General features: G+C 54.2%; 201 protein-coding genes and 5 tRNA genes. 65 read left to right on the forward strand and 141 right to left on the reverse strand.

Translation table 11 applies throughout. The annotated features are described in order from the left end of the window. Positions 1-290 precede the first annotated feature (290 nt). From DTL42_RS23695 to DTL42_RS23705, 3 genes are all read left to right on the forward strand, one after another. Positions 291-1,079, forward strand: coding sequence for a class I SAM-dependent methyltransferase (locus DTL42_RS23695; RefSeq protein ID WP_158545531.1), 789 nt, complete (start codon positions 291-293; stop codon positions 1,077-1,079). 217 nt (positions 1,080-1,296) lie between these two features. Beyond that, positions 1,297-1,962, forward strand: coding sequence for a hypothetical protein (locus DTL42_RS23700; RefSeq protein WP_114372979.1), 666 nt, complete (start codon positions 1,297-1,299; stop codon positions 1,960-1,962). Between the two features lie 65 nt (positions 1,963-2,027). After that, positions 2,028-2,714, forward strand: a complete 687-nt coding sequence (locus DTL42_RS23705; RefSeq protein WP_114372981.1) for a hypothetical protein — start codon at positions 2,028-2,030, stop codon at positions 2,712-2,714. Positions 2,715-2,859: 145 nt separating this feature from the next. Here the strand turns inward: DTL42_RS23705 and DTL42_RS23710 are convergent, their stop codons facing one another. The 32 genes from DTL42_RS23710 to rpsJ all read right to left on the reverse strand — a co-directional run bounded on the left by DTL42_RS23710 (position 2,860) and on the right by rpsJ (position 27,348). Next, positions 2,860-4,908 (reverse strand): LamG-like jellyroll fold domain-containing protein, encoded by a 2,049-nt coding sequence (locus tag DTL42_RS23710; RefSeq protein WP_114372983.1) that lies wholly within the window; start codon positions 4,906-4,908, stop codon positions 2,860-2,862. 164 nt (positions 4,909-5,072) lie between these two features. Next, positions 5,073-6,122: an HD-GYP domain-containing protein gene (locus tag DTL42_RS23715; RefSeq protein WP_114372986.1), complete on the reverse strand. Its 1,050-nt coding sequence runs from the start codon at positions 6,120-6,122 to the stop codon at positions 5,073-5,075. 2 nt (positions 6,123-6,124) lie between these two features. Beyond that, the gene (gene amt / locus DTL42_RS23720; protein ID WP_114372988.1) at positions 6,125-9,958 is read right to left on the reverse strand and encodes an ammonium transporter; all 3,834 of its coding nucleotides are present in this window, start codon (positions 9,956-9,958) and stop codon (positions 6,125-6,127) included. Between the two features lie 521 nt (positions 9,959-10,479). Then, positions 10,480-11,181 carry a putative metallopeptidase gene (locus DTL42_RS23725; RefSeq protein WP_234824345.1) on the reverse strand — a complete coding sequence of 234 codons (702 nt, stop codon included), beginning with the start codon at positions 11,179-11,181 and terminating at the stop codon, positions 10,480-10,482. Between the two features lie 83 nt (positions 11,182-11,264). Continuing rightward, complete coding sequence (locus DTL42_RS23730; protein ID WP_114372990.1) at positions 11,265-12,014, reverse strand: bL17 family ribosomal protein; 750 nt, start codon at positions 12,012-12,014, stop codon at positions 11,265-11,267. 65 nt (positions 12,015-12,079) lie between these two features. After that, positions 12,080-13,075, reverse strand: coding sequence for a DNA-directed RNA polymerase subunit alpha (locus DTL42_RS23735; protein WP_114372992.1), 996 nt, complete (start codon positions 13,073-13,075; stop codon positions 12,080-12,082). An 84-nt stretch (positions 13,076-13,159) separates the two neighbouring features. Further along, positions 13,160-13,540 carry a 30S ribosomal protein S11 gene (gene rpsK, locus DTL42_RS23740; RefSeq protein ID WP_114372994.1) on the reverse strand — a complete coding sequence of 127 codons (381 nt, stop codon included), beginning with the start codon at positions 13,538-13,540 and terminating at the stop codon, positions 13,160-13,162. 107 nt (positions 13,541-13,647) lie between these two features. Continuing rightward, positions 13,648-14,031, reverse strand: coding sequence for a 30S ribosomal protein S13 (gene rpsM, locus DTL42_RS23745; RefSeq protein WP_114372996.1), 384 nt, complete (start codon positions 14,029-14,031; stop codon positions 13,648-13,650). Positions 14,032-14,191: 160 nt separating this feature from the next. After that, a complete protein-coding gene (gene rpmJ / locus DTL42_RS23750) occupies positions 14,192-14,305 on the reverse strand; it encodes a 50S ribosomal protein L36 (protein WP_105330843.1) in 114 nt (37 codons plus the stop codon). Positions 14,306-14,474: 169 nt separating this feature from the next. Next, positions 14,475-15,251 carry a type I methionyl aminopeptidase gene (gene map / locus DTL42_RS23755; protein WP_114372998.1) on the reverse strand — a complete coding sequence of 259 codons (777 nt, stop codon included), beginning with the start codon at positions 15,249-15,251 and terminating at the stop codon, positions 14,475-14,477. Beyond that, the gene (locus DTL42_RS23760; protein ID WP_114373000.1) at positions 15,248-15,832 is read right to left on the reverse strand and encodes an adenylate kinase; all 585 of its coding nucleotides are present in this window, start codon (positions 15,830-15,832) and stop codon (positions 15,248-15,250) included. The genes map and DTL42_RS23760 overlap by 4 nt, the downstream gene beginning before the upstream one ends. Positions 15,833-15,955: 123 nt before the next feature. After that, positions 15,956-17,341, reverse strand: a complete 1,386-nt coding sequence (secY, locus tag DTL42_RS23765) for a preprotein translocase subunit SecY (RefSeq protein ID WP_114373003.1) — start codon at positions 17,339-17,341, stop codon at positions 15,956-15,958. 168 nt (positions 17,342-17,509) lie between these two features. Beyond that, a complete protein-coding gene (rplO, locus tag DTL42_RS23770) occupies positions 17,510-18,007 on the reverse strand; it encodes a 50S ribosomal protein L15 (RefSeq protein WP_114373005.1) in 498 nt (165 codons plus the stop codon). Next, positions 18,007-18,489, reverse strand: a complete 483-nt coding sequence (gene rpsE / locus DTL42_RS23775; RefSeq protein WP_114373008.1) for a 30S ribosomal protein S5 — start codon at positions 18,487-18,489, stop codon at positions 18,007-18,009. The genes rplO and rpsE overlap by 1 nt, the downstream gene beginning before the upstream one ends. A gap of 79 nt (positions 18,490-18,568) precedes the next feature. Continuing rightward, complete coding sequence (gene rplR / locus DTL42_RS23780) at positions 18,569-18,934, reverse strand: 50S ribosomal protein L18 (RefSeq protein ID WP_114373010.1); 366 nt, start codon at positions 18,932-18,934, stop codon at positions 18,569-18,571. Positions 18,935-19,009: 75 nt separating this feature from the next. Continuing rightward, complete coding sequence (rplF, locus tag DTL42_RS23785) at positions 19,010-19,555, reverse strand: 50S ribosomal protein L6 (RefSeq protein WP_114373012.1); 546 nt, start codon at positions 19,553-19,555, stop codon at positions 19,010-19,012. Positions 19,556-19,657: 102 nt separating this feature from the next. Next, positions 19,658-20,053, reverse strand: coding sequence for a 30S ribosomal protein S8 (gene rpsH, locus DTL42_RS23790; protein WP_114373014.1), 396 nt, complete (start codon positions 20,051-20,053; stop codon positions 19,658-19,660). A 16-nt stretch (positions 20,054-20,069) separates the two neighbouring features. After that, positions 20,070-20,255 carry a type Z 30S ribosomal protein S14 gene (locus DTL42_RS23795; RefSeq protein WP_114373016.1) on the reverse strand — a complete coding sequence of 62 codons (186 nt, stop codon included), beginning with the start codon at positions 20,253-20,255 and terminating at the stop codon, positions 20,070-20,072. 74 nt (positions 20,256-20,329) lie between these two features. Continuing rightward, positions 20,330-20,902 carry a 50S ribosomal protein L5 gene (gene rplE / locus DTL42_RS23800; RefSeq protein WP_114373018.1) on the reverse strand — a complete coding sequence of 191 codons (573 nt, stop codon included), beginning with the start codon at positions 20,900-20,902 and terminating at the stop codon, positions 20,330-20,332. A gap of 62 nt (positions 20,903-20,964) precedes the next feature. Continuing rightward, positions 20,965-21,300 carry a 50S ribosomal protein L24 gene (gene rplX / locus DTL42_RS23805; RefSeq protein ID WP_114373020.1) on the reverse strand — a complete coding sequence of 112 codons (336 nt, stop codon included), beginning with the start codon at positions 21,298-21,300 and terminating at the stop codon, positions 20,965-20,967. Further along, positions 21,300-21,668: a 50S ribosomal protein L14 gene (rplN, locus tag DTL42_RS23810; protein WP_105330855.1), complete on the reverse strand. Its 369-nt coding sequence runs from the start codon at positions 21,666-21,668 to the stop codon at positions 21,300-21,302. Before rplN ends, rplX begins: the two co-directional genes overlap by 1 nt. A 63-nt stretch (positions 21,669-21,731) precedes the next feature. After that, complete coding sequence (gene rpsQ / locus DTL42_RS23815; RefSeq protein WP_114373022.1) at positions 21,732-22,046, reverse strand: 30S ribosomal protein S17; 315 nt, start codon at positions 22,044-22,046, stop codon at positions 21,732-21,734. A gap of 32 nt (positions 22,047-22,078) precedes the next feature. Then, positions 22,079-22,279 carry a 50S ribosomal protein L29 gene (gene rpmC, locus DTL42_RS23820; protein ID WP_114373024.1) on the reverse strand — a complete coding sequence of 67 codons (201 nt, stop codon included), beginning with the start codon at positions 22,277-22,279 and terminating at the stop codon, positions 22,079-22,081. Between the two features lie 67 nt (positions 22,280-22,346). After that, a complete protein-coding gene (rplP, locus tag DTL42_RS23825; protein WP_261341569.1) occupies positions 22,347-22,766 on the reverse strand; it encodes a 50S ribosomal protein L16 in 420 nt (139 codons plus the stop codon). After that, positions 22,726-23,448 (reverse strand): 30S ribosomal protein S3, encoded by a 723-nt coding sequence (gene rpsC, locus DTL42_RS23830; RefSeq protein ID WP_114373026.1) that lies wholly within the window; start codon positions 23,446-23,448, stop codon positions 22,726-22,728. Before rpsC ends, rplP begins: the two co-directional genes overlap by 41 nt. 45 nt (positions 23,449-23,493) lie before the next feature. After that, positions 23,494-23,844: a 50S ribosomal protein L22 gene (gene rplV / locus DTL42_RS23835; RefSeq protein ID WP_105330860.1), complete on the reverse strand. Its 351-nt coding sequence runs from the start codon at positions 23,842-23,844 to the stop codon at positions 23,494-23,496. A gap of 85 nt (positions 23,845-23,929) precedes the next feature. Beyond that, positions 23,930-24,202: a 30S ribosomal protein S19 gene (rpsS, locus tag DTL42_RS23840; RefSeq protein ID WP_105356420.1), complete on the reverse strand. Its 273-nt coding sequence runs from the start codon at positions 24,200-24,202 to the stop codon at positions 23,930-23,932. A gap of 49 nt (positions 24,203-24,251) precedes the next feature. Then, positions 24,252-25,112, reverse strand: a complete 861-nt coding sequence (gene rplB / locus DTL42_RS23845) for a 50S ribosomal protein L2 (RefSeq protein ID WP_114373029.1) — start codon at positions 25,110-25,112, stop codon at positions 24,252-24,254. Between the two features lie 52 nt (positions 25,113-25,164). Then, complete coding sequence (rplW, locus tag DTL42_RS23850) at positions 25,165-25,491, reverse strand: 50S ribosomal protein L23 (RefSeq protein WP_114373032.1); 327 nt, start codon at positions 25,489-25,491, stop codon at positions 25,165-25,167. A gap of 66 nt (positions 25,492-25,557) precedes the next feature. Then, a complete protein-coding gene (rplD, locus tag DTL42_RS23855) occupies positions 25,558-26,190 on the reverse strand; it encodes a 50S ribosomal protein L4 (protein WP_114373034.1) in 633 nt (210 codons plus the stop codon). Positions 26,191-26,225: 35 nt separating this feature from the next. Then, positions 26,226-26,882, reverse strand: a complete 657-nt coding sequence (gene rplC / locus DTL42_RS23860; protein ID WP_234824371.1) for a 50S ribosomal protein L3 — start codon at positions 26,880-26,882, stop codon at positions 26,226-26,228. A 148-nt stretch (positions 26,883-27,030) separates the two neighbouring features. Then, a complete protein-coding gene (rpsJ, locus tag DTL42_RS23865; RefSeq protein WP_147274422.1) occupies positions 27,031-27,348 on the reverse strand; it encodes a 30S ribosomal protein S10 in 318 nt (105 codons plus the stop codon). A 363-nt stretch (positions 27,349-27,711) separates the two neighbouring features. Here rpsJ and DTL42_RS26115 point away from each other — a divergent pair, with 363 nt between their 5' ends. Further along, a complete protein-coding gene (locus DTL42_RS26115) occupies positions 27,712-27,927 on the forward strand; it encodes a hypothetical protein (RefSeq protein ID WP_147274423.1) in 216 nt (71 codons plus the stop codon). A gap of 26 nt (positions 27,928-27,953) precedes the next feature. On the opposite strand, the gene fusA is transcribed toward DTL42_RS26115, so the two are convergent. The 18 genes from fusA to DTL42_RS23955 all read right to left on the reverse strand — a co-directional run bounded on the left by fusA (position 27,954) and on the right by DTL42_RS23955 (position 48,205). Further along, on the reverse strand, positions 27,954-30,032 hold the full coding sequence (gene fusA, locus DTL42_RS23870) for an elongation factor G (RefSeq protein ID WP_114373040.1): 2,079 nt from the start codon (positions 30,030-30,032) through the stop codon (positions 27,954-27,956). Between the two features lie 181 nt (positions 30,033-30,213). Continuing rightward, positions 30,214-30,684, reverse strand: a complete 471-nt coding sequence (gene rpsG, locus DTL42_RS23875; protein ID WP_114373042.1) for a 30S ribosomal protein S7 — start codon at positions 30,682-30,684, stop codon at positions 30,214-30,216. Positions 30,685-30,769: 85 nt separating this feature from the next. Further along, complete coding sequence (gene rpsL / locus DTL42_RS23880; protein WP_105330870.1) at positions 30,770-31,138, reverse strand: 30S ribosomal protein S12; 369 nt, start codon at positions 31,136-31,138, stop codon at positions 30,770-30,772. A 331-nt stretch (positions 31,139-31,469) separates the two neighbouring features. Next, complete coding sequence (gene rpoC, locus DTL42_RS23885) at positions 31,470-35,915, reverse strand: DNA-directed RNA polymerase subunit beta' (protein ID WP_114373044.1); 4,446 nt, start codon at positions 35,913-35,915, stop codon at positions 31,470-31,472. 131 nt (positions 35,916-36,046) lie between these two features. After that, a complete protein-coding gene (rpoB, locus tag DTL42_RS23890; RefSeq protein WP_114373046.1) occupies positions 36,047-39,796 on the reverse strand; it encodes a DNA-directed RNA polymerase subunit beta in 3,750 nt (1,249 codons plus the stop codon). A gap of 354 nt (positions 39,797-40,150) precedes the next feature. Then, entirely contained in the window at positions 40,151-40,564 is a 414-nt protein-coding gene (gene rplL / locus DTL42_RS23895) for a 50S ribosomal protein L7/L12 (protein WP_114373048.1), read from the reverse strand. A gap of 133 nt (positions 40,565-40,697) precedes the next feature. Beyond that, complete coding sequence (gene rplJ, locus DTL42_RS23900) at positions 40,698-41,222, reverse strand: 50S ribosomal protein L10 (RefSeq protein WP_114373050.1); 525 nt, start codon at positions 41,220-41,222, stop codon at positions 40,698-40,700. A 58-nt stretch (positions 41,223-41,280) separates the two neighbouring features. After that, positions 41,281-41,958 (reverse strand): 50S ribosomal protein L1, encoded by a 678-nt coding sequence (gene rplA / locus DTL42_RS23905; protein WP_114373052.1) that lies wholly within the window; start codon positions 41,956-41,958, stop codon positions 41,281-41,283. Between the two features lie 52 nt (positions 41,959-42,010). Then, complete coding sequence (rplK, locus tag DTL42_RS23910) at positions 42,011-42,436, reverse strand: 50S ribosomal protein L11 (protein WP_114373054.1); 426 nt, start codon at positions 42,434-42,436, stop codon at positions 42,011-42,013. 161 nt (positions 42,437-42,597) lie between these two features. Next, complete coding sequence (gene nusG / locus DTL42_RS23915) at positions 42,598-43,458, reverse strand: transcription termination/antitermination protein NusG (RefSeq protein WP_234824346.1); 861 nt, start codon at positions 43,456-43,458, stop codon at positions 42,598-42,600. Positions 43,459-43,540: 82 nt separating this feature from the next. Further along, positions 43,541-44,005, reverse strand: coding sequence for a preprotein translocase subunit SecE (secE, locus tag DTL42_RS23920; RefSeq protein ID WP_114373056.1), 465 nt, complete (start codon positions 44,003-44,005; stop codon positions 43,541-43,543). 109 nt (positions 44,006-44,114) lie between these two features. Further along, positions 44,115-44,187, reverse strand: a tRNA-Trp gene (locus DTL42_RS23925). A gap of 54 nt (positions 44,188-44,241) precedes the next feature. Continuing rightward, positions 44,242-45,438 carry an elongation factor Tu gene (gene tuf / locus DTL42_RS23930; protein WP_114373059.1) on the reverse strand — a complete coding sequence of 399 codons (1,197 nt, stop codon included), beginning with the start codon at positions 45,436-45,438 and terminating at the stop codon, positions 44,242-44,244. Positions 45,439-45,517: 79 nt separating this feature from the next. Further along, a tRNA-Thr gene (locus tag DTL42_RS23935) sits at positions 45,518-45,589 on the reverse strand. Positions 45,590-45,756: 167 nt separating this feature from the next. Then, a tRNA-Gly gene (locus DTL42_RS23940) sits at positions 45,757-45,827 on the reverse strand. A gap of 56 nt (positions 45,828-45,883) precedes the next feature. Continuing rightward, positions 45,884-45,965: transfer RNA gene (locus tag DTL42_RS23945), tRNA-Tyr, on the reverse strand. A 98-nt stretch (positions 45,966-46,063) separates the two neighbouring features. Continuing rightward, a tRNA-Thr gene (locus tag DTL42_RS23950) sits at positions 46,064-46,136 on the reverse strand. A gap of 395 nt (positions 46,137-46,531) precedes the next feature. After that, positions 46,532-48,205, reverse strand: coding sequence for a sigma-70 family RNA polymerase sigma factor (locus DTL42_RS23955; protein ID WP_114373061.1), 1,674 nt, complete (start codon positions 48,203-48,205; stop codon positions 46,532-46,534). Between the two features lie 553 nt (positions 48,206-48,758). Here DTL42_RS23955 and DTL42_RS23960 point away from each other — a divergent pair. Together DTL42_RS23960 and DTL42_RS23965 are read left to right on the forward strand one after the other, a co-directional pair. Then, positions 48,759-50,216, forward strand: coding sequence for a hypothetical protein (locus DTL42_RS23960; RefSeq protein WP_114373063.1), 1,458 nt, complete (start codon positions 48,759-48,761; stop codon positions 50,214-50,216). Positions 50,217-50,289: 73 nt separating this feature from the next. Then, on the forward strand, positions 50,290-51,051 hold the full coding sequence (locus DTL42_RS23965) for a DUF3891 family protein (protein ID WP_158545532.1): 762 nt from the start codon (positions 50,290-50,292) through the stop codon (positions 51,049-51,051). A gap of 31 nt (positions 51,052-51,082) precedes the next feature. On the opposite strand, the gene DTL42_RS23970 is transcribed toward DTL42_RS23965, so the two are convergent. The 11 genes from DTL42_RS23970 to DTL42_RS24020 all read right to left on the reverse strand — a co-directional run bounded on the left by DTL42_RS23970 (position 51,083) and on the right by DTL42_RS24020 (position 60,648). Then, a complete protein-coding gene (locus tag DTL42_RS23970; RefSeq protein WP_114373067.1) occupies positions 51,083-51,787 on the reverse strand; it encodes a VIT1/CCC1 transporter family protein in 705 nt (234 codons plus the stop codon). Between the two features lie 171 nt (positions 51,788-51,958). Beyond that, positions 51,959-52,165: a small basic protein gene (locus DTL42_RS23975; RefSeq protein WP_105356454.1), complete on the reverse strand. Its 207-nt coding sequence runs from the start codon at positions 52,163-52,165 to the stop codon at positions 51,959-51,961. A gap of 156 nt (positions 52,166-52,321) precedes the next feature. Then, entirely contained in the window at positions 52,322-53,200 is an 879-nt protein-coding gene (locus tag DTL42_RS23980; protein WP_114373069.1) for a serine/threonine-protein kinase, read from the reverse strand. A 238-nt stretch (positions 53,201-53,438) separates the two neighbouring features. Then, a complete protein-coding gene (gene accD, locus DTL42_RS23985; RefSeq protein ID WP_114373071.1) occupies positions 53,439-54,398 on the reverse strand; it encodes an acetyl-CoA carboxylase, carboxyltransferase subunit beta in 960 nt (319 codons plus the stop codon). Next, positions 54,367-54,954 carry a histidine phosphatase family protein gene (locus DTL42_RS23990; protein WP_114373073.1) on the reverse strand — a complete coding sequence of 196 codons (588 nt, stop codon included), beginning with the start codon at positions 54,952-54,954 and terminating at the stop codon, positions 54,367-54,369. The genes accD and DTL42_RS23990 overlap by 32 nt, the downstream gene beginning before the upstream one ends. A gap of 17 nt (positions 54,955-54,971) precedes the next feature. Then, positions 54,972-55,667 carry a ribulose-phosphate 3-epimerase gene (gene rpe / locus DTL42_RS23995; protein WP_114373075.1) on the reverse strand — a complete coding sequence of 232 codons (696 nt, stop codon included), beginning with the start codon at positions 55,665-55,667 and terminating at the stop codon, positions 54,972-54,974. Between the two features lie 218 nt (positions 55,668-55,885). Beyond that, positions 55,886-56,644, reverse strand: a complete 759-nt coding sequence (gene scpB / locus DTL42_RS24000) for an SMC-Scp complex subunit ScpB (RefSeq protein ID WP_114373077.1) — start codon at positions 56,642-56,644, stop codon at positions 55,886-55,888. A 120-nt stretch (positions 56,645-56,764) separates the two neighbouring features. Continuing rightward, positions 56,765-57,613, reverse strand: coding sequence for a sugar phosphate isomerase/epimerase family protein (locus DTL42_RS24005; protein ID WP_114373079.1), 849 nt, complete (start codon positions 57,611-57,613; stop codon positions 56,765-56,767). A gap of 43 nt (positions 57,614-57,656) precedes the next feature. Further along, positions 57,657-58,310 carry a hypothetical protein gene (locus DTL42_RS24010; protein WP_114373081.1) on the reverse strand — a complete coding sequence of 218 codons (654 nt, stop codon included), beginning with the start codon at positions 58,308-58,310 and terminating at the stop codon, positions 57,657-57,659. Positions 58,311-58,397: 87 nt separating this feature from the next. Continuing rightward, positions 58,398-59,537, reverse strand: a complete 1,140-nt coding sequence (locus DTL42_RS24015; RefSeq protein ID WP_114373083.1) for a Gfo/Idh/MocA family protein — start codon at positions 59,535-59,537, stop codon at positions 58,398-58,400. Positions 59,538-59,613: 76 nt separating this feature from the next. Continuing rightward, positions 59,614-60,648, reverse strand: a complete 1,035-nt coding sequence (locus tag DTL42_RS24020; protein WP_199590212.1) for a sugar phosphate isomerase/epimerase family protein — start codon at positions 60,646-60,648, stop codon at positions 59,614-59,616. Positions 60,649-61,077: 429 nt separating this feature from the next. On the opposite strand from DTL42_RS24020, the gene DTL42_RS24025 reads away from it, so the two are divergent. Then, on the forward strand, positions 61,078-62,232 hold the full coding sequence (locus DTL42_RS24025; protein ID WP_114373087.1) for an aldose 1-epimerase family protein: 1,155 nt from the start codon (positions 61,078-61,080) through the stop codon (positions 62,230-62,232). A 91-nt stretch (positions 62,233-62,323) separates the two neighbouring features. Here the strand turns inward: DTL42_RS24025 and DTL42_RS24030 are convergent, their stop codons facing one another. Beyond that, positions 62,324-63,040 (reverse strand): class I SAM-dependent methyltransferase, encoded by a 717-nt coding sequence (locus tag DTL42_RS24030; RefSeq protein WP_114373089.1) that lies wholly within the window; start codon positions 63,038-63,040, stop codon positions 62,324-62,326. Positions 63,041-63,295: 255 nt separating this feature from the next. Here DTL42_RS24030 and glgC point away from each other — a divergent pair, with 255 nt between their 5' ends. Then, a complete protein-coding gene (gene glgC, locus DTL42_RS24035) occupies positions 63,296-64,555 on the forward strand; it encodes a glucose-1-phosphate adenylyltransferase (protein ID WP_114373091.1) in 1,260 nt (419 codons plus the stop codon). 120 nt (positions 64,556-64,675) lie between these two features. Further along, entirely contained in the window at positions 64,676-66,094 is a 1,419-nt protein-coding gene (locus DTL42_RS24040) for an N-6 DNA methylase (RefSeq protein WP_114373093.1), read from the forward strand. A gap of 16 nt (positions 66,095-66,110) precedes the next feature. On the opposite strand, the gene DTL42_RS24045 is transcribed toward DTL42_RS24040, so the two are convergent. Both DTL42_RS24045 and DTL42_RS24050 read right to left on the reverse strand, forming a co-directional pair. Next, on the reverse strand, positions 66,111-67,184 hold the full coding sequence (locus DTL42_RS24045) for a site-2 protease family protein (RefSeq protein ID WP_147274424.1): 1,074 nt from the start codon (positions 67,182-67,184) through the stop codon (positions 66,111-66,113). Positions 67,185-67,373: 189 nt separating this feature from the next. Further along, entirely contained in the window at positions 67,374-69,008 is a 1,635-nt protein-coding gene (locus DTL42_RS24050; protein WP_147274425.1) for an HDOD domain-containing protein, read from the reverse strand. 191 nt (positions 69,009-69,199) lie between these two features. Between DTL42_RS24050 and DTL42_RS24055 the strand changes: the two genes are divergently transcribed. After that, positions 69,200-70,201, forward strand: coding sequence for a DUF1559 domain-containing protein (locus DTL42_RS24055; protein WP_234824347.1), 1,002 nt, complete (start codon positions 69,200-69,202; stop codon positions 70,199-70,201). Between the two features lie 174 nt (positions 70,202-70,375). Here the strand turns inward: DTL42_RS24055 and DTL42_RS24060 are convergent, their stop codons facing one another. The 3 genes from DTL42_RS24060 to DTL42_RS24070 all read right to left on the reverse strand — a co-directional run bounded on the left by DTL42_RS24060 (position 70,376) and on the right by DTL42_RS24070 (position 73,622). Beyond that, complete coding sequence (locus DTL42_RS24060) at positions 70,376-71,611, reverse strand: LL-diaminopimelate aminotransferase (RefSeq protein WP_114373101.1); 1,236 nt, start codon at positions 71,609-71,611, stop codon at positions 70,376-70,378. Positions 71,612-71,746: 135 nt separating this feature from the next. Continuing rightward, a complete protein-coding gene (locus DTL42_RS24065) occupies positions 71,747-72,841 on the reverse strand; it encodes a glycosyltransferase (RefSeq protein WP_114373103.1) in 1,095 nt (364 codons plus the stop codon). A gap of 19 nt (positions 72,842-72,860) precedes the next feature. Further along, complete coding sequence (locus tag DTL42_RS24070) at positions 72,861-73,622, reverse strand: alpha/beta hydrolase-fold protein (protein ID WP_234824348.1); 762 nt, start codon at positions 73,620-73,622, stop codon at positions 72,861-72,863. A 259-nt stretch (positions 73,623-73,881) separates the two neighbouring features. Between DTL42_RS24070 and hpt the strand changes: the two genes are divergently transcribed. From hpt to DTL42_RS24085, 3 genes are all read left to right on the forward strand, one after another. Further along, complete coding sequence (hpt, locus tag DTL42_RS24075; RefSeq protein ID WP_114373108.1) at positions 73,882-74,412, forward strand: hypoxanthine phosphoribosyltransferase; 531 nt, start codon at positions 73,882-73,884, stop codon at positions 74,410-74,412. Then, positions 74,409-75,593 carry a glycosyltransferase family 4 protein gene (locus DTL42_RS24080; protein ID WP_114373110.1) on the forward strand — a complete coding sequence of 395 codons (1,185 nt, stop codon included), beginning with the start codon at positions 74,409-74,411 and terminating at the stop codon, positions 75,591-75,593. Before hpt ends, DTL42_RS24080 begins: the two co-directional genes overlap by 4 nt. 95 nt (positions 75,594-75,688) lie before the next feature. Further along, positions 75,689-76,498: a hypothetical protein gene (locus tag DTL42_RS24085; protein ID WP_114373112.1), complete on the forward strand. Its 810-nt coding sequence runs from the start codon at positions 75,689-75,691 to the stop codon at positions 76,496-76,498. 23 nt (positions 76,499-76,521) lie between these two features. On the opposite strand, the gene DTL42_RS26890 is transcribed toward DTL42_RS24085, so the two are convergent. The 4 genes from DTL42_RS26890 to DTL42_RS24100 form a co-directional block, all read right to left on the reverse strand. Continuing rightward, positions 76,522-77,088, reverse strand: a complete 567-nt coding sequence (locus DTL42_RS26890) for an SGNH/GDSL hydrolase family protein (RefSeq protein WP_234824349.1) — start codon at positions 77,086-77,088, stop codon at positions 76,522-76,524. A gap of 6 nt (positions 77,089-77,094) precedes the next feature. After that, positions 77,095-77,475: an SGNH/GDSL hydrolase family protein gene (locus tag DTL42_RS26895; RefSeq protein ID WP_234824350.1), complete on the reverse strand. Its 381-nt coding sequence runs from the start codon at positions 77,473-77,475 to the stop codon at positions 77,095-77,097. Further along, positions 77,475-77,819: a YciI family protein gene (locus DTL42_RS24095; protein ID WP_114373114.1), complete on the reverse strand. Its 345-nt coding sequence runs from the start codon at positions 77,817-77,819 to the stop codon at positions 77,475-77,477. Before DTL42_RS24095 ends, DTL42_RS26895 begins: the two co-directional genes overlap by 1 nt. A gap of 127 nt (positions 77,820-77,946) precedes the next feature. Next, the gene (locus tag DTL42_RS24100) at positions 77,947-78,477 is read right to left on the reverse strand and encodes a rhodanese-like domain-containing protein (RefSeq protein WP_199590213.1); all 531 of its coding nucleotides are present in this window, start codon (positions 78,475-78,477) and stop codon (positions 77,947-77,949) included. 320 nt (positions 78,478-78,797) lie between these two features. Between DTL42_RS24100 and DTL42_RS24105 the strand changes: the two genes are divergently transcribed. Then, the gene (locus tag DTL42_RS24105) at positions 78,798-80,279 is read left to right on the forward strand and encodes a Gfo/Idh/MocA family oxidoreductase (protein ID WP_114373116.1); all 1,482 of its coding nucleotides are present in this window, start codon (positions 78,798-78,800) and stop codon (positions 80,277-80,279) included. 179 nt (positions 80,280-80,458) lie between these two features. Beyond that, on the forward strand, positions 80,459-82,093 hold the full coding sequence (locus DTL42_RS24110) for an isochorismatase family protein (protein WP_114373118.1): 1,635 nt from the start codon (positions 80,459-80,461) through the stop codon (positions 82,091-82,093). Between the two features lie 40 nt (positions 82,094-82,133). Here the strand turns inward: DTL42_RS24110 and DTL42_RS24115 are convergent, their stop codons facing one another. Together DTL42_RS24115 and DTL42_RS24120 are read right to left on the reverse strand one after the other, a co-directional pair. Continuing rightward, complete coding sequence (locus DTL42_RS24115) at positions 82,134-83,390, reverse strand: sialidase family protein (protein ID WP_114373120.1); 1,257 nt, start codon at positions 83,388-83,390, stop codon at positions 82,134-82,136. Between the two features lie 149 nt (positions 83,391-83,539). Next, positions 83,540-84,319 (reverse strand): hypothetical protein, encoded by a 780-nt coding sequence (locus DTL42_RS24120; protein WP_114373122.1) that lies wholly within the window; start codon positions 84,317-84,319, stop codon positions 83,540-83,542. Between the two features lie 265 nt (positions 84,320-84,584). Between DTL42_RS24120 and panB the strand changes: the two genes are divergently transcribed. From panB to DTL42_RS24145, 5 genes are all read left to right on the forward strand, one after another. Further along, positions 84,585-85,394 carry a 3-methyl-2-oxobutanoate hydroxymethyltransferase gene (gene panB, locus DTL42_RS24125; protein ID WP_114373124.1) on the forward strand — a complete coding sequence of 270 codons (810 nt, stop codon included), beginning with the start codon at positions 84,585-84,587 and terminating at the stop codon, positions 85,392-85,394. A 57-nt stretch (positions 85,395-85,451) separates the two neighbouring features. Continuing rightward, complete coding sequence (locus tag DTL42_RS24130; RefSeq protein WP_114373126.1) at positions 85,452-87,494, forward strand: thioredoxin domain-containing protein; 2,043 nt, start codon at positions 85,452-85,454, stop codon at positions 87,492-87,494. A gap of 104 nt (positions 87,495-87,598) precedes the next feature. Continuing rightward, positions 87,599-88,582, forward strand: coding sequence for a YceI family protein (locus DTL42_RS24135; RefSeq protein ID WP_114373128.1), 984 nt, complete (start codon positions 87,599-87,601; stop codon positions 88,580-88,582). Between the two features lie 9 nt (positions 88,583-88,591). Then, positions 88,592-89,497, forward strand: coding sequence for a hypothetical protein (locus DTL42_RS24140; RefSeq protein ID WP_114373130.1), 906 nt, complete (start codon positions 88,592-88,594; stop codon positions 89,495-89,497). Between the two features lie 193 nt (positions 89,498-89,690). Continuing rightward, a complete protein-coding gene (locus tag DTL42_RS24145) occupies positions 89,691-90,152 on the forward strand; it encodes a DUF4112 domain-containing protein (RefSeq protein WP_114373132.1) in 462 nt (153 codons plus the stop codon). A gap of 21 nt (positions 90,153-90,173) precedes the next feature. Here the strand turns inward: DTL42_RS24145 and DTL42_RS24150 are convergent, their stop codons facing one another. The 4 genes from DTL42_RS24150 to DTL42_RS24165 all read right to left on the reverse strand — a co-directional run bounded on the left by DTL42_RS24150 (position 90,174) and on the right by DTL42_RS24165 (position 97,348). After that, positions 90,174-91,301: a DUF6268 family outer membrane beta-barrel protein gene (locus tag DTL42_RS24150; RefSeq protein ID WP_147274426.1), complete on the reverse strand. Its 1,128-nt coding sequence runs from the start codon at positions 91,299-91,301 to the stop codon at positions 90,174-90,176. Between the two features lie 9 nt (positions 91,302-91,310). Then, positions 91,311-92,471 carry a hypothetical protein gene (locus tag DTL42_RS24155; protein WP_147274427.1) on the reverse strand — a complete coding sequence of 387 codons (1,161 nt, stop codon included), beginning with the start codon at positions 92,469-92,471 and terminating at the stop codon, positions 91,311-91,313. Positions 92,472-92,629: 158 nt separating this feature from the next. Further along, complete coding sequence (locus DTL42_RS24160) at positions 92,630-96,100, reverse strand: PVC-type heme-binding CxxCH protein (protein WP_114373139.1); 3,471 nt, start codon at positions 96,098-96,100, stop codon at positions 92,630-92,632. A gap of 63 nt (positions 96,101-96,163) precedes the next feature. Continuing rightward, positions 96,164-97,348 carry an SGNH/GDSL hydrolase family protein gene (locus DTL42_RS24165; protein ID WP_114373141.1) on the reverse strand — a complete coding sequence of 395 codons (1,185 nt, stop codon included), beginning with the start codon at positions 97,346-97,348 and terminating at the stop codon, positions 96,164-96,166. 251 nt (positions 97,349-97,599) lie between these two features. Here DTL42_RS24165 and DTL42_RS24170 point away from each other — a divergent pair, with 251 nt between their 5' ends. Beyond that, a complete protein-coding gene (locus tag DTL42_RS24170) occupies positions 97,600-98,595 on the forward strand; it encodes a hypothetical protein (protein WP_114373144.1) in 996 nt (331 codons plus the stop codon). Here the strand turns inward: DTL42_RS24170 and gmhB are convergent. Further along, positions 98,543-99,250 (reverse strand): D-glycero-beta-D-manno-heptose 1,7-bisphosphate 7-phosphatase, encoded by a 708-nt coding sequence (gene gmhB, locus DTL42_RS24175; protein WP_234824351.1) that lies wholly within the window; start codon positions 99,248-99,250, stop codon positions 98,543-98,545. The genes DTL42_RS24170 and gmhB overlap by 53 nt on opposite strands. Positions 99,251-99,463: 213 nt before the next feature. On the opposite strand from gmhB, the gene ppk1 reads away from it, so the two are divergent. From ppk1 to DTL42_RS24190, 3 genes are all read left to right on the forward strand, one after another. After that, positions 99,464-101,635, forward strand: a complete 2,172-nt coding sequence (gene ppk1, locus DTL42_RS24180; protein ID WP_114373146.1) for a polyphosphate kinase 1 — start codon at positions 99,464-99,466, stop codon at positions 101,633-101,635. 125 nt (positions 101,636-101,760) lie between these two features. After that, complete coding sequence (locus tag DTL42_RS24185; RefSeq protein ID WP_114373148.1) at positions 101,761-102,927, forward strand: S1C family serine protease; 1,167 nt, start codon at positions 101,761-101,763, stop codon at positions 102,925-102,927. 53 nt (positions 102,928-102,980) lie between these two features. Then, positions 102,981-104,174 (forward strand): YcxB family protein, encoded by a 1,194-nt coding sequence (locus DTL42_RS24190; RefSeq protein ID WP_158545533.1) that lies wholly within the window; start codon positions 102,981-102,983, stop codon positions 104,172-104,174. Here DTL42_RS24190 and DTL42_RS24195 read toward each other — a convergent pair. Together DTL42_RS24195 and DTL42_RS24200 are read right to left on the reverse strand one after the other, a co-directional pair. Then, the gene (locus DTL42_RS24195; protein ID WP_114373152.1) at positions 104,171-105,031 is read right to left on the reverse strand and encodes a hypothetical protein; all 861 of its coding nucleotides are present in this window, start codon (positions 105,029-105,031) and stop codon (positions 104,171-104,173) included. The genes DTL42_RS24190 and DTL42_RS24195 overlap by 4 nt on opposite strands. A gap of 256 nt (positions 105,032-105,287) precedes the next feature. Beyond that, on the reverse strand, positions 105,288-105,791 hold the full coding sequence (locus DTL42_RS24200; RefSeq protein WP_114373154.1) for a hypothetical protein: 504 nt from the start codon (positions 105,789-105,791) through the stop codon (positions 105,288-105,290). A gap of 320 nt (positions 105,792-106,111) precedes the next feature. Between DTL42_RS24200 and DTL42_RS24205 the strand changes: the two genes are divergently transcribed. Beyond that, entirely contained in the window at positions 106,112-106,366 is a 255-nt protein-coding gene (locus DTL42_RS24205) for a lipoyl domain-containing protein (RefSeq protein WP_114373156.1), read from the forward strand. A 63-nt stretch (positions 106,367-106,429) separates the two neighbouring features. Here DTL42_RS24205 and DTL42_RS24210 read toward each other — a convergent pair whose 3' ends face one another. The 6 genes from DTL42_RS24210 to DTL42_RS24235 form a co-directional block, all read right to left on the reverse strand. Then, the gene (locus DTL42_RS24210; RefSeq protein ID WP_114373158.1) at positions 106,430-106,882 is read right to left on the reverse strand and encodes an RpiB/LacA/LacB family sugar-phosphate isomerase; all 453 of its coding nucleotides are present in this window, start codon (positions 106,880-106,882) and stop codon (positions 106,430-106,432) included. 126 nt (positions 106,883-107,008) lie between these two features. Continuing rightward, positions 107,009-108,376: a hypothetical protein gene (locus DTL42_RS24215; RefSeq protein WP_114373160.1), complete on the reverse strand. Its 1,368-nt coding sequence runs from the start codon at positions 108,374-108,376 to the stop codon at positions 107,009-107,011. A 58-nt stretch (positions 108,377-108,434) separates the two neighbouring features. After that, the gene (locus DTL42_RS24220; RefSeq protein ID WP_114373162.1) at positions 108,435-110,042 is read right to left on the reverse strand and encodes a hypothetical protein; all 1,608 of its coding nucleotides are present in this window, start codon (positions 110,040-110,042) and stop codon (positions 108,435-108,437) included. Positions 110,043-110,068: 26 nt separating this feature from the next. Further along, on the reverse strand, positions 110,069-110,809 hold the full coding sequence (locus tag DTL42_RS24225) for a glycosyltransferase family 2 protein (RefSeq protein WP_114373165.1): 741 nt from the start codon (positions 110,807-110,809) through the stop codon (positions 110,069-110,071). Positions 110,810-111,092: 283 nt separating this feature from the next. Further along, positions 111,093-111,911 carry a Nif3-like dinuclear metal center hexameric protein gene (locus DTL42_RS24230; protein WP_114373167.1) on the reverse strand — a complete coding sequence of 273 codons (819 nt, stop codon included), beginning with the start codon at positions 111,909-111,911 and terminating at the stop codon, positions 111,093-111,095. Positions 111,912-111,968: 57 nt separating this feature from the next. Beyond that, positions 111,969-114,635: a hypothetical protein gene (locus DTL42_RS24235; RefSeq protein WP_114373170.1), complete on the reverse strand. Its 2,667-nt coding sequence runs from the start codon at positions 114,633-114,635 to the stop codon at positions 111,969-111,971. 206 nt (positions 114,636-114,841) lie between these two features. Between DTL42_RS24235 and DTL42_RS24240 the strand changes: the two genes are divergently transcribed. Beyond that, the gene (locus DTL42_RS24240) at positions 114,842-115,627 is read left to right on the forward strand and encodes a sugar phosphate isomerase/epimerase family protein (RefSeq protein ID WP_114373172.1); all 786 of its coding nucleotides are present in this window, start codon (positions 114,842-114,844) and stop codon (positions 115,625-115,627) included. 101 nt (positions 115,628-115,728) lie between these two features. After that, positions 115,729-116,202: a hypothetical protein gene (locus tag DTL42_RS24245; RefSeq protein WP_114373174.1), complete on the forward strand. Its 474-nt coding sequence runs from the start codon at positions 115,729-115,731 to the stop codon at positions 116,200-116,202. A gap of 34 nt (positions 116,203-116,236) precedes the next feature. On the opposite strand, the gene DTL42_RS24250 is transcribed toward DTL42_RS24245, so the two are convergent. Further along, a complete protein-coding gene (locus DTL42_RS24250) occupies positions 116,237-116,932 on the reverse strand; it encodes a 16S rRNA (uracil(1498)-N(3))-methyltransferase (RefSeq protein ID WP_114373176.1) in 696 nt (231 codons plus the stop codon). 90 nt (positions 116,933-117,022) lie between these two features. Here DTL42_RS24250 and DTL42_RS24255 point away from each other — a divergent pair, with 90 nt between their 5' ends. The 3 genes from DTL42_RS24255 (at position 117,023) to DTL42_RS24265 (ending at position 118,825) form a co-directional block, all read left to right on the forward strand. Beyond that, positions 117,023-117,811 (forward strand): ATP-binding protein, encoded by a 789-nt coding sequence (locus DTL42_RS24255; RefSeq protein ID WP_158545534.1) that lies wholly within the window; start codon positions 117,023-117,025, stop codon positions 117,809-117,811. 156 nt (positions 117,812-117,967) lie between these two features. Continuing rightward, entirely contained in the window at positions 117,968-118,588 is a 621-nt protein-coding gene (locus DTL42_RS24260; RefSeq protein ID WP_114373180.1) for a DUF6677 family protein, read from the forward strand. 24 nt (positions 118,589-118,612) lie between these two features. Continuing rightward, positions 118,613-118,825 (forward strand): hypothetical protein, encoded by a 213-nt coding sequence (locus DTL42_RS24265; protein ID WP_114373182.1) that lies wholly within the window; start codon positions 118,613-118,615, stop codon positions 118,823-118,825. On the opposite strand, the gene DTL42_RS24270 is transcribed toward DTL42_RS24265, so the two are convergent. Beyond that, positions 118,797-121,043, reverse strand: coding sequence for a penicillin acylase family protein (locus DTL42_RS24270; RefSeq protein ID WP_114373184.1), 2,247 nt, complete (start codon positions 121,041-121,043; stop codon positions 118,797-118,799). The genes DTL42_RS24265 and DTL42_RS24270 overlap by 29 nt on opposite strands. Positions 121,044-121,243: 200 nt before the next feature. Here DTL42_RS24270 and DTL42_RS24275 point away from each other — a divergent pair, with 200 nt between their 5' ends. The 3 genes from DTL42_RS24275 to DTL42_RS24285 are packed head-to-tail and all read left to right on the forward strand — an operon-like array spanning position 121,244 to position 124,445. Beyond that, complete coding sequence (locus DTL42_RS24275; RefSeq protein WP_234824352.1) at positions 121,244-122,251, forward strand: carbohydrate ABC transporter permease; 1,008 nt, start codon at positions 121,244-121,246, stop codon at positions 122,249-122,251. After that, entirely contained in the window at positions 122,251-123,627 is a 1,377-nt protein-coding gene (locus DTL42_RS24280) for an extracellular solute-binding protein (RefSeq protein WP_158545535.1), read from the forward strand. The genes DTL42_RS24275 and DTL42_RS24280 overlap by 1 nt, the downstream gene beginning before the upstream one ends. Then, on the forward strand, positions 123,624-124,445 hold the full coding sequence (locus tag DTL42_RS24285; protein WP_114373188.1) for a carbohydrate ABC transporter permease: 822 nt from the start codon (positions 123,624-123,626) through the stop codon (positions 124,443-124,445). The genes DTL42_RS24280 and DTL42_RS24285 overlap by 4 nt, the downstream gene beginning before the upstream one ends. A gap of 623 nt (positions 124,446-125,068) precedes the next feature. Here DTL42_RS24285 and DTL42_RS24295 read toward each other — a convergent pair. Then, positions 125,069-127,324: an efflux RND transporter permease subunit gene (locus DTL42_RS24295; protein WP_158545536.1), complete on the reverse strand. Its 2,256-nt coding sequence runs from the start codon at positions 127,322-127,324 to the stop codon at positions 125,069-125,071. Positions 127,325-127,432: 108 nt separating this feature from the next. Here DTL42_RS24295 and DTL42_RS24300 point away from each other — a divergent pair, with 108 nt between their 5' ends. The 3 genes from DTL42_RS24300 (at position 127,433) to DTL42_RS24310 (ending at position 132,400) form a co-directional block, all read left to right on the forward strand. Further along, a complete protein-coding gene (locus DTL42_RS24300) occupies positions 127,433-128,752 on the forward strand; it encodes a hypothetical protein (RefSeq protein WP_114373195.1) in 1,320 nt (439 codons plus the stop codon). 196 nt (positions 128,753-128,948) lie between these two features. Continuing rightward, a complete protein-coding gene (locus DTL42_RS24305) occupies positions 128,949-131,981 on the forward strand; it encodes an organic solvent tolerance protein OstA (RefSeq protein WP_114373197.1) in 3,033 nt (1,010 codons plus the stop codon). A gap of 26 nt (positions 131,982-132,007) precedes the next feature. Further along, positions 132,008-132,400 (forward strand): diacylglycerol kinase, encoded by a 393-nt coding sequence (locus DTL42_RS24310; protein ID WP_114373199.1) that lies wholly within the window; start codon positions 132,008-132,010, stop codon positions 132,398-132,400. Between the two features lie 432 nt (positions 132,401-132,832). Here DTL42_RS24310 and rplU read toward each other — a convergent pair whose 3' ends face one another. The 7 genes from rplU to DTL42_RS24345 all read right to left on the reverse strand — a co-directional run bounded on the left by rplU (position 132,833) and on the right by DTL42_RS24345 (position 141,095). Next, positions 132,833-133,147 (reverse strand): 50S ribosomal protein L21, encoded by a 315-nt coding sequence (gene rplU / locus DTL42_RS24315; RefSeq protein ID WP_105356589.1) that lies wholly within the window; start codon positions 133,145-133,147, stop codon positions 132,833-132,835. A 239-nt stretch (positions 133,148-133,386) separates the two neighbouring features. Continuing rightward, the gene (locus DTL42_RS24320; RefSeq protein ID WP_114373201.1) at positions 133,387-135,081 is read right to left on the reverse strand and encodes an Rne/Rng family ribonuclease; all 1,695 of its coding nucleotides are present in this window, start codon (positions 135,079-135,081) and stop codon (positions 133,387-133,389) included. A gap of 627 nt (positions 135,082-135,708) precedes the next feature. After that, positions 135,709-137,445: a phosphoenolpyruvate--protein phosphotransferase gene (gene ptsP / locus DTL42_RS24325; RefSeq protein ID WP_114373203.1), complete on the reverse strand. Its 1,737-nt coding sequence runs from the start codon at positions 137,443-137,445 to the stop codon at positions 135,709-135,711. A 43-nt stretch (positions 137,446-137,488) separates the two neighbouring features. Next, positions 137,489-137,785 carry an HPr family phosphocarrier protein gene (locus DTL42_RS24330; RefSeq protein WP_114373205.1) on the reverse strand — a complete coding sequence of 99 codons (297 nt, stop codon included), beginning with the start codon at positions 137,783-137,785 and terminating at the stop codon, positions 137,489-137,491. 99 nt (positions 137,786-137,884) lie between these two features. After that, the gene (locus DTL42_RS24335; protein WP_114373207.1) at positions 137,885-138,361 is read right to left on the reverse strand and encodes a PTS sugar transporter subunit IIA; all 477 of its coding nucleotides are present in this window, start codon (positions 138,359-138,361) and stop codon (positions 137,885-137,887) included. 103 nt (positions 138,362-138,464) lie between these two features. After that, positions 138,465-138,806 carry a ribosome hibernation-promoting factor, HPF/YfiA family gene (gene hpf / locus DTL42_RS24340; RefSeq protein WP_114373209.1) on the reverse strand — a complete coding sequence of 114 codons (342 nt, stop codon included), beginning with the start codon at positions 138,804-138,806 and terminating at the stop codon, positions 138,465-138,467. A gap of 402 nt (positions 138,807-139,208) precedes the next feature. Beyond that, positions 139,209-141,095: a hypothetical protein gene (locus DTL42_RS24345; protein ID WP_158545537.1), complete on the reverse strand. Its 1,887-nt coding sequence runs from the start codon at positions 141,093-141,095 to the stop codon at positions 139,209-139,211. 344 nt (positions 141,096-141,439) lie between these two features. Here DTL42_RS24345 and DTL42_RS24350 point away from each other — a divergent pair, with 344 nt between their 5' ends. Continuing rightward, positions 141,440-142,987: a BBP7 family outer membrane beta-barrel protein gene (locus DTL42_RS24350; protein WP_114373213.1), complete on the forward strand. Its 1,548-nt coding sequence runs from the start codon at positions 141,440-141,442 to the stop codon at positions 142,985-142,987. 111 nt (positions 142,988-143,098) lie between these two features. Here the strand turns inward: DTL42_RS24350 and DTL42_RS24355 are convergent, their stop codons facing one another. Continuing rightward, positions 143,099-144,004: an HDOD domain-containing protein gene (locus DTL42_RS24355; protein ID WP_114373925.1), complete on the reverse strand. Its 906-nt coding sequence runs from the start codon at positions 144,002-144,004 to the stop codon at positions 143,099-143,101. A 376-nt stretch (positions 144,005-144,380) separates the two neighbouring features. On the opposite strand from DTL42_RS24355, the gene DTL42_RS26120 reads away from it, so the two are divergent. Then, entirely contained in the window at positions 144,381-144,695 is a 315-nt protein-coding gene (locus DTL42_RS26120) for a hypothetical protein (protein WP_147274428.1), read from the forward strand. Here DTL42_RS26120 and DTL42_RS24365 read toward each other — a convergent pair. The 11 genes from DTL42_RS24365 to DTL42_RS24415 all read right to left on the reverse strand — a co-directional run bounded on the left by DTL42_RS24365 (position 144,667) and on the right by DTL42_RS24415 (position 154,349). Further along, entirely contained in the window at positions 144,667-145,332 is a 666-nt protein-coding gene (locus DTL42_RS24365; RefSeq protein ID WP_114373221.1) for a response regulator transcription factor, read from the reverse strand. The genes DTL42_RS26120 and DTL42_RS24365 overlap by 29 nt on opposite strands. Further along, entirely contained in the window at positions 145,301-147,226 is a 1,926-nt protein-coding gene (locus DTL42_RS24370; protein ID WP_114373224.1) for a PAS domain S-box protein, read from the reverse strand. Before DTL42_RS24370 ends, DTL42_RS24365 begins: the two co-directional genes overlap by 32 nt. A gap of 178 nt (positions 147,227-147,404) precedes the next feature. Next, entirely contained in the window at positions 147,405-147,845 is a 441-nt protein-coding gene (locus DTL42_RS24375) for a response regulator (RefSeq protein WP_114373226.1), read from the reverse strand. Between the two features lie 47 nt (positions 147,846-147,892). Continuing rightward, entirely contained in the window at positions 147,893-148,345 is a 453-nt protein-coding gene (locus tag DTL42_RS24380; protein ID WP_114373228.1) for a hypothetical protein, read from the reverse strand. Positions 148,346-148,351: 6 nt separating this feature from the next. Then, complete coding sequence (locus tag DTL42_RS24385) at positions 148,352-149,521, reverse strand: DUF1559 domain-containing protein (RefSeq protein WP_114373230.1); 1,170 nt, start codon at positions 149,519-149,521, stop codon at positions 148,352-148,354. Beyond that, positions 149,518-149,946: a hypothetical protein gene (locus DTL42_RS24390; RefSeq protein ID WP_147274429.1), complete on the reverse strand. Its 429-nt coding sequence runs from the start codon at positions 149,944-149,946 to the stop codon at positions 149,518-149,520. The genes DTL42_RS24385 and DTL42_RS24390 overlap by 4 nt, the downstream gene beginning before the upstream one ends. Further along, positions 149,943-150,398 carry a PulJ/GspJ family protein gene (locus tag DTL42_RS24395; RefSeq protein WP_114373234.1) on the reverse strand — a complete coding sequence of 152 codons (456 nt, stop codon included), beginning with the start codon at positions 150,396-150,398 and terminating at the stop codon, positions 149,943-149,945. Before DTL42_RS24395 ends, DTL42_RS24390 begins: the two co-directional genes overlap by 4 nt. Then, entirely contained in the window at positions 150,395-150,823 is a 429-nt protein-coding gene (locus tag DTL42_RS24400; protein WP_114373236.1) for a type IV pilus modification PilV family protein, read from the reverse strand. The genes DTL42_RS24395 and DTL42_RS24400 overlap by 4 nt, the downstream gene beginning before the upstream one ends. Before the next feature lie 5 nt (positions 150,824-150,828). After that, positions 150,829-152,076: a type II secretion system F family protein gene (locus DTL42_RS24405; RefSeq protein ID WP_158545538.1), complete on the reverse strand. Its 1,248-nt coding sequence runs from the start codon at positions 152,074-152,076 to the stop codon at positions 150,829-150,831. A gap of 36 nt (positions 152,077-152,112) precedes the next feature. Further along, positions 152,113-153,267, reverse strand: coding sequence for a type II secretion system F family protein (locus DTL42_RS24410; protein ID WP_114373241.1), 1,155 nt, complete (start codon positions 153,265-153,267; stop codon positions 152,113-152,115). A 26-nt stretch (positions 153,268-153,293) separates the two neighbouring features. Then, positions 153,294-154,349 (reverse strand): type II secretion system F family protein, encoded by a 1,056-nt coding sequence (locus DTL42_RS24415; protein WP_114373243.1) that lies wholly within the window; start codon positions 154,347-154,349, stop codon positions 153,294-153,296. A gap of 720 nt (positions 154,350-155,069) precedes the next feature. On the opposite strand from DTL42_RS24415, the gene DTL42_RS24425 reads away from it, so the two are divergent. Next, positions 155,070-156,839 (forward strand): solute:sodium symporter family transporter, encoded by a 1,770-nt coding sequence (locus DTL42_RS24425; RefSeq protein WP_114373247.1) that lies wholly within the window; start codon positions 155,070-155,072, stop codon positions 156,837-156,839. Between the two features lie 16 nt (positions 156,840-156,855). Here DTL42_RS24425 and DTL42_RS24430 read toward each other — a convergent pair whose 3' ends face one another. The 7 genes from DTL42_RS24430 to DTL42_RS24465 form a co-directional block, all read right to left on the reverse strand. Next, complete coding sequence (locus DTL42_RS24430) at positions 156,856-157,428, reverse strand: RNA polymerase sigma factor (RefSeq protein WP_114373249.1); 573 nt, start codon at positions 157,426-157,428, stop codon at positions 156,856-156,858. 163 nt (positions 157,429-157,591) lie between these two features. Beyond that, positions 157,592-157,957, reverse strand: coding sequence for a cupin domain-containing protein (locus tag DTL42_RS24435; protein ID WP_114373251.1), 366 nt, complete (start codon positions 157,955-157,957; stop codon positions 157,592-157,594). A 48-nt stretch (positions 157,958-158,005) separates the two neighbouring features. Beyond that, positions 158,006-159,343 (reverse strand): prolipoprotein diacylglyceryl transferase family protein, encoded by a 1,338-nt coding sequence (locus DTL42_RS24440; RefSeq protein WP_114373254.1) that lies wholly within the window; start codon positions 159,341-159,343, stop codon positions 158,006-158,008. Positions 159,344-159,371: 28 nt separating this feature from the next. Further along, complete coding sequence (panC, locus tag DTL42_RS24445) at positions 159,372-160,235, reverse strand: pantoate--beta-alanine ligase (RefSeq protein ID WP_114373256.1); 864 nt, start codon at positions 160,233-160,235, stop codon at positions 159,372-159,374. 596 nt (positions 160,236-160,831) lie between these two features. Next, on the reverse strand, positions 160,832-161,848 hold the full coding sequence (fba, locus tag DTL42_RS24455) for a class II fructose-bisphosphate aldolase (protein WP_114373260.1): 1,017 nt from the start codon (positions 161,846-161,848) through the stop codon (positions 160,832-160,834). A gap of 115 nt (positions 161,849-161,963) precedes the next feature. Further along, positions 161,964-162,890 (reverse strand): hypothetical protein, encoded by a 927-nt coding sequence (locus DTL42_RS24460; RefSeq protein ID WP_114373262.1) that lies wholly within the window; start codon positions 162,888-162,890, stop codon positions 161,964-161,966. A gap of 299 nt (positions 162,891-163,189) precedes the next feature. Next, on the reverse strand, positions 163,190-166,291 hold the full coding sequence (locus DTL42_RS24465; protein ID WP_114373264.1) for a PVC-type heme-binding CxxCH protein: 3,102 nt from the start codon (positions 166,289-166,291) through the stop codon (positions 163,190-163,192). A gap of 264 nt (positions 166,292-166,555) precedes the next feature. Here DTL42_RS24465 and DTL42_RS24470 point away from each other — a divergent pair, with 264 nt between their 5' ends. After that, the gene (locus tag DTL42_RS24470) at positions 166,556-168,721 is read left to right on the forward strand and encodes a hypothetical protein (RefSeq protein ID WP_114373266.1); all 2,166 of its coding nucleotides are present in this window, start codon (positions 166,556-166,558) and stop codon (positions 168,719-168,721) included. A 3-nt stretch (positions 168,722-168,724) separates the two neighbouring features. Then, a complete protein-coding gene (ribD, locus tag DTL42_RS24475) occupies positions 168,725-169,852 on the forward strand; it encodes a bifunctional diaminohydroxyphosphoribosylaminopyrimidine deaminase/5-amino-6-(5-phosphoribosylamino)uracil reductase RibD (protein ID WP_114373268.1) in 1,128 nt (375 codons plus the stop codon). Here ribD and DTL42_RS24480 read toward each other — a convergent pair. From DTL42_RS24480 to DTL42_RS24540, 14 genes are all read right to left on the reverse strand, one after another. Further along, entirely contained in the window at positions 169,849-171,165 is a 1,317-nt protein-coding gene (locus tag DTL42_RS24480) for a DUF1501 domain-containing protein (protein ID WP_114373270.1), read from the reverse strand. The two genes, ribD and DTL42_RS24480, sit on opposite strands and share 4 nt — an antisense overlap. A gap of 39 nt (positions 171,166-171,204) precedes the next feature. Further along, on the reverse strand, positions 171,205-173,310 hold the full coding sequence (locus tag DTL42_RS24485; RefSeq protein WP_114373272.1) for a DUF1549 domain-containing protein: 2,106 nt from the start codon (positions 173,308-173,310) through the stop codon (positions 171,205-171,207). Between the two features lie 273 nt (positions 173,311-173,583). Next, positions 173,584-173,781, reverse strand: a complete 198-nt coding sequence (locus DTL42_RS24490; RefSeq protein ID WP_114373274.1) for a CsbD family protein — start codon at positions 173,779-173,781, stop codon at positions 173,584-173,586. A 196-nt stretch (positions 173,782-173,977) separates the two neighbouring features. Continuing rightward, positions 173,978-175,000, reverse strand: a complete 1,023-nt coding sequence (locus DTL42_RS24495) for a PRC-barrel domain-containing protein (RefSeq protein ID WP_158545539.1) — start codon at positions 174,998-175,000, stop codon at positions 173,978-173,980. A gap of 372 nt (positions 175,001-175,372) precedes the next feature. Then, the gene (locus DTL42_RS24500; RefSeq protein WP_114373278.1) at positions 175,373-175,570 is read right to left on the reverse strand and encodes a Rho termination factor N-terminal domain-containing protein; all 198 of its coding nucleotides are present in this window, start codon (positions 175,568-175,570) and stop codon (positions 175,373-175,375) included. A 64-nt stretch (positions 175,571-175,634) separates the two neighbouring features. Further along, positions 175,635-175,886: a hypothetical protein gene (locus tag DTL42_RS24505; protein WP_114373280.1), complete on the reverse strand. Its 252-nt coding sequence runs from the start codon at positions 175,884-175,886 to the stop codon at positions 175,635-175,637. 51 nt (positions 175,887-175,937) lie between these two features. Then, the gene (locus DTL42_RS26125; protein ID WP_147274430.1) at positions 175,938-176,117 is read right to left on the reverse strand and encodes a hypothetical protein; all 180 of its coding nucleotides are present in this window, start codon (positions 176,115-176,117) and stop codon (positions 175,938-175,940) included. A gap of 250 nt (positions 176,118-176,367) precedes the next feature. Beyond that, positions 176,368-176,793 (reverse strand): hypothetical protein, encoded by a 426-nt coding sequence (locus tag DTL42_RS24510; protein WP_114373283.1) that lies wholly within the window; start codon positions 176,791-176,793, stop codon positions 176,368-176,370. 72 nt (positions 176,794-176,865) lie between these two features. Then, complete coding sequence (locus DTL42_RS24515; protein WP_114373285.1) at positions 176,866-177,570, reverse strand: AIM24 family protein; 705 nt, start codon at positions 177,568-177,570, stop codon at positions 176,866-176,868. A 111-nt stretch (positions 177,571-177,681) separates the two neighbouring features. Beyond that, on the reverse strand, positions 177,682-178,338 hold the full coding sequence (locus tag DTL42_RS24520) for an RNA polymerase sigma factor (protein ID WP_114373287.1): 657 nt from the start codon (positions 178,336-178,338) through the stop codon (positions 177,682-177,684). A 102-nt stretch (positions 178,339-178,440) separates the two neighbouring features. Beyond that, a complete protein-coding gene (locus DTL42_RS24525; RefSeq protein ID WP_114373289.1) occupies positions 178,441-179,718 on the reverse strand; it encodes a hypothetical protein in 1,278 nt (425 codons plus the stop codon). A gap of 195 nt (positions 179,719-179,913) precedes the next feature. Then, positions 179,914-181,986, reverse strand: coding sequence for a serine/threonine-protein kinase (locus DTL42_RS24530; RefSeq protein ID WP_114373292.1), 2,073 nt, complete (start codon positions 181,984-181,986; stop codon positions 179,914-179,916). A gap of 112 nt (positions 181,987-182,098) precedes the next feature. Further along, complete coding sequence (locus DTL42_RS24535) at positions 182,099-182,689, reverse strand: FHA domain-containing protein (protein ID WP_114373294.1); 591 nt, start codon at positions 182,687-182,689, stop codon at positions 182,099-182,101. A gap of 271 nt (positions 182,690-182,960) precedes the next feature. Continuing rightward, positions 182,961-183,818, reverse strand: coding sequence for a hypothetical protein (locus tag DTL42_RS24540; protein WP_114373296.1), 858 nt, complete (start codon positions 183,816-183,818; stop codon positions 182,961-182,963). 599 nt (positions 183,819-184,417) lie between these two features. Here DTL42_RS24540 and DTL42_RS24545 point away from each other — a divergent pair. Continuing rightward, positions 184,418-184,621, forward strand: a complete 204-nt coding sequence (locus tag DTL42_RS24545) for a hypothetical protein (protein WP_114373298.1) — start codon at positions 184,418-184,420, stop codon at positions 184,619-184,621. A 79-nt stretch (positions 184,622-184,700) separates the two neighbouring features. Here DTL42_RS24545 and DTL42_RS24550 read toward each other — a convergent pair whose 3' ends face one another. Further along, positions 184,701-185,729 (reverse strand): DMT family transporter, encoded by a 1,029-nt coding sequence (locus DTL42_RS24550; RefSeq protein ID WP_158545540.1) that lies wholly within the window; start codon positions 185,727-185,729, stop codon positions 184,701-184,703. A 101-nt stretch (positions 185,730-185,830) separates the two neighbouring features. Here DTL42_RS24550 and DTL42_RS24555 point away from each other — a divergent pair, with 101 nt between their 5' ends. From DTL42_RS24555 to DTL42_RS24600, 10 genes are all read left to right on the forward strand, one after another. Further along, positions 185,831-186,991 (forward strand): hypothetical protein, encoded by a 1,161-nt coding sequence (locus DTL42_RS24555; protein WP_114373302.1) that lies wholly within the window; start codon positions 185,831-185,833, stop codon positions 186,989-186,991. 145 nt (positions 186,992-187,136) lie between these two features. Next, a complete protein-coding gene (locus DTL42_RS24560; protein WP_114373928.1) occupies positions 187,137-188,183 on the forward strand; it encodes an ROK family protein in 1,047 nt (348 codons plus the stop codon). A 97-nt stretch (positions 188,184-188,280) separates the two neighbouring features. Next, a complete protein-coding gene (gene lepA / locus DTL42_RS24565) occupies positions 188,281-190,095 on the forward strand; it encodes a translation elongation factor 4 (RefSeq protein ID WP_114373304.1) in 1,815 nt (604 codons plus the stop codon). Positions 190,096-190,193: 98 nt separating this feature from the next. After that, the gene (locus DTL42_RS24570; RefSeq protein WP_114373307.1) at positions 190,194-191,450 is read left to right on the forward strand and encodes a S26 family signal peptidase; all 1,257 of its coding nucleotides are present in this window, start codon (positions 190,194-190,196) and stop codon (positions 191,448-191,450) included. A 169-nt stretch (positions 191,451-191,619) separates the two neighbouring features. Further along, positions 191,620-193,350, forward strand: coding sequence for a signal peptidase I (lepB, locus tag DTL42_RS24575; protein ID WP_199590214.1), 1,731 nt, complete (start codon positions 191,620-191,622; stop codon positions 193,348-193,350). 19 nt (positions 193,351-193,369) lie between these two features. Further along, on the forward strand, positions 193,370-194,140 hold the full coding sequence (lptB, locus tag DTL42_RS24580) for an LPS export ABC transporter ATP-binding protein (RefSeq protein WP_114373309.1): 771 nt from the start codon (positions 193,370-193,372) through the stop codon (positions 194,138-194,140). Positions 194,141-194,157: 17 nt separating this feature from the next. Beyond that, positions 194,158-195,180, forward strand: a complete 1,023-nt coding sequence (locus tag DTL42_RS24585; RefSeq protein ID WP_114373311.1) for a class I SAM-dependent methyltransferase — start codon at positions 194,158-194,160, stop codon at positions 195,178-195,180. Between the two features lie 334 nt (positions 195,181-195,514). Beyond that, entirely contained in the window at positions 195,515-195,910 is a 396-nt protein-coding gene (locus tag DTL42_RS24590; protein WP_114373313.1) for a BlaI/MecI/CopY family transcriptional regulator, read from the forward strand. Further along, positions 195,910-197,388: a M56 family metallopeptidase gene (locus DTL42_RS24595; RefSeq protein WP_114373315.1), complete on the forward strand. Its 1,479-nt coding sequence runs from the start codon at positions 195,910-195,912 to the stop codon at positions 197,386-197,388. The genes DTL42_RS24590 and DTL42_RS24595 overlap by 1 nt, the downstream gene beginning before the upstream one ends. A gap of 159 nt (positions 197,389-197,547) precedes the next feature. Beyond that, positions 197,548-198,336: a class I SAM-dependent methyltransferase gene (locus DTL42_RS24600; RefSeq protein WP_114373317.1), complete on the forward strand. Its 789-nt coding sequence runs from the start codon at positions 197,548-197,550 to the stop codon at positions 198,334-198,336. A 5-nt stretch (positions 198,337-198,341) separates the two neighbouring features. Here the strand turns inward: DTL42_RS24600 and DTL42_RS24605 are convergent, their stop codons facing one another. After that, positions 198,342-200,186: a mechanosensitive ion channel family protein gene (locus tag DTL42_RS24605; RefSeq protein WP_114373319.1), complete on the reverse strand. Its 1,845-nt coding sequence runs from the start codon at positions 200,184-200,186 to the stop codon at positions 198,342-198,344. 495 nt (positions 200,187-200,681) lie between these two features. Next, positions 200,682-202,175: a GGDEF domain-containing protein gene (locus DTL42_RS24610; protein WP_158545541.1), complete on the reverse strand. Its 1,494-nt coding sequence runs from the start codon at positions 202,173-202,175 to the stop codon at positions 200,682-200,684. A gap of 354 nt (positions 202,176-202,529) precedes the next feature. On the opposite strand from DTL42_RS24610, the gene DTL42_RS24615 reads away from it, so the two are divergent. From DTL42_RS24615 to DTL42_RS24625, 3 genes are all read left to right on the forward strand, one after another. Next, the gene (locus DTL42_RS24615) at positions 202,530-203,234 is read left to right on the forward strand and encodes a response regulator transcription factor (protein WP_114373323.1); all 705 of its coding nucleotides are present in this window, start codon (positions 202,530-202,532) and stop codon (positions 203,232-203,234) included. 75 nt (positions 203,235-203,309) lie between these two features. Continuing rightward, positions 203,310-204,500, forward strand: a complete 1,191-nt coding sequence (locus DTL42_RS24620; protein WP_114373325.1) for a M20/M25/M40 family metallo-hydrolase — start codon at positions 203,310-203,312, stop codon at positions 204,498-204,500. Further along, positions 204,497-204,790: a (2Fe-2S)-binding protein gene (locus tag DTL42_RS24625; RefSeq protein ID WP_114373328.1), complete on the forward strand. Its 294-nt coding sequence runs from the start codon at positions 204,497-204,499 to the stop codon at positions 204,788-204,790. Before DTL42_RS24620 ends, DTL42_RS24625 begins: the two co-directional genes overlap by 4 nt. On the opposite strand, the gene DTL42_RS24630 is transcribed toward DTL42_RS24625, so the two are convergent. Next, positions 204,787-205,146: an STAS domain-containing protein gene (locus DTL42_RS24630; RefSeq protein WP_114373330.1), complete on the reverse strand. Its 360-nt coding sequence runs from the start codon at positions 205,144-205,146 to the stop codon at positions 204,787-204,789. The genes DTL42_RS24625 and DTL42_RS24630 overlap by 4 nt on opposite strands. 362 nt (positions 205,147-205,508) lie before the next feature. Between DTL42_RS24630 and DTL42_RS24635 the strand changes: the two genes are divergently transcribed. Then, positions 205,509-206,552: a TIGR00730 family Rossman fold protein gene (locus DTL42_RS24635; RefSeq protein WP_425305534.1), complete on the forward strand. Its 1,044-nt coding sequence runs from the start codon at positions 205,509-205,511 to the stop codon at positions 206,550-206,552. Between the two features lie 59 nt (positions 206,553-206,611). Here DTL42_RS24635 and DTL42_RS24640 read toward each other — a convergent pair whose 3' ends face one another. Next, positions 206,612-210,562 (reverse strand): DUF7133 domain-containing protein, encoded by a 3,951-nt coding sequence (locus DTL42_RS24640; protein ID WP_114373332.1) that lies wholly within the window; start codon positions 210,560-210,562, stop codon positions 206,612-206,614. Between the two features lie 396 nt (positions 210,563-210,958). Here DTL42_RS24640 and DTL42_RS24645 point away from each other — a divergent pair, with 396 nt between their 5' ends. The 5 genes from DTL42_RS24645 (at position 210,959) to metG (ending at position 219,239) form a co-directional block, all read left to right on the forward strand. Beyond that, positions 210,959-212,914 carry an ABC transporter substrate-binding protein gene (locus tag DTL42_RS24645; RefSeq protein WP_114373334.1) on the forward strand — a complete coding sequence of 652 codons (1,956 nt, stop codon included), beginning with the start codon at positions 210,959-210,961 and terminating at the stop codon, positions 212,912-212,914. Between the two features lie 53 nt (positions 212,915-212,967). After that, positions 212,968-213,954, forward strand: a complete 987-nt coding sequence (locus DTL42_RS24650) for an ABC transporter permease (protein WP_114373336.1) — start codon at positions 212,968-212,970, stop codon at positions 213,952-213,954. 2 nt (positions 213,955-213,956) lie between these two features. Continuing rightward, positions 213,957-215,060, forward strand: a complete 1,104-nt coding sequence (locus tag DTL42_RS24655) for an ABC transporter permease (RefSeq protein WP_114373338.1) — start codon at positions 213,957-213,959, stop codon at positions 215,058-215,060. A 24-nt stretch (positions 215,061-215,084) separates the two neighbouring features. Continuing rightward, positions 215,085-216,959, forward strand: coding sequence for an ABC transporter ATP-binding protein (locus tag DTL42_RS24660; protein ID WP_114373340.1), 1,875 nt, complete (start codon positions 215,085-215,087; stop codon positions 216,957-216,959). A gap of 219 nt (positions 216,960-217,178) precedes the next feature. Further along, the gene (gene metG, locus DTL42_RS24665; RefSeq protein ID WP_114373343.1) at positions 217,179-219,239 is read left to right on the forward strand and encodes a methionine--tRNA ligase; all 2,061 of its coding nucleotides are present in this window, start codon (positions 217,179-217,181) and stop codon (positions 219,237-219,239) included. A gap of 135 nt (positions 219,240-219,374) precedes the next feature. Here metG and DTL42_RS24670 read toward each other — a convergent pair whose 3' ends face one another. The 3 genes from DTL42_RS24670 to rlmN are packed head-to-tail and all read right to left on the reverse strand — an operon-like array spanning position 219,375 to position 221,713. After that, positions 219,375-219,905 (reverse strand): hypothetical protein, encoded by a 531-nt coding sequence (locus tag DTL42_RS24670; protein WP_114373345.1) that lies wholly within the window; start codon positions 219,903-219,905, stop codon positions 219,375-219,377. A 33-nt stretch (positions 219,906-219,938) separates the two neighbouring features. After that, on the reverse strand, positions 219,939-220,604 hold the full coding sequence (locus DTL42_RS24675) for a hypothetical protein (RefSeq protein ID WP_147274432.1): 666 nt from the start codon (positions 220,602-220,604) through the stop codon (positions 219,939-219,941). Between the two features lie 32 nt (positions 220,605-220,636). Next, entirely contained in the window at positions 220,637-221,713 is a 1,077-nt protein-coding gene (gene rlmN, locus DTL42_RS24680; protein WP_114373349.1) for a 23S rRNA (adenine(2503)-C(2))-methyltransferase RlmN, read from the reverse strand. 184 nt (positions 221,714-221,897) lie between these two features. Between rlmN and DTL42_RS24685 the strand changes: the two genes are divergently transcribed. Continuing rightward, positions 221,898-222,251 (forward strand): DMT family protein, encoded by a 354-nt coding sequence (locus tag DTL42_RS24685; protein ID WP_114373351.1) that lies wholly within the window; start codon positions 221,898-221,900, stop codon positions 222,249-222,251. 493 nt (positions 222,252-222,744) lie between these two features. After that, entirely contained in the window at positions 222,745-223,494 is a 750-nt protein-coding gene (locus DTL42_RS24690; RefSeq protein WP_114373353.1) for a hypothetical protein, read from the forward strand. An 87-nt stretch (positions 223,495-223,581) separates the two neighbouring features. On the opposite strand, the gene DTL42_RS24695 is transcribed toward DTL42_RS24690, so the two are convergent. From DTL42_RS24695 to DTL42_RS24705, 3 genes are all read right to left on the reverse strand, one after another. After that, positions 223,582-224,487, reverse strand: a complete 906-nt coding sequence (locus DTL42_RS24695) for a sugar phosphate isomerase/epimerase family protein (RefSeq protein ID WP_114373355.1) — start codon at positions 224,485-224,487, stop codon at positions 223,582-223,584. Between the two features lie 11 nt (positions 224,488-224,498). Next, on the reverse strand, positions 224,499-225,611 hold the full coding sequence (locus DTL42_RS24700) for an SMP-30/gluconolactonase/LRE family protein (protein ID WP_114373357.1): 1,113 nt from the start codon (positions 225,609-225,611) through the stop codon (positions 224,499-224,501). A gap of 101 nt (positions 225,612-225,712) precedes the next feature. Next, complete coding sequence (locus DTL42_RS24705) at positions 225,713-226,708, reverse strand: NADPH:quinone reductase (protein WP_114373359.1); 996 nt, start codon at positions 226,706-226,708, stop codon at positions 225,713-225,715. Between the two features lie 219 nt (positions 226,709-226,927). Between DTL42_RS24705 and DTL42_RS24710 the strand changes: the two genes are divergently transcribed. Next, positions 226,928-227,701 (forward strand): SDR family NAD(P)-dependent oxidoreductase, encoded by a 774-nt coding sequence (locus tag DTL42_RS24710; protein WP_114373361.1) that lies wholly within the window; start codon positions 226,928-226,930, stop codon positions 227,699-227,701. A gap of 186 nt (positions 227,702-227,887) precedes the next feature. Further along, positions 227,888-229,312 carry a DUF1254 domain-containing protein gene (locus DTL42_RS24715; protein WP_114373363.1) on the forward strand — a complete coding sequence of 475 codons (1,425 nt, stop codon included), beginning with the start codon at positions 227,888-227,890 and terminating at the stop codon, positions 229,310-229,312. Positions 229,313-229,437: 125 nt separating this feature from the next. Here DTL42_RS24715 and DTL42_RS24720 read toward each other — a convergent pair whose 3' ends face one another. Continuing rightward, positions 229,438-230,424 carry a glycosyltransferase family 2 protein gene (locus DTL42_RS24720; RefSeq protein WP_114373937.1) on the reverse strand — a complete coding sequence of 329 codons (987 nt, stop codon included), beginning with the start codon at positions 230,422-230,424 and terminating at the stop codon, positions 229,438-229,440. Between the last annotated feature and the right edge of the window lie 262 nt (positions 230,425-230,686).

Consider the following 230,686-nt stretch of genomic DNA (forward strand, 5'->3'; position numbering starts at 1 on the left):
TCAAGTGGTTTTCACGAACCCAACGAACCCAAAAGTGGGACATCCACCAATCACTCAAGCAAGTCACTACCTTATTTATATGAAAAGCCTCTCAGGTCTTACGATCTGAGAGGCTTTTTTTATGCGCCTCCTTAATTACCGTCTTCTCAGCATGCTCTTCTCGTTCGCCAGCTAGACTCGCATTGTCGCTTGATCGGCTGTTCGCTACACTTCTGCCCCCAGCCCTCATGAGGGGCGATTTGCCTTATTCATTTGAAGTCTGTCCACTCCATTCTCCCCGCGAGCCGCTGATGATACGCGCATCAAAAACCGATCAGGCCTGGAAACAGTGGGGCGAAACAGATCCTTACTATGGGGTCATCACCGACGACAAGTTTCGCTCCGATAACCTGGACGAACAATCACGACACGACTTCTTTCAAACCGGCCAGCAAAGCGTCGCTCATGTTCTGCAGCTATGCCGCCAGCACATTCAGCCTAATTTTGAGCCGAAATCCGTGCTCGATTATGGTTGTGGGGTAGGGCGGATGGCACTCGCTTTTGCCCAGCATACGCAACACGTAATTGGAATTGATGTTTCTGAGGGGATGCTAACAGAGGCCCAACTCAATAAAGAACGACTGGGGGTCACGAATATCGAGTTACTCAAGATTGAAGGCACCCAACTTCCTACCGATAAGAAATTTGATCTCGTCCACTCGTACATTGTGCTTCAACATATCAATCCCCAACAAGGCATCGAGATCTTTCGGCAACTTATCGATAGGATTGCAGAGGGGGGCATCGGGGCGATTCAGCTCGCCTACTCTCACGAAAAATTCGCCTGCGATGACGGGCTCGCTCCTCGTTTACCCTCCCTTCGGACCATTTGGCGGTCAGTCTGGGCAAATTCAATTCTGCGTAGAAAGCTCGGGGCTTTGTTAGGATCTTCCAAGCCCCCGCAGATGCAGATGAACCCATATCAACTCAACAAAATCTTCTTTCTGCTACAAAGCGCCGGCATTCAAGACCTCCATGTCGAGTTCACCAATCATGGTGGCCATCTAGGCACTTTTTTAATCTTCCGGAAACCGGCCTAGTTTGTTTTGCCTTCCGCAAGCTCTTAGCTGCGCAAAGCGTTGATTGCGGGTGGTTGATCTTTTTTGCCATTCTCCCAAGCAGATCGCGACCCTGTGAACGACTCTGCTAGGTAGCTCGCCCCCTAAAAGTTGGCGCACGATTTGCGGCCTTAAGGGGGTATCTCTCGTTCGAACAACGCCTGACTGCCGCTAAGTGCAATCCGCAGAAGGAGCTATCATGCCAGAATCCTTTCCCCCAGATTCGCCCACTTACACCACGCTCAGCAATATTGGTCTCTCTGCGATCATCCTTATCACGCTGGCCGCTTGGTCGTACGCCATGTTTGGCGGTAGTTCTGAGATTCCGATTAATAAGTCGGCGGTTGGCCAGGAAGTTCTCGCCAGAATCGATAAGCAAAGCCCTGCCATCGAAAAAGAAGCAAAAGAACTCACTGCCGAATTAGCTCCGCCACTTGGCGAAGCGATCTATCGACGTGCGCAGCTCGACTCGAACCGCTACCTTCACGAGTTCCAGCAGCAAAGCGGCATCTATTTTGAACATGCGGACCAAATATTCGTGGGCGCAGTGAAAGCCCAGTATCGCGACTACCTCCAAGAACATCGCCAAGTCATTGCGGAAGAGTTCCCAGAGCATGCCGACAAAGAGTCGATTGATCGTTTGATTGCCAAATTCGAGCAAGTCGGCGAAAGCTTGATCGATCGCTATTACCTGAACGATTTCGCCACCGAAGCAGAACGCACAAAGCTGGCCTGGGAGAAAATTCGTCCGCTAACTCCGCCGACCGCAGGCGAACCTTCCTTGGAAGAGCAACTGCTTGAGTACGGCACTGATTGGTCCGTGCTGGCATTTACGGACGAGGCCCAACAACGCGTGATCAACTGACAAGCAACTTCCTTTGTTCTCTCATAAATCGATCTCGCATTCACTCTCCTCCAAGGGGCCAAATCATGCCAGCGAATACCAATAACCACCAAACTCCCAATTCATTCCTCGCTTCCAGCCAATTTACGGCGATCTTGGTTGGCTTGTTCTTGCTGGAACTGGTTGTCATCAGTTCGTTCACGTATTTCAAAGTTCGCGCTGAACTGCAACCAACTCAATTGGTTGATCAAGCAGAAAAAGCACTTCAAGAGAATTATCCTCGAATTCGTCAGCGCGTCACGGAAGAGGTAAAAAAACAAGCACCGCAGATCGCTGAAACGATCAGTAACGAGCTCATCCAATCGACTCCGGAAGCACGACGATGGTTAGAAGAGACCACCCGTCGTCAGCTCGACTATACCTTGGACGAAACCACCCAACTCAGCACGGAAGAGTTTCGCGAACTGCTTCAGGCCCATCACAAGGAAATTGAAACCCTCTTTCAAGAGATCGAGGCGGCCCCCAACGAAACGAAAGAAGTCGTACTCGATTTTGAATCCAGTATCGATAAAAGCTGGGGCATCGACTTGCAGAACCAGGCTCGAAATGCCCTGGAATTACACCGCCGTTTAAATGACAAGCTCGAACGGCTCACCAGTGATGCCCCTCTTGATCCGAAGGAGCTTCTGGAACGTCGCATCGTGCGTATCTTGCGAACCATGGAAGAAGAACGCCTTCCTCAACTGCCAACGCTCTCGCAAACGAATTCGTAGTAATCAAAACAAAACCGCCCCGCTGGAACTCAGCCGGGGCGGTTTTGCTATTGTTGATCACTTGGCGCGCAATCCAAATTTGTTCAGGCGTGCTATCCTCAAGGCCGACCTCAATCTGGAATCAGCAGTGGCTTTAACCACTTCCTTAGTCCAAGGGAGCCGTCAATTGAGGCGTGCCGTGAACCTGGACGCTCGCTTTATGGGGGCCACGATCTAAATGGTATGGCCCGATCGCCTGATCAAAATTCAGCAGCAACACCGTATCATCGGTGGCTTTCAGACGTCGCTCTGGCGTGAACGGCTTTTTGTAAAGCGGCTTGGATGAGATCCGAACTTCATCCACTTGACCGTCAAAGAACGACATCGGCTGGGCACTTCCATCCGGATCCGCCCCGATGAACAGCGGCAAATCATTCGTCTTTCGTTTCCAGCTTGGATCGAGCTCCGTTTGATCGGCCAACTTGCCATCGACGAACAACGATAGCTGTGCGTCATCGCGGACGAAAGCCACGTGCGTCCATTTGCCTGTCGGAACGTCTTCGCTGCTGTGTACCGAGCGGTACTTGCCACCGAGGTGAACACTTGCCGAAGGTTTGCCGTCGTTCAGAAAAATACTGAATTCGCTGCCTTGGGTCTTGGCGATCAGCCCGACACGCTCTGCATAGCTATTGGCGTTGAACCAACCTTCAATCGTGAATGGTCCTTCGGGCAGCTTAAGTTCCGTGGACGCAATCCCCACCGCATCCCCTTCTTCATCCAGAGACAACGCACGATTCGGAGCGTCGTCGTCGATCATTTCTGCATCGATTTGAAACTCCACTGGCGTCGTCGACTCAGGAATAGCGTAGCGGGTTGTTCTTGCCAGGTAGTCTTGAGCTAAGACCAAGTTGATTCCATGGAACGAGTCGTCGATCTTCTCGCCGTTGTAAGCAACACGGAAGGTTACTTTTTGAGACTCGCCTGGCTTGACGTGACCATGCGTATGATTCGGCTCGATACTCCAACGCGAATCGCGGCTGGTTGGTGTCAAAGTGAAATCGATGGGGCGATCGGTCGGATTATTAATCGTCGCGGTCACCTTCCCTTCCATGGGCTCGTTGTCACGAATGACCAACGTGCTCTCGATCTGTGGTTTCTGCTCGGCCAGCTTGATGGCTTGTTGTTGCAGCTCGCCGGTTATTTCTCGCACATTAATCACTTCGCCCACAGGAAAAGCAGCCATGGCGACTTGCTTTGGACGAACGGTTACCAGGTGATATTGATGCAGATATCCGGCTTCCGGGATCTTGCTCGACTGGCCACCGCCAACGGTTGCCAGCGTGACGTACTCGATACCATCCTGGGGATCGTATCGCATATAGTGAATATGGCCAGCGAAAACGGCAGTGACGTTGCCGGTGTCTTTGAGCAGGGGATGCACGCGATCTTTCCAATCGTTTCCGTAACCACCACCTAGCCAGCGGGGATGATGCAGAAAAAGAAATTGATGATCGCAATCTTTGCCTCGCTCTAAGGCTTCCTTAAGAAACGCGAATTGCTCTTCGCTGACTTTCTGAGCCCCAGGCTTACTGAAAGTTTTCTCGCCGGTTTCTGGATCTCCTTCGTCGGAGAAGAGCACGATGAAATTGCAATTCTTGTGCTGAAAAGAATACCACAGCGGACCAAAGTGCATTTCGTAATGCTCTTCGTGTTGCTTCGGCAAAATCTGAGGATCGTTCAGAGGCCGCCAGTAGATGTCATGATTGCCAGCCACCGGAAACCAGGGGCACAGCAGCTCGTTCATGATCGTCTTGAACTCTTTCATCTGCGTCAGCCACTTGTCGGTCTTGTTGTAACCGTTAATCAAGTCGCCAACCGTCATTACCAAGTCAGGCTCAATCAAGTTCACATCGCGCACGGCATCGGCCAAAATGTTGACCCCTTCGTCCGGTCCGCCAGTGCGATCACCGAACACCGCAAAGACAAACGCATCTTCTTCGGTCGGCAGAGGCAGCTTCACATTGCTGGAACGGGTGGTGTAGAAACGCTTGGCGGTTGCCTCTTCAGTACCGTGATGGTGGTTGTGATGATGCAGGTGGCGATCATGCTCGAGAAACGGCGTGGGGTTCGCCTCTTTCTCTTGAGCGATGATCGAGGTAACCGCAAGCAGCCCCATACCGATTGACAAAAACAATAACGTTGCGTGCCGCTTCATATCGTGTGTGCCTTACTTTCTTGGCGAAATTCGCTGTCCAGGTCGTTTGAAACTACCCCGGATGACCTTGATTGTCCAGCGACTTTCGACCGTGCCCACACCTCGCGCCAAGAAACTTCACACTACGCCAACGCAATGTTTGTTGGTCCCCAGTAACAGGTGGTCTAACTACTGGTCATAAGATCGGCCGCTTCTTCGCTGGTGGCGTCTGAGTAGCGATCCACGAGTTGCACGAATTGATCCTTGCAGTTTTCAAAAGCCGTAACCACGTTGGGATCGAAATGCTTCCCGCTATTTTCTCGAATGACCTTCTCGGCGTAATCGGTCGGGTAAGCGTCTTTATAGATGCGCCGCGTAGTCAGCGCGTCGTAAACATCGGCAACTGCCACGATGCGTGCCGAAAGAGGGATATCGGTTCCGCTTAGGCCATAAGGATAGCCGCTTCCATCCCATTTTTCATGGTGCGCTGCCGCAATGTCGCGAGCCATGCGCAGGAAGCGAGCACGCGGAAATTTCTTGAGCGCCGCATCAAGCGTATCGGCCCCTAGAATTGTGTGCTTCTTCATCACCTCGAACTCTTCTGCCGTCAGCTTGCCTGGTTTCAAAAGCACGCCGTCGGGGATGCCTACTTTACCGATATCGTGCAGCGGGCTCGTTTGATAGATCAAGCGAATGAACTCGCCATCGATCACATCGGCGAACTGCGGCATATTTGCCATCGCGCGGGCCAGGCAACGTGAATACTCGCGCACGCGTTCAAGGTGTTCGCCTGTTTCGGTATCACGTGACTCGGCCAGGCGAGCCATCGCGAAGATCACCAGATCGCGCGTTTCTAGTCCGACCAGGCGAATTCCCGCATTAATCCTGGCCAACAGTTCCGGCGGATTAAATGGCTTGACCATGAAATCGTCGGCGCCAGAGGCCATCCCTTCGACGATCTCCTCGTGACGGCCACGACTGGTCAACAAGATGCAGTAGATATAGTGTTCTGTGTAACGTTGACGAATCTCGCGACACAATTCCAAACCATTCATCACCGGCATTTCCCAATCGGTAATCACGATGTGAATCTCGTGTTCGTCTAAGATTTCAAGCGCCTCGCGTCCATCAAACGCGGTGTAGACCAAGAAGTTCTCTAGAGACAAATAATGCTCGATCATCTCCAGAGCAATATCATCGTCGTCGACAACCAGAACACTCGTCTTATTTTCCATGGCTAGGTCGACGCCTCCTCAACGAAACTTCTCTCTAAGAGCTGATTAACCGCTTGCTCACACAACTCAAACTTCTGGTTCAGTTCATGGAGCATGCTTTGGTATCCTTGCGTCTGCTTCTGGCGGCCGGCAAGTTCGATGGTTCCCGCAACTTGGGAAACCGCCTGAGCACCCACATTCGCGGCCATTCCTTTGAGAGAATGCGCCACTTGTACGATCTCTGTCACTGCCCCGGAGTCGACGTTCAGCTGAAGCCGATCAATCTCGGTTCGCGCCTTGACGACGAACTTACCAAGCACACGTTGTATCAACGCATTATCACCACCGCAGCGTTCCTCAAGGTCGGCTAACGCAATCTGATCGGTTACGTCAGCCTCGTCCATGGTGGCCGTTTGCTCAAACGTTTCGGCGGCGGCTGTCGACACAGCCTCGCTGGCCGGTGACTCGTCTGCCGTGTGCGCAGCGATTTGCTGAGAGTGTTGCCGCGTGGGGCGACTCTCGTCGAGTTGCGTGAGGATCACCGAAATGAGTTCCATCCGATTGACGGGCTTCATCACATAGCCATCCATGCCAGCGGCTAGGCAGCGTTCAAGGTCTCCCTTCACCGCTTGCGCCGTCAGGGCCACGATCGGCAAGCCCTGCAGTTGTGGCATCGAAGTTCCGGTTAATCCACGTATCTTTCGTGTCGCTTCGAAACCATCCATTTCAGGCATTTCGCAGTCCATCAACACCAGATCGATTTGATTCTGGGTAACTTGCTCGACTGCCTCACGTCCGTTTTCAGCCAGTACGACCTCGAACCCTTCCGCTGAGAGAATCTCGTTCGCCACAATTCGATTGATCTCGTTGTCGTCTACAACAAGAATCTTTGCCCCAACATGACGCCGGTCGTTGGTGGTGGCTTCGTGTTTTTCATTTTGACGCGGCGTAACGTTCTGGGGACGACGTCCGCCTGAGATGGTTACCAGCAAGTCGAGCAGCCGCGATTGACGGATCGGCTTGGTCAGACATTGCATGTCGAGTTGTTTGAGTTCGTCTTGCGAGATGTTGCGATCGTACGACGTCAGCATCAGCAGCTTTGTCTTTTCCAGTTTGCCATCATGCGATATCCGGCTGGCCAAAGTGAGGCCGTCCATTTCTGGCATGATGTGATCCAAGATCGCTAAATCGAACGGCGTGGCGCGGTCTTGTGCTTCGCCTAGCACTGCCAAAGCACGTTCGCCGCTGCTGGCCGTGGTAACTTCAACGCCCCATAACTGGAGTTGCTCTTTGAGAACTTGCAAGTTCATGTGGTTGTCGTCGACCGCCAACACGCGCAGGCCGGCCACGTTTGGAATAATATCGCACAGGGAACGCTCGACTCCTTGCAGAGGAATGGTAAACCAGAAAGTCGATCCCTTGCCCGCTTCGCTCTCAACGCCAATTTCGCCTCCCATGAGTTCGACCAACTGTTTGCAGATGGCCAATCCCAGACCGGTTCCACCATACTTACGTGTCGTCGACGCATCGACCTGAGAAAACGCTTTGAACAGACGTTCAATCCGACTTTTAGGTATACCAATTCCGGTATCTTCCACCGCAAATCGGATAGTATAGTCCTGCTTGTTATTGCCATCGGCATCGTGCTGGTCGACTGAGATTTGCAGATTCACGCCGCCATGTTCGGTGAACTTAACTGCATTCGAGAACAGGTTTACCAGCACCTGGCGAATGCGTTCTGGGTCGCCCACTACCGTGTTAGGTACGTCTGGGCGAATACAACAGTTGAGCTCTAAGCCGCGTTCTCTTCCTTGCGGCGCGAAAAGCTCAGGCACCGACTCGGCCAGATCGTGCAGGACGAACTCAGACGCTTCAAACTCAATGCCACCAGCCTCGATCTTGGAAAGATCGAGAATATCGTTGATCAGATGCAAGAGCGTTCCCGCCGAGCTTTTTGCCAGATCGACAAAACGCTGCTGGTTATGATCTAAATGGGTATTGGCAAGCAGATCTAAGAACCCAATGATGCCGTTAAGAGGCGTACGAATTTCGTGACTCATGCTCGCCAGAAAGTCACTCTTAGCACGATTTGCCGCGTCGGCCGCATTTTTCTCTTCTTGGTATCGACGCGCTTTACGACGTTCGGTGATATCTTCCACCGTTCCTTCGTAATACAGCAAGTTGCCATCCGAGTCGCGACGGGCTGATGCGTTTTCTGAAACCCACATCGTCTCGCCGTTGGCCCGCCGAATTTCTGACTCGAAACCGACCACCAAGCCATGCTCGTTGATGATTTCGACAAACTCTCTCCGGCGATTCGGCTCGACATAAACCTGGGTAGCAACATCTGCAATTGATTCCGCCAGGCTGGCCAGGCTGTCGAACCCCAACATTCGTGCCAGGGCAGGGTTGGCCGTCATAAATTGGCCTTCTGCAGTCGTTTGATAAATCCCTTCCACAGCATTCTCGAAAATCCCCCGAAAGCGATGTTCGGCTGCGTTACGCTGCTCCATTTCCGATCTAACTCGTGTTAATACACGATTGTATTCTGCGGCAATCTGCCCAACTTCCGTGTGTGGTTCAATGCGAACTGCCTGCGAGAAATCTCCTTGCTCACGATGCTGAGCCATGTTGCTCAACAAATCCATCAAATCCGTACTCGCGCCATGCTCAGAGATATTCAGCCCAGTAAGTTCATGTTCGGCAATGGTCCGAAAGGGAAGTACTTTGTTGACCAGATAGATGAAGGAAAAGCCCCCTCCGAAAGCGACCAGGCAACAAGCCGTGACACCTTTTAACTGCACGAGGAATTGTCCCCAATGGGTCACCCCCTCGCCGAAATGACGCGTGTCTGCCAAAAATGCCAGGGCCAGCGTACCGAAAACTCCGGCACAAGCGTGGGCCGGGAAAGCCCCAATCACGTCGTCAATCTTCAGCCTTGGCAGCAGCTCGGTCACCAAACAACAAATCAAGCCAGCTCCGCAGCCAATCACCACTGCCGCCCAAGGAGCCAAAATATGGCAAGAGGCGGTAATACCAACCAGGCCAGCCACCACACCATTCATGGTTTGCGCTACATCGGGTCGGCGATGAATTCCCCACGAGCAAAACAAACCAGTGAGCCCACCAAACGCTGCGGCCAAGTTGGTGTTAAGCAAGATCAACGGTACTTGGTTATTCATTGCCAGCGTGCTTCCGCCGTTGAATCCAAACCAGCCAAACCACATCAATAAGACGCCGAAGGTTGCCAGGGTTAGGTTGTGGCCATGAATCCCGCCTCGCTCTTTATCGAAGCGGCCCAAACGCGGCCCTAAGACCAATACGGCCGCTAAGGCGACCCAGCCGCCAACCGAATGCACCACGGTTGAGCCAGCCAAGTCGATAAAACCCTCTTTGGCTAACCAACCGGTGGCTACACCTTCGGCCGAGCCTCCCCAAGCCCAATGGCCAAACAGCGGGTAAACAAGGCCGGAGACAAACAACGCAATGATGACATAGCCACGAAAACGAATTCGTTCTGCCACCGCTCCCGAGATGATGGTGGTTGCGGTCCCGCAAAAGACCATCTGAAAGATAAAGAACGCCAGCAACCACGGATCGGTGTCTTCACCGAGAAAGTATCCCGTTGTGCCAAACCAACCGTGATAGCTCGCCCCGAACATGAGCGCAAAGCCAAACGCCCAATACACAGCCGACGAAATACAAAAGTCGACCAGGTTCTTCAGAGCAACATTGAAGCTGTTCTTTGCTCGTACGAGTCCACTTTCCAGCAGACAAAAACCGCCCTGCATCACCATAACCAGGGCAGCGCAGATGAGTATCCAAGCAATATCAAGTTGGGGCAGGGCGGAGGACATGGCAATAATTTTCCCAGATGCGAAGCAGATGCTTACCACGACCGCTCGTTCCGCCAAGACCGAGCAGTAAGCTCAAGTTAGGCTATTGTGAGTCCACCCAATGTGGCCCAACCAGCAATCAGAAAAACGTAGGTTGCAAATAATCTTTACTATCCGGCACCCTAAAACTCGCTGGACAATGTTTGCTCAACTGGTAGACCAGTACATCGAACTGTAGCGATTGCATCAGATATTCAAGATTCGTCGAAGAATGCCCCACAAACTCCATGGGCAATACCGCAATATCGAATAAGAAGTGCACTCACCGAGTACGTTAAATGCGCAAAACCGTATACACCAAGCAGGCGAATCTCTCGCGGTATTAAGATGATGCCGTTCGCAACCAATCGCCCGAAGGCAACCAACGGAAGTTTGCAATACGCGTGTAGCAAACCTAATCAAGACAAGCTGGTGTGCGCCAACATCGATCGTCGTGCGCAGCATAAATCGTCAGAAAACTCTACAGATGGGCCGAGCGTTTACTAAGCCGAAACGGGAATCAACTTTGGTCGCGGAATCTTCACGCCATAGACTCCGCCACTGTTGGCGTATAGCTTACTGAAATCGACTTCCAGAAACTGAAAAAGCTGCGGAGAAGGCTTTTTCATCAGATACTTAGCCGACAGAACCGCCATGTGCTCGTCGTACTCTTTCTGCGAGGAAGAGTGGGCGTAGCAGCGGCCTGGGTGACGACGGATATCTCCATCAAAATTCGGACTTATGTGCCATAGCTCGTGGAAGATGGTGATCATCTTCTCTGAGAAGTCCATGTTCTGAAATCGGGGTAAATAGAAGCTCAGTATGTAGAGCATCTCCCGACCATGCTCGTCGAACAACGTTTGCACACCATATTTACGACCGCGTCGTGTGGTATGCCGCGCTCCTTGCTCGAACCGCATCGGAGTGAGCGTAGCAAAAATCCCGTGACTAGAATCAACCCTAGCCTGAACCATGGCCACAGCGACACGGCTCATATCGATATGGGATAGCTCAGGCATTCGCCCAACCATATCATTCACTAGCAACCGCATGGCATAGGTAAAATCAAAACCACGGCGACCAACGGACTGTTGCAAACGAACCCGCCCAAGCGAAGACTTCACAGCCACACGCCCAGGCTTTCTCGCCGCTGCCTTTGCGGAAACCGTCGACTTCTTTCGCTTCGGGCTTGACGATCGCTTCACTGACAACCCATCCATAAAAAAACCGCTATACCTTGCCAAGTATAGCGGTTTCGTTTGTTCGCGGCGACGTGAATTGAAGCGGATTAACCTTCCTGCTTCTTTTCCTCGGTAGCTTCTTCAGCCGGAGATTCTTCCGTCTGGTTTTCAGCCACTTCACCTTCCGGTGCAGCTGCCTCTTCGGCTGGAGCCGCAGGTGCAGGTGACGCTTCTTCGTCACTATCGAACGCAGGACGTTCGGCTTCGGTCTTCACGCGATCTCGTTCGTTACCTACGAATTCGAGAATGGCCTGCATCCCAGCATCACCCAAACGTGGCTTGGCCAGTTTGAGAATGCGAGTATAGCCACCATCACGGTCAACAAAGCGTGGTGCCACTTCGTCGAACAGGATTTCAACGGCACGTTGATTCCCTAACAAAGCAACAGCGCGACGGCGGGCAGCAAGAGCAGGAGCCATCGCGGCATTCCACTTTTGCCAATCTTCGCTTTCACGCCACTTGCGATATTCATCGGTCGCTGGCTTGGCAGTCGTTGCGTACTGCTGCGCTTCCTTCAAGTGCGGCAACGCACCCTTAGCGATCGTAATGACCTTCTCAACGTAAGGACGAAGTTCTTTCGCCTTTTGTACGGTCGTCACGATACGACCTTTGATCTTCGGAGTGTTATGACCGGTCGACGGCGTATCCGAAGGAAGGTAGTCGCTATAGAGGTAATAGCTTTCGTTGACATCATCAGGACGTTCTGTCAGCAATAAACTGCTAGCCATGTTGCGGAACAGGGCCTTGCGGTGGCTGGACGAGCGTCCGAGTCGTCGACCTTTTTTGAGGTGTCGCATGGTACTTATTCGTGCTTAACGAGTGCCAAACTTGGCAAGTGTCTTTTGGGGAATCCTGGAACGGTTTAGTGCATCGGGCTGGCGGCCGGAGGCACTCGCATACCGAGATGCAAGCCGTATTCCTTCAGCTTCTCGCGAACTTCAGTCAGAGTCGTTTCACCGAAGTTACGGACTTCCATTAATTGATCTTCGGTACGGCGAACCAAGTCGCGAACCGTGTGGATGTTTTCCGATTCGAGACAGTTACCGGCTCGAACGGAAAGATGCAATTCGGCGAGGCTCATATTCAGCTTCGCTTCCATCACCGGGTCCAACCCGCTAGGAGTTGAACGACTCGGCATGTTGATGGTGGCGCCCAATTCGTTGTATTGAACGAATGGATTGAGATGCTTCCGCAAGATCTTGGCGGCTTCCACCAAGGCCATTTCCGGATGAGCCGAACCATCAGTCCAAATCTCAAGGATCAAGCGATCATAGTTCGTCTTCTGACCAACACGCGTTTCTTCCACGGTGTAACGAACACGTGTTACCGGGCTGAACACTGCGTCAACCGGGATAATACCGATTTCGTGTTCCGCCGAACTGTGTTCGGTCGAAGGAACATAGCTACGGCCCGACTCGACGACCATTTCCATCATGAATGGAATTTCGCCGGTGACGGTGCAGATGTGCAAATCTTTGTTGATGATTTCGACATCAGGATCGCATTGGATGTCGGCACCGGTGATCTCGCAGGGACCCTGCTTTTCGATCGTGATGACCTTAGTCATCTCCGAATGCTTCTTCACAACCACCGACTTGATGTTCAGGACGATGTCGGTCATGTCTTCGACAACGCCTGGGATGCTTGTAAATTCGTGCTGAGCGCCACGGACTTTAATTTGCGTAACGGCTGCGCCCTCGAGGCTCGAGAGCAAGATCCGACGCAAGCTATTTCCGATCGTAGCACCAAAACCGCGTTCAAACGGTTCAGCGATGAACTTGCCGTAATTGGAGGAGAGGGTCTCGGTTTCGCAAGTGACCGCACTCGGCAATTCCAGCCCACGCCATCGAATATGCATAGTTCGCTCCGTTATGTTCCGTGCTGCTATGAGTGTGTCTTGGGATTCGGCTAAGCCGTATCTACCTTCGAGGATATCGCGATCTTAGACGCGACGCTTCTTCGGAGGACGGCAACCGTTGTGCGGGATTGGGGTACAATCTTCGATTGACTTGACCGTCAAACCGGCAGAAGCCAATGCCGTGATTGCACTTTCGCGACCACTGCCAGGTCCGTTCACTCGGACGTCAACTTCCCGCAGACCGAACTTCAATGCCTTTTCAGCAGCTTGCTGAGCGGCACACTGCCCGGCGAACGGAGTGCTTTTGCGGCTTCCCTTGAAGCCGCAAGTTCCGGAGCTCGCCCAGCACAGCGTATCACCCTTGCTATCGGTGATGGTCACCTGGGTGTTGTTGAAGGTTGCCTTAATATGAACAACCCCTTGCTGAACGTTACGTCGCGTCTTTCGCTTTACGACCTTAGCCACTTAACTATCTCCCACCACGACGGGTGCAGCATTTCGCGGAATGATTTTGATGTGCTTATATTGCTAAGTGCGAAACCAAATGCTAATTAGTTTCGCACTACTAAGGATTAACGGAGATCCTTCACGCCCTTCTTACCGGCGACGGTCTTCTTCGGTCCCTTACGGGTACGAGCATTGGTACGAGTCCGTTGACCACGAACCGGAAGACCACGTCGATGACGAAGACCGCGGTAGCAGGTGATGCGATTGAGACGCTGAATGTTCTGCGAAAGTTGGCGGCGAAGAGGACCTTCAACCGTGTATTCACTTTCCAGCAGACCAGCCAAGCGGCTCAATTCATCTTCATGAATTTCGGAAGCAGGCCGATCTTGATCGATACCTACCTTCACGCAAAGTTCGCGTGCAACAGCCGGACCGACGCCATACAAGTACGTCAGGCTAATCCAGGTTTTTTTATCGTTGGGAATGTCCACACCGAGCAAACGTGGCATGGTGATCTCCTGTGGCGACCCATCGGGGCCAAATATCGAAAATGTATTATGCTAGGGATTGCGAACAGAAAGCTGATGTTTCGTCAGCCCGAACCGGGCGACCTCAAAGATTTGAAGAAACACCGTGGCATGGGAGAAACAATTGCCGGCCGTCCACCATTTAACCTTGGCGTTGCTTATGGCGTGCGTTTTCGCAAATGACGTATACTCGACCGCGACGGCGGACGACTTTGCATTTGTCGCAAATACGCTTAACGCTGGCTCTTACCTTCATGACTCTCTACTTCCAAACCTTGGGCGTTGGGGAAGCGGGACAGTATACCCGACTTCCTTAAATAGTGACAAGGGGCGAGAATGGGAAAATCTTTCGATTTCACGCCCAAATCACGCCATTCCTCTTGACCAACCGGTTTCCGCTGTCCATTTTTGCTTCGGTCGACGACCTACGAAGGGTCTTCGCCGGTCAAAATTCGCACTCCGCTGCTGGTCAAAGCCAACGTGTGCTCGAAATGGGCAGTCAAGCTCTTATCTTTGGTCGATAGGGTCCATCCGTCGGAATGGAGATACAAATCTTGTCGCCCTACGGCCACCATTGGCTCAACCGCCAATACCAGCCCGGGACGAAGATCGAAATCTCCGTTCTTCCTAAATTCTCGCGAATCGTAATTGGGAACCTGAGGGTCCTCGTGCATCGTTTTCCCAATTCCGTGCCCTACGAGCGTCGTAATCACGGAAAAACCTGCCGATTCGACCTCGTGCTGCATTTCTTTAGCAACCTGGCTCCACCGTTTTTTCACCGGTAGAAGCTCAATCGCGATCTGCAGGGCACGCTCCGTTATCTCTAACAGCTTGGCGGCTTCGTCACTAATTGTCCCGACGGCATAAGTCCAAGCCGAATCGCCGCACCAGCCGCCGATCTTCGCGCCAGTATCGACACTGACCACGTCCCCTTCCTTCAGCACGCGATCGCCAGGTATTCCATGTACGACTTCATCGTTCACCGAGATACAGGTCGCCGCCGGGAAAGGGACCTTCCCTGGGACCCCTTTAAACAACGGAATCGCTTCCGCGTCGGCAAACAAATCATCTACCGCTTTATCAAGTTCCCCAGTGGTAATACCTGGTCGGATGAGCGCGGCAACCGTTCGATGCGCCTGGCGAACAAGCTGGCCAGCGACTTGCATCTTCTCGATCTCGCGCTGCGAGCGAAGCGTGATCATGCCTTCTTGTCTTGTTGAACCTTCTTGAGAACCGCGAGAATCCGCTCAAATACCTCGTCGACGGTGCCTAACCCGTCGATCCGATGAAGCACTTGCTGGTCGTGGTAATACTTAATCAGTGGCGAAGTCATGTCATCATAAACTTCCATCCGCTTGCGGATCGTCTCATCGTTATCGTCGCCGCGATCTTCCTTCTTGGCACGGTCCATCAAACGACGAAACAGCTCGTCCTCGTCCACCGTGAGGTTCAAGACGGCATCAATGGCTTCATCATCCACAGCCAAAGCTAAGTCAAGCGAAGCGGCCTGGGGGAGCGTGCGAGGAAACCCATCCAGCAAATAACCATTGCGGCAATCGGGCTGGGCCAAACGTTGACGCACCAATTGAACCACAATCTCGTCTGCGGCGAGGCGCCCGCCTTCCATCTGGGCAGCAACTTTCAGCCCTAGATCTGTCTTCTGGCGAATCGCTTCGCGAAGCATCTCGCCGGTTGAAATGTGCGGAATGTAAAGCGAATCGACTAGCTTATGGGACTGTGTCCCTTTTCCGACACCAGGAGGTCCAAGAAAGATAATCCGCATAACACAACCGCAGCCTTGGCAGGGCTTCAGTAATCTAGGGAGATCACGTCAGCCGAAGTCAAAAAATCGAAATCACCTTCCAGTGGGTTGCGGAAGGTGAAACGCGCCGCCGGAGCGATTGGGTTAGCCTTCAATGAGGCCCTTATAGTTTCGCATCACCAGGTGACTATCGATCTTTTGGACAAGATCAAATGCCACGCTCACGGCGATAAGCAAACCGGTACCACCATAGAAGCTGGCCACCTGAGGAGAAACCCCCAACCAAGCGGAAACAATGGTTGGAATAATGGCGACCAAGGCCAAGAAGCCTGCCCCCACGTAGGTTATCCGAACCATTACCTTTTCCAAGTATTCTTCCGTACGACGGCCTGGGCGGTAGCCAGGAATGAACGAACCGAAGTTCTTCAGATTCTCAGATACGTCCTTCGGATTGAAGGTAATTGCCGTCCAGAAGTAACAGAAGAAGTAAATCAACGCGATGTAACACGCCACATAGAGAAAGCTTTGCCCACGAGCAAAGACATCCGCCAGGTTATTAAAGATGGCCCAGTTGGTATAACGACCGGCAGCCTGGAAAACAAACTGCGGGAACAGGAGCAAGCTACTGGCAAAAATGATCGGCATCACGCCAGCTTGATTGATTCGCAGTGGTAGGAACTGTCGTGTACCGCCATAGACTCGGCGACCACGAACATGCTTGGCGCTCTGCATCGGAATCTTGCGTTGTCCTTGCATGATGAATACCACTCCGGTAATCACCCCGACGAACACAACCGTCAAGACAATAATATGTTCGATGCCAACTTCGCCGGTAGCAAAGTTTGTTAGCTCAGGCTTTGCGTTATAAAGCAACTCAAGCAGTGCCGGTGGCATTTGAGCGAGAATACCCGCCATGATCAAGAGACTGATGCCGTTACCGATGCCAAACTCGTCGATCTGCTCGCCAAGCCACATCAGGAAAACGGTGCCGCAAGTCATGATCGCCACGGCGACGACCGCCCAGCCCCAATAAAGGCTCTTATCGAGGTTGGCAGGATCACTTGACGTCCAGAACGCCTGGTTCACGATGCTGTTTCCATCCTCACCGACAGCAGCCATCGTGGCTAGATAGAAATAACTTTGTACTATACATAACGCCACGGTTGCGTAGCGGGTGTATTCATTAATCTTCTTCCGACCTGTCTCCCCCTCCTTCTGCAGCTCTTCCAACGGCTTCCAAACGGTGCCGAGAAGCTGAAAGATAATCGAGGCAGAGATATAGGGCATAATGCCCAAACCGAAGATGGTGACCTGATTAAGGGCACTTGCACTAAACACCGAAACTTGCTGAAGCAAGTCCGAGACCGTGCTGTTGCCTTGCTGCGCAAACATCTTTTGCAGCTCTAACTGGTCAATCATCGGCAGAGGAATCTGCGAGCCGATACGAAAGACGGCTAGCAGAAAGATTGTCAGCCCAATCTTCCGACGCAGTTCAGGAATCGTGAAGATGACGCGTACTTTTTCCAGCATGACAATCTAACCTGAGATGTGGCTAATCCGATTGAAGCCCTGCGAGAGGCCTGACATTGGGAGCAATTCGTAAGAACTGCAGGGATAGGAGAATGTACATCATTTTGCCTATCCCCTGCCAGACCAGCCAGCAGCAAGATGCACGGTGGTTTGCAACTAAGCCGCTACTTAGCTATTCTCTTGCTTCGCTTGTTCCTTCTTTTCCGCGACGGTCACGCGACGGACCACCGTGGTGCAGGTACCACCGGCCTTTTCGATCTTTTCCTTGGCCGAAGCACTGAAGCGGTGAGCTTCCACAGTCAACTTCTTGCCGAGATCGCCGTCGCCAAGGATCTTGACTTCGTCGAAACGACGCTTGCAAAGACCTTTAGCCTGGAGCGTTTCGGAATTGACTGTGTCACCATCGTTGAACAACTCGTTGAGGTCCTTGATGTTGACACAAGCAACCGTTACGGCCCACTTGTTGTTAAAACCGCGTTTAGGCACATGGCGTACGATGGGTGTCTGACCACCTTGGAAGGTAGCACGGTTCGACCAGCCAGCACGGCTGCGAGCACCCTTGTGACCACGCTGAGAAGTTTTACCCCAACCGCTACCGGTACCACGACCGATCCGTTGGCGACGCTTGTTCTTCTGAACGCCTGAATTGATTTCGTGCAAACTCATTAGACGGCCACTCCTCGCAGGCGTTGAATTTCATCCTTGGTTCGCAACTGTTCCAACGCGTTCATGGTGGCTTTCACCAGAACGACAGGATTGGTCGAACCGAAGCTTTTGGTAAGCACGTCATGAAGACCAGCTGCTTCACAGACAGCACGCACCGAGGCGCCAGCGATGATACCGGTACCTGGGTGAGCGGGAAGCATGATGACCTGGCCGGCACCAAAACGACCGATGACCTGGTGAGGAATGCTTCCCTCGATCACAGGAACTTGAATCATCTTACGTTCGGCTTGCTTAACGGCCTTTTGGACACTAGGCGGCACTTCGTTTGCTTTGCCATAGCCCCAACCAACGCGTCCCTTACCATCGCCGATGACGACCATCGCAGCAAAGCTGAAACGACGACCACCTTTGACCACGGCAGCACAGCGTTTGATCTTGACGACCTTTTCGACGAATCCGCCCTTGCCAGAATCTTTCGCCACAGTATTGGCTCTCCCGTTTGGATGTTGCTATCTCTTGCGGAGTTAGCAGTTCCCAACGCTGTTAGTACTTTTGTTCGATTTAGAAGTCCAAACCACCTTCGCGGGCCGCGGCGGCAAGTGCTGCCACTCGACCATTGTAACGAAAGTGGCCACGATCGAAGCACACCTGCTTCAATCCAGCTGCCAGGGCCTTTTCCGCGATCGCTTTACCAATGGTGGCAGCAGCTTCGCAGTTACCGGCGGATACATCACTACGCAGATCTTTGTCTCGCGAGGAGGCCGACACCAAGGTTCGACCTGCTTCGTCATCGATAATCTGGCAGTAAATGTGATTGTTACTGCGGAAAATCGTTAGCCGAGGGCGTTCTGCATTGCCGCGAGCCTTCCGACGGACGTGATTACTCCGACGCTTTCGCTGCTTCGCGATAAATTTTTGTTTGTTCACGACTCTATTAGCCTCGTAGGTGTCTGTGGCCAGCGCCCTGACACGTTGACTTCACCGAATGTGGATTGTTACTGACTACTTACCAGCGGCCTTACCAGGCTTCAACTTCACGCGTTCACCTTGGTATCGCACGCCCTTGCCTTTGTAAGGCTCTGGCTTGCGGACCGCTCGCACTTCGGCGGCGAACTGGCCAACACGTTGTTTGTCGATGCCTTTGACGACGATGTGCGTCTGGTCGGGGCATTTAACATCGAGATCCGTCGGGATCTTCTTGTGCACTTCGTTGGCAAAGCCCACACGGAGTTGCAGGACGTCACCGGCAATTGCAGCCAAGTAACCGACGCCGACCACTTCCAGTCGCTTTTCGTAACCTTGGTCGACACCAACAATCATGTTGGAGATCAAAGCACGAGTCAGGCCATGCATTGCTTTGGCCGAGCGGCTGTCGTTTTTGCGAGAGACAGTAACTTCCTTACCGTCTTCCGCCAATTCGATCGTGATATCGGGATCAGCAGTGTACGAAAGCTTGCCCAGAGGGCCTTCCACGTTAACGGTCTGACCATCTACCGAGACATTGACTTTCTCGGGGAGGGCAACCGGTTTTCTACCTAAACGGGACATTTTCTTAACCTTATCAAGGCAATGGGTCTCTACGAAGGAGACTGTCCTGCGAATGATTTGAGCGTAAAATGCTGAAGCGATGTGCTGTCGGGAAGCGTTGGCTTACCAAACTTCGCACAGAACTTCACCACCAACCTTTTTCTGGCGAGCTTCGCGATCACTAATCACCCCGGTTGAGGTGCTGATCACGGAGATGCCCATGCCGTTCAAAATTGGACGGAGGTCAGTCGACTTGGAGTAAATACGACGGCCAGGCTTGCTGACGCGTTTGATATTCTGAATCACACGTTCCCCACTAGGGCCGTATTTCAGTTCCAAACGGATCTGCTTAACCGGATGATCGTCGGTTTCCACCCAGTCCCAAATGTAGCCTTCACGTTTCAACACGTCGGCCAGGCCTCGTTTGACCTTGGACGTGGGCATTTCAACGTGTGGGTGCTCGACGCGAACCGCATTGCGAATGCGGGTCAACATGTCGGCGATAGGGTCGGTCATCATGATACTTGGGGTCCCCTTACCAACTCGCCTTGCGTAAACCTGGAATCAGCCCTCGATCCGCCAAGTTGCGAATGCAAATACGGCAGACACCGAACTTCCGATACACGGCACGCGGCCGTCCGCACATACTGCAGCGACGCTCACGCCGAGACGAAAATTTCGGCTCGCGATTGGCCTTGGCGATTTTTGACTTGCTTGCCACGAGGATTTCCTACCTGGAAAACGAATCGACTGGGTAACAAACGTTATATATCTTTCCGCGTTCAGCGAAATTGCTTAGGCGGTCTTCTTCTTATTCGGTTCATCTCGCTGGAACGGCATGCCTAACATGGCAAGCAGTTCACGAGCTTCATCATCGGTGGCGCCACTGGTGACAAACGTGATGTCCATCCCTTGCTGACGGGTGTACTTATCCGGATTCAATTCCGGAAACACCATCTGCTCGGTCAAGCCCATCGTGTAATTACCGTTGCCATCAAAGCTCTTGCGATTCACACCACGAAAGTCGCGAACCTGTGGCAAAGCCAGCGAGACCAAACGGTCCAGGAACTCGTACATTCGTTGGCGACGCAAGGTCACCTTGACACCGATTGGCATGCCTTCGCGAAGCTTAAAAGCAGCAACGCTCTTGCGTGCCCGACAAATCTGGGGTCGCTGACCGGTAAACTCGGACATTGCTTCCGCAGCTTCATCAACATGCTTCTTTTCGGTGACGGCAGTACCGACACCCATGTTCACGACGATCTTACGCAGACGCGGCAGATTCATCGGGTTCTTACGACCTAGCTTTTCGGCCAGCGCCGGAAGCACTTCATTTTCGTACTGTTCTTGAAGTCGTGGTTTGCTCATGGCTTATCTCGAACGTTTACCGGCTCACGCCTATGTTTTAGGAACTGCTACGCTCAGCAGCATTACTTGGCGGGGCTCAGCGTACCGATTTCGGCATTGCAGGCTTTGCAATAGCGAACCTTGCTGCCGTCCTCTTTGATCTTGGCACCCGTCTTTGTGCGTTTATTGCACTCAGTGCAAACCAGCATCACGTTAGAAATGTCGATTGGCATTTCCTTCGAAAGCTTACCGCCGCGTGGGTTGCGTTGGCTGGGCTTGATGTGCTTATAAACTTTCGCGGCACCTTCAACGAGGACCTTACCCTTATCAGGAAAGACCTTGAGAACTTTGCCGCGTAGTTCGCCAGCGCTGTCAGCTCCGGTGATGATTTCAACGGTGTCGTCAACTTTGATATGCATTAGACCACCTCGCTCGCCAAACTGACAATCTTCATGAACTTGCGATCACGCAGTTCACGGGCAACAGCACCGAAAATACGTGTGCCACGCGGATTGTTATCTTTATCGATCAGGACCACCGCGTTACGATCAAAACGGATATAGCTTCCGTCTGGGCGGCGAGTCGATTTCTTGCAGCGAACGATCACAGCCCGAACGACTGCTTTCTTTTTCACGTCCGCACCAGGCACGACCTCTTTAACGGAGCAGATAATCACGTCACCAAGGCCAGCGGTACGCTTTCGCGTTCCTCCGAGAACCTTAATGCACATGACTTGCTTCGCTCCGGTGTTGTCGGCGACGGCCAGTCTTGTTTCTTGTTGAATCATCGCTTCTTAAATCCAACCCTATGCTACGACTGTCAAACAGTGTTAGCGGATGTACGGGGAGCCTTAGCCTTCTTGATTTTCCTGCAAGTGAGCAGCCGCTTCACGGGCGGCTTTCAACGCAGCCACGTCGACTTCGGTGCTCTTCTCGACAATTCGCACCAATTCCCAACGCTTCGTTTTGCTACGAGGTCGGCTTTCAATAATTTCGACTCGATCTCCCAGTCCCGACTCATTGTTCTCGTCGTGAACATGGCAGACCATTCGTCGCGAGTAGTACTTGCCGTACAGCGGGTGACGAATTCGGCGGGCGATTTCGACGCGACGCGTCTTATCTTGCTTGTCGCCCGTCACGCGACCGACCAATACTTTCTTGGGCATTGCCGAGTATCTCTCTAAAAACTGCGTTTGATTTAGGTGCTGGCCGCGGCGGCACGTTCGTGTTGGATCGTCTTGATGCGGGCAACTAGCTTGCGGTTTTTGGCCACTTCGCTAGGGGCATCCAAACGTTCCGTCTGGGATTGAACTCGCAAACGAAACAGCGTTTCCATGGCATTGTTCAGGTTTGCCTGGAGCTGGTCGTCGCTCATTTCTCGCAATTCACTTGCTTTCATCGCTCTATCGCCTATCCACGTTGAATTCGCGGGCTATACGCCGCTAACCATCTTCGGCACCAGGCTATTAAGCCGACGCCTCGGTTGTTTCCAGGTCGGGTCGACGTCGTACGAAGCGGCATCGAACCGGCATCTTGTGTGCCAAACGAGCAAAGCAAATCTTTGCCTGCTGTTCGGTTACACCCTTTAATTCGTACATCACGGTTCCGGGTTTCACGGTGGCAACCCAACGGTCAGGCTCACCTTTACCCTTACCCATACGAGTCTCCAACGGGCGAGCCGTTACTGACTTGTGGGGGAAAATCCGGATGTACAACTTACCGATACCACGGACATACTGCTGAGCAGCAATACGACCCGCTTCGATCGTCTGAGCGGTGATGTGACCCGCTTGTGTGGATTGAAGTCCAAAATCGCCGAGGACGACGGTATTGCCACGAGTGGCGTTACCTTTTATACGTCTTCTTTGGCTTTTTCGGTGCTTCACTCGCCTGGGCATCATAGCCATCGGAGTCGTCCCCTTCGTAAAAACCGTTATTAATCCAGACCTGAACCCCGATGTGGCCCTGCGGTGTACGTGCTTCGGTGAAGCCGTAATCGATCTTCGCTCGCAAGGTGCTCAAAGGAATCGATCCTTCAATTTGTTTTTCTCGGCGAGCCATTTCCGCACCACCAAGACGACCAGCCATTTGGATTTTGATGCCTCGGGCACCGGCCTCCATGGTGCTTTCGATCGCACGCTTCATCGTGCGACGGAAGCTGGCACGCTTGGCCAACTGGTCCGCAATATCTTCCGCGACCAGCTGAGCTCGAAGCTCTGGACGACCGACTTCTTCAACCTTCAGGTTGATACGGCGGCCAACCAAATTTTGGAGTTCTTCCTGCAACTTCTCGACTTCCTGACCCTTCTGACCAATGATCAGACCAGGCCGGGCAACGAACATAGTCACGCGAACTTCGTCACGCGTTCGTTCGATTTCAATCTTGTCGATACCAGCGTTGCGGTACTTCTGACGAATGCGTTGATCAGGATGCTTTTGGATGAAGCCCCGGATCTTCTTGTCTTCCAACAAAAGGCCCGGAAAATCACGCTTCGACGCAAACCATTTGCTTTTCCACCCGATCATCACACCGGTACGAAACGCAATTGGATTAACTTTTTGTCCCATGCTTGTCTCTCGTCTCGAAGACAGGGCTGGCCGCAGGGGCACAGCTTAGCCTTGGAGTTCCTCCAGGGTGACGTGAATGTGACAGGTCCGCTTCAAAATCGGGAAAGCACTTCCGCGAGCTCTTGGGCGGAATCGCTTAATAATCGGACCGCCGTCCACGCGAGCTTCGGCAACAAACAGTGCGCCCTGGTTAGCAGTGCGTCCTTCGTTTTGCTCCGAATCTTGCGAGTTGCCGATCGCACTCTTAATGACATCTTCCAGCAAACGGGCACCTCGATGCGGCTGGTATCGAAGGATATCCAGTGCCTCGTCTGCAAGTTTGCCACGCACCAAATCGGCTAGCGGGCGCACCTTTCTCGGGCTGATGCGTGCCAGTCGGTGGGTCGCTTTGAACATGGTTGATCAACTCCTCGAACCACGAGCGTCAGGTCAAGCCCGACATGCCGTGGGCAGCGACGCTGCGTATGCCAATCGGTATGCGTTATTTCTTCTTCTTGTCAGCACCGTGACCACGGAAAGTCCGCGTTGGCGAAAACTCGCCTAACTTGTGACCGACCATGTCTTCGGTGACATACACCTTCAAATGGGCCTTACCGTTGTGGACCATGAAGGTATGACCGACAAATTCTGGAATGATCGTGCAGGCACGTGCCCAGGTCTTAATCGGATCTTTGGTGCCAGCTTCTTCTTGCTGGGCAACCTTCTTGTAAACGTTAGGGTCGACGTACGGCCCTTTTTTCAGGGATCGGCTCATTCTCGAAAACCTCTAGGATCGCTTATCGCGGCCTGGTGTGCTGGGGTTCTTACTTCAACAACTTAAGCAGACCGTAGCGACGCGAACGACGTCGGCGAACGATCGAGCGGTTCGAAGCCTTCTTGCGATGACGCGTTGCACCACCCTTGGTCGGCTTACCTTGCGGGGTCACCGGATGGCGACCACCCTTGGTACGACCTTCACCACCACCGTGCGGGTGATCGATCGGGTTCATCGCGGTACCACGAACATGTGGACGACGACCCAGCCAACGCTTACGGCCAGCTTTACCCAAGACCACCTTCTCGTGATCAGGATTGCTAACGCGACCAACAGTGGCTCGGCAGCGACTCGACACACGGCGAATTTCGCCGGATGGTAGAGACAACTGAGCCCAATCGGCTTCGCAAGCCATCAACGTAGCCGAGCTACCAGCACTGCGGCACATTGCACCGCCGCGACCGGGAATCATTTCAATATTATGAACGGTTGTACCGGCGGGGATATTCTTCAGGGGCAAGCAGTTGCCAACCGAAGGTGCGGCCTCCGGACCACTTTGAACCTTGTCGCCGGCCTTCAAACCATCAGGACACAGGATGTATCGCTTTTCACCGTCGAAATAGTTCAACAGAGCGATACGAGCACTGCGGTTTGGATCGTACTGAACCGAAGCCACCAATGCCGGCACACCATCCTTGGCTCGACGGAAATCGATCACGCGGAAGCGGCGTTTGTGGCCGCCACCACGATGACGAACCGTAATCTTGCCTTGATTATTACGGCCACCAGTCTTGGTAAGCTTGCGGAGCAACGCCTTCTCAGGCTTCGCACCCTTGGTCAACTCCTTGAAGTCGCTGACCGAGGCGTTACGACGCCCAGCTGAAGTCGGCTTGTATTTTCGGATACCCATGATTCGTCTCGTAATCTATTACGTGTCGCAGCTAAGGAACGGACCGCACCGATTAATAGAAGTCGATCTTTTGATCTTCAGCCAAAGTAACGATGGCCTTCTTCCAATTTCGGGTCTTTCCGTTGCGAAAACGATAACGGCGAGCCTTGCCCTTCCGCGATTGCGTCTTCACGCTGGCAACTTTGACGTCGAACAACTCTTCAATCGCCCGGCGGACATCCAACTTGGTGGCAACCGGCGCGATCTCGAACGTGTATTGATTCAAATCTTCCGAAGCTTGAACACCTTTTTCAGTGACCAGCGGTCGCAGAATCACCTGGTGGGATTCGAGCGTGCGGTTCGGTGTATCTTCGCTTATCTTGAAGTATGGCCGTGCCATGTTGGCACCTCTGTCGCTATTTCAGGTTGATTTGATGACTGCTAAAGCTTCAAACTACGGCAGCAACTACTCACTCTTCGAGCCATTACGCAGGCTATCGAGAGCAGCCTTGGTAATGACGAGCTTGCGTGGGCGAAGTACCGTGTAAGCGTTGAGTTCAGTAACTGGACTGACCGAAACACCTTCAATGTTGCGAGCACTGCGATAGAAAATCGGATCGTACTTATCGAGTGCGATCGCAACCTTCTGGCCGTAAACGCCCATAGCTTTCAGGGCACCGGCAACATTCTTCGTCTTGATTTCACTTTGAGCGAAATCATCCACAACAACTACTTGTTCTCCTTGAATCTTACTGGCGATGGCCATGCGAGTGGCAATCTTCAACGCCTTCTTATTCAAGCGATACGAATAGTCACGAGGACGAATCGCGAAGATATGACCACCACCACGGCGAACACCGCTTCGCTTGGAACCGGCACGTGCGTTACCGGTACCCTTTTGGCGATACATCTTCTTTGTCGAACCAGCTACTTCGGCACGTGTCTTGGTACGGTGAGTACCTTGGCGAAGATTCGCCTGGTACATCACGACGGCATCGTGCAGCAACTGCTTGTTAATCGACGGAGCGATTTCAGCCGGATCAAGCTCGTACTTGCCGACTTCCTTTCCGCTCTTGTCAAATATGGGCAAACTCACCATGGGAATATTCTTTCACGCGAGGCGCGATGGATACCTTAGCGAACCATGTTGGTTTCACGGATGATCACGTAACCACCGTTGGGGCCAGGCACGGCACCATTCAAAAGCAGCACGCCGTTTTCTTCGTCAACCTTGACCACCTTCAAATTACGAGTGGTGACCTTGGCGTTGCCATACTGGCCGCTCATCTTCAAGCCTTTGAAAGTACGGCTTGGGTAAGCACTGCAACCGGTACCGCCTGAATGACGATGAACCTTCTTCACACCGTGCGTTGCACGCTGACCGGCGAAGTTATGCCGCTTCATCACACCGGCATAACCACGACCACGGCTGGTGGCGATCACATCGACGCGGACAGTCTCGGCGAGAACACCAATTCCAATTTCTTGACCGACTTCAAAACCTTCCGTCGAACCACGAAATTCGCGAATAAATCGCTTTGGCTCACAGCCTGCTTTAGCGGAAGCTTCGCCGCCTGCAGCAGCCAACTTCTTAGATCGCTTGCTCGAGAGAGGAGCAACATGACCACGCTCGCTACGAATCGCCAAACGGCGAGGCTTATCCCCATATCCAACCTGAACTGCCTCGTAACCATCACGCTCCAAGGTTCGCACCTGAAGCACGTGACACGGGCCTGCTTGAACGACCGTTACCGGGATTACTTCCCCAGACTCTGTATAGATCTGGGTCATCCCGACCTTTCGGCCGAGTATGCCTTTTGCCATGATTCGTCGCCTTGTAGTCTGTTGCTCGCTTCGCCGGATTAGCCACCTGGCTAATTACCAACCGAAGCTTCCAGCCATTCAGAGACTCTTAAAAACGAGCTGTGAAAAATGAAAACTATCGAGTCGTTGCCTTGATCTTGATATCGACACCAGCTGGCAAGTTCAGCTTGTTGAGCGATTCAATCGTCTTGGCGGTCGCCTGAACGATATCGATCAGACGCTTGTGCGTCCGAACCTCAAACTGCTGACGTGCCTTCTTATCGATATGCGGGCCCGACAGAACGGTGTATCGCTCAATGCGAGTCGGCAACGGAATGGGACCATGCACTTCCGAATGGGTCCGCTTCGCCGTGTCGACGATATCGAGAGCACTCTGATCCAAGATCGAGTGATCGTAAGCTTCCATCCGAATGCGAATAACTTCTTTCGCCACGTTGCTGATCCCTATAAACTTCTTCCCGGCAAACCGGGCTAGTAAATTTCTTTTCGCTCCCTAGTCGCTCTTTGAGCTCTGCGGGAAACAGATGATATTAAAAATCGCAGGCCACTTCGTCAATGGGCTCCGGTTCTTATTTCGAACCTTTTTCGAATACCTATCTCGAATTGCTTAAAATGCCGTGATTTCCCGTAGGAAACTTCGCTCATCTGGCTTTGTACGGGCACCCGCTTTTCGCTCCATCCCCTGCCTAAACTGGCCCCGATTCGTCAGATTCTACTTGAGCGTCCTATTCACCTCGCCTATAAACCACTCATCAGGTCGCAATACGACACGCCAACCACAAAGCAGAGTACGCCGGTGACTCATCGCCCTATCCGACTTCAGCTATCCCTTAGGTCGGCTTTCATTGCGATTTCCGCCGCCTGTCTTGCCCTGGAGATCGCCGCCCCTTCCGCGGTCGGGGCGTTTCTAGCCTATCAAGCCATCCGATTACTGCTTGACTTCTGCCTCGACCTAACCGACTTCATCAACGGCGACCAACCACCTACTCGCCGCCGACGCCGCGACAACTAACAAGCAGGCCTGGAAAGCGAGGCAAGTTACATAAACTGCTTGATCATCTCAGGCGGGGCAGGAGCATACTTGAGTGGCTCCATGCTACTGGAAGCCCGCCCCTGACTAAGGCTTCGCATGGCACTGGAATACCCAAACAGCTCGGCCAGCGGGGCATGTGCCACGATAATCGCATCGCCTGAACGGTTTTCGGTCTTCGCGATCTCGCCACGCCGCTTCATGATATCCCCCACAAAATCCCCCATGTACTCTTCCGGGGTTGTGATCGTCAGCTTCATGATCGGTTCGAGCAAGGTTGGCACGGCCGCTTCCAGCCCTTTCTCGAACGCATCGCCAGCAGCAATTGCGAAAGCCGTCTCGGTCGAGCCAACCTCAGCCGCCTCAGCACCGAGAATCGTGATCTTGAGGTCCGCCAAAGGGAATCCCCCAATAATGCCACCACCGACACTCCGGCTTCGCAACTCTTCCATCGCCGCTTCAACAAGATCGAAGGGAACCTGGTCGGGCGGACATTTGGAAATAACCATCACCGATGGCTGCTGATTCGGGACATGCTCGACCTGCAGCTGCAGCTTAGCAAACAACTGCTGCCCCTGAATAATGCGATGACATTCGCCGGTCACCTTGGCAGACTTACCCACGGTTTCCCGGTAGCTAACCCGCGGCTTATGCACTTTCACGTTCAGCTTGAAATCGCGTAGCAACTTGTGACGAATCACTTCGAGATGCAATTCGCCCATCCCGCTAATGATTGTCTGGCCGGTATCCTTGTTTTCAATCGCATCAAACGTTGGATCTTGCCGACGCATCATCGCCAAAGTTTCCGAGAGCTTATCCCGATCGGCAGACGACTCTGGCTCGATCGCCATCCCGATGACCGTCTCGGGAAAGTTAATCGACTCGAGCAAAATGGGATTTCGCGTATCGCAAAGCGTGTCACCTGTCACCGAATGGCGCAAACCTATGATGCCCACAATGTCGCCACATCCAACGTGATCAACCTGCTCTTTACGTGAGGCCTGAATATGCCACAACTGGGCACAGTTCTCTTTAACATCGCGGCCTGGGTTGAGCAGACGCGAATTTGGCTTCAGCTCGCCCGAATAAACACGCACCCAGGTCATATCGCCGTGTTTCGCTGGCAGCACCTTGAACACCAAGCCACAAAACGGCTCACTAGGATCTGGCGAGCGCTTTTCCTCCTGGTTTTTCTTCGCCGGATTGACACCAACCACTGGCGGAACATCCTTCGGGCTCGGCAGGTAATAAGTAACCGCATCCAGGATCGGCTGAACTCCGATTCCATCGAGGGCCGAACCACACAATAGTGGCTGCAACTTATGGGTGAGCGTGCCTTCGCGCAAGACTTCGCGAATCAATTTAGGCGGAATCGGCTCTTCCGAGAGGCTTAGCTCCATCAATTCGTTGCTGAGATCGTACAGCTTTTCGAGTAAGTTCTCGCGATACTGCTGTGCCTTGTCGAGGTAATCTTCCGGGATGTCAAGCACTTCAACCGTGCGATCTCCATCTCCCTCGCCGAAGTGCAGCATCTTCATTTCAATCAGATCGATCACGCCACGAAACGCATCTTTCACATGCGGTGGGCCAGCTCCAACCGGAATTTGAATCGGAACCGGGCTTGCCTTCAGACGCCGCTCAACTTCAGCCAGAACGGCTTCAAAATCGGCCCCTTCACGATCCATCTTGTTGATGAACGCGATGCGAGGAACCTTGTAGCGGTTGGCTTGACGCCAAACGGTTTCACTTTGCGCTTCAACCCCTTCTCGGGCACTAAAGACGACCACACCACCATCCAGAACGCGCAAACAACGTTCGACCTCGGCCGTAAAGTCAACGTGACCCGGGGTATCGATCAGATTGACCGTGTAGTCCTTCCATGGGAAGGTCACGCACGCGGAGTAAATCGTAATACCACGCTCCGCTTCTTCCGGGTCGAAGTCGGTCGTCGTGGTCCCCTTATCGACCTCCCCCACACGGTGTGAAGTCCCGCTATAAAAGAGCATTCGCTCGGTAACGGTAGTTTTCCCGGCGTCGATATGGGCAATCACGCCAATATTCCGAATGCTTTCGAGCTTACGCGACATAAATTCTGCTGCCAGCCCAAAGAGCTGAACCCTTCCTACTTCTCAAATCAAAATCAATTAAGAACATGCAAGTGCGTATTTTACGCTCTAGCCATGCTGCCTGACGAGATACCTCTACCCACTGCGGTGCGCGCATAAAAAAAGCCGCACTTATTCGAAGTACGGCTTTTGAAATTCAGTCTTACCAGGCGAAGTGCGAGAAGGCCTTATTCGCGTCCGCCATACGATGAACGTTTTCACGACGGGTATAGGCAGTGCCTTCACGGTTGTAAGCAGAATACAGTTCATCTGCCAACTTCAAGTGAGCAGGACGCCCCTTCTTTTCGCGAACGGCCAATAACAGCCAGCGAATCGCCAACGACTGTTGACGTGTGCGATTGACCTGCATAGGCACCTGATAAGCAGCACCACCGACTCGCTTCGAGCGAACTTCGACGTGCGGCTTCACGTTTTCGACGGCTTGCGTGAAGACATCAATTGGCTCTTCATCTGGGACGCGCTTCTTCAGCTCGTCCATGGCACCGTAAAAAACTTCCTGGGCGGTCGTTTTCTTGCCGTCCTGCATCAGGCAGTTAATAAACTTGCTGGCCAAGATCGACTTATACCGAGGATCTGGCTTCAACGTTTCGCGACTGGCAGTGATTCGACCCATCTTTGATTACTAACTATTCGCTATGTTCGTTCTTGTAGTAATAGAAATCTAAGCGATGCCTCAGGTTAATCCTGAAACAACACGCCTAGCTCTTCTTGGCACCGTAGCGGCTGCGCGACTGCTTACGACCGTTGACGCCCAACGCATCGAGAGCACCACGAACGACCTGGTAACGCACACCAGGAAGATCGCGAACACGACCACCGCGAACCAGCACGATCGAGTGCTCCTGCAAGCTGTGGCCTTCACCGGGGATGTACACGGTGACTTCCTTCTGATTTGACAGCCGCACACGAGCAATCTTCCGCAAAGCCGAGTTCGGCTTCTTGGGGGTCATCGTGCGAACCTGCAAACAGACACCACGCTTCTGCGGGCACTTGTCCAAAACGGGAGACTTGGAAAACTTACGTTTCTTCTTCCGCGGACGTCGAATAAGCTGATTAATGGTAGGCATGCAAAAGGCCGTCGCTTCTAATCTGGGCCGCTTTGTGATGAAGCGGCCGAATTTCTGTGTGCTTACTGTCGCTTCCCAAGGTTTATGGGAAGCCCTTTAAATTATCCGATCACCGAAAACTGTCAACCCGTAATGAGGCGGTAACAGACCGGTATTTTGCTCCCAGGAGCCAATTCTTTCCGCTTAGTCGTAACTTCTAGGCGGCAGAAGCTGGTTAGATCCCTGGAGGAAGCGTCTCGAATAGCTTCATGGCCATGCCAGCATGACCGTGAAGCTGTTTCTATTTTGACGATTTGGGCTCGTAGTTGGTACTTACCCAATCGCTAATTGATTACAACTCGTCTTCAGGGCCAGGCTCAAATCCATCGCCACCAACTTGTGGAGGCGGCGGCATTTGAGGCGGCTGAGGTTCGCCGTAGGCTGGCCCTTCCGTGGCAGGAACCGGTCCGGCACCGCCAAGCAGGCTTTCTAAACCTGGGGCAGGGGCCATTTCGGAAATTGCCGCCGGGCCTGGCTGGCCACCTTCGCTGCTATCCTGCAAAAGCGGGAAGCTGTCTTCCAAGGTCCGTTCGCGAGTTCGGGAGGCCAGTTCAGCCAGGGCTTCTGGATTGATCCGAACTTCCGAGTCTTGGAACGAACGGAAACCGGTACCGGCAGGAATCAAGTGACCGAGGATCACGTTTTCCTTCAAACCGATCAGTTCGTCGATCTTACCGGCCAGGGCCGCTTCGGTCAGAACCTTGGTGGTTTCCTGGAAGGACGCCGCCGAGATAAAGCTGGAACTTTGGACGGCAGCCTTGGTGATCCCCAACAACTGGGTCGAAGCACTTGCCGAAGCAGGCTTGCTACCCTTGGCTGGGTTTCCTCCCAACGCTTCGATCTGGCTGTTCTCTTGTTCGAGAGCTTCCTTTGGCACGATCATGCCTTCGGTGAACTGCTGCGAATCGCCAGTCCCGGAGATCTTCAAGCAGCGGGAAAGCTGATCGTTGGCACGGCGGAAGTCGAACTTATCCATCACCAAACCAGGCAACAGGCTCGTATCGCCAGCCGAATCGACCATCACCTTCCGCAACATGCGGGCGACGATGATTTCAATGTGTTTGTCATTGATTTCCACCCGCTGGCTGCGATACACGCCCTGAATTTCGTGCAGGAGGTATTGCTGGACCGCTTCTTCCCCGGAGATCCGAAGAATATCGTGCGGGACCAACGGGCCGTCAATCAAGGACTGACCAGCTCGTACGTAGTCACCGGTGTGGACGAGGAATCGCTTACCGTGAGGCACCAAGTGCTCACGCTCGATCCCCGATTCGTTCCGGACGACAATCGTACGCTTGCCACGCTTCTTCTCGGAAAGAATCTCGACCACACCATCGATCTCTGCCATCACGGCTGGATCTTTCGGCTTACGAGCTTCAAAAATTTCCGTGACTCGCGGCAGACCACCGGTGATGTCCTTCACACCGCCAGATTCACGTGGCGTACTAGCCACGGTGGTACCAGCAGAAACGTTGGCCCCTTCTTCGGCGTCGATGATCGCTTTTTCAGGCAAGTAGTAAACGTCGAGCGGCTTGCCGTCTTCGTCTTCGATGACCAGCTGGGGATGGAAATCCCCCTTGTGCTCGGTAATCATGCGACGAGCGTAGCCAGTGGCATCGTGCTCGATCATCATCGTTTCGCCTTCAACCACGTCCTCGTAACGGACGCGACCGCCGACTTCGGCAACGATCGGAATCGAGTAGGGATTCCACGAGCAGAGAACCTGACCGGTCTTGACCTCTTCGTTCTCTTTGACTTCCAAGATCGCACCGGTAGGTACGTCGTAGCTTTCGATTTCACGACCCTTGGCATCGACGATCGTGATTTCACCATTACGGGTGAGCACGATGTTCTTGCCTTCGTCGTTGGTCGCCGTACGCATACGGGTAAACTTGACGAAACCACCACGCTTGGTCTTCTTTTCGTGCTCTTCCGTATCGGTAACGGCCACACCACCGATGTGGAACGTACGCATGGTCAGCTGCGTACCTGGCTCCCCAATACTTTGAGCGGCGATGATCCCAACGGCCATACCTTCTTCGACCTGATCGCCGGTCGACATATCCATGCCGTAGCAGGCCTTGCAGCAGCCGAGGCCGCTATCGCAGGTCATTGGGCTACGAACTTGAATTCGTTCGAGTCCCATCCGTTCGATCTTACGAGCCGTATCTGGCGTGATCATTTCGTTTTCACGCACAATCACTTCGTCGGTGATCGGGTTGACGATGCTTTGGCGGCTTACACGTCCCTTGATGGCATCTGCCAAAGAGACTTCCACCTTTTCACCACGGTAGATAACTCCCTTGGTGATCCCTTGGGTGGTTCCGCAATCGTCTTGCGTGATCACCACGTTCTGGGCCACGTCGGCCAGTTTACGCGTGAGGTAACCAGAGTCCGCCGTCTTCAACGCCGTATCGGCCAACCCCTTCCGGGCACCGTGCGTCGAGGAGAAGTATTCGAGCACCGTCAAACCTTCACGGAAGTTCGATTTGATCGGCGTTTCGATAATTTCACCACTCGGCTTGGCCATCAGACCACGCATACCGGCCAGCTGACGAATCTGTTCCGTACCACCACGAGCACCAGAGTCGGCCATCAGGTACACCGGGTTGATGTAGCCGTGACCACCACGGTCGTCGTTTTTCATCTCGGTCATCATCTCGGCAGTAATCTGCTCACGAGCATGTGTCCAAGCGTCGAGAACCTGGTTGACCCGTTCCTTGTCGGTGATCACACCACGCTCGTACAGTTTCTTGTATTTGATCACCTTCTTTTCAGCTTCGGCGATGATCTTGTGCTTCGAGTCTGGCGTCACCAAGTCGTCGGTCGCGAAGGAGAGACCGCTACGAGTCGACTCACGGAAACCGAGCTGGTTCATATCGTCCAGCAGGTTGATCGTGGCCCGACGTCCCAGACGTTGGTAACAGTCCGAAATCACCTTGGAAAGCTCGCTACTACCCAACGAGTGGTTGTAGAAGTCCATCCCCGGCGGCAACATCTCATTGAATAGAACTCGCCCGAAGGTTGTTTCGATGATTCGAGTGCTACTTTGCTCGTCGTCTTCGCCCTTGAGCTTACGCCCCTCTGGCAAACGCACTTTGACCACCGCGTGCAAGTCGATTATCCCTTGAGCGAACGCATAGTCGGCCTCATCCATCGAGGAGAAGGTCATGCCTTCGCCGGGACGATTCGGCAGACTGACGGTGATGAAGTTACAACCCATCACCACGTCCTGCGACGGGCTCATGATCGGCTTACCGTTAGACGGTGCGAAAATGTTGTTGGTCGCCAGCATCAGGGTATGAGCTTCGACCTGGGCTTCAATCGAAAGAGGCAAGTGAACCGCCATCTGGTCGCCGTCGAAGTCGGCGTTGAACCCTTTGCACACCAGCGGATGCAAGTGAATCGCGTTGCCTTCCACGAGAGTTGGCTCAAACGCTTGGATACCCATACGGTGAAGCGTAGGGGCACGATTCAAGAGAACCGGATGATTCTGGATCACCGATTCCAAGATGTCCCAAACTTCTTCATCCTTCCGCTCGAGCATCTTTTTCGCACTCTTGATCGTGTCGGCGTGACCGAGCACTTTCAGCTTGCGGATGATGAACGGTTGATAGAGCTCTAGGGCGATCTTCTTAGGCAAACCGCATTGGTGCAGCTTCATCCGCGGACCGACCACGATCACACTACGTGCCGAGTAGTCGACTCGCTTACCGAGTAGGTTTTCACGGAAGCGCCCCTGCTTACCCTTGATCATGTCGGTCAAGGACTTCAGCGGACGATTGCTGCTACCCAGCACCGGGCGTTTGCAGCGGTTGTTGTCGAACAGAGCGTCCACCGATTGCTGCAGCATTCGCTTTTCGTTGCGAATGATGACTTCCGGCGCGTTCAAGTCGACCAGCTTCCGCAAACGATTATTGCGGTTGATGATACGACGATAGAGGTCATTCAAGTCAGAAGTGGCGAAGTTGCCGGAATCCAACAAAACCAGCGGACGCAGGTCTGGAGGAATCACGGGAATGACGTCCATCACCATCCATTCCGGCTTGTTGTCGCTATCGCGAATCGCTTCAACAATCTTCAGACGGTTGGTCAGGTCTTTCCGTTTTTGCTTGGAACCGGTTTCGTGAAGGTCCTTGCGCAGGTCAATCGAAAGTTGAACCAGGTCTAAACCTTGCAGCAACTTGCGAACAGCTTCGGCACCCATGTCTGCTTCAAACGTGCCGGAACCGAATTGTTCGACAGCACCGCGGTACTCTTCTTCGGTCAGCGTTTGAAATTTTTCGAGATCGGTGCTGCCGGGATCGACAACGACGTAATCCTGGAAGTAAATCACCTTTTCCAGGCTCGAGGTCTTCATGGCCAACAAATTACCCAAGCGGCTGGGCATGGCCTTGAAAAACCAGATATGCACGATCGGGGCAGCGAGTTCGATGTGCCCCATGCGCTTGCGACGTACACGGCTGTGCGTGATCTTCACACCACAGCGATCGCAGATCATGCCTTTGTATTTCATGCCGCGATACTTACCGCAGGCACACTCCCAGTCTTTTTCTGGGCCGAAGATCCGCTCGCAGAACAAACCATCCTTTTCAGGACGGTAGGTTCGGTAGTTGATGGTTTCCGGCTTCTTGACTTCACCGAACGACCAGCTGCGAATATCGTGCGGTCGTGCGAGGCTGATCTTAACCGCCGTGTAATCGTTGATGCGGTCGTAAGAGCTTTCGAGAATACTCATGGCCCGTGCTCCTTATTCTAATCCCACTGGATGATCGTTTTGGTGCCGATGCAGCCGGTCAACATTTTCAACCGACTGCGGGTTGTCTTGTGGCGGAAAACCATTCCCGCCTCAGTTGCCGCGTCTCTGTTTTACAGGCGACGCTTTTCCAACTGCATGTTCAACCCGAGCCCTCGAATCTCGTTGGTCAACACGTCGAAGCTCGCGGGCGTACCGGCTTCTAGCGTGTTTTCTCCCTTGACCATCGATTCATAAATCTTCGTACGTCCTTCGACGTCGTCACTCTTAACGGTAAGCAACTCTTGGAGGATGTAGGCAGCACCGTAGGCTTCCAGAGCCCACACTTCCATTTCCCCAAATCGCTGACCACCGAAGCGTGCCTTACCACCAAGTGGCTGCTGCGTAATGAGCGAGTAAGGCCCAGTGCTGCGAGCATGCACTTTGTCGTCGACCAAGTGGTGCAGCTTCAGCATGTAGATGTAGCCAACGGTCGTTTCCTGGTTCAGGGCTTCACCGGTACGGCCATCGTGCAGACGCGCCTTACCGTGACGTGGCAAACCAGCTTCTTCCAGACAGTCGTTGATGATCTCTTCCGAGGCACCATCGAAGACCGGCGTGATCGCTTGGAAGCCAAGCTTCGCCCCAGCCCAACCCAAGTGGGTTTCCAAAATCTGCCCAACATTCATACGGCTAGGCACGCCTAGCGGGTTGAGCATGATTTGAATCGGCGTTCCATCTGCCAGAAACGGCATGTCTTCCACTGGCAAGATTTTGGCGATCACACCCTTGTTACCGTGGCGACCGGCCATCTTGTCACCCACCGAGATCACTCGTTTGGTGGCGATGTAAACCTTAACCATCTGCAGCACGCCGCTACGAAGCTCGTCGCCACGTTTCATGCTGTTAAGCTTGCGATCACGTTGATCGATGGCGAGCTCAATTGCGGGCCACTTGGCCGCATACAGCTGACGAACGCCGCTGATGCGTTCGTCGTTCTTGATCGATTCCAAGACTTTGTACAAACGGAACTGCTGAGCTTGTTCCGCGATGTATTTGTTGTCCTGATCTCGCGTGAGCGGAGTTCCGTCTTCATCGGTAACCGTCTTGCCGAGAATCTTTTCCACTTCGCCAACGAACTCGGCGAACAACTCCGCAATCGCGGCATTGCCTTCCGTCTCGGCGTCTTTCAACGTCTTCTCGAATGCCTTCCGTTCGTCGTCCGAAAGGCTCATGCGGCGAGCGAACTTCTCGGCTTGCACCACGATCCCTTCGATGCCGGAGGGAACTTCGAGCGAGTCGTTTTTGACGTCTTCACCGGCACGCCCAAAGATCGCGTGCAGCAGCTTTTCTTCCGGCGTCAACTCGGTCTTGCTCTTCGGCGAAACCTTACCGACTAAAATGTCGCCTGGTTTCACGAACGTACCGACCTGGACAATCCCGTTTTCATCGAGATTGCGAAGCATCTTTTCCGAGACATTAGGAATATCTCGCGTGAAGTCTTCTCGGCCCAGCTTGGTCTCACGAATTTCAACGTCGAACTCTTCGATATGGATCGAGGTATAAACGTCTTGCTTGACCAATTCTTCGCTGATGATGATCGCGTCTTCGTAGTTGTACCCGTCGAACGACATAAAGCCGACCAGCACATTTCGACCGAGAGCCAGCTGGCCACCGTGGGTTGCGGCACCATCTGCCAACACGTCGCCAGCGGTGATCTTTTGCCCCATCTTCACGACAGGATGCTGGTTCAAGCAGGTACGCTCGTTGAGCCCCACAAACTTCCGCAGTTCGTAGACGTCTTCGGCATGCTCGGCGACACCGCTTCGTTCGATGATCACTTTCAAAGCGTCAACGTACTTCACGACACCATCGTACTTGGCTCGAACAATCATGCTCGAGTTCATGGCCACGTCACGTTCGACACCGGTACCGACGATCGGCGGTTCGGCAACCAACAGAGGCACGGCTTGCCGCTGCATGTTGGATCCCATCAACGCGCGGTTCGCATCGTCGTGTTCCAGGAACGGAATCAAAGCGGCTGAAACACCCACCATCTGGCAAGGTGCCACGTCGATATACTCGACTTCCGTCGGAGCGACCATTTCAAAGTCGCTGCGATAACGGGCGATAATCAAATCCCCCAGCAACACGTCTTCGTCATCGGTCGGAGTATCTGCCGGAGCGACCAGGGCATCCGATTCTTCGTCGGCACGCAGCCAAACGAAGCCCTTATCGATCTTACCATTGGTAATCTTGCGATAAGGCGTGATCAAAAAGCCGTACTCGTCCACCGATGAGTAGAGAGCCAAGCTCGAGATCAAACCGATGTTCGTACCTTCCGGCGTTTCAATCGGACAGATACGGCCATAGTGCGAAATGTGAACGTCGCGAACCTCGAAACCAGCTCGCTTACGATTCAAACCGCCAGGGCCGAGAGCCGAAAGGCGACGTTCGTGCGTGAGCATAGAAAGTGGGTTCGTTTGGTCAACCACCTGCGACAGTTCGCCGCGACCAAAGAAGTATTCAATCGCTGCAGAAATGCTTTTCGGGTTAACCAGATTACGCGGAGTCATGTCTTCCGCGTCTTTCAGGCTCATTCGTTCCTGAACCGTACGACGTAGCTTCAGGAAGCCCTTTCGCATTTCATCGCAGGCCAATTCGTCGATGGTTCGCAAACGCCGATTACCCAAGTGGTCGATATCGTCGATGCGGGCCCGTTTGTCACCTGAAGAGAGATACAGGATGTACCGAATTGCGGCGATCAAGTCCTCAGGGCGAAGCGTTTGCTTCCCTTCTTCCACGTCGAGGCCGAGCTTTCGGTTCATACGGAAACGACCAACGCGACCGAGACGGTAACGGTTTTCGTCGTAGAACTTTTCGCCAAACAGCGTCTTTGCTTTTTCCAACTGCGGCGGGTTGCCTGGACGCAGTCGTTGATAAATTCGAAGGAGGGCTTCTTCGTGACTCGACGTGTTATCTTCCGCCAAGGCAGTGAAGATAAGCTGCGTCTTCGGAGGCTCCATGACCTCGACTTCATCAATACCAGCAGAACAGATCAGCTCTGCGATATTGCGGCTGATCTTCTGGCCAGCTTCGAGAATAATTTCGCCAGCACGGTCGCTACTGCTGGGATAGATAATGTCGTCGACCGCGATCTTGTTTTCGATCTTCGCAACACTACGACCATCTTTGACCGATTCGACCGTCGATTCGTAGAAGGCACGAATCACGTCGGCATCGCTGCTGAACTCTGGCGACATGGCACGCAGCAACGTCGTGGCGGCAAATTTACCGCTTTGGTCGATCCGGACCGTGAGCGAGTCCTTCTTCGAGACGTTGACTTCGATCCAGCTACCGCGTTCGGGAATAATACGGCAACTCGGCAATTTCTTGTCCGAGGTCGTATCTTGCTCGAGCACGAAGTCGACACCAGGGCTCCGGTGCAACTGGCTAACCACCACCCGTTCCGCTCCGTTGATGATAAATTCACCACCACCGAGCATCACCGGCAGGTCGCCGAGGTACACTTCTTCCTCGATGGGCTCCTCTTTATTCAAGCGAAGCCAAATTCGGAACGGACGCCCATAGGTAAGCCGCAATTGCTTGCATTCCTCTGGCGTATATCGCGGCTTGCCCAACTCGTATCGAACATAGTCGAGCTGGTTTTGTCCGTCGTAACTTTGAATCGGAAAGATTTCCCGCAGGACACTTTCGATGCCCAATTCTGGATCGCGAGCTTCCGCCTCGACCTCAGCTTGCAGGAAATTTTGGTAGCTGAGGGTTTGGATTTTTGTCAGATCTGGCGGAGCCATATAGATCGACTGACTTCCAAACCGACGAACTTCATTAGGTTCCAGCCGTCGTTGCGACGAGGTAGCCATAAGCGACGCGACTCCTTGGGCGGCAATTCAAAAACAACATGCTTTCACACCATTGGGCGCAGACTACGATCAGGGGTTCAGCCTGGAGTCCGTGTCAAATAGCGAGAAAGCATGCGGTAGTACGGGCGGACAATAGATGTTCAAATCAGAGTGCGTCACTGAGTGCGCGTAAGTTGCAGGCAGCAAGCTAGCACGCCTGCTTAGGCAGGCGCGCACTCTTACTTGATTCCCATCCATGCAGTCAAAAGAAAAAGAAGATCCGGAAGACTTCAAAATCACACCTCGCGACGTTGCCTCTAAGTATAGGCGAGGCAACGCCTGAGTGAAAACAGGAAATCAGCCAAATAACGCGTCTTACTTGATTTCGACGACGGCGCCGGCTTCTTCCAGTTCCTTCTTGACCTTTTCAGCGTCTTCTTTCGAGACACCTTCTTTAATCTTGCTTGGGACACCTTCAACCATGTCCTTGGCTTCTTTCAAGCCCAGACCGGTGATGCCACGAACGACCTTGATCACGCCGATCTTCTGAGCACCGAAGTCGGTCATAACGACGTCGAATTCAGTCTGTTCGGCGGCAGCGGCAGCACCACCTTCGCCAGGAGCAGCAGCCATCATGACGCCACCGCCAGCAGCGGCTTCGATGCCGTGAGCGTCTTTCAGGTAGTCGCCCAGTTCAACGGCTTGCTTAAGGGTCAAGCCAGCGATCTGATCGCCCAGGCCTTTGATTTCTTCGGATACTTCGACGGTTGCAGTTGCTTCTTCGGACATTTCGGATCTTATCCTTTCAACACGATTTGCAGGGGAACGGACCCGCCTGCGCCAGGGAATACGGATGTTTTGTGGTTAGGTAAACGCGGTTTTCGGCAAATGCCGAACCGACGCTTTGCCGAGGGGAAGGAGCCTAGTCTTCTTGATTCTCGCCGACCTGCTTGATTTGCGAGGCCAACTTGGCACCTGGGCCCTTGATTTGAGCTGCCAGTGTTCGGCCAGGACCCAAGATCTGACCAACCAAGAGCGACAGTTGTTCGGCACGATTGGGCCATTTGCTGATCGCTTTGACAGTGTCAGATGTCAAGGATTCGCCATCCATGACGCCCCCCTTGGCGGTGAAGCCAGGGAACTTGTCGTCATCATTTAGCTTGACGACCTCTTTTGCTAAGTCGACGAAATCTTCGCCGCCCCAAACAATGGCCGTGCTACCTTCCAAGCCTTCAAAGGCAGGAGCAAGCGAAGTACCTTCGCAAGCCTTGGCAGCCAAAGTGCGACGCACGACAAGAAGGTTCAAGCCCTTCTCGCGGAGCTGCTTACGGACAGTAAATGTCTTGTCCGCATTCATACCCACGACGTCGACCACCAACAGGTCGTTCACTCCGTCGAGTCGTTTCGACAAGTCGGAGATCACCAGGTTTTTCAGATACTTACTCATGGCTCAGGGCTTCAGTAACGATGTGTGTTGGCGTAACGCCTTGCGGATGAGGGACCAATTAGAGAGCGACTTGAACCCCAGGGCTCATTGTGGCACTCAAATTGACGCTACGAACATAGGTGCCCTTTGCCGCTTGCGGCTTCAGGCCATTGATATGATCAACAAAGGCGCGGATGTTGTCTTCCAACTTGCCCGCTTCAAAGCCGAGACGTCCAACGACCGCATGCACAATGCCTGCTGGGTCGTTACGAAATTCGACTTTACCTGCTTTGTATTCTTTCACGACGCGGGCCACGTCCGGCGTAACCGTGCCAGCACGAGGCGACGGCATTAAACCACGAGGGCCAAGCACGCGTCCCAAAGGACCAACCAAGCCCATCATGTCAGGCGTGGCAATACAGACGTCGAAGTCTAGCCAGCCATCTTTGATCTTCTTAGCCAAGTCTTCTGCACCGACTTCGTCCGCACCGGCTTCTTGAGCGGTCGCGACGTTGTCCCCTTTGGCAAAGACGATCACTCGTTGAATCTTGCCGATACCATGTGGAAGAACCAGGGCACCACGCACCAACTGATCGGCTTGCTTCGGATCAATACCCAATCGCATCGCAATTTCGACCGTCTGATCGAATTTCGTCGTGTTGAACGACTTTAAAAGCACGATTGCGTCTTTGAGTGTGAGGGCGTCACCAGGCACTTTTTCGGCCAGAGCCCGATATCGTTTGGATTGTTTAGCCATCGTCAATCGCCAAATTAAAGGGAGATAATGTTCGCAGTAGTAAGGGCGGGGACTACTCGGTGACTTCTAGGCCCATGCTCCGAGCCGTTCCTTCGATCATCCGGCGAGCATGTTCCAGGTCACGAGCATTCAGGTCAGCCATTTTCTGATTGCAGATATCTTCAATCTGCTCTCGGCTCACCTTGCCAACCTTCTTAGTGTTCGGGGTGCCACTTCCCTTGGCCAAACCAGCAGCCTTTTTCAACAAAGCAGCAGCAGGTGGGCTTTTGCAAATGAACTCGAAAGTTCGGTCGTTATAAACGGTCACGACAACCGGGATAGGCATGCCGTTAAATTCACGCGTCTTGTCGTTGAACTGCTGGACAAATTGACCCAGATTCACGCCGTAACGACCCAACGAGGTACCAACCGGAGGAGCCGGAGTGGCCTGACCGCCGGGGACCTGAAATTTCGCTTGACCTACTTGTTCCCGTGCCATTTTGCTATTTCCCGAGTTGCGATTATTCCCAGTTAAGGACAAACGCAACCGTGTGCTATGAAAACCGTGTGCTTAGTAAACAAAGGCCCCGAGGGTTATTCTCAAATTCCGCCACCAAAGGGGAGATAGAAGAATCGACCACCGGTCCGACTGATGCGGGACTAAACTGGCTCCATTTGCCAGTGTTCCATCTCCACAGGTGTCGTGCGGCCGAAAATATTGATCATGACCGTAACCCGACCATTGGTCTCGTCGATCAACTCGACGTCTCCTTCGAAGTTCTCGAAGGTCCCTTCCGTGATCCGAACATGTTCACCAATCTTAAAGCGAATGTTCGTCTTAACTTCTTCTTGTTCGCCTTCTTCAGGCTTGCGTGACTTCTTAACGATGCGATCCACTTCGTGTGGCAGCATGGGCACAGGCTTACCACCGGCTCCGGTGAAATCGCCAATGCCACCCGTTTCTCGAACAAGGAACCAGGTCTCGTCGTTGATAGCCATATGCACGACGATATAGCCGGGATACAACTTTTGCTTGGTTACCTTCTTCTTGCCGTTCTTGTATTCCACCAAGTCTTCCGTGGGAACAAGAATGTCGCCAAAGTAATTCTCCAGGCCTGCCATTTTCACTCGCCGAAGCAAGTTACTGCAAATCGACTTCTCGCGATTGCTTTGCACCTTGAGGATATACCACTCTTTATCGACGGCGGCTTCAGCGGCTTCGTCTTCTTCCGTGATCTCTTCGATCGGGCCGCGATTCTTGCCCTTAGCAGGCGTAGCAGCGACCTTGCTTTCGACAGCAGGCTCTTCAACAGCAGCTTCTTCAGCAAGTTCGGAATCACCGGCCTCAGCTTCGCCTGTCGATTCGTCATCGACCGCTTCAGCCGTATCTTCGTCGATCGAGGCGTCAGCGCTGGCAGCATCGTCGGCAACGTCTTCCGGCGTCGCATCAACTTCCGGCTGAATCTCCGATGCTTCGGGATCTTTATCCGGATCAAACGAATTGTCTGCAGTGCTTACCACGAATCTAAACCTTAACCGGTAATTTAATACCGGGCCTATCTGCGAAGGAAACGGTTACTCGCAATTCCGCTAGGACCGTTAGCTATGCACCTGGATTGGAAGCTGTGGGAATAAGACCAATGGCCTTAAAAATCGTGATCCACAAGAAATCGAAGGTGAACAGCAACAGTGCCAGGATGAAAATCAACGCGATCACCACAATGACACTTCGCCACAACTCAGCCTTGGAAGGCCAAGTCACTTTATTCATTTCTGCTTCAACTGCGATCAAAAAGTCCGCAAAAGTCGGCCAATTGATCAGTCGATAAGCAATCCAAAAACCAACGACTACTAATGCACCAGAAATAGCGTATTGCAGTCCATAATAAACCATCACTACGTAAGTATCCAGCTGCTGAAACAGCTGATACGCAGCAATCAAAATCAAAACCCAAATCGCCAGCAAGGTGGCCTGGCGGGCAATCCTACCCTGGGTTCGTTTATATCGATTCGCTTGAACCAGCTCGGTAAGCAGGGAAGCGGAACCGACAGTCTTCTCCTTGGCCATGGTCACTCTCAGTCTTTGGCGTTCTTGCCGCGGCGACGACGCCTAGCAACTGCAGGTTGTCGTTTACCGGTGTGACGCGCCCAACAAGTTCGGTAACACCAATGAATAGCAGGGGCGGTGGGAATCGAACTCACAACCTCTGGTTTTGGAGACCAGCGCTCTGCCAATTGAGCTACGCCCCTGTGACATCGCCGGACCAGACAAATCTGGTCCGGCGAAGCAGGTATCTGATATTCTTACTCGGTGATCTTGGTAACGACGCCGGAACCGACCGTCTTACCACCTTCACGAATAGCAAAGCGAACACCTTCAAACATGGCGATCGGCTTGTGCAATTCAACTTCAATCTTCACGTTGTCGCCTGGCATGCACATTTCAGCACCGACCAGGTTAGCCGTTCCAGTGACGTCCGTTGTGCGGAAGTAGAACTGGGGACGATAACCGCTGAAGAACGGAGTGTGACGACCGCCTTCTTCCTTGCTCAAGCAGTAAATCTCTGCTTCAAACTTGGTGTGCGGGTTAATCGAACCTGGCTTGGCGAGAACCTGACCACGCGAAATGTCTTCACGCTTGACACCGCGGAGCAAGCAACCGACGTTATCGCCAGCAACACCTTCCTGCAGGATCTTGTTGAACATTTCAACGCCGGTAACGGTGGTCTTGGTCGGCTTCTCGGTCAGGCCGAGAATTTCGACTTCTTCACCAACCTTAACGACACCCCGTTCAATACGACCAGTAGCAACCGTACCACGACCTTCAATGGAGAAGACGTCTTCGATCGCCATCAGGAACGGCTTGTCGGTTTCGCGTTCTGGTTCTGGAATGTAGCTATCCAGAGCTTCAACCAATTCGGTGATGCACTTGGAAGCTTCTGGGTCAGCTGGGTTGTTGTAAGCAGCCAGCGAGTTACCACGAACAACCGGGCAATCGTCGCCAGGGAAGTCGTTCTTGCTCAGCAGCTCGCGAACTTCCAGCTCGACCAAGTCCAACAACTCTTCGTCGTCAACCAAGTCGCACTTGTTCAAGTAAACAACCACGCAAGGCACACCCACCTGGCGAGCCAGCAGCACGTGTTCCTTGGTCTGCGGCATGGGACCGTCCGCAGCGGAGACCACCAGAATCGCACCGTCCATCTGGGCGGCACCGGTGATCATGTTCTTCACAAAGTCAGCGTGGCCGGGGCAGTCGATGTGGGCATAGTGACGAGTCGGGCTTTCGTATTCAACGTGAGCCACGGCGATCGTCACGGTTTTGGTTTCGTCACGAACCGTACCACCCTTGGCGATTTCCGAATAAGCCTTCATCTTGGCCAGACCCTTAGCAGCCTGAACCGCCAGGATTGCGCCCGTCGTAGTTGTTTTACCATGGTCGATGTGACCAATGGTGCCAACGTTGACGTGTGGTTTAGATCGTTCAAATACGTCCTTGGCCATTTTCTATGTCTTTCTTACCCCAGTTAAACCGTGAAAAAATTGGGATTTATTCAATTACGAAAATCAAGGTGCCGTGAAGAGCTGCTGAAGGGACTTGAACCCTTGACCTCTTCCTTACCAAGGAAGTGCTCTACCACTGAGCTACAGCAGCCGAAAAATGGGAAGCATGATTGGGGTTTTGCTTCCGTCACCTTTACCCGGCTACCCGCTTCCGAGCCGCCCAAACGGACAACCCTATTTTCGTTATCTATGCCGCATGCAGCCAACATGACCGCCTGGGCAATCTTCGCATCAAGCCGGGTAATGCAGCTTGTGCGAAGCGGGTGAAGGGAATCGAACCCTCGTCTTCAGCTTGGAAGGCTGTTGCTCTACCATTGAGCTACACCCGCAACCTTCCTAGGCCTTCTTAGTCTCAATTTCCAATAAAGCCCAGGATTCAATCTAGTGGGGGGTACAGGATTCGAACCTGTGAAGGCATTGCCAACAGATTTACAGTCTGTCCCCTTTGACCGCTCGGGAAACCCCCCAAAATATCGCTCATCATTGACCCCACTGCTTTCGCACTGAAAGGCCATTGTTTGCGGCACTTCTCAATCCAACTTTGACCCAAAAACGCCGTTAACGAAGCTAGCGGAGGGACTTGAACCCACAACCTGCTGATTACAAATCAGCTGCTCTGCCAATTGAGCTACGCTAGCCCACTACCTGGGCTTTATGGAAAACCAATAAATATAACGAGTCAGCTTTTCCCCGCAAGGCATGAACATCCCTTAACGGACAAAAATCGACCAAAATCCCAGCTGGCTATCAGACACCTGCCAACCGAGCGAGTTCACCACATTCTGGGAAGTGAATTCTTCCCCTCTGGCAACCCTTTCGCAAAGCATTCCAGTCGATCTAACCAACGACTCGGTGCATCCTAAAGATGCCGAGCAACCAGCTGACGACTGAAGTCACTTTGCCGCATTGCTGATTGAACACGAAATAAGAAACGCTCGCCAGCCCTGAGGGAGACTAGCGAGCGTCTGAGTGAGTTTCTTTTGGGTTATTTTACCGGCAAATAGGTTATCACCGGTCTGAACATGGCAAATGCTTAGTTCGTTTCAGGCAAATCGAAGTTGAAATCCCGAGCTGCGGTCTTCAACTTATTCAAAGCCCGAGCTTCGATCTGACGGATTCGTTCTTTCGTGACACCCAGCTCTTCGCCAACCTCTTTCAAGGTTTGCGGTTCACGGGAATGATCCAGGCCAAACCGACGGATGATGATCTTTTGCTCCCGCTCGTCTAAGCGATGCAAGATCTTATCGATCTGTCGCTCACGTTGCTGCTGAGCCATTTCCTGCTCGTACTGATCACTACGCTCGTCGACCCGCGTGGTAAAGTACTCGTCCAAACTGGTACGGTAGCGATCGCGATGGCGGAACTCGACCGGAATCGTCCGGGCAAAGTTCTTCATAATCGCCCAACTACAGTACGTGCTGAACTTGTTCCCGCGAGAGTAGTCAAACTTCTCGGCGGCACGGATCAGCGACATATTGCCATCGGAAACGAGCTCGAAGAAGTCTTCCGTCGCAGCGACATGCCGTTTGGCGATCGAAACCACCAAACGCAAGTTCGACTGCACGATCAAATTCTTCACTTCGCTGGCCAAGTCGTAAAGCCGCTCGATCTCGTCCATGTCACTCGACTTAGGACGCTGAGGATCAAGCTGATCACGAATCTTAAGCGACTTATGCTTCAGGAAGTTGAACTTCCGAAACAGGTGATATTCCTGCTCGCGATTCAGCAGCGGCATTTCGTACAGCGAAGCCAGATAAGTCGGCAAACCAGATGGAACACGCACCTTTCGAGCTGGCTTTTCATGCGGCGGCATATCGCCGAGGATTTCCCCTTCCAACTCCGGCTTTTCAAAGTCGTCGTTGTAGATGTTATCCAGCGGCAACTCCATCACGTGTCGATAACGAATTTCATTGATCACACGATAGATCGATGCCCGCGTGCGCCCGTGCTTTTCTGACAAGCGATCCACCGAGACGCCATGCCGATATTCGCCGTAGATGATCTGCTTGGCCGATTCGGTCAGAGGGCCGGTTCCCCGAGGGAAAACTGCCTCTTTCGGCATTTCGTCGTCGTGATTCTTGAGCGTGTAACGAATCGTTTCCACACTGCGATTCATCTTGGCAGCCACCCGCTTGGCGACTTCCGAAGGGGTTCCCCCGGCATTGGCCAGACGGCGTGCGCGGTCGATGATTTCGAGCTTTTCGGCTTCGCTCAACTGGCTGAAATGCCGACCACGCTCGATCCGATCAGGATTCTCCTTCACGAACCGCTCGACACTGGAACGCAAGAAGCCAACCCGCTTACGCCCCTCGAAAAGGAACTTGCGGCTAACGAGGCCCTGCTTCCGCCAGCGTGAAATGGTTTTCGTCGAAACGCTGAAGCGGTCGCTTAACTGCTCGACAGTAAGCACCTCTTCCGGCACAGAATCGACCGACACATCCGCCGCATCCGAAAGATCTTCCACCATCAAGCGAAGATCTTCCGCCGCCGATTTACCTGGCAACAACGAACCGACATTGGTCTGCTCTGGCCGGAAATCGGTTAAGCGGTAATAGATATAATCAACCGGGTATTGCTTGCTCGGGTCGATCTCGGAGATTAGTTTCTCCGCACGATTGGCCTGATCGAGCTTACGATCCCGGGGGGCATATTTGATTTGTTGATCGCGCAATTGGCGCAATGCAACGTTTTGATATCCCTTGTTCATGTTGTCCCTCACTCAGTGATCAACAACATACGTCTGGTTTTCCCTGCGAGTTCCGATCGCCCAAACGATGTTTAACTTGGATCTAGCCCCCCTTCCCGGGGAACTATCACTCAAGCAACGGGACAGCTACCCACCTGAACGGCGAGCGCCTCTTTCTGTCAGATGCTTGAAAAGTTGAGTTGGCTGCAAATCAAAATGAATTAACAATCAATTATTAGCCTGCAAACCAACCTCTTCTATAAACTTATACGATGAAGTGACCGCTTTAGTTGCTCATTTGTTCATTCTTTTTTCAAAATCCACCCCTATGGGGCATCAACAAGCGAGTCACTGCTGGTGATAAGTCTGTTCCCCCTAACCAATTGCGAATTTCGTGCCGAAAGCAACAGAATTTACAACTTCGTAAAGGGAAGCCCAGGATTGTCAAACCGCTGGCTATTGTCAGTTACCGCAGCGAAAAGAATCTTTCAACATAATCTGCTTTTATTGACGATTCTCAGATATGTAGCGATTCTTCTTATGACCGCGATCCTATAAATCCTAGGCCGATCTCATGTTTTTCGATGCTTCCACGGCGATATTCGTTACAAAAAACCACGGAAAGCCGCTCATTCGCTTTGCCATCGTAAACTGTGCCGCACTGGCTTTGCTGTGCGTTAGCTCACCGGCAATTGCGGCAGACACTTGGAAGCTTGAAGAAGATCTGCAGGGAAAAACTCGCCAAATCAACACCGATTTGAAGGTCCAAGGGACCATGCGAATCAATCCAGATGGCCGTAAGGTGCGTCACTACCCCATGGCCTTAACAGGTCAATATGTTGCCATTGAGAGAAATTTGAGTCCAACAACGGCTATCCGCTACTACAAAAAGGCCGAAACGGAGTCGACGGCAAATGAAAAACCCTTGAAAGATTCGTTGCCAACGGTAAAGAGGCTAATTAGCGTCCACACAGACACCACCGGCCCACTTCTCTCTAGCCCTGAATACACTTTGAGCCGGGAAGAACTGGAACTAATCAGCGTTCCTGGCAACCCAGCCGCTCTTGGCCAGCTACTTCCTCAAAAGGCCGTCAAGAAAGACCAAGCCTGGTCGCCAGACAACAAGGCGATCGCTCAATGCCTAGGCATTGACGCGGTCAACAGCCACGAAATCACTGGCGTTCTAACCGAGGTCGACAATTCCGGCGTGGCCAAGATCACTTTCGCAGGAAAAGCCTCTGGGGCCATCCAAGGCGTTGCTACCGAAATCGAGCTCAAGGCCCGCATGAATGTCGATACGCGTCAAAAATTGATCACCTGGTTTGCGGCTTCCATCGAAGAAGACCGCGCCATTGGGCACGCCGTACCGGGCTTTAAGGTTACCGCCGTGGTCCGAACACAGATCCAGGCCACCCAACCAATCGAGCAGCTCAGCGATTCCAGCCTTGCCAAAATCGACCTCGATGCCAATCGCGGACCGCAAATGCTATCGTTCGCCGGCAAGCAAGCTGGATTCCGCGTTTTGCACGACCGCGAATGGTTCGCCATGGCAGAAACCGCCAAGCAAACCGTTTTCCGCATGGTATCTGACGGAGAACTGCTTGCCCAAGCTAACATCAATCGCCTGACCAACCTCAAGCCAGGCGAACAAACCACGCTGGAAGGCTTCGAAGTAGAAGTCAAGAAAGCCTTAGGAGAACGCCTAGGGCAAGTGATCGACGCCGCCCAATCGGTTAATTCCCAAGGACTTCGTGAACTGCGTGTCTCGGCCGTGGGAACCGCCGACGGCATGCCCATCACTTGGATCTACTACTTGATCTCCGACGATCAAGGGCATCGCTATTCGACGGTATTCACCTTTGAAACCAAACTAGCCGAGCAGTTCGGGCAAGCCGATCGCTCGTTTATGAGTGGCTTCGATTTGATTAACGAGGCCCAGCAGCCGACCGAGGCCGGTGAGACCGAAGAAGCCGCCCCAGAAAAGCCAGCCCTCATTCAAGCTCGCATCGAGCCAGCGACGACCATTCGCTGATCGAGGCCACGTCGGCATACAATAACAATCACTTTGCATTGCTTGTATCCTGCCACCAGGGAAAGGCCCCCTTGTGATTGTTCGACCGTACCAATCGCCCAGCGGCGAATCACTTCTCTACCTGATCCCCCAGTCCGTCCACGCGGCACTTTCGGGCGACCTGGCATCGCACTGGGGTAACGGCGGTTTCCAGCCTCTCGTTCACCCCGAGGTGGTCTGGCCAGCGATCTTTCATCACGATGACGGCTGGATTCCCACCGACAACGCTCCGCCGATTGACGCCCAAACCAAGCGGCCGGTTTCGTTCCTCGATTCGCCAGCCGCCGACTCGCACGCCATCTGGACGAAATCAATCCAAGGGGCGGCTCGCATCAGCCCGTTTGCTCAGTACCTGATCGCTGAGCACTTCATGATGCTGCGCGAACACAGCCATTCTGCCGACTCAGAAGCAGGACGCACTTTTTTAAGCAAGTACGAAGAGCTTTGCGACACCTGGCGAGACCGCTGGGAAGAACGGCATCCTGCGTGTCACGAGGAAGAGGTTCAGCTAGCCCTCCGGCAACTTCGCTTCTTCGACTGGTTCAGCCTGTGGCTTTGCCTGGCCGAACGGACCGAACGTCATACGTTTGAGGAAACGCCGCAAGAGCTTCCCTTAACCGTCACGCCACAAAAAGAAGGCGAGTTCCTTATCGAGCCCTGGCCCTGGACCGTAGACGATGTGCATGTCGCGGTGGGTGGCTGGCTAGTCCCTGACCGAGACTACGACAACACCGACGACCTCCTGCGTGAAATGACCGATTGGAGACGGCTGAATTGGCGATTTGTTTCGAATTAGCCAACCAGAAGATCTCATGCAAGCAAGGTCGCTAAGCCATCGAGACGCCAAACAGCTTGCCGATTAACGATGTGATCACCATCGCCACAATTCCCCAGAAAGCGACGCGCAACGCCCCTTTCCAGGGCGAAGCGCCGCCGGTCACTGCCGACAAAGCGCCCAGCCCGGCTAGGCTTAGCACGGTGGCAATAGCCACAAGTAGAACCACCAGCGATCGAGGTGCCAATGCAGCCACGGCAACCGGCAAAGCTGCCCCGATACTGAAGGACAGCGCGGAAGCCCAAGCCGCTTGGAGCGGACGGGCAACCATGTGCTCTGAGATTCCTAGCTCATCCCGCAAATGGGACTTGAGGGCATCGCTTTCCATCAACTGAGTCGCCACCTGACGAGCCAACTGAGGCTCTAAGCCACGCTGCACGTAGATCTCGGTCAACTCGGCCAGCTCACCTTCCGGATTCGTGGCAAGCTCTTCCTGCTCGCGCTGGGTGTCGGCCTCTTCAGTGTCGGCTTGAGAACTCACCGAGACATACTCCCCGGCCGCCATCGACAAAGCCCCTGAGGTCAGCCCAGCGACCCCAGCGAGAACGACCTGGTAATAATCGGCCTCCGCCGAAGCAACACCTACGATCAAACTGCCAACCGAGAGAATGCCATCATTCGCGCCCAAAACGGCAGCCCGCAGCCAACCAATCCGATCTGCCCGGTGAAACTCGCGATGAACTGGCCTGGGACTCATGACCGGTAGCCTTGCAAAAGAGGGCAAAACAAGCCTGGAAATACTGACGAAAGCGGACCCTATTATCGTGCGATTCGCCTACAGCACAGAAGCCCCGAGCGTTTTTTCCATAAAAAAAAGCCCTGCACAGAGCAGGGCTTTTTGAGATATTCATCCAGGCAATCCGGAAGACTACTTCTTACCGTCTTCTTCCTTCACCTTCTTCTTCTTCTTCATCGAGATCTTCACGACCTTGGTCTTTGGCAGACCGATCGGCGAAGTGTTCTCGTCGTCGAAGGCGCCTTTGGCCTTCATCTGAGCGATACGTTCGCTACGCTTCAGGACACTGCGGGTCGAAATACCACCCCGCTTCACTTTCAGGCTTTTATCGATGGTCACGGCTACTCTCCTGATTTATGCGTTATCAGGCGGAAAATGGTATTCCGCCGGGTAAATAGTCGCTATGGCGATGGACTGAGGTCCAGGGGAAACGCATTATGATACCAGAGCCCAATAAGGCGTCAAGGCGTAACCGACCCGCCAAATGGGCCGTTTCTAGGCTTCCATTTTTTTGATTTTTTGCAGCCGGGCCAACAACTCGCGGGCCGATTCTGGCCGCAACCGGGGATCACGCTCGATGCACGACATGATCAACTCTCCCAGTTCAGGGTTGAGGCCTGGTCGCTTTTGCAAGATATCGCTCGGGGCCAGCGTATCGTGCGTTAACGCGTCTCGCCCAGTTCCTTCTAAGGCCGCCCAAGGCAACTCGTAAGCTAAAAGCCTGAAACCAGTTACCCCCAGCGAGAAGATATCGACTCGCTGATCGGTGGCCCGTCGACGGACAATCTCAGGAGCCATGTAATTGGGCGTACCGGTGCGATTGCCTGGGGCCATGAATTCAGGCTTGGCTGGCAGCGTGAGCCCAAAATCGATCAACTTGCACGACCGGCAATCAGGGGCGGCAATGAAATTGCGTGGGCAAATATCGCGATGAATGTAGCCTGCATCGTGAACACAGGCCAACGCATCGGCCATTTGCCGCAACAAAATCAGTTGCTTCCCTTCCAGCATCGGGTCTCGATCGACAATCAGCGAATTTAGCCCTCGTCCATCCAAATACTCCATCAGCACGTACTGCTGGCCCGTCGTGACCAAGCCGTGCTCGATCGTTCGCACGATACAAGGATGGGTCAGCGACATCGCAATCTCGCCTTCCTTGGGGCGCGTCATGCCGGTGAAGCGAGAATCAAAGAATTGCTGCTTCTCGAGATCGAGAACCTTGAGCCCTAGCGTTCGCCCGGTTGAATGCTCGCGAACCTTATAAAATTCGCTCATCGTGCCTGAGACTGCTTCACGCAGGATCTCAAACCGCGAAGCGATATCAAGCTTGGGCTTGCCAGCAAAAAAGGAGGTGAACTTCTTCAGCAGACTCATGGGGAGAAGGAACCCGTCATGAAGGGGAAAACCTGAAATGACAAATCAAATCTAGGCCCCTGAACGAGTTCCAGCGGACAAACGGGCGCAAGAATGCCCGATTTTTGCCGCAGGAGATGTTTGCTGAGTTGTCTGTTCCGGTGCCTCTTCCCCCACTGTAAGCTGGCAGGTACCCGAAAACAAGGTCGTGCTTCCGTGCTTGTTTAACGAGAACTTAAGGAAAGAGGCGGTAAAACCATTACTTACCGCAATAGTCAATCGACCGGGCAATTTCGAGTTTCAGCTTGTTGCGTGGGACAATCCGATCGACGAAGCCGTGCTCAAGCAGGAATTCACTCGTCTGAAAACCTTCCGGCAGATCAATCCGAATGGTCGCTTTGATGGTACGCGGGCCTGCAAACCCAACCAGGGCTTGAGGTTCCGCAAAGATCAAATCCCCCAGCGAGGCAAAGCTGGCCGCGACTCCACCCATCGTCGGGTTGGTCAAAACGGAGATAAACAAGCCGCCCGCTTCATGAAACTTCGCCAAAGCGGCCGTCGTTTTGGCCATTTGCATCAGGGAGTAAATCCCTTCGTGCATCCGGGCACCACCACCAGAACCACTAATGATGATCAACGGTAAGTCTTGGGCCGTGGCTCGCTCGATCAGGCGGGTTAGCTTTTCGCCAACGACGCTTCCCATGCTTCCCATGATAAAGGCGCTGTCCGTCACCCCGATGGCAACGCGGCGGGCACGAATCATGCCGGCCCCAGTCAAAGCGGCATCTCGCAGGCCGGTTCGCTTTTGCTCCGAGATAATCCGCTCGGCATAGGCTTTCTTATCTTTGAAGTTCAGGGGATCAAGCGAAGTCAGATCGGCATCCCACTCTTCAAACGTGCCGGTATCGAGAACCTGGTCGATCCGCTGCTTGGCCGAGATGGTCCAATGATAGTCACATTCGGGACAGACACCCAAAAGCTGCTCGGCTTGTTTGCGGAAGATCACCGCCTGGCAGCCGGGACAGCGTTGCCACAAACCTTCCGGCACACCTCGCTTCTTCGGCTTGCTGGTGTCTTCGCTTTGGGTTTCGATGTCTGACGTGACAGATGCCATGCTCATTTCCTCGACGGGAGGTGATGTCGGAGAGGTAGCTTCCAAAGTGTTTGTCGGTAACTTTTGCGTAGACTTAGACTTTGGAGACGACGGCGTTTTTTTCATACTGGATGAGTTCCCACCATCCACATCGGCGTTCAGCTTCCCACAAATCACCGAATTCGGTTTGCAGGATCTCGCTGCGAATAATGGATGCCAGAGGTTCAGGGGCGACCACAATCACGTTGCCATCGCCTTTTTGATGCTTTTTCCATATCTTGTCTAGGGCGTTCTGCACACGCAAGCGCACCTCGCCCAAAGTCTCCCCTTGGGGGGGACAAACCGCCTCTGGGTTCTCTTGCCACAGACGATAGACGGTTGGCTGGTTTTGCTTGACCTCGGTGATCAGCTTTCCCTGCCACAATCCGGCATTCAAATTGGCCAGCGAATCCATCTGGCGAACCTTCATTCCAAGCGATTTGGCAAATGCTTCGGCGGTCTGGGCGCACGCCTGGCAAGGACCACAGTAGATCGCTTTGAAATCGAGTTCACGAAGTTCTTTGACCATTTCCGAGGCTTGGCGGCTTCCCTCTTCAGTTAAAGGGACCGCCAAACGGCTGCGAATACGACCTTGAAAGTCATATTCGGTCTGCCCAGGTCTTACGAGCACTATGCGTAGCATGGCAAAGCTGTTCTCAATTAGTTCGAAACGTGCGCCGAACGATACAATTCTTCGATCGCCGCTTTGTAATCCGATTGATTGAAAATCGCTGATCCTATTACCAGGAGGTCTGCCCCCGCTTCCGTGCAAGCCTGAACGGTTTCCAAGTTCACGCCCCCATCAACCTCCAAAAGAAGTTCCTTGGGGCCGGCTTTCCGTAGCATCTCAAGCTTCTCGATCGCTACCGGGTTGAACTTTTGTCCGCCGAATCCTGCATTCACACTCATAATGAGTATCAAGTCTGCGATTTCTAGGAAAGGCATCACGCGCTCGACCGGAATATCTGGGTTGATAGCAACGCCAGCACCAGCACCAAGCTCCTTGACCTCTTGCAGAATCCGTGCGGTATCCTCCCCCGCAGCTTCCTCGTGGATGGTAATGATATCTGCGCCCGCCTCATAGAACTGTCGGACGTATTGGCCTGGATTCTCGATCATCAAATGGACATCGAGGGGAAGTTCCGTAAGCTTGCGAAACGCGGCAATAATCGGCATTCCGTAAGTCAAATTAGGAACAAAGTTTCCGTCCATCACGTCCAAATGAAGTGCTTGCACGCCAGCAGCTTCCAGCTTCTGCACTTCTCCCCGCATATCGCTGTAGTCGCACGATAGCACGGAGGGGAGGATGAGTGGCGCCTGTTGGCGGAGTCGCGCAAGATGCGAACGACGAGACATGCCAGACCTTGTTTCAGGGGAGGGATCACTTCACCGGCTGGGTATTACATGCCCTGCTGGCCAGCAATCTTGGTATGAGATTGCGGAAGTGTTCTTAGAGGCAAATTTTGCCCCTCAAATTCATTGGGTCAGATTATACATCCGAGGCTAGGGCTCGTCAGCCGCTAAAGCGTCCAATCTCCATAAGCCATTTCTCAGAAACACCTTACAACGGCATCTTAATCGTCTAAACTTTGCGGCTGAGGCAAATCATCGAGGGTCGTCAGCCCAAACAGCTGCAAAAAGCGCTCGGTGGTCGTGTAACGTTTGATCCGTTTCTCTTCAGGATCTGGCTGGACTCGCAGCAACCGACGCCGGACCAACTGGGTCAAAATCGGCCCACTTGGCTTGTTCCTCATTTCGTCGACTTCTTCCCGCGTCGCTCCCTGGTTGTAGGCCACCAGCGAAAGCACATCGATCGCAGGCTGCGAGAGCTTTGCTTCGCGCACTTTGCCATAAAATTTCTCGCGCAGCGGACGAAATTCGTTTCGCAGGCTCATGCGGTAGGTGTTGCCGACGGCGCTGATTTCGTAAGGGCAACCTTCCGCTTCGTATTTCCGGTTTAGCTGCGTGACTAGATCTTCGATCTCGTCTGGCTTCACCCCACGCATGACGGAAGCCGCTTTTTCGGCGGTCAGCTTGTCGTTCGAGGCATTCCCAACGAAAAGTAGGGCCTCCAGAATGGTGGTTGGCGAAAGCTCACACGGATCCTCAGCCACCGCCTCGTCGGCGAGACGCGAGATTGCCTCAGCTGTCGATTCCTCCTCGGTCTCCTCCCCCTCGGGCTGTGGCTCTTCCTCTTGAAAGGGAGAGGCCCGACCGGTCAGTGCCTCGGCATAGGTGGCTGACAAGCGGTCGAGGGAAAGTCCCCCATCATCGCCCGCGTCTTCAGCGAACATGGCAGAGAGATCGAATTGCTGTTCATCATCGTCGGTCATAGAGGGCACTATATCGACCGCTGGGCCAGTCGCTCAAGCCGAATGCCAACACTTCGAAACAAACATGGCCACGCAAGCGTGGCCATGAAGAGCAATCGAGTTGTGTATTAACGCCTGTATTTACCAGCGTTTGGCGACTTCCTGCTTCATAAACGCCAGCCCATCTTTGGCGAGTTGCAGCTCGGTATCGAACATCTTCCGCCAAATTTTGGTGGCGGCAGCAATTTCAGGCAGAGCCAAGCCAAACGCTTCCACCACCATCCAGCCGTCGTAGCCCACTTCCTTCAAGGCATCGAAATTCGTATCGAAATCGACGTGCCCGGTGCCTGGCGTGGCACGGTTGTTTTCCGAAATATGCACGTGATGCAGCACGTCCGAGCAATCGCGAATTGCCTGGGCCATGTCCGATTCTTCGATATTGGAATGGAACGTGTCGTACATCACCTTGCAATTGGGATGATTGACTTCCCGCACGAAGCGAGCCGAATCTTTGTGGACGTTCAGCAAGTAGCACTCAAAGCGATTGAGTGCCTCGACACCCAACATTACGTCGACGTTGCCAGCATATTCGGCAACCTGACGCATCGAATCGACACCCCACTTCCATTCGTCCTCCGTCGGACCGGCACCACTGAAATAGCCGATCGCCGAGTGATAAGGCCCGACCAGCGTTTCCGCCCCCAGGGCAGCACAGCAATCGAGCGTTTTCTTGTTCAGCTCGACACCTTTAGCACGCACGGCAGCGTCGGGGCTGATGGGGTTGTCTTCCTCGTTACGGACGGTCACGGCCGTACACTTCAGATCCATGGCCTTGATCTTTTCGCCGTACTTCGTCCATTTGTCGACGTCCAGATTGAACAGCGGAATCTCGACACCGTCAAAGCCTGCGGCCTTCAATTCTTCAATCACCGGCAACAAGCTATCGTCGGGATCGCCAGACCAAAGCAACAAGTTCATGCCAAATTTCATCGACGGGGTCTCCTGGTCAAACTGCAAGCGAGTAGAGGGGTATTTACGTGGGGTGCTCGGTCAGCAAGGCCGCCGAGGAGGCCCGAACTTCAAGGCGAAGCTCTGGCAGAAGCGACCGAAATGAATCCGGCAAAGCTCGTAGTTTGACGCGTTGCATGACCTGATTCAACCGGTAGAGCAGTTTTTCGTCGTCGGGATAGTCTTCTAAGAAACGGACTTCAACGAATCGCTCGATGAACCAATCTAGCCGGTCTGCTGGTCGCCCGGCAATCCGCTCGACCGTCTGTTGCACGCGTTCCCCGTCGACCTCGTTCATGGCTAAATAATAGGCATTTAGCTCTTCCGGATCGTCTTCCATCAGAACTGAATCCAAGAGCAACTCGACCAGGATATGCCCGAGAAAGCTAGGACGCAGGCCGCTATCTTTGCCGAGAAAATCGCGAATCCGCTTGGTGAAATCCCACTGCAAACGGTTAAATTCTTCGGTCTGATGAAACCAATCGTCGTCGGCGTGATGCTGCACAATCCCCGCCGCGATCTGGGCTTCAATGGGGTCGCTAGAGTCGACCAGTGGTGCAGCTTTCTTCGAGCGGCAACGGCATTTGCGATCAACAACATTCAACCAATCAGGCACCGCCGTGCCAGCTAAAAAGTAGGGGCGGTCGAGAAATGGTCTTCCATGGGCAAGGTAATTCATGCTTCTATCTTTGCCTGGAAACGCAAAAGGGAAAGGGCAATTGCTTACCCTTTCCCTGCATTGGTTCGTATCTCGAAATGCGTTTACTTAAACGTCTTTCCAGCACTTCTCGGCGGCACTGGCCAAAACGGCATCACACACTTTGGCTGTTTCCAGGGCACTGCGGAAGGTTGGCTCGCACGGCTTGCCATCTTCCAAACTCTTCAAGAAGTCGGCAACTTGATGCACGAAGCTGTGTTCGTATCCGATGCATAGCCCTGGCACCCACCAATGATCCATGTAGGGGTGATCGCCATCGGTGATATGAATCGTACGCCAACCACGGACTTCGCTTTCGTCGGCGTGATCGAAGTATTCCAGCTTGTTCAAGTCGTGCAAGTCCCAGCGGATCGAGGCGTTTTCACCGTTGATCTCGAAGGTATATAGCGCCTTGTGGCCACGAGCATAGCGGGTCGACTCGAACAGACCGAGCGAACCGTTCTCGAAGTGGCAGAAGAACGTACAAGCGTCGTCGATGGTAACGGCCTGCTTCTCGCCGGTGGCCGTGTGAACACGTTCCTTGATGAACGTTTCGGTCATCGCATTGACGTCTTTGATGCTGCCGTTGAGCCACAAAGCGGTGTCGATGCAGTGAGCCAACAAGTCTCCTGTTACCCCAGAACCAGCGGCAGTGGCATCTAACCGCCACAACCCAGCACCACCTTGCGGCAATTCAGCGCTGATCGTCCAGTCTTGCAGGAAGTTGGCGCGATAATGGAAGATCCGGCCGAGCTTGCCGCTATCGATGATCTTCTTGGCCAGCGAAACGGCCGGTAGACGGCGGTAGTTATACCAGATGGTGTTGGCCACACCGGCATCTTCAACCGCTTTGACCATCTCTTCTCCTTCGGCTGCGGTACGGCCGATAGGCTTTTCGCACAGCACCATCTTGCCGGCCTTGGCGGCGGCGATCGAGATCGGAGCATGCGTGTCATTGGGGGTGCAGATATCGATCGCGTCGATATCGTCGCGGGCAATCATCTTTTCCCAATCGGTCTCGTACGACTCGTAGCCCCACTGTTCGGCGAAGGCCTTGGTCTTTTCTTCGCTCCGACCGCATACCGCCTTTAAAACAGGCTGGTATTCCAGTTCCGGAAAGAAATCGGGAACGCGTTTATAACCGTTGGAATGCGTACGGCCCATGAAGCCATACCCGACTAGACCGACACGAAGTTGTTTCTTTGCCATGGAGGGATTCTCCCAGAGGAAAACGCGAACACATCTCGCGCATGGGGTGATAGTTGAAAGGGCTTGCTGCGAGAAACTAGTTCCAGCCGCACTCGTCGCGGACTTTGATCATCGCATCAAGGATCGTGTTCCAGGTCTCTTGTTTCTCGAGCATTTCATTCGGGAACATGCAGCCATCCCAGCAGATATGCTTGATGCCACGTTCCTGAGCTCCTTCGAGCCAGTACTTGCTGCACTTGACGATATCGAGCTTGCCATTGGGATCGTCGGCTGGGCAGTGGCGGCCCGTCTTATCGTGCGAACCAGTTCCATGCACGCTGCCGTCGTTCTGCGCGACATGGAAGTCGATGGTCCACTTCCGCAACGCATTGGTCATTTCGGTGTAAGCCGCCCAGAACTCTTCTTCGGTGTAGCCTTCCTTCAGCAGTGCGTGCTCAGGTGCGTTGTACCCTAACAGATACAAGTACGTGTGGGCCAAGTCGGCCTGGAAGCCTACCGTTTCTGGCATGCCAACTGCTTCGAGCAATTCGACAATATTCTTCCACGAGTGCATCGCCCCCCAGCAGATTTCTCCTTCCGCAGCCAAACGCTCGCCGTTATCGGCAGCGACCTTGCCGGCTTCTTTGAAGGTTTCGGCAATCTTAGCCGTGTTGCCTGCTGGATCGGCTGACCACGCTTCGACACCGGAAGCGGAATCGATACGGATGACACCATACTTCCGCACGCCATGTTCGTTGAAGATCTTGGCGATACGGCAAGCTTTCTTCACGGCAAGCACGAAGTTGCTGCGTTCTTCGTCGGTCCCCATTGCTGGACCACCGACCGTGCCTGGCCAAATGGGTGCGACCAACGAACCGATAGCCAGATCGTGCGAAGCGACCAAGTCGGCGATTCGCTTCAACTCGTCATCGGAAGCGTCAGGATCGGTATGTGGGTGAAAGAGGAAGTAGTCGATACCGTCAAACTTCACGCCATCCACTTCCGCGCCGGCAGTCAGCTCGAGCATGCGTTCTAAGCTGATCGGCGGATGGTCGGTACCTTCTTCTTTACCGACCAAGCCAGGCCACATCGCGTTATGAAGTTTCGGGGACGAGTTAGGATGCTCACTCATGAGGAGGACTCCGATGGAGGTTTTATGCGGGAAAGGGTGAAAAATCTTCCTCTGGTCGCTCTGTAACCTTGGTGGCCAAATTTCGAAGAAGATTTAGCCACAGAAAGATTCGTTTGCTTCTATCTATTATGAAAGGCGCACCTATTAACATTCGTCGCCGATTGCAGGGGGCCAAGGAGCCGGAACATGGACGGGCAGAGGGGCAGGCTCCTCTTTGCATGTTCATGAGTTAGGAGTAGTCCAGAGGGCGCCCCAAGCCGTATAGGGAATCGCCAGTTTTAACAAGTTTTATTCGCCTGACAAGTAAATGACTCTGATTTCACGCCGTCAGTGCTGGAAAGCAGGGCCTAATCTCCTTATGTTAGCGGATAATTCTCCATTACCACCTAAGCCATCTTTGAGTGACAACAACAAGACGGAGCTGCCGCCATGAGCAATCGCTGGATTCTGAGTGAATACGATGTCGAGTCTGCTTTCCAGCAACCGGCCCCATTTCTCAAAACCCTTAAATCACACGGCTTGGCGGTCACTCATACTCGCTTGATCGGCGGACGTCGCGACGGGGTCGAACTGCTAACCGTTAACAACGGCGATTTCTCCTTTACCACCATCCCAACCCGTGGTATGGGCATTCATCAAGCCAAACACGGAGAAACGCGAATCGGCTGGACCTCGCCCGTTGAAGGCCCGGTTCACCCGCGATTCGTTCCTTTGGCCGAGCCCAGCGGACTGGGTTGGCTGGACGGCATGGACGAGTTAATCGTTCGCTGCGGCTTAGAAAGCAACGGAGCGCCGGAATTCGATGCGGAAACCAACCGCTTGAAGTACCCGCTGCATGGGCGAATTGCCAACCAGCCTACCGAAGACGTGGTCGTGGTCGTCTCAGAAGATGGCGAACTTTGTATCAGTGGGGAAGTGCGAGAAACACGATTCCTCTGTTACAACGTTGCCCTAAAGACCGAAATCCGCACGAAGTCTGGTGAGAACGGTTTTCGAATTCGAGACTCCATCGTTAATCGCTCGGCCCAGGCAACCACGGCCCAGATGCTCTATCACATCAATCTAGGCGCCCCAATCTTGGGCGAGGGAGCCTCGGTGGTTTGTCCTGCCGTTGAAATCTGCCCCCGCAACGACCATGCGGCCAGCGGGATTACCGATTGGTCTACCTATTCCGGTCCGACCGATGGTTACCAGGAACAGGTCTACTTCATGCAGTTTGCTGGAGACGAAAACGGCCAAACATCGGCCTTACTCAAGAACGCCGCTGGCGACCAAGGGGTCTCCGTGCACTTCAACGTCAAGCAACTTCCCTGCTTTAGCCTCTGGAAGTATACGGCAGCCGAGCAAGATGGCTACGTAACCGGCCTTGAACCGGCGACCAATTATCCGAACCCGCGATCTTTTGAAGAGAAACAAGGTCGGGTCGTCCAACTTGCCCCAGGTACCAGTTACGACATCGACCTGGCACTGCGATTCCATCCCGATACGGCCAGCGTTGAAGCGGCTGAAAAAGCAATCGTGGCTCTGACGGAAGGAACCGAAGCCAAAGTTCACCGGATGCCGCAAGCAAGTTGGTGCAGCTAGTCGGTGCATATTAATCGCGACGCGCAAGACCCCGCAGGAAGATTTCGCTACGGGGCTGAGTGACCAAGACTCAGCGCGTCTCCTGCGCGAATCACTTTACCGCACAGTACGCCCCAAAACAAGCATTCGCATGCAGTACGTCGATCTGCTGGAAGCCGACTTCTCGGCAAAGATTGATTTGGTAGGCCAGGCTGCGGGGGGTGTCCTCCTTTTCGATGTAATCAAAAACGGCCTGGCGATAGTCATCGTCGCGCAGCTCTCGTAAATAATCGCCATAACGCTCCCACTGCACGGCGTGAACCGCCGGAATATCGTGTCCGATCAAATCACTCACCAGCAGCATTCCCCCCGGCTGCATGATGCGGTAGATCTTGGCGAATGCCTGCTTCCAATCGTCGTCATCACGTAAGTGATGCAGCACAGCGGCGGCCATTACGATATCGAAATGGGAATCTGGCAGCGTAACGTCGCGAAAATCGCCACAATGCGTTTCGACATGCGTGGCACTACTTTCCCCCAGCCGCTCGGCTGCGCGCGTCAACATGGGCTGACTCAAATCGACTAGTGTGCATGCTAAGTTCGGCTTTCGTTTCAGCAGTTGCAGCGTGTAGTTTCCAGCACCACAACCAATATCAAGCACCGTGGCTGCGTCAGGAAGATGTGTGGCCGCGACCTGAGTAATTAAATCCAAGACGAGCGGCGCGTCTATGGTCGCGGACTGGCCCGTTTCTAGATTGGAAAAACGCTCGACATCGTTATCAAAGCGGGCACGAATTTCCTCGACCGTGGACTTACGGGTTTCACTCACAAATCACCTTTCATGCTAAGATGCAAAAGAACTTACCAGCAGAGACCGAAAAAGCTTGTCTCAGGTTCGCCGCGCGATGCAACCGTTATTGCCCGCATGAAGAGTTTCGCAAAAGGACAAAGCGAAAAGGTGCCAGCATCTTTTCTTCTTTTGACGATTGGGCCAAGCCGATAAAATACAGCAGTCACATCGGAGGACGCCCCCAACGCTCCGCTCCTCTTCCCAACCCCAATCTTACCCTGAGGCACGCGACGGATGGAGAACGTACTCACCGTGATTCTTGCTGGCGGCAAGGGATCACGCTTAGAACCCCTCACACGGGATCGGGCCAAACCAGCTGTTCCTTTTGGCGGCGTCTATCGAATTATCGACTTCGCCTTGTCCAACTGTTTGAACAGTGGATTTCGGCAGGTTCAACTATTAACGCAGTATAAAGCTCAAAGCTTAGACCGACACATCAACGTCGGTTGGCAGCGGTACTTCTGCCGCGAACTGAATGAATTCATCGATGTCGTTCCGCCCCAACAACGCATCGACGAGCAGTGGTACCAAGGAACGGCCGACGCGGTCTATCAAAACATTTACGCGATCGAGAAACACCGTCCCAAGTACGTTGTCATTCTGGCTGGCGACCACATCTATAAGATGAACTACGCCAGTATGCTCGACTTCCACATCGATAATGGGGCCGACCTAACCATCGGTGCCCTCAAAACGACGATCGAGGAAGCCAAAGCATTCGGCGTGATGCAGATCGACCGTCAGCAACAAGTCCTGGGCTTCGAAGAAAAGTCCGCGACACCGAAGACCATCCCTGGCGACGACGAACATTGCTTGGCTTCGATGGGCATCTATGTCTTCAACGCCTCGTTCCTGTTCGAGCAGCTTTGCCAAGACGCGACCAACCGCAAGAGTGCGCACGACTTTGGGCGTAACATCATTCCGTCGATTATCGACACGCATCGCGTTTACGCATTCCCATTCCGGGACGAAAACCGGAAGCAGGACGCCTACTGGCGAGACGTCGGCACCTTGGATGCCTACTACGAAGCGAATATGGACCTGGTCTCGGTCGATCCGATGCTGAACATCTACGACGAGGCTTGGCCGCTACGGACTTATCAGCCCAACGTGCCACCACCGAAGTTCGTATTCGGCGGCGAGAGCGATCCTCATCGTCGTGGGCACGCAATAGACAGTATTGTTTGCGGTGGTTCGATTATCTCTGGGGGAGAAGTCGAGCACAGCATCATCGGCCCACGTGCTCGTATCAACAGCTTCTCGTCGGTTCACGATTCGATTTTGTTCGAAGGAGTGACCGTCGGCCGCCATGCTCAGATCCGTCGGGCGATTATCGACAAAGGGGTCAATATTCCCGCCGATACGCAGATTGGCTACGACCTAGAGCATGACCGCAGCCGAGGCTTCACGATCACCGAATCGGGCTTGGTAGTCATCGCCAAGGAAGATTTGATCGAGCCGATGCGAAGCACTGGCACACCACGCGTGGCCTAGTTGACGATAACCACGAACAGGAAGTTCACCAGAGAAAACGAATTGCCATGGTTCGAATTCCGCGAAACTCTTAAACTGTTTCGCAACGAGAATCACCATCGTCATCTCATGTGAACTTCCATGATTCGTGCCAAGAGTCGCCAAAAAACCGAATTCGGAGACTTCCAAACTCCCTCCGAACTTGCCGACGCCGTCTGCCAACGCCTGCAGACAGACGGCGTCCGGCCCGCTTCGGTCTTGGAACCTACCTGCGGTCAGGGCTTTTTTCTAGAAGCGGCCGCACGCAGCTTTCCTCTCGCGCAGCAGTTGGTTGGTCGCGAATGGAATGCCGATTATGTCGCCTCGGCCAGTTTGCGACTCGATCATGTCCGCGATCGGCTCGACTTAGCGCAAGCCGATTTCTTCCAGGAAGATTGGGCACAAACCATCGCTTCGCTTCCCGGTAAAGTGCTGGTTCTGGGGAACCCGCCGTGGGTTACCAATTCGCAATTGGGTTCGCTGGGCAGTGCCAACTTGCCTGCCAAGAGCAACTTTCAAAACGATCGAGGCATCGCTGCGAAAACCGGGAAAGCGAACTTTGATATTTCGCAGTGGATGATAACCCATCTGCTTGAAGCTCTCTCGGTACGTGGCGGCACGCTGGCCATGCTCTGTAAAACGGCGGTTGCTCGTAAAGTCCTACTGCACGCTTGGCAGTCGTCGCTCCCGCTGGGTAAGTGCAGCCTTCGTGAGATAAACGCTCGCCGCCATTTTGGTGCTGCGGTTGATGCCTGCTTGTTGACGTGCGAGGTCGTTCCTGGCTCATTTTCGCAATCGTGCCAGGTCTTCCCAAGCTTAGAGGCCAGCCAACCGACGACCACGCTTGGGCAATACCAAGGCAACCTTTTGGCTAGTTGTGCCGAGTTTCAACGCCACCAACACTTGCTCGCAGCCGAACCAAGCCGGCGTTGGCGAAGCGGTATCAAACACGATTGCCGCGACGTGATGCAGTTTCGCCCAGAGGGCAGGGGGCTCGTCAACGGACTGGGGGAAACGGTCGAACTGGAACCGGATTACCTGTTTCCTCTTGTCCCCGCTGGGGCGGTCTTTCGAGGTGAAACGAAACAGCCGCAGCAGATGGTCTTGGTTCCACAAACCCATACTGGCGAAGACACGGCCAAGATTGAATCGAGTGCTCCTCGCACGTGGGCCTATTTGCAGCGACATGCGTCACGCCTGGCAGCCCGTAAGAGTTCGATCTATCGCGGGCGGCCACCTTTTTCGATCTTTGGTATCGGCGAATATTCATTCGCCAAATGGAAGGTGGCCATCTCGGCTTTGCATAAGAAGTTGGTGTTTCGGGTACTCGGCCCGCAAGAGGGTCGTCCGGTGATGCTAGACGACACGACCTACTTCCTTTCCTTTCGCACCCGCAAAGAAGCCCAAGCAACCGCCAATCGCCTGAACAGCGACGAAGTCCGCTCGTTTTACGAAGCCTGGATTTTCTGGGATGCCAAACGCCCAATCACCAGCGAGATCTTACAGCGTCTCGCTTACTAGTTGGCTGCCCAGTTGGTTAAGTCATCTGAATGGCCATGGGGGGGAAGCAGAGAATCGGGATACTCAACGAAAGAATGCCCAGCCCATAGCGAAACCATCCGATAGGCACACTATCATCGCTGGTCGGTGGATGCTCTGGCCGCATCAGGAAGATGAGGATAAGCATCACGCTCCAGTTGTATGCCTCTGCCCAGAAGATAAAGATGATCGCGACCACCAAAAACGCCCGCGCGATCCAGTGGGCCTTCTTCCCGAAAAGAGTATAAGTCACATGGCCACCATCTAATTGGCTGACAGGAATCATGTTCAATCCGGTCACCAGAAGCCCCACCCAGCCGGCCATAAAGAAGGGATTGAGCTGGCTTTGATTGATGTACATTCCTCGCTCGTACCCAGGGACTTGCATCCACTGCATCATCCATTTCATCGCAATTGGTAAGTCGAGCTTGAACACACCGGTTCCTGGCGTGGTTAAATCCATTTGCTGAATGCCGTACCAAAGCACCGGCACTGCCACGACCAGCCCTGCCAAAGGCCCTGCTAAACCGATATCAAACAGTTGCTTCCGATTGGCGCGGAGACCATCCATGCCGATCACCGCCCCGAAGGTTCCGATCGGCGAAATGGGGACAGGAATAAAATAAGGCAAGCTGGCCGGCACCCGATAACGTACCGCCATGATGAAGTGCCCCATTTCGTGTGCGAACAAAATCCCCAGCATGGCTGCCATGTAGAGAAAACCGGTTCGCCAATCAGAGGCATAGTGAAGCAAGTCGCGCCGCAATTCAATTTCTGGGGAAGACAACAAGGGATCGTACACCCGCGGCGCACTACCACTTCCCCAAATCAAGACATCGGTGGGGCTCCAGTGCGTCATTCCCACCCAGAATGTCGACAAACAAGTTGCCAAGAATAGAAAAATCGGCAACCAAATGCGACGCTTCGGAGGGGGGGGCATCACCCTGCGCACATGGACATAACGTTCGACCTGAGGAGACAAGTCGACCGAATCTTCGTCTTGCGGATATCGTCGATCACTGCGCACCAAGTCGCCAGGGGAAGAATTGTGCTCGTCGGTGCGCGATTCCATGGGCTCGTTCATATCGGCAAGGTACCAGATTTCCACTAGGCTGCGGAGACCAGAGGACCGCTCTGCCAAGGCGTTTCTGTCCTGCTGTAAGGCTACCGCTAACGAGCAACACGGTCCAGACTTATCCCTCTAACCACCACATACCGTAAATCGCACGTGTCTTAGCAATAGGGACAAACGGCGTCGCAACTATAACAGCTCTATACTTTTCACGGCATTCCCCCCACCGTTAGAAGCCGCCAACGAACACCGCAGGGCCGCCTGAAAGATTTCCTTGGCCGGAAGACTCTTCGGCGGAACGCAGGTACTTGCGACGCCACAGCTTAAAGCCACATCGGCACCTTGCTGCGCGGAACGACGTTGCGCCCAGACGCCCAGCGTATCTAAGGCTTGTCTGGCAATCGAAACCGTTTGATGTCGGTCGTGGTACTCCATAAGCACGGCAATCCTTTTGTCGCCACACGGAATGACCCGCCCAATTCCATCGCTCAAACGATCAATTAGCACGGCAATGACATGCCGCAGAGCCTCCACCTCGTCGATTCCCGCCATCATGACGAAATCCTCGAAGTCGTTGATGCCGAACAAGGCCAGCGAAAAATCGCGCCGCTGATCGCGGCAACGCTGCATGCTGGCTGAAATCTCGACAAGTAGTTCCGCTGTTGGTTCATCCGACTGGCTGGCGGAATCGCTAAGAACAGGTGCCGCTTTCACCTCCTCTTTCAGCGGAGTCATTCCGTTTTGAACCAACTGCTGCATCGAGTCGACCAGGCTCTTTCCTTCGGTCGATTCCACAATACGCTGGCTAACTTGACTTGCTTTCGCCAAAGGAGCCGCTGCACTCTCGGCAACCTGAGACAACTGAACGTACGCCTGGGAAACGACGTCATCGTAGTTCACCCCCTCAGGCAACGAGACCGAAAGCACACTTGCCAACTGATAGAGCTTCTCCTGAATGTCGATCACTAAATTCTCGACGACGTCTGCGCCATACTGCGTGGCTTGAGCTAACTGCTCTAGAAATTTCGGCATCAATTCAAGTCGATGATGGACTAAAACCTCGGCCAGGTTGTGCGCCAAACGCAGCGTCATGGCCTGCCCAGCAAGTCTCTCGAAGGAAACGCCAGAAGAAGGATGACCTTCCCGTATCACTTGAATGAGCGCATCGGGCAAATGCCAACTCTGCAGCAGCCGACACCCCAGAATGCCGTGATCGAATCCGAGCGTCGCCCACTCCATCTCAGCGAGATCAGCTTCTTCTTGAAGCACTTTGGCAGCAAAATTGGCATAAGCGTCCCCCAAGTCCTGCAGTAGAACCAACGCTCCGAGTTCGGAGAGAAGCCCAGCAATAAATACCTCGTCCCCATACTTTTCGCCCAACAGCAAAGCGATCTCACGCGCAGCAACCCCTTTTGTGAGCGAAAATTGCCAGTATTGAGCTAAGACCTCGGCCTCGATTCCTTGCAACATTTCTCTGGGTAAACTGAAGCCCAGCACGAGCATTTTCAGCGGCTTAATCCCCAAAAGAGCCAATGCTTGATTCAGATCGGAAATCTCACCAGCCAGTCCAAATAGAGGGCTGTTGACCACTTTCAGAACTTTGACGGTCATTGCTGGGTCACGCTGAATGCACTCTTTTATCTGGGCAACATTCGCATGTTCGTTGGAAGTTAGCTGAAGAACCTCCATCGCTACCGTCGGCAAGGAATATAATTGTTGCGCACGGGAAATCATCTGCACGATTGGACTATTGCCCTCGGTATCTGCCGATTCTTTCCCAAGTGTCTTCTGGGCACGGCCCTTTGCGGTCGTTTCTACTGCCACGTAGATCGCCTTTTCAAGCAAGAAATGCAAAACTATTGAGTGCCCACTTCGTCTTGAAATATAGAACACGCCACCAGTACATGGCTGGAATATTCCGCTATAAACGAGTGGGTAAAAACAACTAAACGCGGAACAATCGATTTGCCAAAACCCTACTATCAGGGTAGCCTTACTAGTCGCGATTGCCCTACATGATCGCTAACAGTGCTAAAACGCCCCCATTACCTATGCCGCTTTCGCCCCGCAACCCGATCTCTCGTCGCCCACCAGGTTTTACCCTGGTCGAGCTACTCGTGGTGATTGCCATCATTGGGATTCTGATCGGTTTGCTTCTCCCGGCGGTTCAACAGGCACGGGAAGCAGCCCGTCGCATCCAATGCGTGAACCAGCTCAAACAGATCGGCCTGGCGTGGCATAACCATACCGATACCTACAACGCCTTCCCTACGGCTGGGTACGTCGACCGCACGTTCGTTAGCTACGAAAACGGACAGCCAGGAGCCCTCAATAAGCAAGCCGCCGGCTGGGCTTTTCAGCTTCTTCCTTTTCTAGAGGCTGGCAACATCCACCAAGGCCAACCAGGCAGCACCGATCTCGATTCCGCTAAACTGGCGATGAGTACGCCCATCGAAGGTTACTATTGCCCCAGCCGTCGCTCGGCAGAAGCCAATCCGGCCAATGCAACTCCGTGGTGCTTAGGGCCAGATCGCAAACCCTTTAGCGGTATCGAGAAGTTCGCCCGCGCCCAAACCGACTACGCCGGCACCAACCAAGAGGGGACTGGTGTCTTGGCCCGTAATTGGAGCGGAAGCTGCACCAGTGGGTCACCAATGCGTTGCCTCAACCGCTTTGCCAGCGTGACCGATGGCACCAGCAATACCCTGATGGTCGGCGAAAAACGCATGAATCGCTCGATGCTTGGCCAAACCCAAGCTGGCGACAACTACGGCTACACCGCCGGCTGGGACAACACGACCGGTGCCACCCAGGAAACAATCCGTCAAACCACCCTCAATCCGCTGCCTGACACGATGACCGGTGACGGAGAAAACCGCTTCGGCTCGTCTCACTCGAGTGGTTTCAACGGTCTGATGGTCGATGGCAGCGTGCGATTGCTTCCCTACACAATCGACCTGAACGTCTTTCGGCGTCTGGGGAATAAGTCGGATGGAGAAGTGTTACAGATGAATTAGGCTGTTTTCGGCTTCCAACCTATAATTTCTACAAGTCGCGATAGACGAAAGTTGTAACCATAATTCGCTTTTGATCATGCCTGCCCTACTGCTCTCCATTTCCGATGCAGCAGAAGGGCTCATCGAGAAACCTGAGATCGCCAAGTATCTCGATAAGCACGCGAAGCCTAATCGTTAGTCGAACTTCAACGAAATCTGCTTCAATCTTTTCTCTGTCTCTTCCATCAAGGCATCCTCTGCGGCTTCGTCGGCAGCCACGTAGGTTACCGAGAATCGCAGGAACGCTCCGGCATCGTCCCAAGGAACGGTGCAGATCGACTGCTGAGTGATGAGATACTGCGAGGCCTCCTCGGCAGTGGCGAAAGCAGGACCATCTTCGATGCCGGTGGGGCTTTTTGTATACAGGAAGTAAGTCCCGCCAGGCATTTCGCACTGGAAACCGCAGCGTTTGAGCATTTCGACCAACTTCTTCAAGCGGCGTTGGTACTTGGCCTTGGTGTGCTTGGGGATCTCTTCGTTACCCAACGCGGCCGCGGCCGCTTTTTGGATGGCGATGAACTGACCGCTATCGCAGTTATCCTTCACGTCGCTGAACGCTTGGACCAACAGAGGATTGCCGCAGACCCAACCGATTCGCCAGCCAATCATGTCGAAGCCCTTCGACAACGAATGGACTTCCACACCAACATCCTTGGCCCCTGGCACGCTTAAAAAGCTAAGGGGTTCGCCTTCGAAGGTCAGTACCGTATGCGCGGCGTCCTGCACGACAACGATGTTATTTTCCTTAGCGAACTTGACGACTTTCTCGTAGAACTCGCGCGTCGCCACCTTGCCTGTGGGGCTATTGGGATAGTTGATCACCAACAACTTGGCCTTCTCCTTCACCTCGGCAGGAATGCCGTCGAGGTCAGGGAAGAAGTCGTTTTCAGCCAACAGAGGCAACTTGTAAACGTTACCGCCGTAATATGCGGTATGGGTTCCAGCAACCGGGTAACCAGGAACCGTCATCAGCGTGATGTCGCCTGGGTTGATGAAACAGGCCGGCAGCATTGCGAGAGCGGTCTTGGAACCAATGCAATGATTGATCTCGGTGGCCGCATTCAGTTCGACACCGAAGAACCGCTTCATAAAGCCAGCCACGGCCTCTTTAAAGTCCGCAACACCGTTGTCGGCGTAACCACGATTCTCTGGCTTGTTGATTTCTTCGGCCATGACCTGGCGGACGAACTCCGGGGCCATGGCGTCGTTTTCACCGATGCCAAAGTCAACCAGCTTCCGGTCCGGGTAGTCGGCCAAGGCTTTTCGCTTGGCCCGCTTGATCTTCTCGAACTTATAGATTGCGGTTCCCTTACCGTAGTTTTCACCACCAATTCGTTCGGCAAACAGCTGCTGGAAGTAAGGATCGCTCATGGTCTTCGTTCTGAAATTACAAGGGTCAAACGGGCGGCCAGAATTCAAACCTACTAGCCTACCGGCGCACCCAAAAGACAACAACCGGGGCAGGGCGGTTCGCCGGAAGTGGATACTTAGCAAGAACTTCGGCGTCTACAAGCTCTCGTACAAAGCGACGTGCCGGTCGATCATTTGCTGAATACTAAACTGCTGGGCGATCGTCTGCCGAGCGGCTTCCGCAAAACGCTTTCGTAGCGGCTCGTCTTCCAGCAGAAAGTTGGCAAACCGCGAATATTCCGTCCGCTGCCCCAGCCCCACCAAATAGCCGTTCTCGTCATGCTTAACGAGGTCGCGATTGCCTGGAATATCGCTGACAGCCACCGGCAGCCCGGTAGCCATGGCCTCCATGAGCGCGTTCGACTGCCCTTCGTACCCGCTGGCCAGCATGAACAGGGTGGCGTACTTCATCAAATCAGAAACATCGTTTCGCTGGCCAACGATGCGCACCTTGTCGTCAATCGTGACCTGCTCTGCATACCGCACCAGACGTTCCCGTTGTGGGCCATCTCCAACGATTACCAGAAAGGCATCGTCCCGAATTCGCTTCAAGATCTCGGTCGCCCAAATCAGGTCTTTCATCCGTTTCTGTGGCCAGAGCCGGCCAACGCAGAGCATCATCTTGGCGTGCGGAGGCAAGCGAAGTTCTTCCCACAGCTCTTCTTTGCTCCTAGTCGGCGGGCCATCAATCAGGTCGATCCCGTTAGGAATGACAACAAACTTCTGCTTGTCGCGCCCTTTCTCGGTGTAGAAGTCGACAATGCCGCTGCTGTTGACGACGATCTTGTCGGTCTTGCGATCGAGATAGCGATCGATGATATGTTCGTGCGTGATTTTCCAGGGGTCGACACATCGCTCGCCACATAGCACATGAGGCACTTGCGCGGCGAAGGCCGCTTTACGGCCATAGCTGTTGGCGGCGAACAGCCAAGTGTGGACGATATCAGGTTTCACCTGCTGAATGTGTTTTTTCAGTCGCCAGTAGGCAGGCGGATCGACCTTCAGCTTCTTCCCGATTACTGTCACGGGGATCCCAGCCGAGGCGAGCTCTTCTTCGTAGGGACCACCCCGCGTCAAAGCGCAGACGGAAACGTCAAATCGATCGCGCGGCAACCCTTTTGCTAAGAGCGTCAATTGTTTCTCGGCCCCCGACCGATCGAGGGTCGGGATGATGAGCATGAGCTTCTGCATGAATGCTTCCGTGACGCGGCTAGACGATTCGACGGCGTTCTTTTTCCAAGGCGTCCCACAGAAACGCCACAATCTTGGGAGCCATTAGGCTGTAGTAACCAAAACCGTGCCCGCCCCCCTTCGTTTCCAAATCACACGTATGGGGCACGCCCAGCGACTGAAGTTTCATTCGTAATCGATCTGAGCTTTCCCACCAAGAGGAGTCCTCGGGACAGCAGCAAAAGAATTGATTCCTGGGCCAATTCAGGGGATGAATATGCAGCGTGGCGGTCTCTTGCCGGGCTTGTTCGGCGTTGTCGTACATCTGCCACAGATTGTCTTCCGGATCGTCTCGCATCCGGTTTTGATAATCAATCGCCGGGCTCACGGCCGCCACCACTGGGAACGTATCCGGAAATTTATAGGCAAATCGCAACGAGCCTTGCCCCCCCATGCTGGTGCCAAACAGGGCAATCTTAGGCGGCCTTGCTCCGTACTGCCGCTCGATGAAGGGGAGCACGCTTTCCAGCAAATAGTGCTGAGCTGACCGGGTGGGATCGAACTCTGGGCAGATGCGATCAGTCCACCAGCTCCGCTCGGTTACCGGAGCGACGACCGGCAGACCAATCTCTTCCAACGCAGCGACAAACGCGGGGCTATTCCACAGCTTGCCCAGATGAACCCCATGCAAGTAGATCCCCACGTAGCCGTGCTCGTTCCGTTTCTGCGGCTCGAACAACTCGCAGGTATGGCCGTCAACGGTTTCGTTTCGCCAGTTGCCGTGCATGGTGGGTTCGTTCATTGGGGTGCGAACGTGACTTTTAAGGAGATATGCTCTAGGAAACTTCGTTCCTTATGATAACACGCACACTCTCTTTTCGCGTGTCCTCCTATTACAGCTGAAATAAACGCTGACCTTTCGTTGCGAACGTAAGAATGGCTTTCGCGGAACCAATAAAACGAGCCGATCCAGCAGGTCCATACCTATAGAAAAAGAGCAGTTCCGCTTACAATAGGCAGGCTCGAAAACTCCAAAACGTGAAAAGCCGTAGGATCTTCTCTTGCATACCTTGATCGAAACCAACCAACTTGCCCTGCGGGTTACCGAGTTGGCAGAAGAAGTCCGCGAGGCTTACGGAGACGAGCCGTTGACCGTGCTGGGCGTGATGACCGGCAGCTTAGTGCTGATGGCCGACTTAATTCGCCAGCTTGACATGCCGCTGCGGGTTGGCGTGATGCAGGCCCGCAGCTATCGCGGCACAGCAACCACCGCTGGCGACTTGGCGTTGAACCTAGAGATGATGCCCCAAGTGGCAGGGCAAAACGTACTGATCGTTGACGATATCTTCGATACCGGGCACACGCTGGAAAACGTTTTAGCCGGAATTCGCCAACAGAGCCCGATTTCTGTCCGCTCTTTGGTGCTGCTGAGCAAGTCAGAACGCCATGAGGTGGCAATTCGGCCTGACTTTATCGGCTTTCATATTCCCAACGAGTTCGTTGTGGGTTACGGTTTGGATTATCAAGACCACTACCGCAACCTGCCGTTTGTCGCGGCGTTGGAAGACCACGAGATCGCATCACACGCATGAGTTCGCTTCGCTTGGCCCTGGTTACGCGCCGATTTTGGCCTCTGGTCGGGGGCGCTGAAATGGTCATGGCCAACCTGGCGGAAGAACTCACCCGGCAAGGGCACCAAGTGCAAATTGTTACGGCACAGTGGCACCCGAACTGGCCCAAGCAAATCTCTCATCGCGGCATTCCGGTCATCCGCCTTCCCAATCCATCGCTGCGCGGCTGGGGCACCGTTTGCTACATGATGGCCTTGGGACGCTGGCTGCGAACTCAAGAAAAGGAACTCGACGCCGTCTATGTTTCCATGCTGAAGCATAGTTCGGTGGTGGCCACCTCTCGGCTGAGAAAGAGCAAGGTGCCGGTCATCTTGAGGGCCGAAGGGGCGGGGGACACCGGCGACTGTGCATTTCATGAAACAGCCAACTTTGGTCAGCGCATCCGCCGCAACTGCCAAGCCGCCGACGGCTTTGTCGCGCCCAGCCAGCAAATCTTCGACGAGATGGTCTCGGCCGGGTTCAGCCGCGAAAAGATCCGCTTCATCCCCAACGGCGTGCCAGTGGGACCAGAACGCACACCACAACAACGACGGGCGGCTCGCGTTGCCCTCGCTGCGGCGAATCCAATCCTAACCTTGGCAGAATCGGCCCCCCTGGCGGTCTTCACCGGTCGGCTTCATCCCGGCAAAGGGCTCACGCGGGCCGTGCGAGCCTGGCCCCAGGTGCTGCAGAAGTTCCCCAATGCCCGGCTCTGGATCGTAGGCGAAGGTCCGCAAGAGAGCGAACTGACCGCGATGATCGACGCGATGGGGCTCCAAAGCCGGATCATTCTCCCTGGTGCGTTTGATACCGTCGAAGACGTGCTGGCCGCTGCCGATACGTTCATCCTTCCTTCGCTGCACGAGGGAATGTCGATCGCCCTGCTCGAAGCCATGGCGGCGCGGCTTCCTTGCGTCGTGAGCGATATCCCTGGCAATCGGATTCTCATCCAACCAGAAGAAAACGGCCTTACCTTTCCTGTCGACGACCACAACATGCTTGCAGCCCATCTTGTTCGTGTGATGCAAGACACGCAACTGGCAGCTCGCCTGGGAGAAGCAGCGAGAAGCCGCGTGATTGAGAACTTCAGCCTCCGCCGTAGCACGCTCGATCACGTTGCCTTGTTTGAATCGCTGCGAGAGACCAAACGCTTGACGATGTGATTCTCGATCCGTCTCGCATCGGCCAGTGCCACGCATTACCATAGTGGAGAATTCTGGGCCTTTCTCCACCTCCTTGCTTAGCGACTCACTTGGCCATGAAACGCTTGCTGCTGCTGTTCGGTCCACTGCTTGCCTTGGCAGGTTCGCTTGGTTTGCTGCTGTATGGGTCGGCAATTGGCGAGACTCTGCTCATACTGACTTACCGCCTAGGCACGCCTACTGCTTCTCTGGAAACGATGTTGCTGAACGTGCAGCTCGTAATTCTGTTTGTTTATATGTTGATGGTCGGCTTGCTCTTGGCCGTAGTCGCGCTCCCTTTTCCCGGCCAACCACAATACAGCACAATAACCGGCAAGCTGCTTGGCTGCTTAGCTGGCTTCGTGTTAATGGGGGCAGCTTATCAAGCAGGCAATGTCGTTCTGGGCCTGCAACACGCACTAAAGAATATGAGTACAGACCCCGCCAAGCTGAATCAAGCCGCCCTCCAGCAAATCGTCGATACGGCTTCCAGCGATCTCGAACCAGGAAGCGTTCTCTTTATCGTGGCGTGTGCGTTGCTGCTGGTGACGGGGCTCATCGGTTTTCGCCCAGGAGAGGCCAGGCGGCTGAGCAGTGGTACCAAGATTGTCATCTCGCTACTCTTCGTAACCCTGATCGCCATCGGCATCGTAGGCGCCTCAGGCATCCTTTGGTACACCGTCGATCAGGTCATGTATCTGGTGACCGATATCAACTCACCAGCACCGCCGGCTGTCATTGGTTCGCACCTATCTATCGCGTTTCAAACAGGCGCCGTCCTTTACGCAGGTTTGGGGGGCCTGGGGTTTGTTTGCCTCTTTTCGTATCTCCTAACCCCACGTTTTCGCCGCCAACCCGTCAAGTCCGATCCTGCCGAAATGACTTGAGAGCAGGCCCACCAAAGCTTGCCTTACTCGGCAGTCAGCCCCGGTTTTCGGAGCGAAGTTTGCTCGGCAATGGTGTTCAGAAACACACGCCGGATCGCATCGTATCCCCGATCGTTGGGATCTTCGATGTTGCTGTAGAACCAGTAATAGGGATCTTCGGCAACATAGGTCGCTCGCCAGAATTGGCGACAATGCGATCCGTGCCCCAGAAAAGTTTCATGCAACGGAACCAGGTGAACATTGTCTCGCTTGGCGATTACCTTTCGGATTGCTTCGTTGTACTCGCCATGAATTGCCAGCGCATCGGGCCAATCAGGTAAGAAGACACTCGGCGCGTCGCCGACACCGTCGGTTGGATCGTAAATATCCGCCAGATAGATCTCGCATCCCCCTGGAAACTTTGCCTCGATCTTATCGAGCATCTCGTCCAGACGCAGACGAAACGCTTTAATCCACGGCTCCGCTTCCGCAAGCGTTGCTCCATACATCGCACACTCGCGTGGAGCAGCACGGCCGTAGCTGTGGATCAGATCGTTTCCCCCCGAGGTCATCACCACGATGCCAAAGACATCCGCATCATACGCTGGCAAACGAGACTAGATGGTGGCCAAGTGGTCCTTGGAGGTAGAACCTGAAACCGCAAAGTTCTCCGACTGCAAGTTCGGTAACACCGCAGCGAGAGACTTCCCTTGCATATCGGCGTATTCGTCCGCCGGGTTGGTCAGCATACGATTGAAGAAGGTATGCTCAGGCGAATCGGCTCCCCGCCCCGCCGTAATGCTGTCGCCAATCCCGACGACTTGCACAGTCCGTTCGGTCCAGCCCTTAGCAAACGGCTCGGCTGCTACAGGCGGACCAGCAGGGCCACTGCCGATGGGACGCAGCAGGTAATACTGCACGTAAAATACGGCCGCCCCAATTGCGAGAAGGCCCACCACCGAAATCGCGATCAGCCGCTGCTTGTTCCACTTCTTCATTATTCAGGCAAGTCCGCTAATCGCCGAACCTCAACGGTTCCCTTAGACGCAGGCGGAATTCGGCTGGCAATCTCGATGGCCTCCTGCTCGCTTTCCACATCCAGGATGTAATAGCCTCCTAGCTGCTCGGTCGTTTCAGCAAACGGGCCGGTTGTGACCAACGTCTCGCCATCCCGCACCTGCACACTTTTGGCAGTGGTAACCGATTCAAGCGGAGAGGAAGCGATCCACTTCCCTTGGGCTTCCAACTCCTTACAAATCTCCATCGACTCGCGCATACACGCTTCACGCTGCTCAGGCGTCCAACAAGATTCGGCCCCGTAAACCAACAGCATGTACTTCATGGTTGTCTCTTTGAAAGCTATCCCCAGCCAAGCATTCCCTCCGGCAACCCCGGCAGGAACAAGCTCGATCTTAGTTCAAGGGGCTCTTCACATTCAAGCCGTTGTGGGTTCAACGTTAGAACGCTTTCTAGGGAGCGTTTCCTTTTGCCTGTACCGAAGTGCCTGCGAAGGGAATTTTGGTTGAATGCCGGTCCAACAGCGGTTTCAATTCATAGACATTGGTATAGCCGTAGCTATGCAGCGCATTGAACGAGTGGATATTCAACGAAGCAGCCGAAGCTTTCGGGGCAAATGCAACCGGTTCGTTTTTGAAATTGTTGTTGCAATAAATCACAACCCGCGTTTCTTTCCTCGGAATGATCTTCGCCAAGGTCTCTGCGGTGAAATCAGGTAGCGAAAGATTCACGGCTCCGCGAACATGTAGCAACTTGTACATCGCTTCACTTCGCGCATCGAGCAAAACGGTTTCAGGGTCTTTGATCATCTCGATGAATTGCTCCTCCGAGATCCGCCGCTTCTCCCGCAACTTGCCGACCTCGTCCACCTGACGAATAAATTGCTGGTAATCAATGATCGGGTTCCCTGGATCAGCCGCGATAAGCGAATTACCCACCATCCCAGAAAACACCAAAACGCCTAGCAAAATCACAGTACGCACGAGAAAGACTCCTCTCGCAAAACAGGAGACCCGAAAGACAAATTACTCAGAAAGACGATCGAGCGACCGCGAACGATTCTTGCTTGCAGAAAACCGGCCAAAATCGCCCCCCTCAATGAAGGGTCAAAAGGTCTTCGCCTACTCACACAACACATCCCCAAGCGATATTTGTCAGAAAAAGTCGCAATTGCGTACAACTTTCTCTCCATTCCGTTTCGCCTCTTGCTTTGGCGTCCACGGCTTGTTTTGATGGAATTTGATAGGTTTGCACCCCACCTTGAATTGCGACCTAGCCTTGAACCTCGGAGATCACTTAAATCATGAATCCCACTGAATCGACTCGTCGATCGTTCCTCAAAACTTCCGCTGCCGGTGTCGCCGCGGGCTCGCTTGTAATGCAGCCCCAGAAGGCCCAAGCGGCCGATGCGAACTCGAAGCTAAGAATTGGCTTCGTCGGCGTTGGTGGCCGAGGCTTTGGTGCTCACGTCAAGAGCCTTTCCAAGATCGCCAAAGAAGGCGCCAATATCGAATTGGTTGCCGTGTGCGATGTGTACGATGCCAACCGCAATCGTGCTGCCGACTACATCGAACAAGAGAACGGCGGCAAGGTTGCTCGCTACGTCGACTTCCGCGAGATGTACGCCAAGGAAAACCTGGATGCCGTCAGCATCGGCACCCCAGACCATTGGCACGCCATTCAAGCCATCGAGGCAATGCAGGGGGACATGCACGTCTACTGCGAAAAGCCGATGGTCAAGCAGGTCGAAGAAGCCGTCGAACTGGTCAAAGTTTGGAAAGACTCCGGCAAGGTAATGCAGGTTGGCGTCCAGGGTACAAGTTTACCCGTTTGGGACGCTGCCCGCGAAAAAGTCGACGAAGGAATGCTCGGCAAGATCCTGATGTACCAAACCGAGTACTTCCGCAATTCCGATATCGGTCAGTGGCGGTACTATAAGCTGTCGAAAGACATGAGCCCTAAGACCATCGATTGGAAACGCTTCCTCGGTGTGGAAGAAGGCTTGGCCGAAGATCAGCCGTTCGATCGCGCTGTCTTCGCCCAGTGGCGTCGCTTCTGGGAATTCGGTTCCGGCATGTTTACCGACCTGTTTGTTCACCGCACGACTCAAATGATGAAGGCCACCGGCCTCCGTTATCCGGCCCGCGTGACCGGCAGCGGCGGTTTGTACCTGGAATACGATGGCCGCGAAGTGCCAGACGTGGCGACGGTGGTGGCAGAATTCAACGAAGGGGCTCAAGGCCTTGTCACCGCCACGATGGCCGCTTCCGAAACACCGGTCCAGCAGTTGATTCGCGGTCACTTCGGCTCGATTGTCTTCGACGATCCTTCGTTCGACCAATTCTCGTTCGTGCCCGAACGACCTCAGGTCACGCACATCAGTCCCACCGAATTGCCTTACGAAAAGCAGGTGATTCGTCCTGAAAAGCGTGCTCCGAAAGATCAAACCAAGGCCCACTTCGAGAACTGGATCAAAGCCATCGAAGACAACACGCCAGAAACGTGTAACAACCCGCCAGATCTGGGTGCGGCTGCAATTGTGCTGGTCAACCTGGGCGCGCGGAGCTACCGCGAAGGTAAGATCTATCGCTTTGACGACCAGACGATGGAAATCAGCGAAGCCGACGGCTCGTGGTCGAAGCAGTGGGAAAAGCGTTCCAAGGAACGTGGTTCCGCGTCGCACGTGGCCGGCTGGAACGCCGGCGACAAGGGTTCGACCATCCAAAACCCCGACTACCAAAGCCTGGAAGGGCCTTGGATCGACGGCAAAGACCCTGCATCTTAATGCCTGGGCTTTCTCAGCTTTAAACGAAAACGGCACCTCAATTGAGGTGCCGTTTTTTCGTGAGGCAAGCGACCACTCGTTGGCATTCAGGCCATATTTTATTTCCACTGAATTCGCGAATCCGCTAAGTTAGGAGACATCCCACCTATTGCCTGCATCCCTTGAGGGGAACCATTCGCATGTCACTACTCCGCTGCTTGCCTTGTCTTTTCGCGTTGACGTTTACTGCATCTCTCTTCGCGGAAGATCTTTCCTTGACACTTCGCTATCAGCAGCAAACCGCGTCTGATAGTGGTCGTTTCCACCAGCTCACACGCCAGGAAACGTGGAAGCCTGAGCAAACGGCGATCATTGTTTGTGATATGTGGGATCTGCACAGCTGCGAGAGTGCGGTACTGCGTGGGCAAGAGTTTGCCCCTCGCTTGAACGATGTTCTTACCAAAGCGCGTCAGCAAGGGGTTACCATCATCCATGCTCCTAGCGGATGCATGAAATACTATGCAGAACACCCAGCCAGGCAGCGGGCCCAACAGACGCTTCCAGCCACCGATATCCCAGAGGGGATCACTTCGTGGTGCTACCAGATTCCTGCCGAAGAAAAGGGCGTCTATCCGGTCGACCAATCCGACGGCGGCAACGACGACACACCCCAGCAGCACGCCAAGTGGGCTCAAGAAATGGAATCGCGCGGACTCAACCCACGCTCGCCTTGGACTCGCCAAACCGAGCTACTGACGATCGATCCGGACAAGGATTACATCAGCGACCAGGGAGACGAAGTCTGGAGCATCTTGGCCGCAGGCAAAATCGACAACGTCATCCTCGCTGGCGTTCACACCAATATGTGCGTCCTGGGCCGCCCCTTTGGCCTGCGCCAACTTGCCAAGAACGGTAAGAACGTCGTGCTGATGCGCGACATGACCGATACGATGTACAACCCCAAGTCCTGGCCTTTCGTCAGCCACTTTACGGGGACCGACCTTATCGTTTCGCATATCGAAAAGTTTGTCTGTCCCACGGTGACCAGCGATCAATTTCTTGGTGGCCAGCCGTTTCGCTTTAAAGAGGATGATCGCCCGCACGTCGTGCTTGTGATGGCCGAAGACGAATACGAAACCAACCAAACACTACCAGAGTTTGCTGCGGCCTATCTCGGTAAGGACTTCCGCGTGAGCTATGCGTTTGGCAGTGCGACCGAGCGGAATGATATCCCCGGGCTCGCCCAGGCACTCGAATCTGCCGATGTCGTTCTGCTAAGTGTTCGCCGCCGAGCGTTACCTACCGCGCAGATGGAAGCCTTGCGGAAGTTCGTCGCAGCCGGCAAACCAGTCATCGGCATCCGTACGGCATGCCATGCGTTCAGCTTGCATGGGGAAGATCCGCCAGCCGGAACGCAAACGTGGGAAAAGTTCGATCCGGAAGTCTTCGGTGGCAATTATCACGGCCATCACAACAACCGGCTCATCTCCCAAATCGAACCGATTGCACCAGGGAAAAAGCATCCCATCTTAACCGGCCTCCCCCGAGACACCTTCCAACAACAAGGGTCGCTCTACAAGACGGCCCCATTACAAAAGGAAGCTCAGGTTCTCTTGACGGGTAAAATCGGTGGCCAACCGACCGAGCCGGTCGCGTGGACCTTTCAGCGGGCTAACGGCGGACGCTCGTTCTTCACTTCGCTCGGGCACACAACCGACTTTGCGAATCCCTCGTTCCAACGCATGCTGCTCAACAGCGTTTACTGGGCAGCCGGTGTGGACGTACCAGAGAAATTCGACCTTACCAAGCCAACGCCGCCGCAGAAGAAGATTTAAAATAGCAGCTTAAATTAGGCGATCGCTCGCCCCTTATAGATCATTCCATTTCCGCCAATACTTGATTGGGCCGAGACCAGGCTACCCGCGCGAGCAGAGTGTTGCCGCGAGCCTCGTGCTTGGGCAACCACTCGCCGACGGTAATCCACGACTCTTCCGGGGAAGCGTTCACCACGTGAAAGTTGCCCATCAACGCGACTTCGTTCGGGGCATTCACCCCATCGCCGACCAGGGGCAACGCCACGCGTTCGGTTTCTTTCAACAGCACGCGTCGCTCGGGATCGACCTGACACACGAACAAGGGAGAACGCCAGCGCATGACGGCACGATTGTTTTGAGCCTTGCGGGTGTAAACCAAATACAGGGCGTCGGAATGGGTCAACCAATGCTGCTGCGTGGTCGACATCGCCAACGGTTGACCGTTATCGAAGCTCCACGGCTGCTTAGCTTCCCAGTTCAGGCCATCGTCGCTGACTGAAACGTATCCATGGTCGTCTTCGGCTCGGATAGTCATGTAGTAGCGGCCTTGGAACTGCGTGAGCGATGGCTCCAATAGCCCTCGCTTCACCTTGTTCTCGAGCGGTGGGCCGACTTCTTTCACCGTTAATGCCTTCCCATCGAAAGCACAACGCACGGCAGCCACCATGCGGTGATTGGGACTGGAACCAAAGGTAAACGCCAGCAAGATGTCGCCATCGGGCAGGACCACGCGTTGTCCACAGTTGTTCGTATAGATATGGCTACCGCGCGGGTCATCCCACTCTAGCTTCTTGCGTTCGCTCCAAGTTCCATCGGCCGCGCGAACGCAATACATCGGGAACCGCGATAACTGATCGCCACGCGAGAACTTCGGCCCGCGATAGTAAACACAATGCCCCACTGCCAACGTCGTGTCGGTTGGCGGATGATATTGCGGCACGACATCACACACACCTTCTTCGAGGCCCTTGTGCCCGGCAACCGGTCGGCGATCGAAACCGGGGATCAGCGTCGGCTCGGACCAGGTTTTTCCGTTGTCTGCGGTTGATGTCCAATGCACCGGTCCAAAATAATCGGAACCGCTAATCGGTTGCATCGTCATCAACACCAAGGGCTTGTCTCCCTTTCGCGGAACCAAACAGGCCCGCGGATGAAACCAGGTGATCGACTTACCGTCCCGATTCTTCCACAGCGTCTCACGCTCGATACTGCGAATCAAATCGGGAGAAGTCGCGGCCCAGCTTGGCGACACGGGCAACGCCAAAGCGGCTGTGCCTGCGAGAAATCTGCGGCGAGAAAGGGAGTAGCGAGGGAACATTTAGGAAGGTCCTAGCGGTGGGAATCGTGGGTGGGATATCTGCGAAGGTAATGGAAGCCCTAGCAGGCAGGAAGATCGCTAAACAAAAAGGGGGCACATTTCTGTGCCCCGATCGTTGTTCTTAAATTGTTTGTCCTAGCCAAGGGGCTCTACATATCGAAGATACTCTTCGCCTCGCCAGGAGCTTCTGCTTCTTGCTCGTCCTTTTTCTTCTGGCGACTCTTACGACGGGCCTCTTTCGGATCTTCGGGGGCTGCGAACGGCTTGGAGGCTTCGATTTCGACCTCACCTTTCATGGTGCCTTGGTTCTCGGTGGTATACCACACCGTGCCACTGACCTTGTCACCAATTTGAATCAGACTTGGCTCGTGCAGCTCAACTTTCACCTTGGCGTCTTCGGCGACTTCGACCAATACTTTGGTTCGCCCCGCAGCGACGTTCCAACGACCATCGCGGGCAATACTGGTCAGTCGTCCGACAACCGTAACCTTGGCCGTTTCTTCCGTTGACTTGCTGCCGCTATCCTCCCCCTGCGTCGGCAACGCCCCTGCTTCGGTCACCCCCATGACAATACTTGGGCCTGGGGCAAAGACGCTGACTTCCTGAACGGCTTCCTGGCCGATTCCTTTTTTGTCGACCGTGGCATCGAAGGTCACCAGCATCCCTTGTCGGACCCATCCTTTCTCTGCCTCGCCCCGAATGGTGATTTCGTTCGGCTTCGACTCGACCAGGATCACCCAGTCTTGGCCTCCTTGGTCTGGTGTTAGCTTGATGTACTTTCCCTTGGCATCAGACAGCTTCCCCGAGATCTCTTTCCGTTCCGGCTTATTCTGGGCAGGGGCGCCAGGCTGTTGAGCCCAAAGCGAAGTTCCCAGCAGAAGCGTGGTTAGCACACACGATACGACTAGCGAGGTGGGTTGGCGAAGCATAGCAATCCTGGTTAGCACCAATTGGGGAGAAGCAGAGGGGCAATAACCGTCAAGAATAACTGTCACAAGCTGGAATTGCCAGTTTTTTCAAAAAGAAGACTCTCTTTGCCTTTCGTCACTTTAACTCCACCGCAGGTGAATAATCACGGGTCTCTAAGGCGAAAAACTACGAACGGTTCCCCTTCTGCCGGTTGTCCCCATGTCAGGTTACCGCGAAAATAAGCGCTGACAGGTTCCAAGACTTGCACTGAAAGCGCCCCAAATCATGTCCACGCAACCCGCTAAGAGCACCCGGCTAACCGTTCCTCAGTTTGTCGCCCGCAAGTCGGAAGGCAAGAAGCTATCGGTCCTCACAGCTTACGACTACCCTACGGCCCGTCTCATCGATGAGGCCGGTATCGACGCCATTTTGGTGGGCGATACCTTATCGATGGTCGTCCAAGGGCACGATTCGACGATACCTGTGACGCTGGACGAGATGATCTATCACGCCAAGATGGTCACGCGGGCCGTTGCCAATGCGTTGGTTATTGTCGACATGCCGTTCCCTTCCAATTTGCTGGGTGTGCATGAAGCGATTCGTAACGCCGGTCGCATCCTTAAAGAGACCGGTGCCCAGGCCGTCAAGCTGGAAGGTGGGGCCGATCAGGCCGAAGTGATTTCTGGCTTAGTTAACGCCGGCATCCCGGTTATGGCGCACATCGGCTTGCGGCCGCAACTGGTTCACCAGATGGGTGGCTACAAAGTCCAACGCGACCACGAGCGCCTGATGAACGATGCTCAAGCGGCAGCCGACGCTGGTGCGTTTAGCATTGTGCTGGAATGTATTCCGCAAGAATACGCCGCTGAAATCACCAAGCTCATTCCTATTCCCACCATTGGGATTGGCGCTGGGGCTTCGTGCGACGGACAAGTCTTGGTGATGCACGACATGCTGGGGCTCACCTCGGGGCATGTCCCCCGCTTCGTGAAGCAATACGCCAATATTCGCGAATCGATCTCAAATGCCGTCCGCCAATATTGCGAAGAAGTTCAAGCGGGCGACTTCCCTGGCCCCGAACATTCGTTTCGTTAAAGCTAAACGTCGCAGTTGACAATGCGGCAGCCCTCTGGGCAATAAGGAGCCAAGACAATGGCCAATCGACTAGAGCATGAAACAAGCCCCTACTTGTTACAACACGCCAACAATCCGGTCGATTGGTTTCCCTGGGGGGCGGAAGCGCTGGAGGTTGCGCGGGATCAACAAAAGCCGATCTTTCTGTCGATCGGTTACTCGGCATGCCATTGGTGCCACGTAATGGAACACGAAAGCTTTGAGTCGCAGGAGATCGCAGACTATTTGAATGCGAATTTCGTCTGCATCAAAGTCGATCGAGAAGAACGGCCTGATCTCGATCAGATTTACATGAACGCCGTACAACTGCTTACTGGGCACGGAGGCTGGCCGATGTCGGTCTTTCTCACGCCGGAGCTCAAACCGTTTTTCGGCGGCACTTACTGGCCACCAACGGCAAGCCGCGGCATGCCTGGCTTCGATCAAGTTTTGCGGGCCGTAGTCGACGCCTGGACCAATCGCCGCGAGATGGCCCTGCAGCAATCGCAGATTCTAACCGAGCGTTTGCAGAGCATTGGTGCCGGCACCACCGAAACAGCCGAGATCGCACCAGGACGGGTCGATATGGCGGTCAAACAAATGGAACAATCGTTCGATGAACGAAACGGAGGCTTCGGCCAAGCCCCTAAGTTCCCGCATACGATGAATGTCGACTTGCTGCTACGACACTACGTCGAAACGCAAAACGACCATTCGCTGAAAATGGTGCTTACCACCCTCAATAAGATGGCGATGGGTGGGATCTACGATCATTTAGGAGGTGGGTTCGCCCGGTATAGTGTCGACGCGAAATGGCTCGTTCCTCATTTCGAGAAAATGCTGTACGACAATGCCTTGCTGGTGAGCAACTATGTCGATGCCTTTCGGCTGACCAAGTTTCCTCGGTACGCCCAAGTTGTGCGAGAAACGTGCGACTACATCTTACGAGACATGACCGACGAACTGGGCGGTTTCCATAGCACCGAAGATGCCGATAGCGAAGGCGAAGAGGGAAAGTTCTATGTCTGGACACCGCACGAAATTCACAAGTTGCTCGGCGACGAGACGGTAGCTCAACGTTTCTGTGCGGTGTACGACGTAACCGAGTCAGGCAACTTCGAGGGGCAGAGCATTCTCAACCTCAAGCAGCCTCTCGCGCAATTCGCTGAGTTGTTGCAGACTTCCGAGGATGAACTCGCCGAAGAGATGGCCAACGCTCGCCAAGTGCTGTTCAACGCACGCTGCGATCGAATTCGGCCAGGAAAGGACGATAAAATCCTCACCAGCTGGAATGGGCTGATGATCGAAGCGTTTGCCAAAGCAGGGGCAGCGCTCGATGAACCTCGTTATCTGGAAGCCGCCAAGAAAGCAGCGCGATTCGTGCTTGAAAAAATGACCGACTCCAACGGTCGTTTGCTGCACACCTATCGCCATGGCCAAGCCAAGCTTCCTGCTTACCTGGACGACTACAGCTACTTAGCTTCCGGCATGTTCGCATTGTATGAAGCAACCTTCGAGGCAACCTGGCTGGAAGAGTGCGAACGTTTGACACAAGTGGCAATTGAGCACTTTTACGACCAGGACGGGGGCGGGTTCTTCTACACGGCAGACGATCACGAAGCCCTGATCGCGCGAAACAAGGACTTCTACGACAACAGTATCCCCAGCGGCAACGGCATGGCCGCGTTGGTTTTGGCCAAGCTGGGCAAACTGGTTGGCAATACCGAATACCTTCGCCTCGCCGAAGCGACGGTGGCTGCCGGAGCGGATGTGCTTGAGAAACATCCCATTGCGGCAGGACAGCTATTGATTGCTTACGACTTTTTGCAAAGCTCGACCGAGCAAGTTGTGCTCGCCGCCGAGCAGGACGATCCTTCTTTGCCGCAGCTGATCTGTCAACTTCAAACCCAATATCGCCCCCGCACCCTGCTGGCCGTTCATATCGGGCAATCGCAGCCCAGCCCGCTATTACAGCCACTGCTTGCCGAGAAAACACCTCTCAATGGCGAGGCGACCGTGTACGCCTGCGAGAATTTCCACTGCCAAGCCCCAGTTTCCGCTACGAGCTACCTGGCACAGTAGGCCATCAATAGCACAGCAACGTAGGCTATGGTTTAATGGCCGTAGTGATAAGTTCACACCTAATTCTCAACGAACTATCAACGCACAGAATGAGGAATCAAGAGATGATGCGATTATTCGGACTCCTGTTGGTCACCGGAATCGTTTGCCTTGGCTGCAAACCGCCTGCTGGTGATGTCGAAAATAGTAGCAAGACCGAGACGAACACAACAACCGCTCCCGCTGCTACGAATGACACGCTTCCCCCTCCGAGCGAAGCAGTAAAACCAGCTGAAACGGTGAAACCTGCGGAAGCGGAAAAGGCCCCAGAAGCCCCAGCCGCAGAACCGGCTCCGATGAAAGAGATGCCGGCAGAAGAACCTGCCCCTCCTGCCGAAACGCCCAAGGAAGAACCAAAGGAAGAGCCCAAGCCCGAACCTAAAGCAGAGCCGATGGCCGAAGCAACTTCCGAGGTCAATCCAGAAGAAGCCGCTCAGCCGACTCCTGGCGATGCCGTTGAAGGGCTCTTGGATAACACGCCAGCCAAAGAAGAAGCCCAGCCTGCACCGGAAACAGGCGCGGAAATGAAACAACCGGAAGCAACCGAAACTGTTGCCATGGAAGCAACTGGTCCAGTGGAAGTTACCCTCAGCCCAGACAACACCCTGATTCAGTTTGTTGGCACGCACGTCGGCGACAAGCCCGATCCGCGTACGGGCAATTTTGGTAAATTTAAGGGAACAGCCAAAGCCAATGATGGCAAGCTGACATCCGTGACCGTGGCCATCGAAACGGCATCGTTGGAAACGGAATTTGACAAGCTTACCAACCACCTGAAGAATGCTGACTTCTTCGACGTTCGTCGTCATCCGGAAGCGAAGTTCACCTCGACCAAGATCGAGTACGGCGACGATGGCACCGCCAAGATCACCGGCGACCTAACCTTGCTCGAGAAAACCAAGTCGATCACCTTCCCAGCCAAGGTCACCGTCGGCAAAGACGTGAAGTTGAACGCAGAGTTCGTTATCGATCGTCTTGAGTTTGGCATGGACTACAGCCCAGATAAGGTCCACAAAGACGTGACCATGACCATCAAAGTTGGTAAGTAAGCGAAAACGATGCCCTCTCTAAATGATCTACTATGGGGCCTCGTCGCTCCGCTTTTCGCGGCGGCCGGGCTCCGTTTGGTTTTGGCGTTTCTCTCGGACTGGCTTTTTGCTCGGCCAGTCGACAAGGACTCGACAAGTGGTGACGCAGCACCAGCCAAACGTGTTCTTGCCTGGGAAACGTGCTTGCCGCTCGCCCTTGGTGCTGGCCTCGGTTATTTCTTTCTTCCCTTGGGCCCCTGGGTACCGGAAGTCGAATACGAATGGATCGCGGCCGCGGTTGGCTTGGCGGTGGTGGCCAGCACTGTGGTTGGATTTCTAGGTAACCACTGGAGTGCTCGCTTCATCGGCTTGCCGATTTTTTATGCAGCAACGGCGGTCGCGGTTGGCTATGCATTGATGCCAACGTGGGACGACCTATGGCCTGACTATCGCACCTATTTAGTTTTCTGGTGCCTGGGGGCTTGGCTTCTCTCGGTTGCCATCGACCAATCTTCGCTTCCTGCATCTTGGCCCTTCGCCATTGTTGTGCTGGGCACATGCTTGGCAACGTCGGGAGTTGTACTGCTTTCTGAAAGCATGCGTTTCGCCCAAATCAGCGGGCTCACGGTTGGCGTTGTTCTCGGCCTGACGGTGGTGGGGCTCATCCTGCGTCGTCCGCTGCTCAATGGATTAGGTCTGCCGATTGTGGTCTATCTGGGCGGAATGCTTTTGATTGCCCAAACCAATTCTTTTAGCGAAGTCCCCTTCCTTTGCTATTGGCTACCGATGGGCGGACTCTTACTGGCGGTTGTTACAGGACAGTTAGTATCACGCACTTCTTTCCCTAAACTCCACGCCACCAGTATGATTCTGGCGGCAGCAATCCCCTCGACCGTGGCCGTCATCATGGCGGTTGTCGCCACTATGCCAGAGTGATTCGATAGCTGCCAAGCGATTTCTTTTTTCTAGCGATCCGCGTTTTTCGTGCAGGCATGCAACGTTAGATATAGTCTTGGATTAGCGATTGCTCAGCGGTATCGCTTCGGTTTTCGCATTCGCTTGGTATGGCGGTTGCGATGATTGAAGCCCGGCACCCACGTGTGCCGAATTCAAACCCAGGAAGAATACCATGAGCATGCGATACCTCAGCCCCAACTTGTCTCGCCTATCTCCACGTCGTCCCCGCTCTCCCGAGGTGGTCAAGGAGGTGGACAAGCGGCTTCGTGCTCTCTCGCCAGAAGATCGGCAAAAGCTGATCGTCCGGCTACGGAAAATCGCTCATCTGTTTGACGACGCAGTCAGAGTGCCTGGTACTAAGATCACCCTCGGTTGGGATGCCGTACTAGGGCTCGTGCCGTTTTTCGGCGACGCCACCACCACGGCTGTGTCGGCCTATTTCCTGTGGGAAGCTCATCGTCTTGGCGCTTCTCGCTGGACGATGGTTAAGATGGTCGGCAATGTTCTCATTGACTTCGTAATCGGGCTTGTTCCTCTGGTGGGTGACTTGGCCGATATCGGTTTCCGAGCTAATCGTCGGAACATGAAGCTGCTAGAGAAAGAGTTAGACAAGATTGAAAAGGGAGCCAAGTAGCACCACGCCAGGCCCCAGCCGCTAATACCACCAACCGCTGCGTAGCAGGATTGTATCGCTCATATCGAGCGTGGCCGGATCGTACTTGTATTCCAACTTGCGACCGAAGACGTAGCCCAATTCGACAAACGACTTGCCCCCTCCTTCGGTCTTCCGTTCCATGCCGATCAACAACCGGTAGTCGGTAAGCGTGAGGTCGTCGTTTTGCCCTAAGGGATGCTCAACACTCCACGTACCACCACCGAACTCGCCAGCGACGTACCACCAGTCTTCATAGCCTTCGCCATAGTTGAACAGCTGCAAATATCTCGGCTTCGGAAATGTTAATTCAAGCCGATAGTCATCCGAAGGCGTCCAAATTAAACCTGCGACCGGCAAAATCGAATAGTCGTCGCGGTTCAAGTAAACCACCCCCAATAACCACTGCAGCGTATCGCTCGACTTGTAAGACATGATCGCCATGCCGCTTACCCGAAAGGCATCGCTGTTGGTAAGTTGAAAATCGCTGTAAACGCCCGGCGTAACCGACAGCACGGTCCCCCATTTCGGCGAAAGTTGCGACATCCAAGTTGTCGTAAGATAAGCCTGGTATAGCGTCGCGGGGGCCTGAATCGAATCAGGGCCGACCAAGAAGAACATCCCATAGCCAGGGGTTATCAGCAGCGGCGATTCCCGCGTGGGGGCCGGAAAGCCAAGTGTTGCACTGCCGCTAACTTCGGTAATACCAATGTTATCTCCGCTGCCAGCGATCCAAGTACTTTGAATCGCCAACGTCTGCAGAATGCTATCTTTCGAAGGTTTCAGATTAGGACGCGACGTAAACACTTCGTCTTCGGTCAGGAACAACGCGTCTTGCTTCTCGACATCTTCCGAGAGCATATTCAATTCAGGCGGATTTTCTGCAACCAGCTTCGCCGGGACAGGCGGACTGCCTGGCTTGCCGGTGCGTGGATACGGCGGCAGCTCGTAACCACCAGGAAAGACTTCCGTAGCCGGAATCCTTTCGATCGGCTGAAAATGCCCTTCTCGCTGAACCGTACCAATATCGCGTTGGGCCCAAAGCTGAGCTTGTGCGTGCGCTGGCGAGGCGAGTGCGCTAAGCACCCCAGCCAACAACAGACTCGCGACAAAATGATGTGATTGCTTCAATGCCTCGCCTTAGAAATTGAACCCGAGCCGTAACATCACGGTGTCATCCACTTTCAGGTTCGGCGTGGGAGATCGATAAACAATATTTCGATCCCACACATAACCGACTTCCGCATACGCCCTCAACCGATTCGGATGCGTTGCTTCCAAACCAATGAACACGCGGTAATCGTTGATATCGATCTGATCGCTGACGTCTTGGTTCGTATTGAAATCGTAACGCTGAATCGTCCAACTACCGCCACCATATTCACCCCCGACATACCACCACACTTTGCGATCGCCAACGGTAGTCCAATACTTGGAAAGTCGAGGGTAAGGGAACGTAATATCAAATCGTGTCAGACTGTCCGGCTCCCACAACAAACCAACCACCGGCAATATTTTGACATCCAAACGATCGATGTAGACCGCCCCACCTTTCAAAGTCATGGTCGGAGTCAAGCGAACATTGCCCACGCCCAAACCTTGCAGCCGGAGGCTATCGGTATTCATGGTCTCGAAGTCGGTATAAATGCCTGCGCGAAAACCAAGTTCGGCATACAAGCGAGGCGTCAGCTCCGGATTCCAAGCGAAGTCCAAGTAAGCACTGTAGGCATTACCCGGCAGGTCCTGAACCATTGTCGAGGGGCCATCCCACAAATGCAGCACAAAAGCAGGCGTCACCAACAACGGGTGTTCACTGAAAAGGAAGTTCGGAAAAAGAGCCGTGACCGACGTTTCAAAATCCTGAATGCCTAGCGTGTCTTCCTGGTCACTCAAACGAGGCAGGAAGGTGTACTGAAACGACAGGTTCTCCATGAACCGTTCGTACGGAATTTGGAATTGCTGTTGCTGCTGAGCAAACGGCTGGGCAGGCTGGTAAAGGGGCTGCGGCTGCTGAGGAAAAAACGAATTAGGTCCCGTTGCAAAGTTGGACGGCGGCGCGGATGGCGCTGGCGGATAGCTTCCCGGTGGCACATACGTGCTTGTCGGCGGCGGAGAAGCATAGACCTGTCCACTGTAAGCAGGCGTGCTGAAATTGCCGTATTGCGGCGTCGTTGCGTAGGGATCCCACCCTTGAATCGAAGCCCCTACGCCTCCGGCGGGTGGCGCTGGCGCAACCGTGGCCTGGCCCCAAGCACTGCTCCCAGTCAACATTACGACAAGGGCTAGCAGCAGACGTGCCATTAGACTGATCAACGGTAGATGAGAAATTTTTTTCACGATTTCGCTCAAGTCCCCCGCCAACACGTGACGATATTAATTTGCTGGACCGGAGCGTGTAACTACCAAAGGGGCAACTTGCAGGTCAAGGCAAGATTACCCCTTTCTATAAACTTCCCACCTTATTTCTCTGTTGAGGTGGCTAGGCGACCGGTCGATTTTTCTTCCACGACACGGACCTTTACCGGATTCTTGCGGGCTTCCAAATTGACCGCTAGCGTCAACTTGTGTGTGCCCGGCTGCCAGTCGACTTCCAGCAATTCCGAAGTCGGTACCGGCTTGCCATCCAACCATACCGATAGCCCTTCAGGCCCTTCCAGGGCGAGTTGGAACTTTCCACCGGTGGCGACTTCGATATCGCTCTGCAAATAGCTGAACGGAGGCTGATTACCGTGAGGGCGGTAAACTGGAAGTTCGGCCAGAGGAACACCGCCATCGACCAAGCTGAAGATCGGGGACCATACGAACGCTGGGTTCCCGGCAGCGACCGTGTCGTTGCTGGTGCGGTTAATCGCCCGATTCGACTCGTTGTTGTGAGCTAGCGTGTTCCATTTTCGTAAGTAACGCTGGCTGCCAATCGAGAACGCCTCGTCCTTGCCCAGTTTCGAGAGGAACGTGGCGAGGTCTACGATTTCCTGGGTCGTCAGATCGTCGATTGAACCATCAGGCATCAGCGAACGCCCTTCCGCCCGATCGTCGATCGTTTCCTTGGCGATCTCGATTTCCTTGCCTTCGCCATCACGAAGGACCAGCAAGTCCTTGCTTTCGCGAATCGGAATCCCAGAGATAACCTTACCTTCGTCGGTCAGGATAACCAGCGAATGGAAATTCTCTTTGACTTTGGCACTAGGACGTAAGAGGGACTCCACGATGTAATCCGGCTGGGCACTCGCCCCCAAACTGATCAAATTGGGCCCAACCTTTCCGCCTGCCTCGCCGATCGCGTGACACTTGAAGCAGTTCAATTCTGCCTTACGGAAAATCACTTCCCCAGCATGCGGGTCGCCTGAGTTCATGGTCAAATTGGTAATCTCGGCCAGTTCTTCATCGGACCATTGTCGCACGCCTCCGGTCAACCCACCGGCCGCTTGAATGGCGGCCACCAGTTCCGGAGCGGCTTGAGCGCTGCTGCGTGCGGCTCGTAAGGCTAACTGCGCCTGATCGCGTGCCAGAGTCTTTCCCTGCAGCGCTTCCGCCAGGCGAACTTGCCCTTGCTTGCGGCTGACAAACGGCGTCAAAATCGCGGTGGCGGGGATTTCGTTCCCTTCTTTCACGAGCAACGCGGCGGCCTGCTGAGAAGCTTGCGGCAAAGCGATCGCAGCCAAGCTTTCTAAGGCTGCCAAGCGAACTTCCTGGCTGGCCTCTTGGTTGCCGATCAGATCTACCAACAACTTCGTGGTCTGCTCGCCAGGAATCTTAGCGAGCGCACGGACGGCAGCCACCCGCGCCGTCGCTGGCAACTCTTTGTCGCCAGAGGCATACGAACGCACCAAATCGTGCGAGGCCACGCTCCAAGCAATTGCCGTATCGAAAGCCAATGCCGACACCTCTGGCGACGACGAACCATACAGGCTTTCGATCTGGGCCAAATCACCCTCCGGCTTTGTCTTCCGTGTTTCCATCGCGACCAAAAACGATTTCAAGATCGGAGCAATCTGGCCGACGTCGTCCGCCCGATTGCCTCCTGGCAGGATGGAAGCAAACAGTTTGCCAAGCAACGCGGCATCGCCTCGCTGGGCAGCCAGTTGCACCAATCGCTGGGCCGTGGCGGCATCGTCCTGGGGCACGATTGCGATGGCGGCTTCAGCCACGGCAGCATCTGGAATGGCTTCCATGGCGAACGCCCAACTTGCCGGATGGGCTTGGGCATCTTGCAGAATTTTCGAATCGGTGTCGCCAGCGGCAATCGCCTTTTGCAGGGCCGGCACCCACTGGGGAGCCAGGTCGTTCGCCAATTGCCAAACGGCAAAGTCCAGGAAACGATCCATCGGCTGGCGGGTTGCTTCTAAGCCGACAACCATGGCCTCGGGGCTGGGAATGGTCGCCAAGGCCCGCACCCCTTCCAAGCGAACGCGGGGATGTTCGTCGCGAACGGCGGCCGTAAAGACTTCCAGCGGATTAGAAATTTGATCGTGCCACTGTGAGGCCACCCGCACGGCTGCTGCTCGAATGTTGTGATTAGGCGAGGCCAGCAACTCTTGGAGTAACGGCTCGTTGACTTCGTCCAATGCCTGATAGGCCCACAATCCTTCTAAACGATAATGCTCGGTGGTGGGATCGTCCTTTGCCAATGACTTCATCCAAGCAGCCAACTGGGGCACCACTTTTTCACGCGGCTGTTGCTTGAGTTGCTGCTTGGCTTGTGTACGAACCCACATATCAGAAGACTTGAGAGCTTCTAGTAATTGCTCGACCGATGCGGTTTCCAAGTTCATCGACTTGGCCAAAGGGCTTCCCTTTTTGGTTACTCGCCAAATACGACCATGCACGTGATCGCGGCGCGAATCCCGGAAGTCGACTTCGCCATGCTGAATGATCGGGTTGTACCAATCGGCAATATAGATCGCTCCGTCTGGCCCCATTTTGATATCGACCGGGCGAAACGCACCATGCGAGGCCTTGATGACGTCCTCTGCTTGGCGGCTGGCAAAGCCGGAACCATCTTCTTCAAGCACAAAACGGCTCACGCGGTGTGCCCGGAAATCATTTGTCAACGCACTCGTTTGCCAATCTGCCGGCAAGTGCGAACCGCCAACCAATTCCAAACCGCAATGCTTCGGACTACCGGGATTCAAGCCTTGAACCAAACGTCGCGCATCCGCTGCCGTCACATAAACGGCCCCGGGAAAGATGTAGTTAATCCCTTCGCCATAGGCCCCGTCGGTCGCAAAATCGGCCCCCCACTGATTGAAGTGATGCCCCCACGAGTTCACAAACCCACGGCAGTAGACATCCAACTCCATTGTTTCTGGCCGAAACTGCCAGATACCACCGGCGTTTAAGCGACGTACGCCATGCGGCGTTTCGATGTGGCTGTGAATGTAAATCGACTGATTGAAGTACATCATGCCGTCGTATCCCCACCGCAGCGTATGCAGAATGTGGTGGGTATCTTCCGTCCCGAAACCTGACAGGACGACTCGTTTCTGATCGGCCTTACCGTCGCCGTCGGTATCTTTCATGTGCAACAGTTCGGTACTGTTGGCCACGTACACCCCGCCATCGCCAGGCAACACGCCGGTCGGAATCAACAAGCCATCGGCAAACACGGTTGACTTGTCCGCGGTTCCGTCGCCGTTGGTATCTTCCAACACAATGATCTTATCGTTGGCAACCTGGCCAGGTTCGATCTGCGGGTAAACTTCGCTGGAAGCAACCCACAGCCGGCCTTGGGCGTCGAAGTTAATTTGAATCGGGCTGGCGATCATCGGCTCGGAAGCGAACAAGTTCACTTCAAACCCTTCGGCCACCGTAAACGACTTGAGCTCGGCATCCGGATCGGTATCAGGAATCTCCTTCAAGTCGCGTTGTGCCCACACAACGGCAGGCATCGCAATCAGCAATAACAATACAGAAAGGGCAGGGCGGTGCATGAGGACGTTTATCTCGCTAGGGAGGTAGGTTATTCGAAGCAGTAATTGAGAAGAGTGGGACGACTAGTCGATATGAACGGTAACCGGAACGGCCTGTTTCAGCTCGAAGATTTTCTTATCTTGTTCTTCAATCAGTGGATCAAACTGGGGAATCTCGACGGCATTGTTCCCTTGTTCGTGTTTGCGGAACAGGTACAGATACGTTTCGTTCTGCGGGCGGAAGCGATCGAAAAAGAGTTGATTCTTCCGCAAGATCGTTTGGCGAAGTTCTTCGGTCTTCGCTAATAGTGGCTGGGCAGGCACCTGAACCGACTTGCTCCACTGCTGGGCCGTGGCGGAAACCTTGGGGTAGTCGTTCAAGCCCACCAAGTGATTCCCCGACGAAAGCCCTTCGACCTGCAACAGGACGCGGTCCTGATGCTCGCCTGCCGGTGAACGGAGGTAAGGCAAGTCCCAGTTCTGGGGCTGTTTGCCCCCAGATTGAACCTCGTACTGATACGAAGTTTCAAACCCTAGTTGGCTTGCCATCCGCTGCGAAAGATACCAATAGCCCACCTCGGTAAAGTGCTGTCCGTTGCTGGTCAGGTACTGCGGCAACTTCTCTGCCGAAACACTTTCGACCTTCTCGGTTAGCTTGGTGAGATCCAAGACTTGATAGCCCCGATCGTAGGCTAGCTCGTTAATTGCTTGCTGATACAACTTCACATGGGCGTTGTATTTGGCCGGGTCGGGCAGGGGAGCAGGGTGCTTTTCCATTAGGGGCGGCGTAACCAGCACAATCCGCTCGGTCCGCTGCTTCAAATCATCCAGCAGTTTCGTGTAATTCGATTTGAACTGCGCGAGTCCACCCTCTCCTTGGAATGCCTCGTTCGTGCCGTAACCCACCAAAATCACGGTCGGATTGACCAGTTCAACCGACTTCATCAGGTGGTTGTAGCCTTCCTTCTGATCGCCAAAACGAGCCCGTGAGATCGCATTGGCTTCGTCGCCGCTCCAACCTAAGTTGCGAACTGCCAACTTCTTATCCGGATTGGCGATTTGAATAGCGAGTTCAAAGTAGCCGTAGTATTGCGTTCGCTCGATGAACGTTCCCCCAATCAACGCAATCCGATCACCATCGCGAAGCTCTAACGTATCGCCGCTGTGCTCCGCTTGAGCATAAAGCGAAGTACAAGCCAACAGTGCCGCGACGACGGCGACGCAACCAGGCAGAAATCGAGATATCGAGGGAGTACAAAACACAGGCATGCTCCAGATTCGAGCGGATTGAGGGGAGAAAGGGGTGTATTGGGTAGGTCACCCTAGTTTACCCAGGAAAATCCAGAACTTCCAGCTAGGCGCAGCTTACCCCCGTTTACGGGAAATAATTAGGGACAATTCCCCCGAATCGGTTCTTAGCCAGACATTCGTGTTAGACTAGAAAGTTGCCAGAGGGGGCTACGTTTCGCGTCCTTTGGTTCAGCTTGGCCGCCCGTAAAGAAGTCCTTCTGGAGTCTCACATGCTGTTGAGTTCCTGCCCCCGTTGCCACGATTCAATCCGCATTCCAGCGAGTGCCCAGTCGCACTCGATCGTGCGTTGCCCACGCTGCTGTGAAGAATTTCCTTTGAATGAGATTTTGGACCAGCTTCCTCCAGAAGCGGAGATCGTCTCCGGGCCAGGCTCGCAAGAGCATACCGTCATGCCGACGAGTCTGGCAGACGCTACCGAGTATGTTCTCGCCGGGGAAGAAACCAAGCCGGCGGTTCCCGACTTCCGTTTTAAAGAAACGGGGTCGCTCCGTCCCGATATGCCCCCCATGGCCAAGATCGATTCTTCTCGCCCCTCGCGCAAGCCCAAACGCCCTGAACCGAACCTTGGCCTGGAATTCGTCAAAGTTGTGGTCGGCGGGATCGTGGGCTTGGGCCTGGCCGTCATGGCAATCATCTGGACCATGCACCGAGACCCGCTCGGTATCGCCCACAAACTACCGGTTCAAGCGTACATGATCTTGCCGGAAAAAATGCGCACCGACGAGATGAAAAAATACGCTCGCGGAGAAGCTCCGGCGGCCACGCCAGAGGAAGATGAAGAAGAGATCGAACTGACCGTCGAAAAGATCTCGATCGAGAAATTCCCCGTCGATGAAGAACCAGCCGATCTAGCTCCCCTCAACGAGCCTCCAGTCGCTGAACCTCTGACCTTCGAGCCCCCGATGACTGAGCTTCCCTTGGCCGAGCCTGCCCTGAAGAATCCACGGCTGGAAACGCCGCCAGTCGATCCCCGAGTGGCCAACGAGCCTCTACAGCCAATGGCGCCCACTGCTGAGGATCAAGCCAGCAATCCGAACGCTCCGCCAACGCTGAGCTTGGCAGAAGAAGTTTCGATGGCAACCGAGGCAACCAATTTACTTGGTGAAATTGGCGCCCAGATCCCCGAACCCCCGGGCGCGGAACCAACACCACCTACGAATGTGGGTAATGTCGACCTATCTCCGGTTGATGATGGCGAAAATTAGCCGCGAACTTCGGCGGCTGAATTCCTTGTGGTTGCGATTGGCTGAGGGTCGCCAAGATTTGGTCTACTGCAGCAGCTAGGTCGTCGACAATATTGGCCACCAACGCGGCCCCTGACGCTTCCGCTTCGCTGAGCAATTCTTGCTCGGCTTCTTTACCGTAGCCGGTACGGACCAAAATCCCTCGTGCCCCGGCACTGACGGCAGCCCGTAGATCGGATCGTTTATCCCCCACCAGATAGGCCTGAGCTAAGGAAACGTTCTCTTGGGCGGCAGCGGCGCTCAGCATTCCGGTGCGTGGCTTCCGACATTCGCAATCGACCAGATATTGTTTAACGATTGCCCCAGGATGATGCGGACAATAGTAATAGGCATCAATCGATGCCCCATGATCGGCCAGTAGTTTATCGAGGTAGCTGTGGACCAGTTCGACATCGTCCTCGGTATAGAAGCCACGGGCGATTCCCGATTGGTTGGTAACCACAATCACGGGAATTCCCGCTTGGTTCAGCCGGGCAATCGCTTCGGCAGCCCCAGGAATAAGCCGCAACTGATGAGGCGAGCTGAGGTATTTGACTTCCTCGTTGATCGTTCCGTCGCGGTCCAAAAAAACCGCCGGGCGTCCGGGACCTGTCCAGATCTTCGTATCCATCGTCATGCCAGAGTTCCATTAGGTGGACCCAACTGCTCATCCAAATCGAGGGGCAGTTTTACCGTTTTCCCCAGGCTGACCCAAGGTCAATCTTCCGTATGAATTCCGTATGAAACTTGCTCGCCTTTGACTTGAAGGGGGCAGTATCGGCTAAGATACAAGTTCCAATCCCCATTGAGTTCATCGCAAGAGTTTGTCAGCCAAAGGCTCGAAGGACAGATGACACAGGAAATTACGGCCCGATTAATCGATCAGAACCTCAAAACTTCGTCCACAGAACCGGAGCTGTCCGATCCCTCGTGGCGTGATGCCTATTCCGATCGAGACCTGGGGTGGCTGCAATTTAACAGTCGAGTCCTGCACGAAGCCCTTGATGAACGCAACCCAGCCCTGGAACGGGTCAAGTTTCTGGCCATCTTCACGTCGAACTTAGACGAGTTCTTCATGAAGCGTATTGGCTTGCTAAGAACCCGTAGCCAAGCCGAACGACTCAAGAACCGCGTAATCGGCCCCGTTCCGATTCAACAACGCTTGCACGAGATGCGTCAGGTGATCATCCCCATGCTGCAGAAGCGGGGGCGTTGCTTTCGGCGTGATTTGAAACCGCTGCTAGCAGAGCACAACATCCACCTCTTAGATTGGGATCAGCTCTCCGAGACGCAGCGTGAGAAGGCGAATCTGTTTTTTAATCGCAACGTTTACCCGGCCCTCACTCCTTTGGCGCTCGACCCTGGGCATCCATTTCCTTATATGTCGAACTTATCGACATCGCTGGGATTTGTGCTGCGTGTGCCTGATTCGGAAGAGAACCTCTTTGCCCGCGTGAAGGTTCCCAACATCTTGCCACAATGGATTCAGCTCGATTCCGAGATGGACGATGCCCGCCACTACATCCGCTTGGCCGATCTGATTCACTACAACGCGGAAAAGCTTTTCCCAGGCATGACCATTATCGATTCGAGCCTCTTTCGCATTACCCGAAATTCGGAAGTGGAAATCGAAGACGACGATGAATCGGAAAGCATCCGCACGATCGTGGCCGAAGAACTGCGGCAACGCAAGTTCGAGCCGGTCGTACGACTCGAACTTTCCGAGAACCCTAACCCCTGGGTCCGCTCGCTGCTGATGCACCAGTTTGATCTGTCCGAGGACGATGTCTACGAAGTGCCTGGCGAGTTAGATTACGCAGGCATGTGGCCGCTGGCTTCCTTAGACGTGAAAGAGCTGCGGGATGAACCGTGGAACCCGATCGTCCCGCCAGATTTGGCCGGGGAAGAAGCGGATATTTTTTCGGTCATCAAGTCAGGCGACTTCCTCGTTCACCATCCGTACGAAAGCTTCGACGCCAGTGTCGAACAGTTTATTCGGGCCGCAGCCAAAGACCCCAAGGTTGTCGCGATTAAGATGACCGTGTACCGCGTGGGGGACGACACACCGTTCGTCCGCAGCTTGATCCGCGCCGCCGAAACGGGCAAGCAAGTTGCCTGTTTAATCGAACTGAAAGCCCGTTTCGATGAAGAGCGTAATCTTCACTGGGCCAAAGAATTAGAAAAGATCGGCGCGCACGTTGTCTATGGCGTGCTGGGCTTGAAAACTCACACCAAGATCGCCTTGGTTGTCCGACAAGAATCGGATGGTATTCGCTGCTATGCCCACATCGGCACCGGCAACTACCATGTGAAAACGGCGCGGCTGTATACCGACCTCGGCCTGTTTACCTGCGAACCGACTTTGACGACCGATGTGGTCAACCTGTTTCACGCCCTGACCGGACGCTCGCGTGAACCGAGCTTTCAAAAGTTACTGGTTGCCCCGACCAACATGCGAGAGCAATTCCTGGCGAAGATTCGCCGCGAGATTGAATTTCAAAAAGCGGGCAAGCCGAGCTTGATCATCTTGAAAGTCAACCAATTGGAAGACTCCGAGATGTGCCAGGCGATTATCGCTGCCTCGCAAGCTGGCGTACGTGTGGAATGTATCGTGCGTGGTTTTTCGTGCCTCCGTGCTGGCGTGCCTGGCCTGACCGAGAACGTAACGATTCGGAGCATCATCGGACGTTTCCTCGAACATTCGCGGATCTATTATTTTCAGTCCGGCGCTGAAGACCCACTCGAAGGCGAGTTCTACATCGGCTCTGCGGACTGGATGCAGCGCAACCTCAGCAACCGCGTGGAAGCGGTCACCCCAATCGAATTGCGTTCGCATCGCGAGCGATTGTGGGAAATCATGGAAGTCCTTCTCAAAGATCGACGCCAGTCCTGGGTCATGCAGCCGGATGGCAGCTACGAGCAACTTGTTGCCACCGAAGACGATGACGACATCTCGCGTCTAGGAACGCATCGCACCCTGATGCTGCTGACCCAACAGCGAATGAAAGAGCGAATCAAGTAGCCGAACCCCCACGTGCCAGATCGATCTTGAACTGTTCCCAGACGGCTGCGTAATACTTAGCGGTCCTACCGAATTAGCTTTGTACCCTGACTAGAGTCACCCACTCATTTCAGGAGACCGACTCGATGCTTGCATCTAAACTCTTTTTCCGTTTCTCATTTTTGGTCAGCTTGTTTTCTGTTTCCCTGCTGGGAGGTGAAAGCCACGCTCAGATGCAAATTGCTCGACCGCCAGCACTCGAAAGCCGTATGGCTGCTCAGGGTGATTGGCATGTGGCCGGCGAGGTGGCTCCTGAAGAGCTTGAGCTTACCCCAGATGAAAAGCGGAACATCCTTGTATATGAACGAGGCAACCGGGCCGTCGTGCATATCACCACGCGCAGCGTTCAGGTCGATGCCTTCTACCTGATGGAACGCCCCGCCGAAGGCTCAGGTAGCGGTAGCGTCCTCAACAAAAGCGGGCTTATTCTTACCAACTATCACGTGATCGAAGATGCCCGCGACATCCGGGTTACGTTGTTTAACGGCGAGAGCTATGTGGCCTCGCTGGTTGGGCAAGACCCGGTAAACGATATTGCCGTGCTGAAGATCGATGCCCCGCCAGAAGTTCTCTTTCCAGTTCAATATGGCGACTCCTCGAAGCTGCGTGTCGGACAGAAGGTGTACGCCATTGGAAATCCGTTTGGCCTGGAACGCACGATGACCATTGGCATTATCTCCAGCTTGAATCGCGTGCTTCCTTCCCGTTCCGGCAGAACGATGAAATCGATCATCCAGATCGATGCTGCCCTCAATCGCGGCAATTCTGGCGGCCCCTTGTTTGACAGTAGCGGACGGCTGATCGGCATGAACACGGCTATCGCCTCGCGAACGGGCGAGAATACCGGTGTCGGCTTTGCGATTCCCATTGCCTCGGTTAAACGAATCGTACCGCAATTGGTTGCCAACGGTCGTGTTATCCGCCCTGATATCGGTATCACGCGGGTATATCAAACGGACAACGGCCTGATGGTCGCCACCGTCACTCAGGGAGGCCCTAGCGATCAAGCAGGCATTCGTGGATTTCGCCTGGTCCGCGAACAAATTCAACGTGGCCCGTTCGTTTACGAACAAACTCGCATCGATCGAAGCGAAGCCGATACGATCATCGGAATCGACGGTCAACGCGTGCAAACCGCCGACGACCTGCTTTCGGTGGTCGAAAACAAACAGCCTGGCGAGCAGGTTGTCTTAACCATCGTGCGCGAAGGGGAAACGATCTCGCTGCCAGTAAAACTCGGAGAAGGAGACTAACGGGCAACACCGATTTTTCCAACTCGCCCGGCTCGTCCGCAAACGACATGCAAGTGACTTACCAGAATCAGCCGGAAGACATCTTTGCTTTGCTGCATGCGTTATCGTGGCGAGAGCGCGTAGCTGCTTATCTTCAAGTCTTCGGCTTGGGGCACTGCATTTGGCCGGTCGCCCTGCTGCTGATCGTGCTAGGAGAGTGGGCTATCCTTCAATGGATTGCGGCCTTCGTCGGCCTGTTTTTGCTGTACTACACGTACATTTACGCGAGAAACTGGTGGCAACTCCCTCCTCAAGTTCATATCATTCCGGGCGAGCTTCAGATTCGCCTGACCACCGATTTCTTAGAAGCAATCACGCAACGCGGCTATTCACGGCGCCGCTGGACAGCGATCTCCAAGATTGTGGATCTGCCCAATCATCTTGTCATTTACGTACAAGCCTATCGTTACCTAGCCATCCCTAAAAAGTATTTTACTTCGCCTGAACAAGCTCAAGAATTTCTCGCTCGCCTCACCCAACTCCAAGCCGCAGCTTTGTCGGGACCGATGCCATCGCTCGACTGGGAAGAGTTCCGCCGCGATTTCAATCTCGATCAGTTCTCGCTGATTAAACATCTTCAGTGGAAGCCCAACCCTCAACTTTCCGCCCGGATCGATACGCTGGGGATCGACAAAGATGGCACCCAATCGCTTCCAACCATCTGGGGGTTAATCGGCCAACTGATCTTCCCTGGCTTTCTGGCCCTATTCTTGTTCTTTTTGAAGCGATCGTCCAGCAGCGATGGGCTGTACACGTCTTTCACGCTGCACTATACGCTTCTTATGCTGGCCATCCTGTTTGCGTTCATCTTTGGGATGCAGTTGTATACCTATTTACGGTATCGCAAGGCCCTGGCTCGACAAACAACCCTGCAACGCCCTAATCAGCTTTGGTTTTATCAAGAAGGGGTCGGCACCATCACGGAAGATACTCTGTCGTTCCACTTCTGGAAGACGCTCGGTTCGGTCGAGCAAGATCGTGATGCGATTGTCCTGCAAGAAGCTCCCCCGTTTGTTTACGCAATCGTTCCCAAGTCCAGCTTCACGAGCCCCGAAGAGGAAGAAGTCATCCGCGAACGCATGCAGCAGTGCTACATCAACGCTCACGAGACGGTTCAAGAAGCGATCCTTGCTGAAACGGCCAACGAAGCAATTGTGGCTGACCTAATCGACAACCCGTTTCGCTCTCCTCCGACAACACCCCCTTAGAAATGGGGAGTAGGGCGAGGCAGTTCCGGTTGCGGACGCTTTACAACCGGTTCGTTGACGGTTAGCAACTGTTCGACCAACAACTCGGCATCATCTGCCAGGTTCGCCATGCGTGCCTCCCACATGGGATTGATCAGGGTTGTCTGAGCGAACAAATCTGCCCCAAAACAAGACATCACGGTGCCTGCGATATCACGATTCAGATCGGCATTAGCAGGTTCATTCACTAACGGATTTCCAAACGCATCGACCGCAGAGTCAAGCAGCATCGTCCAGGTCGCATGACGGGTCATCGCATTGCGTTCGCCACGAATATCGCTGCCAAACTCTCGTACACGCGATTGATCGTAGCCAAAGCTATTTACGTCGGTTTCCGCCGCGATATATCCCAACAGCATATCGGTCCAACGTTCGGTACGACGACGCAAACGATTCAACGGTACCATCAACGTGGCCTCGAGCCCGCGTCCGTGCAAAAGCAGATTGAGCGCTCGATTCCTGGCTTCCATATGCCCCAGAAAAACACTTCGGGCGATCGGTTCGGTGGCAACTTTACGATGGATTCGATCGTAGGCGACGCACGTCGAAATCCAAACACGCGTCAGAATATCGCTCACCAAGATCTCTTCGATCACCGGACGCGCCGCATTCCAAAAACGTGGGAGATCAGCAGCGTTGCCAGTTTCAAGAAGCGTGGCATGCGTCTTGAGGCGAATCCCCCACCGGTCGAGTCGACACTTTGAGGCAATCCAGAAACTCTCTAACGCGGAAGGGGAGTGAGCCGCTTTCAGCCGGAGATAGTTCGGCGCAAAAACAGCAAGGTAAGCAGCAATCTGGACGTGTTCGCGAGCGTGCATGGAAGAAGCAATTCTAGACATGGCGAAGTGGGCAGCGAGTCGACTAAAAGGTGTCTCTTGCTGGGATCGAAGCAATGCCTAGAAGATTTGCAAACCGAGTGCCAGTTATTTTATATCGCGACAAGAACACGCATAACCTCTTCTGCTGCAAGGTGTTTACGTCGTAATCATTCGCTCATTTCGACGGCCCTGCCTCCTCGTAAATGATGCTTCATGGCAACGTGATGCCGGGAAGCAACAAATTGGTTGCTACGAACTAGACTTTCAGCCAGACATCTCTTTCAGCAGGTAAAGCGGCGAGAGACTTCACAAACTCCGAAGTCACGAGATGCCCCTCCTTAAACTCCCAGAGGTAGCGAACTGATTTTGATTTTGCTTCCCGCGTTTTGAAGACAATTTCTAGACGGGATGGATGCAGATTAGAAAGTATGGTCGATTTCCAGATTGCATGGGGTGTTGCGAAATGAATTCGCTCAACTTCGTTGTGCTCGCTATCTTCCAACAAAATCTGAATGCCAGGATCAATTCCGCGATAGGCCACCGTGGTTTCAAAGATATAGACAAAGTAAGTCTGCCCATTCTCGTGTTGCCAAGTCTTTTCCATTCGCAACTGATAACCATGCTGGCAAAACTGCCCACTTTGGCGCCGCCACCATTCATGACCAGCACTGGCCAACTTGGCAAGCCTGGCTTGGTAAGTCACTCCAAAAACAATGATGACTGCCAATCCTAAAGCAATTGGCTTAACACGTTTTCCCATTGCCCCCCCCGATAAAAGATGGCTCGCAGCCCGTCACGGGGACTACTTTAGCACCCTAGAAAGATGCCGGTAAACAATTTTTATCCCTCCTTAAATTATTATTTTCGGAATATCGCTGCTCTTCCTTGGGCAAGTCAGAAGAGGCGCTGAGGCAACAACACTGCCACTTAGCTATCGAGAAAGGACAATTCGACCTTGAAACAGGCCGAGTTCCTCGCTATTAATCTCCAGCCCTCAAACAATCTCGGTCAAATTATCTAGCAGAACGAGTCAGCCGTCTGTCTAGCGTTGACCTACCTGACTGAAGAAATCAGAAACCCATGCCGCGCGAAGACTTACATCCACTAATTTTGCCCGAATTAGGCCTGACCGACATCCTGGTTCGCACTAGTTTGTGGCTCGTGCCGCGTGGGTCGTTCGTCCGCGAAGGAGATCGCGTGCTAGAAGTCTTGGCAGGGGAAGTCACCTTCGATGTGACCTCGCCTGCAACTGGTGTCTTACACGAACTAAGCACCGAAGAAGACGATATCGTCAGCGAAGGGCAAGTCTTAGGACACATCCGCGTCGCCGCTTAGCCTGCCCAGGCCTTCAATAACAAAGGCTACCAAGATGGCACCGCAGAGCCGCACGAGGCCAACCTAAGCCCCTGGTTGGTCTTGCGATAACAGATCGATTTTCTCGATGCGTCGTTCGTGTCGACCACCGTCGAAGTCGGTCGTTAGCCAGGCATCGACGATTGGCAAAATATCTGCCTCGGCGGTCATCCGTTCGCCGATCGAAATCATGTTGGCTTTGTTATGATGGCGGCCCAGTTTGGCCGTTTCCACGTTCCATGTCAGCGCGCAACGAATGCCGTGGATTCGATTTGCGGCAATCGCCTCACCATTGCCAGAGCCGCCCAGCACGATCCCGCGTTCGCATTCCCCGCGCGAAACAGCCTTGGCGGCCGGGATAATGAAGTCTGGGTAATCACACGCCTCGTCCGAATCGGTCCCAAAATCAACCACCTCATGCCCCAACGCCTGCAGATGGGCAATGATAATAGTCTTGTAGTGGTAACCGGCATGGTCCGAGGCAATAGCGATCTTCATTGGAAAGCAGTTGAAATAGAGAAACGAGGAAGTCCACGCAAGCAAACAGTATCAATTAAAACCAAGAGGTTTATGATACCGCAAAAGGCAAGAAATGCCATGCACCTCTAATTTCCAAAATTGCCATCACATTGGCAAAACATCCGCCGCAGGGAACCAGGGGGGATCGTAGTCGAAAAGCTGGGTCGCCGTGTTCAACGCAATTTGTGTCGAAGCGTGCAATTGGCCCGATTCTACCAGCGAAGGGAGTAGGAGATCTCCCAGAAGCAACCGAACCAATTGCCCGCTCGACAATTCTAGGTAGCTGCGTCCCAATCGGCCATCGGTTAGGCTTGCCTTCCGCTTGCCAAGATGAACACAGTATTTCTCTCCGTCGATCATCAGCCCCAAGTCGAGAGGCAATTCCAAGTTCCGGGCGACCGCTCGCTGGTGCAACACCTGGCAGAACTCGGCCAGATGCTGAACGGGATTCGGCATGCGCACTAAGATCTCTTCGCCTGGAGGTGAATTCTTCGTGCTGGGAACTTGTCGTAAGATCGAATGAACGGAATCGACCGCCGGCGCTTCGAGGTGAAACTCGCGTTGGTTGGCCTCGTACAAATCACTGCAGATTCGATTAATCAGAGGAACCTTGACCCCTTCCTCTTGCGGCTGCGAGACGACTTCCAAAATCTGCTGATCCTTGACGATCGCATAGCCGGCAATCCGCTCGATAGCGTCATCTAAGGCCAATTTGTTACCGCCTCGGATGGCAACATACAGCGCATCAAAAGCTTTGCGCCGGAGCAACCAGTTCCACATCGCCGCCGAACGAGGCGTACCGACTTGATTTGCGCGAAATGATTTTTCGTACAGAGAAACCAGGGCGTCTGCTTCCACTTGACGCATCAAGCGAATCCAAAGCCCTTCTTCTTTGCGAGAGGTTGGCGGGAAGGCTTCGCTTTGACTTTCGCCGCGTACCGAAACCAAAAAAGGCTCGGTGGCGGCCGTGCTGCGAAAACGATTCGATAACGTCACCCACCCAAAGCGAGCTAAACGTTGCGCCATCGCCGCACTGGTGCGGTGCATCATAAAGACACCGCCATAGTGATAGAACGATTCATCCAAGCACTGAAAGAAAGCGCCGACATTGGTCATGTCGACATGCTCAGGCGCCAAGACGAACTCGCTTACTCGCAAGTAAGGCACAAGCGAACCGCTGTGCCAGATTTGCTGGGGAACACAACGAATGTGCCCGACAATTTGTCTGCCTAAACGAAACGTAAGACGTTCGCGTGGGTCGTAGTCGGGCCGTTCCTGTTGCGAGTGAAATTCGTTTTCGTCGTAAGGAAAAAGACAATGCTTCATGAGCTGCAAGATAGCGAACTGCTCGCCTTCTTGACTGCTAGTGAGACGAAACCTAGCCGCGTCTCCACGAGAAGAACTCGCATGAGCAATGGACTGCGGCGGGTGCTGAATCGGGGGCGAGTAGGTCGATGACACGACGCGACGCATACAATCCGACTCCGTTCAATAGAGACAAATCCCTTTGTAAGTGAACTCTTGCATTAAGTTAAAGGTCTTTGACAGCAAGGTCCAGTAGTAAATTCCGCAATCCCTCTTGCGGGAACAGAATGAAAGGAAATTCGCGCGAAGTCAGCAGGCGGGTTTGATGCTGTTGGCGGAACAGGCGATCACGCTCAATTCGAAGGCGGGCAACAGGTTCGGTAATCAGCTCGCGTAGTTGATCGTTTACTTTTTGCAGTTGCTGATGCCACAAACTTTTTTCTGAAAGTGCAGGCACATTGCGCAGTAAATCCGACTTCTGCTGGAGCAATCGTTTCCATTGAGGGTCATCAATCGCCTGATTCTCTACCGCCCGGTCGGGATTGAAAGTAACATCGCGCAGCTTCCGCTCGATGGCAAACAGCTCGTCTTCCGCCTCCTCAGGCCGAGACATCGGTAGCAAAGCCGATGCGGTTGCGGTTACGTATTGAGGAGGCTGCACGCCGTAGAACTGGCGGATGATCTCGTTGGTGACTTGATCGTACTTAGCACCACCAATGCCATGGACAAACAAGTCGGAAGCGGCCAGCCGCAGAATTGTGGTGGTTGCCAAAGCACGTGGCCGCACGCAAACGCCCTGATCGCTCAGCAAATGAAGTTGCGAAACCCAATCGGTACGCCCAGACAACTCTGCTTGCCATGCAGCACGATCGGTTAACCGTATACCATTTTCCGTATGGGCGATCCAAAGAGGACGTCGACGCGGGTTCTCGGCGGTCCACACCCAGAAAGGAACTTCCGTCCAACTTTCGTCGGCCCCTAAATTCGGTACAGGATGCGAACTGCTGCGGATTCCATGGACCGCCCGGTAGTTGTCGACGCAAGCATTGTAAATCTCACGATAGCGCTCGGCTTCTTCGACAATCCCCACAAACATCCGCCAGAACCCATCGGTCTGACAGAGCTGGCTTAAAGGGATGTCCAACACCTTTAAACCGCAGTCCGCTTCTAGGCGATTTCTTGCCTGAGAAAAGGCCAAGCCGAGCGGCTTACCAGCTTCCACTGCCGAGAGCACCTCTGGCCAGAAACTGGCAAGCAGAGGCTCTGACACAAACGTTTTGAACGTCGCTTGAACTCGTTCTGCAAAGCTGAGCAGCGTGTCGAGCGACTCGATCTTTGTCATTTCCCAAGGCAAGCGTGGTCCTGGCTCGTCGTATGCGATTCGTGCAGGCTGCGGATCGTCAGGCGTCCCTTGCAAGGCTGAGATCGAAGGAGCGGGGGCGACATCGTTGTCGATAATCACGTTGATCGCCGTACCAGACACTTTTGTCGCAATACGATCGATTAGAAAGTTCTTAAACCACACCCCAGGGTGATAAAGGGCTGGTTGATGCCCGCTAAGAATGAGCGGGGCGGTCGGATCAGCCGTCGGCTCAATCTCGCGATACTGCTGAGTGTAGTCTCGTGCTCGCTGCAGCAGCTGGCCACGGACTTCTTCCCGTAAGGCGCCTAACGTTGTTCCTCTCGCCACACTTGTTGTGGCATGGTCGAGACCTTGGCGATTGCTTTCCACCAGCGTGCCAGGCAAGACAGGGCAGGGGACGACCAACGATTCCCCATGACCACGCGGTGCGCGGATACGCTGATACCGGATTCCGGACACTTGACCAGTCATGAGGTAGAAGGCTTATTCGATTTGTTTTAGCAAGACGCCAAAGTCTGAACGCCAGCCTTGGCAAGGCCACTACGTGCCAGACTGCGATCCAACACGAAGTGATAATAGTTCAAACGTGTTCCCCCATCGTCGAGCGCACCACCAAACGATCGGTTCTCGTCCAAGTAGATCAGCGGAACCGGCAACTCAACGATATTCAGGCCTGCTTTGGCAGCTTCCACCCACAGTTCTAAGGGCATCGCGTAACCGGTCTCGGTCACGTCGAGCTTGGCTAACGCTTCCACACGATACGCTTTGAAACCGCAAAACGCATCGGTCAACTGAAACCCCAGCAGGCGATTTAGCTCGGAGGTAACCCGCCGATTGATGAACAATCGCTGGGCCGGCGGTTCGCTCTGCCCTGGAAACTGCTTCAAATAGCGGCTTCCTGAGACGATATCCGCCGAACGGCATGCTTTAACGAACTTCGGAATCAACTGTGGCTCGTGCTGTCCATCGCAGTCCATCGTAACGATGACATCGAACTGGTGTTCACGAGCGTAGGCAAAAGCCGTTAGCAGGGCCGCCCCATAACCAGAGTTCTTTTCGTGCGTAACGATGATGATATCGTCCCGCTCCTCAAGCAGCTTCAAAGTGTCGTCGGTCGAGCCGTCGTTCACCACCAGCACCGGATGCCCATACCCCACAACCTGATCCAAAACCGCATGGATCGTTTGGGCTTCGTTGTACACAGGAAGGGCAATAAGAGCCTGCTCGGGTGATTTCATAAAGTTCGCCAATCGTGAACGAGATTAAATTCCGGTGTTAATTCGGTAACTATTGTGCAACCAAGTCAAATGAGGGGGCCATCTCTCGCCCTTCCTGTTTGGTTGTTAAGCCCACGACCAACGCCAGAAAAGCACCGCTAACTATTGTTACCACAAGGCGTTAGCTATACCACCCCGCCATGCGATGTGATCCTAATCGATTCAATCCCACGTGATTGGGGACACAATGTTCGTGGCAACAAAAGTTTGGATGCCGAATATTTCCGACGCGTTTCATAAAATCTTAAGCGAAGTGAATCGGATCGAGATCTTGCCGGCTGCACCAGACCTGGGGGGCGGGAAATGCCTTAGCCAAGACTGAAGCCAGCTTTTCGACGGCGAAACGTTCACTGGCATAGTGGCCTACCAAAATCAGAGCCACATTCTGGGCTTTTGCCTCTAGGCAGGTATGAAAGCTGGTCTCTCCTAAGATCAAGCAATCCAACTTCTTTTCAATCGCCGCCGAAAGGAGTTCTCCGGCCGAGCCACAACCAATAGCGATCGTTCGAATCTCGGACGTCGCCTTGCCGCCGATCTTGACCATCGCCGCTTTGGTCGCCTGTTTGGCGGTCTCGGCCACGACTGCCAGGGGTAATGCCCCTGCTTCCAAAGTTCCCCATCGCCCCGTCCCAACCTGGGATGTCGGACCAGAGACGCCTAGCAAATCGACCGGAACCAGTGGCTGAATATCGGCCAGGCCCATCGCGGTCGCCAGTTGAAAGTTAATACCTTCGGCGCAGGAATCGAATGCTGTGTGAGGACTGTAAACAGCGATATCGTGCTTGATTAGCTTCATCAACATCAGTCCCACGGTATCTTCCGAGGTGATCCGTTTGATCGCCCGAAAGGGCATTGGGTGATGCGTCACAATCAAATCCGCTTTCCCTTCAATCGCTTCCTCGACAACTTCCGGAGTGATCGTCAGGCAGGTGATTATTCCTTGAATGTCTTGCGTGCGGTCGCCGATCAGCAGGCCGACGTTGTCCCACGATTCGGCAAGTTGACTGGGGGCAAAGCGTTCGAGGAATTCACAAACTGTATTCAACTTCAGCGGTTCAGCCACAGGTCTCTTTCTGTTAGCGTGAGCAGGGAAACGAACGAAGTGTTCCTTAACAGACTACTAATCCTTCACTTCAACGCGATGGTTGAAAACCCGGGTACCGCCAATTTCTCGTAGACGCAACAACATTGTGGTTCCGACTAAGTCCTTGCCGTCTGGAATTCGATAAACGAGTGTGGCCCTTCCCAGGGCAAAGTTCATAACCCGTTGACGCATTTGTTTGCGTCCTGCTGCATAGAGCAAACAATCGAACGAGATCAACTCTTCCTGCAAATTATGCACCGTCGCTTCGACAATCAGGTCGCCCGTTTCTTCATCCAGCTCGGTCGTCGACTCGACTTGCATCATGCCTGAGCCAACTTGTATTTCGCGATAGACGCTGAATTCATATTCCTGGTCGGCGCTGATTTGAAAATCGATTCGCACCGGCTGCATGCCGCTTGAAGCATCCGCACGCAAAAGGATTTTGTAGGGAGAGTTAATCTCGCCTCCACGTGTCAATTTAAAACGAAGAATACTCGGGTTCACGTTCCACACGTCTGGCGAAACCAAACGAGCCACCCCACTGATCGCCGAAGGAAATGTATTCTTCACCGTCGCTTCGATTCGTTGCGTACGTCCAAAATCGCTTTCTAAACGAGCAGGATCAAACTTGAAAGCCAAACGCAATTTAGCCACCCCATCGTTTAGACCAATCAGAAAATGTGGAATGGGGCCTACCGGAATAACCTGTTTGTTGCCTTCCTTCTCAGGGGTCGACTCGCGTCCCCACAAGTCGATGATCTTGACGTCATCTCCCAGGTAAAGCGTTTCGGTTGTCTCGCGCGAGTTCCACACCAGCATGACCGTTCGTCCATCGCGCGAGAACACATGATTAGAACTTTTGCCAGGTAGTTGGATCTGGCCAAGATATTCTCTGCCAGAAATCAACCGGGCCGTCGTACGCCAAGGCAGTAGCAGTTCGGAAGGAGAACCATCTTCGTTCATCAGGCCATATTCTCGATCGAACGGCATCGAAATGAACGCTGCGTCAACTTGGTGAATCTTGGCCGCCACCATCTTCTCGACTAAATCACGGGCTCGTTCTTCGGTCGAATATTTCGATCGCGGCAATGGAAAGACGGTAGCAAAGCGAGTTGTCTGTCCCTGAGATTTATCGAGATAGGTGCCAAGTTCGTCCTTGGTCATTGGCAACAGCCCCTCTAACTCACCACTGGGTGGAAGAATCGAGTAGGCGAGAAAATCAAAAGGAGGCTTAGCTTCGCTAGGAGGAGCCGCCATCCAACGCCACGGAATGCCCAAGATAATGTCTTGGCCACTGGTACGAATCTCTTGGCGAATCTGGCGCAGCTTCTCGTCCAGGTTACGATAACCAACAAAGCTCACGTCGTTATCCGCCCCCAGTTGCCAGTAATGCACGGTAAGAGACAATCGCGTGAGAATCGGTTCAATATAAGGACGCCATAACAACGGCTCCGAAAAGACATTCGCCACCAGCATCGTTTCCTGCTCGCCAAACAAGCTCCGGATATCCGCAGGCGGCTTATCAATCACAGCCACCATGTTGATATGATGCTTATGCAAACGCTCGGCAAAGCGGGCAATGTTGTTGGCCCTTTCCAAGTCGTTATCGGCATACCATACCGGGAATTTGACCCAGCTAACCCCACCGGTGAGCAGCAAGTCGAACATACGCTGAAAGTCGAGTGGCTTCTCGCCGTTCGGCAGCGCCCATCCGAACTCGCCTCCTTCGGGGCTCACATCGCGCGAGACGACCGCCATGGTCATTACCCGGCGGTGCATCAAGCCCGAACTTCCCATCATGGTAGCGCGGACTTCATAGTAGCCGTTTTGCGTGATCGGTGGCTTCCAGGTGATGTCACCTGCGTAGCCAACATCCCAGTCCTTATCCTGGTAGGCCTTCTTTCCAAAAAGCTCCGAAATCTTCTCCGCTTTACGCGCAACCACTTTGGCATCGAGCCGGCTTTCGTGTCGAGCCAGGTTTTGCTGGCCAACGTCCACCAATTCAAAGATGATGGTCGGATCACGTTCCAAGATCCCCGAAACCTTGCAGTTCACTTGAATCGGCTGGTCGTTGTAGTAACAGTACCCGCCATCTGCCGTTTCCAAAGTCATTTTGGGTAGCCGGGCGAACCAGATGTCGTCGAATAACACCTCGCCAGTCAGATCTTCATCGACTTCATTCATCGGCCCAATATGCAAGCCAATCACCGCTAATTCGAGCCCTGCATTCTCTGGAGCAACCGGACCGATACGAATCTTCAGCCAGTCACCGGTCTCGCGAAATTTTTCCGAGTAGTACGTCTCAACCGGCTGCTGATTGTCATCGAAAAAAGTGAGCGAGATGTAGGCTTTGTCGTACTTCAAGCCCTTGGTTTTGATGCGGGCCTCTAAGACGTAGCTAAAGATGTCGCGGATTGCGATCGGAGGGCTATAGACCGTCGCCGCCCCCCCATCAAGCTTCATCAGCAGGGCCCGCTTCCCTTCGCTGGCTTCTTGCTCGGTGATCTCGATATCTACGTAACGCGGATAGCCTGGCCCGGTACGACGTGTCCATTGGTCAGGCCACAGATCGTAGTTAAGGTCGGTATCTTCCTCGAAATCGCAACGAAACAGTTCGAACGCCTCGGGATGTCGCTGGTCAATCGGCGCATCTTTCCAATCTGCGGCCAAGATCAACAAAGGTACCAGAGCGTAGGCAAACATAAGCTTCATGCAGGTGAAAGGTCAGAGCGATAGCGTGCCCGGCATACCAGGCCCGCTTAAATGTTGCTCACCCCATCGATATCGGGCGGCGCCCTTGCGGAAACCTCGATCCGCCACGACGATGAGAAGCGTAGCAATCGCTATAATCGCTATTTCATGTCCGATAACCGTTTCTTTCTAACGCAACCTCGACCGACTAACGCCCCATGATTCGACTCAGCGTACAACTTCGAAGCCTTCGCCTACCCTTTCGCCAGGCCCTGAAAACTGCCGGCGAGCTAGGTGCCGACGGAATTGAAATCGACCTGCGTAACGAACTCCGGCCTGAGGAACTGACACAAACCGGTATTCGCCACCTGAAGAAAATCCTGAGCGATTACAACCTGAAAATTGCATCGGTCCGCTTTCCGACCCGTCGCGGCTACAACGTCTTGGAAGATCTCGACCGCCGCGTGGCGGCAACCAAAGCGGCGATGAGTTCCGCCTACCAACTGGGCGCCAAGGTGCTTTGCAATCACATTGGCGGCATCGACGAAAACCTGGAGGCGGAAACCAATACGCGTCTCTTGGAAGTGCTGCACGATCTGGCCCGGCATGCCGACTCGTGCGGTGTCACGTTCGCGGCCACCACCGGCCAGGTCGACGGTCCGGTGCTCAAGGCGTTTCTCGATCAACTTCCTGAAGGCGCCTTAGGCATCGATTTCGACCCTGGAGCGTTGATCATCAACGGTTTCTCTGCGGAAGAGTCCTACCAGGCTTTGGCCAAGTATGTGGTTCACGTGCGAGGCAAAGATGGTGTGAAAGATTTGGCCCGTGGGCGGGGCATTGAAGTTCCGTTAGGGCGAGGCTCGGTCGACTTTCAAATGCTGATCGCCTTGCTGGAAGAGGCCCGTTATCAAGGCTACATCACCGTGCAGCGAGACCATCCAGAGAACCCCGTTCAGGAAGTAACCGACGGCTTGGCCTATTTGCGGAATATTCAGATTCCGTGATCTTATTTGGCGAAGCGTCTTTTCCGCGATACGATTGAGCATACCACGCCCAGGGGCACTCCCCTCATTACTGCCTGCATCCGCTCGAGGAGATTTCCATCATGTTTCGCTTGTTCCCGCTGCTTGTCTTTGGGGCTATCTTCGGTGCAATTCCCGCCCAGCTACAAGCCCAAGAGCCCAAGTCCGACCAAGCTCAAGCCAAGCTGTTTGAGAAGTTCGAACAAACGTTAAACAACGTCGCACTCGTCGGATCGTTCACCATTAGCGGCAAAGAGGACCAAGGAACCAAGCCCGAACGCTACGAAATCAGCAACGTTCGTAAGCTGGAAGAAGGAGACCTCTGGCTCATCAACGCCCGCATTAAATACGGTGACAAAGACACCAAAATCCCGATGCCGTTGGAAGTGAAATGGGCGGGTAAAACGCCGGTGATCACGCTCGACAACACTTCGATTCCAGGCCTCGGAACCTTCAGCGCCCACGTCGTGATCGATGGCGACAAGTACGCCGGAACGTGGACCCATGGCGAGGTGGGTGGATGTCTATTCGGTAAGATCGAGAAGCTCGAGGATTAGGCCCCGTTGCCGGACCACGCTTCGCAAGTGTCCGCTACGAGAGCGTGGTAAGACTCGCGATCGCCAAGGCTGCGGTTTCAACTCGCAGGATTCTCGGGCCTAGCGAGACAACATGACAACCAGCAGCGGCGGCCTTCTCCACTTCGGCGTCGCTTAAGCCCCCTTCTGGTCCGATGATCGCCAACACTTCCTCTTCATTCTGAATCGTTTCTAAACGCAACGGTTCGCCGCTGGGGTGCAGCACCAAGCAGCAAGCAGGCTTGGTGGCTAAAACTTGGTCTAGGGTTTGCCCTTCTCCGACTTCCATCAGGTGATTACGTTCGCACTGTTTGCTAGCCTCGATCACGGCTCGGCGTAAGCGTTCAATCGCTTTTTCCACCGGCTGGGCAACGCCACGTTCAGTAAGTAGCGGAATCAAACGGCTCACGCCTAGTTCGACTCCCTTTTCAACTAGCCAGCGTTGTCGGTCTCCTTTGGGCAATGCCACCGCCAACGTCAGCTTTCGGGCCGCTTCGCGCGAGACTTCCGCCTGGTGACGAACCGTACCAACGACCTTCTTCTTACCTACAGTGGTGAGCTCGATCTGATACTCGCTGCCAGTACCATCAAAACCAATCACGGTATCGCCAGGCTGAGCCCGCATTACCTTGGCAAGATGTTGGGATTCCGCTTCGGCGAACGTGACTTCGCTACCGCTGGGTGGTTGTTCCAGAAAAAATCGTTCAGACATACGGCTTTGCTGGCCAGAGATCAGGATTGCGTGAAGACTGCGGGCGGATTCTACCGAAACAAACTCGTGGCAGGAATGCCCTGCGCGCCAATGCTAGCACTGGTGCGGTATGCCAGCAGCCTTCAACTGATTGTCGCCCCGATGAGTCCTTTTTTCGAGAGCCCAGCCTATTTGGAAGCCGTCGCCCGGCTCGAGTACGCCTTAGAGCGTCACGATCGGGTTGCCATTTTGACGGGCGTTTTGGGCTGCGGCAAAACAACGCTGTTAGAAAAGTGGACCTCCACGCTCCGTCGTCGAGGGGCCGTTGTGGCCTATCTTCGCACCCCGGGCACCTTCGAACACGATTTCCTCTGGGAACTGGCTATTCAGCTGAAAGCCAATGTCGGACTGGCCACCACCCCGCCCGAACTTTGGTTCCAAATTCGCGAACAGCTAACCGCCTACGCGCTTGAGCAGCGGCAGATCGTGATCGTAGTCGACCATATCGAAGAAATTACCCGAGAAACGGCCGACGTGTTGCTGACTTTGGTCCGCCTGCACTGTGGCACGGACACCGAGGCCAGCCTGATTCTGTCGGTCGACTCGCAGCAGCTACAGACCTTTGATACGCGTCTTTTGAAGCTGGCCGACCTGAAAATCGAACTCGAAGCCTGGAATAGCGAAGATATCGCCCAGTACACGGCAGCCTATCAAGCCGCCCATCCGGAAGCCAATCTTTCGCTCGATTCAGCGGCAGTGGAAGCTGTCTCGCGGTATTCCGAGGGTCTGCCACGGGTGATCTCGCAAATCCTCGACCTTTCCCGCTTAGCGATGTCCGCAGAGGATTCCCCCACGGTTACCCCAGCCACGGTCGAGGCGATTCGGCAAGAACTTCTCTAACGAGCCTAACCCGCCAGACGCAACAACTTTTTTCTTTTCAACACGTTACGGCGCATAGAACACTTTCCGTCGCGAGAGAACTGGCCTGGATTCAAAGGAACATTCGGCTAAGATTGAGGGATTACACAAGCACTGCCATCTCTCCGGTTGAACTCAATGTCCAACGAAACCGGGTCCGCCAAGTCAACCTCGGACCAAGATCCCTTTGCTCCTGTTCCCCTTGACCTCAAGAATCCCTCCACGGCTGCTTTGCTAGCGTGGCTGATTCCTGGTGCCGGCCATTTGTATCAAGGACGTCGCGGCAAAGGAATTTTGTTTCTGGTCTGCATCCTCACGATCTACTTCCTCGGCTTGTCGATGGGAGGAGGTCGCGTGGTATATGCCAAATGGGATGACACGGAGAAACGACTTCCTTTAATCTGTCAGCTTGGCGTGGGCCTGCCCACTCTGCCTGCTTTAGCCCAGGCATTTTTTGTCAGTAACGGCAAGAAGCCGATCGAACTGTTTGGCATACGGCTAATGGCACCACCGCTCGACGCAGCTGAAAACGCGAGCTTGCATCGCAAGTACGGGTACCTCTTTGAAATGGGCACCCTCTACACCATGATTGCTGGCCTGCTGAACGTGCTGGTCATCTACGACGCCGCCGCTGGCCCCGTCTGGATGATCCCCGATTCCGAGAAAAAGAAACGTAAAAAGCAGGGGGACTCCGACGAGCCTGAGACCTCTTCCAACGGCAACACACCGCAAGCGGCTGCGAACGTTTCTGCTGGCTAAAGCAAATCGATACGAAAGAGTTTCATGGACAACCTAGCCCTTCTCGCGATGTTTCCTGGCTGGCACTTGGTGGTTTACGCGTTGCCGCTGATTACCGTGGTTAGCCTGGTTTACGGCGCTACTCGTCACGAAAGCTGGCCAGCAATCCTGAAGCATGCCTGGGACACGTTCGTTTGGATTGTCGGTTTTATGGGCGTGGTGTTTGTGGTTATTCTTCTGGCTGGTCTGTGGGGTTAGGTTCGCTCTTTGGAGCCAACCGCTTGTAATCGCCGTCTAGCCACAACGGGACATCGCTTTTGTAATACCGCGAGAAACGGCTCTCGCTCGGCCCGCCCGGCAAGTTGGTCCAAGCGACATCGGTTGCCATATCGGTAACAAAGTGGTAACTCGGCGCGAACGTTGACTCGCGCGTCGCCGTTTGCAGCACATGCCCCTGAAAGACCGTCGCATGGCAGCCGGGCATGGGATATTCAGGGCTATCAAACCCCAGCAATCTTCCGACACGCCCACCGCCGAAAAAACGGTCGGTGAAATGGAAGCTGTTGAATTGCCCCCAAGTCATCTCTTTCTCGCGCAAGGCCTTTTCACCTGCCGTGCGGATCATCTCTCCCTTGTCGCGTGTCTGCCACCACAACGAAAGATCCTTCTTCAAAATCTCGTCACAGGCCGCGATGATCATGCTCGAAAAGCCAACTCGCGTTACCAGATATAGCGTTCGTTTCGGCCCCATTCCCCGTTCGTGCCCGAAGATTTCTAGCAGCGTGTTACGATAAAACCGCTGAAACAACACCGCTTCAGTGCTATCGGGATCGAAACGATGGTCCCAATCTTTCAACTTATCCCGTATCGCTTGCGGAGCGTACGGCAACAAGATCGGCAAGATCTCGCGAGCCTGGAGACTGACCAAATCGTACTGCAGCGTTTGCATATCCTCGATCGAGACTTCGCGGGCCTGCTCTAACACTTCCACGATCCGCCGCTTGCGATAGTCGGGCAACGTCTGACTAACCAGCTTTGGCCGGTTCGCTTCGTTGATGTCTTCGTTGGCTGTCGCGATAAAACCGCATTCAGGATTGTAGATTCGGGGTAACTGATCAGCGGGTATCACGCCTTGCCAATGATTCCGCGCGTCCCAAGCCGCCACCGGCCCAAGCCCGGAGAAACCCGCTCGGCGCCGCGGAAACCGCCCGTTGCCTTGCATGCCGATGTTGCCGTACACATCCGATACCACCCAGCACAACGTCGGCTGCGGGCATCCCTTGGCAACGTCCAATGCTTCGGCAGCGTTCTCGGCAGAAATCATTTGCAACCATGAAGCAATCGCCATACCGGAACGGGGCTGCATGCCAGTCCATGCGAGGCTCAAGTAATAGCCGTCTCCCGACTCTTCTGGATCAACTTCTAGCGTTCCCTGCGGGTTCTCGAGCACCCGCATCATTGTCGCAGGCTTGCCCTTCGCTCCGATCACTTCGTCGCGGACCTGAAAATCGATCCAAGATTCATCCCGACGGTATTGCCACTTTCCTTCTGCATTCTTGCGGCAATCCTCTATAAAGAAGTCAGTCGTATCCCCTTTCATGTAGGTGACACCCCAACTCACTTTTTTCGTTCGTCCGACAGCAACAAGCGGGCAACCAGGCAACGTGGCGCCCATCACGTAGTTGTCTTGCCAGCGTAAGACGGCTTCATACCAGATCGCCGGTAGCCGGTTGGTTTCCAGATGAGGGTCCGACGACAAAATAGGGCTGCCACTTTTCGACAACCGCCCATTCACCACCCAAGCATTGCTACCTGCCAGACGGGGCAAGTCCATCAACACTTCCAGGGCTTCGTCTGACAGTTTCTTCACACCACGAGCTTGCCGCAAGATTTCAAAATCGACATGCTCTAACCGGTCTGGGAACAGCTCGCGTAATGCGGCCTCGTCACCGCCAGACTGAATGAGGGCGATCACGATCCGTTCGTTTTCCAACTGACTAACCGCCAGGCCGCCAAAGCTCAGCAAGTTGCCTATGTACAGGACCGAAGTCGGATCCCAAGCGGCCGCCTCGAAGCCAATCGCCCACATCGGCCAGGTATAGCCGGTCGCTTTCATGCCGTCGTTCACACCGGCACAGTAATGATCGACCTGACGCTGAACGTCCTCGGGCCAGTATTCCCGTTCGCGTGGCTGATTGCGATGCAGACCGATGCGGCGAAAAAATCGATCGGTTTCCAGCAATTCATCGCGGGCGGCAATCGATTCGGCCGCTTTGCCAGAAGCGATCGCCCTGGCAAATAGAATTTGTGTCAGCCGATCGGTTGCGTGCATGTAACCGAGGCCATATAACGCGTCATCCAGCGTAGTGGCGGTGATATGGGGAACCCCAGCCTCGTTACGCTCGATGGTGATATCTCTTGTTAACCGGGAGAATTCCATGTGGTTGTCGATCCCTGTCAGCTTACCCGGACGCATGTCAGGGAACTTCTTGAAACCTGACCTGCCCTACAATCATCGTAGCATGCGGACGCGCCCCGTTTGTGACTTCGGACAAAATGTGGCATCGTAGTGGGACATTCTCACCACTTACCATCGGCAGAATGAGGCGTACCAGGCCAGTCAAGCCTTGTCTGCTCGAACGATCATTTTCCCCTTAAATTGAAGCATTGATCACTTTGAACGATCCAGCGGACACTTCCCCACCGCCAGCAATCGCGTCGCAGCACCGACGGCACACGCTGCGCCAGTGGCTTACCGCTGCCAGCTTTGCCAGCCCCTGGCTGGTGGGACTCTTGGCATTGTTTGTTTACCCATTCTTGGTTTCGCTGTACTGGAGCTTCTGTCAGTACGACTTAATTAACCCGCCTCATCTGGTGGGATTGGCGAACTACCAACAACTGGGTAGCGAATTGGCCTCTGGGACCGGCATTGGTAAGGCCCTCTGGAATACCAGCTACTATGCCTGCATCTCAGTCCCATTGTCGATTGTGATCGGGGTTGGCTTGGCCTCGCTCCTTTCGTGCGAAATCCGGGGACAATCGATCTTTCGGACGTTGTTTTACCTCCCGTCGGTCATCCCCGTGGTGGCATCCAGCATTCTGTGGATGTGGCTCCTCAACCCCGCCGATGGTCTCGTAAATTCCATTCTCGGCTGGCTCGGCCTTTGGCAACCACAATGGTTTGCCTCGCCGGACGAGTTCTTTTCGCCACACACGTTCTCCGCTTCGGCCTGGCAAAACAATTCGGCTCCGGTCGGCTCGAAGGATGCCCTGATTTTGATGAGCCTGTGGGGTATGGGCAACTTCATGGTGATTTACCTGGCAGCAATCGGCGATATCCCCAAGTCGCTCTACGAAGCGGCCCGCATTGACGGGGCAGGCCCGCTTACAAGATTTTGGAACGTGACACTGCCGCTCCTCACGCCGATCATTTTCTTCAACTTAGTGATGGGGCTGATCCAATCGGTCCAGGCATTCACGCAAATTTATATCGTCAGCGAAGGACGTGGTGCGCCGGCTGACTCGACATTGATGCTCAGCCTGCATTTGTTTCTCAGTGCGTTTCAACACCTGGACATGGGCTACGCGTCGGCGGTGGCTTGGTTGCTGTTTGTGCTGCTGAGTCTCGCCACATGGTTCCTCTTCGCCACCTCGCGGCGTTGGGTTTACGAGGGGTTACGCTAATGCCAAACGCTTCCCTTCGTGGTTGGTTTGCCCCGATAATCCTCGGTGTGGCGGTGATTGGCCTTTTCGCTGCCCAAACCTACCTAAGATCAACCGAGCAAGCCCCGCCTGAAAACCGAGAAGAAGTGGTCTTTTGGCATTTTTGGGGCGGGGCCGACCGGGCTATCGTGGAAGAAGTTGCCCAGCGTTTCAACGCTTCGCAAAGCAAGTACTTTGTGCGTCCGATTGCGATGCCGGGGAACAACCTCGACCTGAAGTTCTTTCTTAGCGTGACCGGTGGCGATCCCCCTGACCTACTGAATATCGACGACCCGGTAATCGCCGATTGGGGACATCGCGGCGCGATCTTGGCGTTAGACGAAGTCGCCAGCGAAGAGGAAGTCGCTCGCTTATCCTCTTGGCTTTTCCCTGCCGCGCGGCGTTTGGTGACCTACCAAGACCGCATGTACGGCGTACCGAACGGCCTCGATATTCGGGCTTTGTACTTCAACCAAACGATGCTCGATCGCTACGGCCTTTCCCCTCCGCAGACCATTGCTGATCTCGATCACATCGCCGTCACGATCGCCCCGCCAGGCCAGAGCACACCCTACCAGCAGCATGGTTTTCTGCCTGATTCACGGCGAATTTGGGCCTGGGGCCCCGTATTTGGCGGGCAATTTTACGACGCGGCAACCGGCCAAGTCACACTAACCTCACCCCCGATCGAAGCCGCGCTCGACTGGATGGCCAGTTATCGCAATCGCTATGGACCTTCCGAGATCGCACGCTTTCGGCACGGCGATCAGTCGCTGCCCGGTAAGACCTTTCCGCTTTTCGCCGAACGGTATGCCGTGGTAATGGACGGCCAGTGGCGGGTTCGCGATATTCGGGCTTTTCAGAAGTCACAACAAGCAAAGAACGAACCCGTCACGCAGTTCGGAGTGGTTCCGCTTCCGCCTCCTGCGGGCGGAAAGCCAAACGCAGGCTGGGTGAACGGAAACAACTTTGTCATTCCCCGGGGTGCCAAAAGCCCACGTGGCGCCTGGGAGTTCATCAAGTTTTGGTGCGGGTTTGACGGTCACGAAACAGAGGCCGCACGTACATGCGTGGCAGGGGGGTGGATCCCTGTTTCTCCATCGGTTGTCAAGCAACCACAGTTCGCCCAGTTCCTGCAAGACGAGCCGCTGTTCCAAACGTTTATTGATCTGGCAGGCAGCGAGAATCAATATCCCGTGCCGGTGATTCCAGGGGCTCCCTTCTTCAACAACGAAGTGAAGAACGTTGCCGAGTCGGCCATGGCCAGCCCGACCAAGCCTAATATTCCGCAATTGCTGGAAGCAGCCCAAATCCGCATTCAATCGCACATCGATCGCGCAGGAAACCTATCAAGATGACTCGCCTGCAGAAATCGACCATCTACGCTCTCTTGATCTTCTTCGCGGCGATCTATAGCTTGCCACTTTTGGTGATGCTTTCTGGCTCGCTTAAGTCCCCCACGGAAATTCAGGCCGCCCCGAACCGCTTGCTGCCGGAAAGTTGGCACTGGGAGAATTACCTTACCGCCATCCAGTCGATGCCGTTCTGGCAGTACCTGACCAACACCCTCACGCTGTGCGTAGGAACCGTGGCAGGGACGGTAATCTCCTGTTCGATGGCCGCCTACGCATTCGCCAAGCTGAAATGGTGGGGGCGGGACAAGCTGTTTGCCGTGCTAATCGGAACGATGCTCCTTCCGTGGCACGTAACGATGATTCCACGGTTTTTGCTGCTCCGTGAGTTGGGCCTCTACAACACGCTGGGCGCATTGATTTTGCCGACGTTCCTGGGAGATGCCTTCTCGATCTTCCTGCTACGGCAGTTCTTTCGCACGATCCCGGAAGATATCAGCGAAGCGGCCCGGATCGATGGGCTTTCTGAGTGGGGCATCTTTTGGCGCGTGATCATGCCAATGTCCGTTCCGGCGCTGGTTACGGTGGGCTTGTTTCAATTCGTTGCGGCCTGGAACGACTTCAGCGGGCCACTACTATTCCTCAGCAACAAGGACCGCTTCCCCTTGGCCTATGGGCTCGAACAGTTCGTCAGCTCGTACGCCGATCAAACGCATTTGCTGCTGGCCGCCGCTACGCTTTTCACGCTGCCGATTGTGGTGCTATTCTTCTTCGCGCAGAAAACGTTCCTCAAGGGAATCGCCACGACGGGCCTAAAAGACTAGTGCTCAGCCTAATTGCCGCAGACCAGGGGCATACATCCGCTATTTGCGTAGCTGGGAAAGCACACCAGCGCAGACGATCGTGCGGCAGACAGAACAACTTGCGATCGGCGCACAACCAAAGAGGCTGTCGTCAATATTTGAGGCGACAGCTTATAGGCAGAAGCAGGAAAACTGGGAGCACGCCAACAAAAGGCATGCTCCCGTCAGATTACTTCTTGCGATGACGGATCTTTGCACGCATACGGCGTTTTTTACGTCCAACTTTGCGTCGACCCTTACCGGTTTTCTTCGTTCCCACGAAATTCTCCGTATCGCTTCGGCTGTCAATGTATAAAGGAAATCCCCTTTAGCAACCTGTTGATTTTCTCAAATCGGTTACGTTATTGCGATCAAGTCGATTGCGGCGTTGTGTATTCCTCGACATATCTATTAGATATGTCTGCAAATCACGCCTCGATCTCAATCACTCGCTACCGAAGTAGAAATTCAACAGGATGCTAGTGAGGAAATTAATTCAGGTGGAAACGTCGCATTCTACCAGAGTCGACCACAAGTTGGCAAGGAACCTATCACCCGAATCCCGCAGCCAGCTGACAAACCAATCTCCCCAGGCCTTCCAACCATCATTCTGTGTGGCGGCCGAGGACGAACAGCTTGATCAAAAGGGGCAGAATAATCAGGTTCCCCCCCAGCGCTCCCAGCATGGTCAACCCAACCAGCACACCGAAGTAAATCGTTGGAACGAAATCACTAACGCACAGCACGCTAAACCCGGCGATCAGGGCAAAGGTAGAAAAGATGACCGCTTTCCCCACGCTTTGTTGCACCTCGACCAACGCTTTCCCCGGCGAGTTTCCGCCTCGGATACTACGTTGAAACCCATAGATATAGTGAATCGAAGCGTCGACGCCTAACCCCATGGAAACGGCCGCGATCATGGCCGCTCCCATGTTAATCTTGTAACCGAACAGCCCGAACGCGCCGGTCACCATCAGAATGGGAAGAATATTGGGGACCAGGGCCAACAAGGCCAGCTTTAAACTACGGAAGGCCACCGTCATCGTGATGCCAATCCCCATGATCGCCAAACCGAACGAACGCCACTGATCGCGGACCAGGCTATCGATCAAGTGTGTCAACAACACGAAGAACCCGCTGACGATTGGTGGTTCGGCGGGTGGCTGATCCGCTTCTGCTTCCTCTGCCTTGGCGGCGGAGTACTCCGCCACGATCTGACGCACTCGTTCAATCGTTTCCTGCTTAACCTGGGCGTCTTGCCGCTCTTTCGACAACAACATGATCCGAAACCAATGCTCGTCTGGATTGGCAGGATCTTGGGCATAAAGAGACTTCATGGTCTCTGGCATCTGTTCGTTGAGCGATGAAATTCCAATACGAATCGTGGTGTTCTTCAAAATAGCCATCCGCTGATTCTTGATCGCCGGCGGGAGGGTCGCGTTGATCACATCTGCGAGGCTCAGCACCTTGGACAACTCTGGCACTTCTTTGCGCAAGCGATTTTCGAGCCGCAGCACTTCCCGAACGTAGCTCCAATCGACGCTGGCCGGGGCAGGGATTGCCACGTCCCACACGCCAGCTCCCCCTAAGCGATCTTCGACATACGAATAAGCTTGCACAATTGGCGTTGCTTCGCGAAAGTTCTTGGTAAAGTCGCTTTCAACTTCTAAGTGAGCAGCTCCCCACAGCGACACACCAAAGGCCAACACAATCAGCAGGCCAATCCAGACAGGACGCTTCACAATCGCATCAACCGTCCTCGAAAGTCCTTGTCCCAGCTTTTCGTCCCCCCAGGGCTTGGCCGGATCGACACCCCAGGGGCTACCAATTAGCACCAAGCCAGGCAAGAAAACCAATACGGCCGGAAGTACCAACATCGCGCCGACGGCCATCATAATGCCGAAATCATGAACCGGGCCAACACTGGTGATCAACAACGCCGAGAAGCCGACGGCATCGGTCGCACACGCCCAGAAAACCGGGGCCAGCAAATAACGAGCAGCGGAAGCCAACGCGACCGGTGGGGGCTCGCCTTCGTCGCGGTATTGGCGGAATCGCAGAATGTAATGCACCACGGTCGCTACCCCGATGACGGTGACAATCGCCGTCAACATCGAGCTGACCATACTTAGCTGCAGCCCACTGATGGCCAACGCAGCGTGCGTCCAATAGAGCGTTACTTGCACAACAACAATTGCGATCACCACCCACCGCAAGCTGCGAAACACAAGCAAGATCACGCACGCCAGCAGCAAAGAGGTCGCCCAGCCTAAGCGATTGCCATCTTCTTCGACATATCGGAAACCATCGACAACCATGACCGGTTCGCCGGTAATCATGCCATTGGGCAGCTTCTCGAAGATCGTTCGCAGCTTTTCAATCAATTCTACCCGGCTGACTTGCGTCTCGCTTTTGGGTGTCAATTGAATTGGCAACGCGACGATTGTGCCTGCTTTGTTGTGCGTATAGCCGGCGAACAGATCTTTGATCTCAAGGCCAGCGGCCGAATCAGGGTCGAGCACAAACTCGCGAATGATTTCTCGATCGAGCGAAAGGACTTCTCGTACTCCCTCCTGAGCTTCGATCTCGTTTCGCACTTTTTCGAGGCGGTTCACCCCACTTCCATCGAGATTGAAGAGTTGATCGTCTTCATAGACGCCAAGCACGACCTCGTTGCCGCCAAAGATACGGTTGAAGCGTTCAAACGACTCGATCAAAGGATCGTCCGCAGCGAACATATTTTCGATCGAACGATCGAATTTCAGCCCCTGCCCAAGGTAAACGGCCCCTGCCGCCAGCGCGATACCAATCGCCAACAAGGGCCAGCGAAGAGCAATCCAGGTTTCAAACAGTTTTTTCACCGCGCGTCCTTGCCAAAAGGCAGTCATCGTCAGTTCAGGGCGACGTCTGTTATATTCTACGAAGTCCCACTATTCGTACGACCCTGCTTCTTTTAACCGGCTGCCACGATGGATTCACCCAGTAATCCCCCCACCGATTCGTCGCGCGGCACCTCTGTCTGGCTAGACTGGCAGTGGTATGCCGTATTGCTGATCGCGCTGCTCATTCGTGGAGGTTTAGGATACGTCCAACTAGATAGCCTGCAGGACGATCCCGATAGTTACCGGAAGCTGGCGCAGAACATTCGCCTGATTCACTCGTTTACCTTCCACGATCCGGCCGAGCCGACCGCGTTTCGTCCCCCGCTATACCCCCTCCTTCTAGCAGTAACCAGCCCTTCGCAAGATGCTTTGCCGATGGAAGTATTGGTGCTGCATGTGGCTTTGGGCTTAATTACGGTCGGCCTGACCTTTTATTGGGCGCGATGCCTCGGTTTAGCGCGTTGGCGCAGCTTGGCGGCCTTGTTAGTGGCTGTCGACCCAATCTTGTTGAACCAGGCCACACTTGTCATGACCGAAACGCTGGCAACCTGTCTGGCAATATTAGCCCTTGTCGCAATTTCATCCTTAGCGACAACCGCCGAGGAAGAAGACAAAGAGAAATTCAGCAGCAACCTTACCATTCGAGCTGCGAACGTGGCTGGAGCGGTTGCGTTGGCTATTTATTGCCGACCAACATTTTTGGTGTGGGCCGCCTTGCTTCCCCTGGCGATCGCCGTGGGTCTAAAGACATGGAAGCACCGAGGTATAGCAATCGCGGCGTACGGCTTGATGCTGATCTTTCTGCTTTCCCCCTGGGTGGCCCGCAATTGGCTTGTTTTTGAAGCCCCCGTCCTAGGCACCACCCACGGAGGGCACACGCTTCTGTGGGGAAACAACGAATCGTATTACGAATACCTCCGCTCGGGGACGACGCTCGTTTGGGAGAACGATGCATTTCATGAAGGCTTCAACCAGCGGCACCCCTATCAACACACATCCGCTAGCGAACTCGCTCGCGACCGAAGCGCCTATGCGGAAGCAGCTGCTAGCATGCGAGCCAATCCAGCGATGGCGGCCTACAGCTGCCTGGTCCGGCTTTCCATGTTCTGGCGTCCGCTGCCTCATGCCCTTTCTGCGGAAGAAAGCCCCAAGCTAACTGCACTCCGTTATGCAATTGGGGCTTGGTACAGCCTGCAATTTGCTTTGGTACTGGTTGGCTTGGTCACTCTAGGCCGCAAACTAATGCAGCCAAGCTGGTTAGCAGGCCTGCTGTTGATGGCCAGTTTCACGCTGGTTCATCTCTTCTTTTGGAGCAATATGCGCATGCGTTCGCCCCTGGTGCCGGTTCTGGTGGTGCTAGCATGTGCTGGCATCGATTGGATTTTTCGAAGCCTATGGAAGCGTTAATCGGGCGGAAGTTGGCTTGCTCTGGTCTGGCCGCATCCCTATAATCCGCCCCGCTTTAACAGCCTGGGCTGCGTCCACTAACTCGCATGTGGCCTAGGAATTACGTCCTTCAGAGTCGATCGGCAAGGAAGCCAAGACCCTGTTTCCCCCTCATAGGAAAAGTCCGAAGACGCGTTCAGCCGAAGCTGTTCGCGGTATGACGTGCTGGTCGCGTGCGCTGAAGATGTGCGCGGTCTGGTTACTCCTATTCGGCTTTCAGGGGGCTGCTTCTGCAGAAATTCATCTACCAAAATCGGATTCAACGCGTCCGATTACCATCACGGCCAAAGATGCCCGCCACTGGCAGGAAGGCACGCAAGAGGTTTGGGTGCTGCGTGGTGATTGCCGAATCGTGCAAGGCAACACCATCGCCAAAGGGCAAGACGCAGTGCTGTGGATCGATTACGCTCAGCCGTTCCGCCTAGTACCTCATAAGGTAACGATCTATCTCGAGAACGAAGTCTACGTGAACTACCTCGATACCGAGGGAGGCACGGCGATCTTCGAAGGGGCAAGCTGGCTGGGCCAGATGTTCACCACCTCGCGTCTGGAACTGCCGGACGATACCACCAAAGCCCCGCCTCCGGTGGCCCCGGCAATTTACCATCGTGGTCGCAACGCACAACCGCTGGATGCTGGCTATGCCCCTCCACGCCAAGAGATCGCGCCGATTCAACAAATTCAATACGACGCCGGAGAGCCCCTTCCGCCAGCTATTTCGGTCGAACCACAAACGATCAAGATTTGGTTTCGCAATCGCTATTCAAACGGCTTCAATTCCAAGATCGAGAAAGACCCCAACACGGGCGAGACCATCGGTGTGATCGAGTCTGGCATCTTAGTCTTGGTGGAAGGTGTGGGTGATCTCGAGACGATTAGCCTGATGGCCGACCGAGCGATTGTTTGGTCGAAGAGCGACATTCCAGAACTTCAAGGAGGTGGTTCCTCTGGAGGTGACAAGGATTACGAATTCTACCTGGAAGGCAACGTCATCTTCCGCCAAGGAGAACAGGTCGTCTACGCGGAACGGATGTACTACAACGTCGCCGAAGAATACGGCACGATCCTCAACGCCGAGATGTTGACCCCGGTGCCTGAGTACCAAGGGCTGGTTCGCTTAAAAGCCGAAGTGCTACAGCGTGTCAATCGAGATCACTATCAGGCGTACGGTGCTGCCCTGACAACTAGCCGCATGGGCGTGCCAAGGTATTGGTTTCAATCGAATCAGATTGAATACACCGACCAGCAAACGACGATCGTCAATCCAGTAACTGGCGAAGCGCAGATCGATCCAATCACCGGCCAGCCGATGATTGACCATAAACGCCTGGCCACATCGCGGAATAACACGCTTTATATGGGTGGCGTTCCAGTGTTCTACTGGCCCGTTCTCGCAGCGGATGTGAATGACCCGGTCTTTTATTTGAACAAGATCAGCTTTCGCAATGACCAAATCTTCGGATTCCAGACCCTAACCGAATGGGACAACTACGAGATCTTCGGAATAGACGAACCGTGGGAGGGAACCGAATGGACGACCGACCTCGACTACTTATCTTATCGTGGCTTCGGATTCGGCACCGTTTTTCGTTTCAACGACACCTATTTCCCCTACTTCAACAACCCAGCCACTGGGTTCCTGGATGCATGGGCGATTCACGATAGCGGGATCGATAACCTGGGTGCCGACCGACGCTATCTCCCCCCAGAAACCGACTTCCGTGGCCGCGTCTGGGGCCGACATCGCCAGATGACGTTCGGTGATTTCCAGTTCACCGGCGAGCTAGGTTTGATCTCGGACCGCAACTTCCTGGAATCGTTCTACGAAAAAGATTACGACCAGCAAAAAGACTTCGACACCTCGTTCGAGTTGAAGAAGCTGATGGACAATAAGAGCTTGAATATCTACGGCTCGACGCGCGTCAACAACTTCTTCATGCAGACCGAGTGGATGCCTAAGGTCGACTACTACGTCTTAGGTGAACCCCTCCTGTTTGAACGGCTGACGTATTCTTCGCACTCGACCGCCGGCTATGCTCGCCTGCGCAAGGCAGCCACGCCAACCGACCCGGAAGACTTGGCCAAGTTTACACTGCTGCCTTACGAAGCAGACGTGGAAGGAGTGGTTGCAACCAGCCGACACGAGATCGATATGCCAATGGAAGTGATGGGGGCCAAGGTAACCCCGTATGTTCTGGGCGAAGTCGGTTACTGGGGACAAGACATCAACGGCAACGATCTGCTGCGTGGTTACGCCCAAGGGGGTATTCGCGGCAGTATCATGGCTTGGAGCGTGAATCGCAACATTCAAAGCCAACTCCTTAACTTGAACGGAGTTGCTCACAAGATCACCCTTTACGGCGACTTCTCGTACTCCGATTCAAGCCAAGACCTGTATCGCTTCGCCATGTACAACAGCTTGAACGACGATGCCCAGGAACAGTTCCAGCGTCGTTTCCTGTTCAACACGTACGGCTTGATGGCGGGCCAAGCGGTGCCCCTTCAAGTTGATCCACGTTCCTATGCCCTGCGTTCGAACCAGCAAGGTCAGGTGACCTCGCCAGTTACCGAAATCGCCGACGATTTAACCGCTGGCCGTTTAGAACTCCGCCAAGTTTGGCAAACCAAACGAGGCGGTCCTGGCAACGAGAAGATCATCGATTGGATCTCGCTCGACGTGGGAGGCACCATTTTCCCCGATGCCGACCGAGATAACTTTGGCGAGACCCTTGGGCTGCTGAACTACGACTTCAACTGGCAGATCGGCAACAGCCTGAGCGTATTCTCGAACGCCTATTGGGATTTGTTCGACGACGGCGTACAAACGATCACCATCGGTACTTCGATCAACCGGACCCAAATCGGTAACTTTTACCTCAGCTACACGAACACGATCCAACCATTCCAGAGCCAACTCATTATTGCCTCGATGCAGTATCGCTTGAGCGAGAAATGGTACAGCGGTCTGGGCACGGCATACGACCTGAACCAAAACACGAACCTAGGTCAGAACGTCTTTTTGACCCGCATTGGCGAGTCTGGCCTGTTGACGTTTAACTTCAACCTCAACAACAGTCGTAACAACGTCGGCTTTGGCATCAACTTCGAGCCACGCTTCTTCGCCTCAGGACAATACAGCAAGATCAACGGTCAGCCGTTATTGCCCCTCGGCGCCCAAGGGCTTGAATAACCCAGCCAGACAGGGAAGCCATCGCGATGAAGAACAAGCTGACACCCCGGGGCTGGCTTCGCAAGTTTGAGCTCGCCTTCACAGGGCTACTCTGGGCGGTGCGAACCGAAGGTAGCTTCCGCGTTCACCTACCCGCCGCGACATTGGCCATTTCAGCCGCTGTTGTTTTATCGTTTGATGCCGTTCGCTGGGCTGTCTTGCTGGGGACGATAGGCTTGGTGTTAACCGCCGAACTATTCAATACCGCCTTAGAGACGGTATCGGACGCAATTGACCAAGAGCACAATCAATACATCAAACTCGCGCTCGACGTGGCCAGTGGGGCGGTGCTTGTGGCCAGCCTAACCGCAATCGCCGTGGCAGGCTTTCTGTACTGGCAACCTTTCTGGTCGTGGTGGAGCAGTGCAGCGACAAGCTAGTCGCAGGAGAACAAGAAAAAACAATGCCCTGCGTCAGGGTGAATGATGCAGGGCATTGTCCAAGATGGCAGCCAAACCCAAGATATATGCTAAGTCGATTCCATCCCTAAATCTTTAAAGGTTGGCTGTGGCAACTTCCTGTCATGTTGTCGCACGCGATGCGATTAACTAATGCGATCCGGTCCGCCGGTGACCTCGGAAAATGTTCTCCCTCCATCTTCCTTTTCGAGTTAAGGGACATGCCCTTTCGCATGGGGATTAACTTATCGGGAATGCACCGATTTGACCACCCTTTTTTCCCGTTTTCTTAACTTCGGCAACCCGAGTTATTTATAGAATCCAACTGCGGTTCACCTGTGCGCATAAAAAAAGCCGCCAACCAAAAATGATTCGCGGCTTTATTATTTCCAAGCGTATAGCAATCGAAGCGTCTTAGGCGACGATTTCGCTGATCTTCACTTTGGTGTAGACCTGACGATGGCCCGTCTTGGTCTTGCTGTTCTTACGGCGGCGAAACTTCTGGACAACCAGCTTCTCGCCTTGCACGACGCCGAGGACTTCCGCTTTGACCGAAGCACCGTCGACAACCGGCTTGCCGATTTTCACGCCATCTTCACCAGAAACCAACAGGACCTGATCAAACGTCAGGGCGTCGCCCACGGAAGCCTCGAAGCGGAAATCGATCCGCAGTTCTTGACCTTGTTCGACTTTGATTTGCTTACCGTCTTCTTGAATGATCGCGTACATCCGATTGATTCCAATCGAGTTTCAATATTTTGGGATAAACCCCTACTGGGGCAATTGGCTTCAGAGGAAACCACACAATTTACCGGGCCGCAGGCGAATTGTCGAGGGCGCCATTGCCTGATTTCTTGGGGAAAGAGCACGCAAATACTGTTTCCCGCAGTTCTTTTCGTCGTTTCGCTTCTCTCGGCCCAACAAAACGGGGCGAGAGAAGCATCACTAAGCCGTTAAACAGCAACAGTTTAGCGACGGCCATTCCGCGAAGTTTCGTGCGGATCGGTCATGTAAATCCGGCGGCCCTCGGCGTCCTTGCATTCGACTTCGACATGCTCAGGGAAGACCGATTCGCTACCGATAATGTGGACGACCACGCTGTTGTCGTCTTCGATCATGGCGATTTCGCGGCGTTTCTTGTTGTTCAAGTAGGCAGCGACTTCCTCGTTCACCCGGCAGTTAATCTGAGCCGCCTTGGGCTGTTGCGCCGCAGCAATCAGCACGCGGGTTACTTCAATGGCCATGCTTTCGGAAGACTTTACCACGCCTCGGCCGCTGCAGCACGGGCAGTCCCGGAAGATGCTTCGCTTCAGGCTCGGACGGACGCGTTGACGCGTCATTTCCACCAAACCAAACGGGCTTGTTCGCAAGATCTTGGTGCGTGCTCGATCACGTTTCACCGAGTCCTTTAGCGCTCGCTCGACGTTCGCCCGATGCTTCTCGCGCCGCATGTCGATAAAGTCGTTGACGATCACCCCGCCCAAATCGCGTAAACGAAGCTGGCGGGCGATCTCTCTGGCAGCCAGCAAGTTCAAGTGGTAGGCGGCCTCTTCGGAAGAACCATCGTAGCGGAAGTTCCCGCTGTTCACGTCGATAGCCACCAAGGCTTCCGTTTGATCGATAACAATCGAACCACCACGTGGCAAAGGCACTTCGCGCTGGTGAATCTTGGCGATCTCTTCGTCCAAGTTGTACTTACGGAACAGGGCCTCTTTGGCGTCGTGCTTATGCAAGCGATCGACAAAACGAGGCATGACCAACTGCAAGAATTCTTTAGCAGCTTCGTACTGTTCTTTCCGATCGATATAAATAGCGTCGACATCCGCTGCGAAGATATCGCGAATCGTGCGGATAATCATGTCGCTTTCTTCATAAATCTCGCAAGGGCCGGTCGTCTTGCGAATGCGACGAACGATCAATCGCCAGAGCCGCAGTAAATAGGCCATATCGCGCGAGAGATCTTTCTTGGTCCGATCTTGCCCTGCGGTACGGACGATGAAGCCGAGCCCCTTCGGCGGATCGAGATCAAGCAAGGTGCTTCGCAGGCGGCGACGCACTTGGTCGTCTTCAATCTTGCGAGAAACGCCCACGCGGCCCAGAGCTGGCATCAACACCAGATAACGCCCCGGAATGCTGATGTACGTAGAGAGAGTCGGCCCCTTGTTGCCGATCCCTTCTTTGATGACCTGAACGAGAACTTCGTCCCCTCGTTTGAAGATCTCTTGAATAGGAGGCTTTACACGGGGACGTGCGCCAGGACGCTGCCGCCGACCACGACGAGCCTGGGTTTTGGTTCCCCCGCTGGAAGGTCCGTCATCTTCGGAGTCGTCGCTATCGTCATCGTCGCCGAAGTCGCCTCCAAAGCGGGAAGCGGCTAAGTCTTCAGGGCGATCGTACTGAGCGGACGGATCGTAACCACCTTGGCGGAAATATTGTGGTTCGACGTCGCTGATGTGCAGAAAGCCGTTCTTGCCGACACCGAAGTCGACAAACGCAGCTTGAATGCTGGGCTCGAGATTGACGACGACACCTTTGTAGATGTTGCCGACGAAACTCTCTTGGCTGGTCCGTTCGAGATAGAATTCTTCGAGAATCCCGTCCTCGACGATCGCAATCCGGCATTCTTCCGGCTGCGATACGTTGATCAGCATCTCTTTTTTCATAAGAAGCTCGCTTTGGTGCATGGGGTCCATGACCGCAAAAGCTTTTACGAATTGGGATGTCGACTGCTGTGCAACATTTCGGCCGACCGAAGTGTCGATGCCGAAACCTGATCCGGATCTACGACTACGTCAGCCCAAAGGCTTCGAGTGTTGTCACGCGGCTGGAAGAGTTTCTCAACAGTGTATTCCTGGGCAGGGCAACGATTTCTTAACGAGCGATCAGGAACTGGGAAGCTGACTTTACGGGCCTTTCGCTTACCCTCCCGGCCGAAAATCTCGCCTGGGAAGTCGGGCAGCGCTTGGTTGCGCGTGCGAATTCTGGCTCAGGTGGTTCACGGCTTGTGGGCCCTTGCTTCCGGCTGATATTCAGCAACGGCAAGCGTTCCCATTCGTCTGTCGCTGGTCGATCGTCATCGGTGCATTCCGTCGGCAGGCTTTTTAAAAGTCCCCGCTGCCGGTCCGCTTGCCTTGCGTTTTCGATAAAAGGCGTTTGTGTCTTGAACCTGTGTCAAGGAATCCAGCGAATTACGATTCGCCGGAAAAGTATTTTTGTGATTTGTTTGGGTCGGCCCTGAATAGCCAGAGCCTGCATGTTGGTGTGCCACACCGCCGGTTGCAGTTGTGGGCTTAAACTTCTTCGGGAAATAATTGCCGCAAGTGCTCTCGCAGCAACCGCTTAATCTCCCAGGCGTTATCCATGTCTCGCACGCGAACCACTAACTCCCGGCATTTCTCGGCGGATACAGTGCGGCAAATTTGTTTGATTTCCGGAATCGCGCTCGGCGTAACACTCAAGCTACGCAAACCCATGCCAATTAGCAACATGGTATAAACGGGATTCCCCCCCATCTGGCCGCACAAAGTTACCTCGATGCCAGCCTTATTGGCCGAGTCGACGGCCATCTGAATCAACCGCAAAACAGCCGGGTCGCAGCTATTATAAAGGGCTGCCACGTCTGGATTATTGCGATCCACCGCTAATGTATACTGGACCAGATCGTTGGTTCCAATACTGATGAAATCGATTTCCTCGGCGAATCGATCCAGCATCACGACGCTCGCAGGGACTTCAACCATAATGCCGACTTTAAGGTTTCGGTCGTAGTCAATTCCCTGCTCGTCCAAGTCTTCCATCAGGTCGGAAAGCAGCATCTTCGCCTGACGAAGTTCGTGTAGCGTGCTAACCAATGGAAACATGACACGCACGTCGCCCAGCACGCTCGCCCGCAGAATGGCCCGCAACTGCCGGCGAAATTGATCGGTGTTCCGCAGCGACAAGCGAATGCTGCGTAGCCCTAAAAAGGGATTCGCTTCCGGTGGATGGGTGTCACCACCAATCTTGTCTGCCCCTAAATCCAGCGTTCGAATGACAATGGGGCTTCCCTGCATGTCATGCACAACTTTGGCATAGACCTGGTAATGATCCTCCTCGGTTGGTTCGCTGTCTTGGCCGAGGTATAGAAATTCGGTTCGATACAACCCAACCCCGCTGGCTCCGCGTTCTAGACAAGCATCTGCTTCGTGCGGGAACTCGATGTTGGCCATCAACGTGATGGTTTCTCCATCGGTGGTCACCGCTGGTAGATCACGCAGGCTACGCAGCCGGATTTTGGTTTGCTTTTGCTGCTCAACCTCTTGCTCGTAGCGAGCAATTGTCTCTTCATCTGGCTGAACAATGACACGCCCTTGGTGACCATCAATGATCAGCATGGTGTCGGTTTGAATATCGCGAAGATGCGGCCCTACGCCCACTACTGCCGGCAATTCGAGCGCCTCGGCAACGATCGCGGAGTGGCTGCCGGGGCCTCCCACTTCGGTCACAATGCCGCGGATGTTCCCTCGATCAAGGTTGGCCATCTCGCTTGGCGTAATATCATGCGCCAGCACAATCGAAGGATGATTGGCCGCCAACCGACGCTTTACATCCGCCCCAAACAGCACGTTGAGCAGGCGTTGTTCAATGTCACGGAAGTCGCCCGCGCGCTCACGTAGAAATGGATTGGGGACACGCTCGAAAAACTGGATATAACGCGCCAAAGACTGAGAAACCGCGTACTCGGCCGTATAGTGCCGGTAGCGAATCGAATCGATCAACGATTCGTTGAGCTTCTCGTCGCGCACCATCTGCAAATGGGCGGAAAAGATCGCGCCGTATTCTTCGCCTAGCTCTGTGGCCACTTCTTGCTGGCTGGCTTGGATCTGCTCGGCAACCAAATCCATCGCGATGTTTAGCCGCTTAAGCTCGGTATCGACATTCGCGCGAGAGATGAAGCGACGCGTGACCCGAGGCTGCTGATCGTCAACCACCATCGCCTTAGCTATGGCGACACCGGGGGAAACAGCAATCCCTTGGAGAACACGCATGAAGTTTAACTCACTGTGAAATGGGCGAACGACTCGCTACGCTTCACGATTCGCCCTCCTCATCATCCTCTTCAATAAAACGATTCACCACGTCAACAAGGGCGTCCGCAGCTCTTTCTGCATCAGGACCGGTCACCACAATGGTTAATTCGGTCCCCTGTTCCGCAGCCAAGGTCATGACATCGAGAATACTCTTGCCACTAACCTTCAGGCCATCTCGCTGAATTTCGACCTGACACGAATACTTCAGGGCTTCCTTGACGAACAAGTTCGCCGGCCTAGCGTGTAGGCCCTGCCGATTCGGCACAACCACCTTTCGAATGATGCAATCCTCGGCCATTCAAACGTGCCCTTCTAGAAGGAATGCCAACAACGGCAACGCCCCGGAACCGTAAGCGCTCCGAAGCCTTATGACATCGATCGTAAGCAGAGAAGCGACTTAGCTACCGAACTGGTTGTTGTCGGCTTCGTCCAACAACTGCTTGATATCGTCGATGGTTTTCGACTGCTTCAAAAACTTGCAGAACATATCATCACGTAGCTGACGCGAGATGTTCTCCAAGGCACGCAGGTGGTCGCCAGGGCGATCTGGCGGCGACACCAACAGAAAGAACAGATGAACCGATTCACCATCGAGGCTATTGAAATCAACCCCTTCGACGCTGACCCCCACGGTACCTACCAGCTTTTCAACGCTGGGGTGTTTCGTGTGAGGAACGGCAATACCACGGCCAATGCCGGTGCTGCCCAGTTCTTCCCGCTTCATAATCGCTTTGATGATGCTGTCAGCGCTATCTTCCATGATTTCGCCGGCGGCCACGAGACTAGCGACGAGTTCGCGAATGACCGCTTCCTTGTCCTTCGACTCCAGTTCCGGCTTGATCGCCTTCACACTGATAAAATCGGCAAACTTCATTAGCTAGGTTCCTTTTCATGGTGGACCGAGTCAGGCGCAAGCGATTGCAAAGACTCGGTGCCATCTGATATCCAGCGGGGTCTCGCCGGCGTTGTTCGATTTCTTAACTTTCGAAGTTCGTTTCCGCATCCGGAGCAACTGCTCCCTTGTTGCGGTGCGCCTTCAGCTTTTCTTTGTGCTTGCGCAATTGCTGTTCCATCTTGTGGATCGTGCTATCGAGGGCTGCCAAAAGGCTTTCCGATTTGTCGGTCGCGACGAAATCTTCCGTGCGTTCAGCCGAGACGCGCAATTCGACTTCGGGCTTGTCGGTGTGTTCTAGGTCAATCGTGACTTCGACACCCGTGATTCGCTCGAACAAACGAGTCAGCTTCGAGACTTTCTCGGTGATCGTTTCCTGCGAAGCGGGACTCAAATGACCATGACGCGTTGAGATGTTGACTTGCACGTGTGAATTCTCCTGACGGGAAATATCCGACAAAGTGGGGCTAAGAATCGGGAAATCGGTATGGGGCCCGAGCTTGCCGACGGAGAGGTAGCCACTATTTCTTTATGGATGCTATAGCGGAAACCACCCAGTCTACAACCAAGCGGGAAACATGACAAATGGAGCCACCCCCCGTTTGCGTCCAATTTTTCAACGTTTTTTTCATAATTCGCAAGTTGTTCGTTTCATGCCGCAAAGCCTTGTGACAACTCTACTTCACTCCCCCATCCGAGCGACAAAATGGATCGAAATGAGCCACCCAAGCCCCAAATCACTACACTAGGGCATTTAGTACCGCACAGAGAGAGGGTAAACAGCGGTTCGTACCCGCCCTTAAAACCCAAGCCACCTTAAAGCATACGCCTAATTCCAGTGTCGTGGGGTGCTAGCAACCGAGCCCCCCAACTGAAATTGAGTCCAGACCCGCACGGCTGGCTCGGGATGTCGTAGCAAGGTCTCTAGCTGGGCTCGGGTTGCCTCGTTTAGCTGATCGGAAGAGAAACCACACACTAAACGATAGATAAGAGGCCCATGTTGTGGACTTTTCTTCGTCAGGCTTGCCTTAAGCTGGGCAGCCAGGGCAGAATCTTGAGCTATCAACTCGCGAAACTCGCGAATCGGAGCTTGTAAGCTGGGATTGTTCTCCCACTGCCCCCAAATGCCAGTCAGCAACTCCCATTTCCCCAGCTGGCCGAGGGCAATCGCAGAAGCAGCCTGGATTTCAGCCACCGGAGAAGTCAGCCCTTTTTCCAACTGGGCAAGCAGATCGGGTTCCGTTTGCAGACTTTCATTCCAAGCCGCTATTTCTGCCGAGCTTTGGCCGATTGGCTTGAAAACGAATGTGTTAAGCCCGCGAACTCCGCGATCTCGGTGTGCGGCAATCTTTTGCTGAGCTCCCAGCGAAAAAGGGCCTCGGCAACTCGACAAAACTAAATGAGCCTCACCAGAGCCCCCTTCAATCAACAATTCCTGGTTCATCTCAGTGCTGGCGAAGTCGATCCCTAGCGGTGCGAATGCGACTGTTTTCAAATGCAAATGGACTGCTTGCTCTTTCGCTGTGACCGCCAAGTCTTGTCCAGCGGCCCGAAGCTGCATGGTTTGGCCGGGGGAGAGCTTTATATCGAGGCGTCCGTAACGAAGATCAAGCTCTCCTTCATCGTTCCAACTCAAATCCGAGACAGGCCCAACTTCCAGCGAGATCCCTTGCCGCTGTAGCTGACCGTGCCCGTGTATACTCACGACCAATCGTCCAGCACGAACCGCTCGCGGTGTGAGGACATTCCAGTCTGCTTGAGCAGATGATTGATAGAAGGCCCCCAGAACGCTGCTTATCTGAGTTGAGCCCACCGGAGCGACGCCAGGCAACTGCCCGACCTCTGCCGGAATCGGCGTATGAAACGCGGTGACAGCCACTTCTGACGGTGCGTTTGGCTCTGCCGAGGCTGGGAGTTGGGTTGGTGGCTTCGCCAAGGGCGCGGCCTGGGCAAGGAACTCTTGCGAGCGTGGCTCTTCCAGCAGCGCGTCTGCCAAATGAGGCGGCGAAGTCATTGCAGGAACGTCCTGTGGCTCTGGCTCGCTGATTTTCTGCTGCCAATGCCGGGCGACCATCTCTTCGACACGCCCTCGATTCATCACCACAAAGGCCACCAATCCCATAACACAGGCAGAGAGGGCCAGCAATCGCCAAGCGGTTCCCGCCAGCGATCGCTTCTTGGCAGGTGGTTCAGTTGGTGGCTTGATCTGTGCCACCGGCTTGGCAGGGGCTTTGGAATGAAACGTGAATTCGGGCAGTTCAATTGCGACTTCGTCTTGGCTTTGCTCGATCGCCGGCAAGCCGTCTGGCAGCAATGCGTATAGCTGCTGACGCAAAGCAGGTTCGAGCGGGGCAGGGGAGGTGAGCCACTGCGCCAACACATCGTGACAATTTGCGACTTCCGCCAGCAAGCGATCAGAAGCGAAGCACTCGTTTTCCAGCTTTACGACGTCATCGGCGGAAAGGACGTAATCGAGATAACCAGTCACCTTTTCCAAACTGGCAATCCCTCGCGCATCGAGCGCGAGAGGCACAATCTCTGGCCGAGCCGCGCGATCTTTCAAGTGTCGCAGAAGCTGCAAGACGAACGGGCTTTGTTCAATCTTCTGCGCAATCTCAGCCGCTTGCTGGTCATTCAGCAAACCATGTTCGTAAGCAAGCAGCGTTCGCAGTGTCAGGCGCATCCGTTCCCCTGGACTTAGCACGGTAAAGTGCATGAGTTCTTATTGATCGATCGAGGCTATCCGCAGAATAGTACCCAACACCTAACAGATAACCCAATAGGATTTTGTTAGCAGGGCGTGGCAACCAGATACCCAGGCCAACGCAAACCAAGCAACCCCCCCAGTCCCATTCTTTGACAAACCGTAATTCGTGAGGTATCTATTTTCATCTCACGGTGAATTCACCGCCTAACTGACGAAGTTCTCGCGACTCTTGCTGAGTCGATCTCGACGATAGCATTCTGGTGCTAGCGGTTAATCTGGTTCTGCTATATCCGTGATAGCAAAATTCTTGCTGAGACCCTGAAAGTGGCAATCAAGCACGCTAGCACTTGTCGATGACTGCTTACGGTCACACGGTCGTGACCACGCTTGGCATGGTAGCCGAGTGCCGCAGGAAGCCTGAGTGTGGAACGGATGCCTATAACTCCGCATTGTTTGGCAACCTTGGAATTGATCGTTCCCAAGCGAGAAGCCAAGGCAAAGTCGTGGAGCCTTTTGTCATGAAGACGTTTCTTACTGTACCTGGTGTATTGGCAGGATTGCTGAGTGCCACCAGTTTGTTTGCCCAAGCCCCGGGCAACGATTACCAACTCTCGGCGTATCGCCCCGGAGCGACCTACTATGCCGAGCCAGCCGCGCCCGCCAAGTTGTGGGGGCAGCCAACCTCAAATGTCAGTTACCATAATAAACCAGACGCCAGCCTCGAACCGATTCCAAGCGACAAAGCATATCTCGATGCTTTAGAAGGCAAGCCCGCGACAGTTACTCCGCCCGCAATGCCCAGCATCGGCGGAACGACGCTCGACTCGTCCTGCAACACCAACGGCCCGATCAACTACGATTGCTTTAACGGCGATGTGTATGGTGATTGTGCAGTACCTTGCAGCCAGTGGTTCGCCTATGGCGGCGGTCTAATCATGAACCGCGATTTGGAAAAAGAAGTCTGGCTCAGCAACGACAGTGGCGATTACTCTCGCCAACTCATGGGTACCCACGATGCCGGCATGGACTGGACGGGTGGCTATGAAGTTCGCTTGGGCAAATATTTCGCCGGCAGCGGCTGGGCCTGGGAAGGTCGTTTTTGGGCTTTGCGTGACACGACGGAATTCAATGTCACCAATGCAGGTCTAGTAGGCCAACTCGATACCCCGCTGGACGTCAACTTTCAAGGCCTGTCGTACAACAACGGTATGGCCCTGCAAAATGCGTCGGCGTACTTCGACAACTCCATGATTCACCGACTACGCCGTAGCTCGGATTTCTATAACTTGGAATTCAACGTATTCCAGAACCCTAACTTGTATGCCTATTCCTGCGGCCAAAGCAGCTTCTCGATTGGCGTGCTGGGCGGTCTGCGTTACTTCCGCTTCACCGAGGCCATGTCGTTCTCTTCGGACCCGGTCGATACGGTTTTCGACGGCAACCCGAACGAGATCAACTACGATATCCATGTTGCCAATAACTTAATCGGTCCACAGATTGGTTTTCTCGGCAACTTGAATCATGGTGCCTGGAACTTCCAAATCGGATCGAAGCTGGGTGTGTACGGGAATGCCGTGTCGCAGCATTCGCAAGTTTACGGTTCGGCAGGCAACGCGATCATCGATAACAACTTGAGCCCCAACAATGGCCGCGAGTTTGATATCAGCGGATCGCGTGGTCGGATTTCGTTTTTGGGCGAACTCGACGCGAACGTAAACTATCGCTTGTACCAGAACTTCACAGTAACCGCTGGTTACCGCGCAGTCGCTGTCTCTGGAGTGGCCTTGTCTGCCGATCAGATTCCGCAAAACTTCGAAGACTTCGCGATCATCGAACACACGCAGGCCGCTAGTGATTTGATCTTGCACGGTGCTTACTTCGGCGGCCAGTTCGTCTGGTAAAACCAAGTATTAAACGACAAGCTCCATCAACCCAAAAAAGCCGTTCCTTGAGGAACGGCTTTTTTACTTCTTGCTTCGCTATCCAGTATCAATCGACAAACAGAACCCTGCTTAAATGGCAGCAGCCTCTTTCCCTTTTTCGTACAGTTCCACCAGCGAGGTCGAAGGGTTCGATAGCTTGAGAACCGGGGCGAATTCTTCGTAGTCTTTGTCGACCTTTTCCAGCGTTTCGAGGACGCTAGGGCCACCCTTCATCACTTGATTGTAGGCCGCTTGGAAGCGATTCAACTCGCCCCACGATTCATCTGCGGTTGCCGGCAACAAAGCCGATAAAGCAACCGCCACGCGGCCAGGCTGTTTTTCAGGCGCTGCGAGGCACTCGTCTAAGTCGAGGTGCGACTCGATCAGTTCTGCGAAGCCTTCCGGCAGGCTCCAACCACGAGCGATCACGCCGCCAGCTTCCGCATGCGTCCAACCAAACGTCTCGCGTTCCAAGTCAGAGATGCGGTTCTGACCTTCGCTACGGTTTTCGATCAGCGTGCGATACTTTTCGCCCAGTTCCTTAGCTAACAGGGGAACGGCCATGTCTTGCAGCAGTGCGGCAGCGAAGAGATCTTCCGCATCTTTCAGGCCCAAGTGTTTACCGACCGTGCGGGCGAACAAACCGCGGCGGAGCGAGTCTTGCCACAAGCTCTTCAGATCGAACGGGCCATCCTTTGGGTTCGGCATCAAGCTGAACACAGCGCTCCACAACGCGAAGTTCTTAATGGTGCGAATCCCAACGAGTGTGATCGCCAATTTGACATTAGAGATCTCACGCGAGAAACCAAAGTAGGAAGAGTTTACGAACCGTAATACCTGTCCCGTCAAACCTGGATCGGCTTCGATCGGTACTGCAAATTCCGCTGGACCGTTTTCTGGATCCTGAGCAAGTTCCAACAAGCGAATCGCACTTTGAGGCAAAGCGGGCAGTTGAGCGCCTGCCAGAAGATCTTTCAATGATGTGTTTTGTGTCATCGTGATTTCCATTCAGTCAATTTCTGGTAGCGAAAAGAGGTCCCCCGGTCTTAGGTGGAATTGCAGACCGTACCTGAAATAAATAGGTCACACCTTCTAGTGGGGCAACTTTCCCTTGAGGAAGCATTTGCCAAACTTGGCGAGAGAAAAGTTGCCGCGAAACCTCATGCTGCTCTTTGGCAACACGACGCCCCAAGAGAATGGGGAATTTAAGATTCATCTGCTCCCGCCACCGTTCGCATCAGATTGCATTAAGTGCAACGGGAAAAACAGGTTAGAAGCGAAAGCAAGGCTACCAGCAACAAAACGGCACAAACGCTGCAAAACGTTAGGGAAGAACTTCTCAATTTTCCTGCTTGGCAGAAACGATTGCACCGTGACCCGCGTAATTCTTAGCACGCTTTTCGTTTTTTTGGCCTTCTGGCTGGCAACCAGCGCGGTGATCCCGGCCAGCATTCCCGAAAGCTCGCGGTCGCCAGCTCAGGTCATCTGGCGAAAAACCGACACCGGTTGGATCCGGGCCGAGAACTGGCTGGTTCAACGCGATTATCTTTATCAAGAACCAGAGCCCCCCATCTATCCGCTGGCCGTGTTGCCAATGATGTTACTGCTAAGCATAACGGCCCTCATCCTCAACCAGCCTGCAACCGGCAGTGAGGAATCTATTCATCCTCGTCAGGGGAGTCGTTGACGTCGGTATTGGCCTCGATTTCAGCACGCAGTTCGTCGATCTTAATCGCCAAACGTGTCAGGTCAGGAATGTTGTCGACGCTCATTTTCTTGAACACGTTATGCCGCCGGGCTTCCACCGTCCGCAAGCTGACATCCAAACGATTGGCAATGACTTTGTTGGCCTTACCAATCATCATCAGCTTCATCACGTCTCGTTCGCCGGAGTTGAGTTTTTCGTAGTTCTCGCGTGCTTCGGCTTCTTCGCGTCCTTCTTGACGCCAGCGAGCGTCAAGCGAAATCGCTTCGTTCACGGCGTCGATAATCTCTTGCTGCTGGCAAGGTTTCTCTAAGAAAGTGACCGCGCCGTTTCGCATCGCCTTGACGGCGATTTGCATGTTCGCGTGGGCCGAGATAAGAATCACCGGGATTCGCTGCCCCATCTCGACTAGCTGCTCTTGGAGTTCCAAGCCGCTTAAACCGAGCATGCGCATGTCTGTCACCACGCAACCAGGCCGGGCCGGATCGAACGATTGTAGGTATTGTTCCGCCGAAGCATACGTTTCGACTTGGAGCCCCAGCGATCGAATCAGCATTCCAATCGATTCGCGGGCGGCTGGGTCGTCGTCAATGACAAAGACGGTCGGATTCGTCGGCATGGCCAGTCACCTGTTGAATAGTAGTGGGAAGCGTAAAGAAAAAAATCGTACCGCGTGAAGGTGCTGCTTCAACCCAAATTCTACCACCATGAGATTCAATGATCGTGCGACTGATTGAAAGTCCCATCCCCATTCCTGTCTCTTTAGTGGATTGAAACGCTTCGAAGACATCGAAATCAGGCGGCAACCCAACTCCATAATCGCGGACCGAAACCTGCACGAGTGGATCGCCTTTGGCCTCGACCACTTGGGTTTCAACTTCGATCACGCGTTCTGAATTACTATCGTCAATCGCGTCGGTAGCATTGCTGATTAAGTTTGTTAAAACTTGCTCAATTTGAATCTTATCGACAAAAACCTCGGGAAGCGAATCGGTTCGCCGGATCTCAACCTCTACGGCTTGCTCTTCTAAGAGTGGGCCCAACAAGGCGATTGAATCGCTAAAAAGATCTGCCAAGGGAACCGCTTCGACCTTAGGCGCGGTGCGGCTCACGTAGTTCCTTAGCCGCCGAATAATCTCGGCGGCGCGACGGGCCTGTTGACCAATCCGCGAAACACATTGGCTTACGCTCGGTAAATCGAGATTGTCTCTGTTCTTTAGCAGGTTCTCGCATGTTCCGGCGTAGTTAGAGATCGCGTAGAGCGGCTGGTTGACCTCGTGCGCCAAACCGGCAACCAATTCCCCCATCGCCGTCAGCCGCAGAAAGTGTGCAAGCTCGGCGTTGCGTTTGCGAATTTCTTCTTCTGCGTTGACTTTCTCGGTAATATCATGCACCACGCCCACGACATGGGCGCTTTGGCTATCGGAAACCTGCACCGGAGAAATCGAGATTTCTACCCAACGAAACGTCTCGTCGTCGGTCTGAATCCGCAGCGTGTCGCGAACCGGCTGCCGGGCGAGAATTGCCGAAACGATCAAATGCAAACGCCCTTCGTTGCGCGTATCGCAACGAATTACATTGAGCCCAGCTTGACGAACGGTATCGCGGGCACAGCCCACGATTTCGAGAAAAGCCTGATTGCAGTCCACCACATAGATTTTCTCGTTGGCCAACTGCACAATAAATATTCCATCGCTGGCCGATGCAATCGCGCGATCGCGAATCCGCATTTCTGTTTCCGCTTCCTTGCGGAGAGTGATGTCTTGAAAAACGTACTGCGTCGCATCTTGTCCGTAGTAATCAACCGGCGTGGTCATTAGTTCCACATCCAGCAAACTACCGTTAACGCGGCGGAGCACGTACTCGTTCATCATTGCGGGCGAACGGACGCCGACCACTTCGCCGGTATGCTTAGCCAACGTCTCTTCATTGGGAATCGCGAAGTCATGAATCGACCTCCCCACGATTTGCGTTGTCGAATTGGCCCCCAAACAAGTCAACGCCATCCCGTTCGCTAAGACAATTCGCTCTTGGCAAGCAACGACGATCGACATGGGTGAATGGTCGATGATTGCCCGATAACGCTGTTCGCTATTGCGTAGGGCCTCTTCCGCTTCGACTTTTTCGCACTGCAATCGCCATTCACGGATCGATCGTCGGGCCAAACGAGGCAAATCCTCGAAGCCGCCATCCGATTTAACAACGTAGTCGATCGCCCCTCGTTTGAGCATTTCGACTGCCGTTTGCTCGTCACCTTGGCTGGTGATAATCATCACCGGGTAACGCTGCACCGGCAGGTGCGACTCGATTAATTCCGCGCCGACGCCATCGGGGAGCGAAAGGTCGACAATCACCAGATCAGGCAATTCCGCTTCGATCGCTTCACGGGCATTTTTAAGCGAGAAGCTGGTTGTCAGCTCGAACTCTTCCATCTCCGAGCGAAACCCGCGCATGATTAGACGTGCGTGAGCGGGATCGTCTTCCACGATTAGTAAGCGGAGCTTCTTAGCCATATTTATCCTGCCAATGGCTTGTTTCGAGTTGAAAGGGTAGGTAGGTCGTTGTGGGGGGAGTTGGAGGAACGCATACGCCAGCAAACAACCCCGGAGTCCAGGCGTTTCTGCCCAAAGATCTCTGGCTGCTGTTGATCGTTCTTAGGCGATGTCTAGCGAGATGGTCACTCCAATATTACTACCCAGAAAAGGGTGTGTGATTCAATTCCGTCCAATAGCTGCGTACCGAACGCATTAAATGAACAAAATGCAGATAATCTATCGGTTTTACCAAGTAGCTATTGGCACACCGTTCCGAGGCTCCACGGACGTCTGATTCCGCATCGGAAGTGGTAAGCACCACGACCGGAATCTGCTTGAGAAGAGGATCTTCTTTTACTCGCTCTAAGACGGTCAAGCCGTCGAATTTAGGGATCCTTAAATCCAACAGCACCAAGTCAGGCCGGGCAGTGCTTTCCTGATATTCGCCGGTATGAAATAAGTACGCCAGAGCTGCTTCGCCGTCGGATACATGATCGACATCCAGCGTATCACCAAACTCACGCAGCGTGCGCATCATCAATTTGGCATGAGCCGGATTATCCTCAACTAAGAGAACTCGGCCACTATTCCGAACCATCGCCTAGCTCTTTCTATATTATTGCTATCGTGTGCGGCTGGGTTTTGTTAGGGCTTCGCTTGATCTTCTTCCAGCACTTTGACATAGCGGTCTTCCGGTACATGCAAGCCATATCGCCTTTCGATCAGTATCGTGCCCAAAACAAGCAATAGCAACGCCGCAAAGAGCCAAACCAAATCTATAATGACCGTCAACGCCGAAGGAATCGCCAATAGCGGTGCGCAGAAAGCCCCGACAATCGCCCCCAAAAATAGCCCCAAAAAGGCACCTGGCCATAACCTCTCGCGCACCCAGCCGACCAAAAATCCAACGACAGCCCCCCCAACCACCATCCAGATACTCCACCCCGCCCATTGGTCTACCTCAACGGTAGAGCCAGCCACGTCGCTTTCTTGATAAGACTGGACGACTGGCTGTGCAATGCGTGCCAAAATTGCCGAGAAGGCAACAAGCAGCATCAAGAAGAGCAACGGGAATGACTGGCCACGGAGGTATTTCATAGCAGACTAAAACTCACCAACACGCAGCTGTCCATCGGCACGATGACCAAGCTGGCAAAGGACTTCCGTCGAGGTCGTTTCTGAAATGAATTGAACGCTGCCGTCTCCGAACGCCGAGTTCACACCGCCCGGGTGATGACTGCTGATTCCACCGACGTACAGTGCAGAATCATTAGGCACAACGCCATAGACAAGAACCCCACCGGTCACAAACCCTGGGGCAGCAGCCGGGTTCTTTGTAAAGTCCATAAAGTCCTTTTCGGTGAACTGCTTAACAACCTTCTCTTCGTCCTGGGCGGTCTCGTCTTGCTTGTTTTCCTCGGAAGTGGCATCGTCGGCAGCAAGCATGGGGTCGTTCTCGGCTTCTTCCGCTTCTTCCTCTTCGGTCTCTTCCCCTTCTGCCTCCTCGAAGTCGTCCATGCTTTCTTCACCCATACCGAAGTAATCAAATTCCAAATCTGACGTTCGTAATGCCAATGTTTGGAGCCACTCTTTTGAAGTGAAGACGTTCGGCAGGACAACAGCCGCAGGTCGATTTGGAGGTGTTCCCAGGTTGCGAAGCGTGGCCGGTGTGCCACTGAGCCAGCCAAGATTGCTCGCCGGATCTGGCACCGCCTCGGACATAAACATGGTGAAGGACAAGCCGTCGCTGACGTCGTTGGTCGAGATATTCCGGTTTAGGATGAAAGCGCCAGTGTTCGTTGTGTTGATTGGAAGTTCGCAATGGTTGTGGATGCCGACGTAGTGCGAAACCCCGACTTTATCGCTGGCTCGACTCCAAGAACTGGAAGGACAAGTCAAATAGTCCAAGTTCATACTCCGCGGCCCGTTTTGGGCTTTGTCGTACACGCTTTTCGAGAAGTCGATGTGATTGTAAGTTGTCGGATCTCCCAGGAAGGGGAGAGTAGCGGAAATCCAATTGTGGTGGTAACCGACCGGTGCGTTTCGAATCGGCCCTTTGTCGTTGATACTGCCGGCAGGGAAGTAGCCGTTGGCTGATTCGTAGTTGTGGACCGCTAAAATCAACTGCGACAAGTTGTTGGTACAACTCATTCGCCGTGCTGCCTCACGCGCTTGCTGGACCGCCGGTAGCAATAGCGAGATCAACACTCCAATAATGGCAATCACTACCAGAAGTTCGACTAGGGTAAACCCGTTACGGTTGGGCTTGTTCATCTATTTTGCTCCGACGAGGGGAGAGATAAGGTCAATTGAAGTGACTCTCGCGAAATTCGCGGGGTTTGGTCACCTAGCTGCACTTGGATATCAATGTTCTTCAAATCGTGTTGTTCATCATGAGGCCGAACCGCAATGACAATCTCTGCCGGCAAGTCGAGTGAGCCTGACTCGGCGGGGATCTTCCAGGTTTCGCCCTGATAATCGGCATTTGCTTGCAAGCGAACCTTAGCCAGGCCGACCGCACTTTCAAGTAATAAAGCCATTTGCGGTTTCACCTGGTTGCGTCGTGCTTGCGATTGCCGTGTTACCCGTTGCAACGAAAGGGTAGCAATCAACACGGCTGCAGCCATGGTCACGATGACCAACATCCCCACTAATCCGTGGCGAGCCTGGCTTGACCGTCGGTAATTGGGTTTTCTCATGGTCTTCCCACGCTTTGGCGAATGCTAAACGTTCGCGTCAATTGGCCGCTAGCCAGTGGTTCGATCTGCACGAGCACTTGGTTTGTTTCTGGCAGCTTGAACGTTATCTGGCAATCCGGCAAGAGATACCCTTCGCTATTTCTTTTTTGGTCGTCCTGCGTCTCGGTTCGTTCCACATATTTTTTCTTAATCGCATAGGTAACTTGGGATGCGGGCTTCTCCAACACCAACGTCTGCTCATCTGGCATGGTTACCGCTTGTGCGGCACGTAAGTCGGTCCGTAATTGTGTTTCGCACTGCACGATACCACGCTGCCAATCAAGCCGCTCCTGCGCTTCGCGGGCGTTAAGGTAGCTATGGCTGAGAATCTTGATCGATAGCGACGCGATGATCGTTCCTACCGTCCCGACCACAAGCACCTCGACCAAGCTGTATCCACGTCGTTTTCTCATGGTTGGCTCTCATTGACAGGGGGGTCCTCGTTGTCAAATCGCCAGACAACCAGGCGTTTGCCGGGCAACGGTTTCACCGATGGCTGCCAGATCATTTCAAATCGCTTCCCGGTAGCCGGCTCGGCTACCGCATGCACGATCACCTGGATCGTATTGGCAGGCAATTTCTCTTCTTGCTCTGCCTCGGTAGCCCATGCGGCCAATGTCTCGTTGGAAAGCTGCGTAGGCGAAGCGGTGAGAATACGATCGGCCAAATTGCTCAGTATTTGCTCGGCCTGCAAGCGTTGGTTATCTAGTTTCAGCCGCAAAGATTGAACGACTTGAATCGAGAGCATCGTCGTCAACATTGCCGCCATGATCGCTAACGCGACCACACATTCGATGATGGTGCTGCCAGACTTTCGAGTTTGCAGGGCAGATAGCATTCGTATTAGGCCAGAGATAATGTAGTAATCAGATCGATAATTGGGAGGAACATACTCACCGCCGCAGTAATCACCGGAAACGCGGCCAGCACAACCAAAACAGGCAATACGACCTTAGTGATCGGTGCCATGCGTTGCATGTGACGGCGGCGTTTGCCGACAGAAACCTCTTTCAGCGCCCAAGCCAAGTTGCCAGCCTCTTGAGCCGACCTGATCAGCGCAGCTTCGCCGGTACTGACTACGCGCGAAGTTCGCAATGCATCGATCCAGTCGCCTCCCTGTTTTAATTGTAGGTAGGTTCCATGGGTAATGGAACGAATTCGACTGGCAGGAAACTGCTTTCGCATGACATCCAACGAACGTTGCAGGGGCAATTCGGCTGCGACAACCACTGACAAGACATTCAGCAAGCGGCATTCATTCACCGGCCCATGAACCCAACGCAAGCCCCATGGCAGTTCGGTCAGCCAACCCATTTGTACTAACACCATTAAAAAGGCGAGGAAGCAAGCGATGGGAATCATCACATAAAGCCCACACATAATCAAAACAACCGACGACGAAGTCCACCCCCAAGCGGAGTTCATGGCATCTTCATAAAGTCCGAAATCTTGCAGGATCTGGGCCATTGTGGGTGCGATTTTGATTTTCAGAAAGGTCAGACAGACGACCTGAAAGATGGCTATGACAATCAGCGTGACCAACGAACCTAAGAAGAAATCGAAGTTACCATAATTGGTTGTCTCGTCGCGTGAAAACTTCTTGGCATAACGATTGATCTCGTCCACGTTGCCCAACGTTCGTCCGATTTCAAGTGCCATGAGCGCTTCGGCCGGCATATCGACACCGGCTGCCTTGGACGCAGCTCCCAGTGGCATCCCCGCCCCTAAAGCCCGGGCAAAACGCCCTGCCTTGCGTTCCTGCAAGCCGGTGGCCTCTTGGCGATAAGCCACCACGCTGACGATAGGCGAGATCCCTTTTTCCATGCCAGAGAGAACGACCGAAACAAGTCCTCGGTTCTCGACACTGCGATAACGCTGCATGGCAAAGCCAAACACAATCGTCCCAATCACCACCAGCACTACGACGGCCAGATACCCAGACACGCCAATCCACCAAGCCGCTCCGCCAATGCAAATTAACAACCAGGCCGAAAGCCGCAGGGTGCGTTGCATCAGGGTTGGTTCTTCGTGAGTTGTACTGTCCCACTGGGTCGACAAAATCAGTAGCACGACGCCCAGCACGACCGCCATCCAAAGATTCTGTAGGTGATATAGCAGGTCCATCGCTTACGACAAAAAATTAATGAGGTCGATGAGGGGTAAGAACATGATAAACATGCGAATCGCCGCCCAAAACAAGGCCGCCAAAACCAAAGTGGTGACGATGGGAGGGCCGATCTTCCGAATTAACTCGCGCCGCATCACAAGGCGATCTTTCAGCAACTCTTCGGCACTGGACAATGCCTCGCCGAGTTTGCCAGAGTGTTCGCCCCACCGAATCAACGGCAAGATTGATGTGGGAATATCCATGCTCGTTAACCATACATCGGCCAGCGAGCGTCCTTGATCCATTTCGCTCGCCCATATCGGAGCCAGTTGAACCATCCGACGACTCGCAAGTGAATCACTCGCCAAACGCAACGCCGTCGAGGCCGGTATATTCTGGGCAATCAGCAAGCGCAACTTGACGATCAAATCAAGCGTTTCATACCACCAGAAGATTTTCCCCAACAGCGGGATGCTGCGCCGCAACATGGCCGCTTGCGAGGGTGTTAAGAGCATGGGGATAAGCAAACACCCGACCCCAGTCAATAAAATGAATGCGGTCCAAGAAACCGGCGGAGCCCTGAAAATCGTTGGATCAAAAGAAAGATCGAGCTGAAAATCTTCGTAGACTTCCAGAAAGTTTTCCTGCAAGGTTGGCATCACAATGATATTCAACAGATCGACAACCAGCAGCGTCACCAGAGCCAAAAGCAACGTATAGGAAAGTGCGGCGAAGAGATCACGCCAGTATTCACGCCGCCAGTTTTCCTCGTCGAGCAATTCGAATAGGGTATCCCCCATCCGATCAGACTGGATGCCAGCCAACAAAATTCTTTGATGATACTTCGGCAGGCGCACGTAGCTCAGATCGTGCTCGACCAAAGGGTTGCCACCGGCTCGTATCTCTTTGGCCAGTTGTCGAAATGCCGTTTGCGTTTTACCGATGCCTACTTCTTCGGCCAGGGCTTCTAAGCCTTCGTCCAGCGGAAGACCGGCTTGCGCCATCTCGGCGATTCCACGAAGGACCTCGGCCGACTCCTCGTCGCTTAAGACAATTGTCTGAACCTTGTCACCGCCAGGCGACGCCGCACTCGCACTTTCCTCACCTGGAACGACGACGTCATCCAATGGACCACCGTAGCTTGCTTCAGGTTTCAAACGATTGGAGGAAGGCATAAAAGTGTTTCAGAACAAGAGGGAACTCAGCGAGGCAGGATGAGAATATGACGCAGCATTCCAATCCAGGGGACAAACAGCAGCGCGGCATAGATCGTCACCACCAACCCACCAATGATCAAAGTCGTCAAGATTGGCAACTGGTTTTGCATCCACTGACATTGGCGTCGCGCCTTGGAATAGTACCGTTTAGAGGTCAGCGCTAAGCTGTCCGCCAATGCCTCGGGCGATAAGTGCGAGGCCAGCAACCAACGACTCAGGGGGCTCAACTCAGGCGGAGACGACTTCGTTTCCCCTCGTTCAATTCGTGCCGCCCAATCCTTGCCGGCTCGAATGAGCTTTCTGCTGCCGGTTGCTTCCGTCGCTAAGCAAATCGACTCGGGCAGGGCACAGCCATGACGTAGCAATAACGACATCAAATCGAAGACCATCGCCCATTGGCAATTACTGGACACTTTCTTCGCGCCAGGCAACAGCCGCGTTACGAGACCATCGCCGAGAAATAGAGGGGACGGCCAGATAAACAGGATCATCACCACCAGCAACAACAGCCCGCCCAGGATACCTATGCCAATAAAAAAGGGATTGAGCATTAAAAAGAAGTCGATCGCGCGAATGACAAAGTCGTCGGTCGAACCTAACGTATCGACGCACAATGCACGCATCGTTTGCAGTTGGTCCATTCCAATCGTACTGCCCAAGACGCCTGCCAGAATCAGCAAGATCGCCGGGTAGACCGAGGCGGTCAAATAAGAAGCCCGCAGTTGTTGAATTCGGCGAGCTGTCGCAGCAATATCTTCCAATGCTGCTGTCAAACGGCCACTTCGCAGGCCAGCGGTTAGCACCGCACGGTACATTGGCGGGAAACCGGTTCCCAACTCCCCAATCGCTTCGTCCAACGGTTGCCCAGCGGCCAGGCGGGCCGAGAGGTCGTCGGCCATGCCCTTCAATTTTCCCGAAAGATCTTGGCTCATTCGTCCCAAATGAGGATCTAAGGGAAGCTCGACACGCGATAAAGATATCATCTCGGCATTTAAAGCCAAAATATCTTCCAAGCGATATGATGAACGAGACGAAGCCACGCTGACTTTCCAGGGAATGAGGAGCAAGAATAGATAGTCTCTATTCTATCAGCGATTCTTACTATGCGAAAGAAATTGAGCGATTTGTCGCGTGGGCTACGGCATTGGCCAGACTTCGCCGATCCGCGCGCTCGGCCAGCGTCGGCCGACTGCTTCCCTCGGCGAACTCAAGCAAGTCGCTCTTAGGTTTGATGGGGCTGAAGCAAAGAAGCCCCGCTTGCCGTCATTCGGCGATTTTGCGATCACCGACCTGCGACTTAGGCAGAACGAATGCTCTTCTTACCAAATCAAATGACCGTAGAAGAGCAATTCAAGGAACCGTAGTTCCCTTATTTCTGCTTCCTCTGTTGCTGCAAAAAACTGACGATGAAGTCCATGATACGCCTCTCTCAAGTAGGTTCCGTTCCACTTTCATTCTAACCACCACCTCAGCAGGTTCTCTGTGGTTAGCCGAATTTCGACGAGAGTGGGTCTTATTTAGTAATGATCGGCTATCAACAAGGAAATCGATTGCTCAATTCCGAAAGAATTCGCGTTCAACCTCCTCGTAAACTGCCTGATTTATCGTAGCTCGCGAAGTGGTTATGGTTGCACTGGCAAGAGAAATCCGCAATATTTCTCAGCAACCCTTGTGATTTTCTCATTGCCAAAGAGATCTCCCGGGTTAACCTCAACGGTTTGCCCTGCTCCTCATGCCCCGAAGCTACCCACAGGCACCCCATGCTTGAAACGGCGATCACCCTCGGTTCATTCGTTTTCTTTACCGCTTTGGTCGGTGTCATCACTTGGTTTTTGACCCGCAAAGACGACCACGGTTCTTCCTCTGGCTACTTCCTAGCAGGCCGAACGTTAACCGGGGGCTACATTGCTGGCTCGTTGATGCTGACCAACCTTTCGACGGAACAGTTGGTTGGCCTGAACGGCGCGGCTTTCCAAGATGGGCTCTGCGTGATGGCCTGGGAAGTGATCGCTGGCGTTTCGCTGGTGATCATGGCTCTGTATTTTCTGCCTCGCTACTTAAAGAGCGGAATTGCTACCGTTCCTGAGTTTCTGGAAGAACGCTTTGGCGATTCAACGCGGGCAATCACTTCGCTCATCTTCATCATTGCTTACGCGGGGATTTTGTTGCCGATTATTTTGTATACCGGTGCCAAGGGCCTGACTGAAATTCTCGATGTGCGAGGCATTTTCGGCATTGGCCCCATGGTTCTTCCTGCGGACGCGAAGCCTCAAGACCTGGACTTCGCTGGGCATGTCATCATTTGGGCTGCCGTCTGGTTGATCGGTATCATTGGTTCGATTTACGCGATTTTCGGCGGTCTGCGAACGGTTGCCGTTTCCGATACGCTCAACGGTTTTGGCCTGCTGGTCGGTGGTTTCATGATTGTGTTCTACGGCTTGAACGCCGTGAGCGATGAAGGCATCTTTAAAGCGGTCGAGATCCTTCAGAACGACCACCCCGAAAAGTTCAATTCGCTTGGCTCTTCGACTTCTTCCGTTCCCTTTACGACACTGTTCACCGGCGTGCTGCTGCTGAACCTCTTTTACTGGTGTACTAACCAGCAGATTATTCAACGGACATTTGGTGCCAGCAGCTTAAAGGAAGGCCAACGCGGCGTGCTCATGGCCGGGGCATTGAAAATCTTCGCCCCGCTGATTCTCGTGCTGCCGGGCCTAATTGCCTTTCATCTGTTTGGCGACACGATTGCTAAAGACGCGGCTTACGGAAAGCTCGTGCAAACCGTATTGCCGACACCTTTGGCGGGCTTCTTTGCGGCGGCCATGGTGGGGGCTATTCTCAGTTCGTTTAACTCGGCCCTAAACAGTACCGCTACGCTATTCAGCCTGGGCGTTTATAAGCAGATGCTGCACCCAAATGCTTCCGATCAGCGGGTGATTATGTCAGGCAAAGTGTTCGGCACGATCTTGGCCGTTGTGTCGATGACGATCGCCCCGCTGCTTGTTGGGCAAGATAGCATTTTCGGTTATCTGCAAAAGATGAACGGGCTGTACTTCATCCCGATCTTCTCGGTTGTGCTTGTCGGCATGCTTTCCAAGAACGCCCCGAAGTTTGCAGCGGACATTTCGCTGATCTTTGGTTTTGTGGGGATCGCGCTGTTCTATTTCGTTGTGCAACCCCTGACCGAAAAGGCAACCTGGGATTTTAACGGCGACTTCTACAGCTTCCACTTCCTGGGGCTCATGTTCCTGACGCTGGTTGCTTTTCAGCTTCTGATGGCCCAGCTTTCCCCGCGTCCGTTTCCTTACCAGCAACAAGAATCGGGCAAGGTCGATATGACCAGTTGGCCATTGGCCTGGCCGGTGGGGATTGGCTTGATTGTGATCGTGATGTCGATCTACATCTACTTTGCCGATATCAGCGTTATCTGGCCGCTGGTTCCTCCGCCGGGAACTAGTGAAGAAGTTAGCCCTGAAGCGATGGATCAGGCCCGGCATTTTGTTACCGGCTGCCTCAAGTCGCTGGGCTAGACACTGCCCGCGAACGTTACGGAATGCCTCGCTCGGACTGAGCAATCATCACTTCGAGGCATTCCTTCAGATGGCTACGGGCCCGGTGCAAGCGACTGCGAACCGTTCCGACGGGCAGCTCCAGCACGTCCGCAATCCGGTCGTAGTCCATTCCTTCCAGTTCGCGTAACACCAAAACATCGCGGTGCTCTTCCGAAAGTTTGGTCAGCGCGGTGTGAACCTGGCGGACACTTTCTTGCTGCTCGATACGATGGGTCGGCCCTTCTGCTTGGTCGACCGGCTCGTTGCCGATGTCTTCGCGGACCTGGTCGATCGAGTGTGTCTTCCTGCGACGGCGGCGGTGGCTGATCGCAATGTTAAACGAGATCCGATAAAGCCACGTGTAAAACGCGCTGTTTCCTTGGAAGGTGGCCAGCTTGAGATAGGCTTGGACAAACGACTCTTGAACGACATCCTCGGCATCTTCCCGCGAGCCGAGAATATGAACCATCGTGTTGTAAAGTCGCTGCTGATAACAGCGCACAATATCTTCGTAGGCGGCCGCGTCGCCTTGAAGAATTCGCTGAATCAATAACGAGTCGTCTGACACAGAAGTTAAATTGCCAAGGGATAAGGGAGAGGAGGACTCTCATTCCAGATTCAGCGCAAGAGCCAAGGTTTTGCGCGACGGCCTGCACTGCTGGAAGGAAAAGACAAGTTCTATCGTAGCTAAAACATCCCCCCGTTTCGAGGAGACGACCACCAAGAAGTGGCTAGGGGGTATCGCGGTGAACGGTTTCTGGGGAAAAGGCTGGCAGGCAGACGGCCATATACTCGGCCCCTGCAGGATGAGGGCTGCTGTAACGAACCCATTCCCCTTTTTTCGCGATTATTGCCTGACCGGCAGAAACCTGTTGGACACTATCTACGGTTTCCACCGTAAGTTCGCCTTTCAGCACCACCGTGTATTCGTCGAACTGGGGCGTTTGGCCCGGCTCGACCCAGCCACCGGGGCTGACCATTCTGGCGATACTGATCTCAGAGTTCTGGGTATTTACACGTCCAACAAACTCTTGGATGACTTTAGGTTTGTTGCCGGCGGCCTCTACGACCGCTGGCTCGGAGATAAAGTCAGGCATCTGGGGCGTCCTACATCGAATTGGGGGCGGCAAAAAGCTCACCCATTCTTATGCAGCAGCGCGGGGCCAGGCAAGTGGCTGATGACGAACTCGGGTGAAGATCAACAGGGCCAGCGACAGCAAAAAGACCACGACACTCACATTCTGCGAAATCGTTAGCCCGGTCCCGCCAATCGCGTACTCGTCGGTTCGGATGACTTCTAACAAGAAGCGAGTCACCGAATACAAACCCATCGTCACGGCAATCACCTCTCCGTCTGCCTTGCGAAACGGATAGTAGGCACATGCCAAGAGACACAGAATCAGCCCGTTGAGGCTGCTGTAAAGCTGCGTGGGATGAACCGGAAGCGATGCCTGAGGCAGTGGTCCGGCATGTAGCTCGACCAGGCCCTTGTTCGCCAACTTCAAAAAGATGCTGCCGGGGGCAACGGCTTTCTCGTCGTTGATCGTCCAAGAGTTGAGCATAGCTCGTGCGAGAACATCCAACGGCTTTCCCTTTTGCCCTTGCAGTTTGGTTCCATTGACACTTTCCACGGTGTCACCAATTTCGATCTTGCCGTTCTCACTGGCCGGCGAGTCAGGCAGAACATTGGCCACGCGGACTGCCCCTTCGTCGTCCTGGGCAAACAGCAAGCCGTAAAACGCGCCGTTTTCCATGTGCCGAATGTAAGGAGGCGTAAATTGAGGGGGTGTCCCTTGCGGAAACGAGACCGCAACTGGCAACGTACACAAACCGCCGTAGCAGCAGCCGTTCATGAAGCAACCAATCCGCCCGAAGAACATCCCGATCATCATGCTCGGGGCAATCAAGTCGGCCAGCGCTAATGCGTTGAGGTGTTTGCGATAGCAGAAGATCAGAAAGGCAACCGCGCCACCAATAAGCGAACCGTACACCACGATTCCCCCTTCGGTCACTTTCATCACATTACCCAACGTTGCCTGCCAATTCCCAGGAACGTAAAAGGTGTGCCAATATTGCAGCACAAAGAACAGCCGGGCTCCTACCACGCCACTAACAATCATCACCATCGCCAGCGAGAAGATGACTTCCGGGTTCAGCCCCATTCGCTGCGCACGGTAGGCCGCCAAGCCGACGGCCGAGATGATCGCCAGCACCAACAGCACCCCGTACCCGCGCACCGGAAAACCAAGCTGGCCGGCCTCCTCAACCCGCAGCATGGGCAGCACAAACACAATCGCCGCGGCAACCACCACAAACAACATCGCATGGCCAACCAACTCTTGCATGAAGTTGGGCTTCCGCGAGAGCAGGAAGATCCACAAGGCGACGATCACACCCCATAAAATCAGCAGCCACCCAAACCCCAGCACAGGCAGGCCCAAAACGTCATCGGGGATCGGTATTAAAAACAGGGTGCGTTGCACGTTGGCTTCTAGGGGCTAAAGATCGGAATCAGGAAGACGGTGGGCTCACTAGCATGTTGTCGATTAACCGCGTGGCTCCCACTTTGGCAGCCACCAGGATAACGACCTCAGCGGTGATTGTCTCCACCGATTTAAGCGTCTGCGGGTCGGCAATGGTCACGTATTCAGGTGCCGTACCACTTGCTTTGAGGTGGGCAAGCATCTCGCTGCACAGCGCATGGACGTCGACTGGCCCTGCCTCTATTTGAGCTTGGGCTGCTTTCAGTGTCTGTGAAATACTTAACGCGATCTGCCGCTCAGCCGCAGAGAGGTATCGGTTCCGCGAACTAATTGCCAGCCCGTCTTCTTCTCGCACGATCGGGCAACGCACGATTTCGATGGGGACTAACAAGTCGCGGACCATTTCCTCGATCACGCGAACTTGCTGAAAATCTTTTTGGCCGAAATAGGCCGCGTCGGCTGGGGCGACCTGAAACAGCTTCAGCACAATCGTAGCGACCCCGTCGAAGTGCGTCGGGCGAAACTCCCCTTCTAGCTGCCGGGCGATCTCTGGGGCCTGCACTACCGACGTGCTGCCGGGCGGGTACATCGCCGCGACCTCGGGGGCCAAGACCCACACCGGATCGAATCGCGAGAGCAATTCCAAGTCGGTATCAAGCGTGCGCGGATACTTCTCGAAATCTTCCCCTGGGGCGAACTGGGTGGGATTCACGAAGATGGTTACCACGGTCAGATCGCACGACTTCTGCGACTCGGCGACCAGACTCAAATGCCCTTCGTGCAAAGCCCCCATCGTGGGCACAAGCCCTACGCGCTGGCCTTCGGCCTGAGCCTGGCGGATGGCAGTTCGCAGCTGGATAGGATCGTGAAAGACGCGCGGTGTTGGAGACATATCGCAGATTCAACGGACGGTGTTGTGTCACATCAATTGTCTCGGCCAAACGGAAATTCCCAGTGGGCTCCAAGCCTCGTTCCGCATGCCGCCGAGTTTATACTCAAAATACACGCAATCGCCGTTGCCGTGTTTGCCGCCCCGCCAAGTTCCTACTCAAAACCCTCAAAAATAACGCTAACCGCAGGTTTTTGGCTAGGTTACCGCTCGCACGGTTTCCTACTCAAAAATAACACCGCTCTCCCTTCCGTCGTTTTCGTTCGCGCCAAGTTCATACTCAAAACTCTTCCCTGCAGCAATTTGCCGACGAAGCAGGGGAGGGAGGGCACTGCTTATCCGAGCCGCACGCGATGGTCCCAAGCTTGTTCCATTTTCCGCCCACGCTGTCCCATTTTCTGCAAGTGGCTACCCTTATTCGCGCATGCTGAATCGCCGGAAGTGGCGTCCGTTTTCAAATGCCACAGTAAGAACGACGTGACCACCTGGCAAGGAATAGCGTTGAGAGAGGGGACAAGAAATGAAAAAGGACTGCGAGTGATCGCAGTCCTTTTTGGCATTCTGTTTGAGCAGGTAACGCCTGCGTTTGCCAGCGCGAATTAGACGAGCTTGGCGGCACGCATCTTCGAAGCTTGACCAGCTTGGCCGAAGGCGACCATGCGATCGATACAAACCTGCTTCATCGCATCGCGAGCTGGGGTCAGGTAAGCACGCGGATCGAATTCCGATGGCTTTTCCATCAGGATCTTGCGAATCGCACCGGTGATGGCCATACGATTGTCGGTGTCGACGTTGATCTTTCGGACACCGCTCTTGATACCGCGTTGGATCTCTTCGACCGGCACACCGTAGGTTTGTTTGATCTCGCCGCCGTACTTGTTGATGATGTCTTGCAGTTCTTGCGGAACGCTCGAGCTACCGTGCATCACCAAGTGGCAGTTGGGCAGACGCTTGTGAATCGCTTCGATACGATCCATCGCCAAGACTTCGCCGGTAGGCTTCTTGGTGAACTTGTAAGCACCGTGGCTGGTACCAATGGCAACGGCCAACGCGTCGACGCCGGTTTCTTCGACGAAACGAGCAGCTTCATCTGGGTCGGTCAGCAGTTGGTCGTGGCTCAGTTCGCCTTCGGCACCATGGCCATCTTCGGCTTCGCCCATGCCGCTTTCCAGCGAACCCAAGCAGCCCAGTTCCCCTTCGACGCTCACGTTCTTGGCGTGGGCCATTTCGACGACCTTCTTGGTCACGTCGACGTTGTATTCGTAGCTGGCTGGGGTCTTGCCGTCGGCTTCCAGCGAACCATCCATCATCACCGAGGTAAACCCGTTTTCGATGGCGCTCATGCAGGTTTCCGGGCTGTTGCCGTGGTCTTGGTGCATGACGATGGGGATGTTCGGGTAGAGCTCGGAAGCGGCCAGCATCAAGTGACGCAAGTAGTTGTCTTGCGAGTACTTACGGGCACCGCGTGAAGCCTGGACGATAACCGGCGAATCGGTTTCCTGGGCGGCTTCCATGATCGATTGGATCTGCTCCATGTTGTTGACATTGAAAGCAGCCACGCCGTACGAGTTTTCCGCAGCGTGATCCAACAGCACCCGTAGGGGAATTAAAGCCATGAAGTCTCTCCCGAGTTAAGACGGTGACAGGGCTGCTTGAGGATCCAAATCGCCCCTACGACAGCCAAAGTGTTTCATTGAAAGTCGTTATTATCAGAGCGTTTGCGGCGTGAGGTCAATCCCCGGTAGGCTCGTCAAAGTGCGAGGGAAGTAGACCTTCCGTAGAGTCGTCATTAAGGGGCAAATTTTCCTTGACATGCTTCGACGTTTGGAAAAGATCATCGAATTGTGTGCCAGCAACCCGGATGAGAAGCACTTGCCGCCGCAGGGCTCCGCCGCTTTCGCGTTGGAAATAAACCTGGCCGATCCCCATCGGCTCGTTGGTTCCGCTGATCAACAGCGTCTGGCCTGGCTCTAAGGTCGCCGCAAATTCCACCTGCGAGAGCACGCGTGTTTCCCTACGGTTTTCAATCCGGAACATCCCTTCACCTGATTCAACCCGCTGGCGAGCTTGGCCGTAGTGGATTTCAGGCGTAATCGCAATTTTCACGCGACCATCGTTCTGCGGAAATGCCTTCATGATGAATTTACATTCCGCGTCTTCATATGTTTCGCCACGCACGATACCGTCGATCCGTTCCAGCAGCGAGACTTCGGACTGCAAGGGAACCATGACGTATTCACTGCGTTTGCCCCGGGGAAAATAGCGGTGGTTGATCGCGGCCCGTGCTTCGCCGTCGACTTGAACCATCTCTTCGCCGTTGGGGCCTTTGGTTCCTTCCTTGCCTTTAATGATGTCTCGAATCACAGCCGGGACATGAAAGTCGATAATTCCCACCCGGAACCCGTTGGCCGAAAGCTCTCGGCGTTTGTCGAGTGGGATGCTTTGCTCGTCGACTTCCTGCCACACACCTTGAAAAGCCTGCTCTTCGAGCGAGCCGAGCGAGATGCGGGCCATTTCTAGCATGACGGTATCTTCCGAGACCGTTCGCTTCGGCAGTTCGCTGGGGGGAAGATCTTCTGGCGTATGCCACAGCGCGCAGCCACTCAACGCGACCAAAGCCGTGACAACCAAGAGAGCGGCGTTTCTTCGAGCATCCATGCTAGAAGTTGCTTCATACCAAAGGTGAAAATCGATGGGACGCCTCGTGCGCAGCAGTAGGCGGAGGGATAGTAGAGAAACAATCCACCGCACGCAATCGCACTTTCGAGCGTGCTAGCACCGGTTGTTAAACAGCCTCTGTTGATTTGCCTTTTGCCAAAGGAAAACGGCTACGTGAAAGGTGTGTTTCCACGCATTGGTTATGCCAAAGTTCGGAAGCAAACTCTGGTGCGTCGAGGCGTCCCCTACGATCTAGCACACGTTCTTCTTAGTCGCAAAGGATGCCGAAGCAACGGTGGTTACTTGCTGGGTAGCGGCACCTGGGCGGGGTTCTTTAGGTACGAAATCAAATCCAAAAACTGCTCGTCGGTCAGTAGCCCGCCTGGCTGATTGGGGGCGGCTCCTAATTGCAAGTCTGGCATCGGCGAGAGATTGGTTTTCTTCTGCGCTTCGATCTGATCCTTCTCGACCGTCACGCGTTCGGTTGGCGTTTGCAGGGTGAGCGTTTTATCGTTTTGCTCGGCCACGATTCCGCTGAACACGCGGCCATCTTCCAATTGCAGCACGGTCATCCGGTAATCGGCACTCACCACGGCGCTGGGGTCGATGATGTTTTGCAACAGGTAATCGAGATTGCTCCGATTGCTGCCGGTCAGGTCAGGGCCGATCGTGCTTCCTTCGCCGTACAAGCGGTGGCATTTGGCACACAGCCCTTCAAACACGACACGCCCCCGGGCCATGTCGGCCTGGGCGAGATTCTCTTCGCTGAGGCGTTCTTTCCAGTAGGCCATCGCTTTCTGTTTCTCTTCGCTCGACTCGCGAACTTCTCCCCATACTTCGTTGGCCCGCTGGTTGAGGGTTTCGTCGCCGAGCGATCGTAACTGCCGCACGTGAATCGCCGTGACGTCCGACTTGCGAATGCGATTGTTGGCCAGGGCATCGAGCAGCACATGAGCAAACACCGGACGCGAAAGCAAGATCGACAACACTTCTGGCCGCTGTGTCTCCCAGAAGCGGCGATAGTTCGCCACCAACAGTTCCGCCGCAGCAGGGTCGTTATATTGAGCCAGCCCGCGTGCCGCTACCACGTTGACCATGGGTGTGGTAATCAGCTTCTCGCAAAGCGTACGCAGATCGTCTGGCTTGGCTTCAATCAGGGAAGCCAACGCCGCCCGGCGGGCCTGCAGGTCGGCTTCGTTGTTTAATGCCAACGCCCGCAGTTCGTCCAGCGCCCGGCCATCGCCAAACACGGCTCCTAGTTCAAGAACCTTTGCGGGAATGCCTTGCACGGGGAGCTTGGACAACTTCAAAGCAAGCGAGTCCCACGCCGTTGGCTTGGGTGCCTTCGACCACCCACGCAGTGCTTCGCTCATGCCAGTTAACATGGCGGCTGCCTGGGATGCGTCAAAGCTTTTAGCCCGCCCGATCAGGGCGTTGATCGCATCTGGCTGGGTTTCGATCTCTTCGGTCAACCGGCGGGCGATCAGCCGGGTAGTGGTTGGCCACGTGCTGGCTGAGGCAACTGTCCCCAGGTCTTTCAAGTGCTCTCCCTTGTTCGACATCAGCCCGTACCAAACCATCATCGGCAAGTTGTGGTCGTTGGCGTCTTCCGGGTGGCGAACTAATTGCGTGGCCAGCTTGCCCCGCAGTTCCACCGGAAGCCGCTGCAGCGTTGAAGCGAGCGTCAGCCGGACGAACGCCGAGTCGTCGGATGCGGCCATTTGCACGAATTTGGGCAGCATCTCTCTGGCTTCTTCCCGAACCTGTTGGGCAAGGGCAGCATTTTGCGGAACTGGCCCTTGAGCGGCGTCTAGCGGCCACTGCTCGGTGAGCAAACGGATCGCCCACGCCCGCATGTGTTCGTTTTTATCGTCTAATAACTTGAGCAACAGCGATTGATCGGTGCCACCAATCGCGTGCAAGGTCCAAAGGTAGCGGAGTCGGTTGCGGTCGTGCTTGGCCAACGAGGTCAATCCTTGCTCAGGCTTTTCCTCGAACACCAGCGGCTGAAGCAATTGAATTAGGGGGCTCATGTCTTCCCCTGCCAAGTACTTTTCCTGCAAGACAATTCGCGCCATCCGTGGGGCCCAGTTGTCGTCGAGTTGCTGCACCATCGGGTTGAGGAAATACGAATCTCCGGTTGGTGGTCGCGTGAACTTTCGGGCCCCTTCATACGAAACCCGATAGATCCGCCCGCTGGTTCGATGGACACCGGTGTGGTCGTGACATTCGCCGGTATCGCTCCAATCGATCACGTACACGCTGCCATCAGGCCCAGCACTAAGGTCCATGCCTCGGAAGAAAGGATCGCCGCTGAGCAAGATATCTTTCCCATGCTGGCCGACGTAACCACTTCCTTCGCGAACCAAAATATCTTGATTCGCACGGCGGCCGTGCATGTTGAAAGTGAACAGATTGCCGCGATATTCTTCCGGCCAGTTGGCTCCTTGATAGATCATCATCCCCACGTGCGCGTGCCCGCCACCATACTTGTTGGCGACCCCGTCGCGCGAATCTTGCCAGCGCCCGGTCGTATCGAAGTGCCAATGATCGGCATGAGTGTCGATCAGTTGGTACGAATGCGGGTGAGGATCGAGGGCAAAGTTTTGCATGAAGTGAGCCCCAGGAATCATGTGCCATAGATGGCCGTTCACCGTGTTGATGAAGAAGAGTTCGCCCAGCTCGTCCCAGTCGTGCCCCCAGGGATTGGTTGTGCCGGTGGTCAGCACTTCCACATGCTTGGTTTGCGGGTGATAACGCCAGATGCCCCCTTCCATCGGTAACCGTTTTTCGTCGGGCGTGCCCGGCAAGCCGATATGGCCTGGGCACGAGTGACCGCAGCGCCCGTACAGCCAGCCATCGGGGCCGAAACGTAGCCCGTTGGCAAAATTGTGGTAGTTGTCTTTGGCGACGGTAAATCCATCGAGCACGACTTCGGCTGGGCCATCTGGTTTGCCATCGTGATCGGCATCGGGGATGAACAACACCTGAGGCGGGCACATCAGCCACACGCCCCCCGCTCCGACTTCCACGCTGGTCAGCAGTTGGACGTCATCGACAAAGACATTCCGTTTGTCGAGTTTGCCGTCGCCATCGGTGTCTTCAAAGAAAAGAACCCGGTCGCGTAAACTTCGATCGAACTTCAAGCTGGGCTGATCGTAGGTAAAGTTCTCCGCAATCCAAAGCCGCCCTTGGGCATCCCAGGCCATCGCGATTGGGTTTTGGACATCTGGTTCAGCAAAAACGACATCGACTTGGAATCCTTCAGGCACCTCGAAGCTGGCAGCGGCCTGCTGAGGGGGCATTGGCTGAGCTTCTTTGTCCCGTTCGGAATTGTGAATTTCCGGAAAATCAGCCCAAACCGGGGAGGCAATCAGCAGCAAGATGAGCAAGGTTCGCATGAGCGATTCGCCTTCGTAAGGTAAGCGGGGGGAGAGGGGAAATGGCGGGGATTTTTAGAAAAACCTAGTCTAATCCATTCCTAGCGGTGCCAGCAAACGATTGTTTTACCATCTTCCAGCGGGGCGTTTCCGGCCATAAAGCTGCTCGTCAGATTGCTTATAATTTGTTACCATCCGGGTTTGCCAATGACTCGCTCCGCCTAATAGGTGGATGTTAAATACGCACTTCGCGACTAACCTCAGCAAATACAAACGGAAGTCGGCATGACTATCGACGCTTATTCCTATCCTCCCTGTGGGACCAACAAGAAGATCAAGTTCTACTGCCCGGACATGGTCGGCGATATCGAAAAGATCGAGCGTCTGCTGCAAGGCGATCAGCGTGTGGCTTGTCTCGACTTCGTGAAAAAGCTGCTCGTTAAGTATCCGGACCATTCGATACCGCTGTTCTATAACGCGATTTTGAATTTGCAGCTTTCCGACGAACACAAAGCGGAAGAAGCAGTGAACTTGTTTCTGGAAAAGCATCCAGAACTAGCTTCGGCCCATGCCTTGAAAGCCACCCTGGATGCTTCGCTGGGCAAAGGGGACGAAGCGATCAACGAGTTGCAAACGGCCCTCGAAAAGACCGAAGTCAACCTGCATCCTTCTTTATATGATGCCTTTGGCGTTGTCGGCCAAATGTTGCTGATGACCGGCAAAGTGCTAGGCGCCCGGGCTCACTTCACGCAGCAAGCCAACCTGGCCCATGAAGACGACAACACGCCGATGCAAATGCTGATGCGGTTGAATCATGCTCCGGAGATCCCGATCTTCCTGAAGCAAGACCTGTCGTTCGCCGAGTGCCCGGCCGACTTCCCGCGCAAAGATGAATTCAACAACGCTCTTAAAGATGCCAGCCAAGGCTTGTGGCGTCGATCGCTGGCCCAGTTTGAAGAACTACGTGCCGGCGCGCCACGCAATCCGGCTATCCTCGAAAACATCGCAGCCCTGCAGTTCAGCTTGGCCCAAGACGAAACGGCTGCCAAAACACTGCATACGTTCGCCGTCGCCGAGCAGCGGATCGACTTTGAAACGGCGGCCGAAGCCGAAGCCTTGGCCAAGTCGCTGGGAGAGCAAGACGAAGAGCAAATCGACGTCGTCGCCGCCGCGATGCCTGTTCTGGAAATGGAGCAGTTGCTCGAAAAGCTGCGAGTTGACGAGCGGGCCGAGCATCTGCCGGTCGATCTTTCACAGTTGGGCACCGAAGATTCGCCTCCGCCCCGGGCTGCCTACTTGCTGCTGGATAAGCCACGCGTCGCTACCGCTGCCGAGCTAACCTTAGACAACGTTTCGAGCGTCCTGGGCGAGGTCCTCGTTTACGGCAAAGAAACCGATCGCCCAGCCCGAATCGAGTTCACTTCGGCCAAGGGGCCTCAGTTCGATGAAGCCGTTGCTACGCTGAAAGAAATTTGCGGCGACACGATCGAGCCAACCGTCGAAGAGACCGCCCAAGGCCGCATCTATGCGTTGCAAGATCTGATGAACTGGCAGTGGCGTCTGCCGGACGACATCACGCCTGAGATTCGCAGCAAGTTGATGGCTGAAAAGCGGCGTCTGGTCATGCTGGAGAACTGGGTTAAGTTCCCCATGAAATCGCTCGGCGGCAAAACCCCGCTAGAAGCTGCGCAAGATTCCGATCTGCGTCTGTCCCTGGCCGCTGAAGTGCTGACGCTGGAAATGGTCGCTCAGCAAGAGAAATGGGAATTCGATTTTAGTGAGCTGCGTAAGAAGCTGAACCTGCCAGGTGCCGAGATGCTTTCGGCAGACGGACTCGATATTTTGTCGGTTCCGATTACACGCTTGCATCGTTTACCTGTCGACAAGCTGAGTGATCAAGACCTCGTGCAAGCATACGGGCGTAGCGTGATTCGCGGGCTGAACAAAGCCGTCGAGGTATTGGCCCAGGAACTTCTCAATCGCGAGTCGCTACAAGATCAGATCGACCGAGCGCAACTCTACGGTGAACTGGCCCGTACGGCTGCTGATGGCGACGTCACGCTCGGTTACTTGAAGAAGGCCCAGGCCGAATCCGCACAGCAAGGCCAATCGCCAGGGCCGTGGCTTGTGGCCGAACTTGCCATGCGATTCGAGCGCCGCGAAATGGCCGAGGCTCAACAGTTGATGCAAGTGCTTATGACCAAGCATGCTCAAGAACCGAACACCGCTCAGGCTTTGTTCGGCGTGCTGCAACGCTTCGGTTTGATCACGCCTGATGGCCGCATGGCAGGCATGCCGCAAGGTGGACCACCGGCAGGCCCAAGCCCCGAAGAAGCAGGTGGCTTGTGGACACCTGGGGCAGGCAGCCCGCCGCCAGCCGCGCCGCCACAAGCTGGGGCACCCCCAGCAGAGGAAAAGAAGTCGGGCTTATGGCTACCAGGAATGGACTAAGCCATGTCCGCTGCGAGCGACGCCGACCTTCCGTTCATGCACCGCGCCTTACAGCTTGCCCAGCAAGGGCGCGGGCACGTCGAGCCCAACCCAATGGTTGGCTGCGTTGTCGTGAAAGCAGGGGAAGTGATCGGCGAGGGATACCACCAGAAGTTCGGCGGTCCCCATGCTGAAGTGAACGCCTTGGCCAACTGCGGCGAGGCGTCGCTGGAAGGGAGCACGGTTTATGTCACGTTAGAACCGTGCTGCCACCACGGTAAAACGCCTCCTTGTACCGATGCTCTTTTGGCGGCGAAACCGGCCCGCGTGGTTGTGGCCATGCAAGATCCATTTCCCAAAGTGCAGGGAGGTGGTCTGCAAATCTTGGCTGCCGCTGGCATGGAAGTTTGCGTTGGTGTTCTCGGCGACGAAGCCCAGCGGCTCAACGCTCCGTATCTCAAACGGCAGCGGCAAGGCAAGCCGTGGCTGATTGCCAAGTGGGCGATGACCCTAGACGGCAAACTGGCCACCGCCAACGGCAGCAGCAAGTGGATTAGCAGCGAAGAGGCGCGGGCCGAAGTGCATCGCATTCGTGGCTTGTGCGACGGTGTGATGGTCGGTAGCGGGACGGCAAAGCTAGACGATCCACTGCTAACCACTCGCCCTCCCGGGCCACGCACGGCGGCTCGGATTATCGTCGACAGCCAGGCCTCGCTCAGCGAATCAAGTCGCTTGATCAAGACCATCGACCAAGCCCCGGTCATCGTCGCCACGTCCCCTAATGCCCCACCAGAACGCCTCGAACGCTTGCAACACGCAGGCTGTGATGTGATTGCTTGCCCTGGCAACGATCACGTCGCTAGACTCGACTTTCTGCTCGATGAACTCGCCCAGCGTGGGATGACCAACATCTTGGTTGAAGGAGGGAGTCAACTGCTGGGCCTGTTATGGGATAACCGCCAGATCGATGAAGTTTACGCGTTCGTTGCCCCCAAGATCGCAGGCGGAAAAGAAGCAATCAGCCCAATCGGCGGTCAGGGAATTGCGAGCATGGAAAACGCCACGCAGCTTACTCGCACGAATGTAAAGACGTACGGCAACACGATCTGCGTGCATGGTTTTACCGGCTTTACAGACCAGCAAGGTTCTTAGAACAACTCGTGAATCAGTTCGCCACCTTTGACTAACGTCAGCGGCTGATCTTGATCGGTGACGTATTCGTCGTGCGGGTTCATGCCCAGCACTTGGCAAAACGTGACGAATAAATCTTGCACGCTCACCGGTCGATCGGAGACGGTCACTCCTTGTTTATCGGTCGCGCCGATTACTTGGCCCATCTTCACGCCTCCGCCCGATAGGCAAGTGACCCAACCGTCGGAGTAATGCTCGCGACCACCGTCCGGTTTGAACTTGGGTGTGCGACCAAACTCTCCCATCCAGACAACCAGTGTGTCTTCCAGCATGCCCCGCTGGTCGAGATCGCGTAGCAGCGCGGCGTAGCCCTGGTCGATGCCGCCAGCGAGTTTCGGATTTTCATCCCAGCCATGCTTGTGGGTATCCCAACCTTGATCGCTCACGTTGCCGGTGCTGAACACTTCCACGAAGCTAACGCCTGTTTCAACCAAGCGACGCGCCAACAGGCACCCCTGACCGAAATCGTTGCGGCCATAGGCATCGCGAACCTTGTCGGGTTCGTTATCGAGTCGAAATGCTTCCAGCTTTGGGCTAAGCACAAAACGCTGCGTTTGCTCGTAGATTGCTTGTTTCTCCTGCACGCGTCCCCCACCCCCATGGGAAGCAAACTCGGAATCCAACCGGGCGGCCAAGTCCAACCGTCGCTTGAGGCGATCTTCCGGCACAGTGGTAAGGACATCCTCTGGCAGCGAACCAGCACGTTCGATCTTGAACGATTCGTAGCGCGGCCCTAATACACCGCTGTTGATGTCACGGGTAATAATCCGAGGCTTGCCAATCCGCACGAACGCAGGCAAGTCGTACGTTGGGTCAAACCGATCGCGGGCAACCACGCTGCCCCAAGTCGGATATTGAATGGAAGGGTTAAGCGGGTATCCGCTGCGAACCAATTTGATCGCGCGGAAGTGATCGCGTTCAGGACTTTGCATCGAGCGGATCAAGGCGATCTTGTGCATCATCTTCGCCGTTTCAGGAAGATGCTCGGCGATATGTACGCCTGGTAGCGATGTCGGTATCGCCGTGGCTGGTCCTTGATATTGCGAGCCAATTTTGGGATTAAAAGTCTCGAACTGACTTGGCCCGCCATCCATCCATAGCAAGATCATCGCCTTGCCGGTCTTACGAAGTTCGCTGGCTCGGGCGATCAGCATGTCGCGCCATGAGAGGCCAATTGCTCCGGCGGCGGAAGCGGTTAGTAGCTGCTTGAGAAAACCACGACGCTGCGTCACGTGACCATCTCGAGTCATCAAATTCCAGCAAGAACGAATCATGGCAGGTACCTTGGCAGGGGTGTCTACGTGCAATTTGACTTAGCGGCGGGTGGTGAATTCAGCCGTGTTCAAAAGTGCCCACAAAAGGTCTTCGAACGCCTCGCTGCGAGAATCGATTTCTTGAACATAGTCGTAGGCAACGGTTAGCTCTTCTTCGCTGGGGGCTCGACCGAGCACGTTGACGTAGAGCCGCTGGATCGCCTGGCGGTCGTCGGGCGACTGATCAAGCATTTTGGCCAGCTTGGTCTTTTGATCGGCAGCTGCGTTGACCTGAGCTTGTAGTTGGCGATTGTTCATCAGGAACATGGCCTGCTGCATCGTTTGTGGGCGAAACGCTTTGCCTAAGGATGGATCGTAACCAAAGACTTCATTCACAAGATCGAGCGTGCTTTTCGGTGGCGGCGGAAAACGAACAGCGTCGGTTGGCTCGGTCGCTTCGCCGGTTACGTTCGGCAGTTCGATCGCTACGGCCAGCGACTTAAAAACCACATCGCCCCGCATCTTCCGAAATTCGGCCGCAGCCAATTGGCCGACGATTTGGTCTTCGGCATCAAGCTGTCGCTGGTAGGCTTTGGTGTTCAGGATCAAGCGAAAGAGTGACTTGGCGTCGTATTGATTCGCCATAAAATGATCTGCAACGGCTTGATGCAGAGAGGGCAAGCTCGGATAGCCAGCCTCGGCGCTGATCTCGTCGATCGGATCACAGAAAGGAGCGTCCATCAGACGTTCCCAGATTCGGTTAGTGTAAGCCTTAGGAAACATCGTGTTGTCTGGGCTGGTGACCCATTTAGCCAGTTGCACGCGACGTTCGATGTCGCTTGCCCCTTTCGGTAGCGGGTCGCCACGGAAGACGGTCGGCAACATCACACGGCTGGTTTCCGGTAGCTTGTGTTCGCCGGAAGATTTACTACCAACGATGATTTCGCTGCTATCGTTCCAAGGCAGCTTAGAAGAGGAACGCACAAAAAAGGCGGCCATCTGGTGGAAGCGTTCCTGGGGAATATCGACAAACGGATGGTCGTGGCACTCGGCACATTGAATCTGGGTGCCAAGAAAAATCCGAGTCGTTTCGCCCGCCAAACGCGAAGTGCTCGCTTGATGGTAGCCCACAAAGAAGGCAGGCGGATTGTCCCTGACTTTGCCGGTCGCGGTCAAAATCCGATACGTTACTTCATCCCAGCCGGTACCTTCGTTGAGTTGCAGAGCCAGCCAATCTTGAAAGACCTGGTAGTCGAGATAGGTCAGCTCAGGCTGCGGAATACGGTAGCTGAAAACATCGCTCCAATACGTTGCCCAGTTCTGGCCAAATTCTGGGCTGGCCAACAAGCGTTCGACTAATAGAGCCCGCTTGGTCGGCTTGGTATCAGCCAGAAATTCGGTTCGCTCCTGCTCCGTCGGGATGCGTCCAATAACGTCGATGGTTACTCGCCGCAGAAACGTTTCGTCGTCGATGATCGCCGTGGTCTTGGTGAGATGCGCTTCGCGAACGATCCGTTCGTCTAACGCAGCGGATGTCAGCGTTTGTCTGGGCGGTAACTTTGCGCGGACAAATTCAGGCGCGGTTTCCGGTTCGACAGACACTCGTTTCTTTTCTATTCCTTTCAACTTGGCAAGTTGATTTTGCGGCACGAAGAGAACCGCGTCGACGATGACGATGCCCTGAGCCTCGTGGTCCGAGATCGTTACGATCGCTTCTTTCTCTGGTGTAAAATTGAAATCGCCAAGCGGATGAAACATCAGCGGGCCTTGGGGCTTGTCTCGCTGATTGAGTCGAACTTGAGACTCCCCAGCATCATGCCGAATGACGATGGGCGCCTGGGCTGCGCGATCTTTGCCAGCGTTGTAAGCGAGATAAACTCGGTAACTACCTGGCTGAGGCAATTTCTGGCGGAAGGTGATCGTCTTCGACTGCTTGCTAACCGAATCGGTCGATTTACCGCTATGAACGTAACCTTCTCCGACATACGGCTTGATCCGGTTGGACGGTACCCAAGGGCCGACCATTTCCGCTTGGACGTTATCGAGCAAGATGCCTGGGAGCGATTTCGTGTTGATCGCGTCTGCGGCTTGAATCACCAATGGAGTCGCTAACAAGAGGACGATCCCCAACAAATTTCTGGCATATCGCCAAGACAGAGATCGCATGGGCAGAGTTTTCCGAGAGGAGAGGTAAGTTGAGAAGTGTCTCCCCCAGGAAGGCGGAGATCGGTGGGCTCCTCTCAATGTAAGAAAAAAAGAAAAGTAACGTCAATCAAAATGCTGCGAAAATTCATTTTCGTAACATCTTATGGACGCATCACTGCCCTAAATTTACAAACAAGCCTCCAAGCGACGCCATCAACTCTCCCCCCCCCAGAGTCCGAAACTAGCTGGGGGAATCACGAACGATCAGGGAAACCAATGCAGAGCTGGCCCGTGTTACAGGGCGTTATGAAATTGATCGATTTGCCGCTCGGCTTCTTCTTTGGCAATGCCATAGCGTTCCTGAATTTTGCCACACAGCTTGTCTCGCTTTCCGGCGATCACTTCGAGATCGTCATCGGTCAACTTGCCCCATTGCTCTCGCACAGTTCCGCGAAACTGTTTCCAGTTTCCTTTAATGGTGTCCCAGTTCATTGCTAGGCTCCTGACAAAAAAGGGAAGAGAGGTATCTCGATATAATTAAGCCAAGCCTCAGGGAAGATCGTTTCGAGAAACGACTTCCCCAAGGCGTTGGCCCAACAACCACTTCGTCAATCCATCTCAGGGGTGGTCGATTTTGTGACCTCCATGTGTCGTATCACTCCATGATTCCGCCCTGAGACTTCCTGTACTAGTTATCCTTGGTATCGACATCGACACGCACGCCAGGGACGTTGATATCGGCATCAACTCCAGGACGCTCGACGTTGGCATCGACCTTGGTCGTACCTAAACGAGCGGTCGCATGTTGCGGCCAGTTATCTTGATCGAACCCTTTAACGTCTTTCAACAGCTTGGGATCGACATTCAAAACCAACTCGTTGGTATCGTTCTGAGCGTTATGCTTCCAGCGGAACTGGTCCCAAGCGACGGCATACATGCTATCGCCAATGCCAGCCAAACCGCCGACCGACAGGGCAGCGTAACGCACATGCCCGTTGCTCATATCGATCATCAGATCGTTAATCGTGCCAACTTTGTCGTTCTCATTATTGACGACATTCATGCCAATTATGTTAGCCGCACGATGAACAGCCAACGGATTGGTGGGCTGGTCGGCCGCTGCTTTTCGCTTGCCACCAATTTGAATCCCCACAGGACCAGCTTGAATGTTCAAACCACCTTCCCGGTGACGATAATGTTTGTCGATGTCGTTCGTGAACGTCTGGGAAGCCATGTCGGGCCAGTTGTCAGCATCAAAACCGGGAGCTTTCCGCAGGATCTCTTCATTCAAGTTCAGCACAAGTCGTGCATCGTGACCTTGCGTAGCTGGGTGATATTGAAAAGCTTCAAACGGGACCGCAAACAGCTTCGTGCCAAGCCCCAGAAAACCACCGTACGAAACGGCGACATACTTAACTTGCCCACGATCTGTGTCGATTACGACATCGCGAACAACGCCCAGATCTTTGCCAGCTTCGTTGTGGATTGCCATGCCTTCGATCTGGCTGGCGCGGCGACCGAACATCGCCTTCGTTGCTTGGTCTGCCGTGTTAACTTCGACGTCCGCCTGCCCCGGAGCAGCCGGTCCGCCGACGTCGACTTGGACGTTTGATTGATTGGGGTTGGCAACATCATCAGCATGAGCGAGCGAGGTAACGCATCCAGCGGCCATCAGGGCAGCAGCAGCGACTGCAGGAATCTTGCGTAACATAGGAACCTCTCCTTGAACTTCTGCAGGCAGATTTTTGTTAGCGTCGCGAGGTTCTGCCACAGGACCAAATTGCGACGCGGGTTGTTGAATGGATCGCTGTTTGTGGAACAAAGCCCTGCAATGTCTCCACTGCAAAGCCAAGCGATCAACGGTGAAACTGCTAACGCATGTACTGTTCCAGTTCCGGCAAAATGAATCCATTTCGTGGAAGTTCTTAAAGAATGAGGCCAATTGAGCGTTAATAACTGCGGCAATTTAAGATTCAATCGCCCAGGCTGATTTCGTAGAGACCAAAAAGAAAAGAGCCTGGTCGTTAAACAACCAGGCTCTTTCTTGCATGAGGGGGGGGAAACCGGGGAGGGTGTTTCCTCTTTACCAGCGACGGCGAATGACGCTGACTAGCTCTTCTTTGTGCATCAGCTTACTACGACCGCGAATTCCTAGTTGACTGGCAAGTTCACGCAGCTCTTTTACCGTGTGATCTTCAAGCCGTTTTTCGGCCGAGTCAAAAGGAGAGGCAGACGATTCCATTACTTCGGATGCAGTGGTTGGGCTGGTAGTTATCGACATGGTGAAATCCCATTTGATTTATCAATCTGGCAGCAAAACTTAACGGAGGATGTCAGGTATCCTCCTAAAACAAAATCCATACTCTTAAAGTCAGGCCCACAATCATGAGAAGCGCGATCGACATCCAAAAGAGACGGTCTAACATCACCATTTCACGATGACGATCGACGGCTTCTTCGGGATGGCGTTCCGCATGGATCGCATCAACAGGATCATTCATCGGCACCATGAAAGATCCGTCCGGAAGAGGCGGCTGAAGAACCGTGGCACTCAAACAAACGGACTTGGTCGTGCGATGCAGGGGGGCGTTGCTCATGATCGAAGACCTGTACTAGATAAGGGGATTGGAATCTGTTCCCAACCTCATTTACGACGCTTTGGGCTTCTCCGGATCGGTGTCGGATGCTTCCGTCGGTTCCTCAGGGGCCGTCGCCGGCTTCTCCGACTCTGGCGTCGGCGCAGGAGAATGACTCCCGGCGTGGAGAATTCCACCAACGGCAGCAAGTCCTAAAATCGAGAATGTTCCAGATGTGCGTCGCCAATTCATTGTTCCACCTGATTTGGCTAGAGGTATAGGGATGACTTTCGGTGCATGCCTACACGCAAGCGTCATGCCAAGAATGCCAGATCGGCGTTGGCCAGACGACGCAAACTATTGAATGGTCTTTAGATGCAGAGATTTCATAACAATATTGTCGCATCCTTTTGGGCGGGCAACATTCTCTGGGCGACCAATCTTAGCCGGCTACCGGTTTGAAGGCGTTCAGCTCGAAAACCGCGCGAACAGAAATTGACCGCTAATCTTCCTTGCGAAGTCGGCCCACGCTCGACTGAAAATACTTCCGACGGCGGGTCTTGTGCTGCTCTTCGCTAGCAGATTGCTCGGACTCTTCCGATGCCTTGATCAGGTCGGCCAAGTTCGCCGAGCAAATCCGGCAACCGACCTCTTCCAGATGAAACGTGATGTAATTCACTTCTTCCTGAGCCGGTAAGACCCCCAGCAGGTACTGCTGTAATTGCGGCCGGGTCGGGCAGGTAATGCGATGCCTCCGCCAAATCTCTCCTAAACTATGCACGCCAGCGTCTCGTCGGGCGAGGATTTCCAAAAGCCGGGCTTTCAGTTCTGGCTGTTCGCGGATTTGTTCTTCCACCGAACTGGCTTCTTCGACGGCCAGTTCTTCGTTCAAATAGGCTTCTAAATCGGCGTTGGTCAGCGTTCGCATCGTTTCTGACTTTCTTTTCCCCTCTCGCGTATTAAAGTGCCAAAGGGGAGGGGGTTGGTGGGCAGCAGGCGATTAACCTTCCGCGTGATAAATCTCTTCAAATGGCTGCACAACCACAAAGCCGTTGCCGATGAATTCCATTTGAAACGATTCGCCGCTGGAACGTCCAATCAGCGAACGCAACGAAATATCAGTCTTTAGGTTTGGGCTCAACGTTCCGCTCCAAGCCACCGTGGCGTTCGGATCGGTGTAAACCGGTTGGCTTGGCGTCACCACCAACGTGAGCGGTTCGTAGTGTGTGGTGATCGCGACCATACCGGTTCCGCTGAGGGTCATTTGAAACAGTCCGCCGGCCATCATGGACGAGATCCGCTTCATCATTTTGATATCCCAAGTCACGCTGTTCTCAAAAGCGAGGACATCGTTGGCATTCACGACGATCTCTTGATTCTCTAAACGCAAAATCTGGATCTTTTTGCCGAAGTCGGCCAGATAGAGTTTGCCGTTGCCCGATACCTTTGTCAGGCGTGCCCCTTCCCCGGTGATCGCTTTTTTGAAGAAGCCACCCAGGCCTTTGTCGAAGACCCCTTCTCGCTCGAACTTCATGCTGCCCAGGTACGAGATCATCGATCCCATCTTGGTCCAGACGTAGTTTCCCTTCAGGTTGACCTCGAGGATTCGCGGGCTCTCCATCTCGAAGAAGCCTTCGCCTCGGTCGCGTTGTTGGGTTTGCTCGACGAACTCGCGTAGTGTGTAACGGTTTTCAACGGTCGACATCGTTTCCCCCCTGGGATTGCTGTTTCGGAAAAGAGAACAAGTGAGTAGCCGTTTGCCTCGATACTCTGTGCTCTTTAGATCTGAGTGCGTTCTCGAAACGACAACGCCTGGCTAGTTTGTATAGAGTTCGGGAAAAACCTCTTCGCAAAGCTGTTGGTTTTTTACGCTGCCCCGGAGTTTATTCGTGAAATCGTGTTTGTAGTTGGCGACGTGTTGTTCGCTAATTTGTAAGTGGCTAGCCACATCTTTATTGGCCCAGCCCCGCACGAACAACAACTCCACGCATTGAATCTTGCCCCAGTCTCCCCGAGTCTTCCAATTCTCGATCTGCTGGCGAATCGCCTCGACCAACGCATCTTCCTCTAAAGTGCGTCGCTCGCCACTGCGCACCAAGCTCGAAGCTGGCCGAGCAGGGCCTTCCAATTCCCACGTATCGCTGGAAGAACGGCCTGCCCCTGCCGAACTGAGCGGCAACGTAGGGCGTCGTCCTTCGCGACGTAAATGATCGGTTAGCTTATAAGCACAAATTGCGAAAAGATAGCTCTCTAGCGAACGGCGACCATCGTAATTGGGCAAGCTGTTCAGAAAGCCGATGAAGGTTTCTTGAACCACATCCTCGCTATGGGCGCGACGCCGCAGACGACTTTCGACGAAAGCCAAGAGGCGTCCTTCGTAACGGTCGATCAAGTCCTGCCAGGCGTCCTCTTCCCCGTCGCGAATGCGACCGATCAACAAGGCATCTGTTTCTGAAACGCGTGATAGAGACAAGGTGGTTGCGTTCCTTTCAGGCCGGGATGAATAGGTGGAAAAAACGAACAGGCCAAGTTCGCCGCCACGGATACAACGAATCCATGGCAAGATTCCTCCTATTTATAGCATGGGAAATGCCTTAACGAAAATCACGCCTGCCACCAAAAGCCCTCCCAATGCGACGACCGTACCGGCTGAGACCAACCAGGGCGAAACCTTACTTCCCTCGCTGGTCAGCGACATGCCGATGTAGAAAATCGACAAGAGACCTAACAGGGCGAAAAAACCTGCCCCAATGTAAACCACTCGACTCACTTGTTGCTGAGCATGCCACAGCTCGTTCAACTTCTGCTGCAAGGGAATGTCGAACTTGAGCAGCGAATGCCACTGCTGCATGGGCCCGACCGAAGCGTTCAACTGCTCGTGGTACGTCTCGACAACGACCGACTCCTGCAAGTCATCAAGCCGCGATCCCAACATCTCGGGGGCACGGGAATTATCGAGGTATTCACCGGCGAACTGCCGCAAAGCAATCCGAGTCTCGTTTTGCAGCATCTTACGACAATCCATCCCCCGCTCAAAAGGCCCGGAGCTAACCGCCACAAGATACGTGCCGTCGTCTTCCCACTGCGGCTCTTGTTCAACCCAGGCAGGACGGCCAGGAGGGATGATGCTCGGGGCCTCTTCAGTCGATTCCATCGGCGAGTAAGCTTCTTCCACTAAGTCAAACGACGGGTGAGACTCTTCGGTTGCCTCTTCTTCGGCTGAACTAGCTGCTGGCATGCCGTAGAGCTGCTCCTGCATCCGACTCATGGCCTGGTCGCGGAGCTTGCGAATTTCCTCGTGAGGATCGGTCGAAGCATACCCTCCTTGAAAGCCTGATCCATAAGGACCAAAGGGGCGTGAAAAATGAGGAGGCCGCATATCAGGAAACGGATAGTCAGGGGCCGCACTAAGGGTTCGCGCTGGCGTCCCAGGAGCAGTTGGCTCCGCCGGAGTCTTAGTCGCCTCCTCGGTAGCGTCCTGAAGCTCAGTTGTCTCGGGCTTTGGCCCTGGCGGTGTTGTTGCCCCTTGCTTTAGATTTTCCGAGGTCGATTCCTTATCGAGCGGTATCTGCCGTATCGGCATTGCACGGGTATCAAGCGTTTCTTCGGCAACTTGAGTGACCGACGAAGGAATCACTTCCGTCGTGCGATAACCAAGGATCGTGAAGAGCCCACCTCCCACCACGACCAGCCCCAGTAGCGCAATGGCACCAACCCCTAAGAGGATGCGTCCCCCTTTAGTTGCTACCAGAATCAAGCCTACCACCATCGCGATCAGCGCAGCCAAGCCCAGCATGCCTAAGACCGCGACCAGGAGAATTCCGAAGGCCATATTGGGTTCGCTGTGGACCATGGTTTTCTTATTTCCTCACAAAGGACGTCAGCCGTACCGTTGATTGCTAATTTATCGCCTTCCGCGGGAAGCAATCGCTACCACGGCGACCGTCACCACTAAGAAGACGATTCCCAAGATCGCCGCGCCGCCTAATAACATCATCCAACTCATGGGTGAAGCCCCCATATTCTTAACTTTCTTATTGAGTTGTCTCTACGAACGAACGTTCGAAACCGTGGTTTCTTTCAGTTCTTGTTCGTACTTACGACGCTCTTGATCGCGACGTTCTTGGTTAAGCCAAGGGGAAGCGAACTGAACCGTCGTGGCAATGGCCCCAATCAGCATCACGCCGCACGGCTGCACGAACGGCCAAAAGATCGACAACACGGCCGCCCAGGCGACATAAACGCCGATGGTGGCAGGGCTGAGCCAGTTACTTCGCAGCGGATCGGCCAGTTTCCACCAGCACGGCACCAGGAACGACAACCCAAAGAAGAGCATCATCCCCCCGACCGTAGCCGGCTCGCCCAATGTGAACCAGCCTCCTGCTACGCTCTCTGCCGGTAACGGATGTGGGAACATCATCAGCGACGCGCCCCAGGTCAGCATGCCGATCGAGGCCCCCAGTATGGCCATAATCAGCCGACGCCGGGCATGCTCGCCACCTCGGTTTTCCCAGAACTTGGCCGTGACGATCACCGTCCACGAGGCCAATACGGTGACACCGGTGAAGAAGACAAACGAAGGACCAAACGTCAGGATGGCCGAACGGGTGAGGGCTTTTTCGCCGACGGTAATCAGCAACAACACGAACGAAACCACCACTGCCGTTAGCCCGCTGGCAATCAGCGAACCGAGCAGTTCGTGCATCCGTTGTCGAACCGTGCGAGTCGCTAACGCGGCCCGCTCACGGTCTTTTCGTTTCGGCTTCCACGCGCCTTGCTCGGCGGCGCGGTGCTTACGCTTCATCGCTTGGGGATGATAACGACCACTTCTCGTTTGTGGGTAGCTACTTCCACTTGGTGTTTCCTGAAACGAGTTCATGAGCAAACGTACAAACAAGTACGCCAGGTAGAACACGCCCAAGATCACACCGATCGGCACGATGTAGTGCAAATTGGTGAGGATACCGAATGCGACCGCCACCAGGACGACGATCTTCACCGGCATGCTGGTCGCGTTATGATTCCACCACCGCATGAATCGCTGCTGGGCACCACCCACGGCCTGGGCGATCGGTTCGTCGTCGAAAGCTCCCTTGTTGATCGGCTGCAGGTCGTCGCCAAATCCTGGCTGGTAGGTTGCTTGGGGCTGCGGACGAGGCTCTGGCGGCGGTGTCGGCCGAGGGGCAGGACTGGGCGATTCGACCGGACGGCGGCTATCGAGCGTCGCCACGAAACCCGTTGTCTCTTTCAAGCCCAACTGCTGTAGCATCTCTTCGGCGGAACTGGTTCGTTTCTCCGGATCTTTCTCCAGCGCGGACGAGACGACCGAGCGAAACGGCTCGCCCAAGTTTCCCAGATCTGGGCTGGCCGTCAGGTGCTTCATGATGATCTCTTGGCTGCTTTCCCCTTCAAAAGGAACGCGACCGGTGAGCATCTCGAATAGAATGATCCCTAGGGCGTAGACATCGATCTCGCGACCATAGCGTCCTTTGCCGATCTCTGGGGCCATGTAATGAAACGTGCCGACGCTCTCGGTTTGTCCACTGCGGCGGCTGACCGAGATAAACTTCGAGAGACCATAGTCGCCAATCTTGACGGTCCCTTGGTCGTTGAAGATGTTGCCTGGTTTCAGGTCGCGGTGAACAATACCATGGTCATGTAGATAGTTGACGGCGGATGCAATCGCTTTAAACCACGCCAACGCTTCGTCCTGTGGCATCCCGTTCGGGTTGCGTTCGACCACATCTTGCAGGCAATCGCCATGGACGAACTCCATGACAATCCAGCCTTCTCCTTCGCTGTCGTAGCGAATATCGAACAACGAAACCAAGTGCGGGTGCTTCAAGTTCAAGCAATGTTTGGCGCCCCGCATTTCGATATCCAGATTACGCTGGATATGCTTCAGTGCAACCTCTTTGCCCGCGTCGGTGGTTGCATAATACACTTCGCCAAAACCACCAGCCCCAACTCCTCGCTTGATGGTGTAGCCATCTAACGGAGTGGATCCGGTTTTGTAAGTAAACCGCATGGGGCTTTCTTTCGGTTTGGCTAGTTTCGCAGGGCCGACTTCTTCGTCCTCCGGATTGTTATCCGGAGATATGGCGGCTGCCGACTGGTTCATGGTCTAGTCCCTGGCCAACAAATAAATGAGATACATCTTTCTTTCTCTTCTCTTGTCTCCACTTCCCTTCCATTGAAAGGGAAAAGGAGACCAGAGCCGAGCGGTCGCACGGTCAGGCCCGGCTAATCGGTTCCAGGCAAAACGAAACCTCTTCTCCTTGCACGGTCTCTCCTATTTTGATCGCGGAAGCAGGCTGGGTCGAATCGCTTTGAAAAAGGGGCGTCTTCGACCGTAATTGCAGCTTGTCTCCATTCCGAAATATAACGACGTCGCGTTGCCACTGAGGGCAAACAATATGGTTGTTCGCTTTCGGTCCCAACAACAGCGAGTCGGCCAGCATCACCACGCCATCGCAGGCCGGCTCTGTCCGATGGCGACTGATAATGCGTAACACGGCTGACGTGCTCAGCGGATGAGGCTGCGTGAACTGTATCCGCACGCCTCGCCCGAATGTCATCACGTCGCGATGCTTGAGCATCGTCGGTCGCTCGACCGGCAAATCGTTGACCCTGGCATCGGCGAAAGGTTCGAGAATGTACTCGTCCCCACTTCGCCGGACAGCAGCGTGGCGTCGGCTGATATCGCCCATAATGGGAATATCGACTTGGGCTGATGCCATCGCCTGGCCAATGTTAGCGCGGTCAGCGAGAAGAAGCATATAGCCTCCGACACCATCGATCCACATTTGCAGGCGATCGCTCACATTCTCTCTTCTATTCGCGAAATTTGGCTCGACTACAGACATTTCACTTTGCTCGTGCTCTCGCTGCCCAAGTTTACCACACAAGCCCCGGTTCCTCTTGCTATTCGCTGTCGAACGCAAAATCTTGCCCCGCGCGTGCCAAGATGGCTGACGTTTATTCCAAACGCAGCCATCTCAGCGATCGCTTGAGATTTTGCCAGGGTCTATCCGTGCCCTTGCAGCCTGAAAGGATCGATTCGTTGATCAGGATCGATTCAGGCCCACCAAGTCACTAGTCCAGCAGCGTCAACGTGTTCCGACTGCTCAGCTTTTCGGCGGCTTGGGTGTCGATTTCGACGAACTGCTGTTCCTCCTCTTCGTCGACCTCCAATCCGAAGTAGCTGGCCACTTCGTCACCGATGTCGGTGTGTGTTGGCTCGTCCAAGGGGATCTCACCGGCCAGTTCCCCATCGACATCGACCATCCGTTCGGCCACATCAATGCGGGTGCGGATGTCATCAATCAGACGTTTGGTCTTCGACAATTGGCTGTCATCGAAGGCAAACTTGCTCGAGGTCTGAGCGACTTCCACCATCTTCTGGCGAGCTTCCAGATTTTCGACGTCCACTTCCAACTGACGACGTGCGGTCAGCATGCCGTCGAGCTTAGCACGTGCCGCTTCCAACCCCTGTTGGCGAGCCCGAAGAATGCTCTCCAACTTCACACGGGTAGCATCTTGCGTCTTAAAACGCTCGAAACGCCCAGCTAGGTCGGTTTGCACGGCACTACGCGAGTATTCGTGCCCGGCGTAGGTGAAATAGGTGCTGCCTGAATCGAGATCGCTCTTCAACCGCACGATGTCGGTCTTGCTCGAAGCTAGTTTCTTTTCTAAATCGCCCACACGCGATTGCAGCTTTTCGACTTCCACTTCCTCTTTCGCAATCAAATGCATGTTGCGACGAATCTCAGGCGTAAGATCGGTAATCATCTTACGAGCGCGATCCAGCTCGAATTCAACCGGAACGCTATTTTTGACGTTGTCTCCCAGGCGACTTGCTGTCGTCGAGATGTAGCTGTATGCATCGGTGCCAAACACCAATCCTGCCAGCACGGCGGCACCAATCCCTGTGCATGCGATTTTTCTGATCATTGACTCAACCCTCATCAAAAACGGAATGACCCTCGTACTCTTCCTGCCCGGCATTGACTTCCGGATCGTAAATCCCCGCCTGGCCGAGCGGATAACTTGCAGGCATAAAGAGGACTTCGTTGCCAATTTGCCGATCTTTGGATTTTTTTCCCGTTTTTTGGCATGCTGTCAGTCAGACGCATGTCGAGAGCAGAAATAGCACGATTTTCAACTTTTCATTTTTCAGCCCCATCGGGGTAGTCCATCGCAAGAAGGAACTTCAACTTCCCTTAATCAGGTCAGAACGTTACTGTTCTTAACTGCTAACAGGCGTTTCTCAAAAGACAGTTAGGATGGCAGATCGTTGACAAAAGTGATGCTGAAAATGGCAGCTGTTGCCTGAAGACCACACAACAGCCCTCGCGGCGAGCCGCAATCCGTTTGAATCTGTTTTTTTACAACTGCTTGGTAAATTTCATCTTAAGAAAGATTCGCGACGCCCCACCAAGAATTTATGCGAACTTGGCACCACGGTTGCGGTGTCATAGTGTGACCAGAACCGTCCACCACTCGAGTTGACTCGCAATGTGCGAGAACTCGCTCGGATAGGAGAATATTCAATGGATCACTCGACGCCATTCAAGCTGGTTCACGAACCATCGAAGACCCCTCGCGGTAACTTTGTGGTTTACCAGCAGCTCCCCGAAGATTCGCTTGCCGCGTTGTCAGATTGGATGGACCACGCCCTAGATACCCTGGTAGAAGAGAACGCGGACTTTGTTTCGCCGAACTCCTCTCGTAAAGACTTGGTCAGTAATCGCTAAAGACAGAAAATGGCCGACCGTCGTTTCCAGGCGGTCGGCATGACTGCCAATGCAATATCGCTTGACAGTGCCACTTCAACTAGGAAGTCTCTAATTCCACAGGCGAATTCGTCCGTGGCGAACTTTCAGTTTCTCCGTCATGCGTGTTCTTTGCGTGCCGATCGTTTTCGCCTGAGCGAGGCTTATCTCTAAGGCCCATCAGCACGACGCCAAGCACGGTCAATGCGACACCGATCTTCAGATTGATGCTATCGGCCTCATGAAAGAGGTACACCCCAGCTAAAGCTGAAAGCGGGTTTTGCAGCGAGTTGGCCGCATTTCCCACGATGACCGGTGCGTAGCGAAACGAGAGCGTCAACGCGACGAAAGCACCCGCATTTAGCAGTCCAGCCACCAGCAGCACACCATATTGAGGCCAAGTGGTCTGGGCGATTTTCTCGACGCCGGCAGTGATTAGGCTAAGTGGCCCCAAAATGATCATCCCAATGGCACAGATCAAAGCAGTCGTCATGAACATGCTGGCTTCCCGCGAGACGCCTCGGCGAATCGCAATACTCAAAAAGGCGTAAGAAACGCCCGACGAGATCGGAGCCAAAATCCCCACGGCGGTCAGCCACCACCTCGATTTCTCGTCGACGACCGACTGAACCGCACCGCCGCCAGCCATGCTTAAGACCACCAGCGCCAGCACCAACGAGCCGGTTCCCCAAGTCTGCCAGCGGGTGAGATGCTCCTGCAAAAACCACTTGCTAATAAACACTCCCACGACGATCATCCCTCCTAAGCAAAGGGGGACACTCATCGCCACGCCGATCACACCAAAGCTCCACTGCAGCAGGGCATTGCCCAGCAGTTGGCTAGAAATTGCTGCCGCGATTAAGATTCCGACAGAGGAAGCACTCGGCAGGGCGGCTCGGCGGGTAACAACCTGCCAGATGGCAATCGGCCCGAACAGCGTGACCGTGGGAATCGCTTTGAAAAACGAAACCCAAATCGGGTCCAAACCTGTCAGCGATCGCAAGCAGATGTTGGTCAACGAATAACCAATCGCCGCCAACACGCCGCAAATCATACCCAACCAAAGATTGGGAGCATTTCTTTCTGACATAAAGTTCCGCTGAAATCGCTCGCAGACCAAAGAACGTGTGGTCGACATTCCCCTGTCAACGGTCTATTCTTTCGAGGGTCAAGGGACTTGGAAATTAGGCCATGAACGACACAATCACCCAACATCTGATTCGGCAATTGCATCGTTCGCCGTGGCGACTGTCAGCAGTCGTAACTGGGGGCGGAAGTGAAGCACTTAGCCAGCTGCTAAGCATTCCTGGGGCGTCCGAGACGGTTCTCGAAGCGCTCATTCCTTATTCCAGCGCCTCGCTGGAAGACTTTCTGCACTACAAGCCCGCTCATTATTGTAGCCGAGCCACTGCCCAGGCCATGGCCATGCGGGCCTTTTTCCGGGCTCGTGATTTAGAAAAACGAAATTCTCAGCACGATCTGGATGACACCCATTTGCTGGGCGTAGGATGCAGTGCCAGCCTTCGTAGCTTGCGTCCGAAGAAGGGCCAGCATCGCGTGCATATTGCTGTGCAAACCGCCCAAATTTCGAGCCTCGCCTCGCTCGTTCTGACCAAAGACTCACGCGATCGCGAGCGAGAAGAGAACGTCGTTGCGGCCCTGCTTCTCAATCGAATTGCTGAGGTTACCGGGATCACCAACCGCATTCCTTTAGACTTGCTGCCGGGCGAGCATGTCGACGAAAGCTCTGCCGTGGCCTGGCCTTCGTGGACCGAACTGATGCTCGGCCAGCGAAACGTTGCCTGTGCCATGAAAGACGAACAAGACGCTTCCCTCGATTCCTTTAGCGGCGTTCTCTTTCCCGGGGCCTTTAACCCGCTGCACGAAGGGCACCAGCGCATGGCCGAGTTGGCCGAGCAAATCACCGGACATCGCGTCGACTTTGAAATTTCGATCGAAAACGTCGACAAACCCCCGCTCGACTTCTTTGATATCGAGTCGCGCGTCCGCCAGTTCGAGCCCCCCCAACGCTGCTGGCTGACCCGAGCCCCTACCTTTTTAGAGAAAACCAAGATTTTTCCGGAAGCCACCTTCGTGGTTGGGGCAGACACCATCGTCCGTATTGCCGAGCCACGCTACTACCAGAACTCGGTCGAGCAGCGAGATGCCGCCTTGGCAGAGCTGCAGCAGCAGAATTGCCGTTTTGTCGTCTTTCCGCGGGTCGTAAAGGAGCAGTTTCTCTCGCTGGCCGACCTCACGCTTCCACCTATTTTGGCCGAACGGTGCGAAGCGGTTCCCAGTTCGGAATTTCGGATGGATATCTCGTCGACCGAATTGCGTAGTGGCGCTTAATTTGTGTGAGATTCTGTGCGATTCCACCTTATCCGCTCGCCATGCCCAACAAAGGGGCCGATTGCGACCATAAATCAGCTTCCGTATGATTGAGGGCGATCGGCGTTTCGCCGTGCTCGCAGCATCCGTTTTAGAAGGCATATCGATGGCGTCGGCACCCCGCATTGAACCAGGCAAAGAGACCCTTCCCCTCTTTATCGGCGTCGATGTGGGAGGGACCAATATCAAGATTGGGCTGGTCGACGATCTGGGCAACACCGTTTCGTATCGCAAGATTCCCACGATCGAAACGGACGGCCCGCAGCGCTACATGGAACGCACCACCGAGGTTATCCAGAAGATATGTCAGGAAGTGAACCGCCCCTTGAGCGATATCACGGCTATCGGCCTAGCCACGCCAGGCACGATGGACATCGAAGGTGGCATGCTGCTCGAACCCCATAATCTTCCGAATTCTTACAACTTCCCCATTCGAGATTGCCTCTCGCAGCTAACCGGCCGTCCGGTAATCTACGCCAACGACGCCAATGCGGCGGCGTTCGGTGAATACTGGCTCGGTTCTGGTAAAGAATTCCGCAGCATGATTCTGCTCACCCTTGGTACTGGGGTCGGGGGCGGGATTATCGTCGACGACCTGCTAATCGATGGCGAACATAGCCACGGCGGCGAATTGGGGCACATTATCATCGACTTCAGCGAGAACGCTCGCACGATTCCCACTGGGCAGAGAGGGCATTTAGAAGCCTATGCCAGCGGAACAGCCATCATCAAGCGAACCCACGAGGCACTGGCCGGCGACCTGAAGAAAGAAAGCTCGCTTCATCGCCGCGTCGAGAACGGCGAGCCCCTTACCCCCCTAATGGTCTCCGAAGAAGCCAGCCAAGGCGATTCACTTTCGCTGCATATCGTGCTGGAAACGGCCCGCTACTTGGGCATTGGCATCGTTTCGCTGATGCACACCATCGACCCAGGAGCGGTTGTTTTAGGCGGTGCAATCAACTTTGGCGGGCACGAAAGTCCGTTAGGGCGGCAATTTTTGGAACGTGTCCGCCAGGAAGTCAAATCACGAGCATTTCCGGTTCCAGCCGAGAAGACGGTCGTCGATTTTGCCCGTTTGGGTGGGGACGCAGGTTATTTGGGGGCGGCAGGCAAAGCCAGAGCCGTCACCCACCGCGATTCCCTGAACTCGTAGTCCTTATGTATAATAGGGCGTTTCCCCGAACCATTCGGGCAATCGCCAAGGTCCCGCTAGAGGGACCATCATGCCAACCAGGGTAGCTTCACCAACGATGGCAAGCATCGACCAGAAGTACATTCGCAATTTCTGCATTATCGCCCATATCGACCACGGCAAAAGCACGTTGGCCGACCGTCTGCTGGAGAAAACAGCCACGGTTAGCTCGCGTGAAATGAAAGAGCAACTGCTGGACGATATGGAAGTCGAACGTGAACGGGGCATCACCATCAAGGCCCGAGCCGTGGCGATGCGCTATAAGCTTGGCAAGCAAGAATATGAAATCAACCTGATCGATACGCCTGGCCACGTCGACTTTCAATACGAGGTGGGCCGCTCGCTTACATGCTGTGAAGGTGCCGTACTGCTGGTCGACGCGTTTCAAGGGGTCGAGGCGCAAACCGTCGCCAATGCGTTCATGGCGATGGAACACGATCTCGAGATTATTCCTTGCCTCAGCAAAATCGACCTTAACCACGCTCGCCCAACCGAAGTGGCCGAGGAAATCGAACATACGTTGGCACTCGATGCCACCGACATCTGCGGTATCAGCGGCAAGACTGGGCAGGGGGTCGACGCGTTGCTGGCACGAATCATCGATCGTGTTCCCGCCCCTAGCGGCGACCGCGAATCCACGCTGCAAGCGATGGTCTTTGATTCGCACTACGATAAGTTCCGCGGCGCGATCACTTACGTTCGCGTGATGAACGGCCGTCTCAAAAAAGGAGACAAGATCCGCTTCATCCGTGGCGAAACCAATCACGAAGTACTCGAAGTTGGCCAGTTCGTCCCGCGCCCGGTTGCTCGCGATGAGCTTTCCGCTGGCCAGGTCGGTTACGTCATCTGCAATATCAAGTCCCTCGAACTGGTGAACATTGGCGATACGATCACCGTGCAAGGTGACAAAGGGGCCAAGCCGTTACCTGGTTATCAAGAACCAAAGCGGATGGTTTTCTGTGGCCTTTATCCATCCGACGGACAAGACTTCGAACAGCTACGCGACGCCCTGAAGAGCCTGCGTATCAACGATCCGAGCTTCACGTTCGAGCCAGAAACGAGCGACGCTTTGGGCTTCGGCTTCCGCTGTGGCTTCCTTGGGCTATTGCACATGGAAATCGTGCAGCAGCGGCTAGAACAAGAAGCCGATATCGACCTGGTCCAAACCGCGCCAAATGTGACCTACCAGATTGTCAACAAGCAAGGCGAAACGGTCGACATCCATAAACCACAGGATGTGCCCGAAGCAGGCGAGATCGAAACCTTCCTCCAGCCGATCGTGCGTGTCAGCCTGATCCAGCCGTCCGACTATATCGGCCCGGTGATGCAGCTTTGCAACGAACGTCGCGGGATCCATGTTCGAACCGAATACCTTTCGCCAACCCGGTCGATGTTGGTGTACGACATCCCGCTGGCCGAAGTGATTTACGATCTGCACGATAAGCTTAAAAGCTCGACCCGGGGCTACGGCACCATGGACTACGAGATGCGCGGCTACGAAGAAGCCGATCTCGTGCGGATGGACATCCTGGTCAACGGCAAGCGGGTTGATGCCCTGAGCATCATTTGCGACCGAGCCGACGCCGACCGTCGTGGCCGTGCTGTCGTGAAAAAGCTGAAAAGCGAAATCGACCGCCACATGTTCGAGGTGGCCGTGCAAGCCGCGATTGGCACCCGCGTGATCGCCCGCGAAACAGTGAAAGCATTGCGTAAAAACGTGACTGCCAAGTGTTACGGGGGGGACATCTCGCGTAAACGAAAGCTCTGGCAGAAGCAGAAGGAAGGTAAGAAGCGGATGAAATCGATCGGTTCGGTCGACATCCCGCAGAAGGCCTTCATGGCGGTTCTCGAAACAGGCGAAGACCGCACGTAAGTCTCTCAGCAATTCCCATCAGACGCAATTACAATAAAACCATCGCCGAGCCCTCACTCGGCGATTCGTTGTCCCCTCCCGAAAAACCGGAGGAGCTTATGCGTCTCGTTCCCTTTTTGCTGCTTTTGGCGGTTGCCGTGGGTGTGGCCAGTTTTCAGGTCGCCAGCATCATGCCACCACCAATCTATCGGGTCGTCAGCGGATCGATGGCACCTCACTTGCCGGGGCCGCATGTAAAGGTCATTTGCGACCATTGCCAATTCACCACACTAGTCGATGGCGTGAGCGAATTGCCGGCCGAACTAACTTGCCCCAATTGCGGCCAAACCAGCCCAGTTCCTCCAGCGGTCGTCGAACCAGGCAGCACGATCCAATGGGAACCTGTTTTGCCAGATCAGCTGCAACGCTTTGACTTGGTGGTGCTAGCTATCCCGCACCAAGAACAGCAATTCGCGGTAAAACGAATCGCGTTTCTCCCAGGCGAAGTCCCTCGCATTCAGCAAGGCGAGCTTTATCAAGACGGAGAGATCATTCGCAAGACATCGCGGCAGCGCGAAGCACTGAAACTGCTGATGTTCGACCAATCGCATTCCCACGGCGATTCTCGCTTCCTCTCGCAACTTCCTAGCGGTAGTGGATGGGATGTACGACCAGGCGTACTCGCATTTGCTCCCCTACAGGAGGGTCAACCGGACGAAGAAGACTGGCTGATTTATCACCATCGCAGTTGCTTGCCTCCGCCTAGTTCGCAGAATCATGATACGCCTCCCAAGGACAGCTATGCCTACAACCACTCTCTCTCACGGGAACTCTTTCCAGCCAACGACCTGTGGCTTGCGTGGACCTTCCGCCACTGGAACGCCGATGCTTTGGTCTTACGGCTGCAAGGTCAGAACGAAGAAGCTTTGATCCGACTTGATTTTGCCCAAAAAGTCGTCCAGGCGCAATCTTCTCAAGCGAGCGTCGAACTTCCCCTAGCGGTGGAGTCGCTTGCTGGCTGCAACGTGAGGGCAGGGCAGTGCGACGGGAAGCTGTTTTTGGAACTCGATCAAGGAAAACGGCATTGGACTTTTCCTTTGGTCGAGACTGAACTGGTCTTCTCGGGTCAACCATTCGCCCTCCGAATTGAAGGAGGGACAGCCGTGCTGAAACAAGCCCAGGTCTATCGCGATATCGTCTGGCTCGGAGCCCATAACCGAGGCGATACCTGGTCGCGGGATCGAAAATTGACCCCGTACGAGATCTTTGTGCTGGGGGATAACGTACCGATCTCCGAGGACTCACGCGGCGAAATGGGGTCAATAGACATCCGTAAACACTTACTAGGAAAAGTGTTACAAACAAACTCCGAGTAGTTATCCCCCTGCTGCAAGTCCGCCCGACCAGCGCTGCGTTAGATTTGGCGATTCGTTATAGTAAAGTTTTCGCAACCAACAAACTCGGGGACAGAACGCCCCGAGACAGCACCTTTGCTTCCCGAGACTCGCGATATCGAGCCCCAGGGAAACAGAAAAATAGACGCCCATGGTGAAGAAGAAACGCAACTCAACAACCGCTGCGGACAAGTCCTCGAAAGGCAAAGATGGCGCGGAAGGGGATCACTTCGCCGTAACACGCGAGTTCGTCGAATCGTTGGTCGTGGCGGTGATTTTGGCGCTTTTGTTTCGGGCGTTCGAAGCGGAAGCGTTTGTCATTCCGACCGGCTCGATGGCGACCACCCTGCTTGGCCGTCACAAAGACGTAACCGACAAATACACGGGCTTCGAATACACGGTTGGTGCCAGTGCCGAACTCGATCGTCACACCCAGAAAAAAGAACACGACATCATCCAAGCCGTCGATCCGCTTTACCATCGCCTGACCGACATCAGCGCGGATGAATCGTACAACGGCGACCGTATCTTGGTGAGCAAGTTTGCCTACGACTTCTCTGCCCCAGCCCGCTGGGACGTGATTGTTTTTAAGTACCCTGTCGAACCGCAAACCAACTACATTAAACGTCTCATTGGACTACCCGGCGAAACGGTTCGGATTTTTCACGGCGACATCTATATCCAAAAGCCTGGTGGGTCTGGCTTCTCGATCGAACGCAAACCGCCTAGCAAGCAGTTGACGCTCCAGCGATTGATCTACGATACCAACTACCCTTGCGACATTTTGGAAGAGGCGGGTTTTCCCGACCGCTTGGAGCCGTACCCTGCGGAAACCCAAGGCAGTTGGACGAAGAAAGAGAACGGCGCATTCATCTGCCAACCGCAAGGCGAAACGTGGCTACGTTACCGACATGTGTTGGCCGACAACGGCAAGAATGTCCGTTACTGGGCGATGGCCGAGAACCGTCAGCCCATTAACACACAAGAGGCCCGGGATACGTGTAGTCAATTGATTACCGATTTCAGTGCTTATAACACCGGCACTCTAACCGAGTATGCTGGCACCCGCAGTTCATCTGGCTTGCACTGGGTGGGTGACCTTTGCCTGGAGTTTGAAGCCGAAGTCGAGTCGACTTCGGGAGTCATGTCGCTCGACCTCGTTGAAGGTGGAGCCCACTTCCGCTGCGACATTGATGTAGCCACCGGTAAAGCGACGATCTCGTCGAACGATCCGAACATCGAGTTCGAGCAAACCGGGCCAATCGAAGCGGATACCGTGGTCAAAAGGCCAGGCGCCTATTCGTTCCGCTACTCGAACGTTGACAACGAACTTCGTTTGTGGGTGAACGACCGCTTGGTCAACTTTGGTGCTCCGGTTCATTACACGCCTCGCCAAGCCCCCGTTCCGAAGTGGAGCGAAACCGATCCAGGCGATCTTTTGCCCGTAGGAATTGGTACGAGCTCGGTGGCAATGACCCTGAACCGCGTGCGGGTTTATCGCGATGTTTATTACATTGCCTTTGGTACGCAGTATGGCCGGACCTCAGACACGATTGTCGACTATGCCGCCGAAGGGCATCCGAGTTGGAATGTTCTGCCGCCGAACGAAATTCGGGCGATCCTTACCGATCCCAAGTCGTGGGCAACCACCAATCTGTTTAAGTCGCGTCGTGAAGCGATCTTTAAGTTAGAAGAGCGACAGTATTTTCCCTTGGGCGATAACAGTGCGGAAAGCTCTGATGGACGCCTGTGGGACATCGGCCAACAGTTTGTGCCCGAGCACATGCTCATTGGCAAAGCCTTGTTTGTTTATTGGCCGCATTCTAAGAACAAGCCAGTTCCGTTTTTCCCCAACTTCAGCCGCATGAAGTTTATCCAATAGCGGAAGGACCGAAGGATTCATGGACGAATCAACCATTCTCACCGCCCAAAATCTCGTCAAAACCTACGGACGGCGTCGTGTCGTGGACGGGGTTAGCTATGAGGTGAAGCGGGGCGAAATCGTCGGTTTGCTGGGCTCGAACGGGGCCGGCAAGACAACCAGTTTCCGCATGACCTGTGGCATGGTTACCCCCAACGAAGGCAGCGTTCAGCTGAACGGCAAGGACGTGACCTTGTGGCCGATGTTCAAGCGTTGTCGCGATGGCGGCATGGGCTATCTGGCCCAAGATAGCAGTGTGTTTCAAAAGCTAACCGTCGAGCAAAACTTGATGGGCGTGATGGAACTGCTGCGAATCGATGCCTACCATCGCAAGCAACGCTGCGAAGAATTGCTAGAACGCTTCGATATCACCCACATTCGCAAGTCGAAAGCTAAAAGCCTGTCTGGCGGGGAACGTCGCCGCTTGGAAATCGCCCGGTGCCTGGTTTCCGATCCGGAAATCATCATGCTCGACGAACCCTTTACGGGAATCGACCCGGTGACGGTCGACAGTATTCAGCTGGTGATTCGTGAACTGCGACAAAGCGGGATTTCAATTTTGATCACCGACCACCAAGCAGAGAAGACATTGGAAATCGTCGATCGCTGTTATGTCGTTCATCGCGGTAACATTCTGTGCCATGGCGCCCCAGACGAAGTGGTGCGACACCCAGAAGCCGTGAAATACTACTTCGGCAATCTTTCACGCAACAACTTTGGCGGACGAGAAGATCTCGACGCTGCGGCCTGAGGCCAAAGGATGTTCAGATGGCGCATCGCGTGTTTCATGCCTGGAACGGCACCGAAGGTGAAATCGGCGCCGAGATCACGGCAACCGCGCCGTGCCCTATCTCACAAGACCACGCTGCCGTGGTGGTCAGCAATCGTGATCGCTATGGCTATCCATTGCGAACGGTGATCTCAAAAGCCTCTGGCTTGGTTTATGTCGACCCTCAGCCTCCGGCGGAAGCGATCGACGATTTCTATCGCCACTGGTACCGTTTGTTCTATAAATCCTCCTCGGTCCCGAAATGGAAACACACGGCCCGCAACGCCTTTATTGCTGGCCAGCGCGTTGAGAAGCTGAACCACTATCTGCCGAAGGGCTCGTCTGTTCTTGACATCGGCACCGGCTCAGGCGAACTGCTTTACGTGGGCAAGAAGCATGGCTTCCAGATGCAAGGCCTGGAAGTCGATCAAGCCTATTCCCAGTTCGGCCGCAGCAACTACGGCGTCGAAATTGCGAACACGTCGTTGCAAGCAGCCAACTTGCCTGCCGAGTCGCTTGACGCGATTACCATTTTTCACGTGCTAGAGCACCTGGCCGATCCCTTAGCCGCGATGCAGAAGATGGCCAACGCCCTCAAGGTAGGCGGGCATTTGATTCTTGAGGTTCCGAATGTGGAATCCCAAGATGCCCGCTTCGCTCAGAAATGGCACCTAGGGCACCTCTATCACTTCAACTGCGTAACCATGGCCGCCATGGCGAATCTCTGCGGCTTGTCCCCGTTGGTCATCGCCACTTGCAACGGCAAGAATCATACGGAAGCAGTTCTCACGAAAGCGGCCGAACCAGCCCCGATCGACTGGCAAACAATTGTTGCTGGCAATTTCGAGCAAACCTGGGCCGCCCTGCGTTATCAATCTCGCTGGGGTTGGCGCAAGAACTGGGCTAACCGCTTGGATCGTACCCGACACAAGCTCTCTCGCAACGTCCAAGAATGGATCTCCGCACTCTCCGAGCCGAACCGACGCCGCCTTGTCGACAAGGTGATGAAGAAGCGCGCCTGAGTTCTACTGGCCCCCCAGAAACAGGCACCCTTGAAGTGCGGTTCGTTCGCTGATCACTTGCCGGCTGGAAACGTGCGTTGACACACCGCATTGAAAGTGGGGTGTATCGAGCGCTGTTCAGCAATTTTAGTGACTTCTCTTTACGAATAGCCGGGCCAACATCGCTAGCCCGATGCATTGTCGTGGGGTACGATGGATGTGTGATTTTTTACAACGTTTCGGGGGCAAAACTTTCTTTATCCACATTTGGCCAAAGGTGAACGATTCACTTTGGGATGAAGAGCTTTTGATGGACGATACTTTTCTCTCCGATTGAGATGGCACCGATAACAACATGGCAAGGCCCAAACAAGATACCCCTACGACCGGAGAACTCGAAGTTCTCAAAGTCCTTTGGAAGCGCGGACCAAGCACGGTGCGCGAAGTTCTGGAAGAACTAAACCAACAAGGACGAAAACGAGCTTACACCTCCGTCATGAGCTTAATGAACGTAATGTCCGACAAGGGGCTTCTCGATCGAGAACCGCTCGGGCGAGCCTTTCAGTACACGGCCAGGATGCCACAAGAGTCGACGCTGGGGGACATTGTCGGCGACATCCTCGGACGCGTCTTTGAAGGATCCGCTCCCTCGCTGGTAACCCACCTTTTGGAAGAATCAAAACCGAGCGCTTTAGAACTCGAAGAGATCCGGAAAGCTCTAGAGCAATACGAAGAGGAGAACGGCCAGTGATGTGGAGCTTGCTGCAAAGTCCTGTGGCGATGAAACTGACTTTTGTCTTACTCCACTTTTTCTGGCAAGCGTTACTACTGCTTTGCCTCTGGCGTTTGTTAGCATCCTTGCTGGCACTACGTACCGCAGAAGCCCGATATCTGGGTGCTTTGGCAACGCTTATGATGATGGGGTTATGCCCTTTCGCAACGTACCTCTTGCTCGATACCGATAAGCTTCCTCCGGTCGCTGATTTTTCAGAGGGGCCATCCGCGACCACAGACGTGCCCGGAGCCTCGCTGCAAACGTCGGCATTTGCATCCATGGCTGACGCGGAGATCAACCACTTCGAGCCAACCGCTTCTTCTGTAACCTCTCACTTCACCATAGCCGGTCTGATAACAACCTATCAGCCCTACGTGATCTTTGGCTGGTTGCTTGGCGTTCTACTTCTGGGCGGGCGAATTTGCCTGAGCTATCTTGGCACCATCTGGATTCGGCGTGTCGGTCTCAGCGGGGTCGAATCGCACGTTTTGGTTCAATTCTCTGAGATCGCCCAGCGTTTGCAGATCTGGCACTTGCCACCGATTGCCTATTCAAGCCGCATTAGCCAAGCCATGACGGTCGGGCTCATGCGGCCGATGGTTCTCTTGCCGGTGTCCTGGATGGCGGAAATCTCTCCAGACGTCCTAGAAGCGGTACTCGCGCACGAATTGGCTCATGTGAAGCGGCTCGATCTTTGGGTGAACTTTTTTCAACGGTTGATGGAGACCGTTTTCTTTTTTCATCCGGCTGTTTGGCTCGTTTCTGCCGAAGTTCGCCGAGAACGAGAGTCGTGCTGCGACGAGTTAGCAATCGCCGCCACCGGCCAGCGTTTGGACTATGCAAAGTCGCTGCATGAGGTTGCCTATCGGCAAATGACCGGCACTTCCCCGATGTTGACACTTCCATTTCTGGGACAACGATCAGGCGAATTGCTGGGTCGCGTTCGCCGTGTCCTTGGGGCGACTTCTCCCCAAGCAGGCGAACGCTCTTGGCCAGCCGGCTTGATACTAATAGTTGCCCCGCTTTGCTTGTGGGCGATTCTGGCGATTGTTTTTCCGCAGATAAGCACCACGGCCAATGCAGAAGACAAGCCATCTCCAGAAGAAAGCACTCCCGTCGAGCCTTCGTGGCGTCATTCTCACCCCGAAGATGGCTCCCTTCGCAGGAAACGCCGCCCTCAAGACCGCAATTCCCATCGCCCAGCAGCACGAAAAGATGCCTTTGACGCAAAGGATCACGCTTCATCTCTCCATCAGTTCGACCTCGAAAGCCTAGACCCAGAAGACCAGGCCATGATGCTAGTCTTGCGTTCTTTACGCCAGGAAGTCCACATTCTGCGAGAACAAGTCAAAGAGCTGCGGCAAGAATCGCCTCGCAAGAGGCGAAAAGCACGACGACTGGAAGAGCTTTTGGACGAACCTACGCCAACGATCGATGATGATCACGAGGAGTAGCCCAGCACGTCCGGCACATCTTTTCGTCGACGGTCGCCTAGTCTTGCTCGCCCCACGGAATCGCTGGAAATCGTGATAGAATGTCTACTCACGTTTGAATTACGTGCTTAGCAACAACAACTGGCCGATCGTGGGCCCTTGCACTTCCTTGAAGAACTCATGGCATCTCGCCCCTCTCAACCAAGCTGGCAGCTACCCCCTGGTGTAACGCGGGGGTCGCTCGACTATATCGAATCGCCAGCGATTGCAGATGGCTACGACGAAGACCTGGCGTTTGGCAGCGACTTTCAATTCGATGAAGAAACGATTGCCCAGTTCATCCCCGCCAGCGGCCTGGTGGCAGATTTAGGTTGCGGCACAGCCCGGGCCCTGATTCCACTGGTGCGTCGTGGCAACCGTGGCTTGGCGGTCGATCTTTCGCCCGAGATGCTGCGTATCGTCGCCGAGAAAGCCTGCAGCGAGCAACTCGACATCGAATGCCTGCAAGCCAACCTGGTTGAACTCGACGCCATCCAGGACGCTTCAATCGATCATGCCATTTGCATGTTTAGCACCTTGGGCATGATCAAAGGCGCGCCGCACCGCCGCCAGTTCCTCGACCACGTTCATCGCATGCTTAAACCTGGTGGACGGTTTGTGGTGCATGTCCATAACTTCTGGTTCAACTATTTTGAGCCCAACGGGGCGTACTGGCTTGCCTCGCACTTGCTTAAAGCCTGGCTCACGCCAGGGATGGAACGAGGCGACAAGTATTATCGCTATCGAGGCATCCCCAACTTCTTTCTCCACGTCTTTAGTCGCAACGAGTTCGCCCAGGCGTTAAAACAAAGTGGCTTTAAGATCAACCGCTTGGTTCCGCTGCGCATGGATCGCCAAGGAGAGCTGCCGCATGCGTGGCTGCTTGGTGGTTGGCGAGCAAGTGGCTGGATCGCGTTGTGCGAGAAATAAGGCGTTTACTTCTTGCGTCGCCGCGTGTCGATGTCTTCGTAAGAATGCGGACCAGGGAAGTCGACCAGGCCGCGTCGTTCGTTGGGCATGGGTAGCGGTCCGGCAATTTCGGCAGCGGCCCGGCGGCCAGATTCTTCGGGTAGTTCGTCCGCCCCAGGGAAGGGTGCTGCTTCCTCTTGATACAGATGAATGGTCTGCGTCGGGAAAGCGAATTGAACTCCCAACCGCTTGGCCAATCGTACGATATCGACAAACAAGCGATGACGTTCGCGTAGTTCCACGCTCCAGTCGTTGCAGTCAAAGTAAAGGTTGACCAAGATATCGAGCGAGCTGCTGTTGAACTCGTTTAGATAGACCTGATAGTAGTCTTTGCGGGTGTACGGCTGCCGGCGAATAAGTTCGCGAATGCCTTCACAAAACGCGTCGATCTGTTCTGGTGTGGTATCGTACTGCACCCCAACGACTGTATTCACACGACGAAACTGGCGGCGCCCCATGTTGTCGACTTTCGCCGTAATCAACAAACTGTTGGGCACCGTCAGCAAGCTGTTGTTGAACGTGCGAATCTTGGTGCTTCGCAGGCCCATTTTCTCGACGGTGCCTTCCACCCCTTCGGTCAAAATCCAATCGCCAATCTCGAAAGGACGATCGATCATTACGGTCAACGAACCGAAGATATTACTTAGCGTGTCTTTCGCCGCCAAAGCAATCGCGATACCACCGATACCCAACGAGCCCAGCAGACCGACAATCGGCAAGTTAAACGAATCGGCTAGCATCAACACGCCGATACAAACCGCAAACGTCTTTAACGATTTGCTTAGCAGTGGCAAAAGCAGGTCGTCGTATTTCTTTCCTCGACGAGCAGCCGCGTTGACCAGGTGGATGACGATTAAATCGCTGAGACGAAAGAATGTCCAGATCGCCGTGACAACCCCAAAGGACTGCACCCCATAAAACAATATTGCTCGAAATAAGTCGGGCAAGCGAAACAGGTACAATCCGCCATACCAAGCCAACGCCATCGCCGTCAGCCCGATCGGCTGCCAGGCTTTTTTAAACGCTTCGCTCAGTTCTTCATCGGAGGCGGAACGAGAGAAACGGACCACATAAATCAAATGCAGTAGCCATTTGAAGAATACGTCGACAACGTAACCGGTGAAGATCAGCAGCAATAAGCAAATCCATTGGTACGTAGGCAATAGAAATTGCGTTTTGCGATAGTAAGGGGGTACTTGCGATTCCAACCAAAGCGCAAAAGTTGGCTTCGGCATGGAATCACCTCTTCCGGTTTCTTCTTCCAGTTTCTCACGACTGGAAATTTGCTTAGCGTATTTCGTGACCAGCTTATTGATTGCATCGATTGTCTTCGCGCTAAAACGCCACAAACCATCGCTTCCCTTAGTAAGGGTAATTTTTTGGGCATCTTCAAGGTCGTCCGGAGGAACATAGCGGCCCGTCTTACCATTTCCGAAGACCGTAACCTCAATCTGGTCGGTCTTATCCGGTACCTCTTCTGGATGGATGCTCCATAAGGTCGAAAGCAACTGGTAGAGTTCGTACGCCAAGTCACGTTGCGAAGCCTTCTGAGCCTCAGGACGCTCGCTGAAGTCCATGCACTCGATTGCCGTATCGAAATCACTTTTCTGGCAGGAATCTAGAAATGTCTGTACCGTCGCCCGAGGGCTGCCTTGCCGCAAAAGCAACTTCGGGTCGATTGGTGGTGGTGCGGCCGGTTTCTCGGCGGTCGCTCCACCGGTTACTTCAGACAAAGCTTGAGCCGAGACGACAGCTGCTAGCTGGCACAGCAGTAAACCGCAAAGCAAGATCCGAAGAATATTTCTGGCCATGATAGGGGGAGGTAACCTATGCAGGACGTTGTGTGAAGAAAGCCGTCCAGTGCTTACCAAGTTTCGCCGCGAACCATGCGGGAAGTCATCCAGAGACTCTCGATGCTATTCGTTTGCTTCGAAATAAAAAAGGCCCCCGGAAAGTTCGGATCCCAGGGGGGCAAAGGATTCCGTTCTTCTCCGGGAGCGATTGGTCGGTTCTGCGATCGACATCCTGTCGAAATTGAGCCGAATCATTCGGATGCCAAAATGCGAGTTATCTAGCAAGCCTGCCGAGCATCCGTGCCCAACTGCTGACTAACGATCCGCGGAAAACCACCGTCATGGTTTTCCCTATGCAGGAAACATCTCATCACTATGGCAAGTGCGAACGACCGTCGGTTTGCTTTCGCTAACCAAGACATGTCGTTCGTGTGAGGCGGCAAATTATTTGTTTTCCGAAAATGGGTCAACCCCGTTTCTTGGAAACATTTTCCGCGTGATGATTTTCGAGAATTAGCTTGCTATCACAGGGGTAGTGGATTCCTGTTCAGCTGTGGCCTGATCGCACTTATCTTGAGAACGCACGATCACGTTTCCCCCTTGCTCGGTCCCTTGCTTCACACACAACTCGGCACGTGACACAAGACCTTTGGAGTTGTCCCCTTCACGCGCTTCTGTCACACCGCAAGTCACCGTCACCTGCACAACCCCATTGGGGGTTTCGAATTGCAATTGGCCAATCGTTTTACGGGCCCGTTCAGCCACCAAAGCAGCAGCCGTTCCGTCCGTGCCAGGCAACAACGCTCCGAATTGCATCTTCGATAATTTGCAAACATGATCCATATCACGAAGCAAACCCTTGATCGCCAAATGCACGCCTGATTCAATCTGCTTGAAGTCGCCTTGCGTGATTGCCACGCGTTGATCGATCGGATCGATGTTTACCACAAACATCCCAAGTGGCTGTTGCTTTCGTTGAAACATTGCCAAGCGGCGATCAACGTCACGAAGAAACTCCTGGCGAGGCGACGAGGCTCCAGCCTCCTCCGCTTCCCACGCAGGATCGGCCCCCTTGGGAATCTCGTGGCACCCGTGGCAATCGTGCCAGCATGCGCGATTGCGACCACGTCGTTTGGCGTCGTATAACGCCCGATCAGCACGCCCCAGCCAATCCTTGGGCGTGTCGTCGCGAAACAGTTCGGCGACCCCCAAGCTAACTGTGACGGCAAGCTTCGTCTGCTCGAGCTTGACTTGTAGCTTCTCAATTTTGTAGTTGATTCGCTGAGCGGCGACCTTCGCGTCGAAGATTTCGGTCTGAGGAAACAACACGGCAAACTCCTCGCCGCCGTATCGCACAGCAATACCACCTAACGGCTGAACCGTCTGACGAATCACTTCCCCGACCGCTTGAAGACACGCATCGCCAACCGGATGCCCATAGCGATCGTTGAACTCTTTGAAGTGATCAATGTCGATCATGATCAGCGAGCCTGGCTCTTGCAGACGCTGGCGATTGTCAAACAAACGCTGCAGTCCTTCATCGAAAACGCGTCGGTTCGGCAAGCCTGTTAACGCATCGGTACGTGCTTCGACCCGGTGCGAACGCAACTGGTGCGATTGTTCGAGCAAGCGATTTTCTGCCACGTTCAATCGCGTGTCCAAATGCCGGTTGGCTTCGATCAAGTGAGCGATCACTCGCGCGACACCTTCCACGCCGGAGATCTCGCTTAAATCGTTGTTGATTCGTTCAACCGATTGCGAATGCTTATGCACATCGGTCCGCATCCCGTCGGCCAGCGACTGGACATTCTCGACGACACTGTGCAACATTTCCGCCAGGTCGGCGTCTTGTTCGCTAGTTTTGCTTGGCTCGTCCGCCAACGTTGTCTCTGGGATATCCTCATCCGACTTCTGGCCTCCCGATAGGTTAAGCCAAGTAGAAGCCAGAAAGCCAATTCCGAAGAACAAGCCACATTGGATAGCGTGGAATAACGTGAATTCAGGCATCTCTAAATTCGCGATCAATGGGGGCATTGAAGCGGTTATGCTAATTGTACGAATAGCAACCATCGAGGCTGTTTGTGCGCAATCGCACTTGGGGAAGTGAAACCTCTATCAGTTACTTAAGTCACAATCCCCCCCGGTCAAGCAATTTTGTGAAGATAGTCTACGAACTCGTATATTCGAGAAATCCTGCGCATAGCCGCACATGCTGATATTTTCCAACCCGTGTTGAAAATCGGAACTATACTTGCAACAAGGGATATACATGCCGCTAAATTTGCGCAGACGCCCTAATGCTCCTCCTACTTTGATGCCGTCTGCTATGAAACCCCTGCTAGTCGAAACAGGGAAAAACTGATGATGCTTGCGAAAAGCAATTCCGAACAACGTTTCCCCCGCGTCTTAATTGTTGACGACGACGATGCCATCATGCGCGCTGTTTCGCGCGTACTCGACACTGACGAATCGATTCAAATTGTGGGTCAAACCACCCACGCTCAGGCCGCGCTGGCAATGGCGGAAACCGTCAAACCGGATGTCGTTTTGATGGACATCCACATGCACGGGCTCGATCCCTTTCTGGCCTGTTTGCAGATCGCCCGGGTGACCAACGGGCACACGAAAGTTCTGTTCTATACCGGTTTTCCGAAAGACAACTACCTCGACCGCTGCTTAGCAGTCGGTGCTGCAGGAATCGTCTCGAAGCACTCCGAGTCGCTCCGAAATCTGGCCTTTGCCATTCGCCATGTGGCGGCCGGCAATACGTATTTCTCACCAGAACTCGACAAGCGTCTTACGCAACGAGAAGACGGACTTCCTGTTTCTCGCTTGGCTACACTAACCGAACGTGAAGTGGGTGTGCTTCGCGAATTGGCACTGGGGCGAACCCAGTCGGAAATCGCCGACGCCCTCGATATCAGCGAGCGGACCGTCAACAAAACAGTGGGCGACCTGAAAACTAAGATCGACGTGCAAACAATCAACCAGATGCTTATCTTCGCCGTCAACGAAGGTTTAGTGCATCCTGAGTTGATCTTCGTAGAACGTCCTGACCAGACGTAGCACGCACTCTTGCCAGCGATTGTGGTACGATGATTCTCAGGAACAGCTGAAATCTAGCACCATGGAATATCGCTCATGCTATCGCCGACGCAACAAAAACGCGCGCTCGAACTTGTCCAAACCTTGATGGCCATTCCCGGAAAAAGTGGAGAAGAGGCCGAGGTGGCAGTTTTTGTTCGGGAGCAACTCTTATCCTCCGGCGTGCCGGCATCGGCCATGCAACACGACACGGCTCATACACGCTGCCCAGTGCCTGATAGTACGACCGGCAATCTTATTGTCCACTTGCCAGGCAATCGCAACGCACCGCGCCGAATGTTGATGGCACACATGGACACCGTACCGATTTGCGTCGGTTCGAGACCCACGCGTACCGAGGACTATTTGGTTCCTCAGGACAAACATACCGGGCTCGGGGCGGACGACCGAGCCGGCGTGGCGACGGTGCTATTCGCAGCAACCGAACTGCTGCAGCAGAACCTCCCTCATGGGCCACTAACGTTGCTGTTTACCGTGCAAGAAGAGATTGGCTTACAGGGAGCCAGGCACCTTGAAATCGCGCAGCTTGGCGAACCAGAACTGGCTTTCAACTGGGATGGTAGCGATCCCGTGAAACTTACCGTTGGAGCGATCGGTGGCTATCGCATGACCATCGACATCCACGGCAAAGCCAGCCACGCCGGGGTCGCTCCTCAAAAAGGAATCAGCGCCGTAACGATCGCCGGTGTTGCGATTGCCAAATTGCATCAAGCTGGGCTTTTGGGAAAAATTGACCTGGGTGACCTTCAAGGCACAAGCAACATCGGGGTAATCCAAGGTGGCAACGCAACCAATGTGGTGGCAGATCACGTTCGTCTGCAGGCGGAAGTTCGAAGCCACAACAAGGAAACCATCCAAACCCTGGTACAACGCTTTGAACAAGCATTTCACGAGGCCACCCAGGAAGTCACCAACGACCAAGGCGAACAAGCCACCGTCAAGTTCGACGGCGACCTCAACTACGAACCGTTCGTCATGCCGACCGAATCACCGAACGTGACGATCGCCTCAGGCGTATTGAAATCGCTCGGTCTCGAACCGGTGCATGCGATTGCCAATGGCGGTCTGGATGCCAACTGGATGTTTCGCCATGGCATCCCCACGGTCTCGCTAGGGTGCGGTCAGCAGAACCCTCACATGACCAGCGAAAGACTTAACATTCCTCAATTCCACACCGCTTGCGAAATAGCGCTGCGTATTGCTACCGGAGAAGATGGTGCCTCATGAAACCAGATGACGAACTTTGCCTCTGTTTTCATGTAACGTTGCGGAAGGTACACAACTTCTGCCGCATCGAAAAACCAAGGCGCGCATCGCAACTCTCAGAGTGTGGCGGGGCTGGCACCGGTTGTGGCTGGTGTCGTCCGTTTCTATTACGGATCTTCGAGAACCAACAACATGCCGAGGGGAACGAGATACCGGACTCCGAGGCGTACCATCGCGAGCGCGCGACTTATCTACAAGAGCGGAAATCGCGCAAGCAAAACGAAGACAAACCAACACCCCCAGGCGATTAGGCTTGCCACGCTTCTTTAAGAGCAACCATGGCCTGTTCGCGGTTTGGATATCGCTGCCAGAGTGATTCGATCTTGGAACGTTTCAGCACGTCCAAGCAGTCATCATTAATCCCAGCAATAACCAAGTGTCCCCCACGCTTCTTAATGAGTTTCCAAATTCGAATCAGAAACTGAATGAAGAACGCCCCTATGGATTTGGTTTGAGCCAAATCGATCACAACCAAAGGGGGTGAGGCATGCTTGACAACTTCGACGATCTGCTGAACGACGTTGCCTAGATTGGACTCTTCAAGATTCTCGTACTCTGAACCAAATTCGAGAATCGTTATATCGCTCTGGCGCAGAATATTGACCATTGGCTGACAATCGCCGGTTAATACGGGAATGAGAATTCACAAGGCAGGGACTTCCTCTGGGGTGGGCGGGGTTTTCACCTGAGGAAAAGGAATTGACGTAGTGTCAAACAGAAAACCGGCAAATCGAGCAAATCCATGCTTGCGGGTAGTCTATCTGCCAATCTCCGTAATAACAACCCCTCAACTTTTTGAATATTTCCGAAGAGATTCCACAACAATTGTATACTTGGAAATTGCCCCCAACCAGACTTATCCTAAGAGGTATATGCCATTATTCGCATGGGTGTCCTTCCGCTAGAGGGGCTGAATACGAGGTTATTGCCTGGCATGTTGAAACTCACCCCATAGAAGAGGCCGGAACCTTGAATCGATTCAACGACACAGATGAAGATGACTTGTTGCCCTCGAGCGAAGACCGTCGCGCGATCGAGATCAATCGCTTGCTCGATCAGATTCGCCAGACTGCGGATAAACTGCAACGCGACGCTGCCAGCCGAGGAGATCTGAAGCTACTCGCACGCTCTCTCAAAGAGTTACGTTACGCTTTCAAAGTGTTTACTCCTTACCGAGACATGAGGAAGCTAACCATCTTTGGTTCCGCGCGAACCAGGCCCGATCATCCGAATTACATTACGGCTGTGAAGTTCGCGGAACAAATGGCGCAAGATGGCTGGCTGGTGATTACCGGTGCCGGTAGCGGGATCATGGAAGCAGGCCATCGCGGGGCAGGACGCGAGAACGCAATGGGCTTGAATATCGTGCTACCGTTCGAGCAACAAGCCAATCCCATTATTCATGGGGATGACAAGCTCGTTAACATGAAGTACTTCTTCACGCGGAAGTTGATGTTTGTCAAAGAATGCGACGCCGTGGTCTGCCTTCCTGGTGGGTTTGGAACGTTGGACGAGGCATTCGAAGTGCTTACGCTGGTGCAAACCGGTAAGCGAGATCCTTTCCCAATTGTTCTTCTTGATGCTCCCGGCGGAACCTATTGGAAGAAGCTTGATGATTTTATCCGCGCGGCCTTGCACGATGACGAAATGATCTCGCCGGAAGATTTCGCGTTGTACCGTGTCACCGATTCAGTCGACGAAGCGGTCGCCGAGATCGAGAAGTTTTACAAGGTCTATCACAGCATGCGGTACGTCCGCAACAAGCTGGTAATTCGCTTGCAGAAAACGATTAGCTCGTCTCTACTAGATGCCATTCGTTCGGAGTTTCACGGCTTGCTGAGCGAGGGGGATTTTGAAATTCGCTCGGCATTAGCGGAAGAGGACGAGCCAGAAATTGAATCTCTCCCACGTTTGGTTTTTCATTTTAATCGGCGAGATTTGGGAAGGCTCCGAATTCTGATCGATTGCCTCAACGACGAAAGCCTTGAGCCAGCATCTCGCAAATTCGTGTAGTAACGAATCCCCCCAAAGCGAGAGGAAAAATTTCTTCTCGCGAGGCCGATTTTTTTTGGCTATCGAATCGCTGAACGGGTTGGACGCTCAGCGATTCGCTCTTCTTGGCTTTGCTTGTTCGCCTTGAGGTAGGTCATCAAGTCGCCGATTTCTTCCGCCGTAAGTTGGTCGAGCAAGCCAGACGGCATGATGCTGACCTTCGAAGGTGACATCTCTTCCACATCTTCCAGCAACACTTCGAACTTATTGCCTTGGCTGTCGATCACCACATAATTGCCGCTCGGGCTGGTCGAAACGAGTCCGGAAAGTACCTTGCCATCAACCGTCAAGAGTTGCTTGGTCGCGTACTGATCCGAGATCACGTGCGAAGGAAATAGCACCGACTCTAAAATCTGCTTCTTCTGGAAGCGATTGGCGATATCGGTCAGATCGGGCCCGATCGCTTCTCCCACGCTTCCCATCCGGTGACAAGCCGCACACTGAGCCTTCTTGAAGATCATCGCCCCAGCCGCTGAGTCTCCTCCGTGGTATTCTTCGGAAGTCAGGAAGTCGAGCAGTTCGTCCAAATTCCAGTTGCTTGATTTGACGTCTACTAGTTGAGCTTCCGGCAAGTCAGGGTGCGATTCAGCAAACCATTCCTGCCAAGCTGTCATTTGTTTCTCGGGCGTATCGGAAGGACGTGCCGCCGTTTCTTTGGTCCACTTTGCCAACAGTTGGCTCACCGCCTGCTTGCCCGAATCGTCCAATCGCAAGCCCAGCATAATCAACTGGCGAATTGCCTGAGGATCGTCTTCGGTTTGCGAAGCCTGGTTTAGCTTCTGCACGACATTGGTGGCGAAGTTGCCTTCCAATACGGGGATCGCTTTTACAAGGTATGGAAAGTTCTTTCCATCCGCTTGCTGAGCCAAACCAAAGGCAATCGAAGCCCGGCGTTCTGGTTCGCGGTCGAAGGCTTCGCGGAGGTAGGCCATATTCTGTGGCGAGCCGTTGCTGGCCAAGATCGCGACAATCCCTTTTCGCATCCGCGTGGCAACCGTCGTTTCGTCTCCATCAAGCTCTTTATCAATCATCCGCAACGTGGCCAATACTTCATCGCTGGGTTTTTCCGGCAACTCAAACAAGACTGCCAAGGCGGCATTGGGCCACATATGCCCCAGCGACAAGGCGACGTACTGTTCTTGCGGGTTGAGGCATTTGACGAACTGCTTGGTACTCGTTTCGATATAGCCTCGCAGTCCTTCTCCCCCTTCGATCTTCAAACCGCTTTCCAAGTGCCCCAGCAGCTTCAGCTTCTGTTCGCTAGTCCAGCCTTCGCTGATGAACGACATGTGCATCGCCAGGTTCAGCCGTTCGGCTGCGGGGATGTCGCTGTCGAGATGAGCGATGTAGCGGTCAGTGATATTGGAAACATGGAAGTGAGCCAACGTGCGAATCAGCTCGCGATTCATGCGATGATCGCCTGCGGGGAACTCGTTGGCGATCCGATCAGCCAGGCCTGGCACGTCGGCATCTTGCAGATCACCTCGGTGAACGGCAAGCTGAATCACACGAAGCATCGACAGAAATTCGTCGTCGCTTAGATAGTCGTCCAATCGCTTTTGAGCTCGTTGAGCAATTTGAATTGCCATTTCCCGAGAAGGCTGAGCTACCAGCGCTGCGACACAACCAGCATTAAACAGCTTGGCCGAATCGGCATTTAATGCCAGTTCAATCCAATCAGCCACCGGCTGCGTTTCTAGCAAGCGTCGCGCCGCATATACTTCGCGACGATCATCAGCGGTCAGTAGGGGACGCAGTTCTTCAAGAGTGACTTTGCCATTAATTTCAGCCAACGTTTCACACACTTCTGCTCGCACGGCGGAACTATCGTGCGTCAACAACTCTTTCAAGCGTGCGGTGGCCTCTTCGCCAGGATAGTTGATAAGCAGTGCAACCGCCTTTTGGCAAACCTCGTCGTTATCGTCCTTGGTCAAGTCCAGCAGCATCGCCAAACTTGGCGTTGGCCCGTACAGTTGCATCAAATCCAAAGCGCGAGTGCGATAGTTGGCCGGATTCTCTTCCGCGATCGCAACTCCTTGAACTTGTGAGCTCCACGAATCACCCAGGCCAGCTTGAATTTCAGCAATCTTCTGACGGCCCCAGGCACTTTGTGGTTGAGGATAACGAATCGCTTGGGCAATGCCTTCGCCCAGGTTCTGAGCCCCTTCCGAAAGTTCGCCTTTGTAGACAATTCGGTACAAGCCACCTTCTGTACCGCGACCGCCGGTCGTGAAGTAAACCCAACCATCCGGGCCGACTTCCAGGTCGGTCACGTTCATCGGCTTCCCTTCGAGCAGCGCTTCGCTTTGGGCGGTGTAACCAGCGCCTTCTTTGATCAATTCCACGGTACTGATCCGACCATTGGCCCAGTCGGTGACAAACAAGCGGTTCTGATATTTAGCGGGATACTTGAAGTGATCGTAAATCACTACACCGGTGGGCGAGCCTGCTCCGGTTTCCAAAATGGGTGGCACGCAATCAGGATAGTAATTTGGCCATTTCGCCCAGCCACTTCGCCAGCCGAAATCGGAACCAGGAGCAACCTGGTAAATCCGGGTAGGGCGATGCCAGACGAGCCCTTCGTCCCATTCCATATCGCTATCGTGGATGAACAAATCGCCGTTGCGATTGAATGCCAGGTCGTAGGCATTGCGAATACCGCCCGCAACAACTTCGATGTTTTGGCCTTCGATATCGGTTCGCAAAACCATCCCGCCGGGAGCTTTAACTCCGACCGCATGACCGCCTGGGTCCTCAAAGCGCGGTACGAGGTCCCCTTCATAGAAGTGGCGATGCGGGCTGGTTTCCGAGATATCGAAGTCGAGCCGGGTATCGTTACCGGCGACCATATAAATTAAGCCGTCCGGTCCCAAGGCCAACGCGTGCGGCCCATGTTCCCCGATTGCTCCATTGAACTTTGCCAGGGTGGCGACTTCCTCGACCTTGCCATCTTGGTCGGTATCGCTCAGCCGGTAGAGGCCGGTTCCTTCCGAGCCTTCGCCGACAACAAACACATCGCCATTAAGAGGCAGGATGCCTTGGATGTTCTTAACGGTATCGTTGTAGGTCCGCATCGAATCGACGATGCCGTCGTCGTTGGTATCGTACAGCAGCATCAGGTCGCCCCCTTCTTTCGAGGCGATGATGTTGCCGAATTCGTTGAATGTCATCGAGATAAGGGCGCCGGTTTTCTCTGCCGAAAGCACCTCTTGAATGGCAAACCCCGGCAAGATGCGAAAGCGAGATTCTTCTGGAGCCGGCTTCGCTTCCGGCGACGTCTCAGCCGAAGGAGCGACGACGACTTCTGGTTGTTTCTTGGTTGAAATCGGCTTCGCTTCGATCGGGCGTTGCGACGGTTTGGTTTTCTCGGCGAACGTCGGCTCTGGCGGAACCGGAGGTCCAGAGGAAGCCAGGTGCGGCTTGCCGGTTGCCCAGGGCGCAGTTGAGTCAGCCGGACCGAACTCTTGCGATCCCCCCCAGCGCGAATCGCTATAGAAAGTCGATTGCCACAGCGGGAATGGACGTAAATCGTTTTTCCAACTCGCATTGGAAGGGAAGCTCACCTTTTGGTTGTTCGAGCCAAAGATGGTGATTTCCGCCAGCAAACCGGCGCTGCTGCCCTGGGTATTGCGAACTTGAACCGCAAAAACGTTGTCGCCGATTTTGAGGTACTGCGATATGTCGTACCGCTTTCGATTTCGCCAATTATTGTCTTCTGCGATTTTTTTGCCGTTGATCCACAGCTCGTATTCGTCGTCAGCGGCGATCATAAATTGACCACCGGTCATTTGCTTGATGTTGATGCTCTTGCGGAAATAGCAAGAAGACTCCGGTATTTTGTCTTTTTGATGCTGCGGAGCCCAAATCCATTGCGGTTGGTTTGCCGGTGTCTGGGCCAGGGCAAGACGTCCCTGTGCCGCGAAGACGGTGACGAGAAGCAATACGCAAAGTGATTTGTTGGCAGTCAACATCGTACAACTCTTACCAGCTACGTAACCTTATCCTCGTTGCGGGAAGCCGAGACCGGCGACAACGAGGCGCAATCAAGCCTGATCCTTCTTTCGTTAGATCGGGAACCAGAGCCGGCAAAATCAACAAAACCGGAGCAACTGGCAAAATTTACCGTAGCGGCATGCAGTGACAGTGCTTGCCCCCCAGAATATGAGCCCACCAAAGTGAGTGATTCCTCCCAAACCAGATCTGGGCGCCATTAGGCTGTTATTGACCCTGTTTTTTGATCTGTTTACGATTCGGTTGGGACTATTTAGGAAATCTGCATCAAATGGGCCACAAACCTTCATTGCTAGCAATGATGGGATATGATAAGCCTATGAAAATCGGTGCATTCTTAGTATTGAGGTAGCGTAATGGCAGACATCCGCGGCGCGCTTAGACTTTGCCTAGTATCGGCCCTAGCCCTTCTGGTACCGCTTGTCGGTTGTAAAGGGAGATCGTCCGAGCTTTCCGAAGAAGAACTCAAACAAGCGATCGCGGATTTCGACTTCGACGCTGGCCTGCCCGATCCCCAGTTCCAGCCTCCGCAGACACTCGAAGAGCTTGATGCCACGTATCCTTGGACCGATAAGAAGATCACTCTTCCGCTGGCCGATTTAAAGAAAGAGTTGGCCGATTACCAGCCGCCGATCACTCCGCAAGAGGCGATGAAACTTCGCCCCACCGATCAAGCAGGCTACGACGAAATCTTAGCGGCCATGAAGATCCAGCCCAAAAGCGAGAATGAAGCGGCCTGGGATTCGACCTGGGTGCATCACGAAGGAGGCGACGTCAACAGCCTCAACCCACTTCGCATGAGTTCCGTCGGTGACTCCTTCTATGTAGCGATGACTCAAATCGGAGCCGTCGCTGCGACCATCGATATCGAGCCACTGGGCGATGGACGCTATATCAAATCGTGGCAAGCCAACGATGACAACACCGTCCAGAAAATTGTCATTCGTGACGATATGACATGGTCAGACGGCACCCCAATCACGGCCCACGACTGGGAATTCACTTTTAAAGTGATCATCCACCCCAAGCTGTTAACGATGTTCCCGGCGCTGCCCAGTGGTGTGGAAGGAATCAAGTTGATCAAAGCTTACGACGACCATACTTTTGTCGTCTTCCATGAACAGTCGACCGCCGTGAACGATATGAAGCTCGACTTCCCGATCGTTCCCAAACACATTTATGAACCAGCAATTGCCGAAGATCCCACCCTGACCGATAGCTCCAAATTTCAAGAGATCGAACGCAATCCGGTCGTCAGTGGCCCCTATAAGGTCATCAGCCGAGAACACAAGCAGCGCATCGTGCTGCAGCGGCGCGAGGATTACTACATGCACAACGGCAAACAAGTGCGTGAGAAACCCTATTTCAAAGAGATTCGCGTCGAAATCATGGGGAACCCAACCCAAGCGTTACTCGCCATGACCAAAGGCGATATCGATGACATGGAAGTTCCTCCAACCATGTGGAACACGGAAGCCAATCGTGAGGACTTCTATAAGAACAACATCAAGGTGAAATACTCGGGCTGGTCCGAGAGTCACCTCACTTGGAACTTAGGCAGGCCCTACTTCGAGGATGCCCGCGTTCGCCGTGCGTTGAGCTATGCCGTTAACTACGATGCAATTCTGAACGGTGTACTCGACGGAATTCACGAGCAAGCCAATGGTCCTTTCCACCCCACGGCTTGGTTCTCCCCCAAACCGGCTCTGCCTCTCTTTACCACCGACCTCGACAAGGCCCGTGCCTTACTGGATGAAGCAGGCTGGAAAGACACCGACGCCGACGGCATCCGCGATAAAGTAATCAACGGCCAAAAAAATCCGTTCACGTTCACCTTGACCTATGCCGAGGAAAGCTCGACCGGGGAACAAGTGGCCACGCAGCTTGCTTCCGACTTCGGGAAGATTGGGGTAAAGCTGGTTCCACGCAAAGTCGAATGGACTACGATGCAGCAGCAAACCCGAGACCATAACTTCGATGCTTCCTACAGCGGATGGGCATCCGGTGGCGATCCGTTCTCGAACGACAACATCTTTAAGACCGACGCACCGCGCAACTTTGGTCAATATTCCAACAAGCAAGTCGACGAGTTGTTCGACAAAGGCCTCGTGGAACTCGATCGTGAGAAACGTGCCACGCATTATCAGGAAATCGCCAAGATCCTGTACGAAGATCAGCCGTACACTTGGCTTTACTTTCGCACGGATCTCTTTGCCTTCAACAAAAAGTTGCGTGGGTACCGCTTTGGACCGACTGGCCCTTGGAATTATGCCCCTGGGGCGATGTCGGTATGGAAGACAACCGACAAGTAATCTGACCACCCAAGCTTACCGTTCGCACTACTTTCGATTTCCAAGGGACCTGCATGCTGACGTATATCACACGTCGCTTATTCATCGGAATCTTCACGATCTTGGCTGTGACATGCCTTGTTTACGGATTGATCCGAAACATGCCGGGCACTCCGCTTACGATGGTTCAGGGCCTCCCCAGCATGGACCGGGCGATGTCCGAGAAACAGATCAAGGAACTTGAAAAGCAGTATCACCTGGATAAGCACTGGCTGGTCGGATACGGCTATTGGGTCGCCAACGTTGTGCAAGGAGACCTCGGTCGCGGTATTAGTTTCACCGATCGCCGCCTCGTTACCGACATCATCCTCGACAAGATCCCCAACACGTTAATGCTGACGATGACTTCGCTAGTTTTAACGTACCTGCTTTGCATTCCGATGGGCTTGTTTTCGACTGCCCGTAACGGAACGCCAACCGAACGGACGATGAGCATCACGCTCTATGTTTTGTACGCGTTGCCCACCTTTGTCGCGGCGATTTACCTGAACATCTTTTTCGCCGTCTATCTCGATTGGTTGCCCCTTTCCGGCATGACCAGTCCCGACTACCGCGATCTAAGCACGCTCGGCAAAACCTGGGATGTGTTCAAGCACACGATTTTGCCGATCACCTGTTTGACGTACGGTTCGCTGGCCTACTATACCCGCTTCGTCAAAGCCAACATGATGGAGACCATTCAGCAAGACTACATTCGCACGGCCAGGGCTAAAGGGGTGGGGCCGTTTAAGGTGTTGGTCGTCCACGCGTTTCGCAATTCGCTGATTCCTTTAGTCACGCTAATTGGCTTGACGCTGCCTACCTTGTTGGCCGGGTCGGTCATTCTGGAACACATCTACCAGTGGGACGGAATCGGCCAGCTCTTCATTTCCAAAATTGGCCAACGAGACTATCCGGTGATCATGGGGCTGGTACTCATGTTTTCCATCATGACCTTGATCGGCCAATTGTTGGCTGACATCCTCTACGCCGTTGTTGACCCCCGGATCACCTACTCCTAAGCATGAACGCCGCTCAACAGTCCGCTACAAAAGACGCCAAGCCGGCTGTATCGCTCGGTTTCTGGGCCACCAGCTGGCGTTACTTCCGTCGTCGTTTTTTCGCGATGGCAGCGTTATCGTACGTGATCTTCCTGGGACTCGTCGCGATCTTCTCGCCCGCGATTGTTGGCACCAAGCCGATCGTTTGTTATTACAAAGGGCACGTCTACTTCCCGGCGATGGGTTACTTCTATCGTGAGTGGGAAAACGCGATCTTTACTACCGGCGATCACTTCGACAACCAATACGAAGCGAACCTGAAAAAGAACGATCCCAACAGTTGGGCCATCTGGCCGTTGATTCGCCAAGACCCGATCGAACCGGTCAAAGATGGCTGGTTCGCCAACCAACCAGGCAACCCCACCGCCCTTGAAGGTTACCCCACCTGGCAAAACATGTTCGGCACGAGCCGCTTAGGCGTGGATGTATTTGCCCAATTAGTCCACGGTACGCGGGTCGCGTTGCTGGTGGGCTTTGTTTCGATGGGCATTGCGTCGGTGATTGGGATTTTTATCGGAGCCGTCTCAGGCTATTTCGGAGGCTGGATCGATTTCATCCTCTCTCGCCTCATTGAAGTCGTGCTCTGCGTTCCGACTTTGATTTTGGTGATTGCCTTATTGGCCGTTGTCGAACATCCCAGTATCTGGCAAGTGGTGCTGGTCATCGGCCTGACCGGCTGGACCGGCATCGCTCGACTCACCCGGGCCGAGTTCCTGAAGATCAAACAAATTGAATATGTCGCTGCCGCCAAAGCGATGGGGGCTGGCCCTTTCCGGATCATGTTCGTTCATATCCTCCGCAACTCGCTGGCGCCGATTCTCGTGCCGATTACCTTCGGCATTGCGGCGGCTATTTTCACCGAGAGTGCCCTTAGCTTCCTCGGCATCGGGGCCGATACCGAAACACCTACCTGGGGACGCGTGTTACGCGAAGGGCAAGAGCATATCCGCTCGATGTGGTGGCTCAACTTCTTCCCCGGACTAGCGATTTTCACCACCGTGTTGGCTTACAATTTGATTGGGGAAGGCATCCAGGAAGCGACCGACCCTCGAACCCGCGACGCCTAACCACCACCGCCAGACCCGCGAACTATGACTAAAATCCTGCTCAAAGTTGACGACCTACGAACGTTCTTTCATGGCGAAGAAGTCGTCAAAGCGGTCGATGGGATTTCCTTCAAGCTGGAAGAAGGAGAAACCCTGGGTATCGTCGGCGAATCTGGCTCCGGCAAATCGGTCACGTCGCTGTCGATCATGCAGCTTCTCGCCCGTAGTGCCCAGATTGAATCGGGCACCATCTCATTCCTCGGCACCGACCTGGTTCGCCTGCCCGATCCGGCGATGCGGAAGATTCGGGGCAAAGATATCAGCATGATCTTCCAAGAGCCGATGACCTCGCTGAACCCGGTTTTCACCGTCGGGTCGCAGGTCATGGAAGCGATCCGGCTGCATCAACGTGTCAGCAAGACCGAGGCCCGCGAACAAACGATTCAACTGTTCGACGAGGTCGGCATCCCCGAACCACACAAACGGATCCACTACTACCCGCATCAAATGTCGGGCGGGCAAAAGCAGCGAGTCATGATCGCGATGGCTCTCAGTTGCAATCCCAAACTGCTGATCGCGGACGAACCAACCACCGCGTTGGACGTCACCATTCAGGCTCAAATCCTCGACATCCTTCGCCGTCTGCGCGATAGTCGCGGCATGTCGATCCTCTTCATCACGCACGACTTGGGGGTCATCGCCGAAATCGCGGACCATGTGCTGGTCATGTATCGCGGGAAAGTTGTCGAACATGGCGAGATTCAGCAGATCTTCGAGAACCCTCAGCATGCCTACACCAAGGGGCTGCTAGCATGTCGTCCTCGGCTCGATACCAAATTCCGCCGCTTGCCGACGGTAAGCGACTTCATGGAATCGACGGCGACCGAAGTAGGCATCGAGATCACTGAAAAAGAGATGTCGACCGAGAAGTTCGACCAACTGCTGCAAACTGGTCGCGGCCGGTTGCTGCATCCCAAGCCAATCCTCAAAGAGATCGGCCATCCGTGGCGTGACGGCGAATACCGTGCCGACACCAAGTGCGTGGCCGACGACGAGAAACCAATTCTCAGGGTACGTGGTCTGCAAGTTCACTTTCCGATCCGCAAAGGTGTCTTCTCGCGGGTACATGGGCATGTCAAAGCGGTCGACGGAATCGATTTCGATGTTTTCCGAGGACAAACGCTGGGGCTTGTCGGCGAATCGGGTTGTGGCAAGACGACCACCGGCAGGGCCATCTTGCGGCTGATCGAGCCCACCGATGGCATGGTCGAGTTCCAAGGTCAAAACGTTCGCGCACTGCGTGGAGCCTCCCTGCGAGAGATGCGGAAAAAGCTGCAAATCATCTTCCAAGACCCCTACGGCAGCTTGAATCCGCGTATGACGATTGAATCGGCCATTTGCGAACCGATGGTGATTCAAGGTCTGGGTGGCACGCGCAAACAGCAAAGCCAGCGGGCCGCCGAGCTGATGGAAGAGGTCGGCATGAACCCAGATCACTTGCGGCGTTATCCCCACGAGTTCTCTGGCGGGCAGCGGCAACGAATCTGCATCGCCCGCGCCTTGGCCGTGAAGCCTGAGTTTTTAGTCTGCGACGAATCGGTCTCGGCCCTCGACGTGTCGGTGCAAGCTCAAGTTCTTAATCTGCTGAAAGACCTACAAGAGCGACACGGCTTGACCTATATCTTCATCAGCCACGACCTTTCGGTGGTGAAGTTTATGGCCGATATGATGGCCGTGATGAATGCTGGCAAGATCGTCGAATTCGGCCCCGCTGAAGACATCTACGCCAATCCGGCCGAGGAATATACCCGCAAGCTAATCAGTGCCACCCCAAAAGACAGCCTGGAACATATCCAGATGCGGCAAGCAGAGCGGAAGCAGGCCCGGGCCGAACGTCTCAGCACGATCGCTGCGGTGTAATTTCTACTTCAGCTTTGTCCCCTGCTTAAGCAGACGAGAGCATGGCACCGAATTCGGTTTATGCCCGTGAACGAGCCGACGTTGAACCTTTTTCGCCGTTCGGCTGTCTATCTCCTATCGTTTCAACCGCACTCCGCGCATCGGGCGGGGTGGGTTACAATGCTTCACTCTTGAATGATTGAACCCCAGCGCTAGGACCTCGACCGCGAGAAATTCCCCATGGCACGACGCATTTTGGTCACCTCTGCCCTGCCGTACGCAAACGGGCCGATTCACATCGGGCACTTGGTGGAATACATCCAGACCGATATCTGGGTTCGCTTTCAGAAGCTGCAAGGAAACGATTGCCGTTACTTCTGCGCCGATGATACGCACGGTACGGCGATCATGATCAGCGCTCAAAAGAACGGCGTGACCGAAGAGCAGTTCATCGCCAAGATGAGCGAAGAACACCAGCAAGACTTCGCCGGTTTCGGGATCGAATTCGACAATTATGGCTCGACCCATAGCGATGAAAACCGCGCCATCTGCGGCGAGTTCTGGCAAGCGCTGCGCGAGGCCGATCTGATCGTCGAGAAGGACGTGCATCAGCTGTACGACCCAGAAGCCAAAACCTTCCTGGCCGACCGCTTCGTCCGGGGCACGTGCCCTAAGTGCGGTGCCGAGAATCAGCCAGGCGATAACTGCTCGAAGTGCGGTGCCGCTTACACCCCGGCCGATCTGGTCGATCCGAAGAGCACCCTCTCGGGCGCCACGCCAGAACTGAAAACCTGGAAGCACTTGTTTGTGCAGCTTGAGAAGCTTCATCCCTTCCTGGAAGAGTGGTCGCAAAGCGGCAAGCACCTGCAAGACGAAGTTGCCAACTACCTGAAAGGGCACTTCCTCGGCGAAGAGCTACGCGACTGGGACATCTCGCGTCCCGGCCCTTATTTCGGCTTCGAGATCCCCGACAGCCCAGGCGATTACTGGTACGTTTGGTTCGATGCTCCGATTGGCTATATCGCCTCGACTAAGCAGTGGTGCGATAAGAACGGCGAAGACCTGGCCAAGTGGTGGAAGAACCCTGAGACCGAGATTCACCACTTCATCGGCAAAGACATCACCTACTTCCACACACTGTTCTGGCCCGGCATGCTGAAAACGGCAGGCTACACCCTGCCGACCAAGGTTCACATTCACGGCTTCTTGACGGTCGACGGCAAGAAGATGTCCAAGAGCGACGGGACCTTCATCAAAGCGGCCACCTACCTCAAGCATTTAGACCCAGCTTACGTCCGCTACTACTACGCCACGAAGCTCGGTCCACGCTTGGACGATCTCGATTTGAACGTGAAAGAGTTCGTCGACAAGGTCGACGCCGACCTGCGCGGCAAGGTGGTGAACCTGGCTTCGCGGGCCGCCAAGTTTGTCGAGAAGACCGGCCTATCAGCAACCTACCCGGATGATGGTGGCTTGTTTGAACGAGGCGCGAAAGCAGGCCAAGAGATCGCCAAGGCGTACGAAGATTGCGACCTGAACAAAGCCATGCGGTTGATTCTGGAACTAGCCGATGCGGCCAATCCTTACATCGAAGCGAACAAGCCCTGGGAGCTGCGGAAGGACCCGGCCAACGCCCAGAAGCTACAAGACGTTTGCACCGTCGGGCTCAACTTGTTTCGCCAGATCATCATTTACTTGTCGCCGGTCTTGCCGAAGCTGGCAGCCGATACCGGTGCGTTGCTGAACGATCCAATTACCAGTTGGGAACAATCCCAGACACCCTTGACCGGCACCGCCGTCAATAAATTTCAACACCTGATTCAACGAGTCGAGCCAGATAAGGTCCAAGCCATGATTGATGACAGCAAGGAAGAAGCTGCCGCCGAAGCCCCAGCCACCGCCAGCCAAGCCGACGAAACTGCTACCAAGTTCGCCGACAGCGCTCAGCCCTTGGTCGACGAACCGATGACCGAAGAATGCACGATCGACGACTTCGTCAAAGTCGACCTGCGTGTTGCTCGGATTCTTTCAGCAGAAGAGGTCCCCGATGCTCGCAAGCTGTTGAAATTGACGCTGGGTCTGGGGGGCGATGCCCGCAAGCAAGTCTTCGCCGGGATCAAGGCCGCCTACAAACCAGAAGAACTGGTCGGACGCTTGGTAATTATGGTCGCCAACCTCAAGCCTCGCCAAATGAAGTTTGGCCTCAGCGAAGGCATGGTCTGCGCCAGCGGCCCCGGTGGGGAAGAAGTCTTCCTGCTCAGCCCCGATGAAGGTGCTAAGCCAGGGCAGCGAATTCACTAAACGCGTTTTGCGATCGTGATCGCAGTGCGAAGTGAGTACCGAATCAGCAAGGCCCCCGGGCAAAATGCCCGGGCCGCCCCGAATTTGCTGGCTGGAATAAGCGCAAACGCTGGCCAGCCTAGCAAGGCTCTGGGCTTACGTCCCTCGTAGGCCAAGTACCGTCTCGACCGCGTAAAGATCGAGCTGTAGCTGGTTGGCGATTTCTTCGGCCGAGTGCCCTTCGTCGGCCATTTGATAGACTTCAAGCTTCTTTTCGTCGTCGCACAGCAGTTCTGACACAGCGGCGAAGTTGGGGGCCCCTTGGTCGGCCAAGACTTGGCTTTCGCGCACGACCGGCTCAATCGCGGCCCGCTGTTCTGCGGTTAGCTCGGCAGCTTTCACCTTCAGTAAGGTGCGATGCAGGACCAACAGCTTCGTATCGACGATCGCCTGCAGTTCGCGCGTGCGTTCTAGCATTTCGACCTGCCACTGATTCAACTCACGAGGACCATCCGACATGGTCCATTCTTTGGTCTGGGGGCGAGGCGTTCTGGCCAAGTAGTCATCTTTACCACGCTCTTTTTTTGCGCGGCGTAACCCTTGCCAGCTCCGGCGCATCAGCAACCAGATGAGCAGGATTAACCCGCCGAAAAACATCAGATAGGGTGCGTAGCTTTCTTCGCCCATAACCGGCTTCCTTGCTGGCGGCGTCTGCCGCAATTACTGGTCGAGTACCAAGTACTTGTCCAACAAAGCCTCAACTCCGATGCAATACTGCGAGCTGCTTTCGTTCTCTTGATAGACCGGGTCCATCGCCACAGCAGAAACCGAGTCGCGTAGGCCTAACAAAATCTCGCGCACGTGTTGCATATTGTGCAGCGGGATGGCCTGCCCTTCTTGGTTCTGCTTCTCGATGTACTTCTTGGCCTTCTCTTCGTCGGTGAACAAGTTTAACAGCGTTATCGGTCCGCCTTCTTCATTACTACCAACGGTGCTACAGAAACCATCCGGTTGCTCGATAACAAACACTGGATAGTTCCAGGGAGAGTTGTCGACAATCAAAAAGTCTTCCAACAACGTCTTGATCTTGGCAATCCACTTAGCGTTAATGTCGAACTCGACCGGCTCTGGGTCGTATGCCACTTTAGTGACCGGCAATTTCAAGCTTTTCAGCAACCAGCGAAACTCTCGATCGTTATTCAACTGGCGCGGCTCGCCGATGATTCCGAACTGTTGCATGAACCCGAGAGCGACCGCTTCCGAAGAGTGGGTCGTCAAAATATGCTGCGGCTGATCGTCGGTATCCTGGGGATCGACAATCGACGTATAACCTCCACCATGGGCAATCAAATAGAGCGGATATTCCCATTGAATTGGGGCAGCCATGTCCAGCATTCCTTCCTTTTTCCAGTCCTTGTTTACTTATTAACCGTTTGCGTGGCCCGCAATTGCTTTGCGATTTCACGGTTCTCGCGTTGAATCAGTTGCCCACACGCTGCGGCGATGTCGGCCCCCAACGAATAACGAATTGTCACCGGGAATCCAGCCTCTTTCAGCGTGTTACCAAATCGCTCGCGAACTTCCTGACTGCTGCCGGTCAGGTGATCTGCGCCATCGATCGAATTGTAAGGGATCAAATTGATGTGTGCGGGGATGTTTTTCAGGAAAGCGATCAATTTTTCAGCATCCGAGTCGCGATCGGTCTGACCGGCAAGCATTAGGTACTCGATCATGACTCTTCGCTTTTCGGACAGCTTCAGCTGCAACAAGGTCTCGCGCAATTGGGCAAGGGGGACACTTTTGGCCAGCGGAATCAGCTGCTCGCGGCCAGTTTCATCGGCGCTGTGCAGGCTCAGCGCTAAGTTGACCTGGGGGAACGCCTCGTCCAGACGTAGCATCTCAGCCGGGATTCCCACCGTCGAAACGAGTAGTCGTTGCGGTGAGTAATCGAGCAACAGAGGGGACGTAAGCACCGTGATCGCCTCGGTCACGTTCGCCGGATTGTGCAGCGGTTCTCCCATGCCCATGAAAACAATATTGCGGACGCGGCGATCTTCTTTGCGCAATAGCTCGTTGGCTTGCACGACCTGATCGAGGATCTGTGCGGTGGTCAGATTCCGGGCGATTCCCATTTGGCCGGTCGCACAAAAGCGGCAAGCGGCTGCACAGCCGATTTGGGACGAGATGCACAACGACGTCCGCCCGGTGCCGGCTCGTAAGATGACCGATTCGATCATCAACCCTTCGTCGGTCCGAAAGAGGAGCTTGGACGCCCCATCGAGTTGGGAGTCGTGCCGCTCGGCCAATATTAAGGGATGTGGCTCGATCTCGGCCTGCAGGACGGCGGCAACCTCCGGGGCGACTTCGACCAATGCCTCTTCGAACGACCAGCCCTGCTTCAGCCACCGCGTGCGAAATTTGCGGAGCGAATGGACGGTTTGCGAATCGTTACCGAATCGCGAGTTCCAGGCGTTTACGTCGAACCAGTGCAGCATAAATTGAGATCTCGATACCTTGCCCCAAGTATAGCAACCTGCGGCCCAATCTTACGATGCTACTTGACACAGCGGACTTCTTTTTTGACACCGATTTACCCTGTGGGATCGCCGAAAGCGACTCTGATCGTAATAATTTCGTCCAATGAAATCGTTCCATTTCCCCCATTGGGTGCCCAACTTTATGTCTACGATTCTGACCACTGCGGTCCTTTTGGCGATGTCGAATATCTTTATGACGTTCGCTTGGTATGCCCATTTAAAGGATCTCGATAAACGCCCTTGGATCTTGGCGGTTTTAATAAGCTGGGGCATTGCGTTCTTCGAGTACCTCATTCAGGTGCCAGCCAATCGAATCGGTTTCACCAAAATGGATCTCGGGCAACTCAAGATCTTGCAAGAGGCGATCACCCTCACGGTCTTTGTCCCCTTCGCTGTTTTCTACATGAAGCAACCCCTCAAGCTCGACTTCTTATGGGCCGCGCTGTGCATCTGTGGAGCGGTCTATTTCATCTTTCGTAGTAACCCAGCGGTTTGATAGGCGGGGAATGATTGTCCTCTCATCCCACTCGGTTTCATACTCAAAACTAGACGCAGCGTTTTTGAGTACGCCGGGGGACGGGAACAGAAGACAGCGTAACCCCTTAACCAAAAACACCTTACAAAACATCGGCCAGTCTAAAACGATTTCTCCCAAGTTCATACTCAAAACTCTCTGGGGACCGATTTTCGTGAAATGGCGATGTGTTTTGGGCTAAACCAGTTTCATACTCAAAACCCGGCCTGCCTCAGGTTAGACTGGGGGGAAACTTGCCAGAGGCGATTTGCTGCGGGCCAGGTTTATACTCAAAACTCTTTGCCCTTGTGGTACGTCCAGCCAAGTTGCTCCGCCCGGCGCATGCAACAACGCCGGGCCATTGGTCCGTTTTCGATAACCACGGTACAGAAAATGTGTCCAAGTTGCGAGCAAACGTTTTTAGTTTTCGTTCCCTCTCGGCGGTGCCGCGACAATAGATATTCCTGCTGCCATCTTGAAAAACTTCGCCCCATCGCCAGACGCTTTGTGGAACAAGCTGCGACCGGCGATCGATAACGAGATGCTGCGTGAGATCGCGATGGCCGATTACGGCAATGGAGCGGACGAGGCATACGATCAATTGCGTATCATCCGCGATCGAGGTGAGTTACCCCAACCTCTGCCATGGCAATTGAACGAAGTATTGCAACTGACGCGCTCGTGCGATCCGGACCAGCCTGATAAGCCACCGTTCCGCCCTGGCCCTGTTGGTCTGAAAGGGCATCGCACGCGGCTGTTTGCCTGCGTCGTCTTGCTTCGTGCCGCCGACACCTTGGCCTGTCAGTTGCGGCACGATAGTTTCGATTCCACGATCGCCTTGGCCCTGCAAAGCAGCCAAGCACTCGGCCACGAGATGAACCTGGGCTTGGGGCAATATCTTATATGGCGACTTTCCCAGAACGTACCGCTGGATGATTTATACTACTCGACGCTGGGGCTGCTCATTCTGCTGCTGCGATCCCGGCCAGGGCAGGGGAGTGAACCGCTGCTATTGCATTTCACCCAGGTATTAAAGCAATGCGACGAGCTTCGGCAAACCTTACGTGGCCCGATCGATGCTACCGATCCTCGCCCTAGCGACTTCAGTATTCAGCAAGGCCTCTGGAAACCACTGGGGGAAGAACTGAATGGGTACGCTGCCGAGGTCGTATCTGCGGAATTGCGTGAACGTTTGCAGTGGCTTCCCCTGACGCTGGAAGGGTGATCGCCGGAACCAATCACTGCGATGCGGCGAAAGGGGCGAGCAGCGGCCGAAACGCCCCACACCTGGCTGCATAAGAGGGCTACTCAATTAGCTCAACTTTTCTTTGAGGTAAGCCAAATCACGCTTCATCGCGGCCAGGTTTTGGGTAACCATTTCGTTCCCCTTCAAACCATGTAAGTACTCGACATGCAGCGAGATTGGACCGCTGTAGTCGCTTTCCTGCAGCAGCTTGAAGAACTGGTCAGGCAGTTCGCCGGTGGTAATCGAACACCATGCTGGCTTGCCGCCGTTGCCGGTGAAGTCTTTGATGTAGACCGAGCCGAGATGCGACTGGACGAGATTCCACTGAATCGGCCACGACGTGTTTCCTTCGACGCGAGCGTGCCCGATATCGAAGGCCATGGCGACATGCTGCGGGTTATGCTGGCGGATCAAGTGATAGATATCCCAGATCGGCGCACCCACGTAGTGGCTGCCGGAATGATTCTGATAGACGGCCTGAATCCCGATCGCTTCGTTCATCGCGACCAGGTCCTTCAGCTTTGCCCCGGCCTCGCGTAGCTGCCGTGTGACCGGCTTCTTGAGGTCGTACTTGTAGTAGTTCATCCGGTAACGGGGAATCCCCAACGCCTTGGCCACCTTGAGCGTCTCTTCCGCGTTGGGCGAATCGACGCTGTTGATGCTGGAGGTGAGAATATCAATCGTCAGGCCACGTTTCTTCAGGGCCTCGACAAACTTGGGCAGCTCGTCGGCGACGTTTTCTGGCTCGATATGTCCACCTATGCGAATCGGGGCTTCGATTCCCTCGAAGCCAATTTCAGCCACGGCGTCAGCCATCTCGTCGTAGCTTAAGGGCTGCAAGAATTTAGTGAACGTGATCAGCTTCCAGCGACTGGCCGGAGGCTGGGCAGCCGGTAAGGAACTGCCCAACGAAAAGGCGGTTGCAGCTCCGATGGTCGACTGCAACATCTGACGGCGATTGAGCATGGCCATGTTCGAGTTCCTTATTCAGCAGACGGGATAACTTTGCGAACCCGATGATTGTTGGTGTCGCCAATGTACAAGGCATTGTCCGGACCGATACCGATGCCATGGGGGCGATCCATCTTGGCCTCGGTGGCTGGGCCGTTGTCGCCTGAGTAGCCTCGCCCTGGGGGGCCGATGCCAGCGACGGTGCGGATTTTGTCGTTGGTGGGGTCGATCTCGCGAATAACCTGGTTTTCGGTATCGACAATATAAATGTTGCCGTTGGGGGCTTTGGCGATTCCTTTGGGACCGTTCATGGTCGCCTCTTTCGCACTGCCGCCGTCGCCACTGAAACCAGTTTTTCCGGTACCGGCGATGTGATGAATGCGACGCCCTTTCTTATCGAGCCGCCAGACACTATTTCCTTCGCGCAAAGCGATCCACAGCGAATCGTTATCGTAGAACAAAGCCCGGGGGCCGAGGATTGGCTTTCCTTCGGTCGTTTCCCCGTCGACTGGCAATTTCTTCTCGCCGTTGCCAGCGATCGATTTAATTCGACCACTTGGCAAATCGATAAGCCGAATCCGGTGATTTTGGATATCGGCGACAAACAAATAGCGGTCGTCATCGGACAACGCGATGCTATGAGGCCGATTGAACTGAGCCTCGCTCGCCTTGCCGCCGTCGCCAGAGTAGCCTGGTTCGCCGTTACCAGCGATGGTGGAAATGATGCCGGTCTTAGCGTCTACCTTGCGGATGAGATGGTTTTGCATCTCGACAAAGTACATATCGCCGTTAGTCGCGAAACGAACTTCGTAAGGTTCGTTCAATTGGGCGTCCGTGGCGGGGCCTCCATCGCCGGAATACCCTTTCGTGCCGTTGCCAGCGACGGTCGTGACCTTGTTCGTTTCCAGATCGACTCGCAGCACGCGGTGGTTCTCGACCTCAGTCACATACATGGCCCCGTCCGGGCCAATCAACACGCCGAATGGCTGGCCAATGTTGACCTTCTCGACCGGGCCACTGTTGGTGGAAAGCTCTTTGCTCCCGGTTCCAGCAACCGTGACAATGTTTCCGAAATCTTCCGCTTGTAGCAGAGTGGCCGGCAACAGCAGCAAGAGAAGCGCAAGTCGAGTCGCTGGGAATCGCATGAGATGTTTCTAGGCAGGAGGAGGAACCAATAAAAAAGGCGGGCATCCTAGCAGCCTGCTAAAGGATGTCCGCCGCATTATAAACTGCCGAAAATCTCAAATCACGGCTTAACCACAATTTTCCCGGCTAAGGTGCCTGCCTGCCGCAAGGTGTTGTCTTCTTGCAACTGATGCGCGGCGGCGGCCTCCGACAAGGGAAGCTCTTTGCCGATCTGCGGTTTAAGCTTACCTTCCGCAAGCCAGCGGCTGATATCTTCGCCGCAGACGGCCATTTCCTCAGGGGTTGCCTTGAACATCACGAACCCATGCAAGCTACATTCTTTGACATAGAACGGTCCCACCGGAAACGCTGGTCTGGCGTCGCGACCAGCCATAAGCACCATGCGGCAACGTTCAGCGGCGATGCTTACCAAAAAGTCGAAGTCCGGCTCGCGAATCGTTTCCCAAATCACGTTCACCCCGTTGGGGCAAATCTTCAGCACTTCTTCGGCGACGTTTTGTGTTTTGTAATTGAAGACGTGATCGGCGCCGAGCTCTTGGCACAGTTCTGCTTTCTCGTCACTGCTGGCCGTCGTTAAGACGGTCGCGCCGATCGCTTTGGCCATTTGGACGACCATCGAACCAACCCCGCCAGAACCACCATGCACGAAGATCGTTTCGCCAGACTTCAACCGGGCATTGTCGGCCCCCAAGCCCAGGTGAGCCGTCACCCCGGTTAGTGCGCAGGCAGCCGCAGCTTCGTCGGTGACATTATCAGGCGTTGCGTACAACCAGTGTTCGTCTACGGCAACATACTCGGCAAAAGTCCCTTGGCGGCCCACAAGCCCCTGGTTCGTCCCCCAGACACGCTGCCCAACCATAAACTTCTTGGTACCAGAGCCGACTGCTTCAATGGTACCGGCCAAGTCGCTGCCGGTGACAAACGGCTTGGGCAACTCCCAGTAGTTCGCCCCATTGCGAATGTAGGTGTCGATTGGGTTCAACGCCGCAGCACCGACCTTCACCAGCACTTGCCCCGGGCCCGGTTCTGGGGTGGGTAAATCTCCGTATTGAATCACTTCCGGAGGTCCAGTCTCTTCGAAATATGCGGCCTTCATGGGACGGTTTCCTTTCTCGATGGGGTCGGAGCACGCTACTCACCATCGTACAATGATGGAAACAACACACAAGCCTGGCGATCCACAGCCAAACTCATGAAGAATTTCCACCTTACTTCTTTGTAGTTCACCGCCGATTCCGCCGATTTTTTTCGCGTGCGAGGCAATTTCCTCGCACGCACGATTCACCCATTCGCCCGACAACAAGGATTCAGCCCCATGAAGAATACCGCCCTCATAACCGGAGCTTCAAGCGGCATCGGACGCCAACTGGCTTGGGTGCATGCCGAAACCAAGGGAGACCTTATCTTGATCGCTCGACGGGAAGAAGCGTTGAACGAACTGCGCGAGCAGTTGATTGCTCAGCATGGGATCAACGTGATTTGTATTCCCCTGGACTTAAACCAACCAGGCGCCGTCGAGCAACTCTTTCAGCAGGTCACCGAGCAAGGAATCGAAGTTGAGTATTTAATCAACAATGCTGGCTTCGGTTTGCATGGGCTGTATCACGAGCAAGATTGGGCGACCGACGAAGCGATGATTCATCTGAATGTCACCGTGCTGTGCGAGATGACCCATCGCTTCCTACCGGGGATGATCCAGCGGAAACGTGGTCGCATTCTGAACGTTGGCTCGACCGCTGGCTTTCAGCCGGGCCCGTTGATGGCCGTCTATTATGCCTCGAAGGCGTACGTTCTCAGCTTTTCGCAGGCCATTGCGGAAGAAGTCGAGCGGTACGGAATCACCGTCACCGTGCTTTGCCCTGGCCCAGTCGATACCGAGTTCTTCGATCGCGCCGATGCGAAACAGGTTTCGATGTTCAAAACCGGAGCAACCGCTCGCAGCGTGGCCGAGCTAGGCTATCGCACGATGCGGAAGGGGCGGTTGGTCGTGATCAACGAGTGGCGGCTTTGGTTTATCCAGAACTGGATCAACCCCTGGGTGCCGCGCCGCACGATGTTGAAGATCTCGCGATGGTTACTGGAAACGTAAGCGAACTTGTGCCACCTCGTAGATAGCCCATTAAATCCTGGTTAACTGGCCTTTTCAGCCATCATATCCCTCAAAACAGTCAAACTTCCTGGATACTGGCCCGCATTGTATTGCATAATGACAATATCGCCGTACTAGTCAGCTCGAGTTGACGTTGCATTATACCGTTTACCAAGGAAATATTCGATGAATCCGCCCCCTCTCGTTGCGTGGCTATTGCTACTCGTAGTCATGATTCCCGCGTCCAATCTAGCCGCACAAGATCAATCGCCCGACGACACAGCGATTGCCGAGGAAGCATTCGTTTATGGATTTCCGATCGTGATGAACTATGGCACATTGTATGAGTATTTCATCGATACCACATCCGACCAGTACAAGTGCTCTTTCAACGAAATCTATAACACGGCCCGCGTCTATACCCCGGCAGACACGTCGGTGGTCACGCCAAACAGCGACACGCCGTACTCGTTCTTCTGTGCCGACTTGCGAGCCGAACCAATCGTCTTCGCCGTACCGAAGATAGAAAAAGAACGCTACTTCTCTGTTCAATTGGTAGACCTTTATACCTTCAATTTTGGTTACGTCGGCAGCCGAGCAACCGGCAATGACGGGGGCAAGTACATGATTGCTGGGCCAAACTGGACCGGCGAGAAGCCTGCCGGGATCGACAAGGTTTTCCACTGCGAAACAGACTTTGCCACCGCCATCATCCGCACGCAGCTATTCGATCCGGCTGACATCGAAAATGTGAAGCAGGTTCAAAAGGGTTATCAGATCCTGCCACTTTCCACCTACCTGGGCGAGAAAGCACCGGCAGTTCCCCCGGCAATCAAGTGGCCCAAGATCGACAAAGAACTGGCCGCGAAAGATCCCTTCGCGTATCTGGCCTTCCTGCTCAACCTCTGCCCGCCGGTTGGCCCTGCTGAGTCGGAAATCGCCATGCGAGCCCGTTTCGCCAAGATTGGCATTGAAACAGGCAAGTCGTTCCCTTGCTGTGAACTGACCACCGAGCAGGAAACGGCGATAAAAAAGGGAGCCGAACAAGGCTTCGCTGCCATCAAAAAGAACACCGACAGCTTGGGCGACACCATCAACGGCTGGCATATTTTCGATGTTGAAAACAATCGCGAGGCGTGCGACGGAAATTGGCTGCTACGGGCCTCAATTGCCATGGCAGGCATCTATGCCAATGACTCGGCTGAAGCCACTTATCCGATCACCCGCACCGATGCGAACGGGCAACCGCTTGATGGTAGCCAGCAGAAGTACACCATTACGTTCCCGGCAGGCCAGTTGCCACCAGTGAACGCCTTTTGGTCGGTAACGATGTACAACGGCAAAACACAGCTCTTGATCAAGAACCCGATCAATCGCTACCTGATCAATTCGCCGATGCTGCCCAACATGAAAAAGAACGCCGACGGTTCGTTGACCATCTACATTCAAAAGGACTCGCCGGGTGCCGACAAAGAAGCCAACTGGCTACCGGCCCCAGACGGACCGATTTACCTGGCCATGCGTTTGTATTGGCCCAAGACCGATCCCCCTTCGATTCTGCCTCCTGGTCACGGAACGTGGCAGCCACCAGGGGTTGTCCGAGCGGACTAGTGCCTAGCGAGACCAACACCATTTAGCCTGCTCAACTTTTCAACGAGCATGTCCAATCAAAAAGCCAAGCCGACGAAAACGACGGCTTGGCTTTTTTTGTTTGGTTTTGCCTGGAAGCATCGAGCCTAAGCGGCTTGCTTTCGCCACTTGATCGATTGAGGCGAGTCTTTATCGAAGTTGGTTAAGCTGCGAACGGCGTACGAATCGTTGCCGTTCGAGGCGTAATAGATTCGCGCGTTCACTTCCCCGAGCAGCCCCATACCGAACATCTGCGAGCCAAGGATCGTGCTGAGCACGGCCAGCAGCAGCAGTGGGTTGCCGGTCATATCGACTCCGCCAGCCAGCTTCATACCAATCGTTGTCAGCACGCTCAGCCCGGCGATGCCCAAGCAGGCCAAGCCCATCCGTCCGAACAGTTTCATCGGGCTGGTAAAGAACTGCTGCATGTAGGCAACGGTCAGCAAATCGAGCACAACTCGCGTAGTGCGACCGATGCCATATTTGGTTTGTCCGAAGCGGCGAGCATGATGACGCGTGACCACTTCCACGCATTTTGCCCCGCGCTGGTGAGCCAGAATCGGAATGAAGCGGTGCATCTCGCCGTACAATTCCAACTCGATGGCAATCTCTCGCCGAATCGCTTTTAAGGTGCAGCCCAAGTCGTGAATGGGAAACTTGGTTACCTTCGAGATTATCCAATTGGCAATCTTCGAAGGCAGCTTCCGATTGACCCATGCGTCTTGCCGATTCTTCCGCCAGCCGTGAACCAAATCGAACCCTTCGTCGATCTTGCTCAGCATCATGGGGATATCGTCAGGATCGTTCTGCATATCGCCATCAAGCGTGATCACCACGTCCATCGAAGCATGCTGAATGCCTGCGTGCATGGCGGCTGTTTGCCCATAGTTACGGCGAAACTCAATCACCTTGGCACGCGGATCGGTCGCGGCAATTTCCTTGAGTTTGCCCGAGGAGCCATCGCACGACCCGTCGTCAACAAACAGAATCTCATACTCCCGCCCCAGCCCTGCTAGCACCTGGTGCAAGCTGCTGTAAAGCAGCGGAATGGTCTCGATTTCGTTGTAAATCGGCACAACAACGGAAACACTCATGATGGCGACAACCCGCATGGAATTCGAAAAAGGGCTCAAGTTGGATCATCCATAACCCGACAAGCCCGGCGCGGGGATGTTAGCAACAGTGGGCCGAGGACCACAATGTTAATTTCGGAGAAGGGCATCCCTGCGAAGATGGGATACGTGGGCAGGTGGGGAATGGTTCATCCGCTCTCGCCAGGATGAACCATCGGATATCTTCTGAATCTGGTATCTGGGTTTACTTGTCACTCCAGTCCGAGAACCTCCGCCAGTTTAA

This window comes from Bremerella cremea (genome assembly GCF_003335505.1).
GTDB lineage: Bacteria > Planctomycetota > Planctomycetia > Pirellulales > Pirellulaceae > Bremerella > Bremerella cremea_A.

Excerpts from the sequence above, each read along its gene's own strand:
- DTL42_RS23695 (WP_158545531.1), top strand. The coding sequence starts at position 291 with ATGATACGCGCATCAAAAACCGATCAGGCCTGGAAACAGTGGGGCGAA.
- DTL42_RS23700 (WP_114372979.1), top strand. The coding sequence starts at position 1,297 with ATGCCAGAATCCTTTCCCCCAGATTCGCCCACTTACACCACGCTCAGC.
- DTL42_RS23705 (WP_114372981.1), top strand. The coding sequence starts at position 2,028 with ATGCCAGCGAATACCAATAACCACCAAACTCCCAATTCATTCCTCGCT.
- DTL42_RS23710 (WP_114372983.1), bottom strand. The coding sequence starts at position 4,908 with ATGAAGCGGCACGCAACGTTATTGTTTTTGTCAATCGGTATGGGGCTG.
- DTL42_RS23715 (WP_114372986.1), bottom strand. The coding sequence starts at position 6,122 with ATGGAAAATAAGACGAGTGTTCTGGTTGTCGACGACGATGATATTGCT.
- amt (WP_114372988.1), bottom strand. The coding sequence starts at position 9,958 with ATGTCCTCCGCCCTGCCCCAACTTGATATTGCTTGGATACTCATCTGC.
- DTL42_RS23730 (WP_114372990.1), bottom strand. The coding sequence starts at position 12,014 with ATGCGACACCTCAAAAAAGGTCGACGACTCGGACGCTCGTCCAGCCAC.
- DTL42_RS23735 (WP_114372992.1), bottom strand. The coding sequence starts at position 13,075 with ATGCATATTCGATGGCGTGGGCTGGAATTGCCGAGTGCGGTCACTTGC.
- rpsM (WP_114372996.1), bottom strand. The coding sequence starts at position 14,031 with ATGCCACGTTTGCTCGGTGTGGACATTCCCAACGATAAAAAAACCTGG.
- rpmJ (WP_105330843.1), bottom strand. The coding sequence starts at position 14,305 with ATGAAGGTAAGAGCCAGCGTTAAGCGTATTTGCGACAAATGCAAAGTC.
- map (WP_114372998.1), bottom strand. The coding sequence starts at position 15,251 with ATGATCACGCTTCGCTCGCAGCGCGAGATCGAGAAGATGCAAGTCGCT.
- DTL42_RS23760 (WP_114373000.1), bottom strand. The coding sequence starts at position 15,832 with ATGCGGATTATCTTTCTTGGACCTCCTGGTGTCGGAAAAGGGACACAG.
- secY (WP_114373003.1), bottom strand. The coding sequence starts at position 17,341 with ATGCTGGAAAAAGTACGCGTCATCTTCACGATTCCTGAACTGCGTCGG.
- rplO (WP_114373005.1), bottom strand. The coding sequence starts at position 18,007 with ATGAGTTTGCACGAAATCAATTCAGGCGTTCAGAAGAACAAGCGTCGC.
- rplF (WP_114373012.1), bottom strand. The coding sequence starts at position 19,555 with ATGTCCCGTTTAGGTAGAAAACCGGTTGCCCTCCCCGAGAAAGTCAAT.
- rpsH (WP_114373014.1), bottom strand. The coding sequence starts at position 20,053 with ATGATGACCGACCCTATCGCCGACATGTTGACCCGCATTCGCAATGCG.
- rplE (WP_114373018.1), bottom strand. The coding sequence starts at position 20,902 with ATGAGCAAACCACGACTTCAAGAACAGTACGAAAATGAAGTGCTTCCG.
- rplX (WP_114373020.1), bottom strand. The coding sequence starts at position 21,300 with ATGCATATCAAAGTTGACGACACCGTTGAAATCATCACCGGAGCTGAC.
- rplN (WP_105330855.1), bottom strand. The coding sequence starts at position 21,668 with ATGATTCAACAAGAAACAAGACTGGCCGTCGCCGACAACACCGGAGCG.
- rpsQ (WP_114373022.1), bottom strand. The coding sequence starts at position 22,046 with ATGCCCAAGAAAGTATTGGTCGGTCGCGTGACGGGCGACAAGCAAGAT.
- rpmC (WP_114373024.1), bottom strand. The coding sequence starts at position 22,279 with ATGAAAGCAAGTGAATTGCGAGAAATGAGCGACGACCAGCTCCAGGCA.
- rpsC (WP_114373026.1), bottom strand. The coding sequence starts at position 23,448 with ATGGGACAAAAAGTTAATCCAATTGCGTTTCGTACCGGTGTGATGATC.
- rplV (WP_105330860.1), bottom strand. The coding sequence starts at position 23,844 with ATGTTCAAAGCGACCCACCGACTGGCACGCATCAGCCCGAGAAAGGTG.
- rpsS (WP_105356420.1), bottom strand. The coding sequence starts at position 24,202 with ATGAGCCGATCCCTGAAAAAAGGGCCGTACGTCGACCCTAACGTTTAC.
- rplB (WP_114373029.1), bottom strand. The coding sequence starts at position 25,112 with ATGGGTATCCGAAAATACAAGCCGACTTCAGCTGGGCGTCGTAACGCC.
- rplW (WP_114373032.1), bottom strand. The coding sequence starts at position 25,491 with ATGGCACGGCCATACTTCAAGATAAGCGAAGATACACCGAACCGCACG.
- rplD (WP_114373034.1), bottom strand. The coding sequence starts at position 26,190 with ATGGTGAGTTTGCCCATATTTGACAAGAGCGGAAAGGAAGTCGGCAAG.
- rplC (WP_234824371.1), bottom strand. The coding sequence starts at position 26,882 with ATGACCCAGATCTATACAGAGTCTGGGGAAGTAATCCCGGTAACGGTC.
- fusA (WP_114373040.1), bottom strand. The coding sequence starts at position 30,032 with ATGTCGCGTAAGCTCGAAAGCATTCGGAATATTGGCGTGATTGCCCAT.
- rpsG (WP_114373042.1), bottom strand. The coding sequence starts at position 30,684 with ATGGGTCGAATCACTGCCAGTCGCGAAACGTTGAAGCCAGATCCTCGG.
- rpsL (WP_105330870.1), bottom strand. The coding sequence starts at position 31,138 with ATGCCTACCATTAATCAGCTTATTCGACGTCCGCGGAAGAAGAAACGT.
- rpoC (WP_114373044.1), bottom strand. The coding sequence starts at position 35,915 with ATGAGTATTCTCGAAAGCTCTTACGACCGCATCAACGATTACACGGCG.
- rpoB (WP_114373046.1), bottom strand. The coding sequence starts at position 39,796 with ATGGCTACCTCGTCGCAACGACGGCTGGAACCTAATGAAGTTCGTCGG.
- rplL (WP_114373048.1), bottom strand. The coding sequence starts at position 40,564 with ATGTCCGAAGAAGCAACTGCAACCGTCGAAGTATCCGAAGAAATCAAA.
- rplJ (WP_114373050.1), bottom strand. The coding sequence starts at position 41,222 with ATGAGTAAGTATCTGAAAAACCTGGTGATCTCCGACTTGTCGAAACGA.
- rplA (WP_114373052.1), bottom strand. The coding sequence starts at position 41,958 with ATGGCTAAACAATCCAAACGATATCGGGCTCTGGCCGAAAAAGTGCCT.
- rplK (WP_114373054.1), bottom strand. The coding sequence starts at position 42,436 with ATGGCACGGGAACAAGTAGGTCAAGCGAAATTTCAGGTCCCCGGCGGT.
- secE (WP_114373056.1), bottom strand. The coding sequence starts at position 44,005 with ATGGCCAAGGAGAAGACTGTCGGTTCCGCTTCCCTGCTTACCGAGCTG.
- tuf (WP_114373059.1), bottom strand. The coding sequence starts at position 45,438 with ATGGCCAAGGACGTATTTGAACGATCTAAACCACACGTCAACGTTGGC.
- DTL42_RS23955 (WP_114373061.1), bottom strand. The coding sequence starts at position 48,205 with ATGAACAAGGGATATCAAAACGTTGCATTGCGCCAATTGCGCGATCAA.
- DTL42_RS23960 (WP_114373063.1), top strand. The coding sequence starts at position 48,759 with ATGTTTTTCGATGCTTCCACGGCGATATTCGTTACAAAAAACCACGGA.
- DTL42_RS23970 (WP_114373067.1), bottom strand. The coding sequence starts at position 51,787 with ATGAGTCCCAGGCCAGTTCATCGCGAGTTTCACCGGGCAGATCGGATT.
- DTL42_RS23980 (WP_114373069.1), bottom strand. The coding sequence starts at position 53,200 with ATGAGTCTGCTGAAGAAGTTCACCTCCTTTTTTGCTGGCAAGCCCAAG.
- accD (WP_114373071.1), bottom strand. The coding sequence starts at position 54,398 with ATGAAAAAAACGCCGTCGTCTCCAAAGTCTAAGTCTACGCAAAAGTTA.
- DTL42_RS23990 (WP_114373073.1), bottom strand. The coding sequence starts at position 54,954 with ATGCTACGCATAGTGCTCGTAAGACCTGGGCAGACCGAATATGACTTT.
- rpe (WP_114373075.1), bottom strand. The coding sequence starts at position 55,667 with ATGTCTCGTCGTTCGCATCTTGCGCGACTCCGCCAACAGGCGCCACTC.
- scpB (WP_114373077.1), bottom strand. The coding sequence starts at position 56,644 with ATGACCGACGATGATGAACAGCAATTCGATCTCTCTGCCATGTTCGCT.
- DTL42_RS24005 (WP_114373079.1), bottom strand. The coding sequence starts at position 57,613 with ATGAAATTTGGCATGAACTTGTTGCTTTGGTCTGGCGATCCCGACGAT.
- DTL42_RS24010 (WP_114373081.1), bottom strand. The coding sequence starts at position 58,310 with ATGAATTACCTTGCCCATGGAAGACCATTTCTCGACCGCCCCTACTTT.
- DTL42_RS24015 (WP_114373083.1), bottom strand. The coding sequence starts at position 59,537 with ATGGCAAAGAAACAACTTCGTGTCGGTCTAGTCGGGTATGGCTTCATG.
- DTL42_RS24020 (WP_199590212.1), bottom strand. The coding sequence starts at position 60,648 with ATGAGTGAGCATCCTAACTCGTCCCCGAAACTTCATAACGCGATGTGG.
- DTL42_RS24025 (WP_114373087.1), top strand. The coding sequence starts at position 61,078 with ATGAGCAATCGCTGGATTCTGAGTGAATACGATGTCGAGTCTGCTTTC.
- glgC (WP_114373091.1), top strand. The coding sequence starts at position 63,296 with ATGGAGAACGTACTCACCGTGATTCTTGCTGGCGGCAAGGGATCACGC.
- DTL42_RS24040 (WP_114373093.1), top strand. The coding sequence starts at position 64,676 with ATGATTCGTGCCAAGAGTCGCCAAAAAACCGAATTCGGAGACTTCCAA.
- DTL42_RS24045 (WP_147274424.1), bottom strand. The coding sequence starts at position 67,184 with ATGGAATCGCGCACCGACGAGCACAATTCTTCCCCTGGCGACTTGGTG.
- DTL42_RS24055 (WP_234824347.1), top strand. The coding sequence starts at position 69,200 with ATGATCGCTAACAGTGCTAAAACGCCCCCATTACCTATGCCGCTTTCG.
- DTL42_RS24060 (WP_114373101.1), bottom strand. The coding sequence starts at position 71,611 with ATGAGCGATCCTTACTTCCAGCAGCTGTTTGCCGAACGAATTGGTGGT.
- DTL42_RS24065 (WP_114373103.1), bottom strand. The coding sequence starts at position 72,841 with ATGCAGAAGCTCATGCTCATCATCCCGACCCTCGATCGGTCGGGGGCC.
- DTL42_RS24070 (WP_234824348.1), bottom strand. The coding sequence starts at position 73,622 with ATGAACGAACCCACCATGCACGGCAACTGGCGAAACGAAACCGTTGAC.
- DTL42_RS24080 (WP_114373110.1), top strand. The coding sequence starts at position 74,409 with ATGAGTTCGCTTCGCTTGGCCCTGGTTACGCGCCGATTTTGGCCTCTG.
- DTL42_RS24085 (WP_114373112.1), top strand. The coding sequence starts at position 75,689 with ATGAAACGCTTGCTGCTGCTGTTCGGTCCACTGCTTGCCTTGGCAGGT.
- DTL42_RS26895 (WP_234824350.1), bottom strand. The coding sequence starts at position 77,475 with ATGAAGAAGTGGAACAAGCAGCGGCTGATCGCGATTTCGGTGGTGGGC.
- DTL42_RS24095 (WP_114373114.1), bottom strand. The coding sequence starts at position 77,819 with ATGAAGTACATGCTGTTGGTTTACGGGGCCGAATCTTGTTGGACGCCT.
- DTL42_RS24105 (WP_114373116.1), top strand. The coding sequence starts at position 78,798 with ATGAATCCCACTGAATCGACTCGTCGATCGTTCCTCAAAACTTCCGCT.
- DTL42_RS24110 (WP_114373118.1), top strand. The coding sequence starts at position 80,459 with ATGTCACTACTCCGCTGCTTGCCTTGTCTTTTCGCGTTGACGTTTACT.
- DTL42_RS24115 (WP_114373120.1), bottom strand. The coding sequence starts at position 83,390 with ATGTTCCCTCGCTACTCCCTTTCTCGCCGCAGATTTCTCGCAGGCACA.
- DTL42_RS24120 (WP_114373122.1), bottom strand. The coding sequence starts at position 84,319 with ATGCTTCGCCAACCCACCTCGCTAGTCGTATCGTGTGTGCTAACCACG.
- panB (WP_114373124.1), top strand. The coding sequence starts at position 84,585 with ATGTCCACGCAACCCGCTAAGAGCACCCGGCTAACCGTTCCTCAGTTT.
- DTL42_RS24130 (WP_114373126.1), top strand. The coding sequence starts at position 85,452 with ATGGCCAATCGACTAGAGCATGAAACAAGCCCCTACTTGTTACAACAC.
- DTL42_RS24135 (WP_114373128.1), top strand. The coding sequence starts at position 87,599 with ATGATGCGATTATTCGGACTCCTGTTGGTCACCGGAATCGTTTGCCTT.
- DTL42_RS24140 (WP_114373130.1), top strand. The coding sequence starts at position 88,592 with ATGCCCTCTCTAAATGATCTACTATGGGGCCTCGTCGCTCCGCTTTTC.
- DTL42_RS24145 (WP_114373132.1), top strand. The coding sequence starts at position 89,691 with ATGAGCATGCGATACCTCAGCCCCAACTTGTCTCGCCTATCTCCACGT.
- DTL42_RS24155 (WP_147274427.1), bottom strand. The coding sequence starts at position 92,471 with ATGGCACGTCTGCTGCTAGCCCTTGTCGTAATGTTGACTGGGAGCAGT.
- DTL42_RS24160 (WP_114373139.1), bottom strand. The coding sequence starts at position 96,100 with ATGCACCGCCCTGCCCTTTCTGTATTGTTATTGCTGATTGCGATGCCT.
- DTL42_RS24165 (WP_114373141.1), bottom strand. The coding sequence starts at position 97,348 with ATGCCTGTGTTTTGTACTCCCTCGATATCTCGATTTCTGCCTGGTTGC.
- DTL42_RS24170 (WP_114373144.1), top strand. The coding sequence starts at position 97,600 with ATGCTGTTGAGTTCCTGCCCCCGTTGCCACGATTCAATCCGCATTCCA.
- gmhB (WP_234824351.1), bottom strand. The coding sequence starts at position 99,250 with ATGACGATGGATACGAAGATCTGGACAGGTCCCGGACGCCCGGCGGTT.
- ppk1 (WP_114373146.1), top strand. The coding sequence starts at position 99,464 with ATGACACAGGAAATTACGGCCCGATTAATCGATCAGAACCTCAAAACT.
- DTL42_RS24185 (WP_114373148.1), top strand. The coding sequence starts at position 101,761 with ATGCTTGCATCTAAACTCTTTTTCCGTTTCTCATTTTTGGTCAGCTTG.
- DTL42_RS24195 (WP_114373152.1), bottom strand. The coding sequence starts at position 105,031 with ATGCACGCTCGCGAACACGTCCAGATTGCTGCTTACCTTGCTGTTTTT.
- DTL42_RS24200 (WP_114373154.1), bottom strand. The coding sequence starts at position 105,791 with ATGGGAAAACGTGTTAAGCCAATTGCTTTAGGATTGGCAGTCATCATT.
- DTL42_RS24205 (WP_114373156.1), top strand. The coding sequence starts at position 106,112 with ATGCCGCGCGAAGACTTACATCCACTAATTTTGCCCGAATTAGGCCTG.
- DTL42_RS24210 (WP_114373158.1), bottom strand. The coding sequence starts at position 106,882 with ATGAAGATCGCTATTGCCTCGGACCATGCCGGTTACCACTACAAGACT.
- DTL42_RS24215 (WP_114373160.1), bottom strand. The coding sequence starts at position 108,376 with ATGCGTCGCGTCGTGTCATCGACCTACTCGCCCCCGATTCAGCACCCG.
- DTL42_RS24220 (WP_114373162.1), bottom strand. The coding sequence starts at position 110,042 with ATGACTGGTCAAGTGTCCGGAATCCGGTATCAGCGTATCCGCGCACCG.
- DTL42_RS24225 (WP_114373165.1), bottom strand. The coding sequence starts at position 110,809 with ATGAAATCACCCGAGCAGGCTCTTATTGCCCTTCCTGTGTACAACGAA.
- DTL42_RS24235 (WP_114373170.1), bottom strand. The coding sequence starts at position 114,635 with ATGTTTGCCTACGCTCTGGTACCTTTGTTGATCTTGGCCGCAGATTGG.
- DTL42_RS24240 (WP_114373172.1), top strand. The coding sequence starts at position 114,842 with ATGATTCGACTCAGCGTACAACTTCGAAGCCTTCGCCTACCCTTTCGC.
- DTL42_RS24245 (WP_114373174.1), top strand. The coding sequence starts at position 115,729 with ATGTTTCGCTTGTTCCCGCTGCTTGTCTTTGGGGCTATCTTCGGTGCA.
- DTL42_RS24250 (WP_114373176.1), bottom strand. The coding sequence starts at position 116,932 with ATGTCTGAACGATTTTTTCTGGAACAACCACCCAGCGGTAGCGAAGTC.
- DTL42_RS24255 (WP_158545534.1), top strand. The coding sequence starts at position 117,023 with ATGCTAGCACTGGTGCGGTATGCCAGCAGCCTTCAACTGATTGTCGCC.
- DTL42_RS24260 (WP_114373180.1), top strand. The coding sequence starts at position 117,968 with ATGTCCAACGAAACCGGGTCCGCCAAGTCAACCTCGGACCAAGATCCC.
- DTL42_RS24265 (WP_114373182.1), top strand. The coding sequence starts at position 118,613 with ATGGACAACCTAGCCCTTCTCGCGATGTTTCCTGGCTGGCACTTGGTG.
- DTL42_RS24270 (WP_114373184.1), bottom strand. The coding sequence starts at position 121,043 with ATGCGTCCGGGTAAGCTGACAGGGATCGACAACCACATGGAATTCTCC.
- DTL42_RS24280 (WP_158545535.1), top strand. The coding sequence starts at position 122,251 with ATGCCAAACGCTTCCCTTCGTGGTTGGTTTGCCCCGATAATCCTCGGT.
- DTL42_RS24285 (WP_114373188.1), top strand. The coding sequence starts at position 123,624 with ATGACTCGCCTGCAGAAATCGACCATCTACGCTCTCTTGATCTTCTTC.
- DTL42_RS24300 (WP_114373195.1), top strand. The coding sequence starts at position 127,433 with ATGGATTCACCCAGTAATCCCCCCACCGATTCGTCGCGCGGCACCTCT.
- DTL42_RS24305 (WP_114373197.1), top strand. The coding sequence starts at position 128,949 with ATGACGTGCTGGTCGCGTGCGCTGAAGATGTGCGCGGTCTGGTTACTC.
- DTL42_RS24310 (WP_114373199.1), top strand. The coding sequence starts at position 132,008 with ATGAAGAACAAGCTGACACCCCGGGGCTGGCTTCGCAAGTTTGAGCTC.
- rplU (WP_105356589.1), bottom strand. The coding sequence starts at position 133,147 with ATGTACGCGATCATTCAAGAAGACGGTAAGCAAATCAAAGTCGAACAA.
- DTL42_RS24320 (WP_114373201.1), bottom strand. The coding sequence starts at position 135,081 with ATGAAAAAAGAGATGCTGATCAACGTATCGCAGCCGGAAGAATGCCGG.
- ptsP (WP_114373203.1), bottom strand. The coding sequence starts at position 137,445 with ATGCGTGTTCTCCAAGGGATTGCTGTTTCCCCCGGTGTCGCCATAGCT.
- DTL42_RS24330 (WP_114373205.1), bottom strand. The coding sequence starts at position 137,785 with ATGGCCGAGGATTGCATCATTCGAAAGGTGGTTGTGCCGAATCGGCAG.
- DTL42_RS24335 (WP_114373207.1), bottom strand. The coding sequence starts at position 138,361 with ATGAAGTTTGCCGATTTTATCAGTGTGAAGGCGATCAAGCCGGAACTG.
- DTL42_RS24345 (WP_158545537.1), bottom strand. The coding sequence starts at position 141,095 with ATGCACTTTACCGTGCTAAGTCCAGGGGAACGGATGCGCCTGACACTG.
- DTL42_RS24350 (WP_114373213.1), top strand. The coding sequence starts at position 141,440 with ATGACTGCTTACGGTCACACGGTCGTGACCACGCTTGGCATGGTAGCC.
- DTL42_RS24355 (WP_114373925.1), bottom strand. The coding sequence starts at position 144,004 with ATGACACAAAACACATCATTGAAAGATCTTCTGGCAGGCGCTCAACTG.
- DTL42_RS24365 (WP_114373221.1), bottom strand. The coding sequence starts at position 145,332 with ATGCCGACGAATCCGACCGTCTTTGTCATTGACGACGACCCAGCCGCC.
- DTL42_RS24370 (WP_114373224.1), bottom strand. The coding sequence starts at position 147,226 with ATGGCTAAGAAGCTCCGCTTACTAATCGTGGAAGACGATCCCGCTCAC.
- DTL42_RS24375 (WP_114373226.1), bottom strand. The coding sequence starts at position 147,845 with ATGGTTCGGAATAGTGGCCGAGTTCTCTTAGTTGAGGATAATCCGGCT.
- DTL42_RS24380 (WP_114373228.1), bottom strand. The coding sequence starts at position 148,345 with ATGAAATACCTCCGTGGCCAGTCATTCCCGTTGCTCTTCTTGATGCTG.
- DTL42_RS24385 (WP_114373230.1), bottom strand. The coding sequence starts at position 149,521 with ATGAACAAGCCCAACCGTAACGGGTTTACCCTAGTCGAACTTCTGGTA.
- DTL42_RS24390 (WP_147274429.1), bottom strand. The coding sequence starts at position 149,946 with ATGAGAAAACCCAATTACCGACGGTCAAGCCAGGCTCGCCACGGATTA.
- DTL42_RS24395 (WP_114373234.1), bottom strand. The coding sequence starts at position 150,398 with ATGAGAAAACGACGTGGATACAGCTTGGTCGAGGTGCTTGTGGTCGGG.
- DTL42_RS24400 (WP_114373236.1), bottom strand. The coding sequence starts at position 150,823 with ATGCTATCTGCCCTGCAAACTCGAAAGTCTGGCAGCACCATCATCGAA.
- DTL42_RS24405 (WP_158545538.1), bottom strand. The coding sequence starts at position 152,076 with ATGGCGGTCGTGCTGGGCGTCGTGCTACTGATTTTGTCGACCCAGTGG.
- DTL42_RS24410 (WP_114373241.1), bottom strand. The coding sequence starts at position 153,267 with ATGCCTTCCTCCAATCGTTTGAAACCTGAAGCAAGCTACGGTGGTCCA.
- DTL42_RS24425 (WP_114373247.1), top strand. The coding sequence starts at position 155,070 with ATGCTTGAAACGGCGATCACCCTCGGTTCATTCGTTTTCTTTACCGCT.
- DTL42_RS24435 (WP_114373251.1), bottom strand. The coding sequence starts at position 157,957 with ATGCCTGACTTTATCTCCGAGCCAGCGGTCGTAGAGGCCGCCGGCAAC.
- panC (WP_114373256.1), bottom strand. The coding sequence starts at position 160,235 with ATGTCTCCAACACCGCGCGTCTTTCACGATCCTATCCAGCTGCGAACT.
- fba (WP_114373260.1), bottom strand. The coding sequence starts at position 161,848 with ATGGCTTTAATTCCCCTACGGGTGCTGTTGGATCACGCTGCGGAAAAC.
- DTL42_RS24460 (WP_114373262.1), bottom strand. The coding sequence starts at position 162,890 with ATGGATGCTCGAAGAAACGCCGCTCTCTTGGTTGTCACGGCTTTGGTC.
- DTL42_RS24465 (WP_114373264.1), bottom strand. The coding sequence starts at position 166,291 with ATGCGAACCTTGCTCATCTTGCTGCTGATTGCCTCCCCGGTTTGGGCT.
- DTL42_RS24470 (WP_114373266.1), top strand. The coding sequence starts at position 166,556 with ATGACTATCGACGCTTATTCCTATCCTCCCTGTGGGACCAACAAGAAG.
- ribD (WP_114373268.1), top strand. The coding sequence starts at position 168,725 with ATGTCCGCTGCGAGCGACGCCGACCTTCCGTTCATGCACCGCGCCTTA.
- DTL42_RS24480 (WP_114373270.1), bottom strand. The coding sequence starts at position 171,165 with ATGATTCGTTCTTGCTGGAATTTGATGACTCGAGATGGTCACGTGACG.
- DTL42_RS24485 (WP_114373272.1), bottom strand. The coding sequence starts at position 173,310 with ATGCGATCTCTGTCTTGGCGATATGCCAGAAATTTGTTGGGGATCGTC.
- DTL42_RS24490 (WP_114373274.1), bottom strand. The coding sequence starts at position 173,781 with ATGAACTGGGACACCATTAAAGGAAACTGGAAACAGTTTCGCGGAACT.
- DTL42_RS24495 (WP_158545539.1), bottom strand. The coding sequence starts at position 175,000 with ATGTTACGCAAGATTCCTGCAGTCGCTGCTGCTGCCCTGATGGCCGCT.
- DTL42_RS24500 (WP_114373278.1), bottom strand. The coding sequence starts at position 175,570 with ATGTCGATAACTACCAGCCCAACCACTGCATCCGAAGTAATGGAATCG.
- DTL42_RS24505 (WP_114373280.1), bottom strand. The coding sequence starts at position 175,886 with ATGAGCAACGCCCCCCTGCATCGCACGACCAAGTCCGTTTGTTTGAGT.
- DTL42_RS26125 (WP_147274430.1), bottom strand. The coding sequence starts at position 176,117 with ATGAATTGGCGACGCACATCTGGAACATTCTCGATTTTAGGACTTGCT.
- DTL42_RS24510 (WP_114373283.1), bottom strand. The coding sequence starts at position 176,793 with ATGCGAACGCTGACCAACGCCGATTTAGAAGCCTATTTGAACGAAGAA.
- DTL42_RS24515 (WP_114373285.1), bottom strand. The coding sequence starts at position 177,570 with ATGTCGACCGTTGAAAACCGTTACACACTACGCGAGTTCGTCGAGCAA.
- DTL42_RS24525 (WP_114373289.1), bottom strand. The coding sequence starts at position 179,718 with ATGGTCCACAGCGAACCCAATATGGCCTTCGGAATTCTCCTGGTCGCG.
- DTL42_RS24530 (WP_114373292.1), bottom strand. The coding sequence starts at position 181,986 with ATGAACCAGTCGGCAGCCGCCATATCTCCGGATAACAATCCGGAGGAC.
- DTL42_RS24540 (WP_114373296.1), bottom strand. The coding sequence starts at position 183,818 with ATGATCAGAAAAATCGCATGCACAGGGATTGGTGCCGCCGTGCTGGCA.
- DTL42_RS24545 (WP_114373298.1), top strand. The coding sequence starts at position 184,418 with ATGGATCACTCGACGCCATTCAAGCTGGTTCACGAACCATCGAAGACC.
- DTL42_RS24550 (WP_158545540.1), bottom strand. The coding sequence starts at position 185,729 with ATGTCAGAAAGAAATGCTCCCAATCTTTGGTTGGGTATGATTTGCGGC.
- DTL42_RS24555 (WP_114373302.1), top strand. The coding sequence starts at position 185,831 with ATGAACGACACAATCACCCAACATCTGATTCGGCAATTGCATCGTTCG.
- DTL42_RS24560 (WP_114373928.1), top strand. The coding sequence starts at position 187,137 with ATGGCGTCGGCACCCCGCATTGAACCAGGCAAAGAGACCCTTCCCCTC.
- lepA (WP_114373304.1), top strand. The coding sequence starts at position 188,281 with ATGGCAAGCATCGACCAGAAGTACATTCGCAATTTCTGCATTATCGCC.
- DTL42_RS24570 (WP_114373307.1), top strand. The coding sequence starts at position 190,194 with ATGCGTCTCGTTCCCTTTTTGCTGCTTTTGGCGGTTGCCGTGGGTGTG.
- lepB (WP_199590214.1), top strand. The coding sequence starts at position 191,620 with ATGGTGAAGAAGAAACGCAACTCAACAACCGCTGCGGACAAGTCCTCG.
- lptB (WP_114373309.1), top strand. The coding sequence starts at position 193,370 with ATGGACGAATCAACCATTCTCACCGCCCAAAATCTCGTCAAAACCTAC.
- DTL42_RS24585 (WP_114373311.1), top strand. The coding sequence starts at position 194,158 with ATGGCGCATCGCGTGTTTCATGCCTGGAACGGCACCGAAGGTGAAATC.
- DTL42_RS24590 (WP_114373313.1), top strand. The coding sequence starts at position 195,515 with ATGGCAAGGCCCAAACAAGATACCCCTACGACCGGAGAACTCGAAGTT.
- DTL42_RS24595 (WP_114373315.1), top strand. The coding sequence starts at position 195,910 with ATGTGGAGCTTGCTGCAAAGTCCTGTGGCGATGAAACTGACTTTTGTC.
- DTL42_RS24600 (WP_114373317.1), top strand. The coding sequence starts at position 197,548 with ATGGCATCTCGCCCCTCTCAACCAAGCTGGCAGCTACCCCCTGGTGTA.
- DTL42_RS24605 (WP_114373319.1), bottom strand. The coding sequence starts at position 200,186 with ATGGCCAGAAATATTCTTCGGATCTTGCTTTGCGGTTTACTGCTGTGC.
- DTL42_RS24610 (WP_158545541.1), bottom strand. The coding sequence starts at position 202,175 with ATGCCTGAATTCACGTTATTCCACGCTATCCAATGTGGCTTGTTCTTC.
- DTL42_RS24615 (WP_114373323.1), top strand. The coding sequence starts at position 202,530 with ATGATGCTTGCGAAAAGCAATTCCGAACAACGTTTCCCCCGCGTCTTA.
- DTL42_RS24620 (WP_114373325.1), top strand. The coding sequence starts at position 203,310 with ATGCTATCGCCGACGCAACAAAAACGCGCGCTCGAACTTGTCCAAACC.
- DTL42_RS24625 (WP_114373328.1), top strand. The coding sequence starts at position 204,497 with ATGAAACCAGATGACGAACTTTGCCTCTGTTTTCATGTAACGTTGCGG.
- DTL42_RS24630 (WP_114373330.1), bottom strand. The coding sequence starts at position 205,146 with ATGGTCAATATTCTGCGCCAGAGCGATATAACGATTCTCGAATTTGGT.
- DTL42_RS24640 (WP_114373332.1), bottom strand. The coding sequence starts at position 210,562 with ATGTTGACTGCCAACAAATCACTTTGCGTATTGCTTCTCGTCACCGTC.
- DTL42_RS24645 (WP_114373334.1), top strand. The coding sequence starts at position 210,959 with ATGGCAGACATCCGCGGCGCGCTTAGACTTTGCCTAGTATCGGCCCTA.
- DTL42_RS24650 (WP_114373336.1), top strand. The coding sequence starts at position 212,968 with ATGCTGACGTATATCACACGTCGCTTATTCATCGGAATCTTCACGATC.
- DTL42_RS24655 (WP_114373338.1), top strand. The coding sequence starts at position 213,957 with ATGAACGCCGCTCAACAGTCCGCTACAAAAGACGCCAAGCCGGCTGTA.
- DTL42_RS24660 (WP_114373340.1), top strand. The coding sequence starts at position 215,085 with ATGACTAAAATCCTGCTCAAAGTTGACGACCTACGAACGTTCTTTCAT.
- metG (WP_114373343.1), top strand. The coding sequence starts at position 217,179 with ATGGCACGACGCATTTTGGTCACCTCTGCCCTGCCGTACGCAAACGGG.
- DTL42_RS24670 (WP_114373345.1), bottom strand. The coding sequence starts at position 219,905 with ATGGGCGAAGAAAGCTACGCACCCTATCTGATGTTTTTCGGCGGGTTA.
- DTL42_RS24675 (WP_147274432.1), bottom strand. The coding sequence starts at position 220,604 with ATGGCTGCCCCAATTCAATGGGAATATCCGCTCTATTTGATTGCCCAT.
- rlmN (WP_114373349.1), bottom strand. The coding sequence starts at position 221,713 with ATGCTGCACTGGTTCGACGTAAACGCCTGGAACTCGCGATTCGGTAAC.
- DTL42_RS24685 (WP_114373351.1), top strand. The coding sequence starts at position 221,898 with ATGTCTACGATTCTGACCACTGCGGTCCTTTTGGCGATGTCGAATATC.
- DTL42_RS24695 (WP_114373355.1), bottom strand. The coding sequence starts at position 224,487 with ATGGCCATGCTCAATCGCCGTCAGATGTTGCAGTCGACCATCGGAGCT.
- DTL42_RS24700 (WP_114373357.1), bottom strand. The coding sequence starts at position 225,611 with ATGCGATTCCCAGCGACTCGACTTGCGCTTCTCTTGCTGCTGTTGCCG.
- DTL42_RS24705 (WP_114373359.1), bottom strand. The coding sequence starts at position 226,708 with ATGAAGGCCGCATATTTCGAAGAGACTGGACCTCCGGAAGTGATTCAA.
- DTL42_RS24710 (WP_114373361.1), top strand. The coding sequence starts at position 226,928 with ATGAAGAATACCGCCCTCATAACCGGAGCTTCAAGCGGCATCGGACGC.
- DTL42_RS24715 (WP_114373363.1), top strand. The coding sequence starts at position 227,888 with ATGAATCCGCCCCCTCTCGTTGCGTGGCTATTGCTACTCGTAGTCATG.
- DTL42_RS24720 (WP_114373937.1), bottom strand. The coding sequence starts at position 230,424 with ATGAGTGTTTCCGTTGTTGTGCCGATTTACAACGAAATCGAGACCATT.